General features: G+C 66.0%; 191 protein-coding genes, 2 tRNA genes and 2 pseudogenes (1 of these 195 running past the window's edge). 100 read left to right on the forward strand and 95 right to left on the reverse strand.

Annotated features, from left to right (window positions below; translation table 11 throughout):
• The first annotated feature begins 411 nt into the window (after positions 1-411).
• Both pcaF and BLEFHOIH_RS03790 read left to right on the forward strand, forming a co-directional pair.
• Positions 412-1,611, forward strand: coding sequence for a 3-oxoadipyl-CoA thiolase (gene pcaF, locus BLEFHOIH_RS03785; protein WP_088343186.1), 1,200 nt, complete (start codon positions 412-414; stop codon positions 1,609-1,611).
• A gap of 213 nt (positions 1,612-1,824) precedes the next feature.
• Positions 1,825-2,595, forward strand: coding sequence for an NYN domain-containing protein (locus BLEFHOIH_RS03790; protein WP_088343187.1), 771 nt, complete (start codon positions 1,825-1,827; stop codon positions 2,593-2,595).
• A gap of 54 nt (positions 2,596-2,649) precedes the next feature.
• Here the strand turns inward: BLEFHOIH_RS03790 and BLEFHOIH_RS03795 are convergent, their stop codons facing one another.
• The gene (locus BLEFHOIH_RS03795; protein WP_088343188.1) at positions 2,650-3,441 is read right to left on the reverse strand and encodes an RNA methyltransferase; all 792 of its coding nucleotides are present in this window, start codon (positions 3,439-3,441) and stop codon (positions 2,650-2,652) included.
• A gap of 203 nt (positions 3,442-3,644) precedes the next feature.
• On the opposite strand from BLEFHOIH_RS03795, the gene BLEFHOIH_RS03800 reads away from it, so the two are divergent.
• Positions 3,645-3,729: transfer RNA gene (locus BLEFHOIH_RS03800), tRNA-Tyr, on the forward strand.
• Between the two features lie 261 nt (positions 3,730-3,990).
• Entirely contained in the window at positions 3,991-4,308 is a 318-nt protein-coding gene (locus BLEFHOIH_RS03805) for an antibiotic biosynthesis monooxygenase family protein (RefSeq protein WP_088343189.1), read from the forward strand.
• Positions 4,309-4,391: 83 nt separating this feature from the next.
• Here BLEFHOIH_RS03805 and BLEFHOIH_RS03810 read toward each other — a convergent pair whose 3' ends face one another.
• On the reverse strand, positions 4,392-5,807 hold the full coding sequence (locus BLEFHOIH_RS03810; protein WP_088343190.1) for an aldehyde dehydrogenase family protein: 1,416 nt from the start codon (positions 5,805-5,807) through the stop codon (positions 4,392-4,394).
• Between the two features lie 281 nt (positions 5,808-6,088).
• Between BLEFHOIH_RS03810 and BLEFHOIH_RS03815 the strand changes: the two genes are divergently transcribed.
• From BLEFHOIH_RS03815 to BLEFHOIH_RS03860, 10 genes are all read left to right on the forward strand, one after another.
• Positions 6,089-7,006 (forward strand): AraC family transcriptional regulator, encoded by a 918-nt coding sequence (locus tag BLEFHOIH_RS03815; protein WP_088343191.1) that lies wholly within the window; start codon positions 6,089-6,091, stop codon positions 7,004-7,006.
• A 2-nt stretch (positions 7,007-7,008) separates the two neighbouring features.
• Positions 7,009-8,562, forward strand: coding sequence for a winged helix-turn-helix domain-containing protein (locus tag BLEFHOIH_RS03820; protein WP_088343192.1), 1,554 nt, complete (start codon positions 7,009-7,011; stop codon positions 8,560-8,562).
• Between the two features lie 156 nt (positions 8,563-8,718).
• Positions 8,719-9,531, forward strand: a complete 813-nt coding sequence (locus tag BLEFHOIH_RS03825; RefSeq protein WP_088343193.1) for a GNAT family N-acetyltransferase — start codon at positions 8,719-8,721, stop codon at positions 9,529-9,531.
• 60 nt (positions 9,532-9,591) lie between these two features.
• Positions 9,592-10,209 carry a LysE family translocator gene (locus BLEFHOIH_RS03830; RefSeq protein WP_170936983.1) on the forward strand — a complete coding sequence of 206 codons (618 nt, stop codon included), beginning with the start codon at positions 9,592-9,594 and terminating at the stop codon, positions 10,207-10,209.
• Positions 10,210-10,586: 377 nt separating this feature from the next.
• Entirely contained in the window at positions 10,587-11,258 is a 672-nt protein-coding gene (locus BLEFHOIH_RS03835) for a protein-L-isoaspartate O-methyltransferase (protein WP_088343195.1), read from the forward strand.
• Positions 11,259-11,537: 279 nt separating this feature from the next.
• Positions 11,538-12,980 carry a TolC family outer membrane protein gene (locus tag BLEFHOIH_RS03840; RefSeq protein WP_245296861.1) on the forward strand — a complete coding sequence of 481 codons (1,443 nt, stop codon included), beginning with the start codon at positions 11,538-11,540 and terminating at the stop codon, positions 12,978-12,980.
• A 162-nt stretch (positions 12,981-13,142) separates the two neighbouring features.
• Positions 13,143-14,768 (forward strand): DUF2497 domain-containing protein, encoded by a 1,626-nt coding sequence (locus tag BLEFHOIH_RS03845; RefSeq protein WP_088360682.1) that lies wholly within the window; start codon positions 13,143-13,145, stop codon positions 14,766-14,768.
• Between the two features lie 156 nt (positions 14,769-14,924).
• Positions 14,925-17,606, forward strand: a complete 2,682-nt coding sequence (locus BLEFHOIH_RS03850; protein WP_088343198.1) for a valine--tRNA ligase — start codon at positions 14,925-14,927, stop codon at positions 17,604-17,606.
• A gap of 334 nt (positions 17,607-17,940) precedes the next feature.
• Entirely contained in the window at positions 17,941-19,665 is a 1,725-nt protein-coding gene (gene ilvD, locus BLEFHOIH_RS03855) for a dihydroxy-acid dehydratase (RefSeq protein WP_088343199.1), read from the forward strand.
• 40 nt (positions 19,666-19,705) lie between these two features.
• A complete protein-coding gene (locus tag BLEFHOIH_RS03860) occupies positions 19,706-20,680 on the forward strand; it encodes a tetratricopeptide repeat protein (protein WP_170936984.1) in 975 nt (324 codons plus the stop codon).
• Positions 20,681-21,337: 657 nt separating this feature from the next.
• On the opposite strand, the gene xth is transcribed toward BLEFHOIH_RS03860, so the two are convergent.
• Entirely contained in the window at positions 21,338-22,117 is a 780-nt protein-coding gene (gene xth / locus BLEFHOIH_RS03865; protein ID WP_088343403.1) for an exodeoxyribonuclease III, read from the reverse strand.
• 198 nt (positions 22,118-22,315) lie between these two features.
• On the opposite strand from xth, the gene BLEFHOIH_RS03870 reads away from it, so the two are divergent.
• A complete protein-coding gene (locus BLEFHOIH_RS03870) occupies positions 22,316-23,302 on the forward strand; it encodes a polysaccharide deacetylase family protein (protein ID WP_170936985.1) in 987 nt (328 codons plus the stop codon).
• Positions 23,303-23,818: 516 nt separating this feature from the next.
• Here BLEFHOIH_RS03870 and BLEFHOIH_RS03875 read toward each other — a convergent pair.
• Both BLEFHOIH_RS03875 and BLEFHOIH_RS03880 read right to left on the reverse strand, forming a co-directional pair.
• Positions 23,819-24,580 carry an ABC transporter permease gene (locus BLEFHOIH_RS03875; protein ID WP_088343202.1) on the reverse strand — a complete coding sequence of 254 codons (762 nt, stop codon included), beginning with the start codon at positions 24,578-24,580 and terminating at the stop codon, positions 23,819-23,821.
• Positions 24,577-25,503, reverse strand: a complete 927-nt coding sequence (locus BLEFHOIH_RS03880) for an ABC transporter ATP-binding protein (RefSeq protein ID WP_088343203.1) — start codon at positions 25,501-25,503, stop codon at positions 24,577-24,579. Before BLEFHOIH_RS03880 ends, BLEFHOIH_RS03875 begins: the two co-directional genes overlap by 4 nt.
• A gap of 185 nt (positions 25,504-25,688) precedes the next feature.
• Here BLEFHOIH_RS03880 and BLEFHOIH_RS03885 point away from each other — a divergent pair, with 185 nt between their 5' ends.
• From BLEFHOIH_RS03885 to tolA, 3 genes are all read left to right on the forward strand, one after another.
• Positions 25,689-26,954 carry a PQQ-dependent sugar dehydrogenase gene (locus BLEFHOIH_RS03885; protein ID WP_088343204.1) on the forward strand — a complete coding sequence of 422 codons (1,266 nt, stop codon included), beginning with the start codon at positions 25,689-25,691 and terminating at the stop codon, positions 26,952-26,954.
• A 578-nt stretch (positions 26,955-27,532) separates the two neighbouring features.
• On the forward strand, positions 27,533-27,877 hold the full coding sequence (locus BLEFHOIH_RS03890) for a hypothetical protein (RefSeq protein WP_088343205.1): 345 nt from the start codon (positions 27,533-27,535) through the stop codon (positions 27,875-27,877).
• A gap of 269 nt (positions 27,878-28,146) precedes the next feature.
• Positions 28,147-29,226 (forward strand): cell envelope integrity protein TolA, encoded by a 1,080-nt coding sequence (gene tolA, locus BLEFHOIH_RS03895; protein ID WP_088343206.1) that lies wholly within the window; start codon positions 28,147-28,149, stop codon positions 29,224-29,226.
• Between the two features lie 7 nt (positions 29,227-29,233).
• On the opposite strand, the gene BLEFHOIH_RS03900 is transcribed toward tolA, so the two are convergent.
• The 11 genes from BLEFHOIH_RS03900 to BLEFHOIH_RS03950 all read right to left on the reverse strand — a co-directional run bounded on the left by BLEFHOIH_RS03900 (position 29,234) and on the right by BLEFHOIH_RS03950 (position 40,991).
• Entirely contained in the window at positions 29,234-29,599 is a 366-nt protein-coding gene (locus BLEFHOIH_RS03900) for a hypothetical protein (RefSeq protein WP_088343207.1), read from the reverse strand.
• A 99-nt stretch (positions 29,600-29,698) separates the two neighbouring features.
• Complete coding sequence (locus tag BLEFHOIH_RS03905; RefSeq protein ID WP_088343208.1) at positions 29,699-30,058, reverse strand: hypothetical protein; 360 nt, start codon at positions 30,056-30,058, stop codon at positions 29,699-29,701.
• Positions 30,059-30,060: 2 nt separating this feature from the next.
• Positions 30,061-30,351: a YggT family protein gene (locus BLEFHOIH_RS03910; protein ID WP_088343209.1), complete on the reverse strand. Its 291-nt coding sequence runs from the start codon at positions 30,349-30,351 to the stop codon at positions 30,061-30,063.
• Between the two features lie 270 nt (positions 30,352-30,621).
• Entirely contained in the window at positions 30,622-30,873 is a 252-nt protein-coding gene (locus BLEFHOIH_RS03915) for a glycosyl hydrolase family 5 (protein ID WP_088343210.1), read from the reverse strand.
• A 282-nt stretch (positions 30,874-31,155) separates the two neighbouring features.
• Positions 31,156-33,369 (reverse strand): aldehyde oxidoreductase molybdenum-binding subunit PaoC, encoded by a 2,214-nt coding sequence (paoC, locus tag BLEFHOIH_RS03920; RefSeq protein ID WP_088343211.1) that lies wholly within the window; start codon positions 33,367-33,369, stop codon positions 31,156-31,158.
• 4 nt (positions 33,370-33,373) lie between these two features.
• A complete protein-coding gene (locus tag BLEFHOIH_RS03925; protein WP_088343212.1) occupies positions 33,374-34,324 on the reverse strand; it encodes a xanthine dehydrogenase family protein subunit M in 951 nt (316 codons plus the stop codon).
• A complete protein-coding gene (paoA, locus tag BLEFHOIH_RS03930; protein WP_088343213.1) occupies positions 34,321-34,938 on the reverse strand; it encodes an aldehyde dehydrogenase iron-sulfur subunit PaoA in 618 nt (205 codons plus the stop codon). Before paoA ends, BLEFHOIH_RS03925 begins: the two co-directional genes overlap by 4 nt.
• Positions 34,939-35,126: 188 nt before the next feature.
• A complete protein-coding gene (locus tag BLEFHOIH_RS03935; RefSeq protein ID WP_170936986.1) occupies positions 35,127-37,595 on the reverse strand; it encodes a hypothetical protein in 2,469 nt (822 codons plus the stop codon).
• Positions 37,596-37,673: 78 nt separating this feature from the next.
• The gene (gene wecB / locus BLEFHOIH_RS03940) at positions 37,674-38,801 is read right to left on the reverse strand and encodes a UDP-N-acetylglucosamine 2-epimerase (non-hydrolyzing) (RefSeq protein ID WP_088343215.1); all 1,128 of its coding nucleotides are present in this window, start codon (positions 38,799-38,801) and stop codon (positions 37,674-37,676) included.
• 16 nt (positions 38,802-38,817) lie between these two features.
• Positions 38,818-39,945 (reverse strand): NAD-dependent epimerase/dehydratase family protein, encoded by a 1,128-nt coding sequence (locus BLEFHOIH_RS03945; RefSeq protein ID WP_088343216.1) that lies wholly within the window; start codon positions 39,943-39,945, stop codon positions 38,818-38,820.
• Complete coding sequence (locus BLEFHOIH_RS03950; RefSeq protein WP_088343404.1) at positions 39,942-40,991, reverse strand: polysaccharide biosynthesis protein; 1,050 nt, start codon at positions 40,989-40,991, stop codon at positions 39,942-39,944. The genes BLEFHOIH_RS03945 and BLEFHOIH_RS03950 overlap by 4 nt, the downstream gene beginning before the upstream one ends.
• Positions 40,992-41,698: 707 nt before the next feature.
• Between BLEFHOIH_RS03950 and BLEFHOIH_RS03955 the strand changes: the two genes are divergently transcribed.
• From BLEFHOIH_RS03955 to BLEFHOIH_RS03980, 6 genes are all read left to right on the forward strand, one after another.
• The gene (locus BLEFHOIH_RS03955; RefSeq protein WP_088343217.1) at positions 41,699-42,805 is read left to right on the forward strand and encodes a glycosyltransferase family 4 protein; all 1,107 of its coding nucleotides are present in this window, start codon (positions 41,699-41,701) and stop codon (positions 42,803-42,805) included.
• 10 nt (positions 42,806-42,815) lie between these two features.
• A complete protein-coding gene (locus BLEFHOIH_RS03960; protein ID WP_088343218.1) occupies positions 42,816-45,026 on the forward strand; it encodes an amylo-alpha-1,6-glucosidase in 2,211 nt (736 codons plus the stop codon).
• 110 nt (positions 45,027-45,136) lie between these two features.
• Positions 45,137-45,607, forward strand: coding sequence for a MaoC family dehydratase (locus tag BLEFHOIH_RS03965; protein ID WP_088343219.1), 471 nt, complete (start codon positions 45,137-45,139; stop codon positions 45,605-45,607).
• 193 nt (positions 45,608-45,800) lie between these two features.
• Complete coding sequence (locus BLEFHOIH_RS03970; RefSeq protein ID WP_088343220.1) at positions 45,801-46,829, forward strand: cyclase family protein; 1,029 nt, start codon at positions 45,801-45,803, stop codon at positions 46,827-46,829.
• A 6-nt stretch (positions 46,830-46,835) separates the two neighbouring features.
• Entirely contained in the window at positions 46,836-48,920 is a 2,085-nt protein-coding gene (locus BLEFHOIH_RS03975) for an acetate--CoA ligase family protein (protein ID WP_088343221.1), read from the forward strand.
• 1 nt (position 48,921) lies between these two features.
• A complete protein-coding gene (locus BLEFHOIH_RS03980) occupies positions 48,922-49,956 on the forward strand; it encodes a nitronate monooxygenase family protein (RefSeq protein ID WP_088343222.1) in 1,035 nt (344 codons plus the stop codon).
• Positions 49,957-50,133: 177 nt separating this feature from the next.
• Here BLEFHOIH_RS03980 and BLEFHOIH_RS03985 read toward each other — a convergent pair whose 3' ends face one another.
• Positions 50,134-50,991 (reverse strand): uracil-DNA glycosylase, encoded by an 858-nt coding sequence (locus BLEFHOIH_RS03985; RefSeq protein ID WP_245296862.1) that lies wholly within the window; start codon positions 50,989-50,991, stop codon positions 50,134-50,136.
• A gap of 124 nt (positions 50,992-51,115) precedes the next feature.
• Here BLEFHOIH_RS03985 and BLEFHOIH_RS03990 point away from each other — a divergent pair, with 124 nt between their 5' ends.
• Complete coding sequence (locus BLEFHOIH_RS03990; RefSeq protein WP_088343406.1) at positions 51,116-52,789, forward strand: electron transfer flavoprotein-ubiquinone oxidoreductase; 1,674 nt, start codon at positions 51,116-51,118, stop codon at positions 52,787-52,789.
• Between the two features lie 399 nt (positions 52,790-53,188).
• Here BLEFHOIH_RS03990 and BLEFHOIH_RS03995 read toward each other — a convergent pair whose 3' ends face one another.
• Positions 53,189-53,791 (reverse strand): carbonic anhydrase, encoded by a 603-nt coding sequence (locus BLEFHOIH_RS03995; RefSeq protein ID WP_088343223.1) that lies wholly within the window; start codon positions 53,789-53,791, stop codon positions 53,189-53,191.
• A 178-nt stretch (positions 53,792-53,969) separates the two neighbouring features.
• Between BLEFHOIH_RS03995 and BLEFHOIH_RS04000 the strand changes: the two genes are divergently transcribed.
• Complete coding sequence (locus BLEFHOIH_RS04000) at positions 53,970-55,031, forward strand: DUF2865 domain-containing protein (protein WP_088343224.1); 1,062 nt, start codon at positions 53,970-53,972, stop codon at positions 55,029-55,031.
• A gap of 495 nt (positions 55,032-55,526) precedes the next feature.
• On the opposite strand, the gene BLEFHOIH_RS04005 is transcribed toward BLEFHOIH_RS04000, so the two are convergent.
• From BLEFHOIH_RS04005 to BLEFHOIH_RS04025, 5 genes are read right to left on the reverse strand one after another with little or no spacing between them, the layout of a single operon-like run.
• Positions 55,527-56,177, reverse strand: a complete 651-nt coding sequence (locus BLEFHOIH_RS04005; RefSeq protein ID WP_088343225.1) for a prepilin-type N-terminal cleavage/methylation domain-containing protein — start codon at positions 56,175-56,177, stop codon at positions 55,527-55,529.
• A complete protein-coding gene (locus tag BLEFHOIH_RS04010; protein ID WP_088343226.1) occupies positions 56,174-56,557 on the reverse strand; it encodes a type II secretion system protein in 384 nt (127 codons plus the stop codon). Before BLEFHOIH_RS04010 ends, BLEFHOIH_RS04005 begins: the two co-directional genes overlap by 4 nt.
• Position 56,558: 1 nt before the next feature.
• Positions 56,559-57,020: a GspH/FimT family pseudopilin gene (locus BLEFHOIH_RS04015; RefSeq protein ID WP_088343227.1), complete on the reverse strand. Its 462-nt coding sequence runs from the start codon at positions 57,018-57,020 to the stop codon at positions 56,559-56,561.
• An 8-nt stretch (positions 57,021-57,028) separates the two neighbouring features.
• Entirely contained in the window at positions 57,029-58,252 is a 1,224-nt protein-coding gene (locus BLEFHOIH_RS04020) for a type II secretion system F family protein (RefSeq protein WP_088343228.1), read from the reverse strand.
• Positions 58,252-59,991, reverse strand: coding sequence for a GspE/PulE family protein (locus tag BLEFHOIH_RS04025; RefSeq protein ID WP_088343229.1), 1,740 nt, complete (start codon positions 59,989-59,991; stop codon positions 58,252-58,254). The genes BLEFHOIH_RS04020 and BLEFHOIH_RS04025 overlap by 1 nt, the downstream gene beginning before the upstream one ends.
• 158 nt (positions 59,992-60,149) lie before the next feature.
• On the opposite strand from BLEFHOIH_RS04025, the gene BLEFHOIH_RS04030 reads away from it, so the two are divergent.
• The 4 genes from BLEFHOIH_RS04030 to BLEFHOIH_RS04045 all read left to right on the forward strand — a co-directional run bounded on the left by BLEFHOIH_RS04030 (position 60,150) and on the right by BLEFHOIH_RS04045 (position 63,068).
• Positions 60,150-61,259, forward strand: a complete 1,110-nt coding sequence (locus tag BLEFHOIH_RS04030; RefSeq protein ID WP_088343230.1) for a PilN domain-containing protein — start codon at positions 60,150-60,152, stop codon at positions 61,257-61,259.
• Positions 61,256-61,828 carry a type II secretion system protein GspM gene (gene gspM / locus BLEFHOIH_RS04035; RefSeq protein ID WP_088343231.1) on the forward strand — a complete coding sequence of 191 codons (573 nt, stop codon included), beginning with the start codon at positions 61,256-61,258 and terminating at the stop codon, positions 61,826-61,828. Before BLEFHOIH_RS04030 ends, gspM begins: the two co-directional genes overlap by 4 nt.
• Positions 61,825-62,349 carry a hypothetical protein gene (locus BLEFHOIH_RS04040; RefSeq protein WP_088343232.1) on the forward strand — a complete coding sequence of 175 codons (525 nt, stop codon included), beginning with the start codon at positions 61,825-61,827 and terminating at the stop codon, positions 62,347-62,349. The genes gspM and BLEFHOIH_RS04040 overlap by 4 nt, the downstream gene beginning before the upstream one ends.
• A 140-nt stretch (positions 62,350-62,489) precedes the next feature.
• The gene (locus BLEFHOIH_RS04045) at positions 62,490-63,068 is read left to right on the forward strand and encodes an NADPH-dependent FMN reductase (RefSeq protein WP_088343233.1); all 579 of its coding nucleotides are present in this window, start codon (positions 62,490-62,492) and stop codon (positions 63,066-63,068) included.
• A 10-nt stretch (positions 63,069-63,078) separates the two neighbouring features.
• Here BLEFHOIH_RS04045 and BLEFHOIH_RS04050 read toward each other — a convergent pair whose 3' ends face one another.
• On the reverse strand, positions 63,079-63,765 hold the full coding sequence (locus tag BLEFHOIH_RS04050; protein WP_088343234.1) for a TetR/AcrR family transcriptional regulator: 687 nt from the start codon (positions 63,763-63,765) through the stop codon (positions 63,079-63,081).
• Between the two features lie 278 nt (positions 63,766-64,043).
• Positions 64,044-65,405 carry a hypothetical protein gene (locus BLEFHOIH_RS04055; RefSeq protein WP_088343235.1) on the reverse strand — a complete coding sequence of 454 codons (1,362 nt, stop codon included), beginning with the start codon at positions 65,403-65,405 and terminating at the stop codon, positions 64,044-64,046.
• A gap of 485 nt (positions 65,406-65,890) precedes the next feature.
• Between BLEFHOIH_RS04055 and BLEFHOIH_RS04060 the strand changes: the two genes are divergently transcribed.
• Positions 65,891-66,400 (forward strand): CreA family protein, encoded by a 510-nt coding sequence (locus BLEFHOIH_RS04060; protein WP_088343236.1) that lies wholly within the window; start codon positions 65,891-65,893, stop codon positions 66,398-66,400.
• 18 nt (positions 66,401-66,418) lie between these two features.
• Here the strand turns inward: BLEFHOIH_RS04060 and gspG are convergent, their stop codons facing one another.
• The 4 genes from gspG to serB all read right to left on the reverse strand — a co-directional run bounded on the left by gspG (position 66,419) and on the right by serB (position 69,869).
• Positions 66,419-66,859, reverse strand: a complete 441-nt coding sequence (gene gspG, locus BLEFHOIH_RS04065) for a type II secretion system major pseudopilin GspG (RefSeq protein WP_088343237.1) — start codon at positions 66,857-66,859, stop codon at positions 66,419-66,421.
• A gap of 82 nt (positions 66,860-66,941) precedes the next feature.
• Positions 66,942-67,508, reverse strand: a complete 567-nt coding sequence (locus BLEFHOIH_RS04070) for an A24 family peptidase (RefSeq protein ID WP_088343238.1) — start codon at positions 67,506-67,508, stop codon at positions 66,942-66,944.
• A 132-nt stretch (positions 67,509-67,640) separates the two neighbouring features.
• Positions 67,641-68,960, reverse strand: coding sequence for a UDP-glucose/GDP-mannose dehydrogenase family protein (locus BLEFHOIH_RS04075; protein WP_088343239.1), 1,320 nt, complete (start codon positions 68,958-68,960; stop codon positions 67,641-67,643).
• A 12-nt stretch (positions 68,961-68,972) separates the two neighbouring features.
• Positions 68,973-69,869, reverse strand: a complete 897-nt coding sequence (gene serB, locus BLEFHOIH_RS04080) for a phosphoserine phosphatase SerB (RefSeq protein ID WP_088343240.1) — start codon at positions 69,867-69,869, stop codon at positions 68,973-68,975.
• A gap of 97 nt (positions 69,870-69,966) precedes the next feature.
• Here serB and miaA point away from each other — a divergent pair, with 97 nt between their 5' ends.
• The 5 genes from miaA to BLEFHOIH_RS04105 all read left to right on the forward strand — a co-directional run bounded on the left by miaA (position 69,967) and on the right by BLEFHOIH_RS04105 (position 76,014).
• The gene (miaA, locus tag BLEFHOIH_RS04085; protein ID WP_348626024.1) at positions 69,967-70,785 is read left to right on the forward strand and encodes a tRNA (adenosine(37)-N6)-dimethylallyltransferase MiaA; all 819 of its coding nucleotides are present in this window, start codon (positions 69,967-69,969) and stop codon (positions 70,783-70,785) included.
• Positions 70,786-70,989: 204 nt separating this feature from the next.
• Positions 70,990-72,756 carry an acetolactate synthase 3 large subunit gene (locus tag BLEFHOIH_RS04090; RefSeq protein WP_088343242.1) on the forward strand — a complete coding sequence of 589 codons (1,767 nt, stop codon included), beginning with the start codon at positions 70,990-70,992 and terminating at the stop codon, positions 72,754-72,756.
• A gap of 132 nt (positions 72,757-72,888) precedes the next feature.
• Positions 72,889-73,404, forward strand: a complete 516-nt coding sequence (ilvN, locus tag BLEFHOIH_RS04095; RefSeq protein ID WP_210191633.1) for an acetolactate synthase small subunit — start codon at positions 72,889-72,891, stop codon at positions 73,402-73,404.
• A gap of 84 nt (positions 73,405-73,488) precedes the next feature.
• On the forward strand, positions 73,489-74,265 hold the full coding sequence (locus tag BLEFHOIH_RS04100) for a potassium channel family protein (protein WP_088343244.1): 777 nt from the start codon (positions 73,489-73,491) through the stop codon (positions 74,263-74,265).
• 480 nt (positions 74,266-74,745) lie between these two features.
• Positions 74,746-76,014, forward strand: coding sequence for a porin (locus BLEFHOIH_RS04105; protein ID WP_170936987.1), 1,269 nt, complete (start codon positions 74,746-74,748; stop codon positions 76,012-76,014).
• A 90-nt stretch (positions 76,015-76,104) separates the two neighbouring features.
• Here BLEFHOIH_RS04105 and BLEFHOIH_RS04110 read toward each other — a convergent pair whose 3' ends face one another.
• From BLEFHOIH_RS04110 to BLEFHOIH_RS04135, 6 genes are all read right to left on the reverse strand, one after another.
• Positions 76,105-79,803: a serine/threonine-protein kinase gene (locus BLEFHOIH_RS04110; protein ID WP_170936988.1), complete on the reverse strand. Its 3,699-nt coding sequence runs from the start codon at positions 79,801-79,803 to the stop codon at positions 76,105-76,107.
• A gap of 4 nt (positions 79,804-79,807) precedes the next feature.
• Positions 79,808-81,175: a trypsin-like peptidase domain-containing protein gene (locus tag BLEFHOIH_RS04115; protein WP_170936989.1), complete on the reverse strand. Its 1,368-nt coding sequence runs from the start codon at positions 81,173-81,175 to the stop codon at positions 79,808-79,810.
• Between the two features lie 142 nt (positions 81,176-81,317).
• On the reverse strand, positions 81,318-82,985 hold the full coding sequence (locus BLEFHOIH_RS04120; RefSeq protein ID WP_088343248.1) for a peptidoglycan-binding protein: 1,668 nt from the start codon (positions 82,983-82,985) through the stop codon (positions 81,318-81,320).
• Positions 82,986-83,192: 207 nt separating this feature from the next.
• Positions 83,193-84,266, reverse strand: a complete 1,074-nt coding sequence (locus tag BLEFHOIH_RS04125) for a protein phosphatase 2C domain-containing protein (RefSeq protein ID WP_088343249.1) — start codon at positions 84,264-84,266, stop codon at positions 83,193-83,195.
• Positions 84,263-85,060, reverse strand: a complete 798-nt coding sequence (locus tag BLEFHOIH_RS04130; RefSeq protein WP_088343250.1) for an FHA domain-containing protein — start codon at positions 85,058-85,060, stop codon at positions 84,263-84,265. The genes BLEFHOIH_RS04125 and BLEFHOIH_RS04130 overlap by 4 nt, the downstream gene beginning before the upstream one ends.
• A gap of 98 nt (positions 85,061-85,158) precedes the next feature.
• Positions 85,159-86,697, reverse strand: coding sequence for an FHA domain-containing protein (locus BLEFHOIH_RS04135; RefSeq protein WP_170936990.1), 1,539 nt, complete (start codon positions 86,695-86,697; stop codon positions 85,159-85,161).
• Between the two features lie 274 nt (positions 86,698-86,971).
• Between BLEFHOIH_RS04135 and BLEFHOIH_RS04140 the strand changes: the two genes are divergently transcribed.
• On the forward strand, positions 86,972-87,355 hold the full coding sequence (locus BLEFHOIH_RS04140; protein WP_088343252.1) for an FHA domain-containing protein: 384 nt from the start codon (positions 86,972-86,974) through the stop codon (positions 87,353-87,355).
• Between the two features lie 48 nt (positions 87,356-87,403).
• Positions 87,404-88,522 (forward strand): serine/threonine-protein kinase, encoded by a 1,119-nt coding sequence (locus BLEFHOIH_RS04145; RefSeq protein WP_088343253.1) that lies wholly within the window; start codon positions 87,404-87,406, stop codon positions 88,520-88,522.
• A gap of 5 nt (positions 88,523-88,527) precedes the next feature.
• Here the strand turns inward: BLEFHOIH_RS04145 and BLEFHOIH_RS04150 are convergent, their stop codons facing one another.
• Positions 88,528-89,445 (reverse strand): toll/interleukin-1 receptor domain-containing protein, encoded by a 918-nt coding sequence (locus tag BLEFHOIH_RS04150; protein WP_088343254.1) that lies wholly within the window; start codon positions 89,443-89,445, stop codon positions 88,528-88,530.
• A gap of 311 nt (positions 89,446-89,756) precedes the next feature.
• On the opposite strand from BLEFHOIH_RS04150, the gene BLEFHOIH_RS04155 reads away from it, so the two are divergent.
• Both BLEFHOIH_RS04155 and BLEFHOIH_RS04160 read left to right on the forward strand, forming a co-directional pair.
• Positions 89,757-90,434, forward strand: a complete 678-nt coding sequence (locus tag BLEFHOIH_RS04155; protein WP_088343255.1) for an FHA domain-containing protein — start codon at positions 89,757-89,759, stop codon at positions 90,432-90,434.
• 14 nt (positions 90,435-90,448) lie between these two features.
• Positions 90,449-92,779, forward strand: coding sequence for a CHAT domain-containing protein (locus BLEFHOIH_RS04160; RefSeq protein WP_088343256.1), 2,331 nt, complete (start codon positions 90,449-90,451; stop codon positions 92,777-92,779).
• A 30-nt stretch (positions 92,780-92,809) separates the two neighbouring features.
• Here the strand turns inward: BLEFHOIH_RS04160 and BLEFHOIH_RS27475 are convergent, their stop codons facing one another.
• On the reverse strand, positions 92,810-93,313 hold the full coding sequence (locus BLEFHOIH_RS27475; protein ID WP_125461572.1) for an FAD-dependent oxidoreductase: 504 nt from the start codon (positions 93,311-93,313) through the stop codon (positions 92,810-92,812).
• Positions 93,314-93,399: 86 nt separating this feature from the next.
• Positions 93,400-94,614, reverse strand: coding sequence for an acyl-CoA dehydrogenase family protein (locus BLEFHOIH_RS04170; protein ID WP_170936991.1), 1,215 nt, complete (start codon positions 94,612-94,614; stop codon positions 93,400-93,402).
• A 683-nt stretch (positions 94,615-95,297) separates the two neighbouring features.
• On the opposite strand from BLEFHOIH_RS04170, the gene BLEFHOIH_RS04175 reads away from it, so the two are divergent.
• The 3 genes from BLEFHOIH_RS04175 (at position 95,298) to BLEFHOIH_RS04185 (ending at position 98,362) form a co-directional block, all read left to right on the forward strand.
• A complete protein-coding gene (locus BLEFHOIH_RS04175; RefSeq protein WP_088343259.1) occupies positions 95,298-95,786 on the forward strand; it encodes a hypothetical protein in 489 nt (162 codons plus the stop codon).
• A gap of 138 nt (positions 95,787-95,924) precedes the next feature.
• Complete coding sequence (locus tag BLEFHOIH_RS04180; protein ID WP_088343260.1) at positions 95,925-96,725, forward strand: class I SAM-dependent methyltransferase; 801 nt, start codon at positions 95,925-95,927, stop codon at positions 96,723-96,725.
• 485 nt (positions 96,726-97,210) lie between these two features.
• A complete protein-coding gene (locus BLEFHOIH_RS04185; protein WP_170936992.1) occupies positions 97,211-98,362 on the forward strand; it encodes a serine protease in 1,152 nt (383 codons plus the stop codon).
• 7 nt (positions 98,363-98,369) lie between these two features.
• Here the strand turns inward: BLEFHOIH_RS04185 and BLEFHOIH_RS04190 are convergent, their stop codons facing one another.
• The 3 genes from BLEFHOIH_RS04190 to BLEFHOIH_RS04200 are packed head-to-tail and all read right to left on the reverse strand — an operon-like array spanning position 98,370 to position 101,349.
• Positions 98,370-99,122: an aspartate/glutamate racemase family protein gene (locus BLEFHOIH_RS04190; protein WP_088343262.1), complete on the reverse strand. Its 753-nt coding sequence runs from the start codon at positions 99,120-99,122 to the stop codon at positions 98,370-98,372.
• Positions 99,123-99,145: 23 nt separating this feature from the next.
• A complete protein-coding gene (locus BLEFHOIH_RS04195) occupies positions 99,146-100,435 on the reverse strand; it encodes an FAD-dependent oxidoreductase (protein WP_245296863.1) in 1,290 nt (429 codons plus the stop codon).
• The gene (locus BLEFHOIH_RS04200) at positions 100,432-101,349 is read right to left on the reverse strand and encodes an NAD(P)-dependent oxidoreductase (RefSeq protein ID WP_088343263.1); all 918 of its coding nucleotides are present in this window, start codon (positions 101,347-101,349) and stop codon (positions 100,432-100,434) included. Before BLEFHOIH_RS04200 ends, BLEFHOIH_RS04195 begins: the two co-directional genes overlap by 4 nt.
• A 312-nt stretch (positions 101,350-101,661) precedes the next feature.
• Here BLEFHOIH_RS04200 and BLEFHOIH_RS04205 point away from each other — a divergent pair, with 312 nt between their 5' ends.
• The 7 genes from BLEFHOIH_RS04205 to BLEFHOIH_RS04235 all read left to right on the forward strand — a co-directional run bounded on the left by BLEFHOIH_RS04205 (position 101,662) and on the right by BLEFHOIH_RS04235 (position 108,333).
• On the forward strand, positions 101,662-102,237 hold the full coding sequence (locus BLEFHOIH_RS04205; protein ID WP_088343264.1) for a TRAP transporter small permease: 576 nt from the start codon (positions 101,662-101,664) through the stop codon (positions 102,235-102,237).
• 6 nt (positions 102,238-102,243) lie between these two features.
• A complete protein-coding gene (locus tag BLEFHOIH_RS04210; RefSeq protein WP_088343408.1) occupies positions 102,244-103,557 on the forward strand; it encodes a TRAP transporter large permease subunit in 1,314 nt (437 codons plus the stop codon).
• Positions 103,558-103,604: 47 nt separating this feature from the next.
• Entirely contained in the window at positions 103,605-104,588 is a 984-nt protein-coding gene (locus BLEFHOIH_RS04215) for a TRAP transporter substrate-binding protein (RefSeq protein ID WP_088343409.1), read from the forward strand.
• A gap of 479 nt (positions 104,589-105,067) precedes the next feature.
• A complete protein-coding gene (locus BLEFHOIH_RS04220) occupies positions 105,068-105,433 on the forward strand; it encodes a metalloregulator ArsR/SmtB family transcription factor (protein WP_348626025.1) in 366 nt (121 codons plus the stop codon).
• The gene (locus BLEFHOIH_RS04225) at positions 105,430-105,942 is read left to right on the forward strand and encodes an arsenate reductase ArsC (RefSeq protein WP_088343266.1); all 513 of its coding nucleotides are present in this window, start codon (positions 105,430-105,432) and stop codon (positions 105,940-105,942) included. Before BLEFHOIH_RS04220 ends, BLEFHOIH_RS04225 begins: the two co-directional genes overlap by 4 nt.
• Before the next feature lie 2 nt (positions 105,943-105,944).
• Positions 105,945-106,997, forward strand: a complete 1,053-nt coding sequence (gene arsB, locus BLEFHOIH_RS04230) for an ACR3 family arsenite efflux transporter (protein ID WP_088343267.1) — start codon at positions 105,945-105,947, stop codon at positions 106,995-106,997.
• A gap of 19 nt (positions 106,998-107,016) precedes the next feature.
• A complete protein-coding gene (locus tag BLEFHOIH_RS04235) occupies positions 107,017-108,333 on the forward strand; it encodes an NAD(P)-binding protein (protein WP_088343410.1) in 1,317 nt (438 codons plus the stop codon).
• Here the strand turns inward: BLEFHOIH_RS04235 and BLEFHOIH_RS04240 are convergent.
• From BLEFHOIH_RS04240 to BLEFHOIH_RS04265, 6 genes are all read right to left on the reverse strand, one after another.
• Entirely contained in the window at positions 108,330-109,274 is a 945-nt protein-coding gene (locus BLEFHOIH_RS04240; protein WP_088343268.1) for a 5'-methylthioadenosine/S-adenosylhomocysteine nucleosidase, read from the reverse strand. The genes BLEFHOIH_RS04235 and BLEFHOIH_RS04240 overlap by 4 nt on opposite strands.
• A gap of 267 nt (positions 109,275-109,541) precedes the next feature.
• The gene (locus BLEFHOIH_RS04245; RefSeq protein WP_088343269.1) at positions 109,542-110,375 is read right to left on the reverse strand and encodes an oxidoreductase; all 834 of its coding nucleotides are present in this window, start codon (positions 110,373-110,375) and stop codon (positions 109,542-109,544) included.
• A 43-nt stretch (positions 110,376-110,418) separates the two neighbouring features.
• Entirely contained in the window at positions 110,419-110,724 is a 306-nt protein-coding gene (locus tag BLEFHOIH_RS04250) for a putative quinol monooxygenase (protein ID WP_088343270.1), read from the reverse strand.
• Positions 110,725-110,748: 24 nt separating this feature from the next.
• A complete protein-coding gene (locus tag BLEFHOIH_RS04255; protein ID WP_088343271.1) occupies positions 110,749-111,510 on the reverse strand; it encodes an SDR family NAD(P)-dependent oxidoreductase in 762 nt (253 codons plus the stop codon).
• A gap of 34 nt (positions 111,511-111,544) precedes the next feature.
• The gene (locus BLEFHOIH_RS04260) at positions 111,545-112,198 is read right to left on the reverse strand and encodes an SDR family NAD(P)-dependent oxidoreductase (RefSeq protein ID WP_088343272.1); all 654 of its coding nucleotides are present in this window, start codon (positions 112,196-112,198) and stop codon (positions 111,545-111,547) included.
• Between the two features lie 69 nt (positions 112,199-112,267).
• Complete coding sequence (locus BLEFHOIH_RS04265; protein WP_088343273.1) at positions 112,268-112,729, reverse strand: VOC family protein; 462 nt, start codon at positions 112,727-112,729, stop codon at positions 112,268-112,270.
• Between the two features lie 118 nt (positions 112,730-112,847).
• Between BLEFHOIH_RS04265 and BLEFHOIH_RS04270 the strand changes: the two genes are divergently transcribed.
• From BLEFHOIH_RS04270 to BLEFHOIH_RS04280, 3 genes are all read left to right on the forward strand, one after another.
• A complete protein-coding gene (locus BLEFHOIH_RS04270) occupies positions 112,848-113,732 on the forward strand; it encodes a LysR family transcriptional regulator (RefSeq protein WP_088343274.1) in 885 nt (294 codons plus the stop codon).
• Between the two features lie 19 nt (positions 113,733-113,751).
• Positions 113,752-114,381: a DNA-3-methyladenine glycosylase gene (locus BLEFHOIH_RS04275; RefSeq protein ID WP_088343275.1), complete on the forward strand. Its 630-nt coding sequence runs from the start codon at positions 113,752-113,754 to the stop codon at positions 114,379-114,381.
• 97 nt (positions 114,382-114,478) lie between these two features.
• Positions 114,479-115,159, forward strand: coding sequence for a GNAT family protein (locus tag BLEFHOIH_RS04280; protein WP_170936994.1), 681 nt, complete (start codon positions 114,479-114,481; stop codon positions 115,157-115,159).
• A gap of 33 nt (positions 115,160-115,192) precedes the next feature.
• Here the strand turns inward: BLEFHOIH_RS04280 and BLEFHOIH_RS04285 are convergent, their stop codons facing one another.
• The 4 genes from BLEFHOIH_RS04285 to BLEFHOIH_RS04300 form a co-directional block, all read right to left on the reverse strand.
• Positions 115,193-116,878 (reverse strand): acyl-CoA dehydrogenase family protein, encoded by a 1,686-nt coding sequence (locus BLEFHOIH_RS04285; protein ID WP_088343276.1) that lies wholly within the window; start codon positions 116,876-116,878, stop codon positions 115,193-115,195.
• A 38-nt stretch (positions 116,879-116,916) separates the two neighbouring features.
• Positions 116,917-118,992, reverse strand: coding sequence for a hypothetical protein (locus tag BLEFHOIH_RS04290; RefSeq protein WP_088343277.1), 2,076 nt, complete (start codon positions 118,990-118,992; stop codon positions 116,917-116,919).
• A 229-nt stretch (positions 118,993-119,221) separates the two neighbouring features.
• Complete coding sequence (gene ccrA, locus BLEFHOIH_RS04295; RefSeq protein WP_088343278.1) at positions 119,222-120,520, reverse strand: crotonyl-CoA carboxylase/reductase; 1,299 nt, start codon at positions 120,518-120,520, stop codon at positions 119,222-119,224.
• A gap of 351 nt (positions 120,521-120,871) precedes the next feature.
• Positions 120,872-121,213, reverse strand: a complete 342-nt coding sequence (locus BLEFHOIH_RS04300; protein ID WP_088343279.1) for a rhodanese-like domain-containing protein — start codon at positions 121,211-121,213, stop codon at positions 120,872-120,874.
• Between the two features lie 99 nt (positions 121,214-121,312).
• On the opposite strand from BLEFHOIH_RS04300, the gene BLEFHOIH_RS04305 reads away from it, so the two are divergent.
• Positions 121,313-121,750, forward strand: a complete 438-nt coding sequence (locus BLEFHOIH_RS04305; RefSeq protein WP_088343280.1) for a MarR family transcriptional regulator — start codon at positions 121,313-121,315, stop codon at positions 121,748-121,750.
• Between the two features lie 25 nt (positions 121,751-121,775).
• Here the strand turns inward: BLEFHOIH_RS04305 and BLEFHOIH_RS04310 are convergent, their stop codons facing one another.
• Positions 121,776-122,468 (reverse strand): DUF1045 domain-containing protein, encoded by a 693-nt coding sequence (locus BLEFHOIH_RS04310; RefSeq protein WP_088343281.1) that lies wholly within the window; start codon positions 122,466-122,468, stop codon positions 121,776-121,778.
• 177 nt (positions 122,469-122,645) lie between these two features.
• Here BLEFHOIH_RS04310 and BLEFHOIH_RS04315 point away from each other — a divergent pair, with 177 nt between their 5' ends.
• Positions 122,646-125,567: a caspase family protein gene (locus BLEFHOIH_RS04315; protein WP_170936995.1), complete on the forward strand. Its 2,922-nt coding sequence runs from the start codon at positions 122,646-122,648 to the stop codon at positions 125,565-125,567.
• A 112-nt stretch (positions 125,568-125,679) separates the two neighbouring features.
• Here BLEFHOIH_RS04315 and BLEFHOIH_RS04320 read toward each other — a convergent pair whose 3' ends face one another.
• Positions 125,680-125,991, reverse strand: a complete 312-nt coding sequence (locus tag BLEFHOIH_RS04320) for a hypothetical protein (protein ID WP_088343283.1) — start codon at positions 125,989-125,991, stop codon at positions 125,680-125,682.
• Positions 125,992-126,248: 257 nt separating this feature from the next.
• Here BLEFHOIH_RS04320 and BLEFHOIH_RS04325 point away from each other — a divergent pair, with 257 nt between their 5' ends.
• Entirely contained in the window at positions 126,249-127,961 is a 1,713-nt protein-coding gene (locus BLEFHOIH_RS04325) for an HAD family hydrolase (protein ID WP_088343412.1), read from the forward strand.
• 7 nt (positions 127,962-127,968) lie between these two features.
• On the opposite strand, the gene BLEFHOIH_RS04330 is transcribed toward BLEFHOIH_RS04325, so the two are convergent.
• Entirely contained in the window at positions 127,969-128,589 is a 621-nt protein-coding gene (locus tag BLEFHOIH_RS04330; RefSeq protein ID WP_088343284.1) for a LysE family translocator, read from the reverse strand.
• Between the two features lie 429 nt (positions 128,590-129,018).
• Here BLEFHOIH_RS04330 and BLEFHOIH_RS26995 point away from each other — a divergent pair.
• From BLEFHOIH_RS26995 to BLEFHOIH_RS04355, 5 genes and pseudogenes are all read left to right on the forward strand, one after another.
• Positions 129,019-129,294, forward strand: a pseudogene (locus BLEFHOIH_RS26995) (hypothetical protein); the annotation flags it as partial.
• A gap of 1,806 nt (positions 129,295-131,100) precedes the next feature.
• The gene (locus BLEFHOIH_RS04340; protein WP_088343286.1) at positions 131,101-132,213 is read left to right on the forward strand and encodes an FAD-dependent monooxygenase; all 1,113 of its coding nucleotides are present in this window, start codon (positions 131,101-131,103) and stop codon (positions 132,211-132,213) included.
• A 135-nt stretch (positions 132,214-132,348) separates the two neighbouring features.
• Positions 132,349-132,870 (forward strand): sigma-70 family RNA polymerase sigma factor, encoded by a 522-nt coding sequence (locus BLEFHOIH_RS04345; RefSeq protein ID WP_170936996.1) that lies wholly within the window; start codon positions 132,349-132,351, stop codon positions 132,868-132,870.
• Positions 132,867-133,529, forward strand: coding sequence for a ChrR family anti-sigma-E factor (locus BLEFHOIH_RS04350; RefSeq protein ID WP_088343288.1), 663 nt, complete (start codon positions 132,867-132,869; stop codon positions 133,527-133,529). The genes BLEFHOIH_RS04345 and BLEFHOIH_RS04350 overlap by 4 nt, the downstream gene beginning before the upstream one ends.
• Before the next feature lie 112 nt (positions 133,530-133,641).
• Positions 133,642-134,127 (forward strand): cupin domain-containing protein, encoded by a 486-nt coding sequence (locus BLEFHOIH_RS04355; protein WP_088343289.1) that lies wholly within the window; start codon positions 133,642-133,644, stop codon positions 134,125-134,127.
• Positions 134,128-134,500: 373 nt separating this feature from the next.
• On the opposite strand, the gene BLEFHOIH_RS04360 is transcribed toward BLEFHOIH_RS04355, so the two are convergent.
• The gene (locus BLEFHOIH_RS04360; protein WP_088360683.1) at positions 134,501-135,346 is read right to left on the reverse strand and encodes a murein L,D-transpeptidase family protein; all 846 of its coding nucleotides are present in this window, start codon (positions 135,344-135,346) and stop codon (positions 134,501-134,503) included.
• A 116-nt stretch (positions 135,347-135,462) separates the two neighbouring features.
• The gene (locus tag BLEFHOIH_RS04365) at positions 135,463-135,861 is read right to left on the reverse strand and encodes a DoxX family protein (protein WP_170936997.1); all 399 of its coding nucleotides are present in this window, start codon (positions 135,859-135,861) and stop codon (positions 135,463-135,465) included.
• Positions 135,862-136,250: 389 nt separating this feature from the next.
• Here BLEFHOIH_RS04365 and lysA point away from each other — a divergent pair, with 389 nt between their 5' ends.
• Positions 136,251-137,525 carry a diaminopimelate decarboxylase gene (lysA, locus tag BLEFHOIH_RS04370; protein WP_088343292.1) on the forward strand — a complete coding sequence of 425 codons (1,275 nt, stop codon included), beginning with the start codon at positions 136,251-136,253 and terminating at the stop codon, positions 137,523-137,525.
• 180 nt (positions 137,526-137,705) lie between these two features.
• Positions 137,706-140,354 (forward strand): TIGR02302 family protein, encoded by a 2,649-nt coding sequence (locus tag BLEFHOIH_RS04375; RefSeq protein WP_170936998.1) that lies wholly within the window; start codon positions 137,706-137,708, stop codon positions 140,352-140,354.
• Positions 140,355-140,574: 220 nt separating this feature from the next.
• On the opposite strand, the gene BLEFHOIH_RS04380 is transcribed toward BLEFHOIH_RS04375, so the two are convergent.
• Positions 140,575-141,759, reverse strand: a complete 1,185-nt coding sequence (locus BLEFHOIH_RS04380) for a hypothetical protein (protein ID WP_088343294.1) — start codon at positions 141,757-141,759, stop codon at positions 140,575-140,577.
• Between the two features lie 242 nt (positions 141,760-142,001).
• Between BLEFHOIH_RS04380 and BLEFHOIH_RS04385 the strand changes: the two genes are divergently transcribed.
• The 11 genes and pseudogenes from BLEFHOIH_RS04385 to BLEFHOIH_RS04435 all read left to right on the forward strand — a co-directional run bounded on the left by BLEFHOIH_RS04385 (position 142,002) and on the right by BLEFHOIH_RS04435 (position 156,065).
• Positions 142,002-142,970 (forward strand): UbiA family prenyltransferase, encoded by a 969-nt coding sequence (locus BLEFHOIH_RS04385; RefSeq protein ID WP_088343295.1) that lies wholly within the window; start codon positions 142,002-142,004, stop codon positions 142,968-142,970.
• Between the two features lie 14 nt (positions 142,971-142,984).
• Complete coding sequence (locus BLEFHOIH_RS04390; protein WP_088343296.1) at positions 142,985-143,359, forward strand: EamA family transporter; 375 nt, start codon at positions 142,985-142,987, stop codon at positions 143,357-143,359.
• A gap of 252 nt (positions 143,360-143,611) precedes the next feature.
• Positions 143,612-144,724 carry a hypothetical protein gene (locus BLEFHOIH_RS04395; protein ID WP_125461574.1) on the forward strand — a complete coding sequence of 371 codons (1,113 nt, stop codon included), beginning with the start codon at positions 143,612-143,614 and terminating at the stop codon, positions 144,722-144,724.
• Between the two features lie 124 nt (positions 144,725-144,848).
• The gene (locus tag BLEFHOIH_RS04400; protein ID WP_088343298.1) at positions 144,849-146,066 is read left to right on the forward strand and encodes an aminotransferase class I/II-fold pyridoxal phosphate-dependent enzyme; all 1,218 of its coding nucleotides are present in this window, start codon (positions 144,849-144,851) and stop codon (positions 146,064-146,066) included.
• A 3-nt stretch (positions 146,067-146,069) separates the two neighbouring features.
• Positions 146,070-146,981: DNA translocase FtsK 4TM domain-containing protein (locus tag BLEFHOIH_RS04405; RefSeq protein WP_210191840.1), on the forward strand; the 912-nt coding region annotated here is incomplete at its 3' end.
• 1 nt (position 146,982) lies between these two features.
• Positions 146,983-148,822, forward strand: a pseudogene (locus tag BLEFHOIH_RS04410) (DNA translocase FtsK); the annotation flags it as partial.
• Between the two features lie 208 nt (positions 148,823-149,030).
• Positions 149,031-149,933 carry an outer-membrane lipoprotein carrier protein LolA gene (locus BLEFHOIH_RS26560; protein WP_088343300.1) on the forward strand — a complete coding sequence of 301 codons (903 nt, stop codon included), beginning with the start codon at positions 149,031-149,033 and terminating at the stop codon, positions 149,931-149,933.
• Positions 149,934-150,423: 490 nt separating this feature from the next.
• On the forward strand, positions 150,424-150,750 hold the full coding sequence (gene yidD / locus BLEFHOIH_RS04420) for a membrane protein insertion efficiency factor YidD (protein ID WP_088343301.1): 327 nt from the start codon (positions 150,424-150,426) through the stop codon (positions 150,748-150,750).
• Positions 150,747-151,472 (forward strand): CPBP family intramembrane glutamic endopeptidase, encoded by a 726-nt coding sequence (locus BLEFHOIH_RS04425; RefSeq protein WP_088343302.1) that lies wholly within the window; start codon positions 150,747-150,749, stop codon positions 151,470-151,472. The genes yidD and BLEFHOIH_RS04425 overlap by 4 nt, the downstream gene beginning before the upstream one ends.
• A gap of 180 nt (positions 151,473-151,652) precedes the next feature.
• Positions 151,653-152,807, forward strand: coding sequence for an efflux RND transporter periplasmic adaptor subunit (locus BLEFHOIH_RS04430; RefSeq protein ID WP_088343303.1), 1,155 nt, complete (start codon positions 151,653-151,655; stop codon positions 152,805-152,807).
• 39 nt (positions 152,808-152,846) lie between these two features.
• A complete protein-coding gene (locus tag BLEFHOIH_RS04435) occupies positions 152,847-156,065 on the forward strand; it encodes a multidrug efflux RND transporter permease subunit (RefSeq protein ID WP_088343304.1) in 3,219 nt (1,072 codons plus the stop codon).
• Between the two features lie 206 nt (positions 156,066-156,271).
• Here the strand turns inward: BLEFHOIH_RS04435 and BLEFHOIH_RS04440 are convergent, their stop codons facing one another.
• Positions 156,272-157,258, reverse strand: coding sequence for an SDR family oxidoreductase (locus tag BLEFHOIH_RS04440; RefSeq protein ID WP_088343305.1), 987 nt, complete (start codon positions 157,256-157,258; stop codon positions 156,272-156,274).
• A 275-nt stretch (positions 157,259-157,533) separates the two neighbouring features.
• On the opposite strand from BLEFHOIH_RS04440, the gene BLEFHOIH_RS04445 reads away from it, so the two are divergent.
• Positions 157,534-158,079, forward strand: coding sequence for a low molecular weight protein-tyrosine-phosphatase (locus BLEFHOIH_RS04445; protein ID WP_088343306.1), 546 nt, complete (start codon positions 157,534-157,536; stop codon positions 158,077-158,079).
• Here the strand turns inward: BLEFHOIH_RS04445 and thpR are convergent.
• The 5 genes from thpR to BLEFHOIH_RS04470 all read right to left on the reverse strand — a co-directional run bounded on the left by thpR (position 158,034) and on the right by BLEFHOIH_RS04470 (position 163,702).
• On the reverse strand, positions 158,034-158,597 hold the full coding sequence (thpR, locus tag BLEFHOIH_RS04450; RefSeq protein WP_088343307.1) for an RNA 2',3'-cyclic phosphodiesterase: 564 nt from the start codon (positions 158,595-158,597) through the stop codon (positions 158,034-158,036). The genes BLEFHOIH_RS04445 and thpR overlap by 46 nt on opposite strands.
• 462 nt (positions 158,598-159,059) lie before the next feature.
• Complete coding sequence (locus BLEFHOIH_RS04455) at positions 159,060-159,425, reverse strand: DUF488 family protein (RefSeq protein ID WP_088343414.1); 366 nt, start codon at positions 159,423-159,425, stop codon at positions 159,060-159,062.
• 107 nt (positions 159,426-159,532) lie between these two features.
• Positions 159,533-160,306 carry a Bax inhibitor-1/YccA family protein gene (locus tag BLEFHOIH_RS04460; protein WP_088343308.1) on the reverse strand — a complete coding sequence of 258 codons (774 nt, stop codon included), beginning with the start codon at positions 160,304-160,306 and terminating at the stop codon, positions 159,533-159,535.
• Positions 160,307-160,454: 148 nt separating this feature from the next.
• Positions 160,455-163,007 (reverse strand): FtsX-like permease family protein, encoded by a 2,553-nt coding sequence (locus BLEFHOIH_RS04465; protein ID WP_088343309.1) that lies wholly within the window; start codon positions 163,005-163,007, stop codon positions 160,455-160,457.
• Positions 163,004-163,702, reverse strand: coding sequence for an ABC transporter ATP-binding protein (locus BLEFHOIH_RS04470; RefSeq protein WP_170937000.1), 699 nt, complete (start codon positions 163,700-163,702; stop codon positions 163,004-163,006). The genes BLEFHOIH_RS04465 and BLEFHOIH_RS04470 overlap by 4 nt, the downstream gene beginning before the upstream one ends.
• A gap of 67 nt (positions 163,703-163,769) precedes the next feature.
• On the opposite strand from BLEFHOIH_RS04470, the gene BLEFHOIH_RS04475 reads away from it, so the two are divergent.
• Positions 163,770-164,453 (forward strand): arylesterase, encoded by a 684-nt coding sequence (locus tag BLEFHOIH_RS04475; protein ID WP_088343310.1) that lies wholly within the window; start codon positions 163,770-163,772, stop codon positions 164,451-164,453.
• Between the two features lie 96 nt (positions 164,454-164,549).
• Here the strand turns inward: BLEFHOIH_RS04475 and BLEFHOIH_RS04480 are convergent, their stop codons facing one another.
• The 7 genes from BLEFHOIH_RS04480 to BLEFHOIH_RS04510 all read right to left on the reverse strand — a co-directional run bounded on the left by BLEFHOIH_RS04480 (position 164,550) and on the right by BLEFHOIH_RS04510 (position 170,575).
• Positions 164,550-165,248: a hypothetical protein gene (locus BLEFHOIH_RS04480; RefSeq protein ID WP_088360715.1), complete on the reverse strand. Its 699-nt coding sequence runs from the start codon at positions 165,246-165,248 to the stop codon at positions 164,550-164,552.
• A gap of 25 nt (positions 165,249-165,273) precedes the next feature.
• Complete coding sequence (locus BLEFHOIH_RS04485; protein ID WP_088343312.1) at positions 165,274-165,621, reverse strand: cytochrome C oxidase subunit IV family protein; 348 nt, start codon at positions 165,619-165,621, stop codon at positions 165,274-165,276.
• A 3-nt stretch (positions 165,622-165,624) separates the two neighbouring features.
• Positions 165,625-166,347 carry a heme-copper oxidase subunit III family protein gene (locus tag BLEFHOIH_RS04490; protein ID WP_088343313.1) on the reverse strand — a complete coding sequence of 241 codons (723 nt, stop codon included), beginning with the start codon at positions 166,345-166,347 and terminating at the stop codon, positions 165,625-165,627.
• A gap of 14 nt (positions 166,348-166,361) precedes the next feature.
• Positions 166,362-167,066: a cytochrome c oxidase subunit 3 gene (locus BLEFHOIH_RS04495; RefSeq protein ID WP_088343314.1), complete on the reverse strand. Its 705-nt coding sequence runs from the start codon at positions 167,064-167,066 to the stop codon at positions 166,362-166,364.
• A 10-nt stretch (positions 167,067-167,076) separates the two neighbouring features.
• On the reverse strand, positions 167,077-168,837 hold the full coding sequence (gene ctaD, locus BLEFHOIH_RS04500; protein ID WP_088343315.1) for a cytochrome c oxidase subunit I: 1,761 nt from the start codon (positions 168,835-168,837) through the stop codon (positions 167,077-167,079).
• A 96-nt stretch (positions 168,838-168,933) separates the two neighbouring features.
• Positions 168,934-169,773: a cytochrome c oxidase subunit II gene (locus BLEFHOIH_RS04505; RefSeq protein WP_088343316.1), complete on the reverse strand. Its 840-nt coding sequence runs from the start codon at positions 169,771-169,773 to the stop codon at positions 168,934-168,936.
• Between the two features lie 85 nt (positions 169,774-169,858).
• Positions 169,859-170,575, reverse strand: coding sequence for a DUF2189 domain-containing protein (locus BLEFHOIH_RS04510; RefSeq protein WP_245296864.1), 717 nt, complete (start codon positions 170,573-170,575; stop codon positions 169,859-169,861).
• 362 nt (positions 170,576-170,937) lie between these two features.
• Between BLEFHOIH_RS04510 and BLEFHOIH_RS04515 the strand changes: the two genes are divergently transcribed.
• Positions 170,938-171,867 (forward strand): dihydrodipicolinate synthase family protein, encoded by a 930-nt coding sequence (locus tag BLEFHOIH_RS04515; RefSeq protein ID WP_088343318.1) that lies wholly within the window; start codon positions 170,938-170,940, stop codon positions 171,865-171,867.
• 88 nt (positions 171,868-171,955) lie between these two features.
• On the opposite strand, the gene BLEFHOIH_RS04520 is transcribed toward BLEFHOIH_RS04515, so the two are convergent.
• From BLEFHOIH_RS04520 to BLEFHOIH_RS04530, 3 genes are all read right to left on the reverse strand, one after another.
• Positions 171,956-172,633 (reverse strand): response regulator transcription factor, encoded by a 678-nt coding sequence (locus BLEFHOIH_RS04520; protein WP_088343416.1) that lies wholly within the window; start codon positions 172,631-172,633, stop codon positions 171,956-171,958.
• A gap of 25 nt (positions 172,634-172,658) precedes the next feature.
• Positions 172,659-174,992, reverse strand: coding sequence for an ATP-binding protein (locus BLEFHOIH_RS04525; RefSeq protein ID WP_170937001.1), 2,334 nt, complete (start codon positions 174,990-174,992; stop codon positions 172,659-172,661).
• A gap of 254 nt (positions 174,993-175,246) precedes the next feature.
• On the reverse strand, positions 175,247-175,498 hold the full coding sequence (locus tag BLEFHOIH_RS04530; RefSeq protein ID WP_125461577.1) for a hypothetical protein: 252 nt from the start codon (positions 175,496-175,498) through the stop codon (positions 175,247-175,249).
• Between the two features lie 271 nt (positions 175,499-175,769).
• On the opposite strand from BLEFHOIH_RS04530, the gene BLEFHOIH_RS04535 reads away from it, so the two are divergent.
• From BLEFHOIH_RS04535 to BLEFHOIH_RS04545, 3 genes are all read left to right on the forward strand, one after another.
• Positions 175,770-175,979: a hypothetical protein gene (locus BLEFHOIH_RS04535; protein WP_125461578.1), complete on the forward strand. Its 210-nt coding sequence runs from the start codon at positions 175,770-175,772 to the stop codon at positions 175,977-175,979.
• 92 nt (positions 175,980-176,071) lie between these two features.
• Positions 176,072-176,464, forward strand: a complete 393-nt coding sequence (locus BLEFHOIH_RS04540; protein WP_088343322.1) for a response regulator — start codon at positions 176,072-176,074, stop codon at positions 176,462-176,464.
• Between the two features lie 465 nt (positions 176,465-176,929).
• Positions 176,930-177,964, forward strand: coding sequence for an aldehyde reductase (locus BLEFHOIH_RS04545; RefSeq protein ID WP_088343323.1), 1,035 nt, complete (start codon positions 176,930-176,932; stop codon positions 177,962-177,964).
• A 318-nt stretch (positions 177,965-178,282) separates the two neighbouring features.
• Here the strand turns inward: BLEFHOIH_RS04545 and BLEFHOIH_RS04550 are convergent, their stop codons facing one another.
• On the reverse strand, positions 178,283-178,663 hold the full coding sequence (locus BLEFHOIH_RS04550) for an MmcQ/YjbR family DNA-binding protein (protein ID WP_088343324.1): 381 nt from the start codon (positions 178,661-178,663) through the stop codon (positions 178,283-178,285).
• Between the two features lie 188 nt (positions 178,664-178,851).
• Here BLEFHOIH_RS04550 and BLEFHOIH_RS04555 point away from each other — a divergent pair, with 188 nt between their 5' ends.
• The 6 genes from BLEFHOIH_RS04555 (at position 178,852) to BLEFHOIH_RS04580 (ending at position 190,083) form a co-directional block, all read left to right on the forward strand.
• On the forward strand, positions 178,852-179,781 hold the full coding sequence (locus tag BLEFHOIH_RS04555; protein ID WP_210191699.1) for an oxygenase MpaB family protein: 930 nt from the start codon (positions 178,852-178,854) through the stop codon (positions 179,779-179,781).
• 238 nt (positions 179,782-180,019) lie between these two features.
• A complete protein-coding gene (locus BLEFHOIH_RS04560) occupies positions 180,020-183,145 on the forward strand; it encodes a CHAT domain-containing tetratricopeptide repeat protein (RefSeq protein ID WP_088343325.1) in 3,126 nt (1,041 codons plus the stop codon).
• Between the two features lie 291 nt (positions 183,146-183,436).
• On the forward strand, positions 183,437-184,159 hold the full coding sequence (locus BLEFHOIH_RS26565; RefSeq protein WP_088343326.1) for a hypothetical protein: 723 nt from the start codon (positions 183,437-183,439) through the stop codon (positions 184,157-184,159).
• Positions 184,074-185,630: a DNA polymerase Y family protein gene (locus BLEFHOIH_RS04570; protein ID WP_088343327.1), complete on the forward strand. Its 1,557-nt coding sequence runs from the start codon at positions 184,074-184,076 to the stop codon at positions 185,628-185,630. Before BLEFHOIH_RS26565 ends, BLEFHOIH_RS04570 begins: the two co-directional genes overlap by 86 nt.
• Entirely contained in the window at positions 185,627-189,592 is a 3,966-nt protein-coding gene (locus BLEFHOIH_RS26100; protein WP_088360712.1) for an error-prone DNA polymerase, read from the forward strand. Before BLEFHOIH_RS04570 ends, BLEFHOIH_RS26100 begins: the two co-directional genes overlap by 4 nt.
• 176 nt (positions 189,593-189,768) lie before the next feature.
• Positions 189,769-190,083 carry a hypothetical protein gene (locus BLEFHOIH_RS04580; RefSeq protein ID WP_088343328.1) on the forward strand — a complete coding sequence of 105 codons (315 nt, stop codon included), beginning with the start codon at positions 189,769-189,771 and terminating at the stop codon, positions 190,081-190,083.
• A 109-nt stretch (positions 190,084-190,192) separates the two neighbouring features.
• Here the strand turns inward: BLEFHOIH_RS04580 and BLEFHOIH_RS04585 are convergent, their stop codons facing one another.
• The 4 genes from BLEFHOIH_RS04585 to yihA form a co-directional block, all read right to left on the reverse strand.
• Complete coding sequence (locus BLEFHOIH_RS04585; protein ID WP_088343329.1) at positions 190,193-191,596, reverse strand: cytochrome P450; 1,404 nt, start codon at positions 191,594-191,596, stop codon at positions 190,193-190,195.
• 88 nt (positions 191,597-191,684) lie between these two features.
• The gene (locus tag BLEFHOIH_RS04590) at positions 191,685-192,140 is read right to left on the reverse strand and encodes a cupin domain-containing protein (protein WP_088343330.1); all 456 of its coding nucleotides are present in this window, start codon (positions 192,138-192,140) and stop codon (positions 191,685-191,687) included.
• A 1-nt stretch (position 192,141) separates the two neighbouring features.
• On the reverse strand, positions 192,142-193,242 hold the full coding sequence (locus tag BLEFHOIH_RS04595) for a RuBisCO large subunit C-terminal-like domain-containing protein (protein WP_088343331.1): 1,101 nt from the start codon (positions 193,240-193,242) through the stop codon (positions 192,142-192,144).
• 71 nt (positions 193,243-193,313) lie between these two features.
• Positions 193,314-193,952, reverse strand: a complete 639-nt coding sequence (gene yihA / locus BLEFHOIH_RS04600; protein WP_088343332.1) for a ribosome biogenesis GTP-binding protein YihA/YsxC — start codon at positions 193,950-193,952, stop codon at positions 193,314-193,316.
• Between the two features lie 101 nt (positions 193,953-194,053).
• Between yihA and BLEFHOIH_RS04605 the strand changes: the two genes are divergently transcribed.
• Positions 194,054-194,329 carry a hypothetical protein gene (locus BLEFHOIH_RS04605; protein ID WP_088343333.1) on the forward strand — a complete coding sequence of 92 codons (276 nt, stop codon included), beginning with the start codon at positions 194,054-194,056 and terminating at the stop codon, positions 194,327-194,329.
• A gap of 583 nt (positions 194,330-194,912) precedes the next feature.
• Here the strand turns inward: BLEFHOIH_RS04605 and yidC are convergent.
• Genes yidC through rpmH form a run of 3 tightly spaced genes read right to left on the reverse strand, consistent with a single transcriptional unit; the run spans position 194,913 to position 197,419 of the window.
• Positions 194,913-196,724 carry a membrane protein insertase YidC gene (gene yidC, locus BLEFHOIH_RS04610; RefSeq protein ID WP_088343334.1) on the reverse strand — a complete coding sequence of 604 codons (1,812 nt, stop codon included), beginning with the start codon at positions 196,722-196,724 and terminating at the stop codon, positions 194,913-194,915.
• Positions 196,725-196,769: 45 nt separating this feature from the next.
• A complete protein-coding gene (locus tag BLEFHOIH_RS04615; RefSeq protein WP_088343335.1) occupies positions 196,770-197,234 on the reverse strand; it encodes a ribonuclease P protein component in 465 nt (154 codons plus the stop codon).
• A gap of 47 nt (positions 197,235-197,281) precedes the next feature.
• Positions 197,282-197,419, reverse strand: a complete 138-nt coding sequence (gene rpmH, locus BLEFHOIH_RS04620) for a 50S ribosomal protein L34 (protein WP_088343336.1) — start codon at positions 197,417-197,419, stop codon at positions 197,282-197,284.
• A 356-nt stretch (positions 197,420-197,775) separates the two neighbouring features.
• On the opposite strand from rpmH, the gene BLEFHOIH_RS04625 reads away from it, so the two are divergent.
• The 3 genes from BLEFHOIH_RS04625 (at position 197,776) to BLEFHOIH_RS04635 (ending at position 200,913) form a co-directional block, all read left to right on the forward strand.
• Entirely contained in the window at positions 197,776-199,203 is a 1,428-nt protein-coding gene (locus BLEFHOIH_RS04625) for an FAD-dependent oxidoreductase (RefSeq protein WP_088343337.1), read from the forward strand.
• 32 nt (positions 199,204-199,235) lie between these two features.
• The gene (locus tag BLEFHOIH_RS04630) at positions 199,236-200,777 is read left to right on the forward strand and encodes a HAMP domain-containing sensor histidine kinase (protein ID WP_088343338.1); all 1,542 of its coding nucleotides are present in this window, start codon (positions 199,236-199,238) and stop codon (positions 200,775-200,777) included.
• A 59-nt stretch (positions 200,778-200,836) separates the two neighbouring features.
• A tRNA-Arg gene (locus BLEFHOIH_RS04635) sits at positions 200,837-200,913 on the forward strand.
• A 134-nt stretch (positions 200,914-201,047) separates the two neighbouring features.
• On the opposite strand, the gene BLEFHOIH_RS04640 is transcribed toward BLEFHOIH_RS04635, so the two are convergent.
• Entirely contained in the window at positions 201,048-201,668 is a 621-nt protein-coding gene (locus BLEFHOIH_RS04640; RefSeq protein WP_210191697.1) for a TetR family transcriptional regulator, read from the reverse strand.
• A gap of 144 nt (positions 201,669-201,812) precedes the next feature.
• Here BLEFHOIH_RS04640 and BLEFHOIH_RS04645 point away from each other — a divergent pair, with 144 nt between their 5' ends.
• Positions 201,813-202,880 carry an NAD-dependent epimerase/dehydratase family protein gene (locus BLEFHOIH_RS04645; RefSeq protein WP_088343339.1) on the forward strand — a complete coding sequence of 356 codons (1,068 nt, stop codon included), beginning with the start codon at positions 201,813-201,815 and terminating at the stop codon, positions 202,878-202,880.
• Positions 202,881-203,123: 243 nt separating this feature from the next.
• Here the strand turns inward: BLEFHOIH_RS04645 and BLEFHOIH_RS04650 are convergent, their stop codons facing one another.
• The 10 genes from BLEFHOIH_RS04650 to BLEFHOIH_RS04695 all read right to left on the reverse strand — a co-directional run bounded on the left by BLEFHOIH_RS04650 (position 203,124) and on the right by BLEFHOIH_RS04695 (position 214,681).
• The gene (locus BLEFHOIH_RS04650) at positions 203,124-206,012 is read right to left on the reverse strand and encodes a hypothetical protein (protein WP_125461581.1); all 2,889 of its coding nucleotides are present in this window, start codon (positions 206,010-206,012) and stop codon (positions 203,124-203,126) included.
• 261 nt (positions 206,013-206,273) lie between these two features.
• Complete coding sequence (locus BLEFHOIH_RS04655; protein ID WP_088343341.1) at positions 206,274-207,308, reverse strand: proline racemase family protein; 1,035 nt, start codon at positions 207,306-207,308, stop codon at positions 206,274-206,276.
• Positions 207,309-207,330: 22 nt separating this feature from the next.
• Complete coding sequence (locus BLEFHOIH_RS04660) at positions 207,331-208,431, reverse strand: cis-3-hydroxy-L-proline dehydratase (RefSeq protein WP_088343342.1); 1,101 nt, start codon at positions 208,429-208,431, stop codon at positions 207,331-207,333.
• Between the two features lie 11 nt (positions 208,432-208,442).
• Positions 208,443-209,444, reverse strand: coding sequence for a 4-hydroxyproline epimerase (locus tag BLEFHOIH_RS04665; protein ID WP_088343343.1), 1,002 nt, complete (start codon positions 209,442-209,444; stop codon positions 208,443-208,445).
• A 16-nt stretch (positions 209,445-209,460) separates the two neighbouring features.
• A complete protein-coding gene (locus BLEFHOIH_RS04670; RefSeq protein WP_088343344.1) occupies positions 209,461-210,708 on the reverse strand; it encodes an FAD-dependent oxidoreductase in 1,248 nt (415 codons plus the stop codon).
• A gap of 80 nt (positions 210,709-210,788) precedes the next feature.
• Positions 210,789-211,685, reverse strand: a complete 897-nt coding sequence (locus BLEFHOIH_RS04675) for a dihydrodipicolinate synthase family protein (protein ID WP_088343345.1) — start codon at positions 211,683-211,685, stop codon at positions 210,789-210,791.
• Positions 211,686-211,731: 46 nt separating this feature from the next.
• Positions 211,732-212,457: an amino acid ABC transporter ATP-binding protein gene (locus BLEFHOIH_RS04680; RefSeq protein WP_088343346.1), complete on the reverse strand. Its 726-nt coding sequence runs from the start codon at positions 212,455-212,457 to the stop codon at positions 211,732-211,734.
• 9 nt (positions 212,458-212,466) lie between these two features.
• Positions 212,467-213,120, reverse strand: a complete 654-nt coding sequence (locus BLEFHOIH_RS04685) for an amino acid ABC transporter permease (RefSeq protein ID WP_170937007.1) — start codon at positions 213,118-213,120, stop codon at positions 212,467-212,469.
• A gap of 25 nt (positions 213,121-213,145) precedes the next feature.
• Positions 213,146-213,808 carry an amino acid ABC transporter permease gene (locus tag BLEFHOIH_RS04690; RefSeq protein WP_088343348.1) on the reverse strand — a complete coding sequence of 221 codons (663 nt, stop codon included), beginning with the start codon at positions 213,806-213,808 and terminating at the stop codon, positions 213,146-213,148.
• Between the two features lie 93 nt (positions 213,809-213,901).
• Positions 213,902-214,681: a transporter substrate-binding domain-containing protein gene (locus BLEFHOIH_RS04695; protein ID WP_245296869.1), complete on the reverse strand. Its 780-nt coding sequence runs from the start codon at positions 214,679-214,681 to the stop codon at positions 213,902-213,904.
• Between the two features lie 308 nt (positions 214,682-214,989).
• Between BLEFHOIH_RS04695 and BLEFHOIH_RS04700 the strand changes: the two genes are divergently transcribed.
• Positions 214,990-215,682, forward strand: coding sequence for a GntR family transcriptional regulator (locus tag BLEFHOIH_RS04700; RefSeq protein WP_170937002.1), 693 nt, complete (start codon positions 214,990-214,992; stop codon positions 215,680-215,682).
• 32 nt (positions 215,683-215,714) lie between these two features.
• On the opposite strand, the gene BLEFHOIH_RS04705 is transcribed toward BLEFHOIH_RS04700, so the two are convergent.
• The gene (locus tag BLEFHOIH_RS04705) at positions 215,715-217,112 is read right to left on the reverse strand and encodes a PAS domain S-box protein (RefSeq protein WP_088343351.1); all 1,398 of its coding nucleotides are present in this window, start codon (positions 217,110-217,112) and stop codon (positions 215,715-215,717) included.
• 174 nt (positions 217,113-217,286) lie between these two features.
• A complete protein-coding gene (gene ggt, locus BLEFHOIH_RS04710) occupies positions 217,287-219,050 on the reverse strand; it encodes a gamma-glutamyltransferase (protein ID WP_245296865.1) in 1,764 nt (587 codons plus the stop codon).
• Positions 219,051-219,478: 428 nt separating this feature from the next.
• Here ggt and BLEFHOIH_RS04715 point away from each other — a divergent pair, with 428 nt between their 5' ends.
• The 6 genes from BLEFHOIH_RS04715 (at position 219,479) to BLEFHOIH_RS04740 (ending at position 224,418) form a co-directional block, all read left to right on the forward strand.
• Entirely contained in the window at positions 219,479-220,120 is a 642-nt protein-coding gene (locus BLEFHOIH_RS04715; RefSeq protein ID WP_170937003.1) for an outer membrane beta-barrel protein, read from the forward strand.
• A gap of 216 nt (positions 220,121-220,336) precedes the next feature.
• Positions 220,337-220,522 (forward strand): SUMF1/EgtB/PvdO family nonheme iron enzyme, encoded by a 186-nt coding sequence (locus BLEFHOIH_RS27165; protein ID WP_088343354.1) that lies wholly within the window; start codon positions 220,337-220,339, stop codon positions 220,520-220,522.
• 43 nt (positions 220,523-220,565) lie between these two features.
• Positions 220,566-222,101, forward strand: a complete 1,536-nt coding sequence (locus BLEFHOIH_RS04725; RefSeq protein ID WP_245296866.1) for a DUF1254 domain-containing protein — start codon at positions 220,566-220,568, stop codon at positions 222,099-222,101.
• 165 nt (positions 222,102-222,266) lie between these two features.
• Entirely contained in the window at positions 222,267-222,770 is a 504-nt protein-coding gene (locus tag BLEFHOIH_RS04730) for a DUF3455 domain-containing protein (protein WP_088343355.1), read from the forward strand.
• A 105-nt stretch (positions 222,771-222,875) separates the two neighbouring features.
• Positions 222,876-223,895, forward strand: a complete 1,020-nt coding sequence (locus BLEFHOIH_RS04735; RefSeq protein WP_088343356.1) for a zinc-binding alcohol dehydrogenase family protein — start codon at positions 222,876-222,878, stop codon at positions 223,893-223,895.
• Positions 223,896-223,992: 97 nt separating this feature from the next.
• Complete coding sequence (locus BLEFHOIH_RS04740; protein ID WP_088343357.1) at positions 223,993-224,418, forward strand: organic hydroperoxide resistance protein; 426 nt, start codon at positions 223,993-223,995, stop codon at positions 224,416-224,418.
• A 50-nt stretch (positions 224,419-224,468) separates the two neighbouring features.
• On the opposite strand, the gene BLEFHOIH_RS04745 is transcribed toward BLEFHOIH_RS04740, so the two are convergent.
• A complete protein-coding gene (locus BLEFHOIH_RS04745) occupies positions 224,469-225,143 on the reverse strand; it encodes a glutathione S-transferase family protein (protein ID WP_088343358.1) in 675 nt (224 codons plus the stop codon).
• Positions 225,144-225,761: 618 nt separating this feature from the next.
• Here BLEFHOIH_RS04745 and BLEFHOIH_RS04750 point away from each other — a divergent pair.
• Together BLEFHOIH_RS04750 and casA are read left to right on the forward strand one after the other, a co-directional pair.
• A complete protein-coding gene (locus BLEFHOIH_RS04750; protein ID WP_245296867.1) occupies positions 225,762-227,000 on the forward strand; it encodes a cytochrome P450 in 1,239 nt (412 codons plus the stop codon).
• A gap of 118 nt (positions 227,001-227,118) precedes the next feature.
• Positions 227,119-227,210 carry the 5' portion of a type I-E CRISPR-associated protein Cse1/CasA gene (casA, locus tag BLEFHOIH_RS04755; RefSeq protein WP_088343359.1) on the forward strand. 1,561 nt of this gene lie beyond the right edge of the window, so the window shows 92 of its 1,653 coding nt (coding positions 1-92); its start codon is at positions 227,119-227,121; its stop codon lies off the right edge, out of view.

The following is a 227,210-nucleotide window of genomic DNA, read 5'->3' on the forward strand; positions in this document are numbered from 1 at the left end:
GACGGCCGTCAGGCCGAGCCGGGACCCAATCATATTTCCGCTATTGCTGCGGCAAGTGGAGAAGCGAGTGGGCCCCGGCTCTACGGCCGGGGCGAAGGAATCGAAGTTTTGCAAAGGTCTTCATGGGGAGAGGGTTGGGGTGAGGGGGTAATACCTATTGTTAGGTCCGCGACATTGCTTCGCGGATAGGCATTACCCCCTCACCCGGCGCGCTGACGCGCGCTCCCCATGGGAGAGGGCTGAGCTGCGGCAAGAGAAGCGTTGTTTCCAGCCAAAGTGATCCCGCTCCAGGCGGCACGATGCCGAAGGCTGCGGACAGGGAAAAGGCTTCGCGCTACCCTGACGGCGGGGAGATCGGACGGAGCCTGCCGCGCCGCGCAAGCCGGCCGGGCCGCACGCCAAGGAGACGCCATGAGAGACGCCTGGATCTGTGACTATATCCGCAGCCCCATCGGCCGCTATGGCGGGGCGCTGGCCTCGGTGCGCGCGGACGATCTCGGCGCGGTGCCCTTGCGGGCGCTGCTCGACCGCAATGCCGGGCTCGACCCCGCCGCCATCGACGAGGTGATCTTCGGCTGCGCCAATCAGGCGGGCGAGGACAACCGCAATGTCGCGCGCATGTCGCTGCTGTTGGCGGGGCTGCCCGACAGCGTGCCGGGCGTCACCGTCAACCGGCTCTGCGGCTCGGGCATGGACGCGGTCGGCACGGCGGCGCGCGCCATCCGCGCGGGCGAGGCCGATCTGATCGTCGCGGGGGGCGTGGAGTCGATGACGCGGGCGCCCTTCGTCATGGGCAAGGCGGATGCCGCTTTTTCCCGCAGCGCCGAGATCTACGACACCACCCTCGGCTGGCGCTTCGTCAACGCCAAACTGAAGCGCGCCCATGGCGTCGACTCGATGCCGGAGACGGCCGAGAACGTCGCCGCCGAATTCGGCGTCAGCCGCGCCGACCAGGACGCCTTCGCGCTGCGCTCGCAGCAAAGGGCCGAGGCCGCGCGCGAGCGCCTCGCCGAGGAGATCGTGCCCGTGACCATCGCCCGGCGCGGCGGCCATGTCACCGTGTTGGCCGACGAACATCCGCGCCCCGATACGACGCTGGAAGCGCTGGCGAAATTGCCGGCGCCGTTCCGCGAGGGCGGCACCGTCACCGCCGGCAATGCCTCCGGCGTCAATGACGGCGCAGCGGCGCTGATCGTCGCCTCGGAGGCCGCCATCGGGCGGCATGGCCTCAGGCCGATCGCCCGCGTGCTCGGCATGGCGACGGCGGGCGTCGCGCCGCGCATCATGGGCTTCGGCCCGGCGCCGGCCTGCGAGAAGCTGATGCGCCGGCTGGAGCTGTCCATCGGCGATTTCGGCGTGGTCGAGCTGAACGAGGCCTTCGCCTCGCAGGGGCTGGCGGTGCTGCGCGCGCTCGGCATCCCGGACGACGCCGACGACGTCAATCCCAATGGCGGGGCGATTGCGCTGGGCCATCCGCTCGGGGCGTCGGGGGCGCGGCTGGTCGGGACGGCCGCCTATGAGCTGCGCCGCCGCAAGGCCAGACGCGCCCTCTGCACCATGTGCATCGGCGTGGGGCAAGGCATCGCCCTGGCGCTCGAGGCAGCCGATTGACACCGTCGCCCCGGACGCCGCGAAGCGGCGAGCCAGGGCCAAATCCCAGATCCGCAAACATTGCGCAAGCGGAGAGGCGAGTGGGCCCCGGCTCTTCGGCCGGGGCGACGAGGATGGGGAGGTCTTGCGCCGCCAAGCCTTCATTCAGCCCTTCTCCAATCGCACCGAACGGGGGTATTCATGATTCGCTAGACCTCAGCCCAAGGCGCCATCATGGCCGACGACAACCGCCTGCCCCGCTTCGCCATCCTCATCGATGCCGACAACACCTCGCCGCGCATCGCCGCCGGGCTGTTCGAGGAGGTCGCCAAGTTCGGCGAGGCGAGCGTGCGCCGCATCTATGGCGATTTCTCCAGCCAGCGCCTGCGCTCCTGGGCGGAGATCCTGCCGAAATACGCCATCGACCCCTATCAGCAATTCGCCTACACCACCGGCAAGAACGCCTCCGACATCGCCCTCGTCATCGACGCCATGGACCTCCTGCATAGCGGCCGGATGCAGGGCTTCTGCCTCGTCTCCTCCGACAGCGATTTCACGCGGCTGGCCTCGCGCCTGCGCGAACAGGGGGCCGATGTCTACGGCTTCGGCGAGCAGAAGACGCCGGAAAGCTTTCGTCAGGCCTGCCGCCGCTTCATCTACACCGAGAACCTGCTGCCCGAGGCGCAGATCACCGCCCCCGAGGAAGGGCGGCTGCCGCGCGCGCTGCAGCCTGCCAGCGCCGCCATCCCGATCCTCAACAAGGCCATCGCCCAGATCGAGACGGAAGACGGCTGGCTCGGCCTCGGCGTGGTCGGCCAGCGTCTCGCCAACATCGCGTCGGATTTCGACCCGCGCACCTACGGTTTCCGCAAGCTCAGCGATCTGGTCCGCAAGACCGCCGCCTTCGACCTCGACCAGCCGGAAGGCCGCGCGATGCGCATCCGGGCAAAGCCGGCGCCGGCCGCCAAAACCCGGCGGCAGGGCGAAGGGCCCGCGAAGGCGTAGCGATGCGGCGATCGATCCCGGTCAAAGCGCGGGGCGCATAATCCGCAACGTCTTCTAAACCGCCGCCCGGCGCATCTTGAATGCCATCATATGCAGCGCGATGGCGGCGGCGTTCGACACGTTCAGGCTGGCGATCGGGCCGAATGTGGTCAGCGCGCAGATGGCGTCGCAATGCTCGCCCGACAGCCGCCGCAAGCCGCGATCCTCCGCGCCCAGCACCAGCACCAGCCGGTCCGGCACCGGAAAATCCTCAAGCGCGACCTCGCCGCCCGAATCGAGGCCGAGCCGGGTGAAGCCGCGCTCGCCCGCATCGGCCAGCGCCCGCGCCAGATTGGGCACCTGCACGATCGGCACCAGATCGAGGCCGCCCGAGGCCGCCTTCGCCAGCGCGCCCTGCAGCGGCGGGCTGTGCCGCGCCGTCATCAGCAGCCCGTCCGCGCCGAACACCGCGGCCGAGCGCAGGATCGCGCCGACATTATGCGGGTCGGTGATCTGGTCGAGGAAGATCAGGAGGCGCGCATCGGGCAGATCGTCGAGCGTCAGGTCCGGCAGCGGCTCGGCCTCGACCAGGATGCCCTGATGCACCGTGTCCTCGCCCAGCTTGCGGTCGAGATCCTTCGGCGTGACGCTCTCGATATTGCGCAGATCGGGACGGATGGCGGCGATGCGCTGGGCGGCATTCGGCGTCGCGTAGACCTTGCGGATGGCGCGGCGCGGATTGGCGAGCGCGGCCTCGGCGGCGTGCAGCCCGTAAATGCGGATGACGCCGTCATCGGCACGCCCCCGCCCGCCGCGCGGCGCCCCGCGGCCCGGCTTGAAATGCGACGCGGCGCGGCGGTCCTTCATGGCACTCATCCTCGCGGAAAATGGCTGTCATCGATCTGCGCAAGAGCCATTGAAATCCCAAACCGTTCCGCCTATAAAACCGGCGTGGCGAGGGCAACAGCGCATTTGCATCCCTTGCCATGTGATGCTACGAACCGCAAGCCGCAACGCTGGCCGGTTCGGCTGGCGGCCGTGTCCTCCGGATACGAGCCGCGGCAATTCCTGGAGAGGTGCCCGAGTGGCTAAAGGGGACGGACTGTAAATCCGTTGGCTAAGCCTACGTTGGTTCGAATCCAACCCTCTCCACCAATTGCCTTCGCCAACGTTTCCGCTGACGCTTAGTCCCCTGTCCGCTCCACGCCAGTGGAAAAGCGGGCGTGCATATGGTACGTTCGCGGCGTCGAGAAGGACCAGAACGGCGTCGGTAAGCCCGTTCCCTCGCAAGAGGCTCCGTACCGCCCCAGGGCGGACCCGCGACAAGCAACCGGCGCGCGCTGCCGGAGCTTGACGCACGGCGTTTGCTCGTCGCATGCAGGCTCCGGTGGGCGCGCTCAGCGAGGAGCAAGTCCAATGCCGATCATCCAGTCCCACACCGACATCATCACGCAGATTAACGTGTTCACTGTGCCAAAGGGTGAACAACAGGCGTTGATCGACCATTTGGCCGGCGCCGCTCGGGTCGCCCGAGAGGTCGACGGCTGGCTGTCAGCGAGCCTTCATCGCAGCCTCGATGGCACACGCGTCGTGAACTACGCCCAGAGCGCCAATTTGGAAGCGGCACGTCGCGTGTTCGACCATCTGCAAAGCAAAGGTCTGATCGACGGAAACAAGCGCTATGGCGAGGCGCATCCGGGGCTTTACGAAGTCGCCTTCACTTTGGACCGGTGAGGATAGCGCCGCCCGCCAATGCGACAGCAGGGGGGCGGCGTTGGTTTACATTGATTGTTCCGGGGTGGGTCGCTCACCCACCCTCAGCCGTTCATCACCGTCTTCGGCTCGAAATACGCATCGAGCCCGAAGCTGCCCATCTCACGGCCGAGGCCCGACTGCTTGAAGCCGCCGAACGGCGCCAGCGGGTGCGCCTGCAGGCCGTTGACGATGACCGTGCCCGCCATGATCCGCAGCGCCACCCGGCGCGCCCGTTCCGCATCGGGGGAAAGGACATAGGCCTGTAGCCCATAGGGCGTATCGTTGGCGATCCCGATCGCCTCCTCTTCCGAACGGTAGGTGATGATCGAGAGCACGGGGCCGAAAATTTCCTCACGCGCGATCGTCATGCCGTTGCTCACATTGGTGAAAACAGTCGGCTTGACGAAATAGCCCGCCAATCCGGACGGCCGTCCCTCGCCGCCGATCAACACCGCCGCTCCCTCCTCGATGCCGAGCCGGATATAGCGCTGCACGCGCTCCCACTGCGTCAGGCTGACCATCGGGCCGATCTGGGTGTCGGCCTCGCGGGGATCGCCGACCTTGATCGTGGCGACAACATCTCTGGCGATGGCGGAGACCTCGGCCAGCCGGTGTTCGGGCACGAGGATGCGGCTGCCGGCGGTGCAGGCCTGGCCGCTATTGAGGAAACCCGCAGTAATGGCGAGCGGGACAGCCTGCCCGAGATCGGCATCGTCGAGGATCACGGTCGGCGACTTGCCGCCGAGTTCGAGCGTCATGCGCTTTATCGTGTCCGCGCCCGCGCGCAGGATCGCCTTGCCCGTCACCGTCGAGCCGGTGAACGAGATCTTGGCGACGTCGGGATGGCGGGTCAATTCCGCCCCCGCCACATCGCCTCGGCCGGTGACGATATTGAACACCCCGGCGGGGAGCCCGGCCTCGTGCAGCGTCTCCGTCAGGATCTGCGTCTGGATGGCGCTCATCTCGCTCGGCTTGATGACGCAGGTGCAGCCGGCCGCAACCACCGTCGCGAGCTTCGCGCAGACGATGAGCGCGTCGGCATTCCACGGCGTAATCAGGCCGGCGACGCCGACCGGCTCCATCACCACATCGGCCGTGCCGATGCGGCGGGTCAAGGCATAGTCCTCGAGCGATTGCGCCGCTGCCATGAACAGCCCGCCCGACCACTCAGGCCAATAGGCGGCCACCGAACGGGGCGCGCCGAACTCCTCGATCGCGGCTTCGGTCAGCGCATCGGCGCGGGCCAGCACGCAATTGCGCAGGCGGTGCAGGATGGCGATGCGCTCTTGCTTGCCGGTGCGCGAGAAGGCCGGAAACGCCTGTTTGGCGGCGGCGACGGCGCGGCCCACATCCACGGCGTCCGCAAGTCTCACCCGGCCGATCACCTGGGCGGTCGCGGGGTTGAAGAGATCGAACATCTCTTCGCCATGCGGGGTCACGAAGCCGCCATTGATGTAAATCTGCTCGATCATGCGCATGAAATCGTCCCTATGGCCGTTGCGTCGGGTGGGGGCGCGGCCCCCGAATGAAGGGGCGACCGTTGCCCGGCGCGCGGCGGGACGTATTGTTGAAAAGGGACAAAAGGGCGGGATGGGCGTCGGCATTCGCGAGGGGCGGGCGGCTCAAAACGACAATTGTAACCAAATAATTCTCGCGGCGGCTTGAGCCCGGGCGAGGATTCGAGCTACGCAAGCCGTGTGGAGAGAGCCCCGCGTGGCCGCTTGCTGGCAGGCACCCAAAATCCCAACCCACGAGTTCTATGCTTCCATCGCCAAAGATCTACCGCCCGTCTCCCGCGCTGGCGGGAATCGTGGATTGCATCGTCGACCTGGATTTCCCGGACGGCGAGGCGGCAAAGGCGCTGACGATCAAGGTGCTGCCGACCACGGCCCCGGCGCTGGTGCTGCTCTACCGGCCGGACACGCAAGCGGATTGCCGCTGGCGGTTCGGGCCGAAGGGGTTTGCGCATAAGGGCGACATGCATGCGGCGGCCAAGCTCGAGACCGGCATCGTCACGATCTACCCGACCGGCCCCATCGGCGCGCTGATCGTCTGCCTGAAGCCGGAGGCCGCCGCTTGCGTGATGGGCGCGCCGGTCGAGGACTTCATGGACCGGCGCATTGCGCTCGGCCAGGTCTTCGGCGACGGCGAGGTCTCCCTGCTCGAGGAGATGCTGGCCGAGTCCGGGGACCGCGCCGGCCGGTTGGCGTGCGTCGAGCGCTTTCTGCTGGCGCGGACGCGGCGCCCCGCGTCCGATCCCATCGTCAGCCGGGCGGTGGGGCTGCTCCGCCGGGCGCCCTCCTTCCCGGTGCAGCGGCTCGCCTCGACCTTGGACATCAGCGAAAAGCAATTCCGGCGCCGCTTCCACGCCGCCATCGGCTCGAACCCGAAGCAGTTCGCCCGCATCGCCCGGATCGGGCGATCGCTGGTGGAGCGCCGGCGCGGGGCGAACTGGGCGCAGGTCGCCCATGCGTGCGGCTATCAGGACCAGGCCCATCTCATCCACGATTTCAACCAGATCGTCGGCCGGCCGCCGGACGCGTTTCTCGGCACGGCGGCGATCCTGCCGGGGATGGAATGGTTCTCCTTCGCGGCTCGGGCGCCGGGCTCGACCGGCGGCCGATATGACCGGTGTGGGCCTGGAGCCTATGCTTCCTCGAACCATGAGGCAGGTTGAGTATGCGGTACCGTTTCGCGGATTGCGAACTTGACAGCGACCGCCTCGAATTGCGGCGGGCGGGCCAGCCGGTTCCGGTCGAGCCCCAGGTTTTCGATCTCCTGCGCTATCTCGTCGAGAATGCGGGGGTGGCGGTCTCCAAGGACCAGATCTTCGAAACCATCTGGCGGGGCCGGATCGTGTCGGATTCGGCGCTGATCAGCCGCATCAAGTCGGTGCGCAAGGCCATCGGCGACAACGGTCAGGATCAGGAGATGATCAAGACCCTGCACCGGCGTGGCTTCCGATTCATGCCTCCGGTCACGGTACTCGGGACGGCGACGGCAGCCGCGAATGCGGAAGCCGGCGAATCCGCGGAACCCGATCTACAGCCGTCGCTGATCGTGCGGCCGCTGAAAAACCTGAGCAGGCTCCCGGACTCGGAGCAACTGGCCGAGGGGATCACCAACGAGCTGGTCCGGCTGTTGTCGCGCTCGCGCTGGCTGAAGGTCGTCGCAAGCGCCTTCTGCCCGCTGCATGAGCCCTCGCCCGGGGCTCCATCGCCCGGAGGAGCCTACCGGTTCCATTATGTGCTGGATGGCAGCATCGACCGGACCGATACGCGCCTGCGGCTGAATATCCGCCTCATCGATGCCGGCGACGGCACGCAGATCTGGTGCGAACGCTATGACCGCGACGTGACCGATCTGTTCGACGTCCAGGACGAGTTGGCGCAGGTGATCGCGGGGACCCTCGAGCCTGAACTCGCCAGGATCGAGGCGGTCGCGGCCGACGCAAAAGAGGCCGAGACGCTCGGCGCCTGGCGCTTGTGCCTGCAGGGGTACGAACATCTCTTCCGCTTCACCCGCGAAGGCTCCGCGGAGGCGGCGCGCCTGTTCTCGCGCGCCATTGTCCTCGATCCCCAGCTCGGACGGGCTCATGCGGGCCACTCTTGCGTCAATCTCCAGGAGGCTTTCTATGGCGATCCCGCGAGCCGGGCCGTGAGCCTCGAGAAGGCTTTGGCCTTCGCCCATCACGCCGTGGCGACCGATGAGCGCGATGCCTTCGGCTATTACGCGCGGGCGCGGGCGCACACGATGAAACATCAGCTCAACGAGGCGGAAACGGCATTGCGGACGGCGCTCAGCATCAATCCGAGCTTCGCGCAGGCCCATTTCGCGCTCGGTTTCATCCGGGCCACCCATGGCCGCCCGGACGAGGCGCTCGGTTTTTTCGAGCGCTTCACGGTGCTCAGCCCCTGGGACCCCTTTGGCTGGAGCGGCGATAATCTGCGCGCCCTGTCGTATTTCCGGTTGGGCGATCTTGCGAAGGCGGAACTTTACGCGCGGCGCTCCGTCAGTCAGCCGAGGGCGACACGGTGGCCGTTCGCGACGCTGGTGGCCGTGCTCGGGGCCGAGGGACGCCCCGAAGCCGATCAGGGGCTCCATCACCTGCTCGAACGCAAGCCGGACTATTCCATCGCCGTCGCCCGCGACGACTTCTTCTTCATCAACGATCCGGATCTGGAGGCGCGCTATGTCGCCGGGCTGAGGGCGGCGGGCGTGCCTGAACTCTGAGCGTCTTAGGGCAAAAGCAAATCCCGTAAAATCTCCACGGTTCGTCCCCGTTTCCTCCACGCTCTCTCCATGTCCCGATTTGGAGGAGCCGTTACCGTGTCGGAGTTGCCGCAGCCACGGCAATTCAACGCCGTCCTCCTACCCAGAGAGTTCACCATGCAAAACCCCAATCGGGCCGCCATTGCGCCCGAGGCCGTCCGCTCGCTCGATCAGCTCGTCTCGATGTGGGAGGTCATCGTCGCCGATCGCGGCGATGCCGACCTTCGCGCCTTGCCCGGTTTTACCGTCCGCTGGGCCGACAACCGCTTTGGCTTCTGGAATACCCTGGTCTTCACCGAAATGAATGCCGACCGCAAACGCGCGGCGGCAATTCTCGCGGAGGCGTCCGCCTATATGCGGGGCAAGCGCCAGTCCGGTTTGATCTGGGTCTGCCAGGAATATCTGACGCCGCCCGCTCTGGAGGAGCTGCCGGCCATTGCCGCCGAGGCGGGGCTGGCTTATGCGCTGACCTGCCACGGCATGGAAGGCGACTTCCTGCCCATCCCGGAGCCGTCTCACGCCGAGCTCAGCTTCGTGCGGGCCAGCACCGAGAACCTCATGCGGGCCTATGGCGAGATCAATGCCGCAGGCTATGGCTGGGGACCGGACGTCGGGCATGAGGGCCTCGGAAACTCGCCCCTGTGGAAGGACCGGATGCAGTCCTGGCTCGGGCTGGCGGACGGCGTGCCGGTCTCGGCGGCGGCCACGATCGCCAATCAGGGCTGCCTCTTCGTGGCGCTGGTCGCGACCGCGCCGGCCGAGCAGAGAAAGGGCTATGGCGAGGCGACGACCCGCAAGGCGCTCTACGAAGGGTTCAGAGCGACCGGGCTGACCCGCGCCGTGCTCCACGCGACCGATGCCGGGATGCCCGTCTACCGCCGTATCGGCTTCCAAAAGGTCGCGACCTTTCAATGCTTTGGCCTGGCGTAGCGCGCTAGCGCAAACAAGACGAGGCTCGAAGACAATGCATCCTGATCACGGATGGCTCTGATGGATGCGAGAGCCGTGCCCGTTCTGCTGGCGGTATCGATCACGCCCGGCCTCTGCATGATGCTGGCCTTGACGCTGGGGGCGACGATCGGCGTGCGCCGCGCCATGTGGATGATGATCGGCGAATTGATCGGCCTCGGGCTCGTGAGCGTGCTGTCGCTCACGGGCGTCGCCGCGATCATGATGGGCCATTCCGATGTCTACGCCATCGGCAAGGCGGCCGGCGGACTCTACCTGCTCTATATCGGCGTCCAGATCGCGCGGACCGATTTTCAGGTGCTTGCCGGGATCTCGAAGGCGGATCCTACCAGCGCCGGCGCCGCCGCCGCCGCGCTCGTGACGCGGGGCTTCCTCGTGGCCATCGGCAACCCGAAATCCTGGCTGTTCTACGCCGCGCTGCTGCCGCCATTCATCCGGCCCGACAGGCCGCTGCTGCCGCAGGTGGCTTGGCTGGTGTCGCTCTTGCTGCTCATCGAATTCCTGTCGCTGATGCTCTATGCGGGCGGCGGGCGAGCGGCAAGAACAATGCTGCAAAGCGAAGTGTTGGCGCGGGCGTTTTTCTTCATCGCCGGCGCGATCATCTTCGGCTTTGGCATCCAGATCCTTCTCGAAGCTTAGGTTTACCGCCCGCAAGGCGGCAGGGTTGGAGCGGATCGGCGGACATAGTCCCCGGCCATTTGACGGCGGGCGCGGGGCGGCCGATCAAGCGGCCCAATCGCACATATTGGCGCATGCGCCGTTCGCCTGTGGACCTGCGTCGTTTCTGCCACGCCCGGCGCATCGGCCCCGCTTGCGGCCCGCGCCCGCAAATCCCTTGCTGGACAGGCCCCGAATCGCCGGCGAGCGGCCTGAGCGGGCCGTGCCTTCCGGCTGTCTGCCTTCGCCCTCGGCGCCTGAAACACCTTGCGGGGGCTTGGCAAAGCGTCCGGGTTTGTTAATCTCCAGCCCGGCAGGCGCGGCCGCGCCGTTCGCCGCAATTTTCCGCAGAGGTTTCGATGACCAGTTTCAAGGCTGAGAGGGACACCATGATCGAGTCCCAGATCCGGCCCAATGCGGTGACGGATCCCGAACTGCTGAAGGCGTTGGCCGAGACGCCGCGCGAAATCTTCGTGCCGCCGTCGCTGCGCAGCCTCGCCTATATGGACGCGCCCTTGCGCGTCGAGGCGGCGCGGGACGGCAATCCGGCTCGCTATCTTTTGGCGCCGATGGTGTTCGCAAAGCTGGCCCAGATCGCCAGGGTGCGCAGGACCGAGCGCGTGCTCGATGTCGGCCCCGCGACCGGCTATTCGACGGCCATTCTGGCAAGGCTCGCCAAGTCGGTCGTGGCGCTCGAATGCGACGCCGGACTGGCGGCGCTGGCCAAGGACGCGCTGGCTGCTCAAGGCGTCCAGAATGCAGAGCTGGCGATAGGGCCGCTCAACCTCGGCGTGCCGGAGCGGGCGCCCTACGACGTGATCTTCATGAACGGCCGCTTGGCTTGCGCGCCGGACAAGCTTCTCGATCAACTCGCGCCCGGCGGACGGCTCATCGCCGTTACCGGCAGCGAAACATCGGCCAAGGCGCGCATCTTCGCCAATGTTGATTCGTCTGTGCAGGAGACAATCGAGTTCGACGCCAACGCAGATTTGCTGCCTGGTTTCGAATCGCGCAAGATCTTCGCATTTTGACAATCTTGAGTTGTAACAGCGGCAAAAAGGCAACGAAGCTGGAAAAAGCTCCAGTCATACCGGGCTTTCAACGGCTTTCGCCTTCCCCCTGGCCAGATGGGGCTCTATTTCTTCGTTAAGTCAGGGCGGGCGAAGATTCGGGGTGCCCCTGTTGGCATTTTTTAACAAGTGCTCAGAAGGGAACGGACAGGGATGCGTTGCAGACCTGAAGGGAAACCAAGCGCTTTGCGTGCGATTCTAAGACGCTACGCGGGCAAGACGCTTATAGTTTCAGCATTTATGATGGGGCTTTCCGGCAGCGCAGCGCATAGCGAGAGCCTGCTCGAGGCATTGTCGTCGGCATATCTGTACAATCCGACGCTCAAGGCGGCGCGTGCCCAGTTGCGCGCGACGGATGAGGAGGTGCCACGGGCGATCTCGGGCTTTCGCCCCACGGTCAGCGGCCAGGTCCTACAGACCTACCAGCACATCGAGACCAACCCCTCCGCTCCCGGCATCGAGGGGGACACGGACCCGCGCGAATATTCCGTCACGCTGAACCAGCCGCTGTTCCGCGGCTTCCGGACCATCAACGCCGTGAAGGGCGCCGAAGCCCTGGTCGAAGCCGGTCGTGAGGATCTGCGCTCGTCCGAGCAGCAGGTGCTGTTCAATTCGATCACGGCCTATGTGGACGTCGTGCGCGACACCGCCGTGCTGGAGTTGCGGCAGAATAATTTGCGCGTGCTTAGCGAACAGTTAAGGGCGGCGCAGGACCGGTTCGAGGTCGGCGAGGTGACCAAGACCGACGTGGCGCAGGCGCGTGCCCGCACCAGCGGCGCGACCTCGGACATCAGCGCGGCCCGCGCCAATCTTCAGGCCAGCCGCGCCACCTACGCCCAGCTCATCGGCAATGCGCCGCGCACGCTGCGCGACCCGGGACCCTCCCGCGTGACGCCACGGTCGATGGAGGAAGCTCTGCAGATCGGCGAAGGCGAGAATCCGACGATTCTCTCGACGCTGTTCCGTGAGCGCGCCCAGGACCACGCCATCAAGCAGGTGAAGGGCGAGCTGTTGCCGTCTGCCGATCTCCAGGTCAATTACACCATGCTGAACGGCGAGACCGGCGTCGGCGTCAAGCGCGAGGACATCACCACGGTGACGGGCGTGCTGACGGTGCCGATCTACCAGGCCGGTGAAGTCTCGGCCCGCATCCGTCAGAACATCGAGACGCGCTCGCAATTGCGGCACCAGATCGACGAGGCCCGCGAGGCGGTCCGCGCCAACATCATTTCGGCATGGGGCGTGCTGGTATCGGCCAGGGCGCAGATCATCTCCGATCAGGCCCAGGTGGATGCGAACCAGATCGCGCTCGCCGGCGTGAAAGAGGAAGAGAAGGTCGGTCAGCGCACCGTTCTCGACGTGTTGAACGCCGAGCAGGAATTGCTGAACTCGCAGGTCAATCTCGTGACCTCGCGCCGCGATCTGGCTGTCGCCTCCTACGCGCTGCTGGCCTCGATCGGGCGGCTTTCGATCAACACGCTGTCGCTGCCGGTGGAACAGTACGATCCGACGAAACATTACCGCAATGTGAAGTGGAAGTGGATCGGCTGGTCGACCTCGGTCGAGGAAAGTGAAGCCGGGCCGGCAGTGGCTCCGGTCACCGCGACCGGACGCACGCCGGGCCAGCCTTCCGGCGACGGGCCTGCCTATACCGGCTCGTTCCGCGATTTCTTCGCCCAGTAGTTGAGTGTAGCAGCCGAGTCGCACATAATAAGGGAGAGCAGAGCTGCGCAAGATCGTGTGGCTGGCTGACTTGATCGGAAATCGGTTGCTCGTGCGTGGACGGAGACCAGCCCGGCGGATCGCCGGCTAGCTTATGTCGCTACGCGAGCGGCGGAGGAATGGATGCGAAAGCCAGAGCAGTCACCCGAGCCCTCCATCGAGGAGATCTTGGCGTCGATCCGCAAGATCATCGCGGATGATGGCGGACAGGCGCAGCCGGTCGCGCAGCCGAGGCCCATCTATGCCAGCAGCGGCCCGAACGTGACGCAGCATCCGTTCCCCTCGCACGACCGCCAGCCGCGCGAGCGCGACCCTTACGAAGCCGAGCCCGTCGAGTTCCAGGCCGATGACGAGATCCTCGAGCTGACCGAGGATTTCATGCTCGAGGAGGAAGCCGGGGCGGCGAGCGGCGCGGATTATGCCGAGCCGGCCGGACCGCAGGCGGCGGCGCAGCATCAGGAGCGCTATGCCGGCGCGGCGCCTTCGCTGGCCGAAGAGCTGAGCATGGGGGCGGGGCTTGAATCGGTCCTGTCCAATGTCGTCGCCGAAGTGAACCGCCTCTCCTCTGCCAAATCGGCCGAGGCGCCGCCGGGACCCGGTCCCGGCCCGGATTGGCCCGAGCCGGTGGCCAAGGCCCCTCGTGCCGTTCCTCCCGCGCCGCGCCTGCCCGCCCGCGACGATGCCGACGCCCAGAATCCGGGGCCTGCCCATGCCAGGGGCACCGCGAACGCCGCCGAGCGGTCCGGTCCGCGTCCGGTCTGGTCCGCCCGCCGGCTCGAAGGCGATGCCCCGCCGCCGCGCGCCCGCAGCACCCAATTCCGCACCGAAAAGCCCGCCGCCGTGCCGCCGCCCCCCGCCGAGGACCAGGCCGTCTCCGGCCGCGACAATTGGGCGGACGGCGTGCAGATGCCGGTGCCCGCCTCCGGTCCCGCCGCGCCCTTCCCGCAATCGCCGCGCGAGGAGCCGGAACCCGAGCTGCCGGTCCCGTCCGATGCCGCGCCCCAGGCCGACATCGAGAAGGAAAAGAGCTTCGTCGGCGACATGCTGACCAAGGTCTTCGGCGCCACCGCCAAGAAGACCGAGGAAGCGCCCCCCGTGGAAACGTCCGGTCCGCAGGCCAAGGCCGAGGAACTGGCACGCACCACCATCGCCGATTTCGCGGCGGACAAATTGCGCGCGCCGACGCTCGGCGAAGCGCTGCATGCGGATAAGCCGTTCATGGACGCGATCACCAATTCGCTCGCCCACGCCCTGGCGGAGAACGAGGCCGCGCATAGCGAGCCTCTCCCGGACGACCTGCCAGAGGCGCTGCTGCCGCCCGACGCGGATCTGGCGCATTTCGCCTCGCCGATGAACGAGCCCGCCCTGCGCGCCGTGACCGCGCCGCCGCCCAAGCCGCGGCTGCACAAGGCCGAGCCGGTGATCGAGCCCGAGGAATTGCCCCGCGACGAATTCGACGAGCCCGCCCCTTTGGAGGCGGCGATGTTCGTCCATCCCCGCGACGAGGGCCTATCGCGGTCCGTGGCTGTTCGCCAGCCGGCGGGCGCGCCCGTCGAGGCCAAGCCGGCGATCGCGCTGGCGCTGGCGGGCGGCCTGGAAGAGAGCATCAAGGAAATGGTCAAGCCCTTGATCGTCGAATGGCTGAACGAGAACCTGCCGCGCATCGTCGAAAAGGCGGTACGCGAAGAGCTGGCAGGGCATCTGAGCCTGCCCAATGGCGCCTCGGGCGAGCGCGGGCCGCGCCGCTAATCCGCATCGGTGCCTGTAAATCTCCGGCAGCGGGTTGACGCTCGAACGCTCTGGCGCTTAAGTGCTCACATCGTGCGGGACAGGCATTTCTCTCGGTCAATGCGGCCGGAGACAGCACCCGTCAGCACAAAATCTCCTTTTGATTGCTTAATCATCATGCTCGAGAAACATTACAGCCCGTCCGACATCGAAAGCCGGATCTACCAGCAGTGGGACGACGCCGGGACCTTCCGCGGCGGCCGCAAGAACGCCGACGGCACGCCCGCCGAGCCGTTCAGCATCGTCATCCCGCCGCCGAACGTCACCGGCTCGCTGCATATGGGCCACGCGCTCAACAATACGTTGCAGGACGTGCTGGTCCGTTTCGAGCGGATGCGCGGCAAGGATGTGCTCTGGCAGCCGGGCACGGACCATGCGGGCATCGCCACGCAGTCGGTGGTGGAGCGGCAATTGATGGAGCGCCAGCTCCCGGACCGCCGCGCCATGGGCCGCGCGGCCTTCGTCGAGCGCGTCTGGCAGTGGAAGGAAGAATCGGGCGGCACCATCACCGGGCAGTTGAAGCGCCTCGGCGCCTCCTGCGACTGGTCGCGCGAGCGTTTCACCATGGATGAGGGCCTGTCGCGGGCCGTCACCAAGGTCTTCGTCGATCTCTACCGCCAGGGGTTGATCTACAAGGACAAGCGGCTGGTCAATTGGGACACCAAGCTGCTGACCGCGATCTCCGATCTCGAAGTGCAGTCGGTCGAGACCAAGGGTCATCTCTGGTATTTCCGCTATCCGATCAAGAACCCCGGCAAGCTGAAGCAAAAGTTCATCGTGGTCGCCACGACGCGCCCCGAAACGATGCTGGGCGACACCGCCGTCGCCGTGCATCCGGACGACAAGCGCTGGACGAAATATATCGGCAAGATGGTCGAGCTGCCGCTGACCGGCCGCGAGATCCCGATCATCGCCGATGAATATGCCGATCCCGAGCAGGGTTCTGGCGCGGTCAAGATCACGCCCGCGCATGACGAGAACGATTTTGAGGTCGGCCGCCGCCACGACCTGCCGCTGATCAACATCTTCGACCAGCATGGCGCGATGAACGAGAACGTGCCCGAAGCCTATCGCGGCATGGACCGGTTCGACGCGCGGGTGCGCATCGTCGCCGATCTAGAGGCGCTGGACCTTGTCGAGAAGATCGAGCCGCATCTGCTGAAAGTGCCTAAAGGCGATCGCTCGGACAGCATCATCGAGCCCTGGCTGACCGACCAATGGTATGTCGACGCCAAGACGCTGGCCGGTCCCGCCATCCAGGCGGTCGAGGACGGCCGCACCGTCTTCGTGCCGAAAAACTGGGAAAAGACCTATTTCGAATGGATGCGCAACATCAAGCCCTGGACGATTTCGCGCCAGCTCTGGTGGGGCCATCAGATCCCGGCCTGGTACGGCCCGGACGGCGAGATTTTCGTTGCGTTCAACGAGGCCGAAGCCCAGGCGCTGGCCGAGGCGCATTACGGCAAGCCGGCCGAGCTGCGCCGCGACGAGGACGTGCTCGACACCTGGTTCTCCTCTGGCCTGTGGGCATTCTCCACGCTCGGCTGGCCCGACGAAACGCCGGAACTCGCGCGCTATTACCCGACTTCGGTGCTGGTCACCGGCTTCGACATCATCTTCTTCTGGGTCGCCCGGATGATGATGCTGGGGCTGCATTTCATGCATGAGGTGCCGTTCCACACGGTCTATATCCACGCCCTCGTCCGCGACGAGAAGGGCCAGAAGATGTCGAAGTCGAAGGGGAACGTCATGAACCCCCTCGACCTCATCGACGAATATGGCGCCGACGCGCTGCGCTTCACCCTGGCCGCCATGGCCGCGCAGGGCCGCGACATCAAGCTGTCGGCGAACCGCGTCGAGGGCTACCGCAATTTTGCGACCAAGATCTGGAACGCCGCCCGCTTCGGCGAGATGAACGGCTGCAAGAGCGTTGCGGATTTCGATCCGTCCTCCGCCAAGGAAACCATCAACCGCTGGATCGCCGGCGAGGCGCAGCGCGCGTCGGCGGCCGTTACCGAGGCCATCGAGCAGCAGCGCTTCAACGATGCGGCCAACGCGGCCTATCAGTTCGTCTGGCACACATTCTGCGATTGGTATGTGGAGCTGGCCAAGCCGATCCTGACCGGTGCCAGCGAGACCGCCAGGGCCGAGACCCAGGCCATGTTCGCCTGGACCTTCGACCGCATCCTGGCGCTGCTGCATCCGTTCATGCCCTTCATCACCGAAGAGCTGTGGCAGCGCACCGGCGAGGCGGTCGGCGGCCGCGACAGCATGCTGATCGTCGCGCCCTGGCCTGAGCTTTCCAGCCTCGAGGACAAGGCGGCCGACGCCGAGATCGCTTGGGTGATCGAATTCGTCTCCGAAGTCCGCTCGGTGCGCTCGGAAATGAATGTGCCGCCCGCCGCGCAGGTCCCGCTGGTGATTTCCGGCGCCGGCGACGCCGTCAAGGCCCGCGCCGAACGCCATCGCGACACGCTGGCCCGGCTCGCCCGCCTCTCCGCCATGCGATTCGAGGCCGCCCCGCCCAAGGGCGCCGTGCAGATCGTCATGAAGGACGCGGTGCTGGCTTTGCCGCTCGCCGACATTATCGACCTCGCCGCCGAAACCGACCGGCTGCGGCGCGAAATCGACCGGGTGAAGGGCGAGATCGCCAAGCTCGATCAGAAGCTTTCGGACGAGAAATTCACCGCGCGGGCACCGGACCATGTGGTCGAGGAGAATCGCGAGCGGCTGGCCAATGCCGCCGCTGCCGAAAAGCGCCTTCACGATGCTTTGAAGCGCCTCGAGGCGGCGGCGTAAGTGGCTTGTACGCCACAGATGCCAAAAGATTTAGCGGGATGACGTCGGCTTTGCGCGTTATCTGTCCAGGCCATACCAGAGTTTGAATGCCGCTGTTGCCTGGACGCAACGTACTGCGGCATTCCTGCCTCCTTTACGCCATAAAACTTTTCGACCATGCAATCATCGATTGGATGCATGGCGTAGTTGCATGGCCTTGGGCTGAAAACCATTTAAACCAAAGACATATTCGGCATTCTGTAAGCGTTGCCAAGTTTCTCATCGCAGAAGAAACACGCGGTCTGTGGCGTACGCTACGGTTGAGCAAAGCCCCTTGGGCGGATTAGAGTTCACGATGGAAGTAAAGATCTTCGATAAGAAGAACCTGCCAAGCAGGCATGTAACAGTGGGCCCGGAACGGGCGCCGCATCGATCTTACTACTATGCGATGGGACTCACCGAGGAGCAGATCAACCAGCCTTTCGTCGGCGTCGTTTCTTGCTGGAACGAAGCAGCTCCCTGCAATATCTCCCTCATGCGCCAAGCGCAGACGGTCAAAAAAGGCGTCGCCGAGGCGCATGGCACGCCGCGCGAATTCTGCACCATCACCGTGACCGACGGTATTGCGATGGGCCACCAGGGGATGAAATCCTCGCTGGTCTCGCGCGAGGTCATCGCCGACAGCATAGAAGTCACCATGCGCGGCCATTGCTACGACGCGATGGTCGGGATTGCCGGCTGCGACAAGTCTTTGCCCGGCATGATGATGGCAATGGTTCGCCTTAATGTCCCCAGTATTTTTCTGTACGGTGGCTCGATCTTGCCAGGCAAGTTCAAGGGCCGCGACGTAACTGTGGCCGATGTCTTCGAAGCGGTCGGACAGCACTCGGCGGGCAATATGTCGGATGAGGACCTGCATGAACTGGAATGCGTCGCGTGCCCGAGCGCGGGTTCGTGCGGCGGCCAGTTCACCGCGAACACCATGGCCTGCGTCTCCGAGGCGATGGGTCTGGCCTTGCCCGGTTCCGCCGGCGCGCCGGCGCCCTATGAAAGCCGCGAGCGCTACGCCCATGACAGCGGGCGCGGCGTGATGCAGCTCCTCGCCCAGAATATCCGCCCGCGCGACATCGTCACCCGCAAATCGCTGGAGAACGCCGCGACGGTGGTTGCCGCCTCCGGCGGCTCGACCAATGCGGCTTTGCACCTGCCGGCCATCGCCCATGAGGCGGGTATCGACTTCGATCTGTTCGACGTCGCCGAGATTTTCAAGCGCACGCCCTATGTCGCCGACCTCAAGCCCGGCGGCCGGTACGTGGCCAAGGATATGTACGACGTGGGCGGGATGCCGGTGCTGCTCAGGACGCTGCTCGATGGCGGCTTCCTGCATGGCGACTGCCTGACCGTCACCGGCCGGACCATCGCTCAGAATTTGGAAGGCGTCACCTTCCCCAGGAATCAGGTGGTGATCCGCCCGGTCGATGAACCGCTGTCGCCGACCGGCGGCGTCGCGGGCCTCAGCGGCACGCTCGCGCCCGATGGCGCCATCGTCAAGGTGGCCGGGTTGCACGCGCTGCAATTCCGCGGCCCGGCCCGCTGCTTCGACTGCGAGGAAGACGCTTTCCGCGCCGTCGAGGACCGCCAGTACAAGGACGGCGACGTGCTGGTCATCCGCTATGAGGGCCCAATCGGCGGTCCCGGCATGCGGGAGATGCTGTCGACCACGGCGGCGCTCTACGGCCAGGGCTCCGGCGAGAAGGTGGCGCTGATCACGGACGGCCGGTTCTCCGGCGCGACGCGCGGCTTCTGCATCGGCCATGTCGGCCCGGAAGCGGCGAGGGGCGGCCCGATCGCGCTGGTGCGGGACGGCGACACGATCTCGATCGATGCTGAGACGGGACGGCTCGATCTGGAGGTTTCCGCGCAGGAACTCGAGAAGCGTCAGGCGGATTGGAAGCCGCGCCTGACGGACTACCGGAGTGGGGCCTTGTGGAAATACGCGCAGCAAGTGGGGCCGGCGCGCATGGGGGCTGTCACCCATCCGGGTGCGAAGAGCGAAATCATCGTTTATGCGGATCAGTAAGATGCGGCAAGTCTTCGGGGTCGTTGCAGCGCTCGTTCTGATGGCGTTGCCCTTGTATCAGTCGGGAGCGCAGGCCGCGTCCCCGCGCTCCGCCGAGGACGATCTGTCCGTGGCGGAGGAGGCGTTCAAAGCCGGGCGTCCGGATACGGGTGTTGCCGCGCTGCAGCGGGCGGCCGACCAGGGCAGCCTGGCGGCGATGCTGCGCCTCGGCCGGATTTTCGAGGAAGGCCAACTGGTCAAGGCCGACAAGCTGAAAGCCTGCCGGCTCTACAGCGCTGCCGCCGAACGCTATTCCGACGCCGACCGCTTCACCCCGTCCGCGCCGCTCGTCGCCGAGGCTTTCCGCCGCTGCGCCGCCTGCTATGCGGCCGGGCTGTCGGTTCCCGGCTGGGACCGCAACATGAACATGGCGGCTCAGCTTTATTTCCAGTCCGGTGTCATGCTTGACGATTCCGCCAGCCTGTTGGAGCTGTCCAAGCTCTACCTGACCGGCGACGGCGCGGCGCAGAACACCACGCTGGCGATTCACCTGCTCGAGACCGCCGCGCGCAAGCGCTATCCCCCGGCCCAGGCCTATCTCGGCTGGCTGATGTGGGAGGGCAAGCTGATGAAGCAGCGGCAGGGGCCGGGTCTGGCCTTGCTGATCCTCGCCAATGAAAACGCCGAGCCCGAGGACATGGGCTGGATTCGGCCCCTGGTCGAGGACGCGCTGCTGATGGCCTCCAAGGAGCTGGAGCAGGAAGCGCGCGATCTGGTCGAAAAATACAAGGCGGTCTACCCCGCGAAGCGCCAGAGCGCGCCGCCGCTGGGCGATCCCCAGCTTCAGCGCCAGAACATGCTGCTCGATCAGGTGGCGCAAGGCGAGGTGCCACCGCCGGTCCGCTCGCCGGCGCGCGAGGCCAAGAATTTCAACTTCAACCTGGCCAAGGACACCGACCATTTCGGCAACCAGACCACCGGCGCGCACCTGCCGCCCGGTGTCGAGCCCAACCAGAAACTGGAGCCGCAGCGCTAAGGGTTGATTGCTCAGCCGGCGCGCCGCCACCGCGATCAACGCCATCTCTCTTAGGCGGGGTGGGGTTCGAGAGTCCGCAAGCCGTGACCCGGCACGCTAGCGCGTGCCACCCTCTCCCTTTGGAGGGGTGAGGCTGCGGCGAGGGGTGGCGCATGGCGTCAAACCACGGTAAAGCTCCGCTCTCGCGTTAGATTGCTGGGTGCCACTATTCTTTCCCTCTCCCCTCGGGGAGACTTTGCGCTTCCCGACAACTCCGTCGCCCCGGCCGACAGAGCCGGGGCCTACTCGCCTCTGCGCGAGCACGGTGCTCGCTGGTCCGCCAATGGGTCCCGGTCCGGCCTGACGGCCGCCCGGGACGACGCGAGGAGGCGCCCACGCAATTGCGCAAGTCTATCAATTGCGAGAGGCGTATGCGAAGCATGCCGAGCACGGTCCGGCTGCGGCGCGTCTAACCAAAGCGCGATAAGAATGCACCGGCTCGCCAACCCTAAAACGAGATCCCCGCGAGGCGGGGATCAGCACGCCGCAGCGCAAAGGATTGGGCAGAGGTCTAATTTCGCGTCCGAAACTATTGGCTCCCGGCCTTCGCGAGGATCCGAGTGGCCTCACCTCGCAAGCCTCTAGACCCGCCCACGCCAGCCTGCACCAGTCCCCTGCCTAATTCAGCACCGCCCAGACCGGCACGTGATCGGACGGCTTTTCCCGGCCGCGGACATGTTTGTCGATGCCGCTGGCCTCGAGCCGTCCCGCCGCCTCCGGCGAGAGCAGCAGATGGTCGATGCGGATGCCGTTATTGCGTTGCCACGCGCCGGCCTGATAATCCCAGAAACTATACAGACCCGCCTCATTGGTGCAGGCCCTGAGGGCATCGCGCAGACCCAGATTCAGCAGGCCGCGGAAATGCCGCCGCGTATCCGGCAAGAACAGCGCATCTCCCACCCAAGCCGCCGGGTTCGCCGCATCGGCCGGCGTGGGGATGACGTTGTAATCCCCGCCGAGCACCAGCGTCTCCTCATAGGTCAGCAGCGTGCGCGCGTGCTGGCGCAGCGCGTCCATCCAGCGCAGCTTATACTCGTATTTCCCCGTATCGGGCGGATTGCCGTTCGGCAGGTAGATCGAGGCCACCCGCACCGCCTCGTCAGGCAGGCCGATCACCGCCTCCAGATAGCGCGCCTGCTCGTCCTCGGGGAAGGTCGGCAGCCCCAATGTCACGTCACTGATCGGCCATTTGGAGAGGATCGCCACGCCATTGTAAGATTTTTGACCCAATAGCGCAATATTATAGCCAAGATCTTCAAATAGTGTTCTCGGAAAGCTGTTGTCCTGACACTTGATCTCCTGCAGGCACAGCACGTCCGGTTGTGCTTCGGAGATCCATTGGCTGACGGCCTCGGTCCTGATCTTGACGGAATTGACGTTCCAGCTTGCGATCTTCAAACCCATCCACATGCCTTTCGAGCGAATCGGAAGGGCACAGATTTAGTCATATTTTGTGGCAGCCCGCCAGAGCTGTAGCCGAGAATCAACAATGCGCCCCCAAGTTTGGTCCCGAGGGATTTGTGACTTGTAACGCGGCTTCCAGCCATCACAATGGATCAGCGTAAGCATGTGGAAGGGTGTCGGATGGATCGGTTAATGAAGGTGGTCGCGGCCGCAACCCTTCTTGCTGCCGCGTCTTCCCATGCGCGTGCCGCGGATTGCGCCGACGATCCCAAGACCACCGGCCTTTCCCGCACCGTCGCCGTCGATTCCACCGGAGGCAAAACCTTCGGGCGGCTGCAATATAAGAATTCGGCGCCGGTCCGGAAGATGGAGGTCATCCTGACCTTCGACGACGGTCCGCATTCCCATTACACCAAGACCATCCTCGACACGCTCGACCGGCATTGCGTGAAGGCGACGTTCTTCACCGTCGGGCGGATGGCCTTGTTCATGTCGGCGGCGCTGAAGGATGCGGCCAAGCGCGGCCACACCATCGCGACCCACACCTGGTCGCATCCCCGCGATCTGAGCAAGCTGCCGATCGAGGAAGCCAAGATCGAGATCGAGAAAGGCTTCGTCGCCACCTCTTACGCGCTCGGCGAGCCGATCGCGCCGTTCTTCCGCTATCCGGGCCTCAACGATTCGCCCGAGCTGAACGCCTATCTCGCCAGCCGCGACATCAGCGTCTGGTCGGTCGACGTGGTCTCCGACGACACCATGGCGGGCCTCACGCCGGAGCAGCTCATCAATCAGGCGATGGAGCGGGTCCGGCAGATGAAGGGCGGCGTGGTGCTGTTCCACGATCTGAAGGCGGTGACGGCGGCGGGGTTGGACGGCTTCCTGACCCAGCTCAAGCTGGAGGGCTACAAGGTCGTGCATGTGGTGTCGAACGCGTCCTACCAGCCCAATCCGGAGATGGTCGCGCGGCTCGATTTCTCGAAGCAGTCGCTGCAGACGGTCGCCTTCACGGGCGTCGCGCCGGCCGGCAAGAACGGCGCGATGGCGCCCAACAATGTGCTGACCAGCGGCCAGGTCGACATCATGAAGACCGAGTTCTTGAACATCGAATCCTCCGCGATCTCGAAGAAGCGCGAGATCGCCGCCTCCAAGACCCCGAAAGACGCGGCGCCGGCGCGCTAGGGCGGGATCATTTTAGAGAAAACGTCAGGCGCGCGCGACGCCACCTTTTTGTCATTCCCGCGAAGGCGGGAATCCAGCCACGCCTCACGGCGGGCTCCTCAAGGATGCTGGATTCCCGCCTTCGCGGGAATGACAGCACCCAGACGGTGTCGGCTGACTCCATCGGAACCGATCCGCTCTAGTGCAGTTGGGCAGAGTGGAATGCAACCCGGCCTTTTTTGTTGGTTGCCGAGCCAAGTTGCTCGACCTTTCGCCGCCGCCCCGCAATTGTCATCCCCGCGAAAGCGGGGATCCAGTAAAGGGCGACACTTGCCGGTACGCGCCGCGCAATCACGACCGCTGTGGCGTACTGGATTCCCGCTTTCGAGGGAATGCCAAAGAGGTGCGTACCGCCGGTGGGACCGCTGATGGTCGCGGTGGAAAAGCAGAGCGGCGACGGGAGCTCCAACCGCGCTGCGTCACCACGTCTTTACAGGTCGCCAATCGTGTCTTTACGCCGAAGGCATCCCCGGCGCCCTACGTCTTCAACCGGTAGCCCGTCTTGAAAATCCACCAGATCGTGGCGATGCACAGCACCAGGAACACGGCGATCATGGCGAGGCTGGTTCCGAGGCTGACATCGGCGATCTCGTAAAAGCTCCAGCGGAAGCCGCTGATCAGATACACCACCGGATTGAACAGGGTCACCGTCTGCCAGAAGGGCGGCAGCATGTGGATCGAATAGAAGCTGCCGCCGAGAAACACCAGCGGCGACACCACCAGCAGCGGCACGAATTGCAGCTTCTCAAAATTATCCGCCCAGATGCCGATGATCAGGCCGAACAGGCTGAAGGTGATCGCGGTGAGGACGAGGAACAGCGCCATCCAGAACGGATGCGCGATATGCAGCGGCACGAACAGCGCCGCCGTCGCCAGGATGATCAGGCCAAGAATGATCGCCTTGGTCGCCGCCGCCCCGGCATAGCCGAGCACGATCTCGAAGAATGAAACGGGCGCCGACATCACCTCGTAGATGGTGCCGGTGAATTTGGGAAAATAAATGCCGAACGAGGCATTGGAAATGCTCTGCATCAGCAGGTTGAGCATGATCAGCCCCGGCACGATGAAGGCGCCGTAGCTGATGCCGTCGATCTCGGCGATGCGCGAGCCGATGGCGCTGCCGAACACGACGAAATAGAGCGCGGTGGAGACCACCGGCGCCACGATGCTTTGCCACAAAGTCCGCCCGAACCGGGACATCTCGAACCGGTAGATCGACTTGACCGCTTGAAAATTCATGCCGTTTTCTTCACCAGATTGACGAAGATCTCTTCCAGCGAGCTCTGCGTCGTATTGAGGTCCTTCACCCGCACGCCGGTCTCGTTCAGCACCTTCAGCAAGGTGGTGATGCCGGTGCGCTCGGCCTGGCTGTCATAGGTGTAAATGAGCTGGCGCCCTTCGTCGGCGATTTCGAGGCCGTAGCCGTTGAGCTCATCGGGCACGCCGTCGAGTTCCTTTTGCAAGTCCAGGATCAGCCGCTTGCGGCCGAGCTTGCGCATCAGCTCGGCCTTGTTCTCGACCAGAATGATTTCGCCGCGATTGATGACGCCGACGCGGTCGGCCATCTCCTGCGCTTCCTGGATGTAATGCGTGGTCAGGATGATGGTGACGCCGGTCGCGCGCAACTGGCGCACCAGCTCCCACATGTCGCGGCGCAGCTCGACATCGACACCGGCGGTCGGCTCGTCCAGGAACAGGATTTGCGGCTCGTGCGACAGCGCCTTGGCGATCATCACCCGGCGCTTCATGCCGCCGGACAGCGTTATGATGCGGCTGTCCTTCTTGTCCCACAGCGACAATTGCCTCAGCACGGTCTCGATATGGGCGGGCGCCGGCTTCTGGCCGAACAACCCGCGGCTGAAGCTGACGGTCGCCCAGACGGTCTCGAAGGCGTCGGTGGTCAATTCCTGCGGCACGAGGCCAATCAGGCTGCGCGCGGCGCGGTAATCTGCGATGATGTCATGTCCGTCCACGCTGACCGATCCGCTCGTCGGGTTGACGAGTCCGCAGATCGTCGAGATCAGCGTCGTTTTGCCCGCCCCATTCGGGCCGAGCAGCGCGAAGATCTCGCCTTTCCTGATCTCGAGGTTGATGTCCTTGAGCGCGTGAAAGCCGCCGCGATAGGTCTTTTCCAGATGGGAAACGGTAATGATCGGATGCATGGGCGATTGAGGCTTCGGTGAGAGCTTGGGACTGGCCAAGAATTGGGGTCGTTGGAGGATCGCTGCAATGAGGGCCGGACTTTGCCCCCTCGAGGGCGCGCGGGCAACTGATTTCCACCGCCGGTGTCCGGCGGCCTCAGTTTCAACGCGTTCAGGTGGTGATTTTCCGAAAGAGTTCGCGCGGCATGGCTGGTCGTCCTGCCGTTCACCCCGCATTTCCAGAAGAGACCCGCCATATCATGACCTCGATCGCCGAACACCGCCTGTCCTGCCTTGCCCTCGCCGTCGCCGTCCCGCTGACTTTGGCGCTGTCCCTGGCGGCGCCCGCCCTCGCGGAGACGACGACCCAGATTCTGGAAGATAGCTCGGAGCCGGAATTCACCGTCACGCGCATTGCCGGCCCGCTCGATCATCCCTGGTCGATGGCCTTTCTGCCGGACGGCCGTCTGCTGGTCACCGAGCGCTGGGGCGAATTGCAGGTGGTGACGCCGGGCGCGTTCGAGCTGGAAACCATCACCGGCCTGCCGCCGCGCCCGACCGAGGACCATGCGGGGCTGATGGACGTGATCCTGGACCCGGACTATGTCAATAACCGGACCATCTATCTGTCCTATGTGCACGGCACACGCGAGGCCTCGACGGTCCGGGTGATGAAGGCGCGGCTCAATCTGGACAAGCAGGTGCTGGAGGATCGCGTCATCCTGTTCGACAGCGCCCCGGCGACCTTCGGGCTGGAGGAATTCGGCGGCCGTATGGTGATCGACAAGGACGGCTATCTCTTCCTCACCCTCGGCGACCGCTATGACCGCCGCCACGCGCAAAATCTCAGCGAGGATTACGGCCATATTATCCGCATCCGCACCGATGGCAGCATCCCGGAGGACAACCCGTTCGTCGGCAGGCCCGGCGCCCGCCCCGGCATCTGGAGCTACGGCCACCGCAATCCGCAAGGGCTGGCCATCGATCCCGAGACCGGCACGCTATGGGCGCATGAGCATGGGCCGATGGGCGGCGACGAGCTGAACATCATCAAGGCGGGCGCCAATTACGGCTGGCCGGTCATCACCTATGGCCGCGAATATGACGACACGCCGATCAATAACGGCCAGACCGAAGAGGACGGCATGGAGCAGCCGGTGCATTATTGGGTGCCCTCGATCGCGCCCTCCGGCATGACCGTCTACGAAGGCCACGTATCCGAATGGAAGGACACGATCTGGCTCGGCGCGCTGGTCGGGCAGATGCTGGTGAAGCTGAAGATGGACCACGGCAAGGTGGTCGGCGAGGACCATTACCTCAAGGACAAGGTCGGCCGCATCCGCGACGTGCGCACCGGCCCGGACGGCTTCATCTATTTCTGCACCGACAGCGAAGAAGGCGGCATCTACCGCGTCGAGCCGGTGGCAGAGACCGCCTCCTCCACGCGCGCGCCGCATGAGGAAGTGCGCTAGCGCCTGCGCCAGGTTGGGGGAGTTGGCTGCCTCCAACCCAAACCGCGGCCGAGTTCCCTCTCCCATGGGGAGAGGGTTAGGGTGAGGGGGTAATGCCTCTCGGTAGGGCAGGGCGTCGCCGTCGCCACACCGAGAGGCATTACCCCCTCACCCGGCGCGCTTCGCGCGCCACCCTCTCCCCATGGGAGAGGGCTGGGCTGCGGCGCGTTCAAGGGCCGAGTTCACCCCGCCTCGGCGGCGAATTTCTCCCCCGCGCGCAATTATGAATTCGCCCCGTAAGCCTTGACTCAAATTCCCACAATCGGCCTCCCGGCAAGGGAACAGCGGGCCGCGCCGACCATTATTGGAAAGGCGAGCGGTGGACCTGTTTCACGATGGCCCATGCGGGGGCGAAAACCATGCGGAGCTTGCGGCGGGGCGTCTGATTCTCCTTGCCGGGCCGGGCTTCCGTGGCACACTCACGCGTGGTGTCCGGACGATCGCAGTCATCGACGTGTCGTCCAGCGCCGGCCGCAACTCGATCTCAATCGAGATCGCGGCGCCGGGGGTAGGCGAGAGCCTTTTGGGGAGAATGGATCATGCAGTTTCTCGATCAGCTTTTGAATTTTTTAAGGTCCGGTCTTCAGTTCATTTTCCGTTTCGTCGAGTCGATCTGGAGATGGACCATCCAGCAGATTTCGAGCGTGCCGTGGAGTTCTCTGAGCGAGCTGGATTTGTGGAAGCAGCTCCTGCTGGTGATCGTGGCCGGGGCCGTGATCTATCTGCTCTACCGGGCCGCGCGTGAATTGGCCGAAGCCGGCGAGAAGGTGCTGTCCGCCTTCGCCGCGCTGCTCACCGTCTTCGTCAAGACGCTGCCGCCGATCCTGATCGCCGGCCTTGTTGCCGCAGGCGGCGCCTGGGTCGTCAACAACGTCTCGTTCTGATTCCCGCCACGGATGCCATCCGCCCGCCTCCGGACGGATGAATTTCTTCAACTCTCGCTATGCTGTTGGCCTCGCGCGCTCGATTGCTGCGCGAGGCCGCGAGGGCTTGACCATTGCACGCTTGAAGTGCTTTCACGAATATCCCTGAGCGAAACGGTTTTGTCTGCCGCGCCCTTCGCGTTTTAACTGATTGCGCCGGGGCTCGTTTAGCGGCCCCTTTGGCATGGTCACAATTCACGCTCGGCATAACGGAGAGGAAGTCGGCACGCATGGACGGCTCGTCGCTTCCGGCGGACAATTCGGCCCGTGAGATTCAGCCCGAGCAGGCCGTGCCGCGCATTCTCATTCCCGAGGAGCGGCCGTCCTGGATGATGGGCGTCGCGGTGGCGGTGTCGCTGGCGCTGCATGGCGTCGCGCTCTATCAGATCCTGCCGCGCTCGGGCCAGCAGGGCGCGATCGAGCAGGAGACCACCGCGATCAGCGTCAACCTCACCTTCACGCAGACCGTCGATACGCTCGCCCAGCCGGAACAGGCGGAGCAGGCCGGCGGCGGCGCGGCGGCCGGTCAGCCCGACCCGACCGCGCCCGAGCCGGAGCCGGACGCCAAGATCGCCGAGGAGGACACCCGCGTCGAGGCGGAGCGCCAGAAGCTCGAAGCGGACCGCGCCAAGGCGGAAGCGGATGCAAGGGAGAAGGCCGAGACCGAGGCGCGCGAGAGGGTCGAGGCGGAAGCGCGCATCCAGGCGGAGCAGGAAGCCAGACTGAAGGCCGAGGCCCAGGCGCGTCTGGAGGCGGAGGCGCAGGAGCGCCTGCGCACCGAAGCCGAGCTTCGCCAGAAGGAGCAGGAAGAGGCGCAGCGCAAGGCCGAAGCCGATCGGCGCAGCCAGGAGGAGGCCAAGCGCAAGGCCGATGCCGAAGCCGAGGAGCGACGCGAAGCCGAGGAGAGAGCGCGCGAGGCACGCGAGGACGAGCGCCGCAAAGCCGAGCGCGAGGCGCGGCGCAAGGCCGCCGCGAAAGCCCAGGCCCAGGCGCAGGCCAACTCAGCCGGCAAGTCCGCGAGCCGCGTCTCGGCGTCGTCGGGCCAGATCATCTCCTATGCCAGCCGCGTCCGCGCTCATGTCGCCCAGAACCGTCCGCGCGGCAGCGCCGGCAAGGGCACCGTGGTGGCCGTCTTCGGTCTGACCGAATCCGGCGGCTTGCGCTATGTCCGCATCGCCCGCTCGAGCGGCAACGCGGGGCTCGACCAGGCCGTGCTCTCGGCTCTGCGCAGCGCGACGCCCTTTCCGAGCGCTCCAGCGGGCTCATCGCCCGGCCAGCGCGAATTCACCATCCCGGTCTATTTCCGTTAAGCCCACTTCAGCCGAAGAGGCCCAGCACCAGCGACAGCGCGAACAGGCAACTCGCCAGCAGGGCCGAGTGCAGGGCGAAGCCGAGATAGGTGCGCTTCAGCGTTTCGCCGATCACGGTTTGGGCGAGCGCATCGTCGGGGCGGTGCTGCGGCTCCAGCATCAGCCAAAGCTCGGTGCGCTTATAGGGAATTTTCGGCGCCTGCCAGCCGCGAAATTGCAGCACGAGGCTGGTGATCAGCGTGAGGATGCCGCCGGATTTGAAGGCGCTCGCCAGATGCCCCGACATGGCGAACATCAAGGTGACGATGCCGAGAGCGGCAAATCCGCAGCCGCGCGCCACCGAAACCCAGGCGAGATCTTGCAGCTTCTGCATGGTCCGGACGCCCGCTCCGCAGCCTCAACTCGATCAATGATGCACTGCAATATCGGGTTCGGCAAGATGTGGCGTCCCGCACTTGCCCGCCTCGGCGGCTCAATCGAGAACCCCCAATTGCGCCAGCAGCGAAGGCGCCGCGAGCAGGGCCGTCGCCGCCAGCCAGACGCCGAGCGAGGCGGCATCCGTATGGGTGCGCCCGGTCAGGCGCTCGAACAAGGCGGCGGGCACGCCGGCGACGACCAGGGTGGCGGCGGCAAGCAGCAGCGAGGTGAAATATAAGAGGAGCAGCGGTGCGGAGATGAAGAAGCCCGGCGCGAATTGGCGAAGCGTCGCGAAGGCCGGGTCGAAAAGCGGCGAGAGGTAAATGCCGTTCAGCAGCGAGGACGCGGCGATGCCGACCAGCAGCAGATCCCGCTTCAGCAGCGATGAGCGCCGGCTCACATCGTCCTGCGCCATGCTCAGGCTCCCGCGCCCGGCCGGGGCGCCGCCGCCGTGAGCGCCATGAACAGGCCGATCCGCGCCAGCAGCGCCCACAGGATGGCGAACAGCACCACCAGATTGATCGGCACCAGATGCGGAGTGAGAACGCGCACGGCCTTGACGACCGGGTTCGTCGATATCACGAGCACCCGCCAGATGCGCGCTTCGCTTTGCGGCTCGAAAAGCAGCGACATCAGGAAGCGTCCGAGCAGGGCATAGATCAGCGCCGCCAGGAAGAAGTTCGCGATCTGAAATGCCGAAAATTCCATTCCCGTGCTGCCCCCGGTTACGTTCCGACCCGCCCCAGCTTACCCGGTAATTGACTTATGAATGCAGAAAAAAGCAAGCTGATGGCGCGCCGGGCTTGGTATTTCGAAGACTGTTTCCGGCGCTCTGCTGGCGGGCAATCGCCTTTCTATTTGCGCGCGGCGAATGGGCTTGGGTGCGAGGCGCTTAAAAAAAGGGCGGCCCGCATCGCTGCGGACTCGCCCGTTTTATTGCGATCTCAATGCTGGCTGGGCGGCATCCCGCCCTGGCCGTCAGCAGCCGTGGCGGCCCAAGCAGCGGAAGAAGCGGTTCGTGCGCCAGCCCCAGCGGCTTGCGCAAGTATGGCGCCAGTCGCGGCAATAACCGCCGCGCCAGCGCACGTTCTGCACCGCCGGGGTTTCCAGCCCGAACTGCTCGCTGATCGAAGGGCGCAGCGTCTGGGCAGGGGAGGCCTGGACTGCGCCGCCCAACAGGGCAGCAAAGCCAAAGGCGGCCACGCTCAGCGCGATTTTGCTTCGAACCATATCAAGATCTCCTCATTGGATTCCTCGGTAGATCCATTTTCGAGAGATCGGCAGTTTTCAGCAACGCCGAAATTGTATTTTCCTGTAATATGATTATGCATTTGCTTGACAGTGACTAAGAACTGTTAGGAACAAATGTCTAGAAAATTGTCAGATTCAGCGCGTTGCATCAATTTTTACAAATAGGGTTCAGCGCTTCAGCTTGCATTCATATGGACTTCGATCGGCAAGCGGCGGCGCGAGAGAGTTCGGACGCGGCTCGGTCTCGACCGGCTTCCCCGGTCAGGCGCGCTGCGGCGCCTCGGCCAAGTGCTTGTCGACGGTGACCGGGTAGTCGCGGACGCGGATGCCGGTTGCGTTGTAAACCGCATTGGCCACGGCCGCCCCGACGCCGCACAGACCGAGTTCGCCGATGCCTTTTGCCTTCATCGGCGATGATTTGTCGTCCGGATAGTCCAGGAAGATCACCTCCTGATGCGGGATGTCGGCGTGGACGGGCACCTCGTAGCCGCCCAGGTCGTTATTGACGAAATAGCCGAACCGCCTGTCGACGGCGAGCCCCTCCATCAGCGCGGCGCCGACCCCCATGGTCATGCCGCCGATCACCTGACTGCGCGCCGTGATCGGGTTCAGCACGCGGCCCGCATCGCACACTGCCAGCATGCGCCGCACGCGGACCTCGCGGGTGAAGCTGTCGACGCCGACCTCCACGAAATGCGCGGCGAAGGTGCCCTGCGCATATCGCTTGTCGAGATCGCCGTATTCGATGCCGTCCTCGCCTGTCAGTGGGCCATCCTTGGCGGCTTCGGCGAGCGGGACGGAACGGTTGCCGGAGGTGACCATCCCGTCCGCGAACGCGGCGTCCTCGGCGTTGAAGCCGAGCCGCGCGGCCACCGCCTCGCGCAGCTTGACGCACGCGGCATAAAGGCCGGCGGTGGAATTGTTGGCTCCCCATTGGCCGCCGGAGCCGGACGAGGCGGGATATGCGGAATCGCCCAGCGCCAGTTTGACCGATCCGAGCGGGCAGCCCATCATCTCCGCCGCCGTCTGGGCGAGGATCGTATATGAGCCGGTGCCGATATCGGTCATGTCGGTCTCGACCGTAAGCCGGCCATCCCGCTCCAGCCGGATGCGCGCCTTCGACGGCGTCACCAGATTGCCGCGATACGCCGCCGCCATCCCCAGGCCGACGAGCCATTTGCCGTCGCGCACCGCGCCCGGCGACGGGTTGCGTCGCGACCAGCCGAACCGCTCCGCGCCGGTCCTCAGGCATTCGATGAGGTGCCGCTCCGAGAATGGCCGTTCCGGCTTGGCGGGATCCACCTGGGTATCGTTCCGGATGCGGAACTCGACCGGATCGAGGCCAAGCTTCTCGGCCATCTCGTCCATCGCGATCTCCAAGGCCATCAAGCCCGACGCTTCGCCCGGCGCGCGCATGTCGTTGCCTTCCGGGAGGTCCAGGATCGCGAGCTTGAGGGCGAGGTCGCGGTTCGGCGTGCCGTAGAGCAGCCGCGTCGGCGCGACCGCCGCCTCGGCGAAGCCGCCCGGCAGATTGCCGTTCAGGCTGTGATGGCTGATTGCCGTCAGCCGCCCGTCGCGGGTCGCGCCGAGCCGGATCCGCTGCATGGTCCCCGCGCGGCGCGTGCCGTTATTGATGATGAGCGGCCGCTGCAGCGCCACCTTCACCGGCCGGCCCGTGGCCTTCGACCCGAGCGCGGCAAGCAGCGCGTCGACCCGCAGCAGCAGCTTGCTGCCGAATCCGCCGCCGATGAACGGGGACTCGACGCGGATGTCCTCCTTGTCGAGACCGAGCATATGGGCAAGGTCCTCGCGGTGCCAGCCGATCATCTGGGCCGACGTCCACACCGTCAGCGTTCCATCCGCCCAGGCGGCGATGGTCGCATGCGGCTCCATCATGGCATGGCTCTGGTCGGGGGTGGCGTAGCTCTCGTCGAGCGTGACCGGCGCTTCGGCGAATGCGGCATCGAAATCGCCGACGCGGTCGACGATCGGCGAGTCCGGGCTGTCCCGGTCCGCGATGGGCTTGGCGCCCGAGGCCTCCGCCGCGAGATCGAACCGCCCGTGGGCCGTCTCGTACTCGACCGCGATGAGGTGAGCCGCCGCGCGCGCCTGCTCGAAGCTTTCCGCCACCACCAATGCGATCGCCTGATGATAATGCTGTATCTCGGCGCCCCCGAAGAGGTGAACCGTGGCGCGAAATCCTGGCGGCACCGGGTCGCGGTCGAGTGTCGTCAGCACCTTAAGGACGCCCGGTTCGGCCTCCGCCGCCGCGGTGTCGATCTGGATGATGCGGCCCTTGGCGATGGTGGCGCCGAGGATCCAGCCATAGGCCTGGTTCGGCACGACTTCGTGCCGCTCATAGGCATAGCGCGCGTTGCCGGTGACCTTGAGCGGGCCATCGACGCGGGTGACGGGCTTTCCGACCACCTTGAGCTGGTCGATCGGATTGCGGCCGGCGGGCGTGGTGAACTGCATGGCCTCAACCTCTCCCTTCGGCAATCACCAGAGCGAGCGCGCGCTCGGCGAGCGGGATCTTGAACGCATTATCCTGCGTCGGCTTGGCGCCATCGAACGCCGCCGCCACGACGGCCTCCGACCCTTGCGGCAATTCCGCCTCCGCGCGCTCGACGCGCCACGGCCTCGGCGCGACGCCGCCGAACGCGACGCGGCCGGTCCCGTCTTCGTGCAGCACGGCCGCCACCGACACGATGGCGAAGGCGTAGGACGCCCGGTCGCGGACCTTGTGGTAATGATGGGAGCCGCCGATCGGCGGGGGCAGCGTCACGGCGGTGATGAGCTCGCCGGGCCGAAGCGCGAACTCGACCGCCGGCGTGAAGTCCGGCAGGCGGAAGAACTCGGCGATCGGGATGGTGCGGGTTTTGCCGGCGGCATTCATCGCCTCGATGCGCGCATCCAGAACCCGCAGCGCCACCGCCATGTCGCCGGGATTCTGGGCGATGCAGAGCTCGCTGGTGCCGATCACGGCGAGCGAGCGCGAGACGCCGCCGATCGCCGAGCAGCCCGAGCCCGGCTCGCGTTTGTTGCAGGGCACGGCGGTGTTGTAGAAATACGGGCAGCGGTTGCGCTGCAGGAGATTGCCGCCCACCGAAGCCTTGTTGCGCAATTGGCCGGTGGCGCCGGCCACGATGGCCCTGGAGAGCACGCCGTAATCGCGCTTCACGCGCGGGTGCGAGGCAAGGTCGGTATTGGTGACCAGCGCCCCGATCCGGAGCCCGCCCTCCTCGGTGTCCTCGATCGTGGCAAGCGGCAGGCTTCGCACGTCGACGAGATGCGTCGGCGTTTCGATCTCGAATTTCATGAGGTCGAGCAGGTTGGTGCCGCCGGCGATGAATTTGGCGCCGGGCGTCGCGGTGACGGCCGCGATGGCGGCGGCGGGGCTGGCCGCCCGTTCATAGGTGAACGGTCTCATGCGGCGCCTCCAACGATCTCGGCGATGGCCGCCTGGATGTTCGAATAGGCGCCGCAGCGGCAGATGTTGCCGCTCATCCGCTCGCGCAGCTCGCTGTGGCTGGCCTCCATCCGGGCGGTGAGATCGCCGGTTGCGTGGCTCGGGACGCCCCTCTCGATCTCGTCGAGGATGGCGACCGCCGAGCAGATCTGGCCCGGCGTGCAATAGCCGCACTGAAAGGCGTCATGCCGCAGGAAGGCGGCCTGCATCGGGTGCAGATCGTCCGGCGTGCCCAGACCCTCGATGGTCAGGATCTCATCGGCGTCATGCATCGCGGCGAGGCTGAGACAGGCATTGATGCGGGTGCCGTTCACCAGCACCGTGCAGGCGCCGCAATGGCCGTGATCGCAGCCCTTTTTCGTGCCGGTCAGATGCAAGTGCTCGCGCAGCGCGTCGAGCAGGGACGTGCGCGTATCGAGGGTCAGCGCGTATCTGGTGCCGTTCACTCGCAGCGAGACGCTGGAATGCGGGATCGAGCTGCGGGAGGACGGGTGCGGCGATGTTGGCGCTGGCGCTTCGGCGATGGAAGCGGACGCCAGCCCCGATGATGCTGAAAGTTTCGGGCTTTCGCTCATGGTCTGGTCTCCTGGGCCTGAACTGCGGCAAACTCCAAGAAACTAGCAGCGCCGGCCCCCGGACCGGGGTTAAACGAGGTAATAGTTTGTGAGAAGCTGCGGAAAAAGCAGGCGGCGAGGCTGGACGATCAGGTCCGGCGGCGGCGGGAATGAGGTCTCAAAGCGTCGCCGTAGACCGGAGGGACGGCTCAGCCGCCTTGCCATTCCCCGGCCACCCAGCTCGTGGGCGGCAGGCCCGCCTGCTTCCGGCGCCACGCCTGGAGCAGAAAGTGTTGAAACTCGTCGAAGCCCGCCTGGTTCTCGATATAAAGCGAGGCCTTCTCCGTGAGCTCGGCCGATTTGGCACGTCTCCAGTCCTTGTCCGTCGCAAGCTTCACCGCGATGGCGATATAGTCGTCGGCGCCGCCGGCGGTGAGGCCGGTAATGCCCAGATATTGGTAAATCGCCGCCGTCCATCGCCCGAACGGGATGTCGGCGGGCAGCGTCACGATCGGCACGCCGAGCATGATGCCGTCGAAGCTCGACGACATGCCGCAGATCGGAAAGGAATCGATGCAGCAATCCGCCGCGAGCAAGAGCGCGTGCGCATCGTCCTTCTCCAGGCTATTGACGAAAATCACCCTCTCGTAGTGGCGGCCGAGTTTTTCTCTCAGCCTTGCCTTCAGCAACTGCGCCGGCGATTGGTCGCCGCGCAAGAAGACCAGCCTGCCGCCAGGATCCGTTTCGAGAAGTTTCAGCAAGATCTCATCCATCTGCGGATGGATTTTCGGCGTCGTATTGGCGCAGACATAGACGCGCTCATCCGGCGTCAGACCCAGCAGGCGACGCCGAATATCCCGGCCGGCCTCGCCGGCGCTTGCCGAGGGGTCGCGCAAGGGGGTTTTTTCGATCCAATAAGGCGGGCGTTGCAACAGCGAGACCGGCGTCTTGTAGAAATCCCGATAGTTTTCCGGCTCGGCCAATTGCCATGAGATGTAATAATCGCTGTTCTTGATGCCATCCGGCCAGTTCGGCTCCAGCAACACCATATGCAGGTGCGCGAGTCTGGCCATGAGCGGGAAGAAGATCTGCGGCACACAGGGGCCAGAGATCAACATATCCAGTTTCTGCTTGGCGATGGTGGCGATTGCCGCGTAGGCATCGCGGTCGGAATATTCCACCGTCTTGCCCGAGCGCGCAATCCACTCATTTGCGGTCGGCGATTGCCCGCTTGGCCCCGCGCGCAGAAACACCGTCTCGAAGCGGCGCTTGTCCAGGCGGTCCATCAGACCCGACATCATCGGCATCGAGTCCAGAACGGTAAAGCCGACGCGGATCTTGCTTCGCGCGATCCGCCGCAAGCTGATGCGGCGGCGAATATGGGGGGCGGTGTAGTCCAGCCTCGGCCAAAGCTTGAAGGCAAGCTGCTCGAAGGCGGCCATGGTCTGCCCGTGCCGTCTCGGCTGGACGATGAATAAGAGGCTCGTCCAAATCGCCCAATAGGGTCCGAAATCGGCAATGGGTTCGGACATGCTCATCGGCTGCCGGGCGAAGGCTTGCGCATCGTTCGCGAACTGGCTGACCGCGTGGTCAGGATCGAACTCATGGTGCGGCGCCAGCACCAATGTCAGCTTGTAGATCAGCGTCAGTAAGTACTTTGCCGATTGATCCTGCTGGCCCCAATCCAGGGAATAAAGCAGCAGGAACAGCTTTGCGGTGAATTGGGCCTCGAGCCCGAGCAGCCGGCTCAGGAAGATCCAGCGCTTTGCCTGTTCGAGCGACGGGCTGCTGTCGCGCAATGCCGCCAGGAACTCATCCTGCAAGACCGGGAAAGCGGCGCCGCCGCAGTTGATTTCGGCGTCTTTGAATTTGACCATGAAGGCCTCGGGCTTGTTGAGCCTCAAGGCGTTGCGGTAGAAATCGAGGACGAAATCCGGCTTATCCGGCTCGGTTTCGCGCATTATACCCGTCACGCTCAGATAATGATCGAAGGCGAGCTGCGCGTAGCAGCAGTCCTTGAGCACGGATTTGAGGTGTTCCGACTCCGGAAACGCGGCCAGCCCGAGGCTCAGTTTTTTGAAGCCCGATTCGACTTGGCCGAGCCGGATGTCCGACACGCCGCCATACACATAGTCGTCGAGATCGACGGGGGCACGCCTTGAAAGCTGCCGATGGATCTGGCTGGATATATCGACCTTGCCCGCATGTTCCATCAGGTCGGCGAGGCGCCAGAGCTTCACGACATCCCCGGCAAAATTCCTGTCGACCGTTTCCGCCGTCAGCCGGACGGGGGCGTTTTTCAGGTGGCGCTCGTTTCGGTCCGGGGGCGCCGTCAGAATGCGGATCGCGGCCAGCGTCTCGCGAAGTTGCGTCTTCGCGGGGTCGATGAAATCGAGAACACGCGCGAGTTGTTCACGGTCGCAGCAAATGCGCAGATAGTCGGCCAGCAGCCTTTGCGAGTCGGGGTGCTCATCGAGGCCCGCTTCCAGGGTCGACAGGGCCTGCTCGAGCTCATTACAGCGATGATGCGCGAGGGCCAGTTGCGAGATGCGCTCCGCCTGCTTCCATCGCAGCCACTTATTGTATCTCAGGTTCGGCCCGCGCAGGACGCCTTCCAGGGCTTTGCGTTTCCTCTCGGCCCAAAACTGGGATGTGGACTTGAGGAGCGAGGCGGTCATCCGTCGTGCTTTGCGCCGCATGTCGTGTCCTGATCGCCGAATGGCGTGTTGTCGAGCGGAGCGCGGCGGCGCACCGCCTCAATATTTCTTCCAGACGACGCGGTTCACATAATCGGTGTAGCTGTGAATGATCCTGACGATCTTTTCGGAGACGTCGGGCCGGCTGTAATCGTCCGCGAGACGCCCCCCGCCGCGCGGCTGCGCCGCAAGCAGGCTCAGGCCCTGCCGGACCCGCTCGGCGGACAGCCCGACCATCGTCACGGCGGCTTCCTCCATGGCTTCGGGCCGCTCATGCGCCTCCCGCAGATTGAGGGCCGGAAAGCCAAGGATCGACGCTTCTTCGCTGATGGTGCCGCTATCGGACAGCACGGCCTTGGCGGACATTTGCAGCCTGACATAGTCGAGGAAGCCGAGCGGCTTCAGCAGACGGATGTTCGGATGGAATTTCGCGCCCGTCGCGGCGATCCGCTGCTGCGTGCGGGGATGGGTGGAGACGATCACCGGCAGGCCGTGCTCCGCGGCGACCATGTTGATAACCGAGACCAGCCGGGCGAAATTGTCGTCGGCCTCGACATTCTCTTCCCGGTGCGCGCTGACGACGAAATAGCGCCCGGGCTGCAAATCCAGCCGCTGGACGATCTCGGAGGTCTCGATGCGCGGCCTGTAATGCTGCAGGACCTCGAACATCGGGCTGCCGGTCTTGATGATGTGATCGGGCGGCAGCCCTTCGCGCAGCAGGTATTCGCGCGCGATGCCGCTATAGGGCAGATGGATGTCGGCGGTGTGGTCGACGATCCGGCGGTTGGTCTCCTCGGGGACGCGCGGATCGAAACAGCGGTTGCCCGCCTCCATGTGGAAGATCGGCACCTTATGCCGCTTGGCGGCGATCACGGACAGGCAGCTATTGGTGTCACCCAGGACCAGAAACGCCTCCGGCCGAACCGCCGCGAGCAGCCGGTCCACCGCGATGATGATGCTGCCGATCGTATGGGCGGCGCTGCCGCTTCCCGCCGCGCAGTCCAGCACATAATCGGGCTTGCGGATGTCCAGCTCGTCGAAGAACACCTGGTTGAGCTCGTAGTCGAAATTCTGTCCGGTGTGGACCAGGGTGAGGTCGCAGCTCGCGTCGAGCGCCGCCAGCACGCGCGACAGGCGGATGAGCTCGGGCCGGGTGCCAACCACGGACATGACTTTGAGTTTTGTCATCGGTTTTGCCGCCCGCCTACAGCGCGAACGCGTAAGTGTCGGGCCTGGCGCGATCGAAAACCTCGTTCGCCCAGAGCAGGACGATCATCTCGCATTCGCCGATATTGGTGATGTCATGCGCCCAGCCCGGCGGCGTCTCGACGATTTCGGATGTCTCGCCGCTGGTGTGCAGTTCGCAGGTTTCGCCGGTCTGCATATGACGGAACTTGAATCGCGCCCGGCCCTTGATGACGAGGAATTTTTCCGTCTTGCTGTGGTGGTAATGGCCGCCGCGCGTGGCCCCCGGGAAGGCGGAGAAATAGGAGAATTGACCGCTGTCGCGCGTTTTCAGCATTTCGACGAATGCGCCGCGCGCATCCTTGTGCTGCGGCACGGCATAGGCGAATGATGCCGGCGGAAGATAGCTGACATAGGTCGCATAAAGCGCGCGGGCGAACCCCGAGCCGACCGCCTCCGTCGTCAGCGTGGCGCGGCTCGCCTTGAAACTCCGGATCAGCGCCGCGACGGCCCCGACGGTCGTCTCATATTGCGGGGCGACCGTCTCGTACCCTTCGGCGTTTTCGGAAGGGGTCGCCCCATCCATCAACTGGATGAAACGCCCGATCACGTCGTCGACATGGACGAGGGATAAAGCGGCGTCGGCGTCGCGAATGTCGATCGGCAGATCGCGGGCGATGTTGCTGCAGAAGGTCGCGACGACGGAATTATAATCCGGGCGCCCCCATTTTCCGAAGACGTTGGGCAGGCGGAAGACGTGGACGGGCACGCCGTGGCTTTGCCTGACCGCGAAGGCGGCCTGTTCCGCCGCCCGCTTGCTGCGTCCGTAGGGCGTGTCCCCGCCGGCCTGGATCGACGACGCCAGCAGGATGGGGATCCTGCGCCGCGAGGTCTCCGCGATCGTGCGCGCCGCATGGCACACCGCCCGGGTCAGGTCACGGTTGCCGGAAGCGAATTCCGACGCCGCCTTCGGCCGATTGACGCCGGCCAGATGGAAGACGAAATCCACCTCGCGCATCAGCTCCGGCAATCGCGCCGCATCGTCCCGCCGGTCGAAGCGCAGCAGCTCGACATCGGCCCGCTCGGCCAGAACCAGCAGGAGATTTTTGGCGATGAAACCGCCGCTGCCGGTGACCAGCACTCTCATCGCTCATCCTCGGCGAAGGCGGGCTCGCCCCGGGCGACCGTCTTCATCAGGTTCAATCTCGACAGGAGCGCCTTCATCCCTTCGACATCGAGCCGCGCCGTGTTGGAGGAATTATAATCCTCCTGGTGCAAGGCAAGCGTGATGCGGGGCTTTCCCTGCTCGACGAATTTTGTGTAGTTCAGGTCGCGCCCATCCGGCGGCACGCGAAAATAATCGCCCCTGTCCTCGGCGCAGGCGCACTCCTCCCTCGACAGCAGCGATTCATTCAGCTTCTCGCCATGCCGGCTGCCGAGAATGGTGATCGGGTGGCCACGCCGGTCCATCAGTTCCAGGATGGCCGTCGCCAGGGTCTCGACTGTCGCCGCCGGCGCCTTCTGCACGAAAATGTCGCCATTGGAGCCGTTCTTGAATGCGTACAGGACCAGATCGATGGAGTCCTCCAAGGTCATCATGAACCGGGTCATGGCCGGATCCGTAATGGTGATCGGAATTCCGTCCAGCACCTGCCGCACGAATAAGGGGATGACCGAGCCCCGCGACCCCATCACATTGCCGTAGCGGGTGCCGCAGATGATGGTGCCGCTGTCGTCCAGGCTGCGGCTGGCGGCGACCATCACCTTCTCCATCATCGCCTTGCTGGTGCCCATGGCGTTGATCGGATAGACGGCCTTGTCGGTGCTCAGGCACACGACCCGCTTCACGCCGCTCGCGATGGCGACGTTCAAGACGTTCTCGCCGCCCAGCACATTGGTCCGGACGGCCTGCATCGGGTGGAATTCGCAAGACGGAACCTGTTTCAGCGCCGCCGCGTGGAAGACGAAATCGACGCCGCGCATCACCTGCACCAGGCTTGGCTCGTGGCAGACATCGCCGATATAGAATTTGAGCTTGGCGCTGCCATAGTGCTTGCGCATGTCGTCTTGTTTTTTCTCGTCGCGGCTGAAGATGCGGATTTCCCGGATGCCCGAGTTCAGGAAGCGCCTCAGCACCGCATTGCCGAAAGATCCCGTGCCGCCGGTGATCAGCAATGTCTTGTTGTTGAACATGAGGTCCCCGAAGGCGGACATGGCGATCCTGCAAAGCGGCGTCGGCTGCGGGGAATGGCGCCGGATTTCGCACAGCCTTGAATTGCGATAAGATCGCTAGCTTGCGCCAACCGGGTGGATTTGCCGGTCTCCACAGCGTAGCCGCGCAGGGCGGGCGGCCGCACTCGGCAAACGGCCGACATCGCGACGGCGAGCGGGCGTCCGCGAGGCGAATCCCCGGCGCATTTCAATTGATTCTTAATCGTTCCTGAACGCATGAGTCGCCAATGCGCGGATTATCTGCGACCATGCTGCACTGCACCATGGGGAAGGATGGCGCAATAAGCTCAAATGATACCAAAGAGTTAACCCTGCAACCTCAAGCGTGAAATGCAGACACCGGACTTTCCGTAATGCGGCATGACAAGCATTTCGCCAGTACCCATCTGCGCCATTTCGACGCATTTTGGACAGAATGTGCAGTGCAACCGACAATATAGCTACGTTAGATTTTTTCTCTGCTGTCTATCGACAATATTACGCCTGCCTGACTTCAATTTAAACGATGCAAGTATCCTCAAACTCGACATCGAATTTTGCTTGCTTTTTTACGGCCTTTTTACAGACGATTATGTTAAGTCCCTGAGACTGTGCGCGCCCTCTTTTGGGAACTTTTTTGCTCTATCTAATGTTTGTGTGAGGTTCGTTGCCACGATGGATGACACCAAATGAAAATAGCCCAGATTTCGCCTTTGATCGAAAGCGTCCCGCCCCGTTACTACGGCGGCACGGAGCGGATCGTTTCCTATTTGACGGAAGAGCTGGTGCGGATGGGGCATGACGTGACGTTGTTCGCCAGCGGTGATTCAACCACCGCCGCCGAGCTCGTCAGTTGCGCCGGCATGGCCTTGCGGCTGGACCCGGCCGTCAAGGAGCAGATCCCTTATTACATGCTGATGCTCGATCGCGTCCGCCGCATGGCCGACGAGTTCGACATCCTGCATTTCCATATCGATTATTTTCAGTTCCCGCTGTTCAACCAACTGGCCGGGCGCACCGTCACCACGCTGCACGGACGTCAGGACATTCCTGACCTGAAGATGCTGTACACCGCATTCCCCGACATGCCGCTGGTCTCGATCTCGGACAGCCAGCGCCGTCCGGTCTCCAACGCCAATTTCGCCGGCACGGTGTATCACGGATTGCCGCACGAGCTTTTGAAGCCCAATCTGTCGGAGACGGGCGATTATGTGGCCTTTCTCGGCAGAATCTCGCCAGAGAAGCGCCCTGACCGCGCCATCCGCATCGCTCTGGCAGCGGGCATTCCGCTGAAGATCGCAGCAAAAGTCGACAAGGCCGACCAGGAATATTTCGACGAGCTGATCAAGCCGATGCTCGACCAGCCGGGCGTCGAATTCATCGGCGAGATCAATGAGCGTCAAAAGACCGCGTTTCTTGGCAATGCTCGCGCGCTATTGTTCCCCATCGATTGGCCCGAGCCTTTCGGTCTGGTGATGATCGAGGCGATGGCTTGCGGCACTCCGGTTCTGGCGTTCAGGAACGGTTCAGTTCCGGAGATTATAGATGATGGACTATCTGGTTACATCGTCGATACCGAGGAAGAAGCGGTCAGCGTTCTGCAGCGCACCGTAGTTCTCGACCGCCGCCGTGTGCGCCGCCGGTTCGAGGAACGGTTCTCCGCGTCGCGGATGGCTGCGGATTACGTCACGGTCTACGAACGGATGCTGGAGCAGGCGCAGATGCCCGCCAGCCGGCGCCCGGCGGCAAGAGACAGTGTGCTGTCTTCCCGGAGAGACCAAAAAAGCATGAATTGATTGGAGTGCCATGACAGCCGAGAGCGCGTTAGAGACAACCAAAGGTCCTGATGGGTTCTCGGAAGCCCCCTTCTACATAACGGCGAGGGGGCAATCCTCGCGAGCGCGCCGAACGCTGAAGCATGGCGACGCCTTTCTGGTGCTCGACAGCTACGGCGATATCGGCGCCTCCGCCGGCGGACAGGACGGCCTGTTCCACTGCGACACCCGCTTCCTGTCCTATCTCGAAGTCGTCATCGACGGCTTGCAGCCACTGCTCCTTGGCTCCAATGTCCGCGACGACAATTCGCTGCTGACCGTCGAACTGACCAATCCCGATATTTTCGCTGATGGCGAACTGGTCCTGCGCAAGGACACGGTGCATATCACCCGCAACATCTTCGTCTGGCGGGGCACGCTCTACCAACGGCTGTCGCTGAAAAATTATGGTGATCGCCCGGTGAATTTCCGCGCCACCATCTATTTCGGCAGCGATTTCGCCGATATTTTCGAAGTGCGCGGCATGCGGCGGCAGCAGCGCGGCGTGGTCAACCGGCGCGTCGCCGGTCCGGATAAAGTGGTGATGACCTATCTCGGCCTCGACGGCCAGGCGCGCCGCTCAACCGTGATGTTCGATCCCGCCCCGACCGAGATCGGCACCAACTCCGCCTCACACCAGATCACCCTGCAGCCGGACGAAGAGAAGGCCGTGTTCCTCACTGTCGGCTGCGATCAGGCCATCGACGAGCGCCCGTCGCGCTTCCTCGCCGGTTTCCTCGCCGTGCGCCGCGAATTGCGCGCGCCGGGCCGCGCCGCGGCGACGGTCGAGACCTCGAACGTGCTGTTCAACGAGATCCTCTGCCAGTCGATGGCGGATATGTCGATGCTGCTGACCGACACCCCCGAAGGCCAGTACCCTTACGCCGGCATCCCTTGGTTCTCGACCACCTTCGGCCGTGACGGGCTGATCACCGCGATCATGCTGCTCTGGGCCAATCCGCGCATCGCGCGCGGCGTGTTGCGGCGGCTCGCCCGCTATCAGGCCAAGATCGAGGACCCGGCGTCGGATGCGCAGCCCGGCAAGATCCTGCACGAAATGCGCGGCGGCGAAATGGCCGCGCTCGGTGAGGTGCCCTTCGCCCGCTATTATGGCAGCGTCGATTCCACGCCGCTTTTCCTGGTGCTGCTCGGCCGCTATGTCGCGCGCACCAACGACATGGAAACGCTGCGCGAATTATGGCCCGCCGCCGAGGCCGCGCTGGCCTGGATCGACCAGTATGGCGACATGGACGGCGACGGCTTCGTGGAATATTTCCGCGCCACCGACGACGGGCTCGCCAATCAGGGCTGGAAGGATTCGGACGATTCCATCTTCCACGCCGATGGCCGCCTCGCCCGGGGGCCGCTCGCGCTGTGCGAAGTGCAGGGCTATGTCTACGAGGCCAAACGGCGCGCCGCCCATTGCGCCCGGCTGCTCGGCGAGCACGAACGCGCCAGGCAGTTGGACGAGCAGGCGACGCAACTGGCCGAGCGCTTCGAGGCGGCGTTCTGGTTGCCCGAGCTCGAGACCTATGCGCTGGCGCTCGACGGCGACAAGCAGCCCTGCCGCGTCCGCTCCTCCAATGCCGGGCACCTCTTGTTCTCCGGCATCGTCCGCCCCGACCGCGGGGCCATGGTCGCGCGCGAGCTGCTGCGGCCGCGCTTCTTCTCCGGCTGGGGCATCCGCACCATCGCCAAGGACGAGGCGCGCTACAATCCGATGTCCTATCACAACGGCTCGATCTGGCCGCATGACAACGCGATGATCGCCATGGGCCTTGCCCAATACGGCGCCAAGGACGAGGTCGAGCGCGTCTTCCGGGGCCTCGCCGATGCGGCGACCTATATGGAGCTGCGCCGACTGCCGGAGCTGTTCTGCGGCTTCCAGCGCTCCAAGGGGCGCGGGCCGACGCTGTACCCCGTCGCCTGCGCGCCGCAAGCCTGGGCGAGCGCCACGCCCTTCGCCCTGCTCGAAGCCGCGCTCGGCCTGGAATTCGACCCGCAGGCCCGCGAGATCCGCATGCGCAATCCGCGCCTGCCCGAATTTCTCGACGAGGTCACCATCCGCGACCTGCGCCTGGGCGATGCCAGCGTCGATTTCGTCGTCCGCCGCCACGGCACCGACGTCTCGGTGCAATTGCTGCGCGGCGGCGGCAATGTCCGCGTTTCCGTGGTCTTCGACGGCAAGGCCGAGACGGCTTAGGCGCCGCCCTGCCGATTGCCGCCCGGATGTTGCTGGCGCATGATGAAGCGCCAGCAGAGGAGACCGGCCCTTATGACCACCGCATATCCGCATTGCCCCGGTGCCGCCCGATGAGCCAGCGCGCATCATTGCCCGCCGCCGGCTTCAAGGCCATGGCGGGACAGGAAATCGGCCTGTCCGGCTGGATCGAAGTCACCCAGGAGCGCATCAACGCCTTCGCGGACACCACCGAGGATTGGCAGTTCATCCATGTCGATCCCGAGCGCGCGGCGGCGACGCCCTTCGGCGGCACCATCGCGCATGGTTTCCTGACGCTGTCGCTCTTGTCGGCCATGGCGATGGAGGCGGTGCCGCGCGTCGAAGGCGTCTGGATGGGAGTCAATTACGGCTTCGACAAGATCCGTTTCCTGGCGCCGGTGCCGGCCGGTTCGCGCATCCGGGGGCGGTTCACGGTGATCTCGGCGGAGGAGCTGAAGCCCGGCGAGCTGACCATGAAATACAAGGTCGAGGTCGAGATCGACGGCGGCGGCCGCCTCGCGCTGATGGCCGAGTGGATCAGCCGGCAATATTTCAAAGCCTGACGACGTGGCGGGAGCGGCGGCCCGCTTATTCTGGCATGCAGAAAACGATTCCACTTTTCGGGCCGGATGGTAGGCTTGCAAAAAAAAAGCGAAGGGATGGACGCGAGGGCTGCCGCCGCGCCGGACGATGCCGCCGGGGCCAAGGCCGTGAGCGTGGCTGAGCCTCCATCCCGCACCGAGAAGAGGAGGCCGGATGCGCTGGAAACGGAGGCCCGAGGGCTCGAACTGGGGTGATTTCGGGCCGGATGACGAGGCGGGCCGGCTCAATCTGATTACGCCGGAGAAGCTGCTGCAAGGCATCGCCGAAGTGCGCGACGGGCGCAGCTTCTGCCTGTCGCTGCCGCTCGACTATCCCGGCGGCAATCTGCTCAACGCCGCGCGCCACCCGCCGCAGCGCCTCGCCACCAAGGGCGCGGACGGTGCGCCGCGCTATCTGGTGCCGCTCTCGGCGACCAATGCGGAGCTGAGCGACGTGATTTGCGACGACCGGGTGCTGATCCACACGCAATATTCGACGCAGTGGGACGCGCTCTCGCATGTCGGCTCCGAATTCGACGCCGATGGCGACGGCGTCGCGGAGGCGGTGTTCTATAATGGCTGGCGCGGCGGCGAGCATATCGTCCTCGAAGGCGGCCACGGCGAATGCGGCGCGTTCGAAGGCGCGGAGGCAAAGCGCCTCGGCATCGAGAGGATGGCCGAGCGCTGCGTGCAGGGCCGCGCCGTGCTGATCGACCTGCACGCCATCCACGGCGATGCCATGGTCGATATCGGCTTCGACGCGCTCGACGAGGCGATGCGTGCGCAGGGCGCCGCCGTCGAGGCCGGCGACATGGTCTGCCTGCATACGGGCTTTACCCGCAAGGTGCTGGAAATGAACCGTCAGCCGAATTCGGACGTTTTGCATCGGTCCTGCGCCGCGCTCGACGGACGCGATCCGCGCCTGCAGGAATGGGTGCGGGACAGCGGCCTCGCCATCATCGCGGCCGACAATTACGCGGTGGAGCGCTATCCGAACCGCAGCGGCGAGGGGCGGCGGGCGCTGCTGCCGCTGCACGAGCTGTGCCTGTTCAAGCTCGGCATCCACCTGGGCGAATTGTGGTGGCTGAGCGAACTTGCGGCCTATCTGCGCGGCGCCGGGCGCACGCGCTTCCTGCTCACCGCGCCGCCCTTGCGGCTCCCCGGAGCCGTCGGTTCGCCCACGACGCCGATCGCCACGGTTTGAGGTTTCATGACGACACTCGACGACCTGCTGAACCCGCGCTCCATCGCCATCGTCGGCGCGTCGGACGACCCGACGCGCATTGGCGGCCGGCCTCTCTCCCACATGATCCGCCAGCGCTTCGAGGGCGCGGTGCATCCCGTCAATCCGAGCCGCGAGACGGTGCAGGGATTGCGGGCCTATCCCTCGCTCGCCGAGATCGAGGGCGATGTGGATTTCGTGCTGGTCGCGGTGCCGGCGGCGAGCGTCTGCGGGGTGGTGCGGCAGGCGGCGGCGAAGCGGGCGAAGACCGTCATGGTGCTGTCCTCGGGATTTGCCGAGATGGGCGGCGACGGCATCGCTCTACAGGACGAATTATGCGCCCTGGCGCGGGAGACCGGCGTGCGCGTCGTCGGCCCGAACTGCCTCGGCGCGTTCAACGCGGCGATGCGCTTCTTCCCGACATTCACCTCGACCATCGACCGCGCCAGGCCGGAGCCCGGCGGCATCTCCATCGCCAGCCAGTCCGGAGCCTATGGCAGCCATATCTATATGGTGTCGCATCTGCGCGGCCTCGGCATCGGCTATTGGATGACGACCGGCAACGAGGCGGATCTGCACGTCGCCGAGGTGATAAAACTCTATGCCGAGCGCGAGGACGTGCACACCATCATGGCCTATGCCGAGAGCATCAAGGACGGGCCGATGCTGATCGAGGCGCTGGAAGGCGCGCGCGCCAACCGCATCCCGGTGATCTTCATGAAGGTCGGGCGCTCGGCGGTCGGGGCGGAGGCGGCGAGTTCGCACACGGCCTCGCTGGCGGGCGAGGATGCGATCTACGACGCCGTGCTCCGGCAATATGGGGCCTATCGGGCGCGCAGCACCGAGGAAATGCTCGACATCGCCTATGCCTGCCGCCCGCGCATCTATCCGGCCGGCAAGCGGCTCGGCGTCGTCACGATCTCCGGCGGCGCGGGCGTGCTGATCGCCGATGCCGCCGAGGATTACGGCCTCGACGTGGCGCCGATGCCCGAGGATATGCAGGCCGAGCTGAAGGCGCTGTTGCCCTTCGCCTCGGCGCGCAATCCGGTCGATGTCACCGCGCAATTCTTCAACGACCTGACGCTGATCCCGCGCTTCACCCGCGCCATGCTCGACCGCGGCGGCTATGACGGGCTGATCGGCTTCTGGACCTCGGTCGCCGGGTCGCCCCTGCTGGCCGACAAGCTGCTCGGCCATCTGACCGAGACCATGTCGCATTACGAGAACCGGCTATTCCTGCACTGCCTGCTCGCGCCAGAGGAGGTCCGCAAGCGCTATGAGGACGCCGGCTTCCCCTGCTTCGAGGACGCGACGCGCACCGTCGCCGTCATGGCCGCGCTGATGTTCTTCGGACAGGCTTTCGCATGGCGCGGCGGCGACCTGCTGGCGGTGCCCGATCCGGTCGAATTCCCGGACGGCCCGCTCTCGGAGCGTGGCGCGAAGGAGATCCTGCAAGCCGCCGGGCTGCCGATGGTCGACGACGTGCTCGTCACCACCGCCAGCCATGCCGCCTCCACCGCGACGCTGATGGATGGGCCCGTCGCGATGAAGATCGTCTCGCCCGACATCGCGCATAAGACCGAAATCGGCGGCGTCATGCTCGGCGTCGAAGGCGCGGACGCGGCCGAGGCCGCCTTCCACCACATCATGGCCAATGCGGTGACGGCGATGCCGCTGGCGCAGATCGACGGCGTGCTGATCTCGCCGATGGTCTCCGGCGGCATCGAATGCATTGTGGGCGCGAAAATCGATCCGGTGTTCGGCCCGATGGTGATGTTCGGCCTGGGCGGCATCCTCACCGAAGTGCTGAAGGATGTCGCCTTCCGCCGCGCCCCCTTCGGCCCGGCGGTGGCGCGCGAGATGATCGACGGGCTGAAAGGCGCCGCCGTGCTGAAGGGCGCGCGCGGCACGCCGCCCGCCGATCTTGACGCGCTGGCCGATGCCATCTCAAAACTCTCTCTCTTCGCCGCCGCCAATGCGGACCGGCTGGAAAGCGTCGAGATGAACCCGCTTCGCGCCCTGCCGGACCGCTGCCTCGCGCTCGACGCGCTGATCGTCAAAAAGAGGAACTGACATGGCCCTGCCGCCAATTCTCCGCTCGCTGCGCATTCCGGTGGTCGGCGCACCGCTCTTCATCGTCTCCAACCCGGATCTCGTCATCGCGCAATGCACAGCAGGCGTCGTCGGCAGTTTTCCGGCGCTGAATGCGCGCGAGAAGGAGGGCGAGCCGATCGCGCTGGAGGCTTGGCTGCGCCGCATCACCGAAGCGCTCGACCGGCACAATCAGGCCCATCCCGATCGGCCCGCCGCGCCTTATGCCGTCAATCAGATCGTTCACCGCTCCAACCCGCGGCTGGAGCGCGACCTGGAAATCTGCGTGAAGTGGAAGGTGCCGATCATGATCACCTCGCTCGGCGCGCGGCCGGAGGTGAACGAGGCGGCGCATTCCTACGGCGGCATCACGCTGCACGACATCATTTCGAACACCTTCGCCCACAAGGCCATCGACAAGGGCGCGGACGGGCTGATCGCGGTTTGTGCTGGCGCGGGCGGACATGCCGGGGGGATTTCGCCCTTCGCGCTGGTGCAGGAAATCCGCGAATGGTTCGACGGGCCGCTTTTGCTCTCCGGCGCAATTGCGACGGGCGATGCCGTGCCTGCCGCGCAGGCGATGGGCGCGGACCTCGCCTATATCGGCTCGGCCTTCATCGCGACCGAGGAGGCCAACGCGCCCTCCACCTATAAGGAGATGATCGCCGCGAGCGCCGCCGAGGATATCGTCTACACCAACCTGTTCACCGGCATTCACGGCAACTATCTGAAGCCGTCCATCACCGCCGCCGGCATGGACCCGGACAATCTGCCGAGCAGCGACCCCTCCGCGATGAATTTTGCCAGCGGCACATCGAAGAGCAAGGCGTGGAAGGAGATCTGGGGCTCCGGCCAGGGCATCGGCGCGGTGAAGGCGGTGGTGCCGGCCGCTGAGCTGGTGGACCGGCTGGAGCGCCAATATCTGGCGGCGCGGGCAAGGCTTGGCATGACCGGGTTGGGTGTGGCCAGCTCTGGGCTCGAACCGACGCATGGCCAAGTCTCCTCTGCCAGAGGGTGAAGGTGAGGGATTTTGCCTATCGGTGTTGCGCCTACGCCAATATCTCTCCTCCGTCGCCCCGGCCGAAGAGCCGGGGCCCACTCGCCTCTCCTCTTGCCGCAGCACTCGCGGACAGATGATTGGGTCCCGGCTCACCGCTTCGCGGTGTCCGGGACGACGGAAAGCGCGGGCGGCTCGTCAGTCCGTCCCGTCCAGCACGGACTTCACCATCAGCAGGTCGCGCCAGGCCTGGCGCTTGGCGACGGGCGTGCGCAAGAGATAGGCCGGATGCAGCGTCGCCATGGTGCGGATGGTGCGGCCGCCCGCCTCGTAGCTCATCCATTTGCCGCGCAGCTTGGTGATGCCCTGGTCGGTGGCGAGCAATTGCTTGGCCGCCGCGCCGCCGAGCAGCAGCAGCACCTCGGGCGCGACCAGCTCGATCTGCCGCTGCAGGAAGGGCTGGCAGGCCTGCACCTCCTGCGGCGTCGGCGTGCGGTTGCCGGGCGGACGCCAGTAGACGACGTTGGTGATGTACGCCTCGTCGCGCCCCAGGCCGATGGACGCCAGCATCTTGTCGAGCAACTGCCCGGCCCGGCCGACGAAGGGCGCGCCCTCCAGATCCTCGTCGCGGCCCGGCGCTTCGCCGATCAGCATCAGCCGCGCCTTCGGATTGCCGCGCGCGAAACACAGGCTCTTGGCGGTCTTCTTCAGCGGACAGAGGTCGAACCCGGCGAGCGCCGCCTCGAGCGCGGCCAGATCCGGCGCATCGCGGGCCAGTTCCCGGGCGGCGAGCGTCGAGGCATCGGCGGGCGGCAGGTGAACGGTGCGGGGCGGAGCCGGCGGCGGCGGCGCTGCCGGACGGGCCGCAGGCGGAGCGATTCGCGCGCCCGTCTGCGGCCTGGCCGGGGCAAGCGGAACCTCCGCCAGCCGCTCGGCATTGTGGCTGGACCAATCCTGCGGCGTATCCGCCACGGCCTCGTCGACGCCCATCGCCCGGTACCAGCGCAGCAATTCGACGGCCATGTCGTCCGGATATGGGTCGTTTGCCTGCATCATCTCCTGTCGCGCCGCGCGGTTGGTTCTTGCTAGAGCTTTACCATGCCACGTAGAACAAGGGCAAAGCTTGGCGCTTGACAAGAGCGCGCGCGGCGGAATCGCCGGCGAGAACAAGAGGGGAAACATGAGCGAAGCCGAAAACGGCCTGCCCGAGCGCGAGGGCATGGATTTCGATGTGGTGATCGGCGGCGCGGGCCCTGCCGGCCTTGCCGCGGCCATCCGCCTGCGCCAGCTCGCCGCCGAGCATGACCGCGAGATTTCCGTCGTCGTGCTGGAGAAGGGCTCCGAGGTCGGCGCGCATATCCTCTCCGGCGCTGTGATCGACCCGGTCGGGCTCAACACGCTGCTGCCGAACTGGAAGGAGCTCGGCGCGCCGGTAACGCAGGAAGTCACCGACGACCGCTTCCTCTATCTCGGCGCGGAAGGCGAGCTGCGGCTGCCCAATTTCGCCATGCCGCCGCTGATGAGCAATCACGGCAATTACATCGTCAGCCTCGGCGATCTCGTGCGCTGGCTCGGCGAGCAGGCGACCAATCTCGGCGCGGAAGTCTATCCGGGCTTTCCCGCCGCCGAGGTGCTGCGCAATTCCGACGGCGCAGTGGTGGGCGTCGCGACCGGCGACATGGGCGTCGACCGCCACGGCAAGGTGACGGAGCGTTTTACGCGCGGCATGGAACTGCGCGGCAAATACACGCTGATCGCCGAGGGTGCGCATGGCTCGCTGACCAAGCAACTGGTGCCGATGTTCGGCCTGCGCGAGGGCCGCGACCCGCAGAAATACGGCATCGGGCTGAAGGAGCTTTGGCAGGTGAAGCCGGAGCAGCACAAGCCGGGCCTCGTCCAGCACACGCTAGGCTGGCCGCTCGACGATGCGACCGGCGGCGGCTCGTTCCTCTATCACTACGGCGACAATCTCGTCGCGGTCGGCTTCGTCGTGCATCTGAATTACGCAAACCCCTACCTCGCGCCGTTCGAGGAATTCCAGCGCTTCAAGACGCATCCGGCGATTGCGCCGGTCTTTGCCGGCGGCAAGCGCATCGGCTATGGCGCGCGGGCGATCACCGAGGGCGGCTGGCAATCGATCCCGAAACTGGCCTTTCCGGGCGGGGCGCTGATCGGCTGCTCAGCCGGGTTCATCAACCTGCCGCGCATCAAGGGCTCGCATAATGCGATCCTGTCGGGGATTTTGGCGGCGGAAGCGGCGTTCGCCGCGCTCGGCGAGGGCCGGGCCAATGACGAGCTGGCGAGCTATGAGGCGTCGGTGAAGACCAGCGCCATCGCCAAGGATCTGCGCCGCGTCCGCAATGTGAAGCCGCTGCTCACCCGGCTCGGCACGCGGCTCGGCACCATCGTCGGCGGCGCCGAAATGTGGCTGAACACGCTGTTCCCGTTCCTGCGCTACACGCTGAAACACGGCAAGACCGACGCCGCCGCGACCGGCCACGCCGCCGATTTCAAGCCCATCGCCTATCCCCGCCCGGACGGCGTGCTGACCTTCGACCGGCTGTCTTCGGTGTTTCTCTCGGGCACCAATCACGAAGAAGATCAGCCCGTGCATCTGGTGCTGAAGGATCCGTCGATCCCGATCCGGGTCAACCTGCCGGAATATGCCGAGCCGGCGCAGCGCTATTGCCCGGCGGCGGTCTATGAGATCGTCGAGGAGGCGGGGCAGAAGCGCTTCCAGATCAACGCGCAGAACTGCGTCCACTGCAAGACCTGCGACATCAAGGACCCCTCGCAGAACATCAACTGGGTGCCGCCGGAAGGCGCGGGCGGGCCGAATTACGCGGGGATGTAGGGCACAGCCGCGAGCGCCGGCGCCAGGGTCCCCCCTCCCCCGGCCGCTTCGCGTCCGCCCTCTCGTGCGAGGAGAGAGGGCTAAAAACGAGAGGCGCCGCGAGCTTGCCCTCTCCCCTTGCGGGAGAGGGCTCCCGCCGGAGGCGGGTGGGTGAGGGGTAGCGCCCTTTCCGCCGCTGAAGCGGGATCCCTTTTACATGGACACGGATAGGGGCAACCCCTCCACGATCCACAGCCGGACTCCCTCTCCCTTGGGAGAGGGCGGGGGTGAGGGGTTCGTGAGCGAGCCGTGAGTCCGACACCCCTCACCCGGCACGCTTCGCGCGCCACCCTCTCCCCTCGGAGAGGGTTGGGCTGCGGCAAGTTGCAGCGCGTTGCTCCAAGCAAAATGATCCCGCCGCTACCGCAGCCCGACCTCGCCGCATTTCAGATCCCGCAGCAGACCATTATCCAGCCCGTAGACCCAGCCGTGCAGCGTAATATCCTGGCCCCGCTCTCGGGCCAGCCGCATCACCGGCGAAAAGGCCAGGTTGGCGACCTGCGAGCGCACATTCTCCTCGCAGAGGAAATTAATTCGCGCCTCGTCGTCCGGGAGCGTCGCCAGATGCCCGTCGCGGGCGCGCGCGAGCTGCTTCACCGGCTCCAGCCAATGGTCGATCAGCCCCTCGCTGTCGCCGCGCAGGGCCGCGCGCACGCCGCCGCAGCCGTAATGGCCGCAGACGATGACATGCTTGACCCGCAGCATCTCGACGGCGAATTGCAGCACCGACATGCAGTTGATATCGGCCGAATAAACCAGGTTCGCCACATTGCGGTGGACGAACACCTCGCCCGGCTCCAGACCGGTGATGACATTGGCGGGCACACGGCTGTCGGAACAGCCGATCCAAAGGATCTCCGGCGCCTGCAGACCCGTCAGGCGCGAAAAATAATCGGGGTCCTGTTCGACCCTCTGCCGCGCCCATTCGGCATTACGCGCCAGGATTTCATTCAGATCGCTCATCTTTTTTTCCTATCGCTTGCCGCAAACCGACCTGATTTCTTAGGCATTTTTGCGCCCCCTGGGAAGCGCCGACGCGCCAGGGCGGCAAAGCCGCGCGCGCCGAATGCGGCGTTGACCTGATTTGACCACCCGTCCATAGTACCGCCAAAGCAATGCAACGGCATTGGGGGAGGGACCGATGCGGAGTTTCGATATGCGGTTGCTGTGCGTTTCCAACAAGATTTCCGCGCGCGGTGCGATTGCCGGCGTGCTTTGGGCCGCCACCTTCGCCGCGGCGCCTGCCGTGGCGCAGCAATACCCACAGCCGCAACAATATCAGCAATATCAGCCGGGCCAGCAGCAGCCGCAACAGCGCGGCGACCAGCGCTCGCTGCGTTGCCAGGATCTGGAGCGGCAATTGGTCAGCGACTGGCAGCGCACCTCCAGCCCGCAGGAAGCGGTGTCCCGAATCGATCAGGAGCTGGACATCCTGCAGCGCAAGCGCCAGGGCGCCGAGACCGAGGCCGACCGGCGCGAATGCTATGAGGACATGTTCATTTTCGGCCGATCGCTGAAGCGCACCCAGGCCTGTATCGCGCTCGACGCCGACATCGAAGGCTTCCGCCGCAGCATCTCCTCCCTGCGCGAGCAGCGCGACGCGCTGACCAATTCGGCCAACCGGCGCATCCGGCGCGAGGATTTGGTCGCCGAACTCGCCCGCAATGGCTGCGGCGACAATTACACCCGCGAAAACGAATCGCGCCGCCGCTCCAACTCGATCTTCTCCTTCTGGCAGGACGACGACACCTCCTTCGACCGCGGCTACGCCAACACCCAGCCGAACCAGACGAACCTGCCTTTCGCCTCCTACCGCACCATGTGCGTCCGGAGCTGCGACGGCTTCTATTTCCCGATCAGCTTCTCCACCCTCGGCAGCCGCTTCGCCGAGGACGAGCAGAAATGCAAGGACCAGTGCGCCGCCCCGGCCCAGCTCTATGTCTATAAGAACCCGGGCGAAGAGGTCGAGCAGATGGTCTCGCTGAGCGGCGAGCCCTATAACAACATGAAAAACGCTTGGCGGAACCGGAAGCAATATGTTCGCGGCTGCTCCTGCAAGCCGGAGGAATATTCGCAGCACGAGATCGAGCAATCCGAAAAGGAGCTCGGCAAGCAGGCCGCCGCCGCGCCGCGCTCGGCACAGCCCATCCCGCAGACGCAGCCCGGCGCCGATTCCGCCGGGTCGCCGAAGAGTGCGCAATAGCGGCTCCTGCTCGCCTCGCGAACGACGCGGGAGCGGGACTTCGGCCCCCGCGCACGGCAGCGACTCTTACCGCTCGAACCGCCGCAGCCTTGCCCTATCCCAGGGGGAAGGGCGGCGTGCCAGCCAGCCGTTCAAAATCCGCAGCGGAACTCCCTCTCCCATGGGGAGAGGGTTGGGGTGAGGGGGTAATCCCTATCCGTGAGGCGAGGGCGTAGACACACGGATCAGCATTACCCCCTCACCCGGCGCGCTTCGCGCGCAGCCCTCTCCCCATGGGAGAGGGCGGGCTGCGGCTAGGAGCCAAGCTGATCGCGCCGTGGAGCAGGATGGGTTTGGATCCGCTTGCCACCCCCAAGACGAAATCCCCGCGTAGGTGGGGATCCAGTATTCACAAACTTAATTCGGCTTTCTGCCCAACCATCTACGCTGCGGCGTACTGAATCCGCGCCTTCGCGGGGATTTCGAGAAACCGCGTCCGTCTCATCTCAATCGGCCCTAAGGGCCGTCCTTGAGCCGCAGCGGGACGATGCTTCGCTCGATCTTCTGGCTCGGGCCGCCGAGGGTGAAGGAGAGTTCCACCAGATCGGGGAGGGCGTCGCGGCGGGGCCATTCGGCGTGCCAGGCGCCGGGCTTGTTTGGCTCGGGCGGGCCGAAATAGCGCAGCGCGAAGCCGGCGACGCCTTCGTGGGAGCGGTGCTCCAGCGCCGGCGATCCGGCGGGCGGCGCGTCGGTCATGCCGGCGGCGTCGCCGATGCGGTAGAGCGATTGCCGCAGCACCAGAGGCGCCTTCCCCGACCCGGCATCGCCCAATGTCAGCTCGAACCTGTAGACGCCGCCTCCTCCCGGTCCCGCGGCGGCGGGCGCCACGAATGACAGCCGCCCCGGCTCGCCGCTGAACTCGATGCGCAGGCCGCGCGCGCGGTCGCGCAGGTGGATCGGCAGCGCCTCGGTCAGGCGCTGCTCGACATAGCGCCGAAAGCTGTCCAGCCCCTGGCGGCGCTCGAAGGCGTCGTCGGTCTCCCAGACGCGGCGGCCGATGCGCAGGGTCGCCGGGATCAGCGACAGGATCAGCGACAGGATAACCAGCGAGATCAGCAGCTCGACCAGCGTAAAGCCAGCCTGCCCGTCGCCGCCCCGCCGCCTCATTGCGTGCGCCCCAGCTTCAGCGTCGTGAGCTGAATGCTGCGCGGACGCGCGGCGCGGGGCTCGCTCCAGAACACCGTGACCGTCGCCCAAAAGGCGCTCCGCTCAGCGCCGTCGCCGGACGCATAGGGCCGCATCGCGATCTCCCAGGCGATGTCGCCGTCGCGGCCCGCCTGCGTGCCCGCCTGCATGGGCGTCTCGATGCCGACCGCCGCCAGCCGGGCCTGCGCCACCATCAGCGCCGCCTCCGCCCGGTCGGCGAGTTTCGACACCCGCATGCCGCTCGACAGGCCGCGATAGAGCATCACCGCCACCGCGCTCATGATGACGAAGGCGACGATCGTCTCGACCAGGGTGAAGCCGTCTTCCTTGTGCAACGCCATCTCAGCGGCCCCGCGTCACGCTGGCATGGCCGGTCATCCAGTCGAGATCGACGCTGACCACCTGCCGCCCGGCCTTGAGCACGACATTGCCGCCGGTCGCCGAGCCGTCGACGAAGAAGCGCAGCCGCCCCTGCCGCGCCGAAAGCCGTTCCCGCTGCAAGGTGACGAGATCGACCGCGATGCCTTGCGCGATCGGCGAGGCGCCCGTGACGCCGTCGACCCAAAAGCTTCGCCGGGCCAGATCGATGGTCAAGGTGCGCTCGGCATTGTCGCGGATGGCGGACGCGCGGGCGAGGCGCATCTCATTGGCCAGCTTGCGCGCGGTGGCGGTCAAGGTTGCGTCGTCCACGGGGCGATTGACCAGCGGCATGGCGACGGTCCCCGCCAGTGCCAGAATGCCAAGCACGATCAGCATTTCCAGCAAGGTGAAGCCGTCATCGGCGCGATGCGCTTTCTGGTGCATGGCCGGCCTCAATTGATGGCGAGTTCGTTGATGGAGAGCAGCGCCCCCATCACCGAGACGATCAGCCCGCCGACCAGGAAGCCGATGGCCAGCGTCAGGATCGGCGTGATCAGCGCCGTGACGCGGTCGAGCTGGCGCTGCAACGAGGCCTCGAAGATGTCGGCGACGCGCAGCAGCATGGTCTCCAATTGCCCGGTCTTCTCGCCGACCGCGATCAGCCGCAAGGCGACCTCGGGAAAATAGCCGCTGGCGGTCAGCGGGCGGGTGAGCGGCGCGCCCTGGCGCAGTTCCTCGGTCACGGTTTCGATGACGGATCGGTAGGTGAGATTGGCGAGCACGCCGCCGGCGATGCGGGTCGCCTCCAGCAGCGGCACGCCGCTTTTCATGAGCGTCGCCAGGGTGCGCGAGAACCGCGCCACTTCGCGCTGCATGACAAGGCCGCGGATCAGCGGCAGGCTGAGCGTGAGGCGCGAGAATACGAGGCTGAGCAGGCCGGTCGCCATCAGCGTGACGATGGCCGCGATGACGCTGGCGGCGACGCCGAAAGTCAGCAGCCAATTGCCGGTGATGGTCTCGCGAATGGCTTCCAGCACGCGCACGATGAAGGGCAGGGGCGCTCCGGAATCGCGCAGCAGCGGCACGATGGCGGGCAGCATGATGGCCATGATCGCGACAATGGCGAGCCCGGCGACGGTCAGCAGGATCGCCGGATAGAGCAGGGCCGCCAGCACCTTGGACCGCATCTCCGCCGAGCGCTCCAGGAAGCCGGCGACGTCTTCGAGCACCTCGCCGAGCGTGCCGGACGCCTCGCCGCCGCGCACCAGCCGCCAGTAGAATTCCGGGAAGGCGTCGGGCTCGGCGGCCATGGCCTGCGACAGCGACCGGCCTTCGAGCACGCGCGCCAGGATGGCGTTGGTGGTGCGGCGCATGGCGCCGGAGAGCGAGGGCTGCAAGGCGACGATGCGCAGGGTTTCGTCGAGCGGCAGGTCGGCCTTGACCAGCGTCGCTAGCTCGCGGGTGAACAGGGCTAGGCCGCTCAGCGAGACGCTGCGGAACAGCACGATCTCGCGTTCCCACCATGGCGTTTTCGGCGCGATCAGGCCGTCGCGCACTTCGAGCGGGAACTCGCCGCGCCGGTGCAGGGCCTCCAGCGCCGTCTCGCGGCTGTCGGAGACGATCTCGCCTTCGACGAGCCGGCCGCTGGCGTCGTATGCGCGGTAGCCGTAGCGCATCACGAGGCCATCCGGGTGACGCGCAGGACTTCGTCCAGCGTGGTCTCGCCCGCCAGCACCTTGGCGACGCCGTCCGAGAACATGCCGGGCATGCCGTCGGCGCTGGCGGCCTCCTGGATGGCGCGCTCGGAGCCGTCGGCCAGCAGCCGGTCCTGGACGCCGGTGCTCATCAGCAGCAGCTCGGCGACGGTGGTGCGGCCGCGAAAGCCGGTCTGGCGGCAGGCCGGGCAGCCGACGGGATGGCGTGGTGTCGAAGCTGTTTTCGCCAGCCCCGCGCGCCCGATGCTGTCGATCAGCACCGGCGACGGCTCGGCGGGCGCGGCGCATTGATCGCAGAGGCGGCGGACGAGGCGCTGCGCCAGCACCGCTTTCAGCGTCGAGGCGAGCAGATAGCTTTCGACGCCCATGTCGAGCAGGCGGGTGATGGTCGCCGCCGCGCTGTTGGTGTGCACTGTCGACAAGACCAGATGGCCCGTCAGCGACGCCTGCACCGCGACGCGCGCCGTCTCCAGGTCGCGGATTTCGCCGACCATGATGGTGTCGGGGTCCTGGCGCAGCACCGAGCGCAGGATCGAAGCGAAGGTCAGCGCGATTTTCGGCTGCACCTGGATCTGGTTGACGCCGTCGAGCTGATATTCGATCGGGTCCTCCACGGTAAAAGTCTTGCGCTCGCTGCTGTTGAGCAGGCTGAGCGCGGTATAGAGCGTCGTGGTCTTGCCGCTGCCGGTCGGGCCGGTGACGAGGATGATGCCGTTCGGCTCGGCCAGCACCTCGACCAGCGCGTCGCGGATCGGTGCGGCGAAACCCAGCGCGGCGAAATCGAGATTGACGCTCGCGCGGTCGAGCAGGCGCATGACGACGCTTTCGCCGTTCATGGTCGGCATGGTCGAGACGCGCAGGTCGATCTCGCGGCCGCGCACCGTCGCCTTGATGCGGCCGTCCTGCGGCACCCGGCGCTCGGCGATGTTGAGCTGCGCCATGATTTTGATGCGCGACGTGACGGCGGCTTTGGCCGAGACGGGATAGGTCTCGACCGTGTGCAGCACGCCGTCGAGGCGCAGCCGGGCGCGCAGGCCATCATCGCGCGGTTCGAGATGGATGTCGGAGGCCTGCATTTCGGCGGCGCGGGCGATCAGGTCATGCACCAGCCGGATGATCGGCGCTTCGCTGGCGAGGTCTTCGAGGCGCCGGACGTCCTCCTCGCCGCCCTCGTCGCCGGTCTCGGCGCGGTAATCGGCCTTGGCTTGCGGCGCGCCCGCTCCCCCATAGAGCCGCGCGATGCCGAGCGCGACTTCGGCCTGCGACATCACCGCCGCATCGATCCCCCGGCCGAGCAGGAAGGCCAGCGCGGACACCGCCTCGGCGTTGAACGGATCGGCCATGGCCAGGGTAACGCGCTCGCCGTCATCATCGATCGGGATCATCTTCGCGGCGGCGAGGAAACCGGCTTCCAGCTCCCCCGGAAACAGCGCGACGAGCGGCAGATCGGCGGCGCTCTTGAGCGGCAGGCCGAGATAGTCGGCGAGGATGCGGGCCATGTCCGCTTCGGGGATGAGGCCCAGCCGCGTCAGCACCAGATCGAAGCGCTCGCCCGATTGCTCCTGCGCTCGGACCGCCCGCCTGACCGCCAGTTCGGCCAGCACGTCGCGCTCGACGAGATAGGCGCCGAACCGCTCGACGAAGCCCGCATTGCGCGGATCGGCGGTATTTTTCGGGGCAGCAACCTCGGACTGACTCATAGGACGCGTACAGCAAGTGCGAAGGAAATCATTATGGCAATTCTATCGGATATTGTAGTTTGACGATAGCTGGACCAACGGCGTCTCGCCTCCGCAGTTTTGACGTAAGGGACATCGGACCTAAGTCTGAGTACTCACGGAACATGTGAAATCGTTGCATGGTGCAAAGCCAGTTTTCGACCGGGATTCATGATTTTTTCCGCTGGTGGGGCGGCGAGCTGCGCGATTTGCTGCCGCGCCAAACGCTGCTCGCGCGCCAGGATCATGCGCGCCGGCTGGTGGTTTCGGCCGATGGGGCAAGGCTCAAGCTCATGCTGGAGCGGGGCGGCCAGTCGGAGATTTTGGCCGAGGCGGCGGAACCCGGCGAGGCCGGGCTGATCGAGCTCGCCGGTGTCGCCCGGAGGCGTCGCGGCACGCCACTCGGATTGCGGCTCGGCAGCCAAAACTGTTTCGCCCGCAACGTCGAACTGCCCGCGCAGGCCGAGGCCGATTTCGGCCGGATGCTCGATCTGGACATGGAGCGCACGACGCCATTCCGCACCGCCGACGTGCTGACGGCGCACTACGTCCTCCCCGGCAATGCGCCGCGCGGCAAGCGGCTGGTCCGGCATCTCGTGGTGAAGCGCAAGACGCTCGATCCGCTGGTCGATGGGCTGCGCACGCTCGGCATCGAGCCGGCCTTCGCCGATTGCTGGAGCGAGGACCGTCGCGGCGGACTGCCGGTGGATTTCCTCGCCGCGCGGCAGGACGGATCGCGGCGCGGCGCCCGTCTCGCGCCGGTGCTGGCGGGGCTCGCCGTCGCGCTGGCGGTCTCGGCGGTGGTGATGCTGTTCACGCGGCATCAGAGCGCGCTGGCGGCGCTGAATGCGCGCGCCTCCGCCGCCCGCAGCGAAGCGGCGAGCGTCCGGATTGCCGTCGAAGCCTCCCAAACCGCCTCGGCGCAGATCGGGGCGATGCAGAACCTGCTGCGCCAGCGCGTGCCGCTCGCCCGCATCATCGAGGAACTGACCGCGATCCTGCCGGACAGCGCCTGGGTCTCCGACCTGCGCATCGACGGCGGCACGGTCGAATTCACCGGCTTCGCCAAATCCGCCGCCGCGCTGGTGCCGCTTCTGGAAGCCTCGCCGCTTTTCGCCGAGGCGGCCCTGACCTCGCCCGTCATGTTCGACACGATCGAGGATAAGGAGCGCTTCAGCGTCCGGATGAAGCTCAGCCAGGGCGACAATGCCGCGACCGCGCCCCTCGCCAGGGACGGAGACGCGCTATGAGCGAAGCGCTGAAGCGGATTCTGCATCGGCTGGCCGCTCTGGGATTGCTGCTGGCGGTGATCGGGCTGGCGGTCTCGCTGTTCGTGATGCCGCTGGTGCATCGGTTCGACGCCTTGCGCTCGGAGATCGCCACGGAGCGCGAACAGCTCGCCCGTTTCGAAGCCTTCGCCGCGAACAAGGATGCCGCCAAAGCGCTGACCGAGCGCTCCGCCGCCGCCATCCGCAGCGGCCTGTTCCTGCCCGGCGAGACCGACGCGCTGCGCACGGCGAGCCTGCAAGCCGTCATCACGGAAGTGGCGGAAAAGCAGGGCGTGCGGCTAACCTCGGCCCACGCGCTGCCGGTGCATGAGCGGGACGGCCTGCGCTTCATCGGCGTGCAGGCCGAACTCGACGCCGACATCCGCCAGCTTCAGGCGCTGATCCTGGCCTTCGAATCGCGGCGGCCATATCTGTTCATCCAGTCCCTGCAAGTTGCGCCGGTCGCCGGACGCCGCCAGGGCAGCGATGATCTGAAAGTGCGCTTCGGCATTGTCGGCGCGGTGCAGGCGGAAGGGGAGGCGAAGCTATGAGCGGTGTCCCGGGGCAGGAGCGCGGCGGGGCTCCGGTGCTGCTGGCGCTCGGCCTGTGCGCGGGGCTGGCGCTGCTGAACTGGCATGTGCTGACGCAGGAGATCGACGTGTCGCCCGTGGTGCTGGCGGATAGCGAGGAGGCGCCGTTTCCGGCCATCGACAGCCCGGCGCCTGAGGCGGTCGCGGCGCGGCCGGGGCAATATCCGCAGACGCTGGCGCGTCCGCTGTTCCGCGCGAGCCGCCGCCCGCCCGACGCAACCGCCCAGGCCGCGCCGGCCGCGTCGGCCCAGCGCCGCGTGGCAAGGCTGCCTGACGGCATCGCCCTGGTCGGCATCATGAAGGAGAGCGGCCGCACCGAGCGCGCCCTGATCCGCTCCGGCGACTCGCCGACCGGCGAATGGGTCGAGATCGGCCAAACGCTGAACGGCTGGCGCCTCAGCCGCATCGAGCCCGGCAGCGTCCAATTCGAGGCCGACGGCCAGAAGCAGAGCCTGTCGCTGTTCCCGGCGAGGCAGGACTAGGCGGAGTCGCATCAATTGGACTCCCCTCGCCTCTGTTAAGAGGCGCTTGCCGCGCTTACCTTTTTTGAACGCCCATGCTGATATGGATCTGGCGGCCGCCTCCGTGGCGGCGGCGGTCATCTGCGAAAATGGAGTGGATTTTGGGTCTTCTCGTCCCCGTCCTGCTTGGAACGGTGCGCGCCAACCGCCAGGGCATCAAGGCGGCGCGCTTCATCATCGGCCACCTGCAGCGGCGCGGCCACCAGCCGGTGCTGGTCGATCCGATGGAGCGGCCGCTGCCGCTGCTCGACCGCATGTTCAAGGAATTCCCCCCCGGCACCGCGCCGCAGGTGATGCAGGACCTCGCCGATCTCTACCGGCGCGCCGATGGCTTCGTCATCGTCTCGGGCGAGTACAACCAGTCGATCCCACCCGCGCTGAAGAACCTGCTCGACCATTTCCTCGAAGAATATTTCTGGCGCCCCTCGACCATCGTCTCCTATTCGGCGGGACGGTTCGCGGGCGTGCGGGCGGCGATCGCCCTCAGGCCGGTGCTCGCGGAGCTGGGCATGCCGAGCCTGCCCACGGTCCTCACCATCCCCGAAATCGGCAAGACGCTGGCGGAGGACGGCACGCCGACCCAGCCCTGGCTCGACAAGGCGGCATCGCGCCAGCTCGACGAGTTCGAGTGGTACGCGACGGCGCTGGCGGCCAAGCGCGCGGGCGGCACACCCTATTGAGCCGGAAGGCTCAGATCATCTCGTCGGAGGGGTCGAGAAACGCGGCGAGGTCGAGCTGCGGGATCGGCCGGGTGATGATGGTCCTGATCCGGTCCTCGGAAATGCCGAGCGCTTGCAGGCCGGTCTCGATCAGCCGGGCCTCGTAATCCTCGGTCATTTCGGAGGAGACCAGATTGATCGTGCCGATCAGCAGCAGGCCGCCGATGACATGGCGGGCCATGTCGAGATCGTCGCAGCGGACATGGCCGGCGGCGACGCATTGCTCGATCCGCTTCTTCAGGTGCGAGGCGACGCCCCGGTGGAAGGACTGGCCACCCGACAGCACCGAGCGGATGACGAACCAGCCCCACATGCGGTCGTTCTTGGCCTCGTTCAGCGAGACGCGCATGCCCATGCCGAAGGCATCGACGGCATCGGGCCAGATCGCGGAGGCGCGCTGGTGGAATTCCATGATGCGCTGGAAGGCGGCATCGATCACCGCGTCGACGATGGCTTCCTTGGAGGGGAAGTGATTGTAGAACGTGCCATAGCCGACATCGGCGAATTGGGTGATTTCCTGGATGACGAGGCCCTCGAGGCCGCGTTCGGCGATGATCTCATAGGCGGCGCGCATCAGCCGGCGCCGCGTGCCCTCCCGGCGGCGTTCCGACCGGCTCTTGGGGGCGGCGTCCGTCAGATTTCCATGGCCAGCAACCATCCTGCGACTGCCCTTCCCAATTGCCGTACGTCCGCATCAGGGGAAAAGCATGACGGCTCGGCCCCCCGGGGGCAAGGCCCCCAGAAGGTTAAGTAATGTCCGAATCGGCGAAGGTCCACTGACAAAAGCGTGGCTTAATCGCACATCAACTGTGCCGGCGGCTACTGGCTTGCGGCGGCCGGAGGGCGCAATCTAGGGCGGGCGCGGCGCCTCAACGCCAAAAAGGCCGCCCCTCTCGGGGGCGGCTTGCAAGGATGAGGAGCACTCGTCTCAGCCGATCAGAATTGAATTCTGGCGCCGGCGAGGACTTCCTGGAAATCCTCGAATTCCAGCTTGCCGGTCGGCTCGCCGCCGCCGCGCGCCAGAATGTCCGCCTCGGAGCTGATATTGCGGTAGCTGACATACATGTCCAAGGCCGCCGAAGCGAAATTCTGGTTGACGCCGACGCCCCAGATCTCGGTTTCCGCGCCGCCGACGGTGCTGCCGGTATTGGCGACAGGGTTGAAGGTGTTGAAATAGCCGGAATTGATCTTCTGATATTCGCCGAAGATCGTGGTCGGGCCGACGCCGAACCAGTTCTTCTCGATACCCGCCTGGATGTAGATCGTGTCGCTGGTGTCGTCTTCCTCGCCGGCGAAGAAGGCGGTTTGCGCATTGTCGTCGGTCTTCAGGCCGTAGGCGACATGGGCGAACAACCCCGTCGGGACGTGCATGATGCCGGCCGACATGCCCAGATCGGAGCAATCGGTGTGCAAATTGGCGCCGACGATGCAGCTTTCCGAGCCGCCGCCGCCGCCGATGCCGCCGGTCGCGCTATCGGTCCATTTCGAATAGCCGACGCCGGCGGCGACCTTGAACTGGCCCCAAAGGCCGGCATAGCGCAGCGCCACGTCCCAGAAATCATTCTCGCCCCAGGAGGCGGAAACCTTGAACCCGGCGACGGAGGGGGAGTCGTATTTGATGACGTCGTAGCGGTTGGTGTCGCCGATGCCCTGGGTGCCGTTGCCGCCCCACATGTCGCGGAAGCGCAGATTGCCGGAGCGAATGCCGGTGTCGCGGTCGACGGGCTCGAAGCCGCCCGACCAGAGCTGCGAGCCGATGCTCCTGACGATCACGGTCCTGGCGAGATTGATCTCGGCGATGCTGTCGGTGGCGGGCGAGGTTTCGCCGAGCGAGATGCGGCCGAAACGGTCATCCTCGATATAGAACATGTTATGGCGGATGGCGACATTGTCCGAGAAGGCGCCGGCGCCTTCGTCGCTGTCCTGGCTGACCAGGAAGGAGGCTTCCGACCAGACGCCGAGCTCGATGTAGTAACCGGCCTTCAGGGTCGGGCTGATCTTGGCTTCGCCGCGAAAGTTGATGAGGCTTTGCGAGCTGGTATTGCCGACGACATAGGCGTCGCTGTCGCGGCCGTCGTCCCAGAAGAACATCGATTCGTTGACCTGGCCGGCAATCGCGAACGACACGACGCGGTTGCCTTTGCGGGCGACCGTCGCCTCCAGTTCGGCGACGCGTTCCTCCAGGTCGGCGGCGTCCCCCTTGCCCAGATCGGCCGCGAGCGCGTGCCCAGGCGACAGAATGTAAGCTGCCAGCAGCGCGCCCCCGATCAGCCCGGCCTGCACCTTTCCCCCAAACATCGTTTCTCTCTCCCCTGTCACCATTGATAAATCTATCAGCTTTGACTCTTGTAACAGGAGAAGGGCTTGTCGCTAGTCTTTCGTCTCAGGAAAACCTGATTTCAGCCTGCTTTCGTGGCGGTGCGGCAACAAAAAACCTTTTATTTCTATCTATGGTTGCGAATAGTTATTAATGCACTCGTAATGGATATTTGGTTTATTTTGCAGTGCGAAATTAAGAGGCAAAATCAATCTGGTAATCTAAAATCGTTGCTTGGAATGACTCTGGCAATACGGGGAGGATTTGGACATGCGACCGCCCGCGCGCATCGCCTCGCCCGGTCCGCCGCAGCTTGAGCTGGGAGTGGGTGCGCCGGGGGCGCAGGCTCCGCCTTCGCTCCGCCATGAGATCGACGCACTGGCCAGAGCCCCCGGACTCATGGCTGGATCAAACCGGCCCCTCGATTGTTTGGGACGCACGCCCCTCAACGGAAGGTTTCTCTCAGATGCGCGCAATTCCGCTTCTTTGCCTTGCCCTGGTCTCCGCGCTGTCCTTCCCGGCCCGCGCGGCGGACGAGCCCGATCTGATCTTCAAGAAGACCACGACCTGGAAATTCCTCTCGCCCGACCACAAGCTGGCCACCTACGCCATCGACGACCCCATCGTCGGCGGCGTCGCCTGTCATTTCACGGTGCCGGAAAAAGGCGGCTGGACCGGCTGGCTCGGGCTGGCGGAGGAGCTGTCCAATGCCTCCTTGTCCTGCCGGCAGGTCGGCCCGATCGAATTCAAGGCGAAATTCGAACAGGGCGAAGAGATGTTCGAGAAGCGCCGCTCGTTCTTCTTCAAGAAAATGCGCATCGTGCGCGGCTGCGACAAAACCCGCAATGTGCTGGTCTATGTCGTCTATACCGATAAGCTGATCGAGGGCAGCCCGGAGAACTCGACCTCGAGCGTCCCGATCATGCCCTGGGGCACCAGCATGCCGCAGAAATGCTCCGACTGGATGACGGAATAGGCCGGCGGTCGTTCCGCGCTACTGATGCACGATGTCCTGGTCTTCGCCTTCGCCGCCGGGGGCGTTGTCGCGCCCGAGCGTCGCCAGTTCGAAAGGCGAGTTCTTGCCGGGGACACGGTATTGATAGGGATGGCCCCAGGGGTCGATCAGCCCCTCGGCCTTCTTCAGATAGGGGCCCTTCCAGCGGCGCGCCCCGCTCGGCGCCTGCACCAGCGCGTTGAGCCCCGCCTGCTGCGGCGGGAAGCTGCCATTGTCGAGCGCGTATAGTTCCAGCGAGGTGGCGATGGCGCTGATCTGGGTCTTGGCGGTCTCGGTGCGGGCGGCGCCGAGATAGCGCAGCACCTGTGGATAGCCGACGGTCGCCAGCAAGGCCAGGATGCCGAGCACGACCAGCAATTCGAGAAGCGTGAAGCCGGCTTCCGCCTCGGGGCGGCGAAGAGAACGCAATCGCTTGAACATGGTGACGGCCACCCTCTTTTCAGCCCGGAATTTTGGCAAATTGCGAGGGTGGCAACAACGGACCTTGGTCCGATCCGGCAGTTCAGCCGAGGGGGCCGAACAGCCAGACGATCCAGAAACCGAGCGCCAGGAACGGGCCGAAGGGGATGCGCGAGGACGCCTCGACCGGCTGCCCGCGCAACAGCGCCACCAGCACCGCCGCCAGCGCGACGCCGCTCGCCCAGAGCATCACGGAGGGCAGCCCTTCGAGGCCAAGCCATGCGCCCGCCGCGGCAAACAGCTTGGCATCGCCGAGGCCGAGGCCAGGGCGTCCGCGCAGGGCCCGATAGGCCCGGGCCAGCGCATAGAGGGCCAAAAAACCGGCGGCGGCGGCGGCGATGCGCCAGAGCGGATCATCCCAGCCGAGGGCGAAGGTGAGCAGCGGGCCGGTTGCGACCAGCGGCAGGGTGATGGCGTCGGGCAGGCGCATGGTGCGCAGGTCGATGACGCTCAGCGCGACGAGGGCCGCGCCGAGCACGGCGGTGGCGGCGAGGACGCCGGCCGGCATGGCGTCGCGGCTCAGCACGGCGAGGGCGAGCAGCAGATAGGCCCCGCCGAGCAGGATCGGCGCGGCATCGGGGCGGGGGCCTATGAGGTTCGGCCTGCTCATCGCGATGGGATGCCGGCCGCGGCTTGAATGATGGTGCCGATTGGTTTCATCGCAACTGCCCCCGCTTAAGCGCCCCGCGACGGCGGAAGTCCCCTCAGGCGCACAGGGCGCGGCCGAAACCCGGCGCCCCGGTTACGCCGTGCCGGCCACTGGGCGCCCGATGCTCGAATAGGCGAAGCCGCAGCGCAGGGCGTGATCGGCGCGGAAGACGTTGCGCAGATCGACCAGCACGTCGCCGCGCATCTGCTTCTTCAGCATCCGCAGGTCGAGCGCACGGAATTCGTTCCATTCCGTCAGCACCACGGCGATGTCCGCGTCCTTGGCCGCCTCCAGCGCGCTGGCGCACCAGTTCACGCCGGGCAGCAGCGGCTCGGCCTGCTTGCGGCCTTGCGGGTCGTAGGCGGACACCGTCGCGCCGCGCTCGGCGAGCAGCGGCAGGATGACGAGGCTCGGCGCGTCGCGCATGTCGTCGGTATTGGGCTTGAAGGTGACGCCGAAGACGGCGATGCGCTTGTCGCGCACATTGCCGCCCGCCGCCCGCTCGATGCGCGTCGCCATGGCGATCTTGCGCTCGTTGTTCACCTTCTCGACCTGCTCGATGATGGTGAAGGGCGCGCGCGCCTCGCGGGCCGTGCGGATCATCGCCGCGACATCCTTGGGGAAGCAGGAGCCGCCATAGCCGGGGCCGGGATGCAGGAATTTATCGCCGATGCGCCGGTCGGAACCGATCGCCGTCGCCACTTCCTGGACGTTGGCGCCGACCTCTTCGCAGATATCGGCGACTTCGTTGATGAAGCTGATCTTCAGCGCCAGGAAGGCGTTCGCCGCATATTTGGCCAGCTCGGCCGATTCGCGGCTGACGAAGATGATCGGCGCGTTGCGCAGGCGCAGCGGCTCGTAGACGCGCTCCATGACGGCGCGGGCGCGGTCATCATCCACGCCGACCAGCACACGGTCCGGATGGGTGAAATCCTGGATGGCGGAGCCTTCGCGCAGGAATTCGGGATTGGAGCAGACGGAGAAATCGGCGTCGGGGCGGATGTCGCGGATGCGGCGCTCGATCTCGCGGCTGGTGCCGACCGGCACGGTCGATTTGGTGGTGATGACCGTATAGCCCGACAGATGCGGCGCCAGTTCCTCGACCGCCTTGTAGACATAGGAGAGATCGGCATAGCCGTCGCCGCGGCGCATCGGCGTGCCGACGGCGAGGAAGACGAGATCGGCATCGCGCGCGGCGGCGGCGAGGTCGGTGAAGAAATTGATGCGGCCTTTCTCGGCATTGCGCATCAGGAGCTCTTCCAGGCCCGGCTCGTAGATCGGGATCTCGCCCTGGCGCAGCCGGGTGATCTTGTCAGGGTCCTTGTCGACGCAATTCACCGTCCAGCCGAATTCGGAAAAGCAGACGGCCGACACCAGGCCGACATAGCCCGCCCCGATCATGCAAATCTTCACGGCGCTATCCCCCTAATCCTGTGATGCGAAATCTTCGACGCGGTAGCCCTGCAGGAACAACAGCGCCGTCAGGTCGCCATGGTCGATGCGGGCTTTCGCCTCGGCGGCGACGATCGGCTTGGCGTGATAGGCGACGCCGAGGCCGGCCGCCTTCAGCATGGCGAGGTCGTTGGCGCCGTCGCCGACGGCGATGACCTCCTTCAGGCCGATGCCGGCGTGAACCGCTTCTCGGCTCATCGCCTCGAGCTTGGCGTTCTGGCCGAGGATCGGATCGGCGACGCCGGTCACCATGCCGTTCTCGATGATGAAGCGGTTGCCGTAATCGACGTCGAAGCCGGCGCGTTCCGCGATGCAGCGGGTGAAGAAGGTGAAGCCGCCCGAGACCAGCACCGTGCGGGCGCCATGGGCGCGCATCGTTTCGGCAAGCTGCCTGGCGCCCGGCGTCAGCGCAATCTGGAGGTCCAGTACCTCCTGCAATTTGGCTTCCGGGAAGCCGGCGAGCAGAGCGATGCGCTCGCGCAGGGCGTCCTCGAAGGGCAATTCGCCCCGCATGGCGCGGTCGGTGATGGCGGCGATCTTGGGGCCGATGCCGGCGAGGCCGGCCACCTCGTCGAGACATTCCTGCTGGATGATGGTTGAATCCATGTCCGCGACCAGCATACGCTTGCGCCGCCCCTCGACCGGCTGGATCAGCTTGTCGACGGGCGCGCCGGGCGGAATCGCATCCACCACGGCGCGGGCGGCTGCCATGGCGTCTTCATTGGCCGCGCGGAAGGTGATGTCGCAGGCTTCGGGCGAGAGCCAGAACGGCTCGTGGCTGGCGCCGACGCTGCTGCGGAAATCCTCCGCGATGGCTTCTACGATATCGCGGGCGCCGGGAGCGCCGATGAGCGTCAGGACATGGGACATGGGCGTAGGGGCGCCGGAAGCGATGAATGGGCCAAAGCCGAAAAACCTTTTTACTCTTATTGCAGGACCAACGGCGAGCGGCAAGTCCGCTCTGGCAATGCGGTTAGCGCAGGACGGTGGCGGCATCGTGGTAAATGCCGATTCCATGCAGGTTTATCGGGACTTGCGCATTTTGACGGCGAGACCGGATGAAGCCGACGAGGCCGCCGTGCCGCACCGGCTCTACGGTTTCCGCCCCGCCGGCGAGCCCTATTCCGTGGCGGCGTGGCTGGCGGATATTTCGCGGCTCATCGAGGCCGCGCGGGCGGGCGGACCACCCCTCGTCATCACCGGCGGCACGGGGCTGTATTTCAAGGCGCTGCTGGAGGGATTGTCACCGGTTCCGGAGATCCCGGAGGCGGTGCGGCTGCATTGGCGCAGCGAGGCGGCGACGCTCGATAGCGGCGCGCTGCATGGGATTTTGCGCGAGCGCGACCCGGAGATGGCGGCAAAGCTGGCGCCGTCCGATCCGCAGCGCATCGTGCGGGCGCTGGAGGTGATCGAGGCGACCGGGCGCTCGCTGCTGGAGTGGCAGGCCGTTGCGGGCAAGCCGCTGCTCGCCGCCGGCGAGGCCGAGCTGCTCTATGTCTGCCCGCCCCGCGAGACGCTTTACGCCCGCTGCGACGCACGGCTCGACCGCATGGTGGCGGCGGGCGTGCTCGACGAAGTCAGGGCGCTGCGGGAGCTTGCGCTCGACCCTTCATTACCGGCGATGCGGGCGCTCGGCGTCAGGCCGTTTCTTGCCTTTCTCGACGGTGTGCTCGGTTGGCAAGCGGCGCTGACCGAGGCCAAGACGGAAACGCGGCAATATGCCAAAAGGCAGCTTACCTGGGCGCGCAGCAATATGATGTCGTGGAAGACCGCTCTCGCGCAATAAATGGAAAGAATGCGCCGCAAAAACGTTCGTTTTCGTGCGCTAAAACCGTTGACGGTCACCCCCGCCCGGATTATGTCTTAAAGGTGTTCCGGGGCTTGCCTGAAAAATGGATGGGGCAGGCCCCTTTATTGTGCAAAACTGTCTTGTGCATAATGGCACAAGAATAAGGGCACTGACCATTCGCAAGAGTTGGAGAGTTGACTGATGGCCCGCATGATGACCGGCGCGGAAATCGTGCTGGAAGCGCTGAAAGACCAGGGTGTCGAAGATATTTTCGGCTATCCGGGCGGCGCCGTCCTGCCGATCTATGACGAACTGTTCAAGCAGAACCAGGTCCGTCATGTGCTCGTCCGCCACGAACAGGGCGCGGCGCATGCGGCGGAAGGCTATGCGCGCTCCACGGGCAAGGTCGGCGTGCTGCTCGTCACTTCCGGCCCCGGCGCGACCAATGCCGTCACCGGCCTGACCGATGCGCTGATGGACAGCATTCCGCTGGTTTGCATCACGGGGCAGGTCGCCACGCATCTGATCGGCAGCGACGCCTTCCAGGAATGCGACACGGTCGGCATCACCCGCCCCTGCACCAAGCACAATTACCTCGTCCGCGACATCAACGATCTGGCGCGCGTGCTGCATGAGGCGTTCTACGTCGCCAAATCCGGCCGGCCGGGCCCCGTCGTCGTCGACATCCCCAAGGATGTGCAATTCGCCAAGGGGCCTTATACCGGCCCCAGCCGCGTCGTGCACAAGACCTACCGTCCGCAGCTCAAGGGCAATGCCACCGCCATCCGCGACGCCGTCGAAATGATGGTCAGCGCCAAGCGGCCCGTCTTCTATACGGGCGGCGGCGTCATCAATTCCGGCCCGGCGGCGAGCCAGCTCTTGCGCGAATTCGTCCAGCTCACCGGCTATCCGATCACCTCGACGCTGATGGGGCTCGGCGCCTATTCGGCCGACGACAGGCAATGGCTCGGCATGCTCGGCATGCACGGCACCTACGAAGCCAATCTGGCCATGCATGAATGCGACGTGCTGATCAATATCGGCGCCCGGTTCGACGACCGCATCACCGGCCGGCTCGACGCCTTCTCGCCGCATTCGAAGAAGATCCATGTCGATATCGACCCGTCCTCGATCAACAAGACGGTGAAGGTCGATGTGCCGGTCATCGGCGATTGCGCGCATGTGCTCGAGGAGATGATCCGGGTCTGGCGCGCCCGCGCGCCGCAGCTCGACAAGACGGCGCTGAAGAAATGGTGGGGCCAGATCGCCGACTGGCGCGGCCGCAATTCGCTGCACTACAAGCCGCGCTCCGACGTCATCATGCCGCAATATGCCATCGAGCGGCTCTATGCGCTGACCAAGGACCGCGACACCTACATCACCACCGAAGTCGGCCAGCATCAGATGTGGGCGGCGCAATATTACCGCTTCGACAAGCCGAACCGCTGGATGACTTCGGGCGGCCTCGGCACCATGGGCTACGGCCTGCCCGCCGCCATCGGCGTGCAGACGGCGCATCCGCAGGCGCTGGTCATCGACATTGCCGGCGAGGCCTCGATCTTGATGAACATGCAGGAGATGTCCACCGCCATCCAGCATCAGCTGCCGGTGAAGATCTTCATCTTGAACAACGAATATATGGGCATGGTGCGCCAGTGGCAGGAGCTGCTGCATGGCGGGCGCTATTCGCACTCCTATACCCATTCGCTGCCCGATTTCGTCAAGCTGGCCGAAGCCTATCATTGCGTCGGCCTGCGCGCGGACAAGCCGGACCAGCTCGACGATCTCATCATGGAGATGATCGAGACCCCGAAGCCCGTGATCTTCGATTGCCGCGTGCATAAGCTGGCCAATTGCTTCCCGATGATTCCCTCGGGCGCGGGCCACAATGAAATGCTGCTGGCCGACGATTTCGCCGGCGACGACATCGACTACACCGTCTCCGAAGAAGGCAAGGTGATGGTCTAGAGCCTGTCATGCCCGCCGCGGCGGGGTGCCAGCGACAAGCATGATGCATAATATGCGGCCGGACTCCCCGCCATCGCGCGGGGGTCGCGGCTGCGAATGCCGGACGCCAACCCGAACCGAACCGGAAACACGATGAGCAACCGCCAGGACGTTCGCGAACAGCATACTTTGGCCATTCTGGTCGACAATGAGCCCGGTGTCCTGGCTCGGGTCACCGGCCTGTTCTCCGGCCGGGGCTACAATATCGACTCGCTGACGGTGTCGGAGACGGTGAGCGAGAAGCACCTCTCGCGCATCACCATCGTGACCACAGGCTCGCCGATGGTGATCGAGCAGATCCGCAACCAGCTCGACCGGCTGGTGCCCGTCCACCGCGTCACCGACATGACGGTCGGCGGCAATCCGATCGCGCGCGAGCTCGCCTTGGTGAAGGTCGCGGGCAAGGGCGAGAAGCGTGTGGAAGCGCTGCGTCTGGCCGAGGCCTTCCGCGCCCAGGTCGTCGATGCCTCGACCGAGCATTTCGTGTTCGAGATCACCGGCCGCATCTCCAAGATCGACCAGTTCATCGCGCTGATGCAGCCGATCGGGCTCGTGGAGGTCGCCCGCACCGGCGTCGCCGCCATCGCGCGCAGCTCGGCGGCCATGTAGCGGGCCGATCCGCCGGCTTTTTGCCGATGGATCAAAGCGCGGACTGGCCTGTTATTATCCGGCGGAACAACGGGGACGCCGGACATGGATGCCAGCCTGCGCCAGCGAGTGAGCCGGCTCTATTTCGGCGACACGCCTGCCGCGCGCAATTTTCGCATCGCTTCGCTGCTGTTCGAGATCGCGCTGATCGTCTTCTTCATCTCGACCTCCTTCGTCGCCAGCCAGCCCTGGCTGACCGCCACCGGGCTGGTCGTCGCCTTCATCCTGCTCGTGGACTTTCTCGCCCGCTGGTGGATCAACGAACCGCCATCGGCCTATTTCCGCCAGCTCTCGACCTGGACCGACCTCGTCGTCCTGATCTCGCTGGTGGTGCCGGTCATCACCGGCAGCCTCTTGTTCCTGCGCGCCGCCCGCGCCGTCCGGCTGTTCCGCTCCTACCATCTGCTGCGCGACGTCTACCGCGAATATTCCTTCGCCCGCAAAAACCGCGAGGCGATCGAGGCTTCGCTCAACCTCCTGGTCTTCATCTTCGTGATGTCGGCGGTGGTCTATGTGATCGAGGGCGAGCGCCATCCTGGCATCAACAATTTCGTCGACGCGCTCTATTTCACCGTCTCGACCCTCTCCACCACCGGCTTCGGCGACATCACCTTCAAGGACACTGTGGGGCGTCTGCTGTCGATCTTCATCATGATCGTCGGCGTCGGCCTGTTCCTGCGGCTGATCCAGACCATCTACCGCCCGAACAAGGTCCGCCACGAATGCCCCACCTGCGGCCTGATGCGCCACGACCCGGACGCCGTGCACTGCAAACATTGCGGCACCACCCTGCACATCCAGCGCGAAGGCGCGGACGATTAGACCGCAATCGAAATCCCCGCGAAGGCGGGGATCCAGTACGCCGCAGCGCAAGCGGTGTGGCAGAAAGCTCATTTTGAGTTTGTGATTGCTGGATCCCTGCCTTCGCGGGGATTTCGTCTGGGGTAAAACTTGCACTCCGAAACCGCCTGCGTGTGCAGGTCGACGGGCGTGCAATTTTTGCGCTAACTACCTGAGATTGCATCACAAAACTGTGCGAGTCCGGCCACGCGCGGACCGTGCTCGCGCCATATTTGCACGTCACAAATTTTGCTTCCGCGCGGCGTCGAGCAACCGCTCCGCCGGCGTATCGCCGCCTGCAGCCGCTTCGGGCAACGCCCCCGAAGGCTGCGGCCTGACGGTTCCGGCCAGCCGGGTCCGCCTGTTCGCGTTGAGTTCAAGGTCTCGCCGATGTCCGAGAGGGCGCGCCTGCCGCGCCGGACATCCCGTTCCTGGCCAAACCTTCGAGGGGACATTTGCGCCATGATGTCGAATGCAATGAAACTGTTTGCCGTGGTCCTGCTGCCCGGGCTTCTGTCCGCCGGCGCTGCTTTCGCCGCCGATCCCGGCCCCGCCTGCTGCTCCGATCTGGAAGAGCGCGTCGCCGAACTTGAAGCGGCGTCCGCCCGCAAGGGCAACCGCGCCGTCTCGCTGACGGTGTCGGGCGAAGTCAACAAGGCGCTGCTGATCTGGGATGATGGCCGGCAGTCGGATGCCTATGTCGTCGACAATGCCGGCGCGGACCAGGAATCCCGCCTCAATGTCTCGGGCGAGGGCACGGTCGGGGCGGGCTGGCGCACCGGCTTCGTCATCGAATTGGGCTTCACCGATTCCTCCTCGCTCTTCGTCAACCAGGCCAATGACGAAGGCCCCGGCGATACCGCCTTCGAGACCCGCCTTGCCAATTGGTATATCGAGGGCGAGCGTTTCGGCCGCGTCACGCTCGGCCAGCAAAGCTCGGCGACCGATGGCATCACCACCATCGACCTGTCGCGGGCCAAGACCGACGCCGTCACCTGGCACAACAAGTCCTTCGGCATCCGGAGCGAGGATGGCGGCTATACCGGCCTGACCTGGGGCAATGTCGCCTGGGGCCTCGAAGGCGACCGCGGCGATTTCATCCGTTACGACAGCCCTGTGCTCTACGGCTTCATGGCCTCGGCCGCCTGGGGCGAGGACGATAGCTGGGACGCGGCCTTGCGCTTCCAGAAGGAGCTGGATTCAGTGCGCATCGCGGCCGGGGCCGGCTATCTCTATGTCGGCGACGCGACCAATGCCAGCCTTTATCCGAACGAGACCAAGATCGCCAGCGGCTCGGTTTCCGTCATGCACATGCCGACCGGCCTGTTCGGCAATCTCGCCGCCGGCCGGGTCGAGCTGTCGGACAAAGCGCTGGCCGGCCCCGACAATCCCGATGACGGCACCATGTGGATGGCGCAGGCTGGCATCGAAAAGCGCGTCATGCCCTTCGGCGCCACCACGCTCTACGGCGAATATGGCGAATATGGCGACATCCTGCTGGGCTATTCGGCCTTTTCGCCCGGCAGCACCCCGACCATCGCCGCCGAGGGCATCACCGGCACCGAGGTCTCGCGCTGGGGCGTCGGCGCGGTGCAGCAATTCGATGCGGCGGCCCTGGAGATGTACGCGGTGTTCAACCATTTCGACGCCGAGATCCGCACCGCCGAATCCGGCAACGCCGCGACCGAGCCGTGGTACGGCGTCGTGGTCGGATCGCGGCTGAAATTCTGAGCGGATCCGAGGGTGCGGGATACGATCCTAGAGCGTGAGCCGAGTTGCGGCAGGGAGAAGCGCGCTGGTTCCGGCCAGATCGATCCCGGCCTAGCCGCTTTTATCCTCGACGCGGTAGCTCAGCACACGGACCACCAGCTTGCCGGGACACAGGCCCGTCACGGCCTCGAAAAAGGCGGGCGTCTCGATGGCGGCGGTGAGGCTCGACTGGGCGGTGCTGCCGGGGACCGGGGCGAGCGCGGCGAAATCGGCGGGCCCCGGACAGGCCAGCACCACGATGGCCTCCTCGCTGGCCTTGGCGCCGGGCATCGGCGCGCTGGTGACGCCGCCGGGCACCTTGTCGGTCGCGCGCAGCTTCTCGCCCGCCGCCAGACTCAGCGCCTCCTCGCCATCGCGCGGGGAGAGGCGGAGCACGGTGCCGTCTGCCTGCCAGGCGAACAGCCCGGCCCGCAATGCCTCCGCCGCCTTCACCGACACGACGATCTGCTGCCCGGCGGCGACGCGGGCATCGGGGATCGAAGCGGTCAGCACGTCGTCGCCGCGCGGCCTCTGGATGCGGGCCTGCAGCGTCACGGCGAGCTGGTCCTCGCCTAGCCATCGCGCCTGCCATTTCTCGCGATAGGGGATGCCGTCCTGGATCGCCGCCAGGAGCTGCGCGGCGCTCGCCTTTTCGGACGGCTCGGGCGCGGCCTTGCCGCCTTGCCGCGCCGCCTCGATCAGCTTGGCCCGCGCGCGCGCCTTGGCCAGCCGTAACGCCTCCTGCCGCGTCAGGCCGTCCTTGAGGCGGACGCCGGCGCTGGCCTGCCAGAGCGTATCGCCGGCGGCGGCTTCGATGCCGGCAGTGGCACCCGGCTCGGGCGCCTTGGCTTGCGGGATAAGGCGCAGCCGGTAGGGCGTCAGCCAAGGGCTGGCGGTCTCGACCTTGACGGTCAGGTCGCCCTCGTCGCCCCGCAGGCGCACGTCCTCCATGCGCGCGTCGGTGCGGCGGCTCTCCGCCAGCACCCGGCCATCCTCGGCGAGCACCACGAGATCGGCGTTCTGCTCGAGGTCGTCGAGCTGCAGCGTCAGCGGCGCGCCCCCATCCGCCCGCAGCCTGAAGCGCTCGGCGCCGTCCTTGCCGCCGACGACGCCCGTCGCCGCCGCCCCGGAACCCGCCTCGAGACGGCGCGGAAGGCCGGACTCGCCGCCCGCCGGCCGCGCGGGGATTTTGGCGATGCCGTAGAGTCTGAGCGCATAGTCGAGCGACCGGCCCTCCGGCGTGCGCAGCTTGAGCAGATAGCGCCCGGCTTCCAGCGGCATGGTCTGGCTCAGAATTTCGCCGTCTTCGCGCGTGAAGAAGGCGCGCGACCGGTCCCTTTCCCGGTCCATGAGCGAGACGACCATGCCCTTGGGCAGCGGGCCGCCATCCGCCCGCGTCAATTCCAGCCCGATTTGCTGGCCCTGATCCAGGCCGAAGGCCAGCCAGTTTTCCGGCTCATCCTTCCGCAAGGCCGCCGAATGCTCGATCCCGCCCAGGCCGACCGAGCCGAGCACCACCGGCTGCTCCTCGCTGGCGCCCAGCAGCGCCTTGGCGCTCATCGCCACGGCGAGCTTGCCGCTGGCCGGCCCGGCGGAGGCTGCGACGCGCAGCACATAGGGGCCGGGCTCGACGTTGGTCAGCAGCGAAATCGCGGCCTGGCCGGTCGCCCGCGCGGCGGGGTCGCCATTGCCGGCGCGGAACAGCTCGAGCGCCTCGAAGCGGTCGCCGGAAGCGGTCGCGGCGAGCGTGCCGGAGCGGGTCACGCGGAGGGCGAAATAGCGCTGTCTCTGGCCCTCGGGGATACGGACGTCGAACGCCTGCGGGTCCGCCAGCGGCTCGGGCAGCAATTGCGCCGTCTCGAAGCTGCGCCCTTCATCCTCCGAAGCCTGCGGGACATCGCGCAATCGCGGCAGGCCGTCGACCTTCACCTTCAGCCGGTAGGCCCAGGGCGCGTCGCTGCGCGAGCCGACGGCGATGAAATGGCGGCCCGCCGCCAGCTCCTGGATCAGCGGTTCCGCGCGGTCCGGCGCGATCTGGCGGGTGGCGGTGGCGCCGCCATTGGCATCGGTCAGCGACAGGCTGCCCGAGGCGCCGGGCGCCTCGATGGCGATCGCAACGCGGGCGGGATGGTCGAGGCTCAGCTTGAAGAACTGCTCGCCCGGGCCGGGCCAGATCCGGCCCTGATAGAGCACGGCCTCGCCGTCGAAAGCGCCCCGGCCGGCGAGGTCGAGCGCGGTTTTCGGCTCGGCGCCGGGCCGCGCTCGGGCCGAGAGCGGGAGACCTTGCAGTTGCAGCGTATAGCGCTGGCTGTGCGAGGATTGCGAAGCGATCTCGAGCGCATAGCTGCCACGGCGCAGTTCCGCCAGCCGGTTCGCGCCGTCGCCGAACAAGGGGACGGGCCGCGCATCGGCATCGGTCAGGCGCAAGGACGCGCCGCCGCCCGGGCCGTCCAGGCGCAGCGAGACCTCGCTGTCGGCGGCGAGCTCGAAGCGGACGACATCCACCGGATCGCCGCCGCCGATGCTGTCGCTGACGCTGAGCGGCTGGGCGCCGAGCGTGCCGAGCGGAAAAGCCTGGGCTAGGCTGTCGCCGATGCGGTCGCCCTCGCGCTGCGGCCACCACAACAGCGCCGCCCCCGCGACCAGCGCCGCGCCGAGGCCCGCCGCGATCATCCAGGCCAGCGGGCCGGCCTTGACCGGCAGCGACAAAGGCAGCGGCGCGGACGCGGCGGGAGCCGCGCCGCTCCAGACCTGCGAGGCGGCGGCCGGTCCCTCATGCGGCGCGGTCGGCGGCCAGAGGCCCGAGGATGGGCGCGGCTCCGTGCGGGCGGTGGCGGGCGGATCGGCCGCGGTCGGCGCGCTGGCGAAGCGCTGGCCGAGTCCGAGCGCCTGCCGCCATTCGCGCACGCTTTGCGGGCGTTCGTCGGCGCGCAGCCGCATGGCCCAATCGACGGCGCGCACGAAGGAGGCATCGAAGCGCGGCCCCGCCACCTCCGCAAAGCGCAGGCAGGGATCGGGCCGCCCCTCCATCAGATGGGCGATGCGGCTCGGCGCATCGGCGGGCGCGTCGCCGACGACCATGCGGTAGACGACGGCGCCCATCGTGTAGATGTCGGTCCAGGGGCCCTGATTGACGGTGCCGCTATATTGCTCGTTCGGGCTGTAGCCCGGCGTGACGATCGCCGCGACCGTCTCGCTGCGGCCGGTGAAGACATTGCGCGCGGCGCCGAAATCGATCAGCACAGGCGTCGTGCCCTGGCGCATGAAGACATTGTCGGGCTTGATGTCGCGATGGGCGAGGCCATTGTCGTGCACCAGAGCGAGCGCGTCGGTGAGCGGGTCGAGGATGCGCAGCACGTCGTCCTGGGTGATCGGCGCCGGTTCGCGCTCTTTCAGCCAGGCGCCGAGGGTTTTGCCCTCCAGAAACTCCATCACCATGTAGCCGGTGTCGTTGAGGCTCATGAAATAGAGCACGCGGACGATATTGGGATGCGAGAGGCGGGCGAGGATGCGTGCCTCCTCGAGGAAGCGCTGCAGGCCCCAGTGGAAGACCTGCTCGCTGTCGGCGCCGTTGGGCTGCACCGAGAGCGTATTGCCGTCGCGCATGGCGAAGGCGCCGGGCAGGTATTCCTTGATGGCGACGCGCTGATCGAGCGCGGTGTTGAGGCCGAGATAGGTGATGCCGAAGCCGCCCTGGCCGAGCACGCCGAGCACCTCGTAATCCCGCAACCGGGTGCCGGCGGGCAGTGCGAGGCGATGGGTTTGTGTCATGGGATCAGCCTCTTCCGGTCTGGCGCTGGCGGGCATCGTGTTTCACCGAGAGCTGCACGCCGCCGAGGCGCAGCCGCAGCCCGTCGCGGAGCCGGATGGCGTCGGGCTTGCCGGCGGCGCCGAGCTTGACGCCGTCGGCTTCGGTGCCGTTGGTCGAGCGAAGGTCGGACAGCATCAGCCCCTCCGCGCCGCGAAAAATCTTGGCATGGCCGCGCGAGGAGACCGTCGCATGCGGCACGACGAGATCGCAGAAGCCGGGGTCGCGGCCGATGATGACGGCGCCGGCGCGGCCCATGCGGGTCTCGTCGAGCACGAGGCGGATCTCGGCGCCGCTGTCCGGCAGCCGGCCTTGCAGCAGCCAGCGGCCCTCGCCCGGCGGCGCGTTCGGCAAGCGTCCGTTGCGAAGCGCGGTGGTGAATCGGTGGCCGGGCGCCTCCTGCGCCGCCCCGCCCGCGCCTCGCGCGGCGTGCAGATAGAACAGCGCGATGGCGGTCAGCACGGCGGCGCTGGCCAGGATGGCGGCGGGCGCCCCGGCCGCGCGCCAGGCCGAGCCCGAGCACCGCCGCGAGCGGATCTCGGCGCCGAGATTCAGCACGCGGAGCACGGAGGCGAGCTCCTTGGCGTGGGAGGCGAAGAAGGTCGCCTGATTGACGTCGACCTGCAGCTTGTTGCGCAGCGGCCCCGCGCCCGCCCTGATCTCGGCGGCGGCGCCGAGCGTATTGACGCCGACGACTTCGCCGCAGCCGTTGATGAGCGGGCCGCCGGAGCTGCCAGGGTTGACCGCCGCCGTGTGCTGCACGACCTCGACCCGGCGGCCGCGGTCCTTCCAATCGGCGGAGAAGACGCGGCTGACCTCCCCCGAGGTGCGGGTCGAGATGAAGAAGGCATCGCCCCGCGTGTCGACGATGTCGGAGGCGCCGGGGAAGCCGATGGCGCGCACCCGGTCCTCTTTCTCCAGCGGGCCGTCATTGATCGGCAGGGCCGGGGCGGCGAGGCCGGCGACCTGCAGCACGGCGAGGTCGAGCTCGGCCGAGGACCAGCGCACGCTGGCCTGATGCGGATGTTCGGCGTCGCTCTCGCGGAACACCACCATCTGCTGCGGCCGCGATCCTTCCGCGTCGACGACATGCTGGTTGGTGACGACATAGCCGGGCGCCACGACGAAGCCGGTGCCGGTGATGAGGCTGGTCTGCGTCCTGATGACGACGCGCACCAGGCTTTCATCGACATCCGTCTCGCGGCAGCCGGCGAGCGCCGCCGCCAGCGCCAGGGCCGCAGCGAGACGGAACAGCGCCGCCGCCATCGCCCTCGAGGCGGGAGGTCGAGCCGAGCCATTCCGCCACTGCCCGCCCTGTCCGACGGCCCCGCGCATTCGTCCCCCTGTCCTATCCCCCGGCGCCGCAAGCCTCGGCCGATGACGGTCCGCCCCGGTCGGAGGCGATCGGCCCCGCATAAGCGGTGGGGCGGCACGGAACCGCCCCACTTCGCCGTTCGGATGCCGCGGCCATCCCGATCTAGCGGGTCAGAACCGCGACGACGCTGTTCGGATCGCCCATCAGCTTGGGCGTCTGCTCGCGCCCGAAATCGCGCCGCGCCTGGCGGGCGACGGTTTCGCGGACATAGGCATGCAACTCGCCGAGCGTGATCTTGCCGTCGGCATTGGCATCGGCCGGGCCCTTCAAGCCCTCGATGACCTGACTGGTGAACAGGCCGTGGCCCTTTTCGTCGTCCCAGCTCGCGAGCTGGTTGCCGTCGGCGGCGGCGAGCACGGTCAGGCGGCTGGTGGCGGCGGTTTTCGGCATTTCCGCGCTCACCATGACCGGCGAGGCGCTCTGGATCAGCATGCCCTTATGGCTGCCGCCGGAGAAGCAGGCGTCGAGCAGCACGGAGACGGATTTCGCCTGGAGCTGGCCGAGATTCTTATACATCAGGTCGAGCGAGAAGCCGTTGATGGCGATGGCGTTCGGGTCGGTGTCGACAGGCAGCAGATAGGGTGTGTGCGAGTTCACGTCCGGCGCACCGTGGCCGGAATAATAGACCAGCACGTTGGAGCGGCCCTCGGGATCGATATAGCGCCAGAGCTTGCCCTTGGCATTGTCGGACGAGCCGAAAATGGCCAGCATCTCGGCCTGGCTCGCATCCTGCGCCCAGATGATGTTCTGCGGATCGAAGCCCATGTCGTTGACGAGCAGCGCCCGGATGCCTTCCGCGTCGCGCACGCCATAGGCGACTTCCGGGATGTCCTTTTGGCGGTAGCTTTTATTGCCGATCACCACCGCGACGTCATATTTGCGCTTTGGCGTCAGCCCGTCCTTGACGGCCTCGACCGGCGGCAGGCTCTTCGCATTGCCCGCGATGGCCTTGGCGGCGGGCGCCAGCGGCACGCTGCGCAGCACGGGGGTGGCGCCGGTCACACCGCCTCCGGCGACCTGCCGGCCGGCGATGGCCGCAAATTGATTGTCGATATTCGCCAGCGTCTGGCTCAGGCTGGCATGGGCGTCGGAGACGAGTTTTTTCTCCTGTTCCGGCAAAAGCGTATCGGACGTCGACATGCCGGCGGCCTTCTGATAGGCGGCGATGGCCTTGGACGTGCCCTGGCCGAACGAGCCGTCGATCTCGCCGGTATAATGGCCGAGCGCCTTCAGCGCCGCCTGCACGCGTTTTTTCTGATCCCGGTCGGAGCTGGGCCGGACATCGGGCGAGCCGAGCGATGCCATCGCGCTATGCAGATCCGCCTCCGCTTTCAGCAGGCCGCGCTGTTCCTCGTCGAGAACGCCGGTCTGCGGGATCTGCTTGGATTCCTGATAGCGGCGGATCGCGGCCTGGGTCTTGGTGCCGCCGTCGCCGTCGATGGCGCCATTATAGAAGCCGAGCGTGGTGAGCGCCTGCTGGACCCTGTGGCCCTCGCCATATTGGCTTTCCTGGCGCTCCGGCCCGCGCGGGCTGTGCGAGCGCTGCCTGGGCGCCTCGCCGCTCGGGCGCTGCTGCCGCTGGCCGTTCTGCCCGCCTCTCAGCATCTCGTTGATGATGATGCCGGTGCCCAGGCCGCCGATGAAATCGCCGGTGCCCGCGTGCAGCGGCGCCGCCGCATGAGTAAGCACCGAACCTGCGAGCAGGGCGCTGAGGGCGAGGCGGCCGGAGAGATGGGCGGTTCGCGCCAGATGTCCATGGAATCTCATCATCAAAATGGCTCCTTGCGATAAATATCAATATAAACTTCGTCAAGTTTAGCGAGCCATCGTCTTTCGCACAAGATAGCGCGCGGATTTCATGGTATACGATACAATATCATGCGTACTTATCCTTACGGATGATATGAAATTAAACTTCATCCATAAGCATGAAGCAGACGAACGGCGTGTTGCATCGCGTTTGCAGTATCCGTCCGGTTATTGGGGGTGGCTCGTGTTCTTGCTCTGCTTCCTTTCCGGAATTGGCGTATTGCCCGGCATGACCGGCTCAGGCTCTTCCCGTTCGCCAAAATCCTGGGTCTCTGTCTGGAAATGCCCGGGATTGTCCGGACCCTCCGCCGCGCGATTGTCGGCGCCGCTGAACCAGACGATGCCGACGATCAGGGCGATGACGGCCAGCCCCGCCGCTGCGGCGCGCTTGATCGCGGTCATGCTCGGATGCCGGTCGGGATCGGCGGCGGCAGCGCGATGCGGGGCCCCCAGCACCTGGACGGCCATCACGGTCGCATTGTCCTGGCGCGGGCGTCCGGCGGCGTTGACGGCGTCGACGAGCTCGTTGGCGACGGCCTGGGCGCCCCGGACGCGCGCCCGCTCGATAACGTCCTGGATCGCGGCGCGGCTCAGCGTTTCGAGCCCGTCGCTGGCGATGATGATCCAGTCGCCCGGCTTCAGCTCGTAGGGCTCGGCGCGCAGATCGACGAGGCCGAGCCTCGCCCCGGTCACCGCCGAGCGCAAGGCGTGCCGCATCGGGTCGGAGCGGGCCTGCTCCGGAGTGATCTCGCGAAGCTGCGCCATGCGGTCGAGTTCAGGGCCCATGGAATGATCGGCGTTGAGCGGCACCAGCCGGCCGTTGCGCAAGAGCAGGATCAGCGAGTCGCCGACGCTGACCCAGTGCAGCGCGGCATTCTCGAAATGCGCCCCGATCAGCGTGCAGCCCATGCCGTCGAGGCCAGGGTCCTCCTTGCGCCGCGCCGCCACCGCGTCGTTGCCGGCGTGCAGCGAGAGCTCGAGGCGCGCTGCGATTGTCTGTCCAGCGATGCCGCAATAGCGCTCCTTGAAGGCGGTCACCGCGGTGGTGCTGGCGACGGCGCCGCCGACATGGCCGCCCATGCCGTCGGCCAGCACGGCGAGCAGGCGTCCGGTGCGCTGCGGCCGGCCATGGCCAGGCGGCTCGGCCGCCTCGGCCTGCGCGGCGACGAACTCGCAGTAATCCTCCTGGTAGTCGCGCTGGCCCCTGGTCTGGCAGAGGGCGAATTCGCAAGCAAAGCTCATTGTGCCTCGACGTCGGCCCAGTCGAAATTGGGTCCGCAGAGCGGGATGAACATCAGCCGCGTCTGCCCGACGCCGATGACATCGCCGTAGGACAGCACCACCCGCTCGGTCGGGCGCGACTCGTTGACGGAGACGAGGTTGGATTTGGCGAGGTTCGGGATGAGCAGGTATTTGCGCTCCTGGCTGTCATAGCGGATATAGGCCTGCTCCTCGGCCGAGATCGCATCGTCGCCGAAATTGATCGGGACGCGCTGGCCCTTGTCGCGGCCGAGCGTGTTGTTGCCGTAATAGACGGGGCGGCACAGCCCCTTGCCCGGCCCGCCGATGACCACGAGCCAGCCGACGACGGGGCCTTCCTTCAGCAGGATGGCGAGGTCGGCGGCGGCGAGGGCGCCGCCTGCGGGCGGCGCAGGGGCCTTCGACGGCGCCCCGGGCTCGGCCGGGGCCCCGACCGAGGGGCGCAGGACGCGGGTGTAGCCGGCCTCGGCGCCTGCATCGGCCTGGGTATAGGAGGCGCCCCCGGTGGGCGCGCCGCCCGGCGGGGTCTGCGGGGTGAGCCTCAGCGGGCCGCTGGCATCGCCGCCATGGGGCTGGCGCGGCGGACCGGCGGGCGTCGTCGCGCCATAGCCGCCCGGATTGCCGCTAAGCACGGTCGTCGCCTCCACGCCCGGATGGGGATCGCCATAGCCGGGCTGCGGCGTCTGGTGCGGGCGGTAGGCTTCGGTCTTCCTGTCGCCGTCCGCCGCTGGCCGGATGACGACGGTCTTCTCGGAGTCGAATGGTTTGTCTGCCATCTGGCGCCTCGCAAAATTTATTGGGATGCAAATAGAGCGACGGCCCTTCCGGGCGGCGGGCCTGCGCTGCTTTCGATTATGACTGCCGCGGCGCGCCGTCAGATCGTCGCGGCATGGAATTTCACCCGCACTTCGCCGAGCTGGACGACATCGCCGTCCTTCAATTCGGCGCGCTCGACGCGGACCGAATTGATCTGCACGCCATTGCCGTTGCTGCCGCTCAGGTCGGTGATGACGAAATCGCGCTGCGGGGTCATGTGGACGACGGCGTGGCGGCGATGCACGGTGGTGGCGTCGAAGCGGATGTCGTTGTCCTCGTGGCGGCCGATGCGCAAGCCGGTCTGCTTGAGCGGGATGCGGTCGCCGCTGCCGACGACCTCGAGCCAGCCATACACCTCACCCGAGCCGCCCCCGCCGCCCCTCGGCGCGACGATGCTGGTCGGCATGTCCGCCGCCTCGCCGCCGCGTCCGTAATCGGCGCCGGGAATATCGATGCCGATGGAGCCGCCGATGGTGCCGGACTGGGGCAGGTCGTGCGCGGCTAAGACAAGTTGATGGCGCGGGCGGAAGAAGGCCACATAGACGGCGAGCGCGATCAGGGCCAGCACCACCAGGATCAGCGCAACCAGCACGAAAAGGCCGCCGGTCTTGCCGAACACCCGTTCGAAGCTGGCGACAATATTGCGGAAAAACCCTTCCGGAACCGGGGGCCCGTAATAGGGGAGCTGGACCGGCCTTTCCATATTCGCCAGGCCGCCTGCGCCTTCGAAAGTGGTCGAAATGGAGAATTTGACGGTCTCGTCCTTCTCCAGTGTGCGCAGCGGGAAGCTGATCGAGCCGCCATTCTTCAAGAACTCGTAGAAGCGGTCGGCATAGGCGTCGGACAGGACCGAGCCCTGTTTCAGATTGGCCTGGCGCGACGGGCCGCCGGTGCGTTCGGCGAGCTGCTTCATCTTGTCGAAAACCGAGCCGTCGATCTGCCCCTGGGCGTAGGTCACGGTGTAGATGACGACGTTGTTGTCGGGGTCGATGGCCTTGTTGATGACGTTGAAGCGGGCGCCCTCGGGATCGGGGTCCTCGGCGAGGCCGTCCGTGACGATGACCAGCGCCTTGCGGTCGGCGCGGACGCTGCGCAGCGAGTCGATGGCCGTGCCGACCGACTCGTAGAGATAGGTCTCCTTGCCGACCGGCGTGATCTCCGACAGTTTCTGCTCCAGCACGCCCTGCGAGGAGCCGACCGGCGCCAGCGACTTATAGCTGCGGTCGAACGTGCCGATGCCGATCAGGTCGTTATCGCCCTTCCTCAGAATGACCTTGCCGAAATCACGCTTGATGGCTTCGATGGTCTGGGTGCTGAGCGAACGGCTCTGATCGATCATGATCAGCCAGGCGGCCTTCTCGCCGTCCTCGGCGAAGCGCGACAGGGAGAGGTCCTGCGACTGCTCGTCCGGCCAGGTGATCTTGACCTCGGAGAAGCTCTTCTCCTCCTTGATCAGAAAATTGTCCGGCACCTTGGTGTTCAGCCGGATGTCGCAATTCACCATCCGCGCGGCCGGATCGATGCTGCAGCGGGGGACGAGATCGACATCTTCGGTCTGGGCGGAGGCCGCGCGCGTCAGCAACGGCGTTGAAAACATGAGACAAAGCGCAATAAACGAAGCGGTTCTATTCCGCATCTCCCCACTCCCGCATGAAATGTATTCGAACATAAAAACGAACATCAATTTGGGAGAACATAGATCAATATTGACAGGCTTTCAACGGTTTCGCACCCGTATATCCACTTGGTTATAATTCGGATAGTGACGCCGCCGTGCAAATTGCGGCAAATTATAGTCTGGACGCCGCGGTCCCGCCCGGTAGGGTCGAGTAAGCGTCGGCCACAATTTATGGGCCTATTCGAGGTTAGTGATGTCCGGCGAGCCCTGGTGGTTTAACGACAGTGCATCCGACCGGGTGGTCTGGCGCTTTTCGGGTTTTGACAGCGCCGGCGTGATGATCGACTTCGAATTTGCCGGTCCGAATGCGGCCTCGGCGACGATTGCGTTCAAGCCTTACTGCCTGATTGGCCGCGACCCGGCGCGCTGCCATGTCGTCATCGTCGACCCGACGGTGTCGCGGCTGCATGCCGAGATCCACTATTTCCCGGGCCATGGGGTCAAGATCCGCGATCTGGGCTCGTCCAACGGCACTTTCGTCAATGGCGAGCGTGTCCACGATGATTTCCTGCCGATCGGGATGCGGTCCGTGATCGCCCTCGGCGCCCTAAAACTCGACGTTTCGATCAAGAGATAATAGTTTCATCAGCATACATCTGATTTTATTTTGAATGGGTTTTACGCGATGGCATCGGGCCGCAATCTGCCTGCCGGAACTCGGATCGATCGATATACCATCATCAACGTCCTCGGCTCGGGCGGCTTCGGCGTCACCTACAAGGCGCTGGACGCGGCGAGCAGCCAGGTCTTCGCCATCAAGGAATATTTCCCCTCGACCCTCGCCATCCGCGTCGGCAGCCATAGTATCGTGCCCAGCTCGGACGATGCGGCCTCCGATTTCGAATGGGGGCTGCAACGCTTCGAGAACGAGGGCCAGACTCTCGCCTTCTTTCGCCACCCGCATATCGTCCGGGTCATCCGGCTGTTCCGCGCCAACAACACCAGCTATATGGTGCTCGCCTTCGAGGCCGGGCAAAGCCTGAAACAGTGGCGGCAGCTCTCCAACCGCGCCGCCACCCAGGCCGAGTTCGACCGGCTGATCCCGCCCTTGCTGGACGCCCTGACCACGATCCACGACAACGGCCTGCTGCACCGCGACGTGGCGCCGGACAATATCCTGATGCGCGAGCGCGGCGATCCGGTGCTGCTCGATTTCGGCGCGGCGCGCGATGCGGTCGGGGCGCGGCGCGGGATGCTGAGCGCCATCGTCAAAAGCGGCTTCTCCCCGCCCGAGCAATATTCGACGGATCGTGCCGACCAGCATCAAGGCCCGTGGACGGACATCTATGCGATGGCCGCGACGCTCTATTTCCTCATCACCAACCAGGTGCCGCCGCACGCCGTCGCGCGCACCGCGAACGACGCCTATGTGCCCGCGGCGCAGGCCGCCGGCAGCGCTTATCGCCAGACTTTCCTCGCCGCCATCGATGCCGCCATGCAGCTCAATCCGCGCGCGCGTCCGGCTTCGATCCAGCAATGGCGGTCGGCATTGCTAGCGGCGCGCCCGCCGACCGACCAGCGCGCCACGCCCAAGCCGAAGAACGACATCCGTGTTCCGCCCGCGCAGCCGCAAGCGGCCCCGGCGAAGCGCGCGCCGCAGGCGAATGTGGTCGGCCCGGCCCCGGTCGCCGACCAACCGTCCCTGCCGCTCGCGCCGCGCTTTCCGGCATGGCTCGCCGTGGCGGTGGTGCTGGGCGGGATCGCCGCCGCGATCCTGCTTTCCGTGGTGCTGCAAATCGGCTGACGGGCTCAGCGGGCGCGCGGCTGGGCGAGCCAATAGCCGATCCAGGCCGAGAACAGCGCCTGCCAGATCACCCACCAGAAGGCGCGCCCCGGCAGCCCGGCATACCACCCGACCCAATCGGCCAGGATCCAGCTCGCCCCGCCGACCAGCGCCGTCAGCATCCACAGATCGAGCCGCCGCAGCGATCCGCGCACCAGCGCGAGCCCAAGCAGCGTCACGGCGCCGAACAGCGCGCCGCAAAAGAAGCGCAGCGCGTCCCGTCCCATCTGCCCGTTCGCCCCGACCCAGAGGCCGAAGGCGCAGACCCAGGCGACGAGCACCGCAACCACCGCAACGAGCGCGGGCAGCCAGCGCTTGCCCGAGATCAGCCAGACGCCGAAACCGATCACCAGCCCCGCCAGCAGGCCGGGGAAGATATAGAAGCTGTCGAGCGTCGCACCCGGCCGCTTGATGAGCAGGAGAGTAAACAGCCCGGAAAACGCGCCGAGCAGTCCCAGGATCGCGGCCAGCATCATGGCCGTCGGCCGCCCCGCGATACGGTCGACGCGGGCGGCGATGTCGAGGCCGAGATTGCCCTTGGGCTGCAGAATATCGACCGAGCGCAGGTAGGACGGTATCTCCGAAATCTTCGTCCGCGCCACCGCGACGGGCAGTACGTGATCCTCCGCCACCGGCCATTTCTGCTGGGCGAGCTGCAATTCGCTCATGGTACGCGTGCCCTGCGCGACCGATTGGGGGGTGATCAGGAAGATGAAGGCATCGGCGCGCTCGATTTGATCGGGAGCGCTTGGCCCGCGCCCGGAGCGTAGCACGCGGTGCCCGCGCGCCTCGATCGAGGAGGCGATGTCCCTTGCGTGCGATTCCAGTTCGGGCTGATGCGACAGAAATATCGTGGATTGAAAAATGCGCGATGGCAAATCCATGCCGTAACTCCCGCGTTAAAAAAGATCAGGCAAAAATTGGACGGAATATTGTGTCACCTCTTAGCGGATCGGTCCAAAGCTGGGAAGATGAATGTCGGCCGGAGGAGGTTCGCTTTGGGGGATTTGCTTAGGCGCGATGTTTGCTGCGCGAAGGGAAGCTGACCGGGCAAGCATTCCGCGAGCGCTGAGCGCTATTTTTCCCCAAAGCTCAGCTACCGGCGCTGAAAACCCAAATACGGAGTTGAAATCTATTGGCTTTGCCATAAACTCGGAGCCATATTGGCTGGCGATTGCTATAAGTATAAATCCGAATGCAGATAACGATTTATAAGCTCTACGATTTTTTCGAAAGTTACGACTTCCAGCGCGGCCTCGAGCTGGCATTGCATGAAGCGGGCATCGTCGCGGTCGCCTATCTGAAGGACGACGAAAAAGTCATGCGCGCCGCGCTGCTCATCCATGACAGCGTGCTGCCGGACTCGGTGCGCATGGTGGTCGGCCTCACCATCGGCAAGGACGGCTTCGTCCAGTTCATCTTCCGCATCCGCGATAAGCTGGTCGAGCAGGACCGGCTCGATTTCGCTTGGCTGGACCTCGGCGAGATCAAGATCCTGCTGCTGTCCCAAATGGGCGCCGGGGCGTTTTCCGACTGGGTCTGGATGTTCACCGGCCGCACAACCGAAGGGCGGACGATGATGTTCGAATTCGCCGGGCCGGGCAAACAATCCGAGCAGCGGCCGTTCCTGCCGAGCTTCATCGTCGGGCGCAGCGCGGAGCATTGCCATATCGTGCTGCCCGATCCGCGTGTGTCGCGCCGGCATGCCGAACTCAGCTATTTCGCCGATAAGGGCTTGTGCGTGCGCGACCTCGCCTCGACCAACGGCACCTATCTGGACGGCGCGCGGCTCGACGATGCGTTCCGGACCTTGCAGCACGGCGCCGAGATCGGTTTCGGCAAGCTGCTGATGCGGGTCAGCGTCAATCAATAGGGGGCGAGGCGGCGATGGCGTCCGATGGCGATGGCAAGCCCGACGATCCAGGCCGCGCCGCCGATAGCGCGCCGCCGCCTGCCGATATGCTGCTAGGGGTCCTGCCACCCGACCGGCCGACCGTGACGCGGCCGGTGGATCGCCGGCGGAGCGCCGCCGGAGGGGAGCCGGGCGAGGGCGCGGAATTCCTCATCCGCTGGTGGCGCGAGGGGGAGGGTGACGCAACCGGGCCGCATGAGCTGGCGGTCGCGGGGCCGGCCATGCTGCTGGTCGGGCGGCTGGCCAATTCGGATATTGCCCTCCCCGACGAGACCGTCTCGCGGCTGCACGCCAAGATTTCCGTGGTCGGCGGTCGGGTCGAGATCATCGACATGCACAGCGCCAATGGCACCTTGCTCGACGGCCGCAGGATCGGGCGCGGCGACTGGCCTCCCGGCCAGCGCTTGCGCATCGGCGGCTTCGCCTTCGACCTCGCCGAGCGCGGAGCCTGCGCGCCGGAACCCGCGCCCTCGCCTGTCGCGTCGGCGCTCCGGCTGCGCGTCGCCGTCACCCATGGCGACATCGCCGGACGCACCGCCGAGGTGCTGGTGCTGGGATTGCTCGACGCCATGTTCCGCTCCACCGCCGGCGTCGAGATCGACCGGCAGAGCGGCGGCATTCTGCAACGGCTGCAAAAGGGCGGCCGGCTCGACCTCCGCCTCGGCGCGACCAACCTCATTCCCCTGGTCGAGGGCACATTGTCCTATGAATATATCCTGCTGGTCGGCCTCGGTTCCGCCGACGCGCTCGACGCCAGCGCCACGACGGCCGACCGCAAATTGCTGGTCGACGGCGCGCTGCAAGCGCTCGGCCTCTATGGCTTCGAATATGCCCTGCAATTCAAGCTGCGCAGCCTGGCCACCGTCCTGTCGCTGGCGGGCGCGGCGGACGATCCCGGCCTGCTCGCCCGGCAACTGATCCGAGGCTGCCTCCGCTCGGCGCTGAGCGGGGCGGGCGTCCATGGCGCGGCGCCGCTGCCGCTCATCACCCTCTGCGAATGCGACGCGGACCGGCACCGGCAAATCCTTAGCGCGCTGGAGCAGGAGGCGAAAGACCTCGCCGACCCCGCCTTGCGGTCCGAAATTCTCGGGGCGGCGGCGAAGGACACCGCCGTGCTCCTCGTGATCGCACCGGAATATGCGGCGGGATTGCCGCAGACGCGGCCTGTGCCATCAGCCGCGCCGCCGCCGCCGCGCGAGCCGGTCAAGCTCGATGTGCGCTCGCTCGGACGGCGCGCCGAGGATGGGGCGCTCGAATTCGAATTGAGCTGCTACCGTCCCGCCGGCTACGCCTATGCCGAGACCCAGCGCTGCCTGCTGTCGGGCGATGTGCTGGCCAGCCAGCTTCCCCAAATCTACGATATCCGGCAACCGCCGGAGCTCCGGCTGAGGCTTGCCGAAGCCATCTTCGAGCGGCTGATTCCGCAGGCCATCCGCGAGGCGATCCGCGAGGAAACCGCGAACCGGTCGCTCTGCGTCACGATCGACACCGATGTCGCCATGCTCCCCTGGGAGGCGCTGGTGCTCGGCACGCCGCCCAGCACCGGGCCCGGCGTCAGCCGCATCCTGCGCGCGGCGGGGCGGGCGAGCGTGCGGCCGATGCTGGGTGAACTGCTGCTGCCCGTCAACCTGCTGCTGGTCGTCGACCCGACCGGCGATCTGCCGGAGGCCGAGGCAGAGGGCGAGCGCATTGCCGGGATCGCCGCGCGCCGGCCGGACTGCTTCACCGTCACGCTGCTGCGCGGCGGGGAGGCGCGCAAGGGCCGGCTGATCGACGCGCTGCTGGGGACGCGGCCGCATGTCATGCATTTCTGCGGCCATGGCGCGTTTTCGCCGGCGAAGCCGAAGGAAAGCGGTCTGATCTGCGCGGGCGGCGAGGTGCTGACCGGCATCGACATGTATTCGATCAATCCGATGCCCAACATCCTGATCTTCAACGCCTGTCTCTCCGGCCGCCTGCCCGAGACCGCCCTCGGCAGCGGGCCGGAAACCACCAGCCATCCCGCCGCGCCGATGACCGGCATCGCGGAAGCGGCGATCCATGGCGGCGTCGGCAGTTTGATCGGCACGCTCTGGCCGGTCGGCGACGCCGAAGCCACGACCTTCGCGGAGCTGTTCTACGACAGCCTCTTGGCACACAAGCCTGTGGGCGAGGCCGTGGCGCGCGGCCGCGAAGCCATCCGCTCGGCGCATCCACTGTCCTTCGACTGGGCGAACTACGTGCTCTATGGCGATGAGAGCCAATATCTGCGCGCGGCGCGGGTAAGCGGTTCGCGGGGGGATACGCTCTGGATGGGACGCGACTGACCGAATGGCTCGCGCCGGGCGACCGCGCCTTTACAGCGATCCGCAGGCAAGCCCCTCGCAGCCGCCATGCTGACCCCCTGTCGCCGTTTCCAGAGCGCCTTCCACCCACCCTTGGTTGGAGGACCACGCCTCCCCGACGATATGCAACGCTGTTTCGGGCAGGGGGGCGGCGATGGCCTGCATGACCTCCCAGCTCTTCACGCCGCGATTCCAGGTATGCCAACCGCCCCCATGGGGGTCATCCCGCCAATTCATGAAGGCGACCGAGAGCGGCGCCGCGATGGCCGCATCGAGGCCGTGTACGACCTTTATTTGCCGCAGCGCCGCCTGCGCCACCGGGCCTCTTGGATCGAGCATGGCGACGACGTCAAGCGGCATTCGGCGCGCGGCCTCGATCTCGGGGGCTCGCGCGGCAAGCGCGGGCGCCAATGCATGGATATTCGCAAATAAGGTTTCGCCTGTTGTCACGTCGCTGTTCTCCTGGACTTTTCCGACGCCGCCTCTGCAAGAGCGGCGGCGCGGGGCATGCGTCATGGGCAACCCGGCCGCAGGCCTAACAATCAGCGCAGCGGCCGGGATTTTTCGGCGAGACCGTCGGGCGCCCCGGTGCGCCTACGGCATCAATACATGGCCTGCTTCGGCGGCTGTCCGCAGCGGAGCCGGCCGTAGATCTCGAGGCTCGGAGGGGCGGCCAAAAGCCCGTGCAGCGTCGCCGTGCGGATATCGCGCCAAACCCGTCCCATCGGGTTCGACACGGCCGCGGCCGACGCGCCATAGATCACGGCGGCATTGTCCACCGCTTCCGCGACGAGCCTGGCGGCAAAGCCGATGTCGCGGCGGATGCGGGCGCGGTCGAGAAGCTGCATCTGTTCGGTCCCGGCCTGCGCATTGCGGTCGATATCGTCCGCGGCGCGCTGGATCAGCAGGTTTGCCGCATCGATCTTGGCGCTGATTTCACCGATTTGCAGGTGGATGACCGGAGATTCCGATTTCATCTCATTGCTGCCATGGACCGTGCGCCCCGGCAGCCGCTCGAGCAGAATATCGAGCGCCGTCTGCGCCGCGCCGAGCACCGGCGAAAATTCCGTAACCGACAGCAGCGGCAGGACGGACGCGCGAAAGACCGGAGCGGTCGCGATCGCCCCCTGGATTTCACCGGAGAGGATTTTCGACAGCGGGGCGACCCGCTCCTCCGGCACGAACACATCGCGCACCCTTATGCTGGAGCTGCCGGTTCCCCTGAGCCCGGCTGTGTCCCAATCGTTGAGGATGGTGATGGCCTCGACAGGCACGAACGCGAAGCCATGGTCGATGACGGTGCCCGCCTCGTCCACCAAGGGGATAGCGAGCGCGTCCCAGGAGGCGTGGTAGATGCCGGAGTTGAAACCCCACTGGCCTTCCTCGATCATATAGCCGCCAGCCGCCTTGCGTACCTTCGCGCTGGGACTGCCGGTGGCGCCTGCCCGGAAGCCGCCCGGCGTGGCGACGAGCGCGTCCGCGACGGCCTTCGGATAGAGCGCATGCAGCGCCCAGGATGCGTTGTTCATCAGCGCGAGAATCCACCCCACCGACAGGTCGCCGCGGCCCAGCTCTACGAGCGTGGCGTGCCGGGTCTTCATGTCGGCCTCGAAGCCGCCATGGCTGCGCGGCGCCGAAAGTTTTACGAGGCCGGCGGCGTCGATGCGCTCAAAGAGGTCGGCTGGGATGCGCCCGAGCGCGTGGATTTCCTGCGAGCGCTCGCGAAGCTCCGGGACGAAAGCGCTGGCGCGGGCGATGACGGTTTCGTCGATATCGGGGTGCGAACGGAAAACGGACGGAGGATTTGGATCCACCATATTGCAATGACTCCAGTGATGTTGTAGCTGCCTGCGGCGACTGGGCGGAAATTTGCGCGGCCTTTTCAGAGGCCACGCAAGGGACCTTTGTGGAAATGATGCAAGGTCTTCCCGGCTGACGCCGGGATCGGTTCGCTCGCCCCTGATGCAATCAGGCGAATAGGTATGCGCTTGCGGCGCGCAATGTGAGAGCTGACAGCGAACCACGAACATAATGGATGCGCCCTCCAGCGCCTTGACTATAGGCCGGATGGCCGATCGAGACCTGCGGTGAGGTGCCGGTTCGCTAGCGGTCACGCTCAGATGCGCAAGAACCCTCAGGAGCATCACGCGGCGCGCCGACGATAGTGCGGCGCCAGAAACGAGACCGCCAATTCCGGCGTTTCGGTCAAATTTTCCGGTGAATCCATCATGGCCGGCCCCCGCCTCCAGCCCCTATATGGTTGAGCTATGGAGGCGCCGAATCTCATGGAAACAAAGGGGTCCTGCGTGGTTCTGAGCGAGGGCTTCCATACCCGAAGCATGGTTCTAAAATTTGCCGAACGTCCGGCAGAGGGGGCTCGCGCCGAACGGGGGCTGCTCTGAACAACACGGGCTGACTGCCGGGCCGCTGCGGCCCCCGGCCGGCCCGGCGAGGCGAGACCTCGTCGCGGCCTTCCCCCTTCTTAGAAAGGAGCATACCCATGTTTGACATTTCCCCGCTTGGCTGGCTGCACACACTCGGGAGCCTGCCCGCGATACCCGCCGCCGCCTATATGTTTGCGCGCCATGGCCGGATTGTCCCGAGGTCGACGGCCGGCGCCGTCTATTTCGCCGCCATGGTGATCGGCAGCTTGACGGTCTTTCTGGTCGCCAAGCAGCCGGTCAGCTATGCCATCGCCATCATCACGCTGCTGCTGCTGTTCGCCGGCTACGGCATCGGCTCGCTTCAAGGGATCGGCCGTGCCGGCGTCTATATCGAAACCATCTGCTTGAGCCTCACCGCCTTTCTGCTAATGCTGCCCACGGTGACGGAGACGCTGCGCCGGGTTCCGGACGGCCACCCGCTGGTGACCGACCTGACGTCGCCCCTTCTTCTCGGCTCGCAGGCGAGCCTGCTGCTGGCTCTGCTCATCGGCCTGACGATCCAGATCCTTTACTTGCGGCGGCAGCGGGCGATCTCGCTCGCCTAAAACGCGACGCACCAGGCCCCTGCATCGATCGCGTCCATCGGAGCTTCGGCTTCCTGCGGCAAACTCGCTATCGGAAGCCGCAGTGACATTGGATGCCTCCTCGCTGCCGCATTGCCGGGTCAAGAAGCCGGGCCCGGCATGCGGTCCGACGCGCCAAGGCGTGAGCGGCCCTATCAGCTAAGGAACGATGTGTCCAAGTCTCCAAGGAACCCGTTTGCGGAAGCGGTGCTCGCCCGCGTCGCATTCCCGCCGCAGGCATTCATCGTCGACCTCGCTTGCGGGCTTGGGCGTCCGAGCCTTGAAATAGCGGTGCTCCACCCGGCTGCGTCGGTGCTTGGCGTGGACATCGCGCCCGAGATGATTGGGCAGGCGAGAAAACTGGCGGCGGCGGGCGCCATCGCCAATGCGCGTTTCGAGGTCATGAACATCGACGATCTCGCGATCGCGAGTGCGTCCGCCGATGCCGCCGTCTCGCTGTTCGGGCTGCTGCAGGTGGGAGATCCCGTCCGCTCGATCGGCGAGATGGCGAGGATCCTCAAGGCCGGCGGAGAATTCAGCGTCGCCGCCTATGACGACATGCGGCAGCACACGCTCCTTTCGGCGGCGCTTCCCGTCCTCTCGCAATATGCAACCGACGAACTGACGCCACCCTACATGACCATCGAACCCCGCGCCCAGACGCAGATGCTGCTGGACGCCGGATTGACGGCGTTAGAAACGCAGATCTTCCATTGCGTCATCCCGTTCCCGTCGTTCGAGGCGATATGGCAGATGCTGTCGAGTCCGCAGATGTTCGCCCGCGTGATCGCAACACTCGGCGACGAGGCGACGGCCGAGGCAAAAGCCGAATTGCTCCGGGTGCTGGCTCGGTTCGAAAAAGACCCGGCAGGGGCCTATGAATTTCCCTTCTCATGCCGGATCTCGTGGGGACGGCGCTGAGAGCCGGAAACCGATCTCCCCTCCCGGCAGCGTTGCTAGCTTCTCTCACGGCGGTGGGGCATAGCTACCGCTCCGCGAGGACTGTCTCCCCGCTCGCTTGCCGCTCCAAACGCAGCAGATCTATCGACGGCGACACTATTGCTCCGAATAGTTTTACAAATTTGTGGTGTTAATCACTTTCGCAGCCGCGCATTGCCGAGGGCACGGTACGCAGAAAATTGCCTGTAGGCTAAGCCATTCCGATAAATATCCATTGCGTACATGCGCTTAAGCCTGACCAAAAGACCCGGCGGCTTTCGCGCAGATCCGCTATTCCGCGAATATTACTATTTATGTTCAAAAAATCATCTGATTAAACCTTGAGTTGCTTCACTCTTGGCGAATGCATCCGTAATTTCCATCGGATGCGTATGTCCTCCAGCCCGATATACCTCGGCGTGGTTCCTGCGCTCTCCGCACTACTCGCGGTCTTTGTCAGTGACGGCGTGGGAGCGCAGACGAACGCATCGGCTGACAGTATTCAGCCTATAAATCAGGCCGCCAATATTGCACAGCGGCACCGCACGGCGGTCGCGGCGCATCTCAGCGAGGTCTACCGCGTCCTCGTCCAGACGGACGATCGGACGCGAAGCGCCTCCGCCTTCCTTGCCAGCGGAAGCCGGATCGTCGCCACCAATCATCACGTCATCGACGGCGGCCGAACGTTCCAGATCGGCTATGTGGAGGAGAGCGGCAGGCTCCGCCGGGTGCCGCTACGGCTGCTTGCGAGTTTCCCGCAGAAGGATCTCGCTCTGCTCGAGGCCATGTCCGACCTTCCCGGCCAGGCGATGTCCGTCGTCGTGGAAGATCCCGAGCCGGCGTCCGACCTCTTCGCCATCGGCTTCCCGGCCGCCGCCGATGTCAGGAACGAGGTGCCGGTCGCCGACGAGCAGGACCCGAATTTCTTCCGCCCTTCGGTGGTCCGGGGCGCCGTCTCGCGCATCATCAAGGGCAACTGGCAGCAGACGCGCTTGCAGCACCAGACGCCGATCAGCGTGGGATATAGCGGAGGACCATTGCTCAATGACGCTGGGGCCGTCGTGGGCATCAGCACCTCCATCAGCAACGACGCGAACGGGATTTCCTACGGTGCGCTCGGGGAAGATCTGGCGCGGCTGCTCGGGGCCTGCGGTCTGCCGGTGCGCACCATTCCGGAAACGGCGAACGGGATCGCCGGCCAGAAATCGGCCAGCCTCGCGGCGGCCCCCGCGCTGACCGACATTGCATCGGCCCGGCCGGAGCACGAAGCGCTTCGGGCCAAGGGCTACCGCCTGCTGCGCGAAGGCAATGTCGCCGCCGCGCGCGCCACCTTCGAGCTGCTGGCCTCGCGCTATCAGCTCGCGGAGGGCTACGCCGGCCTTGCCGCCACCTACGATCCCAATTTCCTGAGGGGAATGGCCGTCGTCGGGCTGGAGGGCGATTTTGCCAAAGCGGGCGAGCTCTACGCCAAGGCCCGGAGCCTCGGCGGGGTGAGGACGTCCAGCGGGCAGGTGGCCGCCATCGGGAGTGAGGCCCAGCGCTGCCAACGCAGCCTCTGCATCCTCATCGACGGCGGGACGCAAGCGCGCTTGTCCTGTGAACCGGCGCCGGCAAGGTAAGCGACGGTCAATCCCGGCCGAAGACGCGCGGGCGCAGGCCGGCGTGGAACCAGGTGATCATCGAATAGATGTCATAGACCGGCAGTCCGACGGCGGCCCGGAGGGCGGCGGCATAGGGCGGCATGTTGGTGCATTCGAGCACGATGGCGCCGACTTCCGGATGCCCGGCGACCAGCGCCTTGCCGGCTTCCACGACATCCTGCTCGGCGAGCGCGATGTCCATGTCGTCCTTCTCGGCCTTGATCAGGACGCGGAAGAACTCCTGGCCGTGCTCGGTGCCGGCGACGGGCGTGTCGAGGGGGACGCCCGCGCTTCGCAGATGCGCCGGGCTCAGCGTCCCGCCGCAGACGGTGACGATGCCGACGCGCTTGCCCGGCGGCAAGGTCGCCTGCACCCAAGGCACTTGCATCAGCGACGAGGTCGCGACCGGCACGCGGGCCGCGGCGGCGAGCTCCTGCTGGAACAGTGCGAGGAAGCCGCAATTGGTGGTGATCGCCTCCGCGCCAAGGCTGACGAGGTCCTGGGCGGCTTCGATGAAGTCGGGCAGCAGACCGGCTGCGCCTTGCAGCACGACTTTCTCGGGGCTGGCGCCGCGCACCACCCGGTAGAGCACCGGGAACGGCCATGTCGAGGCATTGCCCATGTCGCCGGGGATGCGCGGAAAGCGGGCCTCCAGCATCAGGATGCCGAGCGGCGCGCCGTAGACGGCCTTGCCGCCCTTGGCGATGCGGGCGGCGGGGGAGGGCGGATGAGCGGTCATAGCCGGGTCCAGTCGAAGGCAGGTCAGAGGAAGCGCTTCGGGTCGAAGGCCCCGAGCGGAATTTCCGGCTCGCGCGCCGCAATGAGCTGGGCGACGAGGCGGCCGGTGCGGGCCGAGCTCACCAGTCCGACATGGCCGTGGCCGAAGGCGTAGACCACATCGCGGCTGGCGCGCGCATGGCCGATGCATGGGCGGCCATCCGGCATGCTCGGACGGTGGCCGAGCCAGACGCGGATTTTTTCCGGCGGCAAGTCCTTGGGCAAATTCGGGAACATGCTGATTAAGTGATCGCGCAGGATATCGGCGCGGCGCCAATCGGGAGCGGCGTCGAGACCGGCGATCTCCACCTGCCCGGCGCCCCGCAGCCCCTTGTTCATCCTGCTGGCCACCATCTTCGTATCCGACGCCATGACCGGCGTGCGCGGGCCGGTGCCCGCATCCTCGATCATGACATGGTAGCCGCGCTCGGTCTCGAGCGGCAGCCGGTCGCCGATGGAGGCGCAGAGCGGCTTGGAGCGTGCGCCCGCCGCCACGACCACGGCATCGCAGGCGATCTCGCCGTCGCCGGTGACGACGGCTTTCACGCGGCCGCCTTCGAGCTTGAGCCCCGTAGCCCTGGCCGAAACGAAGGCCGCGCCCAGTTCGCCGGCATAACGCGCCAGTCCGGCGACATAGGCGCCCGGATCGCGGCAGCGCCCGGCCTCCTCGACCAGCACGCCGAATTTGTAGCGCCGATGCAGTTCCGGCTCGCGCTGGCGCATCTCGTCCTCGGAGAGTTCCAGCCATTCGATGCCGACGCGCTTGCGGATGCCCCAGGCCAGCTTGTCGGCCTCGAAATCGGCGCGCGACGGGTAGATATGCATCAGGCCCTGATGTTCGATCAGCGCGCTGAGCCCAGCCTCGGCGGCGAGCGCCTTGTGCAGGAGCGGCGCGTCCCGCAGCAGATTGCGCAGCGCCCGCGCCGTCTCCTCGACTTTCGCCTCGGTCCAGCCGGACCAGAGATATCGCGCCAGCCAGGGCAGCGCTCTGGGCAGATAGGACCAGCGGATCGCCAGCGGCCCGAGCGGGTCCATCAGGAATTTCGGCAGCTTCTTCCAGACGCCGGGCTCGGCGGGCGGGATCACCGAATGCGATGACAGCCAGCCGGCATTGCCGTAGCTCGCCGCCTGCTCGCCGCCGGGCGTGCCAGGGTCGATGATGGTGACGCGGTGGCCGTCGCGCAGCAGCTCGATGGCGCTGATGACGCCGATGGCCCCGGCTCCGATGATGGCGACGTGACGGCCGCCCGCCGCACTCACGCCGGTGGCGCTCACCGTCCGGTCGCCGCGATGCGGCGGCAATGGTCGAGGGCGGCGTTGATGAGATTGTCGCTGGCCTCCGGCGTGCGGAAGGCGGAATGGGCCGACAGCGTGACGTTCTCCAGCGTCGTCAGCACGTGCCCGGCGGGCATCGGCTCCACGGCGAAGACGTCGAGCCCGGCATGGCGGATGTGGCCGCTGCGCAGCGCCGCGATCATCGCATCCTCGTCGACCAGCGCGCCGCGCGCCGTATTCACCAGAATGACGCCCGGTTTCATGCCGGCGATGCGCTTGGCGGAGATGAGGCCCTTGGTCTCGTCGTTCAGAAGCAGATGCAGCGAGATCACGTCGCTTTCCGCGAGCACCTGCTCGAGCGGCAGGAACGCGACCCCCGGATGGCGTTTCGGGCTGCGGTTCCAGGCCACCACCTTCATTCCGCAGCCGCCGGCCATGCGGGCGACCTCCGCCGCGATGCCGCCGAAGCCGATCAGGCCGATGGTCTTGCCGGTCAGCTCGACGCCATCCGTGCGCACCCAGTGGCCGGCGCGCATCTGGCGGTCCATGCGGGCAAAACCCTTGGCGGCGGCCCACATCAGCGCCACCGCGCATTCCGCGACCGCCGTGTCGCCATACCCCTTGATGAGATGCACGGTGATGCCGCGCCCGGCCAGTTCCTCGGGGTTCATGTAGCTGCGCGCGCCGGTGCCGAGGAAGACGACATGCTTGAGGCCGGGGCATTCCGCCGCAACCGGGGTCGGCAGATGGGTGTGGTCGATGATGGCGATCTCGGCATCGCCAATGACGGCGGGAAGCGCGTCCGGCTTCACGTCCGGATTGCGGTTGATGACAAGGTCCGGATCTCCCGCGTGCCACAGCTTTTCCGCGACGGCGGCGAGGGTATCGTTGGCGTCGGCGAATACGGCCCGCAAGGCAATCCTCTCCTTCAAAGGCCGCGTCGCCCGGCAGCGCGCGGCGTGTTTCGGATTTTTATACGGAGTTGCATTTGGATTCTAAGCCTTTTTCCGGGCCTGCGCTGCCTAGATTTTAGGCATTCGCGCCGGTGCGCCGTGCCGCCGTGGGGTCTCCGGCCCGTCCGCCTTTTCCGCCTGTGGCAGACCGTGGCGCTTTGATGTTATTCATTCGACAATGGGGCGAGGCGAAGTTGGCAACATGCTTGCATCCGGCAATGCATTGACCGCAAAGAGCTTTGTCTGGGAGCGGGCCGCATCGGAGGGGATGGCATGACGGATGACGCTGGCGAGGAGGCCTCGCTGTTGCGGCGGGCGCTGGACGCGCTCTATCTCGGCGCGGGCTGGCTGGCCGGAGCCTTCCTGATCGTGATCTTCCTCTTGATGATGGGCCTGTCGATCGGCCGCCAGATCGGCATCAACATCCCCGCCGGCGATGAATTCACCGCCTGGTCGATGGCCGCGATGGCGTTTCTCGGTCTCGCCCACACCTTCAAATCCGGCGATATGATCCGCGTCGGCCTCATCACCGAGCGGCTGACCGGGCGCACCAAGCAGGTGTTCGAGATCGGGGCCTTGCTGATCGCCCTCGCCTTCACCGGCTATTTCACCTGGTACGCCTTCGGCTTCACCTATTATTCCTGGCTGACCAACGACGTCGCGCAGGGTGTCGTGCCGCTGCCGCTCTGGATCCCGCAGACATCCTATTGCGCCGGGCTGGCGCTGCTCGCCATCGCCATTCTCGATGAGCTGGTGCATGTGCTGCGCGGGCACCTGCCACGCTACGAGAAGGAGCCTCCCCGGACCGCCGAAGAGGTCGTCGAGCGCGCCGTGCAGAGTGCGGTGTAACCGATGATGTCCGGTGTGCAGCTTCTCGAAATCACCCTCATCCTGTTCGGCGTGCTGACCGTGCTGCTCGCCGGCGGTGTCTGGATCGCCATCAGCCTGCTGGCGGTCGGCTGGCTCGGCATGCTGTTTGTCGGCGGCATCCCGCCCGGACAGGTGCTCGCGACGACCGTCTGGGGCGGCAGCGCCTCCTGGGAGCTGGCCGCGCTGCCGCTCTTCATCTGGATGGGCGAAATCCTCTACCGCACGAAACTGTCGGAGGAGATGTTCCGCGGCCTCGCGCCCTGGCTCGACCGCATCCCCGGGCGGCTGATGCACGTCAACGTGCTGGCCTCCGGCCTGTTCGGCTCGGTCTCCGGCTCCTCCGCCGCCACTTGCGCGACAGTCGCCAAGATCGCCCTGCCGGAGCTGAAGAAGCGCGGCTATGACGAGATGCTGAGTCTGGGCTCGCTGGCGGGCGCCGGGACGCTCGGCATCCTGATCCCGCCCTCGATCACCATGGTGATCTATGCCGTCGCGGCCAATGTCTCGATCATCCAGCTTTTCCTGGCGGGCTTCCTGCCCGGCTTCCTGGTGATGGCGCTCTATTCCGGCTACATCGCCGGCTGGTCCGTCATCAACAAAGACAAGATGCCGCCGCCGGAGCCGACCACCACCTTCCGGGAAAAGCTGCGCGCCTCCACCAACCTCATCCCGCTGACGCTGCTGATCGCACTTGTCTTCGTCGCGCTGCTTCTCGGCTGGGCGACGGCGACGGAATGCGCCGCCTGGGGTGTGTTCGGCTCGCTCGCCATCGCCTGGTGGGGCGGCGTGCTCGACCGCCAGTCCTTCTGGGCGAGCGTCATGGGCACGACGCGCGTCACCTGCATGATCATGCTGATCCTCGCCGGCGCCGCCTTCATGAAGCAGTCGATGGGCTATACCGGCATTCCGGCTGCGCTTGCCGCCTGGGTCGACGGGCTGGGCCTCGGGCCATATGGGCTGATCACCGCCCTGACCATCATGTACATCCTGCTCGGCACCGCGCTCGACGGCATCTCGATGATCGTGCTGACCACGGCCATTGTGCTGCCGATGGTGCAGAAGGCGGGCTTCGACCTCGTCTGGTTCGGCATCTTCGTCGTGCTGATCGTCGAGATGGCGGAGGTCTCCCCGCCGGTCGGCTTCAACCTGTTCGTGCTGCAGACCATGAGCGGGCATGATTCCAACACGGTGGCGCTCGCCGCGCTGCCGTTCTTTTTCCTGCTGGTCGTCGCCGTCGCCCTCATCACCATCTTCCCGCAGATCGTGATGTGGCTGCCGCAATATGCCTTTCCCGGATGACGGGCAGGCAGGATGATGTTCAATCGCACCATATGAAGGAGAGTCATATGCCGATCACCCGACGCCTCGCCCTCGCGGCGGCCGTCTTCCTGGCCGCCGGAGCGACCGCGGCCAGCGCGCAGACGGTCTGGAACCTGCCGGCCGCCTATCCCGCCGATAACCCGCATTCGGAAAATCTCGCCGCCTTCGCCAAGGACGTCGAAGCGGCGACAGGCGGCAAGCTCAAGATCACCGTCCACGCCAATGCCTCGCTGTTCAAGGCGCCGGAAATCAAGCGCGCCGTCGCGACCGGACAGGCGCAGATCGGCGAAGTGCTGCTTTCGATCCACGAGAACGAGGACCCGGTGTTCGGCGTCGACGTGGTGCCGTTCCTGGCGACCAGCTTCGCGGATTCGATGAAGCTCTACAAAGTGTCGAAGCCCGCGATCGAGAAGAAGCTGGCCTCGCAAGGGCTGATGCTGCTGTTCACCGTGCCCTGGGCGCCGCAGGGCGTCTACACCAAGAAGGAGCTGAAGACGGTCGACGACATGAAGGGCCTGAAATGGCGGGCCTATAATGTCGGCACCTCGCGCATCGGCGAGCTGGTCGGCGCGCAGCCGGTGACCATCCAGGCGGCCGAGCTGCCGCAGGCGCTGGCGACCGGCGTGGTGAACGCCTTCATGTCCTCGGGCGGCACGGGCTACGACTCCAAGGTCTGGGAATCGCTGACCTATTTCTACGACGCGCAGGCCTGGATCCCGAAGAACGCCACCTTCGTCAACAAGGCGGCATTCGACGCCCTCGACGCCCCGACGAAAGAGGCCCTGCTGACATCCGCCGCCGCCGCCGAAGCGCGCGGCTGGAAGCTGTGGGGTGAGAAGGCGACCTGGTATCTCGACCAGCTCAAGCTCAAGGGCATGAAGGTCGAAGCGCCCTCGCCCGCCCTGATGGATGGTTTTAAGAAGATCGGCGACACGCTCACCGCCGACTGGCTGAAGCGCGCCGGCCCCGACGGACAAGCCATCATCGACGCCTATAAGAAGGGGAGCTGATGTCCTCGCAGCGGGGCAGTTTCAGACGGAAAAACAGACGCCCGTAATCCAATCCGCAGCCGAGTCGCCTCTCCCAAGGGGAGAGGGTTAGGGTGAGGGGGTAATCCCTCTCGGTAGGGCAGGGCGTCGCCACACGGAGAGGCATTACCCCCTCACCCGGCACGCTGTCGCGTGCCGCCCTCTCCCCATGAAGACCTTTGCAAAACTTCGATTCCTTCGCCCTGGCCGTTAGAGCCGGGGCCCACTCGCCTCTCCACTTGCCGCAGCAATAGCGGAATATGATTGGGTCCCGGCTCGGCCTGACGGCCGTCCGGGACGACGGGGAGAGAACCTTCGATACGCAACCTTCTCCCATGGGAGAGGGCTGGGTGCGCCTCTCCATCTCATGCGTTTTTCTAAGGTCCGCGACGCGATCCCTCGGTGCAGTATCTTTCCTGCGCCGCCTTGACTTTCAGCCCCAATCATTCAATGATCGTTGAATGATTGAACCATTGGACGATAAACAGGCCGTCACGGCGCTGACGGCGCTGGCGCAGGAGCACCGGCTCAAAATCTTCCGGATGCTGGTGCGGCGTGGCCCCTCCGGCCTGTCGGCGGGGGAGATCGGCCACGAGGCCGGCATCAGCCCGACCAGCACCTCGTTCCATCTCAAGGAGCTCGAGCGCGCCGGGCTGTTGCGGTCTGCGCGCGACGGGCGCTTCATCCGCTACGCCGTCAATATCGATGCGATGCGGCAATTGCTGGAGTTCCTGACCGAGGATTGCTGCCAGGGCAGTCCGGAGATTTGCGGCAGCGTCTTCGCCACCGCCAAGGCGCTTTGCGGCTCCCGAGGAGAAAAGCCATGAGCGGGCGCGTCTACAATGTCCTGTTTCTGTGTACGCATAATTCGGCCCGGTCGGTGATCGCGGAGGCCGTCATCAATCGGCTCGGCGGCGGGCGGTTTCGCGGCTTCAGCGCCGGCAGCCAGCCGCGCGGCCAGATCCACCCCTATGCCTTGGACCTTCTCGCCCGGAACCAATATGACACCGCCGGATTGCGCTCCAAATCCTGGGAAGAGTTCGCCGCGCCCGGCGCACCGGCCATGGATTTCGTTTTCACGGTTTGCGACGACGCCGCGAACGAGGTCTGCCCGCTCTGGCCCGGCCAGCCGATGACGGCGCATTGGGGCCTGCCCGATCCGAGCCGCGCCGAAGGCACGGAGGCGGAGAAGCGTCTCGCCTTCGCCGACACGCACCGGATGCTCTATCAGCGCATCGGCATCCTCACGCAAGTGCCGCTCCAGTCCCTCGACAGGCTCGCTTTGCAGAAGCGGCTCGACGACATCGGGGAGCAGGCGAAAGGCGAGAGCGCCTGACCATGTCCAAATTCGAACGCTATCTGACGGTCTGGGTCGGGCTGTGCATCGTGCTCGGCATCGCCCTCGGCCATCTTTTCCCGTCCGTCTTCCATGCCATCGGCACGGCGGAGGTCGCCAAGGTCAACCTGCCGGTCGCCGTGCTGATCTGGCTGATGATCGTGCCGATGCTGCTGAAGATCGATTTCGCCGCGCTGTCGCAGGTGAGGCGGCACTGGCGCGGCATCGGCGTGACGCTGTTCATCAACTGGGCGGTGAAGCCGTTTTCCATGGCGCTGCTCGGCTGGCTGTTCATCGGCTGGCTGTTCGCGCCTTACCTTCCCGCCGGCCAGATCGACAGCTACATCGCCGGTTTGATCCTGCTCGCGGCCGCGCCCTGCACGGCGATGGTGTTCGTCTGGAGCAACCTCTCGGACGGCGAGCCGCATTTCACCCTGAGCCAGGTCGCGCTCAACGACGTCATCATGGTCTTCGCCTTCGCTCCCGTCGTGGCGCTGCTGCTCGGATTGTCGGCGATCACGGTGCCGTGGGAGACGCTGGTGCTGTCGGTCGTGCTCTATATCGTTGTGCCCGTCGTCATCGCCCAGATCGCCCGCCGCGCGCTTCTCGCCAAAGCCGGACCGGAGGCGCTCGCCGCGCTGCTGGCCCGCTTGCAGCCGGTCTCGCTGATCGCGCTGCTCGCCACGCTGGTGCTGCTGTTCGGCTTCCAGGGCGAGCAGATCCTGGCGCAGCCGCTCATCATCGCCATGCTGGCGGTGCCGATCCTGATCCAGGTCTATTTCACCTCGGGCCTTGCCTATCTGCTCAACCGGGCGGCGGGCGAAACCCACAGCGTGGCTGGGCCGTCGGCCCTGATCGGCGCCAGCAATTTCTTCGAACTGGCCGTCGCCGCCGCCATCAGCCTGTTCGGCTTCGATAGCGGAGCGGCGCTCGCGACGGTCGTCGGTGTGCTGATCGAGGTGCCGGTGATGCTGTCGGTGGTGAAGATCGTCAATGCCAGCCGCGGCTGGTACGAGGCGGGTGGCGCCGTGCGCGGCCGGGCGGCGGTTCGATGATCCAGCTCAGGAGACAAAGATGAACGAGGATTTGCCCGTCGCGGTGATCGGAGCGGGGCCGGTGGGCCTGGCGGCGGCCGCCCAGCTTGTCGCGCGCGGTTTGACGCCGCTGGTCTTCGAGTGCGGCGGCCGGCCGGGCAGCGCGATACTGGACTGGTCGCATGTGCGGCTGTTCTCCCCCTGGCGCTATAATGTCGACGATGCGGCCCGCGCCCTGCTGGCGGAAACCGGCTGGAGCGCGCCCGATCCGGACCACCTGCCGAGCGGCGGCGAGCTGGTTCGCGGCTATCTCGAACCGCTGGCCGCGCATCCGGCGATCGCGCCGCATCTCCGCTTCGGCGCCCGGGTGACGGCGATCGGGCGCCTCGGCATGGACAAACTGTGCGACGCCGGCCGCGCCGATGCGCCTTTCACCCTCCGCTGGCAGGACGCGGCGGGCGCGAGCCATCGCAGCCTAGCCCGCGCCGTGATCGATGCCTCCGGCACCTGGCATTCGCCGAACCCGATGGGTGTCGATGGCCTGCCGGTGTCCGGCGAGGACACGGGGACCGTTGCCTACGGCATCCCCGATGTGAGCGGGGCGGCGCGCGGGCGCTACGCGGGCAAGCGCATTCTGGTGGTCGGCGGCGGCCATTCGGCGATCAATGCCGTGCTCGACGTGTTGCGGCTTCAGCAGCAGGCCCCCGCCACCCGCCTGATCTGGGCGCTGCGGCGCGACCGGATCGACAGGCTGCTGGGCGGCGGCGCCGATGATGCGCTGCCCGAGCGCGGCGCGCTCGGGATCGCCGCCAAGCAGGCCATCGAAAGCGGCCGCCTTGAATGGCTCGCGCCTTTCGCCGCCGAGCGCCTTGAGCGGACGGAGGATGCCATCCGCGTCGGCGCGACCTTGCGCGGCGAGCCGATAAGCCTCGAGGTCGACCGCATCATCGTCGCCACCGGCTTCCGGCCGGACACGCGGCTTTCCGGCGAGCTCCGGATCGCCCTCGATGCCGCCGTCGACGCCCCCGTCAGACTCGCGCCGCTCATCGATCCTAACCTGCATTCCTGCGGCACGGTGCCGCCGCACGGCGCCGCCGAACTCTCCCATCCCGAGCCCGGCTTCTTCATCGCCGGATCGAAATCCTATGGCCGCGCGCCGACTTTCCTGATGATGACCGGCTATGAGCAGGTCCGCTCCATCGCCGCCGAGATCGCGGGCGACCACGAAGCCGCGCGCGAGGTCCGGCTGGTGCTGCCGGAAACCGGCATCTGCAATACCAGCGCAAAACCGCAAGCCTGTTGCGGCCCGCAACCTGATGCCGCCGATGCCAAACGCGGCGGATGCTGCGCCGCTTAAGGCAGCGCCTTCAGGAACGCCCGCACGACGGTCGCGGAATTGTCCGAGGCCAGTTGGAAGAAGGTGCCCATCTCGTTCTCGCCCGCGCCGCCGCCGGCCAGATCGGCCAGCGAGCGGAAGGCGATGAACGGCACGCTGTTGGCGTAGGCGACATGGGCGACGGCGGCGCTCTCCATGTCGATCACCGACGCGCCGAACGTGTCATGCGCATATTCGCGGACGGCCTTGTTGTCGACGAAGGCTTGCCCCGAGACCCCCTTGCCGCCGACGATCAGACGCGGCTGGTGATCGAGGCAGGCCTTGGCGGCGGTGCATTGCGCCAGACCCTGGCCCTCGATCTTTTGCGCGACGCGCAGGAGGGCGGGATCGGCCTCGAACCACTTCACCTTTTCGATCTTGCCCGGTCCCCTGGCGATTCCGACCGGCTGCGGAAAGACCATGTTGAAATTCGGCGTCGTGCGCTCGGCATAGGAGGGGAGCTTATAGTCGCCGCCGGTCTCGCGCGCGAACACCGACTCCAGATACTGGCTCCAAGCCTGCGGCACGACGACATCGCCGATCTTGAGGCTGGGGTCGGCGCCGCCGGCGATGCCGGAAAACACCAGCCGCCGGATGTTGAAATGGTCGAAAACGCTCTGGGTGGTCATGGCGGCATTGACCATGCTGATGCCGCTCAGATAGAGCACCACCGGCTTGCCCGCGATCGTCCCGGTCAGGAATACGGTGCCGCCGATCAGATGCTCCTCGCGGCCTTCGAGGCTTTTCTGCAGCTCCAGCCATTCCGGCTCGAAGGCGGAAACCACAGCGGTGCGCGGCGCGGTGTCGAGAGGCTCGGCGCGGGCAAATGCGGGCGAAAGGAGCAGGGCGAGCAGCAGGCTCAGGAGCGCCAGCGCTCCGCGCGACTCATTCGATGGCTCGGTCTTCGATCTCGGCAGGGTCATGCATGGCTCATGGTTCGTCGCGGATCCGGGCGCCCGGGCGCTGAGTGCGAGCGGTATCCGCTTGCGCGGCATTGCGGCTGATGGCGAGGTGGTCGGATTGGGGGCGCTCAGAGGTAAAGTGCGCGCTCGCCAATCGGCTACGGCATCCATCTTGAACCTGGGCGTTACACTTCGATTGCGATCCCTTTCTATCGCGCTACGGACGTAACCGCGCGCCGTGGTCCGCTGAGCCATTGAGACGGACAAAGGCGCGGAGCATCGCCGGCATCACGGTGCCGGAAAGTCGGTCGACAGGGCCACCGAGCGCCACTCCGCCAAAATCGCGCGGTCGGTTTCGAGTTTTGCCTCGATTTTGGCGACGGTGTCGCTGCCGAGCGGCAATCGCATCGGCGGGATGGGCGCGTCCACGAAGGCGACCAGCACCTCCGCCAGCTTGATCGGATCGCCCGGCTGGTTGCGGCTGAGGCCGGCCGCGATGGCGCGCACCTTGCCGGCGGTGGCATCGTAATCGGCGATGCGGGCCGGGCTGACCGACAGCGACGACGCCTCGAGGAAGTCCGTGCGGAAATAGCCGGGCTCGACCACCGTGACATGGATGCCGAGCGGCGCGAGTTCGTCATGCAGCGCCTCGGACAATCCCTCGACGGCGAATTTGGCGGAACTGTAGACGCCGAAGCCCGCCGCCGCGCGATATCCCCCAATCGAGGAAAGGTTGAGCACGCGGCCCGAGCGCGCCTTTCGCATATGGGGCAGAAGGGCGCGGGTCACGGTCAGCAGCCCGAACACATTGGTCCTAAAGATCGCCTCGACCTCGGCGGCGGACGCCTCCTCCACCGCGCCGAGCAGGCCGAAGCCTGCATTGTTGAGCAGGACGTCGATGCGCCCGAACCGGTCGATCGCGGCCTTGGCGGCCGCCGCCGCCTGCTCCTCGTCCGTTACATCGAGCGCGACGGGGAGCAGGTTGGGATGATCGCCGAAACGGTCACGGATCGCTTTCGGGTTGCGCGCGGTCGCGGCGACGGCGTGGCCTTTGGCAAGCGCCTTCTCCGTGACGAGGGCGCCGATGCCGCGCGAGGCGCCGGTGATGAACCAGGTCTTCATGGTCGGTGAGTCCTTGGGTGAGGTTGTCGAACGTCAGCCGCGCTCACGGGCGCGATGAGACCATCGTGCAGAAGCTCAGCTCCATGTCCTTGGCGAGGAGCTCCGGGAACCGTCCCATGAGCGCCTTCGTGTAAGGCTGCTCGAAATGCGCATCGAGATCGGCTCGCGAGCGCCAGTTCTCGTAGAGGATCCACACGCGGCGGTCGTCATTGTCCCGGTGGATCAGGTAGTCGACCGATCCCGCCTCGGCCCGCGTGGGTGCGACCATCGCCTGCAGGGCTTCGCCCAGCGTGTCGGCATGTTCGGGTTTCGCCGTCAGGCGGGCGATCAAAGTCAATTGCTCGGACATCGTTTGGTCTCCTTGGAATGCGGCTCAGAAACCGGCCACGGACATCTTGATGTTCTGGCCGCCATCGACGGTGATGGTTTGGCCGGTGACGTAGGCGGAATGTTCGGATGCAAGCCAAACCATGGCGTCGGCGACATCCTCGGGCTGACCGATGCGCCGCAGCGGCACGTTCGCGTCCCAATAGGGCTGCATGTCGCGCCCCGTCGTGAAGCGGTCCGACATCTCGGTCTTGATGAAGCCCGGAGCGACGCAGTTGACGCGAATGCCTTCGTCGCCAAGTTCGACGGCGAGGGCGCGCGCCAGCGATTCCGAGGCGCCCTTGGTTGCCGAATAGACCGGCAGCAGCGCCCCGCCCTGGCGACCCCACAGCGACGACACCGTGATGATCGACCCGCCCGGACGGCGCAGATGCGGGATCGCATATCTGGCGGTCAGCAGCGTGCCGCGCAGATTGGTGCCGAGCACCGCGTCGATGTCTTCGACGCTGAGTTCGGCGAGCGGCAGGACGTGCGGCGGTTCGATCCCGGCATTGGTGATCACCGTATCGATCGGACCGAACTTATCGGCCGCGCCTTCGACGAAGGCCCGGACTTGTCCGGCATCCTGGACATCGGTCGTCTTGAACCAGGCCTTGCCGCCCAGCCGCTCGATTTCGGCCGCGGCCTCCGCGCCGCGCTGGGCGCGCCGGCCGGAGATCGCGACATTGGACCCGAGCTTCGCGAAGGCGAGCGCGGCGGCATAACCGATGCCGGAGGTCGCGCCGGTGATGACGATGGTCTTCGCCATGTTGGTTACTCCTCTGGATGTTGTCCCGGCCACGTCAGGCCGCTGCGGGGTAGACGGCCTCCCACGAGGCGGCGGGGGTGGTGGCGAGCGTCCAAAAACTCTCGGCAACAGCCCTGGCCTCGGGCGATCCCGGGCTGACCGAGGTTGCGACGGTCGCGATTGCGATGCGGGTGCCTTGCCGGCGCAGCGGCTCGGCGAGCGCCTGAACGATGTTGCGCAGCGCCGCCTTGCCGGCGCCGAGGCTGGCATAGCCGGCGTCGGGCGTGAGTGCGAGGCCGCCGCCGGTGACCAGGATCGTGCCGCCGCGCGCGCCGAACTGCGCGACCGCCGCCCGGATGGTGTGCAGGCCGCCCGCGACATTGATCGCGAGATCGATCTCGACCTCGCTGTCGGTCATGCTGAACAGGTCCTGCTGGCGCACCACGGCGGCGTTGTAATGCACCGCGGCGAGGCCGCCGGTGAGGCGATCCGCCTCGGCCATTGCGGCGCGGAGGGCGGCCGGGTCCGTCGCGTCGACCCGCAGCGCGTGGGCCGTGATGCCGAGCGCCGAGAGTTCGGCGGTCAACAGGGCGAGGCGGTCCGTATTGCGGCCGGCGAGGACAACCGACCAGCCTTCCCGGCCGAATTTCTCGGCGACCGCCTGGCCGATGCCCGGACCGGCGCCGATGATCATGATGGAATTGGACATGGTGTTTCCTTTGCGAAAGGGACGGCCGCGTCCCGAGGGGAACGGCGGCCGTTCAGTGTGCGGGACGGCTCAGGGGAGCACCTCGGCCAGCTCGATCAGATTGCCGAACGGGTCGCAGAAGAAGGCGAGGCGGCGGCTGATCGCGGGAAGCTCGAAGGGCTCGGTCACGATGGTGACGCCGCGCGACCGCAGGGTCTCGACTGTGATGTCGACGTTTTGCACATTCAGACAGAAATGATGGTAGCCGGCGTATTTCAGGCTATCGCCGAGGTCGGTATAGGGGCGGACGTCACGCGGGGAGGGCTCGCCGCCGCCAAGGATCTCGACATAGAAATGGTCGTCGGTCGCGGGGGCGAGATAGGCGAGCTTTTCATCGGCATAATCCCACTCGGCGACGACGCGGAAATCGAGCTTTTCGACATACCAGCGCTTGGCGGTCTCCAGGTCGGGGGTGCGCACCGCGACGTGGTGGCCGCGCATGTCGGCGAAAGGCGACGCGGCATTGTGGGCGGGGGGAATGAAGTCGGCCATGGTCTTTCTCCTGGTTCCCGGCCGGCGTCAGTACCGGCCTCGTGAGGAGAATTTGGCGCTTTTCAATTGCTCTGATTAGAGCGATAAAGCATCGGATAGTCCTGAGTGAAATTCAGCAATGCGGGCGACAGACCTATCCGAACTCGCGGCCTTCGACGCGGTGGCGCGGCATCGCAGCTTCCGGCGGGCGAGCGAGGAGCGCGGTGTCACCGCCTCCGCGATCAGCCATGCGGTCAGCAATCTGGAGGCGAGGCTGGGCATCCGGCTGGTAAACCGGACGACGCGCAGCGTGTCGCTCACCGATGCCGGCGCCAAGCTGTTCGCGCAATTGTCGCCGGCCTTCGGCGACATCGGCTCGGCGCTCGATGCGCTCAACCGGTTTCGCGAAACGCCTTTCGGCAAAGTGCGCATCAACGCGCCCAATTCGATCGCGCCCTTCGTCTTCGGCCCGGTGATGGGCACGCTGATCGCCCAGAACCCCGATCTGGAGCTGGAGATTGTCGCGACCGACCGGCTGGTCGATATCGTCGAGGAGGGCTTCGATGCCGGCGTGAGGCTCGGCGAGAGCCTGCGCGAGGGCATGACGGCGGTGAAGATCAAGCCGCGACTGCGTCTGGCCGTCGTCGGGTCGCCGGCCTATTTCGAGCGGCATCCGCTTCCCAGAACGCCGGCCGACCTCAAGACCCATGTCTGCATCCGCAACATCTATCCGAGCGGGGCGGCCTATGCGTGGGAGTTCAGCCGCGCCGGCAAGATCATCGCGTTCGAGCCGACCGGGCCGCTGTCGCTGGACGACCACGAGTTGATGGTCGAGGCGGCGAGATCCGGCATCGCCCTCGCCTATGTCTGGGAGAGCCGGGCGCGGCCCTATCTGGACAGCGGGCACCTCGTCGAGTGCCTCGCCTCATGGAGCGCTCCGGGAGACTGGCTCTATCTCTATTACCCGACGCGCAAATACCTTTCCGCCGGATTGCGAGCCGTGGTGGACGCCTTGCGCGTCTAGACACTACATGGAGAGCGGGATGACGCGCGACGAAAGGCAGGCGGTGGCGCACGGCGATTTGAGACGCATAGGGCGGGCGGAGCTTCCGGCGGACACGCCGGCGCTCGCGCGGTTTCTGCTGGGCAAGCTCGTCATCCGGGAACGGCCCGAAGGCGACGTCATCGGCCGCATCGTCGAGACCGAGGCCTATGTCGTGGGCGATGCCGCCAGCCACGCTTACCGCGGCGTCACCTCCCGCAACCGCTCGCTGTTTCTGCAGCCAGGGCACGCCTATGTCTATCTGGCCTATGGAGTGTCATTCATGCTGAACGTGTCGAGCGGCGCGGCCGGCATCGGCGAGGGCGTGCTGATCCGCGCGCTCGAACCGGTTGCAGGCGTCGGGTTCATGGAGAGCCGTCGTGGCACGTCCAGGCTCCGCGATCTGGCGCGCGGTCCGGGCCGGCTGACGCAGGCGCTGGCCATCGACCGCAGGCTGGACGGCGCCGATCTCTGCGCTCCGGGCGAGATCTGGCTCGGCGCGGACGGGTTCGCGGCGGGCGCGGTCGGCACCAGCGTCAGGATCGGCATTACCCGCGACGCCGACCGGCCGCTTCGGTTTTTCCTGCGCGGCAATGTCTTCGTCAGCGGGCCGGGCGCGCTGAACCTGTGAGACTGATTCGGCCCAGCCCGCCTCGCCGGCGGGATCGGCTGGACATCGCCATCCTTCATCCTCTAGTCAGAGGCCAGGAACGACGCGTCGGCGAAGCATGGAGACGAAGGGCGTGGACCTATCGAGCTGGAGCGGCGCTCCCAGGCCCGAGCGCATCGTGCTCGAAGGGGCCTATGCGCGCCTCGAGCCTCTGGATGCCCGGCATCATGCGGGCGACCTCCTTCATTCCGCGCTCGCGGACGGCGCGGAGGAGCGCTTCCGCTATCTTTTCGACACGCCGCCCCCCGACCAGCCAAGCTTCGCGCGCTGGCTTGAGACCGCCGCGGCATCGCAAGACCCGCTCTTCTTCGCCGTTATCGACAAGGCGACCGGCCGCGCCGAGGGCCGCCAGGCTTTGATGCGCATCGATCCGGCGCATGGCGTGATCGAGATCGGCAATATCCTCTGGGGCCCGGCCATCGCCCGCAGCCCGGTCACGACCGAGGCGTTTTTCCTCTTCGCCTCCTACGTGTTCGACCGGCTCGGCTATCGCCGGTTCGAATGGAAATGCGACGCCCGAAACCTGCCGTCGCGGCGGGCGGCCGAGCGGTTCGGCTTCAGTTTCGAGGGGATCTTCCGCCATCACATGGTCGTCAAGGGCCAGAACCGGGACACCGCATGGTTCTCGATCATCGGCCCGGAATGGCCGCGGCTCTCGGCTGCGCTTTCCGCCTGGCTCGATGCATCCAATTTCGACGAGGCGGGTCAGCAGCGGCGAAGGCTGGAAGACTTCCGGTGATCGGAGCCTGATGAGGAAGGTGCTGCCGGACGTTCAATTCCGCGTTTCGAGCAGGCGCCGTGCAATGACCTGCGCCTGGATCTCCGCCGCGCCTTCGAAGATGCTGAGGATGCGGGCGTCGCAGAGGACGCGGCTGATGGGGTATTCCAGCGCAAAGCCGTTGCCGCCGTGGATTTGCAGCGCGTTGTCCGCCGCCGCCCAGGCGACGCGGGCCGCCAGAAGCTTCGCCATGCCGGCCTCGAGATCGCAGCGGCGGCCGAGGTCCTTTTCGCGGGCGGCGAAATAGGTGAGTTGGCGGGCGATCAGCGTTTCCACCGCCATCATCACGATCTTGTCGGCGACGCGCGGGAAATTGACGATCGGCTTGCCGAACTGAGCGCGCTCATTGGCATAGCGCAGAGCGAGGTCCATCGCCGATTGCGCGACGCCGATGGCGCGGGCCGCCGTCTGGATGCGGGCGGCCTCGAAGGTCTGCATGAGCTGCTTGAAGCCCTGGCCCTCTTCGCCGCCGAGCAGATTGGCGGCAGGCACCGCGAGGCCGTCGAAGGAAATCTCGTATTCTTTCATGCCCCGATAGCCGAGCACTTCGATCTCGCCGCCGCTCATGCCCTCGGCCGGGAACGGGTTGGCGTCGGTGCCGCGCGGCTTCTCGGCCAGGAACATCGACAGGCCCTTGTAGCCGGTCTCGTTCGGGTCGGTGCGGGCGAGCACGGTCATCAGGTCGGCGCGGACCGGATGGGTGATCCAGGTTTTTTGCCCGGTGATGCGGTAGACATCGCCGTCGCGCACGGCGCGGGTCTTCAGCGAGGCGAGGTCGGAGCCGGTGTTGGGCTCGGTGAAGACGGCGGTCGGCAGGATCTCGCCGGAGGCGAGGCGCGGCAGGTATTTCTGCTTCTGCTCGTCGGTGCCGGCGCCCAGGATCAGCTCGGCGGCGATCTCCGAGCGGGTGCCGAGCGAGCCGACGCCGATATAGCCGCGCGACAATTCCTCCGAGACGAGGCACATCGCCTCCTTGCCGAGGCCGAGGCCGCCGAATTCCTCCGGCATGGTCAGGCCGAACACGCCCAGCTCGCTCATCTTGGCGATGATTTCGAGCGGAATGTAGCTGTTGGTCAGGTGCCATTCCTGCGCGTGCGGCACCACTTCGGCCTGCGAGAAGCGGTGCATCTCGCCGCGCATGGATTCCAGCATTTCGTCGAGGCCGCTATCGCCGTAGGTGGCTGTGCCCTGGGCGTCGTTGATGAGGGCGATCAGGCGGGCGCGGATCTGCGGCGTGTTGCCGGCGCCGATGAGCTTGCGGACGGGCGCGGCCTCAGAGAAGGCGGCTGCGTCCTCGGCTGAAATGCCCAGTTCGGGAAGGCGGATGAATTCGAGCTGGCTCATCGGGATGCCGCCCGCGATCTGCGCGCAATATTCGGCGAGGCCGACCTGCACCAGGAGCGCGTCGATTTCGCCGAAGCGGCCTTGCGCTTCCTGGCGCTCGGCATAGGCGGCGAGCTGCTTGACGGACTCGGCATAGGTGGCGAGCCAGGCGAGGCCATGGGCGCGGTGCTGCTCGCGATCGAGCGCGGCGGCATCGACCCGGCCATCGGGGGCGAGCGCCGCGCGGGAGGCCGCGATGGCCCGCCCGAGCAGCTTTTCCGCCTCGATGGCGACTTCGGCGGCGAGCCCGGATATCGGGCCTGGACCAGCTTGAGACACATCCGCCGCCAAAGTCATTTACGCTCTCCTACATATCGATTGAACGGCCACCCGTGTCAGGGATGCCCGGCGGACCGCCCGCCGAACAGGCGGCCGAAGAAGCCCCGGCTTTCCTTGGCCTTGGTCTTGACCGGCTCCGGCTTCTGCGGCTCTTCGACCGGCTTCGGCTCGGGTTTCGGATCCTCGACCGGCTCGGGCTCTTTCGGCTCGGAGGGCGGCTCGGGATCGCCCGCCTGGGCGATTGGCTCGGCCGACGCTGCGGCTTCGGCTGGCGCCACGGCGATTTCCGCAGGCGCGGCGTCGACCGTCTCCGGCTCGGCGGCAATCTCGGCCGTCTCGACGGGCGCAGCGTCCGGCTCGGTCACCGCGGCTGACGCTTCGCCAACCTCCGCCGCTTCGACGGCCGGCCCAGGCTCGACGGCAACAGGCTCGGCGGCGGTTTCGACGATCGCGGCAGTCTCGACAGCCGGCCCCGCCTCGAGGATTTCGACGCTGTCCGCCGCTACTTCAGGCTCCGGCTCCGCCGCAAGCTCGACCACTTCAGCCACCTCCACCGTGGCGATTTCAGGCTCTGGCGCCGCAGCCGGTTCGACCGCGACCAGCTCCACCTGTTCGGCCGGCGCGGCCTCCGCTTCGGCGGCCTCGACCAGTTCGACGAACTCGGCTTCGGTCTCGATGCCCTCGCTTACCGCTTCGGCAGGAACGGCAGCTTCGCCCGGCGCTTCGGCCGCAAAGCCTTCGGCTTCACCGGACGGTTGCGGATCTGCAGATGCGGCAGGCTGCGCGAACTCGTCTTCGAACTGCCCGGCATAGCAAGGCTCGGAGCTACGACTTTCTGACCCTCCATCATCGAACGCTTCTCCCACATCTTGAGTCATCGGCTCGACCGCGATCTCGGCGGCCGGCGTCGGGGCCGGGTCTGCTGCAGGAGCATGAGCCGCGCTGCCGTTCAGATAGGGGGCCGGGCCGTCCGCCTGGGTGACCGTCTTGACGCGCTCCCACGAGGCGTCGGCCAGGGCGTCGAAGCCATTGGGACCGCTTTCCGCCTCGGGCTCGGCGTCGGCCGCTTCCACCTCCGGCTCGGCGATCTCGATCGGCTCCGGCGCAGTGTCAGCCTCCGGTTCGGCTTCCGGCTCGGGCTCAGAGGCGACAATGTCTGGCTCAGCGGATGCAACGGCCTCTGGCTCGACGACCGCGATGGCTTCTGGCTCAGGCGCGGTTTCGGCTGCTTCTGGAGCCGTTTCGGGTTCCGGCGCGGCAACAGCCTCGGGTTCGGCGGAGGTGACGACTTCAGGGGCCGGGGCAATTTCCGCGGCGACCGGCCCCGGCGCAGCGGCTGCGGCGACTTCCGCCTCAACCTCGGCGGCAGGCGCGGAGGCGACCTCGGCAGCGACCGGCCCCGGTGCGGCGGCAGCGGCAACCTCCGCCTCGACCTCGGCGGCAGGCTCCGAGGCAGCCTCGGCGGCTACGGGTTCCGGCGCGGCGGCAGCGGCGACTTCCGCCTCAACCTCGGCGGCAGGCTCCGAGGCTACCTCGGCAGCTGCGGGTTCCGGTGCGGCTGCGGCGGCAACTTCCGCCTCGACCTCGGCGGCGGGCTCCGAGGCGGCCTCGGCGGCGACTGGCTGCGCGACGGCAGGGGCGATTTCCGCCTCCGGCTCAGCGACGCCAGCCGGTTCCGCTTCCGCGACGGCTTCCGGCGCCGCCGGTTCGCCGACCGCCTCGGCCTCCTCCAACGTTTCGGGTTCCGCCTCGACCATGACTTCGGACAGGCCGATGGCGACGGTCGCGCCGCCGCCGCCGAAACCGCCCGCGCGCGGCATGATGACCTGGCCCGTGTCCTCGGCGCTGGTCTCCTGCGGCGCCGGCGGCTCGGCGGGAGAATCGGGCGGGGACGGAATGTCCGGCCCTTGCGGATTGTCGGGCTGGGCGGGGCTGTCGGGCGGGGACGGGTCTTCGGGCGTCGGCGGCGTATCGGGCTGAGCCGGGCTGTCGCCGGGGCTCGGGATCTCGGGGCCACCCGCGACGACTGCCGCGCCGTCGAGCCGCGCGCTGATCAGTGCGAGCACGGACTGAGCCGCCTCGTCCGCCAGGCCGCTGCTGCCGGCCAGCGAATCCAGTTGCTGCACGACCATATAATACTCATTTCCAGTCAGTTGCTCTGCCGCCTTGGCCCGCAACCTTTGAATACCGGCCAAAATATCCGGCTTTCCATCACTCATATCTGCCCCCCTGCTTCCAAAATCATGCCGCGATCTTGCGCCAGTTTAGCCAGAGTCGCGTTGAGGGCCAGCCGAAAGGTGGCAGCAAAGCCCTTTGTCAAACAAAAGTTTTATGCCCGGAAGCAGAAACGCGGCGCACGGATCAACCGAACCGGTTGCGGCTGACCTCGAGCACGTCGTCGAAGGTGCGCAAACCCGGCTGCGGGCTCATCACCATCACGGCCATGTTGCCGGGCTGATGCTCGTTTCTCCACATGCGCATATGCGCCTTCGGAATATCGGTCCACGGAAACACTTCCGACATGCACGGGTCGATGCGGCGCTCGATCACCAGCCGGTTGGCCTGGCTCGCCTGCAGCAGATTGGCGAAATGCGAGCCCTGCACGCGCTTCTGATGCATCCAAAGATAACGCGCGTCCATGGTGAGGTTATAGCCGGTCGTGCCGGCGCAGATCACCACCATGCCGCCGCGCTTGACCACGAACACCGAGACCGGGAAGGTCGATTCGCCCGGATGCTCGAAAACGAAATCGACATTGTTGCCCTTGCCGGTATGCTCCCAGATGGCGCCGCCGAATTTGCGCACCTCCTTGAACCATTCCTGGTATTCGGGCGTGCCGACCGTGGGCAACTGGCCCCAGCATTTGAAGTTCTTGCGGTTGATGACGCCCTTGGCGCCGAGCTGCATGACGAAATCGCGCTTGTCGTCGTCCGAGATCACGCCGATGGCGTTGGCGCCGGAGACCGCGATGAGCTGCACCGCGAAGGAGCCGAGCCCGCCGGACGCGCCCCAGACCAGTACGTTCTGGCCGGGCCGCAGCACGTGCGGGCGATGGCCGAACAGCATCCGGTAGGCGGTGGCGAGGGTGAGCGTGTAGCAGGCGCTCTCCTCCCAGGTCAGGTGGCGCGGCCGCTCCATGAGCTGGCGGTCCTGCACCCGGCAGAATTGCGCGAAGGAGCCGTCCGGCGTCTCGTAGCCCCAGATGCGCTGGCTGGAGGAGAACATCGGGTCGCCGCCGTTGCATTCCTCGTCGTCGCCGTCGTCCTGGTTGCAGTGGATGACGACCTCGTCGCCGACCTTCCAGCGCTTGACCTTGGAGCCGACCGCCCAGACGATGCCCGAGGCATCCGATCCGGCGATGTGATAGGGACTTTTATGGCCGTCGAGTGTGGAGATGGGCGTGCCGAGCGCGGCCCAGACGCCATTATAGTTGACGCCCGCCGCCATCACCAGCACCAGCACGTCGTGGCTGTCCAGCTCCCAGGTGGGGACGACTTCGATCTGCATGGCGGTGTCGGGGGGCCCGTGCCGCTCCTTGCGGATGGCCCAGGCATACATGTTTTTCGGAACATGGCCGAGCGGGGGGATTTCGCCCAGCTCGTAAAGGTCTTTCTTCGCGGCCTGGCCGCCTTCGATGGTGGTGAGCGCTGGTTCGGACATCGGGCATATTCCTCCGCCTTCAGGCGATCAATTTGCGTCCCCGCCCCCGAGCGGGGTTAGACGGCCCTTCGGGTCCGCATCAGAGTCCCTCAAAGCCGTTAAAGAACGAATGCAGCCTGTCGATGGTTCGCTATCTTTTGCCGCGATGCAAGATGAATCTTGCAATGCAGCATGGTGCAAAAGCGGCGGCCGCGCCGCGCCGGTTGCAGCCCGTCCAGATGAATTTGCGCAATAATTTCAGGGGTGCGTGGGTATTGTCGCGGCGCGGGGGCCGAGGCTGGTGACAATTCTGTCGGCCGGGCAAGAGCTTGCGCCCCGCATCTGCGAAATGGCGGATGCGGGGCGGGCGGTTCAGGCGGCCAGCGCGCCTTTCACCACCGGCAGGCCGGCGTCGATCCAGTCCTGCTTGCCGCCGGCATATTCGCGCACATTGCGATAGCCCATCGCCTCGAGTTCGCCCGCCGCGATGGTCGAGTTCCGGCACGGCTCGTTGGCGCAATAGACCACGATCGGCGCGTCCTTGTCGGGCAGCATGGCCGGCGCGAGTTCGCGGGTGCGGTCATGCGGGATGTTCAGGGCGCCGGGCAGATGGGCGTGACGGTAGTATTTTTCCGGCAGCGCCTCGACCAGCGTCAGGGGTTCGCCATTGTCCAACAGGCGCTTGATCTCCTCGCGGACGATTGTCTGGGTCATCGGGTTGCTCCATTGGTTGCAATTGGTATCGTATCATATGCAGCTAAAATCTAGCGCAATGTAATTGCAGGTGCAACCAGTTTGAGCCATATAGGCTGCATGACCGATCACCTTTCCGAGAACCACGTCACCGCCTGGGTGCGGCTGATGCGGGCGAGCCAGGCGACGCTCGACGGCGTCGAGGCCGATTTCAAGGCGGCGGGATTGCCCTCGCTGGTCTGGTACGACGTGCTTTTGGAGCTGCGCCGCACCAAGGATGGCCGGCTGCGGCTGAGCGAGATCGGCGGCAAGATCCTGCTGAGCAAGAGCAATGTCACCCGCGTCGTCGACCGGCTCGAGGCGGCCGGGTTTGCCCGTCGCGAGGATTGCGTCTCCGACCGGCGCGGCGCCTTCGCCGCGATCACCGATGCCGGCCGCGATCTGCTGTCACGGATGTGGCCGGTCTATCGCGACAGCCTCGCCCGCCGCTTTGCCGCGCGGCTGACCGAAGGCGAGGCGGTGCAATTGGCCGGATTGCTGGAAAAGCTGAGGGGTTAGCGATGGGCGCGCAGGGCGGGGTGCCCTAGCGCTTCAGCGGGAACCGTCCGACGAGCTTGAACAGACCACCCTCCCCCGGATCGCCGAACAGGCAGAGGTCTTCGATGGCAAAGCGCGGCCCGGTCAGCGGGGCGACGGCCGGGGCCAAGGCGTCCTGCACGCGGCCCAGCTCATCCGGCTCGAGCGGACCGGCCAGCGTGACGTGAAACACGAAATCGCTGAAAATATGCGGATAGCCGAATTCCGCCAGATGCCGCGCCTGCAAGGGCGGCAGGTCTTTCGGCCGCCGCGCCCGGTCCGCCTCGCTCAACGCCGCGCGGAACGGGTCGAAATGCGTGACGCATTCGTCGGCCAGCCAATCGACCTCGGCGCGGCCGCTCTCCAATGTCAGGGCAAGATAGCGGGAAAAACTGTTGAGCCGCAGCGGCCCCGCGAGCACCCGCCTGCGGCGGGCGCAGAACGCCTCGAGCGCCGCCGCCAGTTCCGTCTCGCTGCGCCCCTCGGCCAGGCGGAACGGCGCCTTCATCGTCGCGTGCAGGGCGTAGCGGCGGGGCGAGGCGGTGGCGCGCTCGAGCAGATCGGCGTCGAGGCCCAGGCGCTCGCGATCGGGCCAAGCCGCCCCCGTCTCGGCATCGCCGCCGAGCCAGCGCCGCCCGAATTCGGCGAGCCCGGTTTCGGGCCGTGGCGCCCAGTAGATGGCATAGCGCTCAAAATGCATCGGCTCCCCGCGCGGTCATTGGCACACAAGGCGTTGATATCCCGAAACGGCCCGGCTGTCTAAACGAGCCCCGGGGCACCGCTCGCGCCCCCGCCTGCGGGCTTTTGTCCCGCCCCGCAATTGTGTAAATTGCGCAAGATTTTTTAAGAGATGTGGGAGGCGAATTTGCGCAGTTCAGTGAGACTGGCCCTTGGCCTGGGCGTCACCTTCCTCGGTCTGCTGGCGCTTGCCGGCCCCGGCCGGGCGCAAAACGACCTCCCCCCGCAAGATCCCATCCTGCGCATCGAGACCGAGATGCACACCGCGCCGATCGTGCGCGTCGGCGTCGACAGCGCCTGCAAGATGATGATCACCGGCTCGGACGATAAGACGGCCCGGCTCTGGGACATTTCCGACGCCGATCCCGACCGCGAAGCGCCGCGCCTCCTGCGCGTGCTGCGCGTTCCGATCGGCCCCGGCAATCACGGCAAGGTCTATGCCGTCGCCATGTCGCCGGACGGGCGGGTCGCGGCGGCGGGCGGCTTCAACCGGTCCGGCGGCGATCACTGGGTCTATCTGTTCGACACCGCGTCGGGCAAGCTGCTGCGCCGCCTCGGCCAGCTCAAGAACGTCATCTATCACCTTTCCTATTCGCCCGACGGCAAATATCTGGCGGCGACGCTCGGCAGCGGCCAGGGCTTGCGCGTCTGGGACACCGCCACATGGCAACTCGTCGGCCAGGACGGCGATTACGGCACCGCCGACAGCTATGGCGTCGTCTTCGGCAAGGACAATGCGCTGTTCACCGTCGCCGATGACGGTTTCGTGCGCCGCTATGGCCGCCGCTTCAAGCTGGAAGCCAAGGCGCAGACCACGGCCGGGCGCCGCCCGTTCCAGCTCGCCGTCAATCCGGCCGGCGACAAGCTGGCGGTCGCCTTCGACGGCGATCTCGGCATCGAATTGTTCGGCACGGCGGCGCTGCAGCAGGTCGGCAAGATCGACACCGGCGACATGAAGGGCGATCTCTCGACCGTCGCCTGGTCGCCGGACGGCTCGCGGCTCTATGCGGGCGGCAAATATGTCTCCGGCGGCAGCCGTCCCGTGGTGATCTGGGAGAATGGCGGGCTCGGTGCGCGGCGCGAAATCCGGCTCGGCGGCTCGACGGTCATGCATGTGCTGCCCTGCGCCAACCGCATGGTCGCCGGCTCGGCCGATCCGGCCATCGGCACCTATAGCGATGTCGGCATTCCGCTCTTGCACCGCGAAAACGTCATCGTCGACCAGCGCGGCAAGCGCGGCGAGAATTTCCTCGTCTCCAAGGACGGCTCGCGCGTCCGCTTCGGCCTCGACTATGCCGCCGACCAGCCGGTGCTGTTCGACCTCGCCCAGCAGGAGCTGGTCGATGCGCCCAAGACCGACGCGACGCTCGCGGAGGCCAAGCTGACCGGCCTCGACATCACCGATTGGAATGACAGCTTCGCCCCGAAGCTTGCGGGCCAGCCGCTGCCGATGCAGAACGCGGAGAGGGCGCGCACGGTGGCGATCTCGCCGGATGCCTCGCATTTCGTGCTCGGCACCGAATTCCGCCTGCGCGGCTTCGACCGCGCCGGCACGGAACTTTGGGACCGCGCCATGCCGGCGGTCTCATGGGGCGTCAACATCACGCCGGACGGCAAGCTGGCGCTGGTCGCGCTCGGCGACGGCACCATCCGCTGGTTCCGCGTCGCCGATGGCGAGCAGTTGCTGGCGCTGTTCGTGCAGGCCAAGGACCGGCGCTGGGTCGCCTGGACGCCGAAAGGCTATTACATGGCCTCGCCCGGCGCCGAGGAGCTGATCGGCTGGCACATCAATCGCGGCTGGGAACAGGCGGCCGATTTCTTCCCCGCCAACCGCTTCCGCGACGAGTTCAGCCGGCCCGACATCGTCAAGCTGGTCTTGCAGACGCTCGACGAGGACAAGGCCGTCGTCCAGGCCAATGCCGAGAACAAGCGCAGCCGCGAGAATGAGGACATCCGCCGCCGCCTGCCGCCGGTCATCACCATCACCTCGCCGACCGATGGCGAGCGCTTCGGCAATCCCTCGATCAATGTCAATTATACCGTGCGCTCGCCCTCGGGCCTGCCGGTGCGCCGCGTCCGCGCGCTGGTCGACGGGCGGCCGATCGAGGTCGAGACGCGCGGGCTGGAGACCATTCGCGGCGGCAATGAAACCGGCCTCACCGTCAGCCTGCCGCTGCCGCCGCGCGACGCCATGCTGTCGCTGATCGCCGAGACCGACCAATCCTCCAGCGAGCCCGCCGAGGTGCAGCTCAAATGGTCCGGCGCCGGCGAGCCCGCCGTGGCGAAGCCCAAGCTTTACGCGGTGCTGGTCGGCGTCAGCGATTATACCGATCCGAACATCCCCGATCTGCGCTGGGCCGCGCGCGACGCCACCGAACTCGGCAAGGCGCTGCAGGCGCAGGAGGGGCTGCTCTACGACAAGGTGACGGTGAAGCTGCTGACCGACGCCACCGCCACGGCCGCCGCCGTCCTCGATGAGCTGGACTGGATTTCGCGCGCCGCCTCGCAGGGCGACCGGGTGATCGTCTTCCTCGCCGGCCATGGCGTGACCGACGAGCGGCAGGATTATTATTTCCTGCCCTCCAATGCCGAGATCGACAAGTCGAGCGGGCTGTTCGTGCCGCGCCGCAGCACGGCGGTAAAGCGCACCGACATCGTCTCCAGCCTGCGCGAGACGCAAGGCCACGCGCTGTTCCTGTTCGACACCTGCCATGCCGCCCGCGCCACTTCGACCGTGGCGATGCGCAGCGTGCCGGATCTGGTGCCGTTCATCAACGAGCTGCGCTCGGCGGAGAACGGCGTGCTGGTCTTGTCGAGTTCGGAGGGGCGAGAGTCCAGCCAGGAGCGCGACGACTGGAAGGCCGGCGCCTTCACCAAGGCGCTGCTGGAGGGGCTGAAGGGCGCCGCCGACAGCAATCCGGCGGATAGCGTCATCACCTTCTCGGAGCTGAACCGCTATGTCGGCGACCGGGTCAAGGAGCTGACCGCCAACCGCCAGCATCCGGTTCTGCACTCGATCCAGCCTTCCCGCGACCTGCCCCTGGCGGTCTCGGGCCGTTAGGGCCGGGTCACCACGCCTGTGGTGCGCCGGCACAAAGAAAGGCCCCGCCGGGAGGCGGGGCCAGGGCCAGTGCCGCATGCGCATGTTTCCGCGCCTTGCAGACCTTATGAAACTAGCGCGGCGTCGCCGGCTTGTCGGATTCGGTGGACGAACCGGATTTCGGCCAATCCTTTTGCGGATCGGTCATAGGCCTGCCGCGGGTTTCGCCGCTGCCGCCAGTCCCGGAAGTGCCGGTTCCGGACGTGCCGGGAGGCGACATCGCGCCTGCGCCGCCGCTGCCGCTGGTGCCCGCACCGCCGCCTTGGGCGAGGACGATCTTGCCGGTGCCGGATGAGCCATCGGCGCTGGTGACTTTACCCGGACAGGCGAATGCCGCTGCCGCAGTAAGCGAAACAATGGCCGCGGATGCCGCCAAGCCGGTCAAGAGTTTTCTCATGAGTTTGATCCTTGAGTGTTCGATTGATAGGCTCAACGAAGGACCTGGAATTTATGTTCCGTGGCGCGTAGTTAACGGATTTCCTTGCGTCACCGTGGCCAGATCGCGGCGGCGGGCGCGGCGAAAGGCCGGGCTGGCGGTCATGCGGAACCGGCGCGGGAGCGCTGCGCCCATGCCGAACCTTTCATGGCCGAACGAACCGGCGGCTCGGGCGTTGAACCGCCACGCAATCGGGGATGATCCGCATGTTCTTCGTCGCTCTGGCCACTGATTATGACGGCACGCTCGCCGCGGACGGCGTCGTCGACGCGGAGGCGCTCGACTCGCTGCGGTCCTTGCGCAAATCCGGCCGCAAGGTGATCCTCGTCACCGGCCGCGAAATGTCCGACCTCGCGCTCGCCTGCCCGGACCTTGCAATTTTCGACCTTATCGTCGCCGAGAACGGGGCGACGCTTTACGATCCCGCCACCAAGGACGAGCAGCTCCTCGCGCCGCCCGCCTCGCCTGAACTGGTCGCGCATCTGAAGGCGCTGGGCATCACGCCGCTCTCGGTCGGCCGCTCGATCGTGGCGACCTGGGAGCCGAACGAGACGGTGGTGCTGCAGGCGATCCGCGAACTCGGCCTCGAATTGCAGATCATCTTCAACAAGGGCGCGGTGATGGTGCTGCCCGCCAGTGTCAACAAGGCGTCGGGCCTGCACGCCGCGCTCAACCGGCTGGGCATCTCGCCCTACAACGTCGCCGGCATCGGCGACGCCGAGAACGACCACGCCTTCCTGCGGCTCTGCGGTTGCAGCGTCGCCGTCGACAACGCGCTCGAGACGCTGAAGGCGGGCGTCGATCTGGTGACCCGCGGGGCGCGGGGCGCGGGCGTCGTCGAACTTTGCCGGATGCTGTGCGAGACCGACCTGACCGGCACCGGCCGTCCGCTGCCGACGCCGATGCCGGCGCTCGGCAAGACCGCCGGCGGCAGCGAGATCCCGCTCGACCCGCGCGCCGGACCGCTGCTCATCACCGGCTCCTCCGGCGGCGGCAAGACCACCACCGTGACGACGCTGCTCGAGCGCATGACGGAGCTCGACTATCAATGCTGCGTGCTCGATCCGGAAGGCGATTACGGCGCTTTCGCCGCCGCGACCGCCATCGGCACCGCCAAGAACAGCCCGACCGTCGAGGAAATTTTGAGCGTGCTCGACACGCCGGGCATGAGCGTCGTGTGCAACCTGCTCGCGGTGCCGTTGGCGGATCGCCCCGGCTTCCTGGCAAAGCTTTTGCCGGAGCTGTCCTTCCTGCGCTCCGAGACCGGGCGTCCGCATTGGATCGTGCTCGACGAGGCGCATCACCTGCTGCCCTCCGAGGCCAAGCCGGTGACGCTGCCGCGCTCGCTGCCCGGCCTCGTCCTGGTGACGGTATCGCCGAAGGCGCTGTCGCCGATGCTGCTCGACGCGGTCGAGACCGTGATCGGCGTCGGCGACCAGCCATTTGAGATCGTCGCCGAATTCTGTGAGGCGGCCGGCACTCCGGCACCCCCGCGCGTGACGGTGCCGGAGGGCGGCGCGGTCTATTACCGGCGCGGCGAGGGCCAGGCGGAGGCTGTGACGATCGGTAAGCCGCAGTCGCTGCGCATCCGCCATGTGCGCAAATATGCCGAGGGCGAACTCGGCGAGGACCGAAGCTTCTATTTTCGCGGCCCCGAGGAAAAACTCAATTTGCGGGCCCAGAACCTGATCATTTTCCTGCAGCTCGCCTCCGGCGTCGATGACGACACCTGGATGCATCACCTGAAGCGCGGCGACTATTCCGCATGGTTCAGGAGCGCCATCAAGGATCCGGACCTCGCCGAGGAAGCGGCCCGCGTCGAGGCCGACGAGAGCCTGTCGCCCAAGGCGAGCCGGGAGCAGATCGAGGAGCAGGTCACCCGCCGCTACACCGCCCCGGCAACGAAACGCGGGGAGTGATTGTTGGTCAGGCCGAGCGCGTGGCGATGGCCACCGCCGCCCCGCCCATGAAGGCCGCCGCCGTCCGGTTCAGCGCCTTCAGCGCGCGCGGCGCCTTGAGCAGGCTGCGGGCCTTGGCCGCCAGGATCAGATAGGGGATCAGCACGATCAGCAGTACGGCGGCGGTCACCATGGCCAGGATGGCATAGTCTGCCAGCGTGATGGCCTGCAGGTCGACCAGCGTCGGCGTCAGCGCGAGATAGAAGATCATCGTCTTCGGATTGCCGAGCGTTAGCGTCAGCCCCGCGACGACGCTCGCCAGAGGGCCGTCGGTGGTCCGCTTCGCCTGGATGGTCTCCGGCGTGATGCCGCTGGTCCAGAACACCCAGGCGAGATAGGCCAGATAGGCGACGCCGAGCCATTTCACGATCAGGAAGACGGTGCCGAAGGTCTGGGCGATCAGCGCCAGGCCGAGCACCGTGGCGGTCAGATAGGTGAGGTCGCCGAGCACCAGCCCGAGCGACATGAATAGCGACGAGCGGAAGCCCGAGCCGAGCGCGCGCGCGACGAGCGCGGTCACGCCCGGACCGGGAATGGCGGCCGCGATGGCGAGCGCGCCCGCATAGGTGACAAAGCCGGTGAGAGTCATGCCGTCAACTCCGTTGCGATGGGCGAGGCCTAACGCATCACCGGCATGGGGTAAATATGAGGCAGCCCGCGATCACGGCGACGTGCGGCCTGTGGGCATCATCACAGACGGAATGTTGCAAAAGCCACGATTTCTCACCAATCCTGGATTGCGCTGATGGGCCCGATACTATCGTCCGCAGACTTGCGCGCCGAGTCTGTCGCCGAGCGGCCACATAGACCTTGGTCCAGCCGTAAGCCTACGCCGTTTCACAAGCGTTTGAATCCGTTATTCAATCTGCGGGTCGCGGCGCAGGGGCCGCCATATTTGCAACTTCTCGCCGCCGCAATTGAACCTCGCGGAGCCCCGGCCGAGTTGCTATCGTTTTAGCGATCTGGACTAAGTTCCCTGCTGGGGCGCAGGGGTATTTGGGTACGTTTTGGGGGGTTCATGAAGCGCAGTCGTTTTGTGCCGGCGGGGACGTCTGTCCTCGCATTGTCCGTTGCCGTGCTTAGCACTTCGGCCTTTGCCGCCGACCTTCCCGACCGCTATCAGAGCTACAAGGACGACGCCCCGGCCATTGTCGGCGTGCCGAACTGGGCTGGCTTCTATGTCGGCGGCCATATTGGCGGCGGCTGGGGCAGCGGCGACGGCTCGAAGCTGTCGGTCAAGGGCGGCGATGGCGGCGGCGGCGGTGGCGGTTCAGCAGCGCTGATCTCGCTCGGCNGGCGGCGGTGGCGGCGGCGGGGACAACAACACGCGCGGCAATCCGGGCCTCATCGACGGCGGGGACGCGAGCGGAATCAATGGCGGCGCGGCCGGCAACAGCGGCGCTTCGAATGGGCGGCGCGTCGGCGGCGAAGGCGGCGACGGCGGCCTCGGCGCATTGCTGACCGGCCGCAGCGGCGATGACGACAGCATCATCGGCGGCCTGCATCTGGGCTATAACTGGCAGCACGGCAACATCGTTTTCGGCGTCGAGGGCGACGCCTCGTTCGACGGCGGCCTCGACAATTATCTCGCCAGCTTGCGCGGCCGTGTCGGCGTCGCGCGTGACGACCTGTTCCTCTACATCACCGGCGGTCTCGCCATCCGCGACAGCGACGGCAACGACGCTATCGGCCTCTCCAGCAACGGTGGCTCGGGCGGCGACGGCGCCGTGAACGACGATGGCCGCGACGACAGCGGCGAGGTCGGCCACCCCGCGCATTATGGCGGTCTTGGCGGCGAAGGCGCGTCAGGCGGCTCCGGCAGCGCCAGCGGCTTCGGCAAGAGCGATGGCGGAACAGAGACCGGCGCGGTGTTCGGCGCGGGTGTCGAGTATATGCTGTCCAGCAATGTCAGCGCCGGCCTGGAAGGGCTCTATTATTCCTTCGAAGACGAGGATCTGACGGTGCTGCGTGCCCGCCTGACCCTGCATCTCGATCGTGCGCCGCATGAAAGCTTCAAGGACGGCTATCTGTCCGAGGCCGTCGCGAACTGGTCTGGCTTCTATGCGGGCCTGAATGCCGGAGCCGGCTTCGGCAGCGGCAAGCGGACCGACTCGATCAAAACCGCCAATGGCGGCAATGGCCAGGGCGGCGGCAACGGCGCCCAGGGCAATTCCGTCGGCAGCAAACCCAAGAATGCACCCCCGTCCGATGGTGTAGACGATCCCGGCGGCGCTGGCGGCGGCGGCGGTGGCGGTTCAGCAGCGCTGATCTCGCTCGGCGACAATGCCGGCGCGGTCGCGGGCGTGCATCTCGGCTACAACTGGCAGGACGGCGCGCGCGTGTTCGGCATCGAAGGCGACGCCAATTGGGCCGACGAGGATTTCCGCGATTACCTCGCCTCGATCCGCTTGCGGCTCGGCCATTCCTTCGACCGCGTCCTGGTATACGGCACCGCCGGTGTCGCCTTTGCCAAGAGCGCGGGCGATGTGGCCTCGGTTTCCCTGTCCTCCGGCGGCGCTGGCGGCGATGGCCGTCCAGGGCAGTATGAGAACGACCAGCACTACACTGGCCCCGGAGGTCCCGGCGGGACTGGCGGTGCCGGCGGCTCCGGCGGTGTCGCATCCGTCACCAAGGACGGCGGCGAGGACAAGATCGGCTATGTCGTCGGCGGCGGCTTCGAGCTGAAGCTGACGGAGCGGACCAGCTTCGGCCTGGAAGGCCTGTATTACGGCTTCGACGGCTCCGACGCTTCGTCCAGCGGATCCTCCTATGAGGACGGCGACGATCTGAGCTCGGCGGTCGTGCGCGGCAGGCTCACCTTCCATCTCGACGGGGAGACCGAGGCCCTGAAATAGCCTCGGCATGGGGAGGCTGGCGTCCCGCGCCCGCCTCCCTGCCTCGCCTGGCCGGCCGCCATGGCCCGCGCCTCATGATTATTGCGTTCGTAACGCGATTCCTCGCTTCCCACGCCCCTACGCCCTTGCCCGTTCGCCGCGCGCTGCTCATCAATCGCCCGGACATGAGGACGGCCGGCTGATCCTATCCGCTCCGCCAGCGGTATCGCCGGCCATGGCGCCTCGGCGCTCGATGAGGAACTGACATGAGAATTTTGATCGCCGGCGGCGGCATCGCCGGCCTTTCGCTTGCGCGCGCGCTGGAATTGCGCGGCATCGCCGCCGATCTGGTCGAGCGCCAGCCGGGCGCGCCGACAGGGGGCGCCGGCCTCTACCTCCCCGGCAATGCCGCCCGCGCCATCGACCAGCTCGGCCTCCGGGCGGAGGTCGCGGCAACGGCCGTCCCGATCGGCAAGCAGCAAATCCTGGACTCGCGCGGCCGGTCATTGAACGTCATCCACACCGCCGACATCTGGGCGGAGTGCGGGCCGTGCCTGGCGCTGCCGCGCAACGACCTGCAGGCGATCCTCGCGGCCTCGCTCAAGCTGACCAAGGTCGCCCGCCCTAAATCCGTCGCCGGCCTCAGCCAGTCCGCGGCCGGCTGCGACGTCGCGTTCGATGATGGCAGCACGGCGCGCTACGACCTCGTCGTCGGCGCCGACGGCATCAAATCGACGCTGCGCAAGATGCTGTTCACCGACGAGCCGCCCGCCTATCTGGGCATGGTCTGCTGGCGGTTCATCACGCAGAACTCGACCGGCATCGACGGCTGGACCGCGATGCTCGGCAAGGGCAGGTCCATGCTAGCGGAGCCGGTCAGCCCCACCGAGGTCTATGTCTATGCCGACCTCGCGGTCGATGCCGAAAGCACCGGCAAATACTCCGCCGCGACGCCGCTGCCGCCGCTGTTTTCCGATTTCGGCGCCCCGGTGTTTCCGCTGATCGAGCGGCTCCCCGAAGGCACGGAGGTGCATTTCGGCCGCGTCGAGCAGGTGCAGATCCCCGAATGGGTGAACGGGCGGGTCGTGCTGGTCGGCGACGCCGCGCATGCCTCCTCGCCGAACATGGCCTCGGGCGCGGGCATGGCGATGGAGGATGCGCTGGTGCTCGCCGAGGCGATTGCGGGCGGCGGCGACCTCGACGCGGCGCTGCAAGCCTACGCGCGGCGGCGCCGGCCGCGCCTCGACTGGGTCCAGACGCAGTCCAAGATCCGGGACAAGATGCGCTATCTGCCCGGTCCGGCCCGGCACGCGGTGCTGAAGCTTTTCGGCACCGCGCTTTATAAGCGCAGCTTCACGCCGCTGCTGAAGCCGATCTGAGATTGCCGCCGGGAATACACAGGTCGCCCAGGGCCCGGTATTTGTGCTGTTATTCGGCGGGAGGTGAGGCTATTCTTGCCGACTTGGTGATGACGCATGTCTCTCCGGCCGAAGGCGGCCGGACCCCGGGCGAAAATGGGCGATCAACTCAAGAAGAGCAGCCTCGACCAGGACGCCGGCGCGTTCCGGTCGCTGTTCCTGACATTCGGCCCGAAGATCAGGGCCATGCTGATGCGCCAGGGCGCCGACCGGGACATGGCCGAAACCATCGCTCAGGACGCCATGCTCGCCGTATGGCGAAAATCTCATCAACTCGCCGACGGGAAGGGCACCATTTCCGCCTGGATCTATGCAATAGCGCGCAATCTGCGCATCGGCCGCGTCAGGCAGCAGACCGTCTGGCAGCGCTTCCACCAGGAGGTCGAAGCCGCCGAGCGGCTGCGCGGCCCGGCGTTCCGGGAACCGGAGCGCGGCGGGATCGAAGGCGCGCTCGGCGCGCTGCCGCCGGAAGAATTGCAAGTGCTGCAACTTTCCTTCGTCGAGGGACTTTCGCAAACCGAAATCGCGGCGAAGCTGGACTTGCCGCTCGGCACGGTGAAATCGCGGATGCGTCTTGCCTTCGATAGTCTGTGCGACCCGGCGGAGGGCCGGTCATGACCCGCAACACCCATCCGCATGCGGATATGCTGATCTCCTACGCCGCGGGCACGCTGCCGAATTCGATCTCCTGCGTGGTCGCCTGCCATCTCACCCTGTGCCCAGATTGCGCGGAGCATGTGCGCCGGCTCGAAACCGTCGGCGGCCTGCTGCTGCGGCAGATCGAGCCAAGTATCGCCGATACGATGTTCATGGAGCGCGCGGCGGCGAAATGGCCGGGCGATTTGCCGTCCCCGTCCGAGCCCGCGCCGGATCCGGCCCCCGAGGTCGCCGAGTCCTGGCTGCCGCAGCCGCTGGCGCGCTATCTCGGCATGAGCGGCGACCAGATCCCGTGGAAGCGCGTGGTCAAGGGCGTGCGGCAATATTGGGTCAAGCTGCCGCCGGGCTCCGGCCAGATGCGCCTGTTGCGGCTGACGCCGGGAAAGCTGTTGCTCGAGCATGAGCATACCGGCATGGAACTGACCCTCGTGCTGCAGGGTGTTTACGGGGATCATACCGGCGATTACGTGCGGGGCGAGGTGATCGAATGGACCGAAGGCACGCTGCATCAGCCGAGGGCGTCGGGCGAGGAGGAGTGCATCTGCCTGATCGCCAGCGAGAACACCCCCTATTTCAGCCGCCTGGCGGCGCGCCTGCTGCGGCCGATCATGGGGTTCTAGAGCGGGATGAGGCAAAGTGGGGACCGGTTTACCGCTCGCGCTCTAAATATAAAAACGAGATCACGGTTCATCGTGATCTAACCGCCGCCCGTGACATTCCGAGGACCGACCGATGACCCATGAGCACGAGGCTCCCAAGAAATGGCGCGATGACGGCGTTCGCGTCATCAAGGGCGACCGGCTCGACGCCAACACGCCGCAGACGCCCGGCATGTTCCGTCAGGCCGCCATCAACCATGCCCGCGTCGGGGCGCAGAAGATCTGGGCCGGCACCGTCACCATCGAGCCGGATGCCAAGACCGGCGTGCACCATCACGGCGAACTGGAAAGCGTGATTTTCGTCCTTCGCGGCAAGGCGCGGATGCGCTGGGGCGAGCGGCTGGAATATGTCGCCGAAGCCGAGCCGGGCGACTTTATCTATGTGCCGCCTTATGTGCCGCATCAGGAAATCAATGCCGATCCGGACAATGTGCTCGAATGCGTGCTGGTGCGCTCGGACAATGAGGCGGTCGTCGTCAACATCACCGACGTCGATCCCGTCGAGACGCCGGACGAAGTCTACTGGGTCGACCCCATTCACAAGCATCCGGCACGCTGAGATCGGCGCAAAGGCGCGGCTAACTGCCCTCCGTCTCAGGGCGATCGGGCTGCAGCCGAATGGCGGCCCGTCCGTTCGCTTGCAATCGCGCGATTGGGGGCCAGCCACAAGGCTTAGCTGCTAACCTTCCGCGCAATTGCCGCGGCCGATCCGCCGCGAAAGGGCGCCGGTGCAGTTCATCAAGCCACGGCGCGCTCTTAGGCAGGAGCGGGTCCCGCGCTTAAACCAGCTCCGCAGCCGTTTCCCCTCCCATGGGGAAAGGGTGAGCGTGAGCGGGTAATGCCCTCACCCGGCACGCCTTCAGCGCGCCGCCCTCTCCCAATGTTAGATGGAAAGGCTGCGGCAACTGGGGACTTGCGAAACTCATGCCGCTCTAACTCTGCGCTCCGGCATCCGCGGGGCAGTCATTGCGCAGGACGGGCGCGTCGGCGGAAGGCGCGGTTGCCGGCCGCACGGCATATTTGCCTTTGCAAACGCTCACCTCCGGCGGCAAGCGCGTCGCCTCGAAGGCGTCGTAGCCCGGTTTCAGCTCGCGCCAGAAGGATGCCCAGGGATGGTTCCGATAGGCGTCGAGGCGCGCTTCGGTAAGCCGGAAGGGGAAGACCTGCACGGCGAAGCGGTCCTGCCCGGCGTCCATGGCGGCGGTGATCAGCCCCCAGATTTCGTCGACGACGGCGTTGGTCATGGCGTAACAGCCCACCGACGAACAACCGCCATGCACCATCAGGAAGGCGCCGGTGCGGCCATGCGCCCGGTCGAACAGATTGGGGAAGCCGAGGTCGAAGGAGCGGTACCAGCGGCTGTTGGGGTTGAGCTGGCCGCGCGAGATCGTATAGAAGCCTTCGGGCGCCTGACGGTCGCCGGTCTGCAATTTCGGCCCGAGCTGGCCGGACCAGTAGCAGACCGGATAGCTGGCGAAGAGCGCGAAGCGGTCGCCGCGTTTCATCCAGAGCTCCGCCGTCATGTCGCTCTTGAAGATGCGCATGAAGACCGGCGCGCCGCGCTTGAAGCCGCCCGCCGCGAGCCGCGCGTCGAGCCCCGCGAGGTCCGGCGTGCCGGGAAGCTGATAGCCGAGCTGGATGTGCAGCACGCGGTTGAAATGCCGGCCCGCCATGTGCAGGCGGTCGATGCCGCGCAGCCAGGCGCCCTCGGCGAAATAGGCGCTGGCCGCCAGGATCACGGCGCCGGCGAGCGCCAGCCGGATCATTGAGCGGAGCATGACCACCCGCGGCCGGTCTTCGAGTGCTGCACCATTGCCTCCATAGCCGCATTGCGGCGAAAAACGGAAAGCCGGGCGCGCCAAAGAAGCCGCCCGCACCGTGACCGAATCGTGATCTAGCCCCGCGCGCCGTCGACCGAGATGCGGCCGGGTCCGGCGGCGACCAGAACGAGAAAGCCGCCGATGATCGAAAGGTTCTTCAGGAAGTGGACGAATTGCGCCTGGTATTGCGCCGGGTCGACCGCCCAGAAATTATGGAACAGATAGGTCGCGGCGATGGTGAAGACGATCAGCGCCAGCGCGGCGAGGCGCGTTTGAAAGCCGAGCACGACGAGCAGACCGCCGCCCAATTCGACAGCGGCGGCGACGATCGCCAGCGGCATGGCGTAGGGCAGGCCCTTGGCGGCGAGAGTCCCGGCGACGCCCTCGATGCCGCCCAGAAACTTGCCGGCTCCGCTGACGACGAAGGCGGTTGCGAGCGCCCAGCGGCCGATCAACAATGCCAGATTGTTCATGATGTTCTCCCAATTACCCATATGGACGTTACTTAGCCCATTCGCGGGCCGCGAAAAAGCGCTGTTGCCTCCACAGGAGCACGATCGCGGGGGCGGAGGCTTGAAGCGGACCTCGGCCTAGCGCGGGATGAAATCGGTTCGACTCGCCAAGTCCTAAAACGAAATCCCTGCGAAGGCGGGAACCAGTACGCCGCAGCGCAAAAGGTCAGGCAGAAAGCCAATGTCGGCTTTGTGAATACTGGAATGCCCGCCTTCGCGGATTTCGGCTCGCGCGCGATGGGCGCACCCGCTCTCTCTCCGCAAGAGCCGGATCTTCAAACGCTGCTTGACCTTTCCCGCCGCACCCCGTTATCAGCAGCGATCTTTCTCCGTTCCCAGCGTGGCCGCAGATGCATCATTTCGCCTATCTCGACGGCGTGCTTCATGCCGAAAATGTCAGCCTGCCGGCCCTTGCCGAGGCGGTCGGCACGCCGTTCTATTGCTACTCGACCGCCACGCTCGAGCGTCATTACCGCGTCTTCTCCGACGCCTTCGCGGGCGATGACGCGCTCGTCTGCTACGCCATCAAATCCAACTCGAACCTGGCCGTGCTGCGCACGCTGGGCGCGCTCGGCGCCGGCATGGATGTGGTCTCCGAGGGCGAATTGCGGCGGGCGCGGGCCGCTGGCGTCCCGGCCGAGCGCATCGTCTTCTCCGGCGTCGGCAAGACGCGCGGCGAAATCAACTATGCGCTGGAAGAGGGCATTTTCGCCTTCAACGTCGAGTCCGAGGCCGAACTCGCCGCCATGTCCGAAGTCGCCGCCGCTCGCGGCGCGACGGCCCGCATTGCCTTCCGCGTCAATCCCGACGTCGATGCCAGGACGCATAGCAAAATCTCCACCGGCCGGGCCGGGGACAAGTTCGGCGTGCCCTGGCAGGATGCGCCGCGGCTATACGACGCAGCCCGTGCCATGCCCGGCATCGCGCCGCGCGGCGTGCATATGCATATCGGCAGCCAGATCACCGAGCTTGGCCCGCTGAAAAACGCCTTCGCCCTGATCGCGGAAATGGTCACGCGGCTGCGCGAGGCCGGCCACCAGATCGATTTCGTCAATGTCGGCGGCGGTCTTGGCGTGCCCTATCGCGACGACGCCCCGCCGCCGCCGCGCCCGGAGCTTTACGCCGCCATCGTGCATGAGACACTGGGCGGCCTGGGCTGCCGGCTGCTGTTCGAGCCGGGGCGGATGATCACGGCGAATGCGGGCATCCTGGTCACCCGCGCGATCTACGAAAAAGTCACCGGGGACAAGCGCTTCCTGATCGTCGACGCCGCCATGAACGACCTGATCCGGCCGACGCTCTACGATGCCTATCACGAAATCTGGCCCGTCACGGAGGCCAAGCCCGGCGCCCAGCGGCTTCCGGTCGATGTCGTCGGCCCGGTCTGCGAAAGCAGCGATTTCTTTGCCAAGGCCCGTCCGCTGCCGCCTGTCGCCGCCGGCGAACTGGTGGCCATCATGACGGCGGGCGCTTATGGAGCGGTGCAATCCTCGAGCTATAATACCCGTCCGCTGATCCCTGAAGTGATGGTCAACGGAGACCGCTGGGCGGTCGTGCGCGCACGCCCCAATTATGACGAGATGTTGAAAGCGGAATCGCTCGCCCCCTGGCAGGTAAAGGCTTAATTTACCCAATCGGTTCAGGGTTTTGCCGCGCCGCAAAAAACAAATTTTGCTGCGCGGCCGCAAGCTGTTGTCCCCTCATAAGTCTGTGTTATCCTAAGTTGCATGAAATGGAAGTCTGATCAGCCGGAAAGTGCAAGCGGCTCTTCCGAACGGAGCCTGTCGCAACAACTGGATCGCAAGGTGCGCCGGGCGCGCTTTGTCATTCTCCTCGACCGCCTATGGCCCGCCCTCTGGCTGCCCATCGCCGTTGTCGGTGTGTTCCTATTGCTGTCGCTGTTCGGCGTCTGGCAATATCTCAGCTTCGAGATCCATCGCGGCCTGCTCTGGGGCTTCGGCCTCGCGCTCGCGCTTTCGTTCATCCCGCTGATCCGTATCCGCTGGCCGGACCGGGCCGAAGGCTTGCGCCGGCTGGAAGCCGCCGCCGGTCTGCCGCACCGCCCCGCCACCTCCTATAGCGACACGCTCTCGGGCAACGCGCCCTCGCAGGCGACCAGCCGCATCTGGCTCGCCCATCGCGAGCGCATGACCAAGCTGTTCTCGCGGCTGAAATCGGGCTATCCGCATCCGCGCGTCGACCGCTGGGACCCTTTCGCCCTGCGCACGCTGCTGCTGCTGCTGCTCACGACGGGCTTCGTCGCCCATAGCGATGACGCGGGCGAGCGCATCAAGGCGGCGTTCAACCTGAAGCCGGCGGTGTTCGCCTCCTCGGCCCGTCTCGATGCCTGGATCACGCCGCCGGTCTATACCGGCGCACCGCCGGTGATGCTTGCCGACGGCTCGCGCCAGCGCGTCGCGGGCGAGGAGCCGCAAACCCATTTCACCGTTCCGACCAAGAGCGAGCTGACCGTCCGCGTCAATCACGCCAATGCGTCGGATTTCAAGCTGAGCATCGTGCCGCTGGCCAAGGCCGAGGCGCCGGCCGCGCCGGAAGATGCCAGCAAGCTGCTCGACGCCACCTTCGCCAAGGGGCGCGAGAACACCGCCGAATTCAAGGAATCGCTGACCGGCGCCTCGACGCTGGAGCTGCTCGAGGGCGGCTCGCCGGTTGCGCGCTGGACCGTCGACATCATCCCGGACAAGCCGCCGGTCATTCATCTGACCGAAGCGCCGAGCGAGGCGCAGCGCGGCTCGCTCAAGCTGAAATACGGTGTCGAGGACGATTACGGCGTGCTGTCGGCGCAGGCGGTGATCGACCGCGCGCCCGCCGCCGATCCCGAGGATGACGAGGAGCGCCCGGCCAATGTGAAGCGGCTCGGCGAGGCGCCGGTCATCCCGCTCACGCTGCCGCGCGCCAACACCAAGCAGGGCGAAGGCCAGACCTATCGCGACCTGACCTCGCATTATTGGGCCGGCCTTGCCGCGACCGTCACGCTGGAGGCCCGCGACCAGGCCGCCCAGGTCGGCCGCAGCGAACCGTTCGAGATGGTGCTGCCGCAGCGCAGCTTCCAGAAGCCGCTGGCCAAGGCCCTCATCGAGCAGCGCAAAAAGCTCGTCGATCGCCCCGACCAGAAAGCCCTGGTGGCGCGCGCGCTCGACACGCTGACCATTGCGCCGGAGATCTTCACCCCGGACATGCAGGTCTATCTCGGCATTCGCAGCGCCTTCTGGCGGCTGACGCATAATGATGACACCGCCTCGATGGAGCGCACGGCGGACCTGCTCTGGCAGATCGCCGTCAATATCGAGGATGGCGACCTGACCGACGCCGAGCGGCGTCTGCGCATGGCCCAGGACGATCTGATGCGGGCGCTGGAGAACGGCGCCTCGGATGAAGAGATCAAGCGGCTGATGGACGAGCTGCGCACCGCGCTCAACGATTTCCTGGAGAGCATGCGCCAGCAGCAGGCGCAGAATCCGGAGATGAACCAGAACAGCCAGCTCTCGCCGGACAAGGTCATCACGCCCAAGGATCTGGAGCGGATGCTCAAGCAGATCGAGGATCTGGCCAAGACCGGCTCGCGCGACGCGGCCCGCCAGATGCTCAGCGAATTGCGCGACATGCTGGAGAATGCCAAGCCCGGCAACCAGGCCAATAACGGCCAGGCCCAGGAAATGATGCAGATGCTGGACGGCCTCAGCGATCTCATCACCAAGCAGCAGCAATTGCTCGACGAGACTTTCCGCGCCCAGCAGCAGGCCGAGGACGGCGCCGGCGAGGAAGGCGAGGACGGTCAGCCGCAGGGTCAGCAGGGGCCGCAGGGCCAGCAGGGGCAGGGCCAGCAGGGCGGCCGTCAGGGCCAGCGCGGCCAGAAGGGTCAGCGGGGCCAGGGCCAGCAGGGGCAAGGACAGCAGCAAGGCAAAGGCCAGCAGGGCCAGGGTCAGCAAGGCGACGGCCAGCAGGAGGGCGGCAATCCCTTCCCCGGCCTCGGCCAGAAGCAGGGCGGCCTGCAGGATCAGCTCAAGGAGCTGATGGACAAGCTGAAGGGTTTTGGCGCCAAGCCGCCGGAGCAGTTCGACGGCGCCGGCCAGGCCATGGGCAAGGCGGGCGAAGCGCTCGGCCAGGAAAATGCCGGCCGCGCCACCGAACAGCAGACCTTGGCGCTCGACAAGATGCGCCAGGGCGCCAAGTCGCTCGCCGAGCAGATGATGGGCGGCATGGGCCAGCCCGGCAATCGCGGCCGCGCCAATGCCGGCGGCGGCGACCGCGACCCGCTCGGCCGTCCACTGCCGACGCAAGGGCTTGACGACGGCGACAGCGTCAAGGTGCCGGAGGAGTCCGATTTGCAGCGTGCGCGCGAGATTTTGGAAGAGCTCCGCCGCCGCCTCGGCGAACGCGCCCGCCCGCCGGGCGAGCTGGACTATATCGAGCGCCTGATCGAGCGGTTCTAGACGGGCGACGCCCGCCTAGCGGGCGCGCTCGCTGCCAAAGCAGTCTCGTAAAGTTGGAAAGACCCCGTTTTTGTCATCCCCGCGAAAGCGGGGATCCAGTAAAGGGCAACTTTCCGTTCGGCAGTGGCTCAATCGCGCCCGCTGCGGCGTCCTGCATCCCCCTTCGCGGGGATTGCGAGAGCTGGGTCCGCAGGATCTCATCAGCCTCTAGGGCGCGGCTCTAATTCGGCAGCAATTCCTGCTTTTCCTTCTCGAGCTGCGCGTTGACCGGCGCGGGCTCGACCGCCTTCAGCGCCTGCGCCAGCACCGACGCCGCGTGTTCATTGCCCTTCGACGACATGTGGCCGAATTCGCCATTCTCGTATTGCGTGTAATATTCCGCGACCAGATCGGGCGTGCCATGCGTCAAGGCCTTGAGCGGCGCGAACTGGTCGACCACCTGGATGCCGGCCTTCTGGGCGCATTCGGTGACGATTTTCATGTCGGGCACGATGCCCGGCTCCTCCAGCACGATCTCGCCGCCATATTGCAGGAACAGCAGCATCCGGACGCCCTTCTCCTGCGTCTTCTGCTTCAGCCGGCCGAGCAGCAAGCAGGTGATGTCGATCGGCTGGTTTTCGACCTCGTGATAGACCGAGGCCTCGCTCGGATACCAGAAATCCGGCGTCAGCCGCGAAAACACGTAATTGCCGAGCGCGGAGTGACCGAGCACGTCCCGCAAGGCCGAGCCGAGCACGCTTTCCTTGTCCATCGGATCGATGGGACCGGGCGGATGATAGACCAGCCCGCCATCCTCGATGGTGAAATAGGGCTTGGGCGCACCCGATTCCGAGAGCGCCGAGCGGTAGATGTCCACCTCGGTGAAGCCCACGATCAGCGTTTTCGGTTCGACGACCGGCAGCAATTGCTCGGCGCGCAGGATGATCTGGTCGGTGGCGTAGCCCGCGACCGCGCCGTTCACGACCGGCGTGCCCAGCGTCTTTTCCAGATGCGCCGGCCAGGTTTCTGAATCGGTAACCTGGTCAAAACCTTCGGTAAAGCTGTCGCCGACCGCCAGAATGCCGCCGGTCCGCAGCTCGGTCTCATCGAAATTGCGCCGGGCGCCGTAGCGGGAGGTGGTGGTGAAGCCGTTGCCGCGATAATTGTCCTTCAGCGTCCAGCCGAGCAGCGGGTCGGGAATGGCGCGGTCGCCGATGCGGCTGAAGCGGAAATTATCCGCGCGCCAGTCGGTCGGATCGAACAGGGCGATGCCGGTCGCGACCCGGTAGCCGGCCTCGGCGATGAGCAGCGACACCAAGATCGAGGCAAAGATAATCAGCCCGTTGGCGGCGAGCGATGCGATCGATTGGCGGGGCGCCGGATCGGTGTCGGACCGGGCTGGGCGCTCGGAATTGTCGAGGGTCATGATCGTTCGGTCTGTTGGCAACACGGGTGCAAAGAGCAAAACGGGCCGCGCGCCCGCCCGGCGCACGACCCATCGCGGATTATCGAAACCACTTGGTGAACGTTCATTGAACAAGCAAGTGGCAGCAGCATGGCTAAGCCTGTCGCCGCTCGCGACTTTCATCCCGTTGGCTTCGACCGCCGAAGCTGCTAAAGCCGTTAGGCCCCGGCCACCTCCGGCCGGGCGGGGGAGATGGCGTCGCGATGAAACTTGCGCCTCGTGCGGACGTCCAAGACGATCCAGTGGGTATACGGAGTTCGAGTTTGGCAGCGGAACGAGCGCCGGTGGGCGGTTTCATTCGGACCATGCGCCCGCATCATTGGGCGAAGAATCTCCTGGTCTTCGTGCCGCTGTTGACGGCGCATGAATATGAAAACCTGACACTGGTCTTGCAGGCCTGCGTCGCCTTTGCCTGTTTCAGCCTGTGCGCCTCGGGCGGCTATTTCCTCAACGACCTGAAGGACCTCGAAGCCGACCGCCAGCACGACACCAAGCGCAACCGCCCGCTCGCATCCGGCGCGCTGGCGCCCTCGCTCGGCGTCGTCGGCGCCATCGGACTGCCGCTCGCCGCTCTGGCGCTGGCCTGGTTCTACCTGCCGCGCCCCTTCCTCATCGTGCTGGCCTCCTACTTCGTTCTCAACTTGTCCTATTCCTTCGCCCTGAAGCGCATCTTCACCGCGGACGTGCTGGCGCTGTCGGTGCTCTACATGCTGCGCGTGCTCGGCGGAGCGGTCGCCATCGGAGTGGATCTGTCCTCCTGGCTGCTGGCCTTCTGCATCTTCCTGTTCATCAGCCTCGCCTATCTCAAGCGCTATATCGAGCTGCGCAAGACCGACAATGGCAGCGACAAGGTGCGCGGGCGCGGCTATGTCGGCGTCGACACGGATTCGATGTTCATCCTTGGCGTCGCCAATGCCACCGCCTCGGTGGTGGTGCTGGCGCTGTTCATCAACAGCCCGGAAGTCGAGCTGGAATATTCCAGCCGCGACGTGCTGTGGGGGCTTTGCCTGGTGATGATTTTCTGGACCAACCGCGTCTGGATCGCGGCGCGGCGCGGCGATGTGCTCGAGGACCCGGTCGAATATGCCCTGCGCGACCGGGCCAGCCAGATTGCCGGCCTCATTTGCGTCGTGCTGGTGCTGGTTGCCCGCTATTTCGTCCTGCCGCTCTGAACGGAACCCCCACGATGTCCCCGACCTTACTGGCGCTGATCCTGGCCACCGTCACCGCCTCGGCCTGCGCCCAGCTCGCCTTGAAACTGGGCATGTCGAGCCCCGGCGTGAAGGCGGCGATGCAGGAGGGCGGCGCGGCCGCGATGCTGCTGGCGGTCGCCGGCTCGCCGCTGGTCTGGATCGGGCTGATGATCTACGGCCTCAGCGTGGTGGTCTGGCTGTGGGTGCTGTCCAAGGTCGACCTGTCACTGGCTTACCCGTTCGTCGGCGTGAGTTTCATCATGGTGATGCTGTTCGGCGTGTTCCTGCTGAACGAACAGGTGACGCCGCTGCGCTTGGTCGGCACGGTGCTGATTGCGGTCGGCTGCGTGCTGGTGGCGCGGTCCTGACCGGCCGGCGCGCTCGCCGCCAGTGACAGCGCGCTTCCGAGCCTGCGGATTACATCCGTAAGCCGAATAAATCCTTTTCCCTTAATGTTTTGCGGGCGTCTCGACTTGGCCCGTTTATTGGGGTTTCTCCCTAGGTAGGCCCCGCGCTGGAAATGGCGCGGCCTTGAATTAGACACGGGGCTATGGGGGCATGGGGAGAGGGGAAAACTGCATGGCAGGTCGGCCTATGTGTTTTGCGTGCGAGGCCGCACAATGATCGAAACTCTCACAGGCATCCGCTTCCCGGCATCGGGTGAGTTTCGGCGGGATTTCATCGTTCCCGAGGCGGGGCGCTGCCCCGACGCGTTGGATCAATACGACTTCCACACGCTCGCCTACGATGCGTTCTATTTGCCCCGCAAACGGGCGATCTGCCTGATTTGCCCGAAGCTGATGAATTTCGAGCAGCTCGTCCGGCAAGGGAAATTCACCTCGGGCGGCGATGCGCTGACCGTCACCTCGATCTGGCAATATAAGCGGTTCGCCGAAGTTTGGCTGAAATGCCGTGAGCGACCGAACCATCTGCGTTTCCAATATGGCGGCTTCGACATTCGGATTCTCGTCTCCGAGCAGCAGACGGAGCGGTTTCGCGGCCTGAATTGCGCGGTGCTGAAATCGAAGGACAATGACCTGCATTGGGTGCGCGATTGGGCGGATTATCACGTCCGGGTGCATGGCCTGCAGGGCGTCGTCTTCTTCGACAACGGGTCGAGCCGCTACGAGCCGGCCGAGATCGATGAAACGCTGCGGGCGGTTCCCGGCATGGAGCGCGTGCAGGTGGTCTCCGCGCCGTTCAGCTTCGGATGCAAGGCCTATAGCGACACCATGTTCCTGCAGGTGGGGATCCTCAACATCGCCAGGCGGAAATATCTGTCCCAGGCCGCCGGCGTGCTGTGCACGGACTTGGACGAGCTAATCAAGCCGATCCCGCAGGCGACGATATTTTCGGCCACGCGGCGGTCGCCCTTGGGCTATCTGCTGTTCCGGGGGCGCTGGCGCGACCTCGATCCCGGCCATGCGGGCGACGAAGTGCGCCATTCCTGCCATGTCTATCGGAGCGAGGATGATGCCTGCCGGCAGACGAAATATTGCATCGATCCGCGCGGCCTGTTCCGGACCAGCCACTGGGACGTGCATGGCGCCGTGCGAGGCTTTCTCAAGAATTTCATGACCACGGACAAGATCGAATATTGGCATTGCCGCCAGTTGACGACGAATTGGAAATCCAAGCGCGGCCCCTGCGGGAGCGAACGCCTCGATTTCGACTGGGAAGCGGCGGGGGTTTTCAGCGCCTATTTCGCCCGGCAAGCCGCCATTGCCGTCTGATGTCGCACGCCCCCGCCGCCGGCGCATTCCGGCGGCGGGGTTGCCGTCTCCGCCGTGGCTGGACGCCACCATGTCCGCCCGTTAGTCTCGCGCGCCTGCAATCCCCTGCCGCGAGAGTAAGCCCATGCCCCACCACTCCGCCAACCCCCTCGGCGAACTCAGCCGCCTGATCCAATCGCCCTTCGCCCGTCTGCGCACGGCGCTCGACGGCATCGAGCCCGGCCTGCCGCCCGTCGACATGACCATCGGCGAGCCGCGGCATGCGATGCCCGGTTTCCTGGCCGAGGCGCTGCAAGCCGGTTTCGCCGGTTACGCCAAATACCCGCCGATCCAGGGCACGCCGGAACTGGTCGGCGCCATCGGGGCATGGCTGCAGCGGCGCTATCCGGCCCTGCAGGGCGCGATCGATCCGGCCCGCCACATCCTGCCGCTCAGCGGATCGCGCGAAGGGCTGTTCACCGCGATCTTTCCGGCCATCGCCCGCCGCGCAAGCGTCGCTCGGCCCGCCGTGCTGATGCCGAACCCCTTCTACCAGGCCTATCTGGCGGCAGCGGTCGCCGCAGGAGCGGAGCCCGTCTTTCTCGCCGCCGAGCAATCAACCGGCTTCCTGCCCGACCTCGACGCCATCCCCGCCGATACGCTGGCGCGCACCGTCGCCTTCTACCTCGCTTCGCCCGCCAACCCGCAAGGCTCCGTGGCCAGCCCGGCCTATCTCGCCAAAGCCATCGGCCTTGCCCGGGAGTACGATTTCCTGCTCTTCCTCGATGAGTGCTATTCCGAGGTCTACACCGCCCTCCCCCCGACCGGCGGCCTGGAAACCGCGCACCGGCTGGGTGCCGGCGATTTCGCCAATGTGCTCACATTCAATTCGCTTTCGAAGCGCTCGAACGTGCCCGGCCTTCGGTCCGGCTTCATTGCCGGCGACGAAAATTTCCTGGCCGCTTTTGCCAAATTCCGCAATGTCGCCGCGCCGCAACTGGCCCTGCCCGTCCAGCACGCCTCGGCGGTGCTGTGGGGCGAGGAGAGCCATGTCGAGGCCAGCCGCGCCATCTATGTCGAGAAATTCGCTCTCGCCCGCGCCATGCTCGGCGGCGCGCTGGATTTCGCCGACCCCGCCGGATCCTTCTTTTTATGGCCCAAAATGGATCATTTCGGCGGTGGCGAAGCGGCGGCGAAAACCTTTTGGAAAGAATGCGGTGTCAAACTCTTACCAGGGGCCTACCTCGCGCAGACGGATTCGGCCGGTCACAACCCGGGCGCGGACTATGTCCGCATTGCCCTCGTCGATGATCTGGCGCTTACGCGGGAGGCTTTTGCGCGTCTGACCCGTTACCTGAGTTGATCTATGTCCCACTACCGCATCAGCGACTCCGGCCGCATCCTTCCAGGCGAGGTGGAGAATGAAATCCACCGCCTGCCGATGCGGATGGTGGGCGGTGCGCTGATTGCGATGGCGGTCATCGGCTGGATCAGCCTGCTGACCTGGTCGATTTCCGATCCCAGCCTGAACCGGGCGACGGGCGGCACGCCGAACAACCTGCTCGGCTCGACCGGCGCCTCGCTCGCCGACACGCTGTTCCAGATGCTCGGGCTCGGCGCGATCACGCTGTTCCTGCCGCCCGCCGCCTGGGGCCTCGCCCTGATGAGCGGCGAGCGAGTCACCAACCCGCGCCACCGGCTCGCCATGTGGACGCTGTCGCTGATCTTCATCGCCAGCACGCTGAGCATGCTGCCGCAGCCGAGCGGCTGGCTGCTGACGCATGGGCTCGGCGGCGTCATCGGCGATTTCGGCCGCTCCTTCTTCCTGAATGTCGGCGGCTTTCTCAATCATCAGGCCGCCGGCGCGGTCGGCGGCACCGTGGCGGGTGTCCTGGGCATCATCACGCTGCTGCGCGCCGCCGGCATGGGCAATCAGGATCTTGGCATGCTCTGGCAGTCGCGCGGACAGAGGCGGGGGCAGCGCCGTGGCAGTCTGCTGAAAGCGGCATTGGCCCTGGCCTTCGCGGGCCTGCGTGCTTTGGCCAGGGGCTTCAGGGCTTTGCTGGAACGCGCCTCGATTTCGAAGCGGCCGGGCGGAAAAGTCTATTGGCAGCCCGAAGACCCCAACCGCTTCGCCCCCTCGCGCGCCGTGGACGGCTCCTTCAATCCGCGCTTCGGCGGCTATGGCCACGAGGAGGAGGCGCTGGACTTCCCGCATCCGCGCGGCCGCTTCGAAATCGAGGCGCGTTCCAGCAAAGCCCTGAAGCCCCTGGCCAAANAATAGGGCTGCGGCGGCAGGCGCCGCCGCCGCCCGTGCCGCCGCAGCCCTATTGGGACACGCCGCAATATGCGCAGGAGCACCAGCAGCACGCGGTGCAGCACGGCCCCTCCGCCAATGACGATTATGACGACGGTCTCGACGAGGCTTATTACGAAGAGGACGAGGCCGCTTACATCGAGCCGCCGCAGCCCGCCGCGCCGGCTCCGAAACTCGCCCTTGCGCCCGCGGTCTATCGCGGCCCGGCGCCTGCCGCGCAGCGCGGCAGGCCGATGCCGCCCCGCGCCGGTAATGGCGCCGCCCGCCACGCCCTCGCGCAGGTAGAAGAAGCGGCGGAGTTCGAGCTGCCGCCGCTGAAACTGCTCAGCCCCCCGCCGCCGCGCCATAACGACCCCGAGCTTTCCGACGCCGCCCTCGGCCGCCGCGCCGAGATGCTACAGGGCGTGCTCGAGGATTTCCGCATCAAGGGCCAGATCACCGGCGTGCATCCAGGCCCGGTCATCACGCTCTATGAGTTCGAGCCCGCGCGCGGCACCAAATCCTCGCGCGTCATCGGCCTCGCCGACGACATCGCCCGCTCGATGAGCGCGGTCTCGGCCCGCGTCGCCGTCATCCCCGGCCGCGACGCCATCGGCATCGAGCTGCCGAACAACAACCGCGAAGTCGTCTACCTGCGCGAGCTGCTCGAATCCAAGGAATTTACCGCCGGCAAGGGCCGTCTGTCGCTGGCGCTCGGCAAAACCATCGGCGGCGATCCCGTCATCGTCGATCTGGCGCGGATGCCGCATCTGCTGATCGCGGGCACCACCGGCTCGGGCAAGTCCGTAGCCATCAACACCATGATCCTGTCGCTGCTCTACCGGCTGCCGCCGGAGGAATGCCGCTTCATCATGATCGACCCGAAGATGCTGGAGCTCTCCGTCTATGACGGCATCCCGCATCTGCTCACGCCCGTCGTCACCGACCCGCAGCAGGCGATCAAGGCGCTGAAATGGACCGTCGGCGAGATGAACGCGCGCTATGAGCGCATGTGCAAGGTCGGCGTCCGCAACATCCTCGGCTTCAATCAGAAGGTCGCCCGTTCCAGGCGCACCGGCGAGCCGCTCGCCCGCACCGTGCAGACCGGCTTCGACGAGGAGACCGGCACGCCGATCTATGAGCGCGAGGACATCGATCCCAGCCCGATGCCCTATATCGTCGTCGTCATCGACGAAATGGCCGACCTGATGATGGTCGCCGGCAAGGACATCGAGCACGCCGTGCAGCGCCTGTCGCAGATGGCGCGCGCCGCAGGCATCCACCTCATCATGGCGACCCAGCGTCCCAGCGTCGACGTCATCACCGGCACCATCAAGGCGAATTTCCCCAGCCGCATCAGCTTCCAGGTGACGTCGAAAATCGACAGCCGCACCATTCTGGGCGAGATGGGCGCCGAGCAGCTCCTGGGCGCGGGCGACATGCTGACCATGGCGGCGGGCGGCCGGATCATGCGCGCGCATGGGCCGTTCGTCTCCGACGACGAGGTCGAGAGCGTCGTCAACGTGCTGCGCGTGCAGGGCGAGCCCGACTATCTCGACGGGCTGCTGGACGATGAATTCGCCCGTGACGAGGACGGGCGCGGCGATATGCCCGGCAAGGGCTCGAGCGGCGACAATGTCTACGATCAGGCCATCGAAGTGGTGCTGCGCGACCGGCGCGCGACCACCAGCTATTTGCAGCGCCGCCTCGGCATCGGCTATAACCGGGCGGCCTCGCTGATCGAGCGCATGGAGGCCGATGGCATCATCAGCCCGCCGAATCGCACCGGAAAACGCGAAGTCATGGGCGGCGAAGCCGGTTAGCGTAAAAGGCGCCGCCACAATTGCACCGTGTAATTGTGGCAAAGCTCATCGCCCGGCAAACGGCCATGCTGTTGTTGCAAATCGATCCGGTAGGAAAAGCGCCCGGATCGGCCTCGCGGCTTCCATAAATTGCACTCAGCGTCTAGATTTTGCGTTATTTTCGCGCCAGAGTGGGCGCAAATTTGGTGTGCCACGAGAGAGCCGAGCAATGAACGGGGATAAAAATCCTTTGAAAGCAATCCTGACCGGAACATTCGGCATGGCGGCGCTGTCGCTGTCCCTGCTGGCCGCGCCTTACGCCCTCGCCCAATCGTCGGGCACGTCGGTGCATAGCAAGACCACGCCCTCCGCGCCGCCCGCCGCCGCGCCGGCGCCGGCCCCGGTCGAGCCCGCCGCGCCGCCGGCGCCCGCCCCGGCACCCGTCGAGGCTCCGGCAGTCCCCGACCAGCAGCCCGAGACCCAGGCCGCCGCGCCCAACGCCGTCGGCGCGGGCAGCGCCGGCTGGGATGCGCAATTCGGCCTCGCCCCGCCCCAGACCAGCCAATATACCGGCGCGCCGGAACAGGTCGCGGTGCTCGACCAGATCAACGCCTATTTTAACAATCTCAAAAATCTCGAAGGCGAGTTCGTGCAGACGGACGCCGACGACAAGCGCAAGAAGGGCCGCTTCCACATCGAGCGTCCGGGCAAGGTGCGCTTCGACTACTCGCTGCCGAGCCGCCAGAAGATCATCTCGAACGGCAAATATCTCGCCATCGAGGACCATGACCTGAACACCACCGACCGCTATCCGCTGGAATCGACGCCCTTCCGCCTGCTGCTGACCGAAGTGGTGGATCTGGCGCGCGACGCCTCGATCATCGCGCTCGATATCGGCGACAAGATCGTCGTCGTGACCTTGCAGGACCGGGAAGGCCGCGCCGGCGGTCAGATCCGCCTGTTCTTCGACTATCCGCAGCTTGCGCTGAAGGAATGGATCATCTCGGACGCGCAAGGACTGAATACGCGCATCCAGCTTGCCGGCCTCGAACTCAACAAACCGGCCGATCCGAAGCTGTTCACATTTTCGCAAGATCTCGGAATGCCGAAGTTCCGGGGCGGCTCGAACTGAGACCCGGAATCTGAGCGAATCCGGCCAAATGCCTGAGATTTCTCGGCAAACCGGAACCAGACTGCGGCGGATTCGCAACTGTCAAGGCTTAGTTCGGATTTTCTGGTGATTTGGTCAATGGCTGTGCTATATTAGCCTATGTACTGTGACAGTGGCGAGGTCAGTCACCATCGGTAGTGCCCCCCGTCTAACCGAAGGCCTCGCTACAGCGTCGGCATCCCTCCCGACGCACAGCGTAGTACACGCATAGAGCGCCCAACCATCGCCGGGGTTGGGCGCTTTTTTTCCCAGGCCGTGACCGTCCCCCAAGGAATTTCGGTCACGGTCTGGTTTCTCTCCTTTTCGGAAATTCCCCACTCCGCCAGCGCAATCGCCGCCCGCGCGCAGGAAGATGGTGCATTTTCCAAGGAAGCGATTTAGCTCTTCCCTATCGCCGCGCCGACCCCACCTAAGCTTGCATCCTCGTGCGTCAGACGAAAGATCGCTGCCCATGTCCACCGCAGCTCGTGCCAGCAAGCTTGCCGCCATCGGCCTGAAGCTGCCGATCAAGCTTTACCGCTACACGCTGTCGCCGCTGATCGGGCAGCGCTGCCGGCATCTGCCGACCTGCTCGGAATACGGGCTCGACGCCATCGACCGGAACGGCGCCTGGCGCGGCTTCTGGCTGACGCTGTCGCGCCTCCTGCGCTGCGCGCCCTGGGGCACCAGCGGCTTCGACCCCGCCCCGGACATTCGCGGCGAACATCATCCCTGGGCGCCGTGGCGCTATGGCCGCTGGCGGCAATCGCAGCTCGGCCACACCGAGGCCGGCCGATGAGCTCTGACGCCGTGACGACGGGCGAGCCGGCGGGCACGAGGGCCGCCCTGCGTCCTGAACGCGAGCGCATCAGCCCTTTGCGCCGGGTGTGGCTGACGCTGGAAATGCTGGTGTTCTTCGTCGCGACGCCCATCGGCGTCTACAGCCTGCTCTACGATTTCCGCATCCCGCTGTTCACACTGCTGCTGCCGGTCTTCGTCTTCTTCATCTTTTTCCTGACCTTCGACCGGAGCTTTTCCTGGCGCGAGCACTTGCGCGTCGGCATCAGCCTGCCCGTGCTTGCGAGCATCCTCGCCGTCTTCGCCGTGGCCGGCCCCGCCATCGCGCTGTTCGCCTATCACGATGTCGGCGACCGTTTCCTGCGCTTCCCGCGCTTTGCCTACGACACCTGGATCATGGTGATGATCCTCTACCCGGTGATCTCGGTGACGACGCAGGAGATCATGTACCGGGTGTTCTTCTTCCACCGCTATGGCGCGCTTTTCGCCGGTGACCCTCAGGCCGGCATCATGCTCAACGCCGTGCTGTTCTCCTTCAGCCACATCGTTTTCCAGAATCTGACGACACTGGTCATCAGTTTCCTCGGCGGGCTGCTCTTTGCTTGGCGCTACCAGAGTTCGCGCTCCTATTGGGCGCTGGTGCTCGAACACGCGCTTTATGGAAACTTGATTTTCACCGTGGGCCTCGGCCGCTATTTCTACACCGGGGTGTCGAATTTCTGACACCGGCGCGACCGCTGCTGCGCTTCCGCCACAGTTGTCGATAATTTAGCTCAAATGACCTGTTGAAGCCGCAGCCGCGTACAAATATGTTGCGACGCTACAAGTCCGGCCTATGCCGTCCCGCGTAGGGCGTAACGCCACCCGTCATAGCATCCCGGGCTCTTTCGGAGATCGATCGTCATGAGCGTAAGACAGCGCGCCATCTGGCCGTTCGCGGCCGCTATCGCCGCCTTCTGGGTGAGCGGCCTGCCCGCCGCCGCGCAGCAGCCGCCGGCAATTCCCGTTACGGTGTCCAAGCCGCTGGCCAAGCGCATCACCCGCTGGGACGAATATTCCGGCCGCTTCGAAGCGGTCAATACCGTGGAAGTACGTGCGCGCGTCTCCGGCTTCATCGACAAGGTGAATTTCAAGGACGGGCAGCTCGTCAAGGAAGGCGACCTGCTGTTCACGCTCGACAAGCGGCCCTATGAGCTGGCGGTCGAGTCGGCGCGGGCGGACATCGCCCGTTTCGGGGCGCAGGTCGAGTTCGCCATGGCCGATCTGGAGCGCGCCCAGCCGCTGGCCAAGTCCGGCGCCATCAGCGAACAGACTTTCGAGCAGCGCCGCTCCAATCTCTCGGTCGCCCGCGCGCAGCTTCAGGCGGCTCAGGTGGCGGTGCGCACCAGCGAGCTCAATCTCGACTGGACCGAAGTGCGCGCCCCGATCAGCGGCCGCATTTCCGACCGCAAGGTCGATGTCGGCAATCTCGTCGCGGGCGGGCAGGCGGCGGCGACCACGCTGCTCGCCACCATCGTCTCGGGCGACCCGATCCACTTCCTGTTCGACATCTCGGAAACCGATTTCCTGCGCTATGCGCGGCTCAACACCTCCGGCGACCGTCAATCGCGCGATGCCAGCTCTCCGGTGCGCATCAAGCTGGCCGACGAGGAGAAATTCACCCGCGAGGGCGTGATGGACTTCCTCGACAACCAGCTCAGCACCCGTTCGGGCACGCTGCGCGGCCGCGCCGTCGTCCCCAACAAGGACGAGCTTTTGCAGCCGGGCCTGTTCGGGCGGCTTCAGCTCTTCGGCGGCGAGTTCGACGCGCTGCTGATCCCGGACGACGCCGTCGTGTCCGATCAGGCGCGCAAGATCGTCTTCCTGGTCGGCGCCGACAATGTCGTCAAGCCGGCCCCGGTCACGCTCGGACCCATCGTCGATGGCCTGCGCGTGGTGCAGACCGGGCTGAAGCCGGAGGATCTGGTCGTCGTCGGCGGCATCGCCAATCCCGCGGTGCGCCCCGGCGCCAAGGTTGCGCCCAAGCAGGGTGAAATCAAAGCCGTCGCCTCCAACTGATCCTGTCCGGCCGACCCCGCAAAAATCAGGCGCCCAACCATGCCGTTTTCACGCTTCTTCATCGACCGGCCGATCTTCGCGACCGTTCTGGCGGTGCTCGTCACCATCGTCGGCTTCATTTCGCAAGCCGCGCTGCCGATTGCCGAATTCCCCGAGATCGCGCCGCCGACCGTGAATATCCGCGCGGTCTATCCGGGCGCTTCGGCCGATGTCATCGCCGAGACGGTCGCCGCGCCGATCGAGCAGGAAGTCAACGGCGTCGACGACATGCTCTATATCGTCTCGCAATCGACGGGCGACGGCAGCCTGTCGATCAACGTCGTCTTCAAGCCCGGCACCAATATCGACCAGGCCCAGGTGCTGGTGCAGAACCGCGTCTCCGTCGCCGAGCCGCGCCTGCCGGAAGACGTGCGCCGCCTCGGCGTTTCGGTGCTGAAGGCCTCGCCCGACCTGATGATGGTCGTGCATATGATCTCGCCCGACGGGTCGCGCGACCAGCAATATATCTCCAACTACGCCACGCTCTACGTGAAGGACGTGCTGACCCGCGTCGACGGCGTCGGCAATGTGCTGATCTTCGGCGCGCGCGACTATTCCATGCGCGTGTGGCTCGACCCCGCCCGCGTCGCCGCCCGCGGCCTGACCGCCGGTGAAGTCGTCAACGCGCTGCGCGCCGCCAACCTCCAGGTCGCCGCCGGCTCCATCAATCAGGCACCGGCTTCCTCGCCCGGCGCCTTCACCCTCTCGGTGCAGACGCTCGGCCGCCTGAGTTCGCCCGACCAGTTCGGCGACATCGTCATCCGCTCCAGCGACGATGGCGAGGTGATCAAGCTGCGCGATCTGGCCCGCGTCGAACTCGGCGCGCAGGACTACAATGTCAACGCCTATCTGAACAACCAGACCGCGACCGCCATCGCCATTTTCCAGCGGCCCGGCTCCAACGCGCTCGCCACCTCCGACGCGGTCAATGCCACCATGGCGCGCCTCGCCGCCAATTTCCCGCCCGGCGTCACCTATAGCGTCGTCTATAACCCGACCGAATTCATCCGCTCCTCCGTCGATGCCGTGATACGGACGCTCGAGGAAGCCGTGATCCTCGTCGCGCTGGTGGTCATCCTGTTCCTGCAGACCTGGCGCGCGGCGATCATCCCGATCCTCGCCATCCCGGTCTCGCTGATCGGCACCTTCGCGGTGATGGCGGCGGTCGGCATCTCGTTCAACACGCTATCGCTATTCGGATTGGTGCTGGCCATCGGCATCGTGGTCGACGACGCCATCGTGGTGGTCGAGAATGTCGAGCGCTATCTGGAGGAAGGCTTCACACCCAAGGAGGCGGCGCGAAAAACCATGGACGAGGTCGGCTTCGCGCTGATCGCCATCGCGCTGGTGCTGGTCGCGGTGTTCCTGCCGACGGCGTTCATCGCCGGGCTGCAAGGCTCGTTCTACCGCCAGTTCGCCATCACCATCGCGGCCTCGACCGCGATCTCCTGCCTGGTGTCGCTGACGCTGTCGCCGGCCATGGCCGCGCTGCTGCTCCGGCCGCATAACGGACACGCCAGGCAGACCGGACTGCTGGCCGTGCTCGGCGCGCCGCTGAACTATTTCTTCAAGGGGTTCAACTGGGCTTTCGGCCATTTCTCCTCCGGCTACGGCAAGGCGACGGCGCGGCTGATCCGGCTGACCCTGGTCATGGTGCTGGTCTATGGCGGCCTGCTTTTCGTCACCTACCGCTATCTCGTCAACACCCCGACCGGCCTCGTGCCGCAGCTCGACCGCGGCTATTTCATCGCCGTCTTCACGCTGCCGCCGGGCTCCACGCTCGACCGCACCGACGCCGTCATCCGCAAGGCGAGCGACATCATCACCTCGCGCCCCGGCATCAAGAACGCGGTCGCCTTTGTCGGCTTCGACGGCGCCACCTTCACCAACGCGCCCAATTCCGGGGTGATCTTCATCACCATGCAGCCCTTCGAGGAGCGCGAGAAAGCCGGGCTGCAAAAGGACGCCATGCTGGCCGACCTGCGCCAGCAGATGTTCGCGCTGAGCGAAGCCTTCGTCTTCGTGCTGGAGCCGCCATCGGTGCCGGGTATCGGCACGGGCGGCGGCCTGAAGGGCTATGTGCAGGACCGCGCCGGACGCGGCCTGCCGGCGCTGGAAGCGGCCACCTGGACCGTCGTCGGCACGGCCATGCAGACGCCGGGCTTCACGCAAGCCTTCACGCTGTTCAACACCCGCACGCCGCAGCTCTATGCCGATATCGACCGCACCAAGGCCGAACAGCTCGGCGTGCCGATCAGCCGCGTCTTCGAGGCGCTGTCGGTCTATATGGGCTCGGCCTTCGTCAATGATTTCAACATTCTGGGCCGCACCTATCGGGTGACGGCGCAGGCCGACAATCCGTATCGTCTCACCCTCAGCGACGTCGCCAATCTGAAGACGCGCAGCGCCGGCGGCGAAATGGTGCCGATCGGCTCCGTCGCGACCTTCAAGGACACGACCGGGCCTTACCGCGTGCCGCGCTACAATCTCTATCCGGCGGCGGAAATGCAGGTCGGCCTCGCGCCGGGCTTCTCATCGGGCCAGGGCATCGCCGCCATCGAGAAGATGGCGGAGGAGCGCCTGCCGAGCGGCTTCGGCTTCGAATGGACCGAGATCGCCTTGCAGGAAAAGCTGGCGGGCAACACGGCTTTCATCGCCTTCGGACTCGGCGTGCTGTTCGTGTTCCTGCTGCTGTCGGCGCTTTATGAGAGCTGGCTCTTGCCGCTCGCGGTGATCCTGATCGTGCCGATGTGTATCCTGGCGGCGATGATCGGCGTGACCTTCCGCGGGCTCGACCGCAACATCCTGGTCGAGATCGGCCTCGTCGTGCTGGTCGGCCTCGCGGCGAAGAACGCCATTCTGATCGTGGAGTTCGCCAAGCAGGCGGAAGAGCAGGGCAAGACGCGCTACGAGGCGGCGGTGGAAGCCGCGCGCACCCGGCTGCGGCCCATCGTGATGACGTCGCTGGCCTTCATCCTCGGCGTGGTGCCGCTGGTCTTCGCCAGTGGCGCGGGCGCCGAGATGCGGCAATCGCTCGGCACGGCGGTGTTCGCCGGCATGCTGGGTGTGACGGTGTTCGGCCTGATCTTCACGCCGACCTTCTACGTCATCAGCCGCGGCATCACAGCCAGCGACGGCTATGTCATGCGCGCCGCCCGCGGCCTGGGCATCGTGCGCAAGAGTGGCGGCACGCCGACCGGGGCGAAGCCCGCAGAGTAGGCGGGTATGCTGCCGCTAGGGCTGCAAAGCTCTTACCCGGTCGCTTCGCGCCCGCCCTCTCCCTTTGAGGGGAGAGGGCAAGCGGCGGGCGTGAAGATTCACATCGCAGCTTGCGCTGCACCGCCCTCTCCCTTTGCGGGAGGGGGCTCCCGCCGCCAGGCGGGTGGGTGAGGGGTGCTTTTCCGGCACGTCACCGCGCGACTGCCTCACTCATAGCCCCCGATCACCGGCAGGATCTCGCCGGTGATGTAGCTCGCGCAAGAGGGGGCGGCGAGGAAGACATAGGCCGGGGCGATTTCCTCCGGCTGGGCGGCGCGCTGCATCGGCACGTCGGAGCCGAAACTCTGCACCTCGTCGGCGCTGCGGTCGGCGGGGTTCAGCGGCGTCCAGACCGGGCCCGGCGCCACCGCGTTCACCCGGATGCCGCGCGGCATCAACTGGCCGGCGAGCGCGCGCGTGAAGGCATGGATGCCGCCTTTAGTCATCGAATAGTCGAGCAGCGCCTTCGACCCCATGATGCCCGTCACCGAGCCGGTATTGATGATCGAGCCGCGCGGCTTAAGATGCGGGACGGCGGCGCGCGCCATGTAGAAATAGCCGTAAAGATTGGTCTTGATGGTGCGGTCGAAATGCGCGTCGCTGAGGTCGAGAATGTCGCCCGTATGCTCCTGAAAGGCGGCGTTGTTGACGAGGATGTCCAGCTTGCCGAAGGCGTTGACGGTCTCCTCGACCGCCGCGCGGGCGAAGGCCGGGTCGGAGACGTCGCCGGGGATCAGGATGCAGCGCCGGCCCTCGGCCTCGACGGCCTTCTGCGTCACCTTGGCGTCCTCGTGCTCGCAGAGATAGACGATGGCGACGTCGGCGCCTTCGCGGGCGTAAAGCACGGCGACCGCCCGCCCGATGCCGGAATCGCCGCCAGTGATCAGCGCGGCCATGTCCTTGAGTTTGTCGGAGCCTTTATAGCCGGGCGCGTCATACATCGGGGCGAAGGCGAGATCATCCTCGAGGCCGGGCTTGCGCAGATGCTGGGCGGGTAATTTGGAGGGATAGTCGCGCTGCCCGGCTTGCATCGGTTGCTTATTTTCTGAGCGCGGCTTGCCCGATTCCTTGGCGTCGACTTCAGCTTGTATACGCAGTTGCTCGGCTGCCACCTCTGTGGCGCCATCAGCGCTGTGCTTTTCATGCGGGTTCATGGTGAATTCATCCTGACCTGTTGAACGGTAACCGCAAGGTTCTTTTGAGCAAACTGCGGTCGGCCGGTCAGGTTCCGACTGCATACGGATTAATGCGTATTTGTGAATATGTTGCTTTTATGTCAGCGGAACTTGTTTCGCCATAATTCGCCCGCATTGAAAATCTTGGGCATTCCGCACGTATTGTTGAGTGCTCGCCACACTGTGACCGATACGTAAGAGCCTATACGTTAGTTCGCATTGCGGCGTATACCTGCATATGTCATCATCCGTAGATGAAACAGGTCGGTGCGAGTTCGCGGCAAAATATCCTCTTCGTCTGTCTCGGCAATATTTGCCGATCGCCAATTGCCGAGGGCGTTTTTCGTAATATCGCCGCGCAAAGACGGCTCTCCGACCGCTTTATGCTGGACTCCGCCGGGCTTGGAAGCTGGCATATCGGCCACCCGCCCGACGAACGCGCCCAGGCCGCCATGCGCTCGCGCGGCATCGACATCTCGACGCTCCGCGCCCGCCGCATCGCCGCCGCTGATTTCGAGCGCTTCGACCTGATCGTGGCGATGGACCGCTCCAATCGCGAAGGGCTGCGCAAGCTGGCGCCGAAGGATCACCAGCACAAGATCAAGCTGCTGATGGATTACGCGCCCAATCTGGCGGTGCAGGAGATCCCCGACCCCTTTTTCGGGGACAAGGGCGCCTTCGACTATGCCTGCCAGCTCATCGATGCGGCGTGCCGCGGGCTGCTGGTCAGCCTCACGGCACAGGCCGCGAAGGATCAGGCAACGCCCGCTTCGAGGCCCCTTGCCCCGCTGAACGGGTAAGCCTCCTCGACCACATAGGGTCCGCCGCCCTGATTGGCGCGGGAGGAAAACAGCACGAAGCGTTCGACCGGAAACGGCTCGGCGATGAAGCCGCCGAAATAGGACAGATATTCGGCGAGCGCTTGCGGCCGGGTATCGCGCAGGCGCGCGAGGGTGATATGCGGGCTGAAATTGCGCGGCTCGGCCGGCTCGCCCGCGAGACGAGCGGCCCGTTCATGGGCTTTCTGCAGCCTGAGCAGCGGCTCGGTCGGCTTGATGCCGGCCCACAGGGCGCGCGGCTTGTTGCCGCCAAAACTGCCAAGGCCCGTGAGGCGCAGCTCGAAGGGCGCGAACTCGATTTCCGACAGGGCGGAGGCGAAGCTGCGCGCGGTGACGTCGTCGACATCGCCGAGAAAGCGCAAAGTGAGGTGATAACGATCCGGGTCGATCCAGCGCGCTCCCGAGAGTTTTCCCCTTAACATCGCTAGCCGGTCGATGATGTGGTCGGGAAGTTCGAGGCCGGTGAAAAGTCTTGGCATGGCGCGCCTCCGGAAGTTAGAGCGGCGTTAGGGACTTGGGCAAGTAAAGATCGCGTTCATGAATTCTGCGATTTTGCACACCTCCTAGCTGAGCGTAGCATGAATGCTTGCATGATTCGGTTCGCGGCCCCGGCTCCGTGAATTCGCGCCGATCTACCGAGGTGATGGTGAAGATATCTTGTGCCGCCAGAGGCAAATCCGGGTGATTGCGGCCGCTGCGATGCCGGGCCAAGGAGTCGGCCGCACCGCTCGCCCTCTCCGGCGGAGGAACACCCCTCCAGCCCGGCCCGGTGGCGCTCGCCGTCGTCTTCGCCGCGCGAAGCCTTGCGAAACTCCATGCACCCCCCGATTTGACGCCGCGTGCGATCAAACGGTATTTCTTATAAGAAACATATCCTTTACTTGCCGGCTTGGCGAGAGGGTTGCGTCAAACCGGCCTAAACGCGAACTCAGCCCGCCGAACTAGCCCTCCAGCAGGCGCTTCAGCACCACGGCATTGTTGTGCGTCTCATCGCGCGAGGCATAGAGCAGCGTCACACGCCCCTTTCCCGGCAGCGCCCGCAATTCCTCGGCCGCCGAGCGCGCCGGCTCCGCGGCCAGCTCCTTGGCATAGGCGGCAGCGAATTCGCCCCAATCGTCGGGATGGCCGTGGAATATGTGGCGCAGCTCATCGCTCGGCGCCACGTCCTTCAGCCAGAGATCGACGGCGGCTTTCTCCTTGCTCAGCCCGCGCGGCCAGAGCCGGTCGACCAGCACCCGCGTGCCGTCCTCAGGCGAGGGCGGCTCGTAAACGCGCTTCAACGCGAATACATGCGTTTTGACGGACATCGGCATCCCCCTTGGTTGAGGTCATGCCCGATATAGATCGTGCCCGCGAACCAAAAGAAAAGGCCCCGGAAATCGGGGCCTTTTCAAATTCCAAGCTTGCCTGGAGGCTATTCGCGGTTGCCGAACAGCGAGAGCAGCATCAGGAACATATTCAGGAAGTCGAGATAGAGACGCAGCGCGCCCATGATCGCCTTCTGGCCGGCCACGAGCGTGGTGTCGCCGGCATAATATTCTTCCTTGATCTGCTGCGTGTCATAGGCGGTGAGGCCCGCGAAGACCAGCACGCCGATCACCGAGATCGCGAATTGCAGCCCCGTCGAGCCGACGAAGATGTTGACGATCGAGGCGAGGATGATGCCGATCAGGCCCATGAACAGGAACGAGCCCCAGCCGGAGATGTCCTTCTTGGTGGTGTAGCCGAACAGGCTGAGGCCGCCGAAGGTCGCCGCCGTGATGAAGAACACGCGGGCGATCGAGCCATGCGCATAGACCAGGAAGATCGAGGCGATCGAGGCGCCGACCAGCGCGGCATAGATCCAGAAGGTGAGCTGGGCGGCTTCGACGCTCATCTTGGGCAGGCGGGCGGAGAGGAAGAACACCACCGCCAGCGGCGCGAACAGCATCACCCATTTCAGCGGGCTGACGAAAATGAGCTGCCCGAAATAGGTCAGCATCGCGCCGTTCGGCAGCGGCGGCGCGACCGCGTCGGCCTGGTTGGTGGTCACGGCAAGCGCATAGACGGCATAGGCGACGAGGCCGGTGATGCCGAGACCGGCGGCCATGTAATTATAGACGCGCAGCATGAAGGCGCGCAGGCCCTCGTCGATCGAGAGCGTGCCGGTCTGCACACCGGCAATCGTATTTCTATTAAAATCCGCCATTTCGAACCCCTTCGGAGTCACTTCAGTGGAAAGATGAAGCTGTGTTGAGTTGTCTACCCGGAAAGTCTGCGCAATTCACCTTAAAAGGCAAGCGCGGCCTTGCTATGGCAACTGTTCGCGCAACTTGAATTGTCTCTCGCCACTCCGTCTATTCGGCACGCAGGTAGGGCGCGGCCTTGGCATTGAGCACCCTGAGGGTGCCATAGAGCCCAAACGAAACCATGAATATGGTCGCAAGAAATGCGCCCTGCAATAGGGCCGGGGCCGAGGCGGTGAAGGAAAGATCCATGATTTGCGTTAACAATAAGTAAGCCACGACGGCCCCCGAGCCGGTCGCGACGACGGCGGTGGCGATGCCCAGGATCAGATATTCCGCCATATGGGCGACGAGGATGCGGCGGCGGGTGGCGCCGAGGGTTTTCAGGATCACCGCCTCGTAGATGCGGCGGGCGCGCACGGTGCTCAGCGCCCCGGCCAGCACCAGCACGCCCGAAAGCAGCGTCAGGCTGCCGGCGACGCGGATGGCGGTGAAAAGCTGGCCGAGCAGCAGGTTGACGGTCTCCAGCGCGTCGCGCACGCGGATGGAGGTGACGGTCGGAAACTCGGCGGCGACGGCGCGCACCACATCGACCTCGCCGGCGGGATTGGCTTCGGGCCAGCTCAAGGTGGCGAGAATGCTATAGGGCGCGGCATCGAGCGTATTGGGCGAGAACACCATCACGAAATTGATGCCGAGCGTGCTCCACTCGACGGTGCGGAAATTGGCCAGCTTGGCCGAGACGTTGCGGCCCAGCACATTGACGGTGACCTTGTCGCCGATTTTCAGGCCCAGCGCGCGGCCGAGCTCGGCTTCGAAGGAGACGAGCGGCTCGCCCTTATAGTCCGCCGGCCACCAGCTCCCTTCGACGATCTCGGAATCCTCGGGCTTTTCGGCGGCGAATGTCAGGCCGCGGTCGCCGTTGAGCACCCATTGCGCTTCCGGCGGCGCCTTGAGCTGCGCCACCGGCGTGTCGTGCAGCGAGACGATCTGGCCGCGCAGCATCGGCGCGCTGTTCAGCTCCGAACCCGGCGCCTTCGACTCGATGAGCGCCTCGAAGCGGGGATAATCGGCCTTGTTGATGCCGACGAAGAAATGGCTCGGCGCCTCCGCCGGCATCTGCGTGCGCAGTTCGTCGGTCATCGAGGCGTCGGTCAGCGCGATGGCGGTCAGCAGCGTCAGGCCGGCGCCGAGCGAGACGGTAACGGTGCGGGTCAGCCCGGCCGGTCCGGCGATATTGGCGAGGGCGAGCGCCAGCTCCGGGCGGCGGGGCCGCGGCAGGATGCGGGCAAGGGCGCGAAAGCCGTAGCCGAGCGCCGTGAACAGCGCGAAGGTTCCGGCCACCGCGCCGAGAGCCATGGCGGCCAGCTTCGGCTCCTGCGACAGGAAGATCGCCATCAGCACCAGCACGATGGCGCTGACGATCGAGGCGGCGGCGAAGGCGCGCGGCGGCCAACGGGTCGGCCCGTCCACCTCCTCGCGCAGCAATTCCCCGGCGCGGATCTGGCGCGCCCGGCCGAGCGGCCAAAGGATGAAGATCAGCGAGATCAGCAGCCCGTAGGCGGCGGCGAGGATCAGCGGCGCGGGATAAAGGCCGACTTCCAGCTTGATGGGGAGCATCGCGCCATAGAGGCTGGTCACCAGGAAGGGCAGCGCGGTTCCAATGGCGAGGCCGATGACGATGCCGAAGGCGGCGACGATCAGCACCTGGATCAGAAAGCTCCGCGTAATCAGGTTGCTCGATGCGCCGAGCGCCTTATAGGCGGCGATCACCTTGCGCTTGCGCTCGATGAAGGCGCTGACCGAGTTGGCGACGCCGATGCCACCGGTGAGCAGGGCCGTCAGCCCGACCAGCGTCAGGAAATCGCGCAGGCGGTCGATGGAGCGGCTGATGCTGGGCGAGGGATCGTTATGATCGCGGACCTGGAAGCCGGTCGCGGGCAGCGCCTTGCGCAGCGCATCGGAGTCGAGCGCGGCCTCGCCGCCCTGCTTCACCCGGTAGCGCCAGTCCATCAGGCTGCCGGGCTCGGCGAGGCCGGTGCGGCGCAGCGTGTCGGTCGACATCATCAAGCGCGGGCCGAGCGTCGGGCCGGCCGACAGCCGGTCGGGCTCCTTGGTCAGCACCGCGGTCAGCTCGACCGTGCTGTTGCCGAGCTGGAATTTATCGCCGAGCTTGAGATTGAGCTGGTCGAGCAGGGCACGTTCCGCCGCGACCGCGCCGGGCCGCCTGATATCGGCGAGGGTCTTGCCGTCTTCGAAGACCACCACGCCGAACAGCGGGTAGGCGCCATCCACGGCCTTGATCTGCACCAGCGCTTGCGCGGAGCCGTCCGTCAGCCGCGCCATCGAGCGCAGCGTCGCGATTTCGCTGACCGGCCCGAGCGCGTTCAATCTGGCGCGCTCCTCCGGCGTTGCCTCGCGGTGGACGAGGCTGGCCTCGGCATCGCCGCCGAGCAGCACCCGGCCTTCGCGCGAAATGGCGTATTGGATTGCCGCCGACAGCGTGCCGACCGCCGCGATCGCCATGGCGCCGAGCGCGATGCAGGCGACGAAAATGTAGAAGCCCGAAATGCCGCCGCGCAGTTCGCGCAAGGCGAGCCGCAGGCTGAGCGGCAAGGACGGGCGCGCCCGCTCCGTACCGCGTTCCGCCGTGATGACCGTCATGCCACGCTCTCCAGGCCGTGCGTCTCGCGGGCGATGCGGCCATCCTCGATGCCGATGACCCGTCCGCAGCGCGCGGCAAGGCGCTGGTCGTGGGTGATGAGCACAAGCGTCGTGCCGTGCCTCTTATGCAGGCTGAATAGCAGATCCATGATCTGCTCGCCGTTCCTGGCGTCCAGATTGCCGGTCGGCTCGTCGGCGAACAGGATTTTCGGGTTCGGCGACAGCGCCCGCGCGATGGCGACGCGCTGCTGCTCGCCGCCGGAGAGCTGGGCCGGGAAATGGTCGAGCCGGTGGCCGAGGCCGACGGTGCCCAAGACCTCCGCCGCGCGCTCGCGGGCATTGGCCCGGCCCAAAAATTCGAGCGGCAAGGCGACGTTCTCGAGCGCGGTCATGGTCGGCACGAGGTGGAAAGATTGGAACACGATGCCGATATTCTCACCGCGGGCGCGGGCAAGGCCATCTTCGCCGAGGGCCATGAAATCCTGGCCGGCGATGTTGACGATGCCGCTGGAGGCTTTCTCCAGCCCGGTCATAATCATCAGCAGTGTTGATTTGCCCGAGCCGCTGGGGCCGACGATGCCGACAGTCTCCCCCTCGCCGATGGCGAGGTCGACGCCCCTGAGTATTTTGACGGAACCGGCCCGGCTGTGGAGCGTAAGGTGGACAGACTTCAGCTCGATAATCTTTTCCGGCACGATCAATGGGCTCCGTTAGCAAGCAGCAATGCTATCTTATACGGCTCAAGTGGTGAAAGGCTTGCGCATGAATGATACGTGCATATGGAAATCCGTAATCGCTTTTGCGAGCCTCATCGCCGCTCTCGGCAGCGCCGCCTTGCCCGACAAGGCGTTCGCCGCTCCGGCGGGACGCGAAATTGTGATCGTGGCGTTCGGCGACAGTTTGACCGCCGGCTACCTGCTGCCGCCCGAGGCCGCCTTCCCGGTGCAGCTCGAAAGAGCCTTGCGCGCCAAGGGCCATAATGTCCGCGTGGTGAATGCGGGCGTCTCCGGCGACACGGCCACCGAGGGGCTGGCGCGCTTCGACTGGGCCATGCCCGACAAGGCGGACGCCGCCATTCTCGAACTCGGGGCGAATGACGCCATGCGCGGCACGCCGGTCGCCGAGACCACCAAGGCGCTGGGGCAGATCCTCGCCCGGTTGAAGGAGCGCAATGCGGATGTGCTGATCGCCGGCATGGAAGCGCCGCGCAATTGGGGCGAGGAATATGTGACGCAATTCAGGGCGATGTATGCCGGGCTCGCCAAGCAATATGACGTGCCGCTTTACCCGTTCTTCCTCGACGGGGTGGCGATGGACCCCAGCCTCAGCCTCAGCGATGGCCTGCATCCGAACCAGCAGGGCGTCGCCCGGATCGTCGAGCGCATCCTGCCCGCGGCGGAAGCGCTGATCGCGAAAGTGAAGGCGAGGCGGGGAGAGCCGAGCTAGAGCCTGATGAGATTAGGACAACCCCATTTTCGAAATCCCCGCGACGGCGGGGATTTCGTCTTGGGGGTTGGCGAGCGGATCCGATCCCATCCCGCTCTAAAGCGGCTGCTGAACCGGCGTCTCGGCGACGGGCGTGGGCAGCCGCTTGGCGCGGCGCGGGCGTGGCGGTATTCGCAGGCGCGGCGCGGGCTCCGGGGCAAGGCGGGCGGTGAGCGCGCCGGCCGGAACGCGCGCCCGCTGCGGTTCGGCGGCGGCAAGCGACAGGGCGACCAGCGCGCCGCCGTCGAAGACCAGCCCGGTGCCGAGCACGACGCCGTACATCCAGGTATACGGGCCGGGCAGGCCGGACAGGATGAGGGCCGCCAGGATCAGGCTGGTGACGCCGCCGACGGTCAGGGCTTCCCATTGGTGGTCGCCTCGATGCGCATGCACGGCCCCCAGCAGGATGGTGACGAGACCGCGCGCGGCGAAATAGGCGGCAAGGACGGCGCCCAGGTTCTCCTCGGTCCAGAGCAACTGGAACCCGGCCAGGAGAGCGATCAGCGCCAATAGCAGCGAGAGCGCGAAACCGGCCGCCTGCTCGGCCCGCCAGGCGAGAAGCAGGGTCACCGTGCCCGCGCCGATCAGGATCGCCCCAATGGGCGCCCCGCCCGCCGTGACGGCGAACAGGCATCCCGCGCCGAGCAGCGTCAGGCACGCCCCCTCGAGCAGGGTCCAGCGCCAGGCGCCCGAAAAGCCGGCCCGCAGAAAACCCTCGAACTGCTCATGTGGCGAATGCGGCTGCACGCTACTCATGCTCCCCCGATCGATCGCGCGAGGATCAAGACCCGGATGAGAACCATAGGAGCCGGGTGAACTGGGTGTAGTTGGCCTCGAGCACCATCATGGCGACGAAGATCAGGACGAGGACGGGCGGGACGATGATGGCGTAGACGAGGGCAAGCCGCTCCCAGGCCATGTGCATGAAGACGGCGACGATCAGCCCCGCCTTCAGGATCATGAAAAACAGGATCAGCGTCCAGCGGAGATAGCCCTGAACATGGAAGTAATCGACCAGATAGGAGAAGGTCGAGAGGACGAACAGCCAGCCCCAGACCACCATGTAGAGCTTGATCGGATGCTGCTGGCCCTCTTCATGGGCCTGGGCTTGAACGGGTGCGTGCTGCATGGCTCACCACAGATAGAAGAGTGCGAAGATGAAGACCCAGACCAGATCGACGAAATGCCAGTACAGGCCCATGATTTCGACGGTCTCGTAATGGCCGCGCCGGTCGGTGAAGAAGCCGCGCCGGCCGACGTCGAAATCGCCGCGCCAGACCCGCCGGGCGACGATCAGCAGGAAGATCACGCCGATGGTGACATGGGTGCCGTGGAAGCCGGTGATCATGAAGAAGGACGAGCCGAACTGGTCGGCGCCCCAGGGATTGCCCCAGGGCCGCACGCCTTCCGAGATCAGCTTGGACCATTCGAAAGCCTGCATGCCGACGAAGGTGGCGCCGAGCGCGGCGGTGACCAGCATCAGGATCGCCGTCTTCTTGCGGTCGCGGCGGTAGCCGTAATTGACGGCCATGGCCATGGTGCCGCTTGAGGAGATCAGCACGAAGGTCATGATGGCGATCAGGATCAGCGGGATGTCCGAGCCGCCGATATGCAGGGCGAAGACCTCGCTCGGATTGGGCCAGGGCACCGTAGTCGAGATGCGCACGGTCATGTAGGAGAGCAGGAAGCAACTGAAGATGAAAGTGTCGCTGAGCAGGAAGATCCACATCATGGCCTTGCCCCAGGATGCGGTCTTGAAGGCACGCTGGTCGGAGGAGATGTCGGCGGCGATGCCGCGCAAGCCGTCCGGACGCCCCGGCGCGTCTCCGGCATGTGTCACTGTCGCTTCTGCCATCGGCTCAGGTCCCCTTAGGTCAGCAACTGGCGGCAAATCGCGCCGAATTCATCCGCCCATCCGGTCAGGAGACTGAACAGGACGATCCATACGAACAGCAGGAAGTGCCAATAGAGCGTGCACATCTCCACCGGGAGCCGCAGCGGCTCGGCGGTCTGGCTGCGCCAGGCGCGGTCCGTCACCCAGCCGAGCGCCGCCATGCCGCCGATGACATGCAGGCCGTGCAGCCCGGTGATGAGGTAGAAGAAGCTGTTGGACGGATTGCTGGCGAGGAGGAAGCCGCTGTCGGTGAGTTCATGCCAGGCCCAGAACTGGCCGGCGAGGAACAGCACGCCGAACGCGCCGGCCACAATGAGCCGGGATCTGACGCCGTCGATATGCCTCCGGTAGACCGCGCTCTGCGCCGTTTGCAGCGCGATGCTGCTGGCGGCCAGCGCGCCGGTATTGAGCCAGAGGATCTGCGGCACGCGGATATTCTGCCAGTCGGCATAGCCCATGCGCATGAAATAGGCGCTGATGAGCAGGGCAAAGAGCGTCCCGACCACGGCGAGGAACAGGCCGAGCCCGATCTTGGCGGCCGGCATGTCCATGGCGCCGGTGCCGTCGAATTCGCCGATCACGCCTTCCTCCAGCCATGGCTTGGCGTGCAGCCGCTGCTGCAGCAGCCACCAGCCGGCGATGACCGCCAGAAATGTCAGGAAGAAGATGGTGACCGGCATGTGCTACGCCTCAAGCCGTGGCCGCTGATGGCGGCTGGTTCTGCGGGATGAAATCCTCCTTGGCGCCCGGCACGCTGTAATCATAGGCCCAGCGGTAGACGACCGGCAGGTCCTTGCCGAAATTGCCATGCGCGGGCGGCGTCTGCGGCGTCTGCCATTCGAGAGTCGTCGCGCGCCAGGGATTGCCGCCGGCGAGCTTGCCCTTCCAGACGCTGGTGAAGAGATTGTAGAGGAACACCATCTGCGCGAAGCCGACGATCAGCGCCATCACGGTGATGAACTCGTTCAACGTGGCGACGTTCGGCGGGATGAAGTCGGTGGTGCCGAGGTCGTGGTAGCGGCGCGGCACGCCGAGCAGCCCCAGATAATGCATCGGGAAGTAGATCAGATAGGCGCCGAGGAAGGTGACCCAGAAGTGGAACTTGCCCAGCCCCTCATCCATCATCCGCCCGGTGATCTTGGGGTACCAATGGTAGATGGCGCCGAAGATGACCATGATCGGGGCGACGCCCATCACCATGTGGAAATGCGCGACCACGAACATGGTGTCCGAGAGCGGCACGTCCACCACCACATTGCCCAGGAACAGGCCGGACAGCCCGCCATTGACGAAGGTGACGATGAAGCCCAGCGCGAACAGCATGGGCACGTTCAAATGGATGTTGCCGCGCCACAGCGTCAGGATCCAGTTATAGACCTTGATGGCGGTCGGGATGGCGATGATCAGCGTGGTGGTGGCGAAGAAGAAGCCGAAATTCGGGTTCATGCCGCTGACATACATATGATGCGCCCAGACCACGAAGCTGAGCGCGGCGATGGCGACGATAGCCCAGACCATCATGCGGTAGCCGAAGATGTTGCGGCGGGCATGGGTGGCGATCAGGTCGGAGACGATGCCGAAGGCCGGCAGGGCGACGATATAGACCTCGGGATGGCCGAAGAACCAGAACAAATGCTGGAACAGGATCGGGCTGCCGCCGCGATAGCTCATCTGCTGGCCCAGTTCCACGATGGCCGGCATGAAGAAGCTGGTGCCGAGCAGCTTGTCGAACAGCATCATGATATTGGCGACGAGCAGGGCCGGGAAGGCCAGCAGCGCCAGGATGGTGGCCGTGAAGATACCCCACACCGTCAGCGGCATCCGCATCAAGGTCATGCCGCGCGCCCGCGCCTGCAGGACGGTGACGACGTAGTTCAGGCCGCCCATGGTGAAGCCGATGATGAAGATGATCAGCGAGATCAGCATCAGGATGATGCCCCATTGCTGACCGGGCGTGCCCGAGAGGATGGCTTGCGGCGGATAGAGCGTCCAGCCCGCGCCCGTCGGTCCGCCCGGCATGAAGAAGCTGGCGGCGAGCACCAGCACGGCGAGCAGATAGACCCAGTAGCTCAGCATGTTGACGAAGGGGAACACCATGTCCCGCGCGCCGATCATCAGCGGGATCAGGTAGTTGCCGAAGCCGCCGAGGAAGAGCGCGGTGAGCAGGTAGATCACCATGATCATGCCGTGCATGGTGATGAACTGGTAATAATGGTCGGCGTCGATGAAAGTGAAGACGCCGGGGAAGCCGAGCTGCAGCCGGATCAGCCAGGACAGCACCAGAGCGACGAGGCCGATGGCGAGCGCCGTGATCGAATATTGGATGGCGATATATTTCGCGTCCTGGGAGAAGACGTATTTCTCGATCCAGCTATGCGGATGATAGAGCTCGACATCCGGGACTTCAGCGGCGGGGATCGTTCCCATCCCGCCATGCGTGGCATCGACCATCAGAATCCTCTCCTCAGCTCCCTTCGGACGGGTTCCGGCCGGCGCCGGTCCCATCTCGTGCATGTCTGTTCGCTCGCGAAGCCCTCCGGGCTCCGCCTATTGCGCCGCGGGCAGCGGCGCCGTTTCGCCCTCGGCTTTTCTGATCGGCGTGGTCAGCTCGGCGAAGGTCTTCTGCTGCTCGAGCCAGGCCCGGTAGTCGGTCTCGTTGTCGATGACGACCTTGCCGCGCATGATGTGATGGCCGACGCCGCATAGTTCGGCGCAGAGCACATCGAAGGTGCCGGTGCGGGTCGGGGTGATCCAGAAATAGGTGACCATGTCCGGGATGATGTCCATCTTGGCCCGGAATTCCGGCACGTAGAAATCGTGCAGCACATCGACGGAGCGCAGCAGCATCTTGACCGGCTTGCCGAGCGGCAGATGCACCTCGCCGCCTTCGACGACGAGATCGTCGCGGCCGGCGGGGTCACTGGGATTGATGCCGAGCGGGTTTTCCGGCGAGATCAGGCTGGTATAGGTGGTCGCCAGCTTGCCGTCCTTGCCGGGGAGCCGGTAGCTCCACTGCCATTGCTGGCCGACGATCTCCAGTTCCGTCGCGCCCTTGGGCACGGTGACGAACTGGCCCCAGACGAACAGGCCGGGCGCCAGCATGGCGGCGACGCCGATGGCGGTCGCGACGGTCAGCCAGGCCTCGAGCTTCTTGTTCTCGGGCTCATAGGCGGCCTGCCGGTCCGGCGTGTGGTGGAAGCGGAAGATGCAATAGGCCATGAACAAGACCACGGCGACAAAGACGGCGCCGGTGATCCAGAAGGTCAGGCTGATGGTGTGGTCGATATAGGCCCAGTTCGAGGCAATGGGCGTCCACCACCATGGGCTCAGCAGGTGAAACAGCACCGAGCCGACAGCCACAATCACCAATATAATCGCCGTTTTCATCGCCGGTTATCCTTGCCTCCCGGGCTTGGATAGAATTGAAATCAAAGCTTGCCCTCGTCACGCCACCCGACGCCTGCGCCCGCCATCAGCGACCTCCCGGAGCCGTTTCGACGAGCTTGCGGTAGAGATGCCAAGTGGAATGGCCGAGCACCGGCAGGATCACCGCGAGGCCGATCAGCACCGGCAGCGTGCCGACCAAGAGCGCCGCCGCGACGATGAAGCCCCAAACCGCCATGACGAACGGATTGGCGACGACCGCCCGGTAGGAGGTCTGCACCGCGGCGGCGACGCCGACATCGCGGTCGACCAGCATCGGGAAGGAGACGACGCTGATGGTGAAGCTCGCCACGGCGAACAGGAAGCCGACGCCGCAGCCGATGACGATCAGGCGCCAGCCGGCCGCCGTGCCGAACACCTCGCCGAGGAAGGCCGAGATCGAGGGCGGCACCCATTCGCCGAAATTGCTGCGGTAGATGACCATGGCGGCGGTGAGCCAGGCGAGGAAGATCGCCGTCAGGATCAGGCCGAGCAGGGCGATCGAGCGGGCGCGCAACAGGCTGAACACGTTCAGCGCATCCCAGCCCGGTTCGATGCCGGCTTCCCGGCGGCGGCTCAATTCATAGAGTCCGATGGCGGCGAGCGGGCCAAGCAGAGTAAATCCCGCAAGCAGCGGGAAGACCACGGGCAGCATGTCGTATCCAAAGCTCAGCCGCAGGAGGATCAGGCCGGCAATGGGATAGATCACGACCAGGAAAATCGAGTGAGTCGGCATGGCGCCGAAGTCGGCGAGCCCTTTGACCAAAACCTCCCGCAGATCGGCGGTGCCGATCCTCCGAATCTTCGGGCGAGCGATGCTTAAGTCAGCTTTCAGGGACGAATTTACGGCGGCCATGCGCGTGCCCCCTGTCCCGCTCATCTGAGCGATTAAGGCTCTGTAAGCTTTATAGGACACACCCTGGTGACGTGCTTGTCAAGATGTGTACTGGCAGGGCTTAAATCTTAGGCACAGATTTGCTCGGAATTTCAAATTTTAATCAATAAGTTGCTTGGAATTTAGGTATCGCTGCTCAGGCCGCGTGCCCGGGTGGAAAATCCGGGCAAATGGCCTATTCTGGGCTGGCGGCGCACTGAACGCCCGCAGGCACATTTCTGGGACCGACAGCCATGCTTCTCGACGAAACCGCCTCCGGCCTGTTCCCGATCGCGCCGACGCCCTTCCACCCCGACGGACGGCTCGATATCGGCTCGGTCGACACGCTGATCGCGCGCTATCTCGCCGCCGGGGCGACCGGGGTGACGGTGCTCGGCATCATGGGCGAAGCGCCCAAGCTCGAGCCGGAGGAATCGCTCGCCGTCACCGCCCGCTTCATCCAGGGCATGGGAAAGCTGCCGGTGATCGTCGGCGTCTCGGCGCCGGGCTTTGCCGCCATGGGCTGGCTGGCGCGGGCGGCGATGGAGAAGGGCGCGGCCGGGGTGATGATCGCCCCGCCGCCCTCGCTCAGGACCGACGACCAGATCACCGGCTATTACCGGCAGGCTGTCGAGGCCATCGGCACCGACATTCCCTTCGTGATCCAGGATTATCCGCTCACGCTCACCGTGCAGATGACGCCCGGCGTGATCCGGCGCATCGTCCAGGAGAACCCGTCCTGCGTCATGCTCAAGCACGAGGACTGGCCGGGCCTGGAGAAGATCTCGGCCCTGCGCGGCTTCCAGAAGGACGGCTCGCTGAAGCCCATCTCGATCCTGACCGGCAATGGCGGCCTGTTCCTGGATTTCGAGATGGAGCGCGGCGCGGACGGCGCCATGACCGGCTACGCCTTCCCGGAAATGCTGGCCGACGTGGTGCGCCTGCAGAAAGCCGGCAGCCGCGATGCCGCGCATGACCTGTTCGACGCGCATCTGCCCTTGCTGCGCTACGAGCAGCAGCAGGGCGTGGGCCTTGCGGTGCGCAAATATGTCATGATGCGGCGCGGCTTCATCGCGTCGGACGCCCAGCGCAAGCCCGGAGCGAGCCTCAGTGCGGCTGCCAAGGCGGAAGTGGATTACCTGCTGAGCCGGCTCGCCCGGCACGACGAGCGCGCGGCGGTTTAGTCCCACGCCCCTTTTGTCATCCTCGCGAAAGCGGGGATGACAAAAGGGGGATTCTTCCTACCGGCGCGGCCGAACAAACCTCCGCGCCTCACCCCTCCCGATACGACCCATCGCGGCCGTTGCGCATGCGCTGGGCGCACGTGGCGAGTTCGGTGCGGTTGTGGACGCCGAACAGCGCGAACAGCGCGGCGAGGTGGATCTTCACCGTGCCCTCGGCGATGTCGAGCTCGCGGGCGATCTCCTTGTTCGCGCGGCCTTGCAGGATGTAGCCGAGCACGTCGCGCTGGCGCGGGGTCAGCGTGTCGAGCGGCGAGGCCGGCAGCGCGCGCGGCGGCTCCGGCGGGGCGGCGGGCGGCGGTGCAGGCGGCGCGCCGGCGATCATGAAAGGCGGCACGAAAATCGCGCCCGCCAGCATCATGGCCAGCGCCTTGGCGATCTCGTCCTCGGGCAGGGTTTTCGGGATATAGCCGCTCAGCCCGGCGGCGATGGATTTCACCACATTCTCCCGGTCCTCCGAAGCCGAGATGACGGCCATGAAGGTGTCCGGATAGGTGGCCTTGACGGTGCCGAGGCTCTCCGGCCCCGCCATGCCGGGCATGGAGAGGTCGAACAGCGCCAGCGTCAGTCCCGGATGGCGCGCCAGCATGTCGAGCGCGTCGTCGAGCGTGCCGACCTCGATGACCTCGCCGACACCGAGTTGGTCCCTGAGCAGGAAGCCAAGGCCGGAGCGGTAAAGCCCGTGATCGTCCGCGACCAGAACCTTCATCGCGATCTCCGTCGGTGGGCGCGCATCATGCCGATCCCCCATGGATATCGCGCCGGGCGACGAGCCGCGCAAGCGCCTCGGCGATCATTTCGGGATCGGCCGGTTTCGTCAGCCAGGGCAGGCGGCTGGCCAGCACCGCCTTCAGCGTCGACCGGTCGGTGCCCCCCGTGAGCACCAGGACGGGGATTTTCTTCAGCAATTTACCTTCCATGCGGCGGCAGAAGTCGAGCCCGGTCTCGCCGGTGCCGAGGTCGAAATCCACCACCATGGCCTCCATGCCGGGCGCGCGGCACAAAATCGCCTCCGCCTCGGCGGGCGAGGTGGCGCCGAGCGGGGCGCAGCCCCGGTCGCCGAGATCGCTGGTCAGGGCGGAGACGATCATCGGGTCGTCGTCCATCACCAGCACGCGCAGGCCGGACGGCAACCGGCCGGAGCCATTGGCGGCCGCCAGGGGCTGGTCGGCAAGGTCGCGGCCATTGCCGGCGGAGGGCGGCTGCGGCACGATCAGCGAAAAGCGCGTGCCCCGGCCGAGGCGCGAGGACAGCTTGATCTTGATGCCGAGCAGCGCGGCATAGCGGCGGACGATCGACAGGCCAAGGCCGAGCCCTTCATTATGGCCCCCGGCTTGCTCGCGCGCCCGCTCGAATTCATCGAAGATCCGCTCGCGCCGGTCCTCGCCGATGCCGGGGCCGGTATCGACCACCTGGAACAGGATCGACCGGCCGGAGCGGCGCGCGACCAGGGCGACGCCGCCTTGGCGGGTGAATTTGAAGGCGTTGGCGACGAGATTGCGCAGCATGGCCTCGAACAGCACCGGATCGGTGCGCAGATCGGCGTCGACGCTGCGGCTGACGAAGCGCAGGCCGCGCGCCTCGGCCTCGAGGCGGAAACCGGCGGCGAGACGGTCGATCAGGGTTTTGGCCGAAATATCGGTCACGTTCGGCTGGATCAGGCCGGCATCCAGGCGCGATATATTCAGCAGCCCGTCGAACATGCCCTTCAGCGATTTCAGCGCGTCCTCGAGCTGGGCGACCAGACGGGGCGCCTCCTCGCCATGCACGCGGCGCGACAGGGCGCGGGCGAACAGCGTCATGGCGTGCAGCGGCTGGCGCAGGTCGTGGCTGGCGGCGGCGAGGAAGCGGGATTTTGCAGCCGTTGCCTGTTCCGCCGCGATATAGGCTTCGGCGAGGGCCTGATTGCGCACGGCCAGTTCGCTGGTGCGCTCGGAAACCTGGCTTTCCAGCGTCTCATTGAGCTGGGCGAGCAGGCGTTCGCGCTGCTTCAGATCCGCGACCAGCATGGCGAAGGAATGCGACAGGGTCGCCGCCTCGGCATAGCTCTTGAGCTCGGGCATCTGCGTGTCGGTGCCACGCTGCACGGCCTGGGCGGCGCGCGCCAGCCGCAGCAGCGGGGCGGCGATATGGCCGGCCACCCACCAGGCGACGATGGCGGCAAGGATCGAGAAGACGAGGCCGAGGGCGATCATCCGGTTCTGCAGCTCATGCACCGGCGCCAGCGCGATGCGGGCGTTCTGGCGGGCGAGCACCGTCCAGCCGAGGCCGCCGAAATTGCGGTAGCCGTCGGTCTTGGCATGGGCGTAGAGATAATGGCGGCCGTCGAAGGCGCCCTTCTGGATCGCGGGCGGCGTGGCCGTGCCGATATGCAGCGTCCTGTCCAGCATCTCGTCCGGCCCGAGGATGACCTTGTCGGCGGCGTTCAGGACGAGAATGTCCTCGCCCTTGTCGCGCTTGAGGGTTTCGATGACGGAATCGCGGATCTCGCTCGCCCAGCTCCAGTTGATCTGCGCGGCGAGGACGCCCGTCACCTCGCCCTGCTTGCCCAGCACCGGCACCGCGATATCGAGCACGCGGGCGGAGGCGGTGCCGCCGGGCGCAGGCGGTCCCGCCTTTTCGGGCGCGGCATCGCGCACTTCGCCGACTGCGGGCGCTTCGAGGGCGGCCCGGAACCAGGGGCGCTGCGAGAGGTCGTCGCCTTCATAGCGGCCTTCGGTGGCGCGCCCGACATGGCCGTCCGGCCTGACGAAGCCGATCCAGGCATAATCGTCGCCGCTGCTGCGCAATTCGTCGAGCCAGACGCGGATCTGATCGGGATTGGCGGGGATGTCGAAAGTACGCAGCAGGCGCGCGGTGGTGTCGAGTTCCTTGAAGCGCTCGAAAATGCTGCGGTCGAGCTTGTCCTGCATCTGGTCGGCGACCAGGGCCAGCGAGGCGCCGATGCCTTCCTCGACGTCGCGGATGCCGGCCGCGCCGACCGTCAGCGTCACCACGCCCGTCAGCCCGAAGGCCAGCAGCGAAATGACCAGGGCGAGCACCTGTCTGAGATTGAGCGGATTCGTCATGGCATGTGCCGGCCCGTCCGGCCCTCGCTGCCCCCGCATGCTCTGCGCCTCGATGCCGCGCGCAACCGATGCGACCTCAATTCCGTCCCCGCGTCACCGGCGCCGATCGTCACAGGCCGGGCGCGGCCAAAAAAATGCTAGCTGCGGGGAAGGCGCAGCTAGCAAGGGTCATGCGACCTTCGTTCCAGATGCTCTCCGCCCCCTTAAGGTCTTGGGGGGACGGATAACTTTCAAACAGCGAAAGACGGCCCTCCTCACTCGTGCGGCCAGCCCTGCGGCAGGTTCCAGCGCATGGCGGGCGCCGGGGTCTTCGCGGCGGCATGTTTCCTCGGCTGGACCTGGGCGCCGGACGGATTGGCAAGCGCCTCCTCGGAGCCGTTGGCGCGCGCGGCTTCGCTCTGGCCGCTGGCCGGATGCGGTGTCTTGGCGCTGGCGGCCATCGGCCCGGCGGAGAGCAGGGCGCCGGCAAGGCCAAGCACCGAAAGCGATCGGCAAAATCTCATCATGAGCGGTACTCCCTTTGGCTGGCCGTTATTTCCGGACGCTCCGGGCCGGCCGCTTGCTTATGCATACGAAATAAGCCCGGAGCGGCCGTCACTCCATTCGGCATTTCAGCCTAGCCCATCGGCCTATTGAAACAGGCGCGGGGGCCGCCTCCCGGCGGCGCGAGGGGGCGGGCCGCATGGCCTAGCCCATCTCGCCTAACCCATTTCGTCGAATGGTCCGCAGGCGGCAGGCGGGCTCAACTCTCCCCGTTTCCAACCTATGGAGAACGACATGACGAACGACAATCACGCCAAAGCCGCGCAGAACCACGACCTCGCCTCGCAGTCGCATCGCGACGCCGCCGAATATCACCGGCGGGGCGATGGCGTGAAAGCGCACGAATATTCCACCAACGCCCAGGCGCATTCCAAGAAGGCGCATGACGCGTCGACCATGGCGCGCGCCAACGCCAAGGACAAGGAAAGCGTGGGCCGGCGCTAAAGCCGCCCGCATCGGCCGTCACGCGGGCGCGAAGTCTGGGTCCCGCCCCCGTGACGGCCTTTCGCCTTCGACGCAACGCCAGGGAGCCGTGAATGGAAACCACCGCAGACGACCGCCCCTTGGTCCTCATCATCGAGGACAATGTGGAGACCGCGAACGCCCTGTCGCTGCTGCTGGAGGACTGGGGCTTTGCCTATCTCGCCGCCGAATCCCCCGCCGCCGCCGTGCGCGCCCTCGGCGACCGCATCACCGAAGTGCAGGCGCTGATCACCGATTTCCATCTGCATGACGGCTTCACCGGCATCAAGGGGGCCGTCGCCGTCCACAATGCCGTCGGCCGCCCGGTGCCGACGCTGATCACCACCGGCTTCCTCGACCTCGCCGAAACGCTCGACAGCTTTCCGGTGCTGTCCAAGCCGTTCGATCCCTCCGTGCTGCACCAATGGCTCAGCTACCAGATGCAGCAGCGCGACGCATCGCGATAGGGCGGATGCGCCTCGCGGGGAGGCATTCGGCCAGCGGAATGCGGCGTCATGGAGTAGCGCCGGTTTTCCCCATTGGAGGACCTGGAGCGGGGCGGCGTGCGCTGGACCTTGTCCAGATGACCTAGCATTTCAGCAGCCGGAATCGCCGCAGCCTGCCCTCTCCCAGCGAAGACTTCGGCGTATCGCATTGCCTTCCACCCTTCGTCCCGGACGGCCGTCAGGCCGGACTGGGACCCATTGGCAGAGCCGCTGGCACCGCGCTGGCGGAAACGCGCGTGGGCCCCGGCTCTCACGGCCGGGGCGACGGACCATAGACAGCCGGAGCGTTCGGCTACGGCGGTAACACAACTCTCCTATCCGACATGCGGGAGAAACCGTTGCCGCTGATCTTGCCGGCAAAAGCAAGGACTGCATGGCGTTCTTGGCGAAGGCCGCCGGCAATTCCGCTTCGGGAATGGGGGTGCAATGTCGTTTCGCGGGCATGTGCTGGTTACGGGCGCGTCGGGGTTCATCGCCAAGCACATCGTCAGCCGGCTGCTGGAGGCGGGTTACCGGGTGCGCGGCACGGTGCGCTCGGCGGCGAAGGGCGAGGAGGTGCTGCGCGCGGTGCGGCCGGCGCTATCGCAGCCGGGCGATCTGTGCGCCCGTCTCAGCTTGGCCGAAGCGGACCTGACCCGCAGCGAAGGCTGGGACGAGGCCATGGAGGGGATCGATATGCTCGTCCACACCGCCTCGCCCTATCCGCGCAAGGAGCCGTGCCATCAGGGGGACGTCGTCGCGCCGGCCCTGCAGGGCACGCTGCGCGTCCTGGGCGCCGCCCACCGCGCCGGCATCCGCCGCGCCGTGATGACGTCGGCGGCGGTCGCGGTCACCGGCAAGGATTTGCAGCCGCCCCGCACCGTGTACGACGAGCGCGACTGGTCGGACCCGTCCCAGTCCTGCGTCCCCGCCTATGTGCGCGCCAAGACGCTGGCGGAACGCGCGGCCTGGTGCTTTACGGAGCTGGAGGGGCAGGGGCTCGAACTCACCACGATCTGTCCCGGCTTCGTGGTCGGCGCACCGCTCGACCACCATCTGAGCACCTCGCTGAAGATCGTCGGGAGGATCCTGCGCGGCAAGGACCGGATCCTGCCGCAGGCGGGCGTCAGCCTGGTGGATGTGCGCGACATCGCCGCCATGCATGTGAGGGCGCTGGAAGTGCCGGAGGCCGCCGGCCAGCGCTTCATCGGCGGCGACCGGTTTTTCCGGTTCACCGACATCGCGCGGATCCTGAAACAGGCCCACCCGGAGCGCCGGATCATGACCCACGCCGCGCCGAATGCGGTGGTCAAGCTGCTGGCGGCTTTCGACCGCTCGCTTCGCGGGCACGTGCCGGGGCTCGGGCGCCAGGACCAGCTTTCATGCGATCGGGCCCGAACCGTTCTGGGCATGCAATTCGCCGACCCCCGCGACGCGTTGCGCGCGACGGCGGCGTATCTCCTCCGGCACGGACTGGTTTAGCGCGGGGTCGGGGGCCGAACCGGGTGCGGCTTGCGCCCCGCATGGAGCGACTTTTGCGTATCGCACGGACCTCTCCTCCGTCGTCCCGGTCGGCCGTCAGGCCGAACCGGGACCCATTGGCAGAACCGCTGGCACTATGCTCGCGGAGAGGCGAGTAGGCCCCGGCTCTGACGGCCGGGGCGACGGAGCTAAGATTGCGGTGGTTTGTAAGAGCGCAACCCTCTGCCATGGGAAAGGCAGTCTGGCTGCGGCTTGGATTTGACGCGCCTGTCTTGCTCCGCGCCTTGCCTGCTTGGCGCGACACCAACGCCGCGCCGCTCATTCCGCCCCACCCGGTCCCGGCTCCAAAATCCCCAGCTCGGCCCGCTGCTTCCGTGACAAGCCCTGCGCAACGATCCGGTGCGATTGCCGGATACGGTCCTGCAGCTCGGCATCCGTCAGGCCGGGCGCGGCGTAATGCTGGATCCAGCTCATGCCGCGCGACGCCAGATAGGGCGCGGGCCGCAGGCCCGGCTGGTCCTTCAGCATCTCGAAGGAGAGCGGCGTCACCTTGAAGGTGATGCCCGGCGCGCCGCCGGGCCAGCGGCCGATGGCGAAGACCTTGCCGCCGACCTTCCAGACCTGCGCGCCGCGCCATTGCACCACATGGGCGGTCGCCGGCAGCCCGGCGCAGAAGGCATTGAACTGCTGCTCGGTCATGCCGGGCCTCTCGGGGACAATTCCGGGGCGTCTTGCGCCTTTCCGCTCACAAGTTCACTCTCTTTTTATCTCTGTCAGCCATTGCCGGTTGAATCATGACACGATGATGGGCCGGTTGCCATCCGTGCCGGTTCGGCGCGCCAGCGGCCGATGCCGCGATGCCCTGCTGAGGCGATGGAGACTTTGTTGTGATCGGCCTGTCATTGCCCTCGCCTCTGCCGCTGCCCAGGGCGTTGCAGCGCCGCATCGACGCGGCGGCCTCCGTGCTGTTGCAGCCGGAGGGCGGCGGCGCGGTCGATTTCACGGAGCCACGCGGCGAACCGGCCCTTTGCCAGCCGGATTCGGTGTCCTGGCGGGTGTTCAAGAACCCGGTGGCGCTGTTCGTCGGCGGCGTCGCGGCGGTGATCCTGGAACTGGCCGAGCCGGCGGTGCGGACGGGGGTTTGGGAGCATTCCTCATTCCGCAAATATCCGGTGCACCGGCTGCAGCGCACCGGCATGGCGGCGATGATGACCGTCTACGGCCCCCGCAGCGTCACCGAGGCGATGATCGCTTCCGTGGTGCGCCGGCACGACAAGGTGAGGGGCGAGACCCCGGCCGGCGAGTCCTATCGCGCCAATGATGCCGGTCTCTTGAACTGGGTGCAGGCGACCGCCGGCTACGGTTTCGCCGAGGCCTATCACCGCTATGTCCGCCCGCTCAGTCCCGGCGAGCTCGATCGCTTCTACGCCGAAGGCGGCGCCGCGGCCCGGCTCTATGGCGCGCTCGGCGCTCCGGCCTCGGTGGCGGAGCGGCAGGCGCTGTTCGACGCCATGCGCCACCGGCTGGAGCCCTCGCCCATCGTGTTCGAATTCCTCGACATCATGCGGGCCGCGCCGGTGTTCCCCGCGCCGCTGCGGCCGATGCAGCGGATGCTGGTGCGCGCCGCCGTCGAGACGACGCCGGATTGGGTGCGCGCGCGGCTGGGGCTGACGGCCGAATATGGCCTGCGCGGCTGGCAAAGGCCGTTGGTGAAATGGCTTGGCGGACTCTCCGACAAACTCATGCTGCGCGACAGTCCCGCCGTGCAGTCCTGTCGGCGGCTCGGCCTGCCGGCGGATTACCTTTACCGGCGATGACGCCCGCCCGCTGTACCTTTCGGGCAGGCCTCGGCTTGACTTTCACCGCGCCGAAGCGGTTAATGAATTCATAATACAATCAGGGGCTCGGGGAGGCTCGCGCGTTTTGCAGGGGCGTCCGTAGCCAAGCATTCGGCGCGGCTCCCGCAGTGAAATAACAGTCTTGCGCTCCGTCTTTCGGCTGCTACACTTTAATTTTTCATAATATCAATAGTCACAATGAAATTGAGCTGTTGCAATGATTTGTCCGAAGTTCATTCCAGCCTGCATCATGGCGCTTGCCTTGGCCTTCACCTTCGCCCGGCCTCCAGTCGCCCGCGCCGAGGAAGACGCCGCGCCCCCGCGCACCATCACCGACATCACGGCGGTGCTCGACCGGGAAAAGCCTAATCCCGATGCCATCGCCAAGTTCAAGCTCACGGCGGACGGCGAGCCCGCCGCCGGAGTCAATGGCGCGGCGCTCGCCTATTTCTACTATGACCGCAGCATGGCCCGTCAGGAACTGGGGCGCTATCACGATGCCAAGGTCGACGCGGACAAGGCGGTGGAGCTGGCACGAGGCAGCCTGGAATTGCCGCGTCAGATCAAGCTGCGGTTTTACCAGGGGGTGCTGCATCGCTGGGCGGGCAATCGCCGAAAGGCGCTGGAGCACTTTCAAGTGCTGGCGCGCGACGTCAACCGGAAGGGCGTCCGGGGCTGGCAGTTTTCGGTGTTCCGCCACATTGCCGAGCTGAACATCGCGCTCGGCGACCTGGATCAGGCCGAAACCTATCTGGGCCGCAGCCAGTCCTTGCTGGCCGAGGCGCGCGGTTGGGACACGTTCCCGACGCGGCGGCGGCGCTGGGAGTCCTCCAACGCCCAGACCAGGGCGAGCATTCTCTTCGCCAAGGGACGCTATCTGGAAGCCGAAAAGGCTTTCGCCCAGGCGGAGCTGCTGCGGCGCCAGGATTTGAAATATCGCCTGGATGACGAAGACCCCGAGCCGGTCCAGCAGCTCCTGCACCATATCAACAGCCTGGTCATCCAGCAGGCCAAGTGCAAAGCGCGCAATGGCCGCCTGGCGGAGGCGGAGGTCGATGCCCGCCGCGCCTTGATGGATCACCTCAAGACCAACGGCAAATACAGCCTTTGGACGCAAACATATTCCCGCGCCCTGGCCGGCGTGCTGCTCCAGCAGGGCCGGTACGACGAGGCCGAGCACCTGCTGCGATCGACGCTCGAGATCCAAAACGTCATGGGCTTCCGATCGGACGCCTCCGTCGTCATCAACACCAAGGCCGAGCTCGTCGCCGTCCTCAGTTTCCAGCGGCGCTGGAAGGAGGCGGCCGCGCTTTATGACGAACTGGAAGACGGCATCAAGGAATGGACGCCGGTCGCGCGGCAGCGGTTCGAGCTGAACACGGATCGCATCTATCTGCTCTATCAGATCGATCAGGTCGAGCGCGGCATCGCCGCCGCGCAATCGCTGATCGAGCGGGAGACCAAGCGTGTCGGCGAGACGCATTTCGACACCGCCGTGGCGCGCGGCATCCTTGCCATCGGCCTGATGCGGGCGGGGCGCGAAGGGCCGGCCCTCGCCGAATTCCGCGCCGCCGTGCCGCCGCTGCTGGCCGCGCCGCAGGAGCATGATTATGACGACACCACCTGGGTGGCGGCGCGGAACGACCAGTTGCAGCTCATCGTCGAGGCCTATCTGACCTTGCTGGCGCGCCGTGGGGCCGGGGCCGATGTCGCCGCGGAAACCTTTCCGCTGGCCGATGCGGTGCGCTCCCAGGCCGTGCACAAGGCGCTCGCCGCTGCCGGCACGCGCATGGTGATCAAGGACCCGGCCCTCGCCGCCCTCGCCCGCGACGACCAGGATCTGGAGAAGGAGGTCAACGCCAATCTGGCGATGTACAATGATCTGCTCGCCATCCCGTCCGACCAGCGCGACGAAAAGATCGTCAAGCAGACCCGCGAGCGCATCGAGAAGCTGCGCGCCTCGAAGCTGAAATCCCGGCAGATGCTCGCCCAGCGCTTCCCCACCTATGCCGATCTGCTGCAGCCGAAGCCGCCGGGCATCGCCGAGGTCCAGGCCGCGCTGAAGCCGGGCGAGGCTCTGGTATCGATCTATGCCGGCCGCGAGACCAGCTTCGCCTGGGCGGTGCCCAAGAGCGGCCCGGCGGCCTTCGCCGTGGTGCCGCTCAGCGCCAATGCCATCGAGGACAAGGTGAAGGCGCTGCGGGTCGCGCTCGCCCCGAATGCGTCGATGATCAGCGAGATTCCGCCCTTCGACCTGGCGCTGGCGCATGAGGTCTACCGGGCGCTACTGCAGCCGGTCGAGGCGGGCTGGAGGCCAGCCAAGACGGTCTTCGTCGTCACCAATGGCGCGCTGGGTTCGCTGCCGCTCGGCGTGCTGCCGGTCAGGGCCGCCGAGGTCGACGAAAATATCGAGCCGCATTTCGCCGCCTACCGCAATGTCGCGTGGCTCGCCCGCACCCATGCGCTGGTGGCGCTGCCGTCGGCCGCGGCGCTGAGAACCTTGCGCTCGCTGCCGCCGGGCGAGCCCTCGCGCGCGCCGCTGATCGGCTTCGGCGATCCGATCTTCAGCCCCGCCCAGGCGACGGCGGCGGATGCGGCCGCCATCAGCACCGCCGCCGCGCCCGAGACCACGGCGCGCGGCGTGCCGCTCAGGCGCCGCGCGCTGGTCGAGCAGGTCGGCGTCGACAGCGCAGATCTCGGCCAGTTGCCGCCGCTACCCGACACCGCCGAGGAATTGCTGGCCATCGCCCAGGCCCTCAGGCAGGACCCGGCGGTCGCCGTCAAGCTCGGCCGCGACGCGAATGAGCGCGCCGTCAAGAACGCCGATCTCTCCCGCTACAGGATCGTCGCCTTCTCGACGCACGGCCTCGTCGCCGGCGAGCTCAACGGCCTGACCCAACCCGCGCTGGCGCTGACCGCGCCGCAGGTGGCCGGCGTCGATGGCGACGGGCTGCTGACCATGGAGGAAATCCTGGCGCTCCGGCTGAACGCCGATTGGGTGATCCTGTCGGCCTGCAACACCGGCACCGGCATCGGCGCGGGCGCGGAAGCGGCGTCGGGTCTCGGCCGGGCCTTCTTCTATGCCGGCAGCCGGGCGCTTTTGGTCACCAACTGGTCGGTGCATTCGGAATCGGCGCGCGAGCTGGTCACCGACATCTTCCGCCGCCAGGCCGACGACCCCGGCCTCAGCCGCGCCGAAGCGCTGCGCCAGTCCACCATGGCGCTGCTCGACGGCTCCGGCTATGTGCGCGGCGGCAAGACGCTGTTCGCCTACGCCCATCCCTGGTTCTGGGCCCCCTACACCATCATCGGCGACGGCGCCGCCAGCGCGGCGAGGAATTAGCGGCGGCGGCGAGCGGTCTGCATGACCGCGCGAGCCACAAGCACAGTGTCATGACCGCGGAAGGCGGGAACCAGTAGTCACAAACTCGAAATCGGCTTTCTGCCCAGCCACTTGCGCTGCGGCATACTGAATCCCCGCCTTCGAGGGAATGACAAGAAGGGGTCGGCCCCCCGCTCCGAAGAAGGTGTCTTGACAGGGGGCGGGGAATGTCGTTTTGTTCTCAGAACAAAAAGAGAACAATCCGCCATGCAGACCCTTCGCCCGCGCCCCGTCCGCACGGATCGGCCGCCAATGACCCTGATCCCCTTGCCGAGCCCGTCGCCGGGCGCGGAGAGCGGCTGGGCGGATGCGCGCGATGCGGCCGGGCTGCTCGGCACGGGCTTTCATGAACTGCTCGCCGCCGCGCCGGGCGACGAGACGCTGGCGCTCGGCCTTGCCTTTTCGCTGGCGGCGCGCGCCGTCGCCGGAAACGGCAAACGCCTCCTCTATTGCAGCGCGGAGGGGGAATTGCAAGAGCGCGGCGCGCTTTACGGGCATGGCCTTGCCGCGCTCGGGGTCGAGCCGGGACGCGTGCTGATGATCGCCGCCCCCGGCGAAAAGGATCTGCTCTGGACGCTGGAGGAGGCGATTGCCTCGGGCGGCTTCGGCGCGGTGCTGGGCTCCCTGGCGGCCAGGGAACGGCTCTACAATTTCGCCGCCAGCCGCCGCCTGAAATTGCGCGTCGCGGCGCAAGGCGTGCCGCTGTACCTGCTCCGCCACCGGACGAGCGGCGGGGCGACCGCCGCGCATGGCCGCTGGCGCGTCGGGGCGCTGCCGAGCCGGTCGGACGGCCAGCACGCCGGGTACAATCTGCTGGGGCCGCCCCGGCTGCGTCTGGGATTGGAGCGCATGGGCGGTCTGCCGCCGCGAGCATGGGAGATGGAATTCGATGGCGCGCGTGGTTTCCATATGGCTGCCCTTCTGGAGGACCGACCGGCTCGAGCGGCCGGCAAGCGGCGGCATCAGGCTGCATGAGGCCGCCCCCTTCGCCGTGATCGCCAAGGGCAAGGGCGGCAAGCGCCTGCTCGCGCTGAACGGTGCCGGACGCGAGGCCGGATTGCGCCCCGGCATGCTGCTGACCGATGCCTGCGCCATGCTGCCGACGCTCGCCGTCGCCCCGCACGATCCGCAAGCCGAGGGCGACGAGCTGAAGCGGCTCGCCGCCGCCTGCAACCGCTTCAGCCCCTGGACCGCGCCCGACGCGCCGGACGGCATCTGGCTCGAGGCGAGCGGGCTCGCCCATCTGTTCGGCGGCGAACAGCCTTTGCTGCGCGCCATCCTCACCTATCTGCACGACCTCGGCTTTGCCGCCCGCGCCGCGCTCGCCGGCACCGCCGGGGTGGCCTGGGGCCTCGCCCGCTATTCGAACGCCGTCGCGACCATCGTGCCGCCGGGCGATGAGGCCGCCGCCATCGCCCCGCTCCCCGTCAAGGCGCTCCGCATCGGCGCCGACAGCGCGGCGCTGCTCAACCGGCTCGGCCTGAAGACCGTCGGCCAGATCCTCGACATTCCGCGCGCCAGCCTGCGCGCCCGGCTCGGCACGGCGATCACCGCCCGCCTCGACCAGGCGCTCGGCCGCGAGGGCGAGGCCCTGTCGCCCCTGATGCCGGAGCCGGTCTATGCCGCCCGCATCGAATTCGCCGACCCGCTCACCGCCTTCGCCGGGCTGGAGCAGACCGTGCGCATCCTGATCGGCGACGTCGCGCAAAAGCTGAAGGCCGACGGCAAGGGCGCGCGCCGCTTCGCGCTGATGCTGTTCGACACCGAGAACGGGGCGACCAAGCTGAGCGTCCGCATGACGCGGTCGAGCTGCCAGCCGGGCCACATCTTCCGCGTTTTCAAGGAGCGGCTTACGGCGCTCGAAGGGCGCTTCGGCACCCATATGGGCTTTGACGCCGCCGCGCTCTACGCCATGCGCGCCGAGCCGATCGAGAGCCGCCAGACCGATCTGCTCGGCAGTGCCTCCGATGATGGCGGCGACCGCGAGCGCATCGCGCAATTTCTCGACCGGGTCAGCGCGCGGCTCGGCGAAAAGGCCGCCTCGCGCTTTGCCTTCGAGGAAAGCCATTGGCCCGAGCACGCCGCGCATCAGGTCTCGGCGACCGCCTCGGCGCAGATGCAGGTGACCGCGCCGGCCTTTTCCCTGCCGCGCCCGCTAATGCTCTTGCCGCGCCCCGAGCCGATCGACGTCATCGCCCTGGTGCCGGATTATCCGCCGCGCAAATTCGTCTGGCGTCGCCGTCACCACAAGATCGCCCGCGCCGAGGGTCCGGAGCGGATCTCGCCGGAATGGTGGCGCGGCGCATCGGGCGGAGAGAAAATCCCCGCCGCGCGCGACTATTACGTCGTCGAGGACGAGGACGGCCAGCGCTTCTGGCTGTTTCGCGAGGGTGTTTACGGCAAGAGCGAGGATCAGTTCTGGTTCATGCACGGGCTGTTCCCATGACCGCCTATGCCGAGCTGGTCGCGGCCAGCAATTTCAGTTTTTTGCGCGGCGCCTCGCGGCCGGAGGAGATGGCCGTCGCCGCCGCCACGCTCGGCTACAAGGCGCTCGCCATCTGCGACCGCAACAGCGTCTCCGGCGTGGTGCGCGCGCATAAGCCCGCCAAGGAGCTGGGCCTGAAATACATCCCCGGCTGCCGCCTCGTCTTGCAGGATGGGCTGACCGATACGCCGCCCCGGCCTCCATTCCTCGTCGCCCCGGCCCCCGAGCCGGGGCCTACTGGCCTCTCGGCCAGCACTGTGCTCGCGGATAAGCGAGTGGGTCCCGGCTCGAAGGCCGGGACGACGAAGGGGGGAGGCACGGCCTGCGCGCTGGAAATCGCCTGCCTGCCGACCGACCGCGCCGCCTGGGGACGCCTATGCCGCCTGCTCACCTGCGGCAACCGCCGCGCGCCGAAAGCCGAATGCTACCTCTGGCTCGACGATCTGATCCGCCATGGCGAAGGCCAGATGCTGATCCTGCTGCCGCCTTGGGACGCCCCGCCCCCCGCCTTCGCCGAAGCCGCGCGTGACCTCGCCGGCCGCTTCCCCGGCCATGTCTTCATCGGCGCGGCGCTCGGCTTCGACGGGCAGGATGCGCGGCGGCTGGCGCGGCTGGCGGCGCTCGCCCGGGAAACCGGCGCGCCCATGGTCGCCATCGGCGACTGCCTCTATCACGCGCCCTCGCGCAAGCCGCTGCAGGACGTCGTCACCTGCATCCGCGAGAAATGCACCATCGCCGAGGCCGGCTACCGCCTCCAGCGCAATGCCGAGCGGCATCCGAAACACCCGCTCGAAATCGAGCGGCTCTATGCCGGCTATGAACAGGCCGTCGCCCGCAGCGCCGAGATCGCCGCCGCCTGCCACTTCAGCCTCGACGAGCTGAAATATGAATATCCCGACGAGCCATACGCGCCCTTCGCCACGCCGCAGGAAGCGCTCGTCCATCACACCAATGAGGGGCTGAAGCGGCATTATCCGGAGGGGCCGCCGGAGAAGGTCGCCAAGCAGGTCGCGCATGAGCTGGCGCTGATCGAGCAGTTGAACTATGCGCGCTATTTCCTCACCGTTTTCGATCTGGTCCGCTTCGCCAGGGGCAAGGGCATCCTCTGCCAGGGGCGCGGCTCGGCGGCCAATTCCACCGTCTGCTATTGCCTCGGCGTGACAGGCGTCAATCCGGGCGAGATCGACCTGTTGTTCGAGCGCTTCATCTCCGCCGAGCGCGGCGAACCGCCCGATATCGACATCGATTTCGAGCATGAGCGGCGCGAGGAGGTGATCCAGTACGTCTACGAAAAATACGGCCGCGACCGCGCCGGCATCGTCGCCACCGTCATCACCTACCGCGCCAAAAGCTCGATCCGCGAAGTCGGCAAGGTTCTGGGCCTCTCCGAGGAGGTGATCGGCGCCTTGTCGGGGATGATGTGGTGGTGGTCGGCGAACGGCGTCGAGGACAAGCACATCCGCGAAATCGGCCTCGACCCGGCCGACCGCACCTTGCGCCTCGCCGTGCGCCTCGCCCGCGAGCTGAGCGGTTTTCCGCGCCATCTCAGCCAGCATACCGGCGGCTTCGTCATCACGCGCGGCTCGCTCGAAGAGATCGTGCCCGTCGGCAACGCGGCCATGGCAGACCGCACCTTCATCGAATGGGACAAGGACGATCTCGACCAGCTCGGCCTCCTAAAGGTCGACGTGCTGGCGCTCGGGATGCTGACCTGTATTCAGAAGAGCTTCGACCTGCTGAGGACGCATTATGATTGCGATTTGCAGCTCGCCACCGTCCCTTGGGCCGACAAGGCCGTCTACGACATGATCTGCCGGGCCGATACGGTCGGCGTGTTCCAGATCGAGAGCCGGGCGCAGATGTCGATGCTGCCGCGCCTGAAGCCGCGCATCTTCTACGACCTCGTCATCGAGGTCGCCATCGTCCGCCCCGGCCCGATCCAGGGCGACATGGTGCATCCCTATTTGCGGCGGCGGGATGGAAAGGAAGAGGTGCACTATCCGAGCGAAAAGCTGAAGGGCGTGCTTGAAAAGACTCTCGGCGTGCCGCTGTTCCAGGAACAGGCGATGAAGATCGCCATCGTCGCCGCCGGTTTCACGCCGGGCGAGGCCGACCAGCTCCGCCGCGCCATGGCCACCTTCCGCCATGCCGGCACCATCCAGACCTTCGGCAAGCGGCTGATCGAGGGCATGGAGAAAAACGGCTATGAGCGCGATTTCGCCGAGCGCTGCTTCCGCCAGATCGAGGGCTTTGGCGAATATGGTTTTCCGGAGAGCCACGCCGCCGCCTTTGCCCTGCTCGCCTATGTCTCCTCCTGGATCAAATGCCACCGCCCCGACGTCTTCGCCTGCGCGCTGCTGAATTCCCAGCCCATGGGCTTCTACGCCCCCGCCCAGATCGTCCGCGACTTCCGCGACCATGACGGCGAGGCCCGCGCGGTGGACATCAACCACAGTTTTTGGGACTGCACCTTGGAGAAGCGCGGTTCGCAAAGGGCTCCGGCCGCCTCTTCGCCCTCTCCCCTCGAGGGAGAGGGCTCCGGCCGCAGGCCGGTGGGTGAGGGGTATGGGCATATCCGCGAGTCCGCCGCCCGCCTGGACGCAGCGCCCCCTCACCCGGTCGCTGACGCGCCCGCCCTCTCCCTCGAGGGGAGAGGGCAAGTCCTCCCGCATGGCGTCCCGGCAATCTCACCTGTCCTGGCCTCTTCTCTTGCCGAGACCTCTCCCCAGGCCGCAGCCGGTCCCCTCTCCCATGGGAAGAGGGCTAGGGTGAGGGGTGGCGCCCTATCGGTCGTCCACAGCCCTTCACCCGGCCCGCTTCGCGCGCCACCCTCTCCCCATGGAGACCTTTGCCCATCACCGGGGCCTCTCCTTCCGTCGTCCCGGGCGGCCGTCAGGCCGGACCGGGACCCACTCGCAGACCAGCAAGCACAGTGCTCGCGGAAAGGCGCGTGGCCCCCGGCTCTGACGGCCGGGGCGACGGAAGTGCCGAGTTGCGCGGAAGTCGCCCGAAGAGCGCGCGATCCGTCGCGTGTCGGCGCGGAGCCGGCCCATGCCCTCCGCCTCGGCTTCCGGCTGGTGAAGGGGCTGGCGGTCGAGGACGCCGAGGCCATCGTCGCCGCACGCGGCGCGGGCTACCGCTCGCTCGACGACTTCGCCGCGCGCACCGGCCTTCCCGTGCGCAAGCTGAAACTCCTTGCCGAGGCGGACGCCTTCCGCTCCATCGGGCTCGACCGGCGGCAGGCGCTGTGGGCGGTCTCGCGCTATGCCGAGACCGGCACGCCGGCGGCGCTGCTCCAGGGCCTCCCGCTCTTTGCCGCCACCGCCAGCGCGCCGCTCGCCCGCGAGGCCGAGGTGGCGCTGCCGAAAATGGCGCTCGGCGAGCATGTGCTGGCCGACTACATCGCCATCCGCATGTCGCTGAAGGCGCATCCGATGGCGCTCCTGCGCGAGGATTTTTCCCCGCGCGGCTATCTGCCCTCGGCCGCCTTGCGGGACATCCCCTCCGGCCGCATCGTCAAGGTCGCCGGCATCGTGCTGATCCGGCAGCGCCCCGGCACGGCCTCCGGCGTGATCTTCTCCACCATCGAGGACGAGACCGGCATCGCCAATCTCATCATCTGGCCAAAAGTCTTCGAGCAATACCGGCGCATCGTGCTCGGGGCGCGGCTGCTCGGCGTGCGCGGCCAGATCCAGAGCGAGCAGGGCGTCATCCACATCGTCGCGCGCGAGCTGTTCGACATGAGCGGGCATCTGGCGCGGCTGGCGGAAAAATCCCCCGCCGCCGCCGATTTCCTCTCCCCCGGCGACGAGGTGCGCCGCTCGGTCGAGGACGATGCGCGCTCGCATCCCCCGCGCGGCAGCCTCCCGCCGCACGACGATCTGGTTGCCAAAACCTTGCCAAAGGGGCGCAACTTCCACTAGCAGCCCGCAGCGCGACAATCAGTCCGAGCATGCGCCGCAATATTTTCAATATTGCGCGTTACCGTTCAGCAACCGTTCAAAGATTAACGGTTAGGCTACCATAGCGGATAGACTCACCCGGCGGCCGATGGGGCAAATCGATCATTCGGTTCGTCTGGTATCAGGAGACGACTTAGATGTTGAAGAAACTCTCGGCGGTCGCCGCCATTCTGGTGCTGGCGGCAACATTGGTCGTGGCGAGTTTTGACAGCGCCGAAGCCCGGCGCGGACGCGGCGCGGCAGCCTTTGTCGGCGGTCTGGCGGTCGGGGCGCTGGCCCTTGGCGCGCTCAGCGCCGAAGCGAATTACGGTGATTACGATGAGGGCGGACAATGCTATCGCGGCCGGCCGCGCTGCCATTGGGTGCCCGGCGAATGCTTCCGCGACCGCTGGGGCGACCGGCATTGCGAAGAAGGCTATCGCGAGTGCCACCGGCCGCTGATCTGCGAATAGCATAGGATCATCTGCCCGGGACGGCGCAAATTCCAGACGGTTTGCGCCCCCTCACCCGGCGCGCTGCTCGACGAGCTCGGGCTGCTTCCGGCTAAAATAAACGCGCACTCTACAGATAACGCACCGGCGGCTGCGCCAGCGGCGTCACCCTGAGCGGCATGCCGCCGCGCGGCTGCAAGGTCACGCGCGAGACCGGCTCGGGGTCGTGCTTGCCGTCCCAGTCGAAGCGGGCGCCGCGGATGAGGGTCGCCAGCAGCACGGTCGCCTCGGTCATGGCGAAGATGCTGCCGAGGCAAATGCGCTGGCCGCCGCCGAAGGGCATGAACTGGGTGCGCGGATAGGCGGCCTCGCGCGCCGGCTCGAAGCGGGTCGGATCGAAGCGCTGCGGGTCGTGCCAGAGCTTCTTGTGGCGGTGGATGCAGAAAATCGGGATCACCGTGATCGAACCGGCCGGGACGGTGACGCCGCCGAGCTCGATGGTGTTCAGCACCAAGCGCGACATCACCGGCACCGGCGCATAGAGCCGCATCGCCTCCTTCAGCACCTGCCCCGTCAGCGTCAGCCGCGCGACATGCTCCGGCGCGATCGGGCCTTCGCCGCAGACCTCCGCGATCTCGGCGCGCACCTTCTCCTGCCATTCCGGCGAGCGGGCGAGCAGATAGAGCGTCCAGGTCAGTGCGCGCGAGGTGGTTTCATGGCCGGCTTCGAGCAGTGTGAGCAAATTGTTGATGAGCTGATCCATGCTCATCGGCTCGCCGCTCTCCGGGTCTCGCGCGGCGAGCAGGCGACCTAACAGATCCTCGCCGCCATCGTCCTCGGCCAGACGCCGCGCGATGATGTCATGCACCGCGCCGCGCAATTGCCGCGAGGTGCGCGCGAGCAGCCAGCTTGCCGGATGCGGCAGCCAGATGGGCAGCTTTAGAAACCCGTACATGATTTCCCAGGTGACATATTTCAGGCTCAGGGCGGTGGCGCGCTTGATGATATCGGCCTCGCGCGGCTCGCCGCCCTGCAGCATGGTGCGGGAAATGACGGAAAAGGTGGTCTCGACCATGTCGGCGCCGATCTGCTGCACGCTGCCGGGGGGCGAGGCGCGCCATTTGGCGAGCTGATCTTCCGCCGGCTGGGCCATGCCGGGGATGTAGTTGAGAATTTCGGCGGCGCGGAAAAGCGGCGCCATGGTTCGCCGTTGCCAGCGCCAGAGCGGGCCATTCGACGTGAGCACGCCGTCTTTCAGCGTGTGGCGGAAGACGCGCTTCTCGACCGGCGTCTTCTCGAAATCGGCGGTGCGCTTGACTAGGATTTCCTCGACCAGCTCAGGGGCGGTGATCCAGAAAATCCGGGCGCGGCTGGATTCGAAGCTGACGATCCACTCCTCATACGCGCCTTGCGGCAGCACCAGCAGCGGGTTCTTCAGGAACTGCATGACGAAGCGGGCGAGCGGCAGCGGCTTCGGCGGCGGCGTGACGGTGCGCGGGTAGAGCGGCGGCAGGCTTTCGATGGCCGTGGTCATGTCCGATTCCCGATCCGTTGCAGGCGGCGTCCGTCGCGATGATTCGAGCGATCATAAAGCTATGTACGGCGGGCCGGCCGCGCGTCCGTCACTCCTCGCCGAGGAATGCGGCAATGTCGGGGTTGGAGCGCAGTTCGGCGAAATCTCGGGCGTCCGGCAATTGCGGCCGGTCGCGCTGCCGGTCGACCATGCAGAGGAAGCCGAGCGGTTCGTCCGGCGCGGCGCGAAACTGGTGCCAGTGCATCGGCGGAATGCTGACCAGATCGAGATGGCCGATTTCGCGGACCTCGTCGCCGACGAGGCAGCGGCCTTTGCCGCGCAGGATCATCACGGCATGGACATGCTCGTGCCGCTCCAGCGTGGAATAGCCGCCGGGCGCAACTTCGAAATAGCGCAGCTCGGCCGCCATTGTGTCGCTGTTGAACAGCGTCTGGCGGGTGATGTCCTTGAAGGGCGCGCTGCCATCGTCCTTATAGGCGTGGACGTCGACGCCATCCCAGCGGAAATCGCCGCCCGCCTCGCGGAAATGTTTGTCGCGCTCCATCTCACAAATCCTCGCTGAGGGCTGCTGCCTGCCGCACGAAAGCCTGGGTTTCCTCGGTCAGCCGGTCCTTCGCCGCAAGAAGCCCGCCGCCGATCAGGACCATCGTATCGGCCCCGTAGAACGTAAGCATTTCGCCGAGCCGATCCAAGGTCATACCACCGGCCGGGACAGGGATTGCGGGGGCGAGCGGCCCCCACGGTGTGCGCGCGGCCTCGGCGAGGCTGGCGCAGGTCGCGGGCGAATAGCCGAAGCGGCCGCCATGATTGGGGAAAATCACCGCGTCGGCACCGAACAGCCGGAACAGCGTGCCGATCAGCAGCGGCGGCGCGATGCGGGCCGCCCCGCCCATCGCAGGGTGAGCGAGGAAGGCCATGTCGCGGTTTTCGGCGGCGATGGCGTGGAAGGCCGGGATGCCGACGACCATCGGCGCGATCAGCAGCGTGTCGAGCCCTTCGCCGCGCGCGACAGAGACCTGGGCGCGGAGCTGTTCGAGATTGCCGGAGAGGCTGGGGGCGTAGCGCGTCAGCCGCCCGGTCGCCTCCGCAGCCTTGCGCGCCGCCGCGGCGCAGGCCGCGACGCGCTCGGCGAAGGGGCTGTAATCCTGGTCGGCGAGGCCGTGATCGTCCTTGACGAAGTCGATGCCGCCGAGGGCGAAGCGATAGGTGAGCTCGGCAAGGCCGGCGGCGGGCAGGCCCTGCGGCTTGATGGCGGCGCAGGTCAGGGCGCGGGCCGGCGCCTCGGCGCGGTCGCGCAGGCCGGCGATGCCGGAGCCGGGGCCGCCGAAACTGTCCAGCAGGCCGGGCGGGAGTTCGGTGTCCTCCAGCGTCACGTCCTCATGCAGCGACGAATTGCCGAACAGCATGTTCATGAGCTGCCCCGCCTCGCCGCCGACGGTCTCGGCCGACAGGCTGACGGCGACGCGGAACGAGCCGTCGCCGCAATCCGCGATCTCGCCGACCCGGCCGACGATCTCGTCCATCACGAAGCGCGAGTCGATGGCGCCGACCGGCATCTCCACGCTCTGCTCGACGGCCAGCGCCTCGGCCTTGCGCGCGACGTCCCCAGGCGCGCAGCGAATGCGATAGATGGCGGTGATACGCATGATGCCTCGAATGCGGAGATTGCTTGCCGCTATGTGCCCCGCCTGAGCCGCGCTGACAAGTCCCGCGCCTACTAAACGGACCTTGCCACCGCCAGCCGCAGCTCCTCCATTCCCGTCTTCTTCTCGGCCGAGGTGGCGATCAGCTCCGGATAGGCGGCGGCGTGCTTGGCGATGTCCGCCAGCGTCGCGGCGAACACGGCGTCGAACTCCTTGGTCTTCAGCTTGTCGATCTTGGTCAGCACGAGCTGGTAGGACACCGCCGACTTGTCCATCAGCTTCATCGTCTCGTGGTCGTTCTCCTTGACGCCGTGGCGGCTGTCGATGAGCAGGAACACCCGCCCCAATTGCGTGCGCCCGCGCAGATAATCCTGCACCAGCCGCTGCCAGCCCTTGACCAGGCTTTTCGCCGCCCGGGCATAGCCATAGCCCGGCATGTCGACGATATGCGCCGCATCGCCCAGCCGGAAATAATTCAGCTCCCGCGTGCGGCCCGGCGTGTTCGAGGTGCGCGCGAGCTGCCCTTGCGCGATCAGCGCGTTCAGCAAGCTCGACTTGCCGACATTCGAGCGCCCGGCAAAGGCGACCTCCGGGATCGCCTCGTCCGGCAGTCCGGCGACATCGACGACGCCCTTCACAAACAGGCAGGGCTGGCGGAACAGCCATTCGGCCTTGGAGCGCTCGGCTTCGTCCTGTTCGGGGGAACGGTCCATTTCGTTTTTTTTCCTTAACGGGCGCGACGGGTTTTCCGGCCCCTCACGTATCATGGAAGCCGACGGAGAGAGTCATAGCCTTTTCTTTAGGAGATGACACGATGTCGAAGGGACTGAGAACGACGGCGGTACTGGGCGGCGTCATGGCCGGGTTGCTCGCGATGAACGCGGGGGCCATGGCCCAGGGCGCGGTCGAAAGCGGCAACGCATCGGGAAAGCCGATCGTGGAATGGCACCAGGGCAATCAGGACCCGGTGACCATCAGCACACAGCCGGCGCGCAAGGCCAAGGAAACCTATCGCGAGGTCACCGAGGGCCAGAACCAGCCGACCAGCTATTCGGGCCAGAAAAAGGACGGAGCCCGTTCGGGGAATTGAGCTCCGGGGAATTTTTGGACAAAGCGGTTCGACTGACCGCTGGAGAAGCAAGCAAGAATAAAGGGCCCCGTTTCCCGATGGAGACGGAGCCCTTGATCCGGATGGGGCAGTGCCACCCTCTCTCACCCAATAGGCGCTGTCCTAGCCCGCCGCGATGACCGTCGCGGCGGGCATTTTAATGCGCCCGCGACCGCAATTGGACACGCCACCACCCATGCTCGGCCAGGTCCCCTCTCCCATGGGAGACCTTTGCGTATCGAAGGTCCTCTCCCCGTCGTCCCGGACGGCCGTCAGGCCGAGCCGGGACCCAATCATATTTCCGCTATTGCTGCGGCAAGTGGAGAGGCGAGTGGGCCCCGGCTGTAACGGCCGGGGCGAAGGAATCGAAGTTTTGCAAAGGTCTTCATGGGGAGAGGGTTGGGGGTGAGGGGGTAATCCCTATCGGTAGGGCAGGACATCGCCCCACGGAGAGGCATTACCCCCTCACCCGGCACGCTTCGCGCGCCGCCCTCTCCCAATGGGAGAGGGCTGGGCAGCGGCGCATTTTTCCTCCGAGAAAGATCCGCGGCCTTCGCCTCGGAAATCAGCTCTTGCCCGGCGCGCTCTTGGCCCTGATGCCGAGATTTTCCAGCAGGTTCACCTCGACGCCCTGGCGGCGCATGATGACCCATTGCTGCAAAATCGACAGCGAGTTGTTCCAGGTCCAGTAGATCACCAGCCCGGCCGGGAAGGCGGCGAGCAGGAAGGTGAACAGCACCGGCATCCAGGTGAACAGCTTTTCCTGGATCGGGTCCGGCGGGGTCGGGTTGAGCTTCATCTGCACGAACATCGTGATGCCCATGATGATCGGCCACACGCCCAGCATCAGCATATGCGGCGGCGTCCATGGGATCAGTCCGAACAGGTTGAAGATCGTGGTCGGGTCGGGCGCGGACAGGTCCTGGATCCAGCCGAAGAACGGCGCGTGCCGCATTTCGATGGTGACGTAAAGCACCTTGTACAGCGCGAAGAACACCGGGATCTGGATGACGATGGGAAGACAGCCCGCCATCGGGTTGATCTTCTCCTTCTTATACAGCTCCATCAGCGCCTGCTGCTGCTTCATGCGGTCGTCTTTGTAGCGGTCGCGCAGCCGCGCCATTTCCGGCTGCAGCTTCTTCATCTTGCTCATCGACTCGTAGGATTTGTTCGCGAGCGGGAAGAAGGCCAGCTTGACCAGCACGGTGACGATCAGGATGGCGATGCCGAAATTGCCGACGAGGCCGTAGAAGAAGTCGAGGGCGAAGAACAGCGGCTTGGTGATGAAGTGGAACCAGCCCCAGTCGATCAGCAGCTCGAATTTCTTGATGCCGAGCTTGGTCTCGTAGCCGTCGACGACACCCACCTGCTTGGCGCCGGCGAACAGCATCGAGGATACGGACTGTTTTCCGCCCGGCGCAACAGTCACCGGCCCGAGCAGGAAGTCGGTCTGGAAGGCCGCGTTGCCATTGACGTTGGTGCCCTGAAAATGCGCTTCGTATGGCGCGTTCTGGTCGGGGACCAGCGCCGTCGCCCAATATTTATCGGTGATGCCGAGCCAGCCGGAGGTCGCCTTGAAGGTCGTCGTCCCGGCCTCGGCGGCCTTGGTATATTTGATCTCCTGCAGGCCGTGTTCGCCGAGGAAGCCGATCAGGCCCTCATGCAGGATGTAGAGGCCGTCCGTATGCGGCAGTTCGTGGCGCGAGATCAGCGCGTAAGGGTAGAGCGTCACCGGCTTGTCGGTCTTGTTCTCGACCTTCTGGGTGACGGTGAACATATAGTCCGGGTCGACCGACATGACGCGCCGGAAGATCAGGCCCTGGCCATTGTCCCAGCTCAGCTTGACCGGATTGGCGGGCGTCAGCGCGCCCTGGCTGTCCGCCGTCCAAACCGTCTCGGAGGTCGGCACGCGGACGCCTTCATTGGAGGTCACGGTCCAGCCGAATTCGGCGTAATAGGGCTTAGCGGTGCCCGACGGCGACAGCAGCGTGACGTTCTCGCTGTTCGGCTTCACCGTCTCGCGGAATTGCTTCAGCATCAGATCGTCGATGCGCGCGCCCTTCAGCGAGATCGAGCCGCGCAATGCCGGCGTGTCGATCGCAATGCGCGGCGAGGCGGCAAGCACGGCCTCGCGGCTCTGGCCGGTCGGCGCGGCGGCCGGGCCGGACGGCGCTGCGGCTCCGGCGGCGGGCGGCGTCGTGCCCGGCTGCGGCACCGCGCCGGGCTGAACCACGGGCGAAGGCGCGGGCGCCGGCTGCTGCACGGTCTGCGGCTGCTTCAGCGGATCCTGCGGCGGCACGATGAAGGCTTGCCAGGTGAACAGCACCAGGATCGACAGCGCCAGCGCCAGCAGGAAATTGCGATTATTCTCATCCATCGTTTGCGATTCGCTTCTTAAGCAAGAGGCTGGCCGAGAGGCCGTTCAGGTTTCTTCGATTTCCCGCTGAGACTCTCCGGCTGACCGTTTGCGCTCTCTCCCGGTACGGGGCTTGGCGTGGTCAGCGCGCGGCGGAGGATGCAGTTTGCCGAATGCAAGTTGGAAGTCTTCTAGCAGATCACCAAAGCGTTGGTGAAGCGCTTCCATCCGGCCGATGACGACATAATCGTAATTTGATAAGGCAAAGCGCGGCGCCGTCAGCCGAACCGCTTCCTTCAACCGGCGCCTTGCCCGGTTGCGCATCACCGCGCCGGCCCGCTTGGCGGCGGGGCTGCCTGGCGTCTTCGCCGTCAGCGCCTTGCTGCCGACCGCGAAGCCGAAACGCGCAGGGCCCGCCTCAGCCGCGCCCGTCCGGGGCAGGGCCTGCAGGATGAAACTTTGCGCCACCCATTTCCGGCCTTTGCGCAGCCGGTCGAATTCGGCGCGGGATTTGAGCGTCTCCAGTCGCAACGAGCGCTCCTTCCGCGCCGCGCCGCCCTAAAGGCGGCAGCGCGAGGTTAGACGCTGAGCCGCTTGCGGCCCTTGGCGCGGCGGCGCGACAGCACGCGCTGGCCTTGCTTGGTGGACATGCGCAGGCGGAAACCGTGGCTGCGCTTGCGCTTCAATACGCTCGGACGATAGGTACGTTTCGTCATGACTCTTCCCGACTTCCCGTCCGCCGCTGCTCGCGGCACGCGGTCGCCGCCCCAAATTGTCTGTTGAATTATTGCTCATATAGGTGCGAGGCGGCGCAGAAGTCAAACATCGCGCGTGGTGTTTTTCTCGGCGCCGCCCGGAAAAATGCCGCGCCAAGCCCGCGGCACAGCGGGCCGCGCCTCTTCAATTCCGTTAACCAAGCCTCAATTTGTCGGTCGCAAGCCTGTTGACACCGGACGGGGAGTCCGCCGGCGGGCGCGCGGAGTGATTGCACTCATCCGATCGTTCGCTAAAACACTCCGGGCGGGCAGCAAACGGCGAGGCGATCCGCCGCGGCGGGATAACGGGGGATTTCATGGCAGAGCAGCTCAAGCCGGACCTTTGCATCATCGGCGCGGGATCGGGCGGATTGTCGGTCGCGGCGGCCGCCGCGCAACTCGGTGTCGAGGTCGTGCTGATCGAGCGCGGCAAGATGGGCGGCGACTGCCTCAATTACGGCTGCGTGCCGTCCAAGGCGCTGCTGGCCGCCGCCAAGCGCGCCCAGGCCATGCGCGACGCCGCGCCCTTCGGCATCAAGCCGGTCGATCCGCAGATCGATTACCGCGCCGTGCTCGCCCATGTGCACGAGGTCATCGCCGCCATCGCGCCGAACGATTCGGTCGAGCGCTTCACCGGCCTCGGCGTCAAGGTGATCCAGGCCGACGCCATTTTCGGCGACCGCTACACGGTGCTGGCCGGCGGCTACGAGATCCGCGCCCGCCGCTTCGTCATCGCGACGGGCTCATCGCCTGCCGTGCCGCCGATCCCCGGCCTCGACAGCGTGCCCTTCTATACCAACGAGACCATCTTCGAAGCGCCCAGCCTGCCGCGCCATCTCGTCATCATCGGCGGCGGCCCGATCGGGCTGGAAATGGCGCAAGCGCATCGCCGCCTCGGCAGCGACGTCACCGTCATCGAGGCGCTGACGCCGCTCGCCAAGGACGACGAGGAGGTGCGCGGGCTGGTGCTGAAGCGCCTCGCCGAGGAAGGCGTCCGCATCCTCGACAAGGCGCGGCTGGAGCGGGCCGAAGCTTTCGGCGACGGCGTGCGGGTGCAGTTTGCCAAGGGCGGCCAGTCCTATTCGCTCGACGGGTCGCATCTGCTGCTCGCCGTCGGCCGCCGCCCCAATATCGAAACGCTCAACCTGGCCGCCGCCGGCATCAAATCCGACCGCAACGGCGTCGTGGTGAATTCGAAGCTGAAGAGCTCGAACCGGCGCGTCTATGCCATCGGCGACGTCGCCGGCGGCCCGCAATTCACCCATGTGGCGAATTACCACGCCTCGCTCGTCATCAAGAACGCGCTGTTCCGCCTGCCGGCCCGGGCCGACCATTCGACCATCCCGTGGGTCACTTTCACCGACCCCGAACTTGCCCATGTCGGCCTTACCGAGGCCGGCGCCCGCGAGAAATACGGCACGCGGATCAACGTATTGCGCTGGCCCTATCACGAGAACGACCGGGCCCAGGCCGAGCGTCAGACCGAAGGTTTCCTTAAGGTCATAACCAATCGCTCCGGCCGCATTCTCGGGGCGAGCATGGTCGGCGCGCATGCGGGCGAGCTGATCCAGATGTGGAGTCTCGCCATGCAAAAAGGCATCAACATCAAGGCGATGGCCAGCTTCATCTCGCCCTATCCGACGCTGTCGGAGATCAATAAGCGCGCCGCGATCACCTATTTCCTGCCCAAGCTTACCAATCCCCTAATCAAGCGAGTGGTTGGTTGGCTGAGGAAATTGGGGTAAAACAGGAATGAGCAATGTTGAGTTGATGACCGTTGGCTTTTGTCCCCGCCAGTCCTGAAGATGAAGCGCGCCCCGCCGAGCCTGCTGAGGTCGCGGCTGCGGCGCCCAAATGGCGCGGCGTCCGCTTCGGCCTCTCGGCGCGGTTGCTCTGGCTGACCATCGCCTTCGTCATGCTGGCGGAAGTGCTGATCTTCCTGCCCTCGGTCGCCAATTTCCGCAAGAACTGGCTGATGGAGCGCCTCGCCGCCGCGCAGATCGCCTCGCTCGCCGCCCAGGCCGCGCCGAACGATGCCGTGCCGGAGCGGCTCGCCCAGCAGCTTCTGCAAAAGGCGATGGTGCACAGCCTTGCCGTGCGGCGCGGGCCGGTGCGCGTGCTGGTGCTGCAAACCGCCGTGCCCGGCATGGTGCAGGCGCATTACGACCTGGAGGAGGCCAACTGGCTCACCCTCATCGGCGACGCGCTCTATGCCTTCATTTCCGAGCGCGACCGCCTGATCCACGTCATCGGCCATCCCGACCTCTCCGACGACACGGTCGAGATCGTGATGACGGAGACGCCGCTGAAGACCGCGATCTACAATTACGCGCTCAACATCCTCTTCCTCTCGATCGCCATCTCACTGTTCTCGGCGACCCTGGTCTATCTGACGCTGAACTGGTTCCTGGTGCGCCCGGTCTCGCGCCTGACCTGGAACATCGTCCGCTTCCGCGAGAACCCCGAGGACGCCACCCGCGTCATCCAGCCCTCCGGCCGCAGCGACGAAATCGGCGTCGCCCAGGAGGAGCTGGCCGCGATGCAGAACGAGCTGATCGCCATGCTGCGGCAGAAGAGCAGGCTTGCCGCGCTCGGCCTCGCCGTCAGCAAGATCAACCACGATCTGCGCAACATGCTGGCGAGCGCCCAGCTCATCTCGGACCGCCTCAGCACCAGCACCGACCCGACGGTGCAGAAATTCGCGCCGAAACTGATCTCCTCGCTCGACCGAGCCATTGCGCTGGCCGGCGAGACTCTCACATACGGGCGTGCCGACGAAGCCCCGCCGCAGCGCCACCGCTTCCTGCTGAGGCCGCTGATCGACGAGGTCGGCGAGAGTTTTGGCCTGCCCGGCGACAGCCGCATCAAATGGGTGACCGATGTCGGCCCGGCGCTCGAGATCGACGCCGACCGCAACCAGCTCTACCGCATCCTCACCAATCTCGTGCGCAACGCCATGCAGGTGCTGGAATCGGCCGCCGACCTGCCGAAGCCGGTCATCACCGTCGCCGCGCGCCAGGACGGCGACAATCTTCTGATCAGCGTCGCCGATAATGGCCCGGGCGTTCCGCCGCGTGCCCGCGCCAATCTGTTCCAGGCCTTCCAGGGTTCGGTGCGCGTCGGCGGCACCGGGCTGGGCTTGGCCATCTCGGCGGAGCTGGCGCGCGCCCATGGCGGCTCGCTCTGGCTCGACGACAGCGCTCCCGGGGCCACATTCTGCCTGAAATTTCCCAATCCCGAGCGGCCCTTGTCGGATTCTGCCGCCCAGAATGGAAATCATGGTCGCGGGATACTTGCGTTTAGCCGCTCGAAACATTAGAAGGATGGCACGACGGCTCGACGAGCCGCCCGCCGCCTTCCCAGGCGGCATTATTTTCAGCGCCCGTAGCTCAGCTGGATAGAGCACCAGACTACGAATCTGGGGGTCAGAGGTTCGAATCCTTTCGGGCGCGCCAATGTTCTCAATGACTTAGGATAAGTTGCCCGATAATTGGCGGGCGGTCTTCAGCGAGCCCTTCGTGTCAGGTCTTCGCCAGCGGCCAACCAGATGCTGGCTTCTGCACTGGGCTGAGACATATCGCGACGGCCGTCAGTCCAGGTCAACCCCGGCTTGGAACCCGGCGCAGAGCGTGCGCACGACGTTGCGGGCCAGTCTCTCGCTCGGCAGGCCCGCCGCAACAGCGGCGGCCACATGGGCCGGGTGGACAAACACAGTCACCGCGTCCCGCACGACTCCAGCCGCGGCTTCGACATCGTCGATCTGAACCTCACCACGTCGTTTGCCATCCGCGAGAATGCGGGCGATCAGAGCCGTCATTGCCTTTGCGTAGGCCACGATGATTTCCGGCCGCTCTTCCACAATGCGGCGGTAGAGACCGTAAACCTCGGGATCGGTCGCGAACCGATCGCGCTTGCGGGCGTGCAAGGCCAGCACCATGCCCTCCAGCCGCTCGGCGATGGGGCCATCCGTCTCGACGAAACCACGCGCCATCTCTTCCTCGTCACGCATCGCTTCCGTGACCAGGGCGTCGAAGATGTCCGCCTTGGACCGGAAGTGGCGATAGATCGTGGTGTGGGAGGTGCCGAGCGCGCGCGCGATGTCGACCACGTTCGTCTTGGCCTCGCCGAAACGACGGACCTGCTTGCGCGCAGCCTCGAGAATCTGCGCGCGAAACGAGTTCTCGTCGATGGGATCGGAGGGCTCCGGCACAGCAACCTCTTTCTAAGTTCTTGGTGATCCTACGATAACCCGGTGCCGGATGCAATTTCGAACAAAATATGAAATCTGTTTGTTGAACTCTGAACGCCGCAGCGCTATGTGTTGGGTGTGCATCGCCGACATCGAGGATGTCCCATGACCAACCTGACCACACTGCCGGAACGGCCTCGCACCGCGCTTGTGACCGGCGGTTCCGGCTTCGTCGGCGGCCGCCTGATTCCGCACCTCCTGGCGCGTGGCTGGAACGTCCGCGCGCTTGCCCGAAGCGCCGAGAGCGAGGCTCAGGTCCGGGCATTGGGCGCCACGCCGGTCGAAGGCGCCCTCAGTGATCAGAGGGCGCTGCTGGAGGCAATGACAGGCTGCGAGGTCGTCTTCCACGTTGCCGCGCACTTCAAGCTCTGGGGCAAGCAGGCGCTCTTCGACCAGGTCAACGTCGAGGGAACGCGCAACGTCGTGAACGCAGCCGCTGCCACTGCAAGCGTGCGCCGTGTGGTGGCTGTCAGCGCCGCCGCTGTTGTGATGGGCGATCCCGAGCCGATGCTGGATGTGGACGAGACCCTTCCTCTGCAGATACGCGCCTTCGCGCCCTACAGCGCCTCAAAGGCCAAAGCAGAGCGCGTGCTGTTAGACGCCAGCGGCGTGCGTCCTGACTTCGAGACGATCGCGCTACGCCCGCCCTTCATCTGGGGCGCTGGGATGCCGACGCTCGACGAGATGGTCGAGACCGTGCACGCAGGCCGCTGGCAATGGGTCGACGGCGGTCAGCAAGCGATGTCGAGTTGCCATGTCGACAACCTTTGTGCTGCCCTGATCCTCGCTGCGGACCGTGGCCGGGCCGGGCAGGCTTATTTCATTGCCGACGATGAAAAAAGCACCCTCAAAAGCTTCATCTCAGCGCTGCTCTCCACGCGCGGCGTGAGCGTGTCCGACAAGGCCGTCCCTTTCAGGGTGGCGTGGGTGATGGCCGGTCTGATGGGGGCAACGTGGCGTCTGCTGCGCCTCAAAGGCCATCCGCCGATCACCCGCCAGATGCTGCGCCTGATCGGCAAGCCTTTTACTGTTCGCACGGACAAGGCCCGGGCCGATCTAGGGTACGCACCGCGAACCACGATGAGCGAGGGGCTTGCCGCCATGCGGGAGGGCGACACCGGTCCCGCCCATTCGGCTATTGGTCGTGGCCAACACGCCATGGCCGCACTCTGATGGCCGGCGCAAAGCCGTCGCGCCATCGGCGTTGCGGTGCTCAGGCTGAACCCTCCGGAAGCGGCGCCATCGTAAGAACCGGGCGCCGCTAACTGAGGCAATCAGCGTAAACCAGGTCACAGGCGCCCGAACTGGCGGAGATATTTCCGGAGATGCATTGCGTCCGGCACAGTCAACGGGACGCGGCTCTTGCCGCGCCCGCATCTCGACGCCAGAGACCATCGAGGGCTTTGCGATGCTATCTTATCCCACGTTTTCCATCTGCGTCGTCAGGTTGGGGCCGTCGCCGTCATAGTCCTTGTGTTCGACGTCGTCCCAGCCGGGCTCGGGCAAATGTCCCTCTCTCGCCCAGAACTCGTACTCCTCCTTGCGATAGTCGAGGATGCCGACATCGCCGGGCGCGTCGCGCTGACCGTATTGTTCCATATAAAGCGACAGGAACTGGAACTTCTTGAGTCCGTCCGGGCTCAGCACGCCGTCCTTGTCAAGCTGAGTGAAGAGGTCGAGGAGCTCCTTTTGATAATTCGTCAGCTTCTTGGTGTTCTTGATGTCGTTGATGATGTCCGGGATGAGCGTCGCCAGCGACAGGACCGCCGAGATCACGAAGGATGGCGCGGCGATCGCCTTGATGAAACTGAGGCCTTTGGCGAGTCCGGCAAAGGAGGCGAGCCCCCCGGCGGTCGCGAACGTTCCGGATGCGAGTTGCAGGGCGCCCTTGGCGATCGAGATGTCGTCCTTGCCGTCGATGCCTTTTTTGATCGTGAGGCCGCCGATCACCGCATCGGCGACCCCGGCGAAGGTGTCGGCTCCGGCGCTGAGCACCAGAAGCGCGGCCGAGGTGCCCTTGTGCCAGTCCGGCGCGTTCACGCCCGGACGCTTCTGGTAGCCCGCTTCCAGTCCCTTTCTCAGCGCCTCGCCGTCCTTTACCCCGGCGTTTTCGAGGAGCTTGTTATAGAAGTCCGGCCGGGTGCTGTCATCGGCTGCTTTCGTGAGATTCTCGTCGATCGCGGCGGCAAGCTCGTCGGTCACCGTCATGCCGCCGCCTGTCGTCGCCGACGGCTTTCCGAACAGTTCATCGAATGTCTTGTCGAGGCCGAGCAACGGCTTGCCCGGCGTTTTCTTAAGCGCGTTGCGTTCTGCTTCGCTCAAGTTGGGATTGTCCGCATCGACCTTGTCGTTGAATTTCTTTATCTCCTGATTGTTCTTGCCGATAATATCGTTGGCCAGGTCCGCAAAGTGCTTGCCGGCGCCGATGAAGCTGACGAAATCCTTGGCGACGGACAGCCGCTCCTCGGTTGTATCGCCGATCTTGCCGCCCTTGCTGGCAAGCTGATAGATGCCGGAGACCAGGGAGACGGTGCCGCCGAGTGAGCCGATGACACCTTCCTTGGTCAGAACCTGGAACGTTTTCAGCGCGCTGCCGCCGGGCATCTCCGCCAGCGAGGTGTATTTGCCGTTGCCGAAAAGCGTCTCTATGTCCTTGCTCGTCACCGTGCCATTCGCGGAGTAGATGGCGCCAAGTTCCTGCATGGCCTTGCCGAAATCTTTGGCGGTCTTCTTGTTGCCGATCATCTCCTGGAGAAATTTCTCCGACTCGGCGAGGCGGCGGCCAATGTCGAGCCCGCCCTTCTTGATGATCGTCAAGAGCATCTTGCCGAGGTCCTGCGTCGCGAGCGTCAGGTTCTCGTCGTTGATCTTGCTGGTATCGCCGATCAGGTCGTTGAGCTCCATCGTCATGGAGTCCATTTCCGCATTCAGGGCGAAGCTGTCCGCTTTTGCGGGATCGACCATGAGCAGCGACTCATAGGTGGCCGCGATGTCGTCCTTGGCCACGCCTTTGTCGAGCGTCTTGAGATATTTCATGTAGTCGGCGCTGAAGGCCATGTCCTCCAGCTTCTTCACGGCCGCTTCTCCGCCCTCGACCTTGCCGAGCGCCGCCTTCCGCTCCGCGACGATGTCCTTGGAAACAGCGTCCGACTTCAGCAGACCGGGTATCGCTTCATTGATCTTGTTGGCGTCGATAACGCCGTAAAAATCCTTGCCGTTGACCTTCTCGCTGTTGTAGCCGGTTGCGATATCGAGCGTGACCATCTGCGTACCGTCGCTGGCCATGCTTCCCGCCTGCAGCAGCCGGTACAGCTTGGCCCGGTCATCATCCGCGCCGATTTCGCCCTTGGCGATGCCGTCCTTCCATTTCGCAATGACGTTCTTCCAAGCGAGATCGTTGACCGTCAGCGCCTCACCCTTGTCGTTCTTCTCGCTGGTCTTGAGCGCGCCGATGTCGAGTTCGGACGCCGTCGGCAGATTCGCCTTCTTGCGAGCCTCGTCGACCGCCTTCGATCTGTCGCCCTCGGTGAACTGATCGTATTTGCCGGCGGCGCTCGTATAGAGTTGCGGTGTGGTGTCCGCGGAAATTTGCCGCTTGTCGCCGTTCGCAAGTTCGAGTTCGATCAGCCCGTTATCTTCGTCCGGGGCTCCGATCCTGGCGCCGTCGAGATCGGCCGTCGAGATGCCGGTTTCGTCGGTGACGAGTTTATAACCCTCCGCTTGCGAGGCGTAGCGCGCGGCGGCCTTGTCGAAGAGTTCGGGCGTCAGCGCCCTGATGATGTCTTTCTGCGAACCGTCTTTCATGAAGGCGGTGATGACGTAGGGCTGACCGTTGCTCAGCATTTCGGCAAAACTTGAAACATCGCCCAGCTTGATGTCGTCGCTGCCGCGCATCACGGGGACGTCTTCCGGCTTTACGCTGAGATAGACGCGCTCATTTTCAGACAGCGTCGAAACCTTCTCGATATAGTCGTAGAGGCCCGGATTGTCTTCTTGGCGGACAACCGTGATTTCGCCATTGCCGCTGGTGGTGAAAGCAAGGGATTGGCCGGTCGCGCCCTTGTTGTCCTTGGCGTCCTGCGGGACGTCGACAACCGTGATGTCCTCCACCGGCGGCCAGGTTTCGTTATTCGACGCCATGCGGTAACCCGGCTGGTTATCCGCATTTGCGATCGCTCGCTGGAATAAAAACTCGCCGGTGTCGTAATTTTGATTTGGTTGAGATAGACCTTCGACCCGCATATCCTGGCCCCGAATCATAGCAATAGTTGACACATCCCATCCGCAATTGCCGATGGCGAACATGATCTCTGTCGCTAACAAGCGCTTGTTACTGAGACTGGGCTAAATATAGTCGACGGACGTATCAATCAGATGACGGAAACCTGACCGCAAGCCCAGACGGTGTCAGGAGCGATCGGCGTTCGATCCGCTAGCAGCCGCCCGCGCGGACATGGCCGGCCGACGGCTATAGGCCCTGATTTGGATCGGGCGCGACCCTGATCGCAGTGGCCGCTCGTTCCTTCTTTTGCGGCCAGAGAACCCGGCGTGAGGCTGAAGCGGACCCTAACCCCGCCAGAGCGGCCAGGTGTCCGTCAGACGGTAGCCGGTCGGCCAGGGATCGGCCGGGTCGACCATGAGCTGGGCGGTGTGGGTCACCCAGGCGCGGCCCATGATGGAGGGCACGATGGCGGGCCGGCTGCCGACCGTGGTCTCCGCCTCGACGCGGCAGTCGAAGCGCGAGCCGATGATCGAGCGGCCGATGAAGCGGTCGCCGAGCTTCAAGATGCCTTTGGCGTGCAGCACCGCCATGCGGGCCGAGCAGCCCGTGCCGCAGGGCGAACGGTCGATCTTGCCGGGGCGGATGGCGACGGCGTTGGCGCCCGAGGGGATGCCATCGTCATCGGTCAGCGGCGCGGCGAACTGGCAGAAGGAGATGTGCGACCAGTCGCGGTTCACCGGATGCTGGAAGCCGAGCTGCTGGTTCGCCGCCATGACGATCTTCATGCCGAGATCGGCGAAATCCCGGGCCTCGTCCGGCTTGATCGCAAAGCCCAGCGCATGCGCATCGACGATGCAGAAACTGTCGCCGCCATAGGCGGTGTCCACGGTCAGCGTGCCGTGGCCTTCGACCTCCAGCCTAGCATCGAGCTTGTCGGCGAAGGAGGGGTGGTTCTTAACGCGGATGCGTTCGGCCTTGCCGTCCTTGCAATAGGCGGTGACTTCGATCAGCCCGCCCGGCGCTTCCAGAATCATCTGCGTTTCCGGTTCCTGCATCGGCACGATGCCGGTGTCGAGCAGCACGGTCGAGACGCAGATGGAGTTGGAGCCGGACATCGGCGGCGTGTCCTCCGGCTCCATGATGATCCAGGCGGCATCCGCTTTCGGGTCCTTCGGCGGCACCAGCAGGTTGACATGGCGGAAGACGCCGCCACGCGGCTCCTGCAGCACGAAATTGCGCAGATTGTTGTCCGCCGCGATGAAGCGCGACTGCGCCCACAGTGTATCGCCCGGCGGCGGCGCGACCCCGCCCACGATGACATCGCCGACCTCGCCCTCGGCATGGCAGCCGACGACATGAATCACCTTGGCAGAGCGCATGGCTGAGTCCTTTTCGAAAAAGTCAGATCACCACGACCGGGTCGCCGAGCACGTCGAAGATCGGCTCGATGCCGAGGCCCGGCGTGTCGGGCGCGGTCATGAAGCCATCGACACGCTTCGGCGCGCCCTTGGCGATGTCGACCGTGCCGTAGCTGTTGAAGTCGGTGGCGGAGAAGGAGAACTCCTCCGGCGTCGAGCGGGCGAGATGGGCGATGGCCGCCGTGACGATATCGCCGCCCCAGGTGTCCTCGATGGTCATCGGCGTGCCGGATGCGACGCAGATATCGCGCATCAGCCGCGCCTTGGTTAGCCCGCCGACCTTGGAGATCTTGAGGTTGATGATGTCCATGGCATCCTCGGCGAGCGCCTTCTGCAAGGTGGCGACGCCGTCGATCACCTCGTCCAGCACGAAGGGCCGGGCGGTGCGGCGGCGCACGGAGAGGCACTCCTCATAGGTCGGGCAGGGCTGCTCGATATAGACGTCGACATCGGCGACCGAGGCCGCGATGCGCGCCGCTTCCGCCCGCGTCCAGCCGGTATTGGCGTCGGCGACGAGGATGTCGCGGTCGCCGAGAATGGCGCGCGTCTGGCGGATGCGCAGAATGTCCATATCCGCGTCGCCGCCGACCTTGAGCTGAAACTTGGTGTAGCCCTCGGCTTTGTAGCCGGCGATCTTCTTCGCCATCGCCTCCGGCGCTTCCTGCGAGATGGCGCGGTAGAGCGCGACCTTTTCCTGCGCGGCGCCGCCAAGCAGCTTATAGACCGGAAGGCCGGTCAGTTTGCCGAGGATGTCCCAGCAGGCGATATCGATCGGCGCCTTCACGTAAGGGTGCCCGCGCAGCACGGCATCCATATGTCGGTTGAGCACATCGAGGTCGGTCGGGTCGAGCCCGATCACCTTCGGGCCGATTTCCTCGAGCCCCGCGCGCACGCCATGCGCATAGGCCGGCAGATAGGCCGAGCCGAGCGGGCAGCATTCCGCATAGCCGGTGATGCCGGCATCCGTCTCGACCGCGACGACGGTGGAGTCGAAGACCTCCACGAAATTGCCGTTCGACCAGCTATAGCGGCCCTCCTTGAGCGGCAGGCCGACCTTCCATGCCTTGATGCCGGTGATCTTCATATGTGCTCTCCTCAGATCACGACAAAGCCGCGCGCGAACGGGTCGCGGTCGTCGATGAAGATGGTGTTGTAGCCGGTCATGCGCGCCCATCCGCCGATGGAGGGGATGATGGCGTCCAACTCGCCGGCCTTGGCCGCCGCCTCGACGCGGCCTTTGAACAGCGAACCGATGATGCTCTCATGCACGAAGTCGTCGCCGACTTTCAGCTTGCCGGCCGCCGCCCAATGCGCGATGCGCGCGGATGTGCCGGTGCCGCAGGGCGAGCGGTCGATGGCCTTGTCGCCGTAGAACACCGCGTTGCGGGCGTGGGCGTCGGGGTGCTGCGGCGCGCCGGTCCACAGGATGTGCGAGAGGCCGCGTATTTCTGGCTTCTCGGGATGGATGAACTGGTATTTTTCGTTCAACGCGCGGCGGAGCGCGCCGCTCATGCCGATGAGCTGGCCGGCGGTGAAATCGGCCATGTCGCGATAGCGCTCCTGCGGCTCGACGATGGCGTAGAAGTTGCCGCCATAGGCCACATCGACGGTGATCTCGCCGATGCCCGGACAGGCGGCGGTGAGGCCGCGCGAATGCAGGAAGGAGGGCACATTGGTGATGCGCACCTCCTCGACATATTGGCCCTCCTGCCGGTATTCGGCGACCACCAGCCCGGCCGGCGTATCCAGCCGCAGCACGCCCGGCGTCTTCGGCGTAACGAGGCCGTGCTCGATGGCCATGGTCACGGTGCCGATGGTGCCGTGGCCGCACATCGGCAGGCAGCCCGAGGTCTCGATGAACAGGATGGCGATGTCGCAATCGGGCCGTGTCGGCGGGTAGAGGATGGAGCCGGACATCATGTCGTGGCCGCGCGGCTCGAACATCAGGCCGGTGCGGATCCAGTCATATTCGGCAAGAAAATGCGCGCGCTTCTCGATCATGTCGGCGCCCACGAGGTTCGGGCCGCCGCCGGCCACCAGCCGCACCGGATTTCCGCAGGTGTGGCCGTCTATGCAGAAGAAACTGTGTCGCGCCATGAGGAAGGTCTCCAGATCAGAAGCGGGCGGGCCGGAAGGGGGCGAGCGGGATTGCGGAGGGACGTCCGGCCAGCAGGTCGGCGATGAGCTGGGCCGTTGCGGCGCATTGGGTCAGGCCGGAATGACCATGGCCGAAGGCGTAGAGGATGCGGTCCGATGCTTTGGACGCGCCGATCACCGGCAGGGTGTCGGGCAGCGATGGCCGGAAGCCCATCCATTGCTTGCCGCCGCCGGTTTTCAGTCCCGGCAGGAAGGCGGCGGCTTTCTCCAGCATGATCTGCGAGCGGGCAAAATTGGGCGGACGCTTCAGGCCGCCGAGCTCGACCGCGCCGCCGATCCGGATTCCCGTCGCAAGCGGCGTGATGACGAAACCGTGGCCGCCGAAGGTGAGCTGGCGGCGCAGATCGAAGGCGCCGGGCGGCAGCGTGGTGTTATAGCCGCGCTCGGTCTCCAGCGGGATGCGCTCGCGGAGCTGGTCGCAGAGCTTGCGCGACCAGGCGCCGGCGGCGATCACCGCCGCGCCGGCGGGGCTGGCGCTCCCATCGCTGAAACGCAGCTCGGCGCCGCCCTCGCTTGGGACGGCCTCCGTCACCTCGCCGCGGATAAGGCGCGCACCCTGTGCCGTGACCTTGTCGAACAGGGCAAGCGCAAAGAGATGGGGATCGTCGACCGTCTGCCAGTGCGGGGTGAAACTGCCTACGACGAAGCGCGGCGACAGGCCCGGCTGCAACCCGGCGAGCCGGGCGCCGCGCACATGTTCGAAGGGGATGCCCTCGCGCTCGCGCGCCTGCCAGCCGGGCAGCGAGGCGCTGAATTCGGCCTCGCTCTCATAGAGCTGGAGATTGCCGTCGCTGCGCACATGTCCGGAAAGCCCGGCATCGGCGATCATGCGGTCCATGGCGCGCGAGGAGAGGCGCATCAACGCGCATTGCGCGGCGATGCTGGCGCGATAGCGGTCGGGCAGGCTCGCGCGCCAGAAGCGCAGCAGCCAGGGCGCGATTGTCGGCAGATAGGCGGGCGGGATGGACAGCGGCCCGAGCGGATCGAGCAACCAGCCGGGCGCCTTGCGCATGATGCCGGGCGAGGCGAGCGGCAGCACGTCGGAAAAGGCGAGCGCGCCCGCATTGCCGTAGCTCGCGCCCTCCGCCACGCCGCCGCGTTCGATGAGCACGACCTTGCGGCCCTCGCGCTGCAGATGGAACGCGATGGCGAGGCCGATGATCCCGGCCCCGACGACAGCGATTTCGTCCGGTGTGGTGGTCAAATCTGGTATCCGGCGCTATCCGCCTCTGGTTCCGGGGCACGCGGCGCTCTCGCAAGCGCCGCATGGCTTTTGGGTCGTGATTACGCCACCTTAGGCAAAGACGGGCGGTTGGCCAAAGCTTCGCGCACGATGCGGTCGACCTTGGCGCGCTGTTCGCCGTCCAGCGGCAGGCGCGGCGCGCGCACGCGCTCCGTGGTGTCGATCACCAGGACCTCGACCAGTTTCAGGTTCTGCACGAGGTAGGTGGACACATCCAGGTCGAGCAGCGGGCGGAACCATTTGTAGATGGCCAGCGCCTCGTCATAGCGCTTGGCCTTGATGAGCCGATAGATCGCCACCGTCTCATGCGGGAAGGCCGTGACGAGACCGGCGACCCAGCCGACCGCCCCGAGCGTCAGCGCCTCAAATGCGAGGTTATCGACGCCGGTGAACACGTCGTAGCGGTCACCGAGCCGGTTGAAGATTTCCAGCGTGCGCCTGACGTCGTCGGACGATTCCTTCACCGCCACGAAGCGCTTGTCGGAAGCAAGCTCCTCCATGACGTCGACGGTGACATCGACGCGGTAGGCGAGGCGGTTGGAGTAGATCATCACCGGCAAATCGGCCGCCTCAGCGACCGCGCGCAGTGTCGCGACCGTCTCCTTCGGGTTGGTGTGATAGACGAGGCTGGGCACCACCATCAGGCCGTCGGCCCCTGCTTTAGCGGCGCGGCGGCCGAGTTCGGCGGCATCGCGCGTGGCGGCCTCGGCGATGGTCATCAGCACCGGCTTGCCGCCCGCGACGGAGCGGGCGATCCGCAGCGCTTCGAGGCGCTCGTCATGCGACAGCATCGGCCCTTCGCCCAGCGAGCCGTTGACGATCAGCCCGTCGACGCCGGCCTCGACCTGGAAGGCGAAACACCGCTCCATCTCCTTGATGTCGAGCGTGTCGTCGTCGTTGAATTTGGCGGTGAGGGCAGGATAGACACCAGACCACATAGGGTTTGACTCCTTTTGAGCGTTTCCGCCTGCTTGGCAGGCACTGTCAGAGGACGGATTTCAGGAAGGCGACGGTTTCCGGCTTTTGCGGATTGCCGATCACCTGCGACGGCGGCCCGATCTCGTGGATCCGGCCCTGGTGGAAGAAAGCGACGCGGTTCGACACCTCGCGGGCGAAGGCGATCTCGTGGGTGACGACGATCATGGTCATCCCCTCCGACGAGAGCAGCCGCAGCGTATCCAGCACCTCGCCGACAAGCTGCGGGTCGAGGGCCGACGTCACCTCGTCGAACAGCATGTAATGCGGCGACATGGCAAGGGCGCGGGCGATGGCCATGCGCTGCTGCTGGCCACCGGAGAGTTTTGACGGATAGACCTTCAGCTTCTCCGCGAGGCCCACATGAGTCAGCTTTTCGACCGCGATGGCCTCGGCCTCGGCCTTCGGCTTGCCGAGCACCTTGCGCGGGGCGAGCATGACATTCTCCAGCACGGTCAAATGCGGGAAGGCATTCCATTGCTGGAAGACGATGCCGATCCTGCGCCGGAGCTTGTTGAGGTCGGTGCGGCGGTCATGCACGTCGGTGCCGTCGATCAGGACGCGGCCGGAATTGATCGGCTCCAGGCCGTTGACGCACATCAGCAGCGTCGACTTGCCGGAGCCGGAGCCGCCGATCACCGACACCACCTCGCCGGGGGCGACCGTCATGCTCACGCCCTTGATCACTTCCAGCGGACCGAAGGACTTATGGACGTCGTTGATCTCGATTGACATTCAGCGTTCTCAGTCGTTTTCGTGCCAGCGCCGCTCCAGCCGCGCGCCGAGGCGGGCGATGGGGAAGCTCATCAGGAAATAGATCAGTCCGGCGATCGAGAGCACGAGCAGCGGCTCCTGGATGCGGGTGACGATCACCTGCGAGGACCGCAACAGCTCGACGACGCCGATCCACCACACCATGGCCGTGTCCTTCATGACGCCGAGCGTCAGCCCGATCCAGCTCGGCAGGGCGACCCGCAAGGCGATGGGGAAGACGATCTCCGTGAGGTCCTGGCTCCAGCTCATGCCGAGCGAGCGGGCCGCGCGCCGGGTGGTTGCGGGCACGGCAAGAAACCCGCCGCGCACGATCTCGGTGCAATAGGCCGACATGTAGAGCGCCAGCACCACGCAGCCCACGGTAAAGGACGACCAGTTGAGGCCGATCATCGGCTTGAAGGCGTTAGCCAGCACGAGCTGGATCAGCAGCGGCACCGAGCGGAAGATATCGAGCACGAAGCCGATCGGCGCGTTGACCCACCAGGGCGCGGTGGCGCGCACCACGCCGAGGACGAGGCCGAGCAGCGTGCCGGCCAGCACCGCCCAGAAGGTGACTGCCAGCGTCACGCCCGCGCCTTTGAGCATGAACCACAGGTCGTTCAGGCTAAAGGAGGTGTCGATCAGCGAGGAGAACATCGGCGCGGCCTCCTCAGTAGCGGAACAGCCGCCACGCGATCAGGCGTGCGGACAGGGTGACGGTTTTGGCGATCAGGTAATAGATCACCGCGGCAAGGGCGAAATATTCGAAGGTGCGGAACGAGCGGACATTCAGCTCCTGCGTGACGCCGGTGAGGTCGTTGTTCAGCCCGACGACGACGCCGAGCGAGGTCATCAGGATCGCCCAGACCATCTGGTTGGTCATCGGATAATAGACGACGCGGAAAAGCTGCGGCAGCACGATCAGCCGGAACGCCTGGATCTGGCCCATGCCGAGCGAGCGGGCCGCCCGCATCTGGGTGTCGGGCACGGCGCGCATTCCGCCGCGAAAGGTCTCGGCGAGATAGCCGGCATTGTTGAAGGTGATGCCGGCGAGCAGCGCCGGGAAGCTGTCGATATAGATGCCGAACGAGCCCAGGCCGAAATAGGCCATGTAAATCTGGAACAGCGCCGGTGTGTTGCGCGCAAGCTCGACCCAGCTCGTGGCGAAGGCGCGCAGGATCCATATCCGGGACTGGCTTGCGAGCGCCAGAAGCACGGCGAAGACCACGCCGAGCAGCATGGACAGCACGGCCACTTCGAGCGTCACCAGCGCACCCCACAGCATGTCGGGCAAGGCTCGAAGCGCGGGCAGCCAATGGAACGTGTACTTCATCGCTTGCTCGTGTCGGCGGCACTGAGGGCAGTAGTGCGCGGAAGTGCACGCCATGGCGGAAGTGAACCCGGCCATGGCGTTTCATCACGAAGCTTAGCGGTAGACGCCCGAGATGCTCAGGTTCGGAGCCTCGCCGCCGCCGATCCACTTTTCATAGAGCGCCTTGTAGCGGCCGGTGCGGACCTGCTGGTTGATGAACAGGTTCAGGTAGTTCAGCAGGCCCTGTTCCTGGCGCGGCGCGATCAGCGCCACATAGTCGATGTCATAGGGCGCATCGCCGCCCATGATCAGGCCCTTGTACTTGCCTTCCTTGACGATGGCGGAGGCGACTGTGGAGGTCACGACGGTCGCCTCGATCTGCCCCTGCGCAAGCGCCAGGAACACGTCCGCCTGGTTCTGATAGCCGCGGAAGCTGGTGCCGCCGCCCCAGGCCTTCACGTCCTTTTCGAGCGCGATGGCCTCGAAGGTGCCCGAGACCGAGCCGGTCTTCTTGCCCTTCAGGCTGGCGTAATCCTTGATACCGGCGCCGTCCTTGGTCAGCACGACCATCTTGAAGGCGAAATAGGGGATGGTGAAGCCGGCGGTCTTGGCGCGCTCCAGCGTATCGGAGGTCGAGGCGACGCCGACATCGACGCGGCCGGAGACGAGGGCGGGGATGCGGTCCGGAAAGGGCGTCTCGACAACCTCGGCCTTCACCCCCAGCGCTTTGGCGAGATCGTTGCAGTAGTCGACGTCGAAGCCGATCGGATTGTTGCTGGCATCGCGCGACCCCATGGGCGGAAAGTCGAGCACGACCGCGCAGCGGAGGGTGCCGGAGGCGATGATGTCGTCGAGCTTGTCCGCTTGCGCGGGCATCGCGGCCAGGATGGTCATGAACGCCGCGGTCAGAACGCCGATTCCCTTAGCCATAGAGATCTTCCCCTACTCAAAACTGATGGTTTCTTAGGCAGTCGTCGGCGCTGTTCAAACTCACGCCATTAAGCGACAATTAACCATCTGTTTTTTGGATCCAATTTGCAATATCCTTTTTTTGAAGGTTGGCAATTATTCGCTCGCCGCGCTAATTGGGGCTGTAAAGGTCGGCTCAATGCGTCGTTGGACACGCGGGGACCGCCCGCGCGCGGCGGCTTGCCTGATCGCGGACGTTGAACGTCCGCCTCTGGATTTCTGGGAGTGCAGACGTGAAAGTGAGGACTACGGACATCGCCCAGATGGCGTCGGCGTCCGACGTGATCTTCGACGCCCTGCGGGAGGCGATCAACAAGGGCGACCTGACCGAGGGGCAGGTGCTGCGCCAGGACCAGATCGCAAAGATGTTCAACGTCAGCCGCATCCCTGTGCGCGAGGCGCTGATGCGGCTGGAGGAGCAGGGGCTGGTATCGACGCAGCGCTATCGCGGCGCTGTCGTGACGACCCTCTCGACCGACGAGATCCGGGAGATTTTCGAGTTCCGCGCGGTGCTCGAGCCGGAAGTGCTGCGCTATTCGGTCGAGCGCATGTCGGAGGAGGCGCTCGCCAATGCGAAGCGTTTCGCCGACGCCTTCGCCACCGAGACCGATTCATCTCACTGGGGCGAGCTGAACCGCCGCTTCCATTACAGCCTCTACGAGCCGGCGGAACGTCCCTATTACCTGCAGACCATCAAAGCCGCGCTCGACCGCGTCGACCGCTATTTGCGCGCCCAGCTCGTGCTGACCGACGGCATGGCCCGGGCCGAGCGCGAGCACCAGGGCATTTTGCAAGCCTGCATCGACCGCGATCCGGAGCGGGCGGCCCAACTCACCCGCGACCATATTCTCGGCGCCAGCGCTTCGCTGATCGCCTTCATCGAGCGCACCCGCGCCGAGCATAAGGCCGCCAGCGAGAGGCGCTGACGCGCGGGGACGCTCTCCGCCCCGGCCCCGCGTTACGGCCTGCCGGTGGCCGCGCCCTCTGCTTCGACCGGGACGATGATCGTGCAATGAACGCCGTCGGGCGTGAAGAGGAACCGGGTCTCGGTCTTGAGCTGGTAGGGCAGCGCCCGTTCGATCAGTTCGGTGCCATAGCCCCTGCGCTTCGGGGCGGTGGGATCGGGCATGACGACGCCGCTCTCGCGCCATTCCAGCACGACTTGCCGGCCGGCACCGGCTGGCTCGACCGCCCAACGCACCGACAGCCGCGCGCCCTCCTGACCGATGGCCCCGTATTTCACCGCGTTTGTCACCAGCTCGTGCAGCGCGAGCGCGAGCGTTTGAATCTGCGACATCGGCAGTTCGACCTCGGGTCCGTCGACGCTGATCGCGCCGGCGCCGTTTCCGCCATGGGCGAGCAGTTCCGCGTCGATGACGCTGCGCAAATCGACTGTCTCGCGCGAGCAGCTCGAGACGAGCCTCTGCACCCGCGACAAGGCCAGCAGCCGGCCCTCGAACTCCGCGCTGAATGCCTCGAGCGTTGGGCTGCTGCGGAGCGTCTGCCGCGTCATCGCATGCACGACGGCGAGGAGGTTGCGGGAGCGATGCTGCAATTCCGCGAGCAGCACCTCCTGGCGGTCCTGCAGGGCGCGAAGATCGTGGATGTCGTTGGACGTGCCGACCCACTCGGCGTCGATGCCGGTCTCGGGGACCGGCTCGGATCGGGTCTGGTGCCAGCGATATTCGCCGTCGGACGCGCGCCGGATGCGGTGTTCGACGTCGCAGCCGCGCAGCTCGACCGCCCGCGACCAGGCCGCGAGCGTCGGCTTGCGGTCTTCGGGATGAATGGCTTCGAGCCAGCCGAAATCGCGGCTCGCCGCCTCGGAGAGCCCGGTGTAACTCTCCCATTGAGGGCTGTGCCACAGGCGCTCGCCATTGGCGTGCGTGCGGAATATGAGCTGGGGGATGTTCATGACCAGGCCGCGGAAGCGCTCCTCGCTTCGGGCAAGGCGCTCCTCCGCGAGGCGGCGCGCCGTCTGATCGCGCATGATCTTGACGAAGCCCTCCGCGCCCGACCCCAGCGACATCATCAGGCCGGAGCCCCAGAATTGCGAACCGTCCTTGCGCTGGTGCCAGCGTTCGTCTTCGGCGCGGCCGGAGTCCAGAGCGGTCGCCATTTCGAATTCGGGAATCCGGTTGGCGCGATCCTCGGGCGTAAAGATGATGGCGGCACTCTTGCCGAGGATTTCGTCCTCGGCAAAGCCGAGCAGGCGCTCGGCGCCGGTGTTCCAAGTGCTGACGGCGCCCGCCGGATCGAGCGTGAAAATGGCAAAGCCGGTCGCGCTCTCGATGACATGGCGAAAGAGCCGATCGTTATTGGATGGGTTTTCCGGATCGTCTGGCCGCTCGGCCATGCCGCATGCCTCCGCTGTGTCGGGAGGTAAGCGATCATGAAGGCGGTAGAGTTCCAAGCGGAGTGGCGGCCCGGATGCCGCAGCCCGGCCCCTCGCAGTGGAGATGGGCTACGGATCTTGTGGGCGGCGCGCTCATGGTCCGTCTCACGTCGCCCCGCTTTCGGCTGGCAGTACTCAGTAGCTCGCCACCGCGCCGTCCGCCGCGCGCGGATCGGAGGCGCCGAACAGCATGGCGCGCGCGCGCATCACCGAATTGGCCCGGCCGAGAACGCGGTGAACGATCTTGCCGTCCGGCCCCTTCGGCAGGATGAAGCCGCGCGCCTCCAGCAGCCGCAGCGTATCCGGCGAGATGCCGCGCTCGGTAATGACATTGTCCGGCATCCATTGATGATGCACGCGCGGCCAGGCCGTCGCCTCGGCGATGTTCATGTCGAATTCGAGCACGTTGAGCAGCACCTGCAATACCACGGTGATGATGGTGCTGCCGCCCGGCGAGCCGGTTGCGAGAAATGCCCGGCCGTCCTTCATCACGATGGTCGGCGTCATCGAGGAGAGCGGGCGCTTGCCGGGCGCGATGGCGTTGGCGTCGCCGCCGGTCAGGCCGAAGGCGTTCGGCGCGCCGGGCTTGGCGGCGAAATCGTCCATCTCGTTGTTGAGCAGGAACCCGGCGCCGTCGACCGAATAGCCGCTGCCGAAGGTGAAATTCAGCGTCGTGGTGTTGGAGACCGTGTTGCCGTCCTTGTCCATCACCGAGAAATGCGTGGTCTGCGGCCCTTCGGCGGCGGGCGGCGTGCCGGCGGAAATATCGGCCGATTTCGACGCCTTGGCCGGATCGATGCCCGCGCGCAGCTTGGCGGCATAGCTCTTGCTGGTCAGCCCTGCGACCGGCACTTTCCAGAAATCGGGATCGCCCATGTGGGTGGCGCGGTCGGCATAGGCGCGCCGCATCGCCTCGACCATAAGGCCGATATAGTCGGCGCTGTTGAGCCCCGCCGCCTTGAGGTCGTAGCCCTCCAGGATGTTCAGCATCTCGACCAGATGCACGCCGCCGGAGGAGGGCGGCGGCATCGAATAGATCTCGGCGCCGCGATATTCTCCGCGCACCGGCTCGCGCTCGGCGACGCGGTAGGATTTCAGATCCTCGCGCGTGATTAGGCCGCCGCCGGCCTCCATCTCGGCCACGATCTTGTCGGCGACCCAGCCTTCGTAAAAGCCGCGCGTCCCGTCGCCGGCGATCGCGCGCAGGGTTTTGGCGAGATCGGGCTGCTTGAGGGTTTCGCCCGCCGCATAGGCCTGGCCGTCGGGGCGGAAGAAATAGGCGATGGATGACGGGTCCTTCTCGAAGCGCCTGCGGTTCTGCTCCAGCGCATAGGCCAGCCCCCACGGCACCGCGATGCCGTTCTCGGCAAGCCGGATCGCCGGTTCGAGCACCTGGGCCAGACTCATCGTGCCGTATGTCTCCAGCGCGTGGATCAGCCCGGCGACGGTCCCCGGCACCCCGGCGGCGGCGCGGCTATAGCGCGACCTGGCATTATCCACCTCGCCATCGGCGCCGATATACATGTCGCGGGTCGCGGCGGCTGGCGCCATTTCGCGATAGTCGATGGCGACCACCTTCCCGGTCTTGGCGAGTGCGATCAGCATGAAGCCGCCGCCCGCCAGATTGCCGGCCTGCGGATGGCTGACCGCCATGGCAAAGCCCGTCGCGACGGCGGCGTCGACCGCGTTGCCGCCCTGGCGCAGGATCTCGACGCCGACCTCGGCGGCCAGCCCATCCTCCGCCGAGATCATGCCGTTCTGCGCCATGACCGGGTAGAACAGCGCATCGCGCGCGATCACCGAGGCGGCGGCCGGATCGTCGGCGCGCTGGGCGGCGGCGGGACCGGCGAACGCAAGCATCGCCGCCAGCGCGCAAGCGCGCCAAATCTGCATTCTCATTCGTTCCGCCTTTCCACCGTCTCGCCCGGTCCATTCTGCCGCCTCGCCGGCTCGGTGGAAACCCGCCAAATCCGCGAGCTCCGCACGCTTGAGTTGCGCAAATACCGCAAGCCCCCCGAAACCGCGCAAATTATCGTTGAGGAATTCAGAATCTGGACAACTTTAAGGCGAGTAAATTGTACAGTGCACCTGCTGTCCCGCCCCGCCGGATCCCGTGGCGTATGCGTTTGATAACGACCCCGGCGAGGGAAGACGGCCTGTTTCGTTCAGTCGTGTCAACGTGTGAGATAAGTATGCGGAAGTGTGTGTTTGTGGCGTCGCGTATTGCGTTCGCGTTCGCCTTTACGGTCACCGCCTGGGGCCCGGCCAGTGCGGCGGATCTTCAGAATTACCGACGAAGCTATAAGGATTACGGGGAACCGATCGATGTGCCCCCATCCTTTTCCTGGGAAGGCCCCTATATCGGGGCCACCCTCGGCTATGGCTGGGGGGAGTCGAAATCCTTCAACAGGGAAGACGACGTGCCCGGTTCCGCCTTCGACGGCGGCAACGGCCTGTCCAACGACCCGACCGGATGGCTGGGCGGCATCACGCTCGGCTATAATTGGCAGTTCGACGCCTTCGTCTTCGGCATCGAAGGGGATCTCGGCTTTCTCGGCGCGGAGGACAGCCGCAGCAACGGCTTCGCCTTCTCCGAAACCGAATATGGCGGCTACGGCACCATCACGGCGCGGCTCGGCTTCGCCTATGATCGCTGGCTGTTCTACGGCAAGGGCGGCGGCGCCTTCGCCGACATCGAGAATCGCGCCGGCGATCTGGATGGCGGCTTCATCGACCAGTCGGACTTCACCCGGCTGCAGGAGGTGCGCGCCGGCTGGGCGCTCGGCGGCGGCGTCGAATTCGCCTTCCAGCGCAACATGTCTATGAAGATCGAATATCTCTACATGGATTTCGGCGAGGACACGTCCCGGAATTTCGACGACGATGTGTTCAATCACGAAAACACCATCAGCACGGTGAAGGTCGGCTTGAATTACAGCCTCGAGCCGGATTTCGTGCCGCTCAGATAGAGGCGCTATGACGAGGAAGCGCGGCGCCGCGCTTCCTCCGCTTTGCCGGCCGATAGCGTGTGACCGCTCCGCGGGCCATTAGAATCCGCCGCTAACGCTCTCCTAATCCTAGCCCGCCATACTTGCCACAGGTCAAAACCGGCACGGTAGAGTTGCGGTGTCCGTTGTTTCACTCCGGGTGGCATCGGATGCGGGAGAATGAGGAGACGCGCCGCGATGCCCTTGGCGGTCCCGGACCATTCAGAGCAAACGGCAAGGCCCAAGGAAGTGGCGCGCGCCACTTCCGAGGCTGGCGACCATCGCCGCGCGTCGCCCGTCACCGCCTTCCCGCCGAACGGCTTCGGCGTCCACGACATGATCGGCAATGTCGGCCGCCATCCCGATAGGGAAGCCGCGCCTTAATCCCGAAGCCGCGCCTGCACGGCGCATGTCCAAGGATGCAACCATGTTCGCTTTACCGAGATCCATGCAATGCGCCGCCCTGATCGCCGCAATGGGCGCCGCGATCCCAGCGGCTCGAGCGCAGGAACCGCAACAGCAGCAACAGCCGCAACAGCCGCAACAGCAGCAGCAGCAGCAGCCGTCACCGCAGCAGCCGTCGCCGCAGCAGGCCGCCGTGTCCCCCGAGACGGCGCCGGTCTCCGCCGACGAGGCGCGCGACATCGCCATCGAGGCCTATATCTACGCCTATCCGATGGTCATCATGGCGCTGACCCAGGAGATGGCGACCAATGCCGAGACCGCCGACGGCAGCACCATGCGCGCGCCCGTCAATCAATTCGCCAATGCGCGCCGGTTCCCCGACGCGGATTTCACCGAGGTCGTCCGCCCGAATGCCGACACGCTGTATTCCGCCCTCTGGTTCGATCTGTCGCGCGAGCCGCTCATCATCCATGTGCCCAATTCCGGCGGCCGCTATTACCTGCTGGAGATGATGGACATGTGGTCGGATGTGTTCGCCGCGCCGGGCAAGCGCACGACGGGCACGGATGAGCAGATCATCGCGCTGGTCGGACCGGGCTGGGAAGAGGATCTGCCGCCCGAAATCGAAGTCATCCGCAGCCCGACCAGCGCCGGCTGGATCATCGGCCGCACCCAGACCAACGGCGTCGCCGACTACGACAATGTACACAAGTTCCAGGATGGGCTGGTCGCCACGCCGCTCAGCGCCCTGGGCAGCAGCGAGCCGCCGCCGAGGGGCACCGTCGATGCCAATATCGACATGACCGTGCCGCCGGTGGCGCAGGTCGAAAAGCTCGGCCCCGAGGAGTTCTTCTCGATCTTCGGCGAACTCACCGAGGACAACCCGCCCCACGCCAACGACTATCCGATGCTGCACCGCATGGCGCGGATCGGCCTCGAGCCGGGCACGCCCTTCTCGCTCGATGACGCCTCGCCGGAAGTGAGGGCGGCGATCGAGCAGGCGCCCGCCGCCGCACTGAAGAAGATCAAGGAGAAATTCGCAACCGCCGGTGTCTCGCACGATGGCTGGCGCACCAATCTCGTCGATATCGGCACTTACGGCACCGACTATCTCGCCCGCGCCGGCGTCGCTTATGCCGGTCTCGGCGCCAACACCGTCGAGGACGCCATCTATCCGACCGCCCTCACCGATCCGGAGGGCAAGCCCTTCAGCAGCGACCGCGCCTATGTCGTGCATTTCGACAAGGACCAGGTCCCGCCGGTGCGCGCCTTCTGGTCGCTGACCATGTACAATGACAAGCAGCTCTTCGCCGCCAATCCGCTCAACCGCTATACCCTCGGCGACCGCGACAGGCTGACCTTCAACCCGGACGGCTCGCTCGACATCTACGTCCAGCGCGACAATCCCGGCCCGGAAAAGGAGGCCAATTGGCTGCCCGCCCCGGCGAGCGGCGATTTCACGATGAATTTGCGGCTCTACTGGCCGAAGCCCGCCGCGCTCGACGGAAGCTGGACGCCGCCCGCCGTGCGCCCGGTGACGGATCCGAAAAGCGGGTGACGGCGCTTTCCAGTAAAGCGCAATATTGACGCGAGCATCTTGCGATAAATGCAACCATAGTTGAGTACTGAACGCCCCGCTTGCGGGGAAATGACAAAAACGGTGTGAATGAAACCCATCGTGCGCTAGCATCGGAGCCTTCGCCATTGCAACGAGGACTTCCCGATGTTCCGATCCGCTTCGCCCGTTTTCCTTGCCGCGGTCCTGCTCAATGCGGCGGCTCCCGCCCGCGCCGAGGTCCCGGAGGCGATCGCGGTGTCGGGCGCAACGCTGGTCGCCACGCTGCACGCCGAAGGCGCGCAGATCTACCAGTGCAAGGCCGACGCGGCGGGCAAGCTGGTCTGGCAATTCCGCGAGCCGATCGCCGCCTTGCTGCAGGGCGACAAGACGGTCGGCCGCCATTTTGCCGGGCCGAGCTGGGAGCTGGAGGATGGCGGCGCCATCAGCGGCAAGGTGGCGGGACGCGCGCCCGGAGCCTCGCCCGCCGACATCCCCTTGCTCAAGCTCGACGTGGTCGCCCAACGGGGCAGTGGCCAGCTCACCGGCGTCACCGCCATTCAGCGGCTGAACACGAAGGGCGGCGCCGCCGACGGCCCATGCGAGAGCGCCGGCGCCTTCCTCAGCGTGCCCTATTCCGCGGATTACGCCTTCTTCCGCAAGGGTACCTGACCTTTCGGACGGTATGCTTTTCGGCACTATGGGCGTTTTATGTGCGTTCTTGCGGGCTGAATGCATAGGCGTCATCTGTGATGCCTGACAACATAGGAGACCGCCATGCGCGCCATAGGATTCCAGACGCCCGGGCCGATCGACCGCCCCGACGCGCTGGCCGACATCGAATTGCCGAAGCCCGAAGCAACCGGCCGCGACCTGCTCGTCGAGATCAAGGCGGTCTCGGTCAATCCGGTCGACACCAAAATCCGCATGCGGGTCGCGCCGGATGCGGGCGGCTGGAAGGTGCTCGGCTGGGACGCGGCCGGCATCGTCGCCGCCGTTGGGCCCGATGCGACGCTGTTCAAGCCGGGCGACGAAGTGTATTACGCCGGCTCGCGCCTTCGCCAGGGGACCAACGCCGAATTCCATCTCGTCGATGAGCGCATCGTCGGGCACAAGCCCAAGACGCTCGGCTGGGCCGAGGCGGCAGCCTTGCCGCTGACGGCGATCACAGCCTGGGAAGCGCTGTTCGACCGGCTCGACGTGAGGAAGCCGGTGCCGGGTATCGCGCCCTCCATCCTCATCATCGGCGGCGCGGGCGGCGTCGGCTCGATCGCGGTGCAACTGGCGCGCAAGCTCACCGACCTCACCGTCATCGCCACCGCCTCGCGGCCGGAAACCCAAAGCTGGGTCGGCGAACTCGGCGCCCATCATGTCATCGACCACGCCAAGCCACTGGCGGCGGAGGTCGCAAGGCTTGGCCTTGGCGCGCCCGGCGTCGTCTTCTCCACCACCCACACCGACCGTCACCTCGCCGAAATCGTCGAGCTGATCGCGCCGCAGGGCCGCTTCGGCCTTATCGACGACCCGGAGGTGCTGAACGTCGTGCCTTTCAAGGGCAAATCCGTGTCGGTGCATTGGGAGCTGATGTTCACCCGCTCGGCGTTCCAGACCGCCGACATGGGCCAGCAGGGCGTCATCCTGAACGAGGTGGCGCGGCTCGTCGACGAGGGCACGCTGCGCACGACGCTTGGCGAGCATTTCGGCCCGATCGACGCGGCGAACCTGAAGCGGGCCCATGCGCTGATCGAAAGCCACCGCGCCAAGGGCAAGATCGTGCTCGAGGGTTTCGCCGGCTGATCGGCCTCACGCCGAATTGAGAGGGCTGGCCTTACGGGAGCAAACAGCCGATATGAAATCCCTCTAAGCTCATTCCGTTCAACAAGAGGATCCGACCATGCCCGTGAATGTTCTTTACACCACATCGGCCCGCGCGACCGGCGGCCGCGACGGCCGCTCCGGCACCACCGACGGCAAGTTCGAGGTCACCATGGCAACGCCGAAGGAACTTGGCGGCGGCGGCGGCGAGGGCGTCAATCCCGAGCAGCTTTTCGCGACAGGCTATGCGGCCTGCTTCCTGGGCGCGTTGAAGGCGGCGGCGGCCAAGGGCGGGCCGAAGGTCCCCGCCGATACGACGGTCACCTCGACGGTCGGGATTGGGCCGCGCTCGGAAGGCGGGTTCGGCCTGACCATCGCGCTGGCGATTTCGCTGCCTGGCATCGAGAAGGAAGCGGCGGAAGCGCTGGTCGCCCAGGCGCATCAGATCTGCCCCTATTCGAACGCCACCCGCAACAATATCGACGTCCAGCTCAGCGTCGTCTGAGACCGAGGTCACGCTCCCGGCGCGGCGTTTCGCGCAGCGCCGGGAGCGGATTACGGCCTCGTGAAGCCGATTGTGCCGGCGCTCACCTTGTTCGCCAGATCGCAATAGGTCCCGTTTGCGGCGTTCCATCCCGGGCGTTGCCGCAGCCGGTCGAGCCAGTTCCGCACATTGGGGTAGGGCGAGAAATCGAAATTGACGATGAAGCCGAGCGACACCAGCGCCGACCCCAGATAATCGGCGATGGTGATGTCGTCGCCCCAGACATATTTCATGCCGGCGAGGAAATTGCGGTCGAGCACCGTCATGAAACGGCGGGTGCCCTCCTCGCCCACGCGGGCCAGATCGGCCCGGCTCTGCGGGCCCAGGCCGCGGAATTCCGGCACGGTTTTCTGGTAGACGCCGAAGACGCAGTAATAGATCCGGAAATTGGTATCCAGCCAGGACATCGTCTCGTCCACCCTCGCGCGCCGTTTCAGGTCGGGCGGGTAGGCGGCGCCGGTCTTTTCGGCGAGATAGCGCAGGATCGCGCTGCTCTCGGTCAAAATGAAATTGCCGTCCTGCAGCACCGGCACCTGGCCGCTCGGATTGAGAGCGAGGAAGGACGCCTCCTTATGCTGCTGCAGGTTCAGATCGATGATCACCTCTTCGAACGCGATCCCCTGGTCGTAGAGAAAAAACGTCACCGCGCGGGATGAGCTCGATAGCGGATCAAAATAGAGTTTCATGCGACCTTGGCCGGTGTGATTGATTGCGCTGGCAGGACGGCTGCGCGGCGCTTGCCTCGTCAAACGGACCGGGCGGGGCTGCCCCAGACGTGCCTTGCCATGCCGGCCGGCATCCGGGCGTCAGCGGCATGGACCAAAATGCGGCGCAGTTCCCCGCCGTCGCCGATGCCGGAGGCGGCTCCGATGACACTCGCGACGTGATGACTGCGGCAATGGCTCTGCATGTGTTTTCCTCGCGGAGACTTTGAATTTGCGCTCGTGGTCTCTCGAAATTTGCCATAAGTCTGAGCGCTTGGCGTTTTGAGGCCGGAGAATGCCAGGGCTTTGCTACGAGTACATTTCAGGCCGAACCCGGCGCATTTCCGTTGCAACGCAACTCAGCACAATGTTGCGTTTCCGTTCGCCACCTCTCACCCGGCTCGGATATCGGCCGGACGCACCGGCTCACGCCGCCCGTTACCGTCGTAACCCATTCCGCCAAAGTCGAAATCGGTTCGTAGCCTGCCTTTTGCAAGCTGCATAGGCCTGCCGGATCGTATGAGCCGCCTCGGACTCTAACCCGGCCGAAACGGCTCGTCACCTGCAAGGCAGGCGGGCAACAGACGTTGGAGCAAGTTCGTGACCATCGATGCCACCCACGCCGTGAAGCCGGCGGCTGCCCGGATCATCCCGACGGTTGAAATCGCCGAGCTCGACCGCGATCCGCATGCCGTCTTTCGCCGCTACCGCCCGGAAACGCCGGTGGTGCGGCGCGTCGATGGCAGCCTCATCGCCATGCGGGCAGCCGATTTCGAGCGCTTGCTGGCCGATCCGCGCACGCGCCAGATGGAGACCGAGCTGTTTGAGCTGCGCGGCATCGTCGATGGACCGCTCTACGATATCTTTCAATATTCGATGCTGTTTTCCAACGAGCCGGAGCATCGCCGCCGCCGCGCGCCGCTGTCGCGGGCCTTCGCCTTCCGCATGATCGCGGCGCTGCGGCCGGGCATTCGCGCCGCCGCCACCGCCATTCTCGACCGCGTGGCGCCCGATGGCGAGATGAACCTTCTGGACGATTTCGCCGCGCAGGTTCCGGCGCGCACCATCGCCACCATCGTCGGGCTGCCCGAGGCCGATATTCCCGATTTCACCCGTTGGGTCTACGACGTCTCGCTGGGCGCAAGCTTTTCCTTCAACGCCGATGATATCGGGCGGATGCAGCAATCCGCCGGCCATATCACCGACTATCTGGCGCAAATGCTTGCGGACCGCCGCGCCGCGCCGCGCGATGATTTTCTGACCGATTTCGTCAAAGCGGTGGACGAGGGGGGCGAGCTGACGCCCATCGAAGCGCTGGCTCAGCTCATCACCATCGTCGCCGCCGGCAGCGATACCACCCGCGCTTCCATGACCATCCAGACCGCGCTGCTGCTGGGGCACCGGGAACAATGGGATGCGGTTTGCCAGAATCCGGAGCTGATTCCGGGCGCGGTTCTGGAAGCCCTGCGCTTCGAGCCTTCCATCGGCGGCGCGCCCCGCTTCACCCTGGAAGATATCGAGCTCGACGGCGTCATCCTCCCCGCCGGGCGCATTCTCTCGCTCTCGGCGATCGCGGCCATGCGCGATCCGGCCGTTTACGCCGAGCCCGACCGCTTCAACATCTACCGCAAGGACCATCCGCGCTGGCATTACGTGTTCGGCGGCGGCGCGCATCGCTGTCTCGGCGAGGCGCTGGCCAAGGCCGAGCTGGAAGAGGGGCTGGCCGCGCTCGCCGCCCGGTTCCCGACGCTCGAGGTCGTCGGCGAGCCGCTGCGCGTCACGGGCCACAGCGGCGTTCGCCGGGTGAGCAGCCTGCGCGTCGCGTGGCCGCAGCCATGATCGGGCCGACGCTTTCGCGCATCGCAGGGCGGAACGAACGGCCTCGCGCCGGGGCGGCGACTTGCCCGCCCGGCGCATCGCCGCGCATCCCCTCCCATTCATAGAACGAGCACAGATCATGTCGGAGCCTTATTCGCTTTTGCGGCGCGCTTGGCTACCCGTCGCCCTGGCCGACGGCAGACGTGCCTTCATCCGCCCCTCGGACATCAG

It is taken from the genome of Rhodomicrobium sp. R_RK_3 (genome assembly GCF_002198715.1).
Classification (GTDB): domain Bacteria; phylum Pseudomonadota; class Alphaproteobacteria; order Rhizobiales; family Rhodomicrobiaceae; genus R-RK-3.

Excerpts from the sequence above, each read along its gene's own strand:
- BLEFHOIH_RS04110 (WP_170936988.1), bottom strand. The coding sequence starts at position 79,803 with ATGACACAAACCCATCGCCTCGCACTGCCCGCCGGCACCCGGTTGCGG.
- BLEFHOIH_RS04115 (WP_170936989.1), bottom strand. The coding sequence starts at position 81,175 with ATGCGCGGGGCCGTCGGACAGGGCGGGCAGTGGCGGAATGGCTCGGCT.
- BLEFHOIH_RS04535 (WP_125461578.1), top strand. The coding sequence starts at position 175,770 with ATGACGAACGACAATCACGCCAAAGCCGCGCAGAACCACGACCTCGCC.
- BLEFHOIH_RS04520 (WP_088343416.1), bottom strand. The coding sequence starts at position 172,633 with ATGAAGGTTCTGGTCGCGGACGATCACGGGCTTTACCGCTCCGGCCTT.
- BLEFHOIH_RS04485 (WP_088343312.1), bottom strand. The coding sequence starts at position 165,621 with ATGCAGCACGCACCCGTTCAAGCCCAGGCCCATGAAGAGGGCCAGCAG.
- BLEFHOIH_RS03955 (WP_088343217.1), top strand. The coding sequence starts at position 41,699 with ATGAAAATAGCCCAGATTTCGCCTTTGATCGAAAGCGTCCCGCCCCGT.
- BLEFHOIH_RS03890 (WP_088343205.1), top strand. The coding sequence starts at position 27,533 with ATGCAGTTTCTCGATCAGCTTTTGAATTTTTTAAGGTCCGGTCTTCAG.
- BLEFHOIH_RS04040 (WP_088343232.1), top strand. The coding sequence starts at position 61,825 with ATGAGCGGTGTCCCGGGGCAGGAGCGCGGCGGGGCTCCGGTGCTGCTG.
- BLEFHOIH_RS26560 (WP_088343300.1), top strand. The coding sequence starts at position 149,031 with ATGAACGGGGATAAAAATCCTTTGAAAGCAATCCTGACCGGAACATTC.
- BLEFHOIH_RS04190 (WP_088343262.1), bottom strand. The coding sequence starts at position 99,122 with ATGACCGCTCATCCGCCCTCCCCCGCCGCCCGCATCGCCAAGGGCGGC.
- BLEFHOIH_RS04590 (WP_088343330.1), bottom strand. The coding sequence starts at position 192,140 with ATGGAGCGCGACAAACATTTCCGCGAGGCGGGCGGCGATTTCCGCTGG.
- BLEFHOIH_RS04480 (WP_088360715.1), bottom strand. The coding sequence starts at position 165,248 with ATGAGTAGCGTGCAGCCGCATTCGCCACATGAGCAGTTCGAGGGTTTT.
- BLEFHOIH_RS04445 (WP_088343306.1), top strand. The coding sequence starts at position 157,534 with ATGAAACAGGTCGGTGCGAGTTCGCGGCAAAATATCCTCTTCGTCTGT.
- yihA (WP_088343332.1), bottom strand. The coding sequence starts at position 193,952 with ATGGACCGTTCCCCCGAACAGGACGAAGCCGAGCGCTCCAAGGCCGAA.
- BLEFHOIH_RS04150 (WP_088343254.1), bottom strand. The coding sequence starts at position 89,445 with ATGGATTTGCCATCGCGCATTTTTCAATCCACGATATTTCTGTCGCAT.
- BLEFHOIH_RS03990 (WP_088343406.1), top strand. The coding sequence starts at position 51,116 with ATGAGCGAAGCCGAAAACGGCCTGCCCGAGCGCGAGGGCATGGATTTC.
- miaA (WP_348626024.1), top strand. The coding sequence starts at position 69,967 with ATGCGGTTAGCGCAGGACGGTGGCGGCATCGTGGTAAATGCCGATTCC.
- BLEFHOIH_RS04010 (WP_088343226.1), bottom strand. The coding sequence starts at position 56,557 with ATGGCGTTGCACAAGGAAGACGGCTTCACCCTGGTCGAGACGATCGTC.
- BLEFHOIH_RS04105 (WP_170936987.1), top strand. The coding sequence starts at position 74,746 with ATGATGTCGAATGCAATGAAACTGTTTGCCGTGGTCCTGCTGCCCGGG.
- BLEFHOIH_RS03860 (WP_170936984.1), top strand. The coding sequence starts at position 19,706 with ATGGCGTTGCCCTTGTATCAGTCGGGAGCGCAGGCCGCGTCCCCGCGC.
- BLEFHOIH_RS04070 (WP_088343238.1), bottom strand. The coding sequence starts at position 67,508 with ATGAGCAGGCCGAACCTCATAGGCCCCCGCCCCGATGCCGCGCCGATC.
- BLEFHOIH_RS04205 (WP_088343264.1), top strand. The coding sequence starts at position 101,662 with ATGACGGATGACGCTGGCGAGGAGGCCTCGCTGTTGCGGCGGGCGCTG.
- BLEFHOIH_RS03910 (WP_088343209.1), bottom strand. The coding sequence starts at position 30,351 with ATGGAATTTTCGGCATTTCAGATCGCGAACTTCTTCCTGGCGGCGCTG.
- BLEFHOIH_RS04425 (WP_088343302.1), top strand. The coding sequence starts at position 150,747 with ATGAGCTCTGACGCCGTGACGACGGGCGAGCCGGCGGGCACGAGGGCC.
- BLEFHOIH_RS04180 (WP_088343260.1), top strand. The coding sequence starts at position 95,925 with ATGCGGTCCGACGCGCCAAGGCGTGAGCGGCCCTATCAGCTAAGGAAC.
- BLEFHOIH_RS03795 (WP_088343188.1), bottom strand. The coding sequence starts at position 3,441 with ATGAAGGACCGCCGCGCCGCGTCGCATTTCAAGCCGGGCCGCGGGGCG.
- BLEFHOIH_RS04380 (WP_088343294.1), bottom strand. The coding sequence starts at position 141,759 with ATGACCCTCGACAATTCCGAGCGCCCAGCCCGGTCCGACACCGATCCG.
- BLEFHOIH_RS04705 (WP_088343351.1), bottom strand. The coding sequence starts at position 217,112 with ATGGCCGAGCGGCCAGACGATCCGGAAAACCCATCCAATAACGATCGG.
- BLEFHOIH_RS04225 (WP_088343266.1), top strand. The coding sequence starts at position 105,430 with ATGAGCGGGCGCGTCTACAATGTCCTGTTTCTGTGTACGCATAATTCG.
- BLEFHOIH_RS03980 (WP_088343222.1), top strand. The coding sequence starts at position 48,922 with ATGGCCCTGCCGCCAATTCTCCGCTCGCTGCGCATTCCGGTGGTCGGC.
- BLEFHOIH_RS04270 (WP_088343274.1), top strand. The coding sequence starts at position 112,848 with ATGCGGGCGACAGACCTATCCGAACTCGCGGCCTTCGACGCGGTGGCG.
- BLEFHOIH_RS04310 (WP_088343281.1), bottom strand. The coding sequence starts at position 122,468 with ATGCATTTTGAGCGCTATGCCATCTACTGGGCGCCACGGCCCGAAACC.
- BLEFHOIH_RS04730 (WP_088343355.1), top strand. The coding sequence starts at position 222,267 with ATGTTCCGATCCGCTTCGCCCGTTTTCCTTGCCGCGGTCCTGCTCAAT.
- BLEFHOIH_RS03925 (WP_088343212.1), bottom strand. The coding sequence starts at position 34,324 with ATGAGACCGTTCACCTATGAACGGGCGGCCAGCCCCGCCGCCGCCATC.
- yidC (WP_088343334.1), bottom strand. The coding sequence starts at position 196,724 with ATGGATGAGAATAATCGCAATTTCCTGCTGGCGCTGGCGCTGTCGATC.
- BLEFHOIH_RS03995 (WP_088343223.1), bottom strand. The coding sequence starts at position 53,791 with ATGAGCGATCTGAATGAAATCCTGGCGCGTAATGCCGAATGGGCGCGG.
- BLEFHOIH_RS03885 (WP_088343204.1), top strand. The coding sequence starts at position 25,689 with ATGGCTGGTCGTCCTGCCGTTCACCCCGCATTTCCAGAAGAGACCCGC.
- BLEFHOIH_RS04430 (WP_088343303.1), top strand. The coding sequence starts at position 151,653 with ATGAGCGTAAGACAGCGCGCCATCTGGCCGTTCGCGGCCGCTATCGCC.
- BLEFHOIH_RS04020 (WP_088343228.1), bottom strand. The coding sequence starts at position 58,252 with ATGCGCTACGGCTACCGCGCATACGACGCCAGCGGCCGGCTCGTCGAA.
- BLEFHOIH_RS03905 (WP_088343208.1), bottom strand. The coding sequence starts at position 30,058 with ATGGCGCAGGACGATGTGAGCCGGCGCTCATCGCTGCTGAAGCGGGAT.
- BLEFHOIH_RS03880 (WP_088343203.1), bottom strand. The coding sequence starts at position 25,503 with ATGCATCCGATCATTACCGTTTCCCATCTGGAAAAGACCTATCGCGGC.
- BLEFHOIH_RS03845 (WP_088360682.1), top strand. The coding sequence starts at position 13,143 with ATGCGAAAGCCAGAGCAGTCACCCGAGCCCTCCATCGAGGAGATCTTG.
- BLEFHOIH_RS04740 (WP_088343357.1), top strand. The coding sequence starts at position 223,993 with ATGCCCGTGAATGTTCTTTACACCACATCGGCCCGCGCGACCGGCGGC.
- BLEFHOIH_RS04385 (WP_088343295.1), top strand. The coding sequence starts at position 142,002 with ATGAAACTTGCGCCTCGTGCGGACGTCCAAGACGATCCAGTGGGTATA.
- thpR (WP_088343307.1), bottom strand. The coding sequence starts at position 158,597 with ATGCCAAGACTTTTCACCGGCCTCGAACTTCCCGACCACATCATCGAC.
- BLEFHOIH_RS04435 (WP_088343304.1), top strand. The coding sequence starts at position 152,847 with ATGCCGTTTTCACGCTTCTTCATCGACCGGCCGATCTTCGCGACCGTT.
- BLEFHOIH_RS04465 (WP_088343309.1), bottom strand. The coding sequence starts at position 163,007 with ATGACGGTCATCACGGCGGAACGCGGTACGGAGCGGGCGCGCCCGTCC.
- BLEFHOIH_RS04345 (WP_170936996.1), top strand. The coding sequence starts at position 132,349 with ATGGGCGATCAACTCAAGAAGAGCAGCCTCGACCAGGACGCCGGCGCG.
- BLEFHOIH_RS04650 (WP_125461581.1), bottom strand. The coding sequence starts at position 206,012 with ATGTTCGCCATCGGCAATTGCGGATGGGATGTGTCAACTATTGCTATG.
- BLEFHOIH_RS03840 (WP_245296861.1), top strand. The coding sequence starts at position 11,538 with ATGATGGGGCTTTCCGGCAGCGCAGCGCATAGCGAGAGCCTGCTCGAG.
- ggt (WP_245296865.1), bottom strand. The coding sequence starts at position 219,050 with ATGAGAATGCAGATTTGGCGCGCTTGCGCGCTGGCGGCGATGCTTGCG.
- BLEFHOIH_RS04305 (WP_088343280.1), top strand. The coding sequence starts at position 121,313 with ATGACCGATCACCTTTCCGAGAACCACGTCACCGCCTGGGTGCGGCTG.
- BLEFHOIH_RS04275 (WP_088343275.1), top strand. The coding sequence starts at position 113,752 with ATGACGCGCGACGAAAGGCAGGCGGTGGCGCACGGCGATTTGAGACGC.
- tolA (WP_088343206.1), top strand. The coding sequence starts at position 28,147 with ATGGACGGCTCGTCGCTTCCGGCGGACAATTCGGCCCGTGAGATTCAG.
- ilvN (WP_210191633.1), top strand. The coding sequence starts at position 72,889 with ATGAGCAACCGCCAGGACGTTCGCGAACAGCATACTTTGGCCATTCTG.
- BLEFHOIH_RS04135 (WP_170936990.1), bottom strand. The coding sequence starts at position 86,697 with ATGTTTTCAACGCCGTTGCTGACGCGCGCGGCCTCCGCCCAGACCGAA.
- BLEFHOIH_RS04490 (WP_088343313.1), bottom strand. The coding sequence starts at position 166,347 with ATGGCAGAAGCGACAGTGACACATGCCGGAGACGCGCCGGGGCGTCCG.
- BLEFHOIH_RS26100 (WP_088360712.1), top strand. The coding sequence starts at position 185,627 with ATGACCGCCTATGCCGAGCTGGTCGCGGCCAGCAATTTCAGTTTTTTG.
- BLEFHOIH_RS04285 (WP_088343276.1), bottom strand. The coding sequence starts at position 116,878 with ATGACTTTGGCGGCGGATGTGTCTCAAGCTGGTCCAGGCCCGATATCC.
- BLEFHOIH_RS03950 (WP_088343404.1), bottom strand. The coding sequence starts at position 40,991 with ATGTTCAACAACAAGACATTGCTGATCACCGGCGGCACGGGATCTTTC.
- BLEFHOIH_RS04125 (WP_088343249.1), bottom strand. The coding sequence starts at position 84,266 with ATGAGCTTTGCTTGCGAATTCGCCCTCTGCCAGACCAGGGGCCAGCGC.
- BLEFHOIH_RS04235 (WP_088343410.1), top strand. The coding sequence starts at position 107,017 with ATGAACGAGGATTTGCCCGTCGCGGTGATCGGAGCGGGGCCGGTGGGC.
- BLEFHOIH_RS04585 (WP_088343329.1), bottom strand. The coding sequence starts at position 191,596 with ATGACCACGGCCATCGAAAGCCTGCCGCCGCTCTACCCGCGCACCGTC.
- BLEFHOIH_RS04260 (WP_088343272.1), bottom strand. The coding sequence starts at position 112,198 with ATGTCCAATTCCATCATGATCATCGGCGCCGGTCCGGGCATCGGCCAG.
- BLEFHOIH_RS03900 (WP_088343207.1), bottom strand. The coding sequence starts at position 29,599 with ATGCAGAAGCTGCAAGATCTCGCCTGGGTTTCGGTGGCGCGCGGCTGC.
- BLEFHOIH_RS04655 (WP_088343341.1), bottom strand. The coding sequence starts at position 207,308 with ATGCGCTCTGCCAAGGTGATTCATGTCGTCGGCTGCCATGCCGAGGGC.
- BLEFHOIH_RS04680 (WP_088343346.1), bottom strand. The coding sequence starts at position 212,457 with ATGTCAATCGAGATCAACGACGTCCATAAGTCCTTCGGTCCGCTGGAA.
- BLEFHOIH_RS03835 (WP_088343195.1), top strand. The coding sequence starts at position 10,587 with ATGACCAGTTTCAAGGCTGAGAGGGACACCATGATCGAGTCCCAGATC.
- BLEFHOIH_RS04605 (WP_088343333.1), top strand. The coding sequence starts at position 194,054 with ATGTCGAAGGGACTGAGAACGACGGCGGTACTGGGCGGCGTCATGGCC.
- BLEFHOIH_RS27475 (WP_125461572.1), bottom strand. The coding sequence starts at position 93,313 with ATGACGCATGCCCCGCGCCGCCGCTCTTGCAGAGGCGGCGTCGGAAAA.
- BLEFHOIH_RS04545 (WP_088343323.1), top strand. The coding sequence starts at position 176,930 with ATGTCGTTTCGCGGGCATGTGCTGGTTACGGGCGCGTCGGGGTTCATC.
- BLEFHOIH_RS04265 (WP_088343273.1), bottom strand. The coding sequence starts at position 112,729 with ATGGCCGACTTCATTCCCCCCGCCCACAATGCCGCGTCGCCTTTCGCC.
- BLEFHOIH_RS03815 (WP_088343191.1), top strand. The coding sequence starts at position 6,089 with ATGCTTCCATCGCCAAAGATCTACCGCCCGTCTCCCGCGCTGGCGGGA.
- BLEFHOIH_RS03970 (WP_088343220.1), top strand. The coding sequence starts at position 45,801 with ATGCGCTGGAAACGGAGGCCCGAGGGCTCGAACTGGGGTGATTTCGGG.
- BLEFHOIH_RS04255 (WP_088343271.1), bottom strand. The coding sequence starts at position 111,510 with ATGGCGAAGACCATCGTCATCACCGGCGCGACCTCCGGCATCGGTTAT.
- BLEFHOIH_RS04240 (WP_088343268.1), bottom strand. The coding sequence starts at position 109,274 with ATGACCCTGCCGAGATCGAAGACCGAGCCATCGAATGAGTCGCGCGGA.
- BLEFHOIH_RS04015 (WP_088343227.1), bottom strand. The coding sequence starts at position 57,020 with ATGCACCAGAAAGCGCATCGCGCCGATGACGGCTTCACCTTGCTGGAA.
- BLEFHOIH_RS03960 (WP_088343218.1), top strand. The coding sequence starts at position 42,816 with ATGACAGCCGAGAGCGCGTTAGAGACAACCAAAGGTCCTGATGGGTTC.
- paoA (WP_088343213.1), bottom strand. The coding sequence starts at position 34,938 with ATGAGCGAAAGCCCGAAACTTTCAGCATCATCGGGGCTGGCGTCCGCT.
- BLEFHOIH_RS04325 (WP_088343412.1), top strand. The coding sequence starts at position 126,249 with ATGTTCTTCGTCGCTCTGGCCACTGATTATGACGGCACGCTCGCCGCG.
- BLEFHOIH_RS04055 (WP_088343235.1), bottom strand. The coding sequence starts at position 65,405 with ATGTTTGGGGGAAAGGTGCAGGCCGGGCTGATCGGGGGCGCGCTGCTG.
- ilvD (WP_088343199.1), top strand. The coding sequence starts at position 17,941 with ATGGAAGTAAAGATCTTCGATAAGAAGAACCTGCCAAGCAGGCATGTA.
- BLEFHOIH_RS04280 (WP_170936994.1), top strand. The coding sequence starts at position 114,479 with ATGGAGACGAAGGGCGTGGACCTATCGAGCTGGAGCGGCGCTCCCAGG.
- BLEFHOIH_RS04595 (WP_088343331.1), bottom strand. The coding sequence starts at position 193,242 with ATGCGTATCACCGCCATCTATCGCATTCGCTGCGCGCCTGGGGACGTC.
- BLEFHOIH_RS04060 (WP_088343236.1), top strand. The coding sequence starts at position 65,891 with ATGCGCGCAATTCCGCTTCTTTGCCTTGCCCTGGTCTCCGCGCTGTCC.
- BLEFHOIH_RS04000 (WP_088343224.1), top strand. The coding sequence starts at position 53,970 with ATGCGGAGTTTCGATATGCGGTTGCTGTGCGTTTCCAACAAGATTTCC.
- lysA (WP_088343292.1), top strand. The coding sequence starts at position 136,251 with ATGCATCATTTCGCCTATCTCGACGGCGTGCTTCATGCCGAAAATGTC.
- BLEFHOIH_RS04175 (WP_088343259.1), top strand. The coding sequence starts at position 95,298 with ATGTTTGACATTTCCCCGCTTGGCTGGCTGCACACACTCGGGAGCCTG.
- BLEFHOIH_RS03805 (WP_088343189.1), top strand. The coding sequence starts at position 3,991 with ATGCCGATCATCCAGTCCCACACCGACATCATCACGCAGATTAACGTG.
- BLEFHOIH_RS04475 (WP_088343310.1), top strand. The coding sequence starts at position 163,770 with ATGAATGATACGTGCATATGGAAATCCGTAATCGCTTTTGCGAGCCTC.
- BLEFHOIH_RS04290 (WP_088343277.1), bottom strand. The coding sequence starts at position 118,992 with ATGGTCGTGCAGCAACTGGATTCGCTGGCCGGCAGCAGCGGCCTGGCG.
- BLEFHOIH_RS26565 (WP_088343326.1), top strand. The coding sequence starts at position 183,437 with ATGACCCTGATCCCCTTGCCGAGCCCGTCGCCGGGCGCGGAGAGCGGC.
- gspG (WP_088343237.1), bottom strand. The coding sequence starts at position 66,859 with ATGTTCAAGCGATTGCGTTCTCTTCGCCGCCCCGAGGCGGAAGCCGGC.
- BLEFHOIH_RS04570 (WP_088343327.1), top strand. The coding sequence starts at position 184,074 with ATGGCGCGCGTGGTTTCCATATGGCTGCCCTTCTGGAGGACCGACCGG.
- BLEFHOIH_RS04100 (WP_088343244.1), top strand. The coding sequence starts at position 73,489 with ATGGATGCCAGCCTGCGCCAGCGAGTGAGCCGGCTCTATTTCGGCGAC.
- BLEFHOIH_RS04440 (WP_088343305.1), bottom strand. The coding sequence starts at position 157,258 with ATGAACCCGCATGAAAAGCACAGCGCTGATGGCGCCACAGAGGTGGCA.
- BLEFHOIH_RS27165 (WP_088343354.1), top strand. The coding sequence starts at position 220,337 with ATGCCCTTGGCGGTCCCGGACCATTCAGAGCAAACGGCAAGGCCCAAG.
- BLEFHOIH_RS04695 (WP_245296869.1), bottom strand. The coding sequence starts at position 214,681 with ATGACCATCCTGGCCGCGATGCCCGCGCAAGCGGACAAGCTCGACGAC.
- BLEFHOIH_RS04530 (WP_125461577.1), bottom strand. The coding sequence starts at position 175,498 with ATGATGAGATTTTGCCGATCGCTTTCGGTGCTTGGCCTTGCCGGCGCC.
- BLEFHOIH_RS04525 (WP_170937001.1), bottom strand. The coding sequence starts at position 174,992 with ATGACGAATCCGCTCAATCTCAGACAGGTGCTCGCCCTGGTCATTTCG.
- BLEFHOIH_RS04625 (WP_088343337.1), top strand. The coding sequence starts at position 197,776 with ATGGCAGAGCAGCTCAAGCCGGACCTTTGCATCATCGGCGCGGGATCG.
- BLEFHOIH_RS03790 (WP_088343187.1), top strand. The coding sequence starts at position 1,825 with ATGGCCGACGACAACCGCCTGCCCCGCTTCGCCATCCTCATCGATGCC.
- gspM (WP_088343231.1), top strand. The coding sequence starts at position 61,256 with ATGAGCGAAGCGCTGAAGCGGATTCTGCATCGGCTGGCCGCTCTGGGA.
- ccrA (WP_088343278.1), bottom strand. The coding sequence starts at position 120,520 with ATGTCCGAACCAGCGCTCACCACCATCGAAGGCGGCCAGGCCGCGAAG.
- BLEFHOIH_RS04675 (WP_088343345.1), bottom strand. The coding sequence starts at position 211,685 with ATGTGGTCTGGTGTCTATCCTGCCCTCACCGCCAAATTCAACGACGAC.
- BLEFHOIH_RS03915 (WP_088343210.1), bottom strand. The coding sequence starts at position 30,873 with ATGGTTCGAAGCAAAATCGCGCTGAGCGTGGCCGCCTTTGGCTTTGCT.
- BLEFHOIH_RS04580 (WP_088343328.1), top strand. The coding sequence starts at position 189,769 with ATGTTGAAGAAACTCTCGGCGGTCGCCGCCATTCTGGTGCTGGCGGCA.
- BLEFHOIH_RS04220 (WP_348626025.1), top strand. The coding sequence starts at position 105,068 with ATGATTGAACCATTGGACGATAAACAGGCCGTCACGGCGCTGACGGCG.
- paoC (WP_088343211.1), bottom strand. The coding sequence starts at position 33,369 with ATGCAGTTCACCACGCCCGCCGGCCGCAATCCGATCGACCAGCTCAAG.
- BLEFHOIH_RS04455 (WP_088343414.1), bottom strand. The coding sequence starts at position 159,425 with ATGTCCGTCAAAACGCATGTATTCGCGTTGAAGCGCGTTTACGAGCCG.
- BLEFHOIH_RS04390 (WP_088343296.1), top strand. The coding sequence starts at position 142,985 with ATGTCCCCGACCTTACTGGCGCTGATCCTGGCCACCGTCACCGCCTCG.
- BLEFHOIH_RS04210 (WP_088343408.1), top strand. The coding sequence starts at position 102,244 with ATGTCCGGTGTGCAGCTTCTCGAAATCACCCTCATCCTGTTCGGCGTG.
- rpmH (WP_088343336.1), bottom strand. The coding sequence starts at position 197,419 with ATGACGAAACGTACCTATCGTCCGAGCGTATTGAAGCGCAAGCGCAGC.
- BLEFHOIH_RS04215 (WP_088343409.1), top strand. The coding sequence starts at position 103,605 with ATGCCGATCACCCGACGCCTCGCCCTCGCGGCGGCCGTCTTCCTGGCC.
- BLEFHOIH_RS03870 (WP_170936985.1), top strand. The coding sequence starts at position 22,316 with ATGAAGGTGGTCGCGGCCGCAACCCTTCTTGCTGCCGCGTCTTCCCAT.
- BLEFHOIH_RS04665 (WP_088343343.1), bottom strand. The coding sequence starts at position 209,444 with ATGGCGCGACACAGTTTCTTCTGCATAGACGGCCACACCTGCGGAAAT.
- BLEFHOIH_RS03875 (WP_088343202.1), bottom strand. The coding sequence starts at position 24,580 with ATGAATTTTCAAGCGGTCAAGTCGATCTACCGGTTCGAGATGTCCCGG.
- BLEFHOIH_RS04145 (WP_088343253.1), top strand. The coding sequence starts at position 87,404 with ATGGCATCGGGCCGCAATCTGCCTGCCGGAACTCGGATCGATCGATAT.
- BLEFHOIH_RS04340 (WP_088343286.1), top strand. The coding sequence starts at position 131,101 with ATGAGAATTTTGATCGCCGGCGGCGGCATCGCCGGCCTTTCGCTTGCG.
- BLEFHOIH_RS04400 (WP_088343298.1), top strand. The coding sequence starts at position 144,849 with ATGCCCCACCACTCCGCCAACCCCCTCGGCGAACTCAGCCGCCTGATC.
- BLEFHOIH_RS04690 (WP_088343348.1), bottom strand. The coding sequence starts at position 213,808 with ATGAAGTACACGTTCCATTGGCTGCCCGCGCTTCGAGCCTTGCCCGAC.
- BLEFHOIH_RS03965 (WP_088343219.1), top strand. The coding sequence starts at position 45,137 with ATGAGCCAGCGCGCATCATTGCCCGCCGCCGGCTTCAAGGCCATGGCG.
- BLEFHOIH_RS03985 (WP_245296862.1), bottom strand. The coding sequence starts at position 50,991 with ATGATGCAGGCAAACGACCCATATCCGGACGACATGGCCGTCGAATTG.
- BLEFHOIH_RS04645 (WP_088343339.1), top strand. The coding sequence starts at position 201,813 with ATGACCAACCTGACCACACTGCCGGAACGGCCTCGCACCGCGCTTGTG.
- BLEFHOIH_RS04025 (WP_088343229.1), bottom strand. The coding sequence starts at position 59,991 with ATGAGTCAGTCCGAGGTTGCTGCCCCGAAAAATACCGCCGATCCGCGC.
- BLEFHOIH_RS04660 (WP_088343342.1), bottom strand. The coding sequence starts at position 208,431 with ATGAAGATCACCGGCATCAAGGCATGGAAGGTCGGCCTGCCGCTCAAG.
- ctaD (WP_088343315.1), bottom strand. The coding sequence starts at position 168,837 with ATGGTCGATGCCACGCATGGCGGGATGGGAACGATCCCCGCCGCTGAA.
- BLEFHOIH_RS04550 (WP_088343324.1), bottom strand. The coding sequence starts at position 178,663 with ATGACCGAGCAGCAGTTCAATGCCTTCTGCGCCGGGCTGCCGGCGACC.
- BLEFHOIH_RS04330 (WP_088343284.1), bottom strand. The coding sequence starts at position 128,589 with ATGACTCTCACCGGCTTTGTCACCTATGCGGGCGCGCTCGCCATCGCG.
- BLEFHOIH_RS03975 (WP_088343221.1), top strand. The coding sequence starts at position 46,836 with ATGACGACACTCGACGACCTGCTGAACCCGCGCTCCATCGCCATCGTC.
- BLEFHOIH_RS04245 (WP_088343269.1), bottom strand. The coding sequence starts at position 110,375 with ATGAAGACCTGGTTCATCACCGGCGCCTCGCGCGGCATCGGCGCCCTC.
- BLEFHOIH_RS04735 (WP_088343356.1), top strand. The coding sequence starts at position 222,876 with ATGCGCGCCATAGGATTCCAGACGCCCGGGCCGATCGACCGCCCCGAC.
- BLEFHOIH_RS04155 (WP_088343255.1), top strand. The coding sequence starts at position 89,757 with ATGCAGATAACGATTTATAAGCTCTACGATTTTTTCGAAAGTTACGAC.
- BLEFHOIH_RS04395 (WP_125461574.1), top strand. The coding sequence starts at position 143,612 with ATGATCGAAACTCTCACAGGCATCCGCTTCCCGGCATCGGGTGAGTTT.
- BLEFHOIH_RS04460 (WP_088343308.1), bottom strand. The coding sequence starts at position 160,306 with ATGGCGGATTTTAATAGAAATACGATTGCCGGTGTGCAGACCGGCACG.
- BLEFHOIH_RS04050 (WP_088343234.1), bottom strand. The coding sequence starts at position 63,765 with ATGGTTGCTGGCCATGGAAATCTGACGGACGCCGCCCCCAAGAGCCGG.
- BLEFHOIH_RS04360 (WP_088360683.1), bottom strand. The coding sequence starts at position 135,346 with ATGCTCCGCTCAATGATCCGGCTGGCGCTCGCCGGCGCCGTGATCCTG.
- BLEFHOIH_RS04170 (WP_170936991.1), bottom strand. The coding sequence starts at position 94,614 with ATGGTGGATCCAAATCCTCCGTCCGTTTTCCGTTCGCACCCCGATATC.
- BLEFHOIH_RS04495 (WP_088343314.1), bottom strand. The coding sequence starts at position 167,066 with ATGCCGGTCACCATCTTCTTCCTGACATTTCTGGCGGTCATCGCCGGC.
- BLEFHOIH_RS04120 (WP_088343248.1), bottom strand. The coding sequence starts at position 82,985 with ATGATGAGATTCCATGGACATCTGGCGCGAACCGCCCATCTCTCCGGC.
- arsB (WP_088343267.1), top strand. The coding sequence starts at position 105,945 with ATGTCCAAATTCGAACGCTATCTGACGGTCTGGGTCGGGCTGTGCATC.
- BLEFHOIH_RS04515 (WP_088343318.1), top strand. The coding sequence starts at position 170,938 with ATGCTTCTCGACGAAACCGCCTCCGGCCTGTTCCCGATCGCGCCGACG.
- BLEFHOIH_RS04140 (WP_088343252.1), top strand. The coding sequence starts at position 86,972 with ATGTCCGGCGAGCCCTGGTGGTTTAACGACAGTGCATCCGACCGGGTG.
- BLEFHOIH_RS03850 (WP_088343198.1), top strand. The coding sequence starts at position 14,925 with ATGCTCGAGAAACATTACAGCCCGTCCGACATCGAAAGCCGGATCTAC.
- BLEFHOIH_RS04560 (WP_088343325.1), top strand. The coding sequence starts at position 180,020 with ATGATTTGTCCGAAGTTCATTCCAGCCTGCATCATGGCGCTTGCCTTG.
- BLEFHOIH_RS04745 (WP_088343358.1), bottom strand. The coding sequence starts at position 225,143 with ATGAAACTCTATTTTGATCCGCTATCGAGCTCATCCCGCGCGGTGACG.
- BLEFHOIH_RS04090 (WP_088343242.1), top strand. The coding sequence starts at position 70,990 with ATGGCCCGCATGATGACCGGCGCGGAAATCGTGCTGGAAGCGCTGAAA.
- BLEFHOIH_RS04505 (WP_088343316.1), bottom strand. The coding sequence starts at position 169,773 with ATGAAAACGGCGATTATATTGGTGATTGTGGCTGTCGGCTCGGTGCTG.
- BLEFHOIH_RS04300 (WP_088343279.1), bottom strand. The coding sequence starts at position 121,213 with ATGACCCAGACAATCGTCCGCGAGGAGATCAAGCGCCTGTTGGACAAT.
- BLEFHOIH_RS04365 (WP_170936997.1), bottom strand. The coding sequence starts at position 135,861 with ATGAACAATCTGGCATTGTTGATCGGCCGCTGGGCGCTCGCAACCGCC.
- BLEFHOIH_RS03935 (WP_170936986.1), bottom strand. The coding sequence starts at position 37,595 with ATGACCGCCTCGCTCCTCAAGTCCACATCCCAGTTTTGGGCCGAGAGG.
- pcaF (WP_088343186.1), top strand. The coding sequence starts at position 412 with ATGAGAGACGCCTGGATCTGTGACTATATCCGCAGCCCCATCGGCCGC.
- BLEFHOIH_RS03820 (WP_088343192.1), top strand. The coding sequence starts at position 7,009 with ATGCGGTACCGTTTCGCGGATTGCGAACTTGACAGCGACCGCCTCGAA.
- wecB (WP_088343215.1), bottom strand. The coding sequence starts at position 38,801 with ATGACAAAACTCAAAGTCATGTCCGTGGTTGGCACCCGGCCCGAGCTC.
- BLEFHOIH_RS04005 (WP_088343225.1), bottom strand. The coding sequence starts at position 56,177 with ATGAGGCGGCGGGGCGGCGACGGGCAGGCTGGCTTTACGCTGGTCGAG.
- BLEFHOIH_RS03830 (WP_170936983.1), top strand. The coding sequence starts at position 9,592 with ATGGATGCGAGAGCCGTGCCCGTTCTGCTGGCGGTATCGATCACGCCC.
- BLEFHOIH_RS03825 (WP_088343193.1), top strand. The coding sequence starts at position 8,719 with ATGCAAAACCCCAATCGGGCCGCCATTGCGCCCGAGGCCGTCCGCTCG.
- BLEFHOIH_RS03810 (WP_088343190.1), bottom strand. The coding sequence starts at position 5,807 with ATGCGCATGATCGAGCAGATTTACATCAATGGCGGCTTCGTGACCCCG.
- serB (WP_088343240.1), bottom strand. The coding sequence starts at position 69,869 with ATGTCCCATGTCCTGACGCTCATCGGCGCTCCCGGCGCCCGCGATATC.
- BLEFHOIH_RS04350 (WP_088343288.1), top strand. The coding sequence starts at position 132,867 with ATGACCCGCAACACCCATCCGCATGCGGATATGCTGATCTCCTACGCC.
- BLEFHOIH_RS04725 (WP_245296866.1), top strand. The coding sequence starts at position 220,566 with ATGTTCGCTTTACCGAGATCCATGCAATGCGCCGCCCTGATCGCCGCA.
- BLEFHOIH_RS04355 (WP_088343289.1), top strand. The coding sequence starts at position 133,642 with ATGACCCATGAGCACGAGGCTCCCAAGAAATGGCGCGATGACGGCGTT.
- BLEFHOIH_RS04030 (WP_088343230.1), top strand. The coding sequence starts at position 60,150 with ATGGTGCAAAGCCAGTTTTCGACCGGGATTCATGATTTTTTCCGCTGG.
- yidD (WP_088343301.1), top strand. The coding sequence starts at position 150,424 with ATGTCCACCGCAGCTCGTGCCAGCAAGCTTGCCGCCATCGGCCTGAAG.
- BLEFHOIH_RS04250 (WP_088343270.1), bottom strand. The coding sequence starts at position 110,724 with ATGTCCGAGCAATTGACTTTGATCGCCCGCCTGACGGCGAAACCCGAA.
- BLEFHOIH_RS04540 (WP_088343322.1), top strand. The coding sequence starts at position 176,072 with ATGGAAACCACCGCAGACGACCGCCCCTTGGTCCTCATCATCGAGGAC.
- BLEFHOIH_RS03945 (WP_088343216.1), bottom strand. The coding sequence starts at position 39,945 with ATGAGAGTGCTGGTCACCGGCAGCGGCGGTTTCATCGCCAAAAATCTC.
- BLEFHOIH_RS04130 (WP_088343250.1), bottom strand. The coding sequence starts at position 85,060 with ATGGCAGACAAACCATTCGACTCCGAGAAGACCGTCGTCATCCGGCCA.
- BLEFHOIH_RS04160 (WP_088343256.1), top strand. The coding sequence starts at position 90,449 with ATGGCGTCCGATGGCGATGGCAAGCCCGACGATCCAGGCCGCGCCGCC.